222 protein-coding genes, 6 tRNA genes, 3 rRNA genes, 3 pseudogenes and 3 other annotated features (2 of these 237 only partly in view) are annotated in these 220,046 nt (G+C 66.3%); of the genes and pseudogenes, 149 read left to right on the forward strand and 85 right to left on the reverse strand.

From position 1 onward, the window contains the following. The 3 genes in view from UN84_RS03505 to UN84_RS03515 are tightly spaced (at most 18 nt apart) and all read right to left on the reverse strand, a layout consistent with a single transcriptional unit that may run on beyond the window. Nucleotides 1–446, reverse strand: the start of a protein-coding gene (locus UN84_RS03505) for an MFS transporter (RefSeq protein WP_173834953.1). 739 nt of this gene lie to the left of the window's left edge; the window shows 446 of its 1,185 coding nt (coding positions 1–446); the start codon lies at nt 444–446; its stop codon lies beyond the left edge, outside the window. Further along, entirely contained in the window at nt 443–1,771 is a 1,329-nt protein-coding gene (locus tag UN84_RS03510) for a lysine N(6)-hydroxylase/L-ornithine N(5)-oxygenase family protein (RefSeq protein ID WP_046079113.1), read from the reverse strand. Before UN84_RS03510 ends, UN84_RS03505 begins: the two co-directional genes overlap by 4 nt. Nucleotides 1,772–1,789: 18 nt before the next feature. After that, nucleotides 1,790–3,349 (reverse strand): pyridoxal phosphate-dependent decarboxylase family protein, encoded by a 1,560-nt coding sequence (locus tag UN84_RS03515; RefSeq protein ID WP_046079112.1) that lies wholly within the window; start codon nt 3,347–3,349, stop codon nt 1,790–1,792. Nucleotides 3,350–3,711: 362 nt separating this feature from the next. On the opposite strand from UN84_RS03515, the gene UN84_RS03520 reads away from it, so the two are divergent. Continuing rightward, nucleotides 3,712–3,788: transfer RNA gene (locus tag UN84_RS03520), tRNA-Ile, on the forward strand. 1,073 nt (nt 3,789–4,861) lie between these two features. Here the strand turns inward: UN84_RS03520 and UN84_RS03525 are convergent. From UN84_RS03525 to UN84_RS03580, 12 genes are all read right to left on the reverse strand, one after another. Beyond that, nucleotides 4,862–5,857, reverse strand: a complete 996-nt coding sequence (locus UN84_RS03525) for a phage integrase (protein WP_046079111.1) — start codon at nt 5,855–5,857, stop codon at nt 4,862–4,864. Then, entirely contained in the window at nt 5,854–7,146 is a 1,293-nt protein-coding gene (locus tag UN84_RS03530; RefSeq protein ID WP_046079110.1) for a hypothetical protein, read from the reverse strand. The genes UN84_RS03525 and UN84_RS03530 overlap by 4 nt, the downstream gene beginning before the upstream one ends. A 156-nt stretch (nt 7,147–7,302) precedes the next feature. Further along, on the reverse strand, nt 7,303–7,983 hold the full coding sequence (locus UN84_RS03535; RefSeq protein WP_046079109.1) for a TraX family protein: 681 nt from the start codon (nt 7,981–7,983) through the stop codon (nt 7,303–7,305). Then, nucleotides 7,980–8,816, reverse strand: a complete 837-nt coding sequence (locus UN84_RS03540) for a zonular occludens toxin domain-containing protein (RefSeq protein WP_046079108.1) — start codon at nt 8,814–8,816, stop codon at nt 7,980–7,982. The genes UN84_RS03535 and UN84_RS03540 overlap by 4 nt, the downstream gene beginning before the upstream one ends. A 1-nt stretch (nt 8,817) precedes the next feature. Further along, the gene (locus tag UN84_RS03545) at nt 8,818–9,108 is read right to left on the reverse strand and encodes a hypothetical protein (RefSeq protein WP_035593883.1); all 291 of its coding nucleotides are present in this window, start codon (nt 9,106–9,108) and stop codon (nt 8,818–8,820) included. Nucleotides 9,109–9,110: 2 nt separating this feature from the next. Beyond that, nucleotides 9,111–10,220 carry a virulence factor TspB C-terminal domain-related protein gene (locus UN84_RS03550; RefSeq protein WP_152662857.1) on the reverse strand — a complete coding sequence of 370 codons (1,110 nt, stop codon included), beginning with the start codon at nt 10,218–10,220 and terminating at the stop codon, nt 9,111–9,113. Between the two features lie 174 nt (nt 10,221–10,394). Then, nucleotides 10,395–10,616: a major capsid protein gene (locus UN84_RS03555; RefSeq protein ID WP_046079106.1), complete on the reverse strand. Its 222-nt coding sequence runs from the start codon at nt 10,614–10,616 to the stop codon at nt 10,395–10,397. A 5-nt stretch (nt 10,617–10,621) separates the two neighbouring features. Beyond that, on the reverse strand, nt 10,622–10,837 hold the full coding sequence (locus UN84_RS03560; RefSeq protein WP_035593878.1) for a hypothetical protein: 216 nt from the start codon (nt 10,835–10,837) through the stop codon (nt 10,622–10,624). Then, nucleotides 10,834–11,166: a hypothetical protein gene (locus UN84_RS03565; RefSeq protein ID WP_046079105.1), complete on the reverse strand. Its 333-nt coding sequence runs from the start codon at nt 11,164–11,166 to the stop codon at nt 10,834–10,836. Before UN84_RS03565 ends, UN84_RS03560 begins: the two co-directional genes overlap by 4 nt. Before the next feature lie 376 nt (nt 11,167–11,542). Then, nucleotides 11,543–11,770 carry a hypothetical protein gene (locus UN84_RS03570; protein WP_046079104.1) on the reverse strand — a complete coding sequence of 76 codons (228 nt, stop codon included), beginning with the start codon at nt 11,768–11,770 and terminating at the stop codon, nt 11,543–11,545. Between the two features lie 126 nt (nt 11,771–11,896). Further along, the gene (locus UN84_RS03575) at nt 11,897–12,463 is read right to left on the reverse strand and encodes a hypothetical protein (protein WP_046079103.1); all 567 of its coding nucleotides are present in this window, start codon (nt 12,461–12,463) and stop codon (nt 11,897–11,899) included. Next, nucleotides 12,460–12,666, reverse strand: coding sequence for a helix-turn-helix domain-containing protein (locus tag UN84_RS03580; protein ID WP_046079102.1), 207 nt, complete (start codon nt 12,664–12,666; stop codon nt 12,460–12,462). Before UN84_RS03580 ends, UN84_RS03575 begins: the two co-directional genes overlap by 4 nt. Before the next feature lie 111 nt (nt 12,667–12,777). On the opposite strand from UN84_RS03580, the gene UN84_RS03585 reads away from it, so the two are divergent. The 4 genes from UN84_RS03585 (at nt 12,778) to UN84_RS03600 (ending at nt 15,504) form a co-directional block, all read left to right on the forward strand. Beyond that, nucleotides 12,778–13,062, forward strand: a complete 285-nt coding sequence (locus UN84_RS03585; RefSeq protein ID WP_046079101.1) for a helix-turn-helix transcriptional regulator — start codon at nt 12,778–12,780, stop codon at nt 13,060–13,062. Between the two features lie 168 nt (nt 13,063–13,230). Further along, the gene (locus UN84_RS03590) at nt 13,231–14,214 is read left to right on the forward strand and encodes a DUF4747 family protein (protein ID WP_082090882.1); all 984 of its coding nucleotides are present in this window, start codon (nt 13,231–13,233) and stop codon (nt 14,212–14,214) included. Beyond that, complete coding sequence (locus UN84_RS03595; protein WP_161796809.1) at nt 14,201–14,746, forward strand: hypothetical protein; 546 nt, start codon at nt 14,201–14,203, stop codon at nt 14,744–14,746. The genes UN84_RS03590 and UN84_RS03595 overlap by 14 nt, the downstream gene beginning before the upstream one ends. A gap of 125 nt (nt 14,747–14,871) precedes the next feature. Then, the gene (locus tag UN84_RS03600) at nt 14,872–15,504 is read left to right on the forward strand and encodes a hypothetical protein (protein ID WP_152662855.1); all 633 of its coding nucleotides are present in this window, start codon (nt 14,872–14,874) and stop codon (nt 15,502–15,504) included. A gap of 58 nt (nt 15,505–15,562) precedes the next feature. Here the strand turns inward: UN84_RS03600 and UN84_RS03605 are convergent. From UN84_RS03605 to UN84_RS03615, 3 genes and pseudogenes are all read right to left on the reverse strand, one after another. Then, a pseudogene (locus tag UN84_RS03605) lies at nt 15,563–15,967 on the reverse strand (integrase core domain-containing protein); the annotation flags it as partial. A 1,155-nt stretch (nt 15,968–17,122) separates the two neighbouring features. Next, nucleotides 17,123–17,237: ribosomal RNA gene (rrf, locus tag UN84_RS03610) — 5S ribosomal RNA — on the reverse strand. 102 nt (nt 17,238–17,339) lie between these two features. Continuing rightward, nucleotides 17,340–17,424: a sequence feature (23S ribosomal RNA rRNA prediction is too short), on the reverse strand. A gap of 23 nt (nt 17,425–17,447) precedes the next feature. Beyond that, nucleotides 17,448–17,807 (reverse strand): annotated as a pseudogene (locus tag UN84_RS03615) (integrase core domain-containing protein); the annotation flags it as partial. An 87-nt stretch (nt 17,808–17,894) separates the two neighbouring features. On the opposite strand from UN84_RS03615, the gene UN84_RS03620 reads away from it, so the two are divergent. Beyond that, entirely contained in the window at nt 17,895–19,178 is a 1,284-nt protein-coding gene (locus UN84_RS03620) for an IS110 family transposase (RefSeq protein WP_046077959.1), read from the forward strand. 150 nt (nt 19,179–19,328) lie between these two features. Here the strand turns inward: UN84_RS03620 and UN84_RS03625 are convergent, their stop codons facing one another. Beyond that, a complete protein-coding gene (locus UN84_RS03625; protein ID WP_173834954.1) occupies nt 19,329–19,694 on the reverse strand; it encodes a DDE-type integrase/transposase/recombinase in 366 nt (121 codons plus the stop codon). A gap of 75 nt (nt 19,695–19,769) precedes the next feature. Beyond that, nucleotides 19,770–20,035, forward strand: a sequence feature (23S ribosomal RNA rRNA prediction is too short). A 102-nt stretch (nt 20,036–20,137) separates the two neighbouring features. Here UN84_RS03625 and rrf (UN84_RS03630) point away from each other — a divergent pair. The 48 genes from rrf (UN84_RS03630) to rplQ all read left to right on the forward strand — a co-directional run bounded on the left by rrf (UN84_RS03630) (nt 20,138) and on the right by rplQ (nt 54,220). After that, nucleotides 20,138–20,252, forward strand: a 5S ribosomal RNA gene (gene rrf, locus UN84_RS03630). A 586-nt stretch (nt 20,253–20,838) separates the two neighbouring features. Further along, nucleotides 20,839–21,078 (forward strand): hypothetical protein, encoded by a 240-nt coding sequence (locus UN84_RS03635; protein WP_052719244.1) that lies wholly within the window; start codon nt 20,839–20,841, stop codon nt 21,076–21,078. Between the two features lie 149 nt (nt 21,079–21,227). After that, nucleotides 21,228–22,208 (forward strand): biotin--[acetyl-CoA-carboxylase] ligase, encoded by a 981-nt coding sequence (locus UN84_RS03640; RefSeq protein WP_046077813.1) that lies wholly within the window; start codon nt 21,228–21,230, stop codon nt 22,206–22,208. Next, entirely contained in the window at nt 22,208–23,047 is an 840-nt protein-coding gene (locus tag UN84_RS03645; RefSeq protein ID WP_035596323.1) for a type III pantothenate kinase, read from the forward strand. Before UN84_RS03640 ends, UN84_RS03645 begins: the two co-directional genes overlap by 1 nt. A gap of 119 nt (nt 23,048–23,166) precedes the next feature. After that, nucleotides 23,167–23,250 (forward strand) — tRNA-Tyr (locus tag UN84_RS03650). 49 nt (nt 23,251–23,299) lie between these two features. Then, a tRNA-Gly gene (locus UN84_RS03655) sits at nt 23,300–23,373 on the forward strand. A gap of 12 nt (nt 23,374–23,385) precedes the next feature. Next, nucleotides 23,386–23,460: transfer RNA gene (locus UN84_RS03660), tRNA-Thr, on the forward strand. Nucleotides 23,461–23,608: 148 nt separating this feature from the next. Continuing rightward, nucleotides 23,609–23,684 (forward strand) — tRNA-Trp (locus UN84_RS03665). Nucleotides 23,685–23,757: 73 nt separating this feature from the next. Further along, complete coding sequence (secE, locus tag UN84_RS03670; protein WP_035596326.1) at nt 23,758–24,126, forward strand: preprotein translocase subunit SecE; 369 nt, start codon at nt 23,758–23,760, stop codon at nt 24,124–24,126. Nucleotides 24,127–24,134: 8 nt separating this feature from the next. Beyond that, a complete protein-coding gene (gene nusG / locus UN84_RS03675) occupies nt 24,135–24,668 on the forward strand; it encodes a transcription termination/antitermination protein NusG (RefSeq protein ID WP_035596328.1) in 534 nt (177 codons plus the stop codon). Between the two features lie 95 nt (nt 24,669–24,763). Further along, nucleotides 24,764–25,195 carry a 50S ribosomal protein L11 gene (gene rplK, locus UN84_RS03680; protein ID WP_046077812.1) on the forward strand — a complete coding sequence of 144 codons (432 nt, stop codon included), beginning with the start codon at nt 24,764–24,766 and terminating at the stop codon, nt 25,193–25,195. A 2-nt stretch (nt 25,196–25,197) separates the two neighbouring features. Continuing rightward, nucleotides 25,198–25,890, forward strand: coding sequence for a 50S ribosomal protein L1 (gene rplA, locus UN84_RS03685; protein ID WP_035596332.1), 693 nt, complete (start codon nt 25,198–25,200; stop codon nt 25,888–25,890). Between the two features lie 270 nt (nt 25,891–26,160). After that, nucleotides 26,161–26,664: a 50S ribosomal protein L10 gene (gene rplJ / locus UN84_RS03690; RefSeq protein WP_035596334.1), complete on the forward strand. Its 504-nt coding sequence runs from the start codon at nt 26,161–26,163 to the stop codon at nt 26,662–26,664. A gap of 89 nt (nt 26,665–26,753) precedes the next feature. Beyond that, entirely contained in the window at nt 26,754–27,125 is a 372-nt protein-coding gene (rplL, locus tag UN84_RS03695) for a 50S ribosomal protein L7/L12 (protein ID WP_016856427.1), read from the forward strand. Nucleotides 27,126–27,358: 233 nt separating this feature from the next. Then, nucleotides 27,359–31,438, forward strand: a complete 4,080-nt coding sequence (gene rpoB / locus UN84_RS03700) for a DNA-directed RNA polymerase subunit beta (protein ID WP_035596337.1) — start codon at nt 27,359–27,361, stop codon at nt 31,436–31,438. 87 nt (nt 31,439–31,525) lie between these two features. Further along, a complete protein-coding gene (gene rpoC / locus UN84_RS03705; protein ID WP_035596338.1) occupies nt 31,526–35,743 on the forward strand; it encodes a DNA-directed RNA polymerase subunit beta' in 4,218 nt (1,405 codons plus the stop codon). A gap of 183 nt (nt 35,744–35,926) precedes the next feature. After that, entirely contained in the window at nt 35,927–36,301 is a 375-nt protein-coding gene (gene rpsL / locus UN84_RS03710) for a 30S ribosomal protein S12 (protein WP_016856424.1), read from the forward strand. A gap of 131 nt (nt 36,302–36,432) precedes the next feature. After that, the gene (gene rpsG / locus UN84_RS03715) at nt 36,433–36,903 is read left to right on the forward strand and encodes a 30S ribosomal protein S7 (protein ID WP_046077811.1); all 471 of its coding nucleotides are present in this window, start codon (nt 36,433–36,435) and stop codon (nt 36,901–36,903) included. 30 nt (nt 36,904–36,933) lie between these two features. Then, the gene (gene fusA / locus UN84_RS03720) at nt 36,934–39,054 is read left to right on the forward strand and encodes an elongation factor G (protein WP_046077810.1); all 2,121 of its coding nucleotides are present in this window, start codon (nt 36,934–36,936) and stop codon (nt 39,052–39,054) included. 29 nt (nt 39,055–39,083) lie between these two features. Next, entirely contained in the window at nt 39,084–40,277 is a 1,194-nt protein-coding gene (gene tuf / locus UN84_RS03725; RefSeq protein ID WP_035596342.1) for an elongation factor Tu, read from the forward strand. A 164-nt stretch (nt 40,278–40,441) separates the two neighbouring features. Further along, nucleotides 40,442–40,753 carry a 30S ribosomal protein S10 gene (rpsJ, locus tag UN84_RS03730; RefSeq protein ID WP_010626466.1) on the forward strand — a complete coding sequence of 104 codons (312 nt, stop codon included), beginning with the start codon at nt 40,442–40,444 and terminating at the stop codon, nt 40,751–40,753. Between the two features lie 154 nt (nt 40,754–40,907). Further along, nucleotides 40,908–41,546, forward strand: coding sequence for a 50S ribosomal protein L3 (gene rplC, locus UN84_RS03735; RefSeq protein WP_035596344.1), 639 nt, complete (start codon nt 40,908–40,910; stop codon nt 41,544–41,546). A 14-nt stretch (nt 41,547–41,560) separates the two neighbouring features. Then, nucleotides 41,561–42,169: a 50S ribosomal protein L4 gene (gene rplD / locus UN84_RS03740; RefSeq protein ID WP_035596347.1), complete on the forward strand. Its 609-nt coding sequence runs from the start codon at nt 41,561–41,563 to the stop codon at nt 42,167–42,169. After that, nucleotides 42,166–42,462: a 50S ribosomal protein L23 gene (gene rplW / locus UN84_RS03745; RefSeq protein ID WP_046077809.1), complete on the forward strand. Its 297-nt coding sequence runs from the start codon at nt 42,166–42,168 to the stop codon at nt 42,460–42,462. The genes rplD and rplW overlap by 4 nt, the downstream gene beginning before the upstream one ends. 17 nt (nt 42,463–42,479) lie before the next feature. After that, complete coding sequence (gene rplB / locus UN84_RS03750; protein ID WP_035596353.1) at nt 42,480–43,310, forward strand: 50S ribosomal protein L2; 831 nt, start codon at nt 42,480–42,482, stop codon at nt 43,308–43,310. A 33-nt stretch (nt 43,311–43,343) separates the two neighbouring features. Then, nucleotides 43,344–43,619, forward strand: a complete 276-nt coding sequence (rpsS, locus tag UN84_RS03755) for a 30S ribosomal protein S19 (protein WP_026068605.1) — start codon at nt 43,344–43,346, stop codon at nt 43,617–43,619. Between the two features lie 17 nt (nt 43,620–43,636). After that, nucleotides 43,637–43,969 carry a 50S ribosomal protein L22 gene (gene rplV, locus UN84_RS03760; protein ID WP_035596356.1) on the forward strand — a complete coding sequence of 111 codons (333 nt, stop codon included), beginning with the start codon at nt 43,637–43,639 and terminating at the stop codon, nt 43,967–43,969. 11 nt (nt 43,970–43,980) lie between these two features. Next, nucleotides 43,981–44,679 (forward strand): 30S ribosomal protein S3, encoded by a 699-nt coding sequence (gene rpsC / locus UN84_RS03765; protein WP_016856414.1) that lies wholly within the window; start codon nt 43,981–43,983, stop codon nt 44,677–44,679. Between the two features lie 15 nt (nt 44,680–44,694). Continuing rightward, nucleotides 44,695–45,108, forward strand: coding sequence for a 50S ribosomal protein L16 (gene rplP / locus UN84_RS03770; RefSeq protein WP_035596358.1), 414 nt, complete (start codon nt 44,695–44,697; stop codon nt 45,106–45,108). Continuing rightward, a complete protein-coding gene (gene rpmC / locus UN84_RS03775) occupies nt 45,108–45,299 on the forward strand; it encodes a 50S ribosomal protein L29 (protein WP_035596360.1) in 192 nt (63 codons plus the stop codon). The genes rplP and rpmC overlap by 1 nt, the downstream gene beginning before the upstream one ends. 1 nt (nt 45,300) lies before the next feature. Next, on the forward strand, nt 45,301–45,561 hold the full coding sequence (gene rpsQ / locus UN84_RS03780; RefSeq protein WP_035596363.1) for a 30S ribosomal protein S17: 261 nt from the start codon (nt 45,301–45,303) through the stop codon (nt 45,559–45,561). Nucleotides 45,562–45,613: 52 nt separating this feature from the next. Then, nucleotides 45,614–45,985 carry a 50S ribosomal protein L14 gene (rplN, locus tag UN84_RS03785; RefSeq protein WP_016856410.1) on the forward strand — a complete coding sequence of 124 codons (372 nt, stop codon included), beginning with the start codon at nt 45,614–45,616 and terminating at the stop codon, nt 45,983–45,985. A 14-nt stretch (nt 45,986–45,999) separates the two neighbouring features. Then, on the forward strand, nt 46,000–46,317 hold the full coding sequence (rplX, locus tag UN84_RS03790; RefSeq protein ID WP_035596367.1) for a 50S ribosomal protein L24: 318 nt from the start codon (nt 46,000–46,002) through the stop codon (nt 46,315–46,317). 18 nt (nt 46,318–46,335) lie between these two features. Then, nucleotides 46,336–46,875, forward strand: coding sequence for a 50S ribosomal protein L5 (gene rplE / locus UN84_RS03795; RefSeq protein WP_035596369.1), 540 nt, complete (start codon nt 46,336–46,338; stop codon nt 46,873–46,875). A gap of 10 nt (nt 46,876–46,885) precedes the next feature. Further along, on the forward strand, nt 46,886–47,191 hold the full coding sequence (gene rpsN, locus UN84_RS03800) for a 30S ribosomal protein S14 (RefSeq protein ID WP_046077808.1): 306 nt from the start codon (nt 46,886–46,888) through the stop codon (nt 47,189–47,191). A gap of 32 nt (nt 47,192–47,223) precedes the next feature. Continuing rightward, entirely contained in the window at nt 47,224–47,616 is a 393-nt protein-coding gene (rpsH, locus tag UN84_RS03805; protein ID WP_035596374.1) for a 30S ribosomal protein S8, read from the forward strand. A gap of 9 nt (nt 47,617–47,625) precedes the next feature. Next, nucleotides 47,626–48,156 (forward strand): 50S ribosomal protein L6, encoded by a 531-nt coding sequence (gene rplF / locus UN84_RS03810; RefSeq protein ID WP_035596377.1) that lies wholly within the window; start codon nt 47,626–47,628, stop codon nt 48,154–48,156. Between the two features lie 9 nt (nt 48,157–48,165). Beyond that, complete coding sequence (gene rplR / locus UN84_RS03815; protein WP_016856404.1) at nt 48,166–48,516, forward strand: 50S ribosomal protein L18; 351 nt, start codon at nt 48,166–48,168, stop codon at nt 48,514–48,516. Between the two features lie 11 nt (nt 48,517–48,527). Next, nucleotides 48,528–49,028: a 30S ribosomal protein S5 gene (gene rpsE, locus UN84_RS03820; protein ID WP_035596380.1), complete on the forward strand. Its 501-nt coding sequence runs from the start codon at nt 48,528–48,530 to the stop codon at nt 49,026–49,028. Between the two features lie 5 nt (nt 49,029–49,033). Beyond that, nucleotides 49,034–49,216 (forward strand): 50S ribosomal protein L30, encoded by a 183-nt coding sequence (rpmD, locus tag UN84_RS03825; RefSeq protein WP_016419098.1) that lies wholly within the window; start codon nt 49,034–49,036, stop codon nt 49,214–49,216. A 3-nt stretch (nt 49,217–49,219) separates the two neighbouring features. Continuing rightward, a complete protein-coding gene (gene rplO, locus UN84_RS03830; protein WP_016856402.1) occupies nt 49,220–49,654 on the forward strand; it encodes a 50S ribosomal protein L15 in 435 nt (144 codons plus the stop codon). Continuing rightward, a complete protein-coding gene (secY, locus tag UN84_RS03835) occupies nt 49,655–50,986 on the forward strand; it encodes a preprotein translocase subunit SecY (RefSeq protein WP_035596383.1) in 1,332 nt (443 codons plus the stop codon). 75 nt (nt 50,987–51,061) lie between these two features. Next, a complete protein-coding gene (gene rpmJ, locus UN84_RS03840) occupies nt 51,062–51,175 on the forward strand; it encodes a 50S ribosomal protein L36 (RefSeq protein WP_008959154.1) in 114 nt (37 codons plus the stop codon). A 124-nt stretch (nt 51,176–51,299) separates the two neighbouring features. After that, entirely contained in the window at nt 51,300–51,656 is a 357-nt protein-coding gene (rpsM, locus tag UN84_RS03845; RefSeq protein WP_016856399.1) for a 30S ribosomal protein S13, read from the forward strand. 38 nt (nt 51,657–51,694) lie between these two features. After that, the gene (gene rpsK, locus UN84_RS03850) at nt 51,695–52,081 is read left to right on the forward strand and encodes a 30S ribosomal protein S11 (RefSeq protein WP_013331014.1); all 387 of its coding nucleotides are present in this window, start codon (nt 51,695–51,697) and stop codon (nt 52,079–52,081) included. A 12-nt stretch (nt 52,082–52,093) separates the two neighbouring features. Further along, entirely contained in the window at nt 52,094–52,714 is a 621-nt protein-coding gene (gene rpsD, locus UN84_RS03855; RefSeq protein ID WP_016856398.1) for a 30S ribosomal protein S4, read from the forward strand. Nucleotides 52,715–52,798: 84 nt separating this feature from the next. Continuing rightward, the gene (locus tag UN84_RS03860) at nt 52,799–53,797 is read left to right on the forward strand and encodes a DNA-directed RNA polymerase subunit alpha (RefSeq protein ID WP_035596385.1); all 999 of its coding nucleotides are present in this window, start codon (nt 52,799–52,801) and stop codon (nt 53,795–53,797) included. Between the two features lie 39 nt (nt 53,798–53,836). Then, complete coding sequence (gene rplQ / locus UN84_RS03865; protein WP_035596388.1) at nt 53,837–54,220, forward strand: 50S ribosomal protein L17; 384 nt, start codon at nt 53,837–53,839, stop codon at nt 54,218–54,220. Nucleotides 54,221–54,320: 100 nt separating this feature from the next. On the opposite strand, the gene UN84_RS03870 is transcribed toward rplQ, so the two are convergent. Then, nucleotides 54,321–55,097: a hypothetical protein gene (locus UN84_RS03870; protein ID WP_046077807.1), complete on the reverse strand. Its 777-nt coding sequence runs from the start codon at nt 55,095–55,097 to the stop codon at nt 54,321–54,323. A 105-nt stretch (nt 55,098–55,202) separates the two neighbouring features. Further along, the gene (uvrA, locus tag UN84_RS03875) at nt 55,203–58,061 is read right to left on the reverse strand and encodes an excinuclease ABC subunit UvrA (RefSeq protein WP_046077806.1); all 2,859 of its coding nucleotides are present in this window, start codon (nt 58,059–58,061) and stop codon (nt 55,203–55,205) included. Between the two features lie 161 nt (nt 58,062–58,222). On the opposite strand from uvrA, the gene UN84_RS03880 reads away from it, so the two are divergent. The 5 genes from UN84_RS03880 (at nt 58,223) to UN84_RS03900 (ending at nt 64,102) form a co-directional block, all read left to right on the forward strand. Next, nucleotides 58,223–59,596 carry an MFS transporter gene (locus tag UN84_RS03880; protein ID WP_046077805.1) on the forward strand — a complete coding sequence of 458 codons (1,374 nt, stop codon included), beginning with the start codon at nt 58,223–58,225 and terminating at the stop codon, nt 59,594–59,596. A gap of 184 nt (nt 59,597–59,780) precedes the next feature. After that, complete coding sequence (gene ssb, locus UN84_RS03885; RefSeq protein ID WP_046077804.1) at nt 59,781–60,410, forward strand: single-stranded DNA-binding protein; 630 nt, start codon at nt 59,781–59,783, stop codon at nt 60,408–60,410. A 143-nt stretch (nt 60,411–60,553) separates the two neighbouring features. Then, nucleotides 60,554–62,122 (forward strand): phospholipase D family protein, encoded by a 1,569-nt coding sequence (locus tag UN84_RS03890; RefSeq protein WP_202020709.1) that lies wholly within the window; start codon nt 60,554–60,556, stop codon nt 62,120–62,122. A 322-nt stretch (nt 62,123–62,444) separates the two neighbouring features. After that, nucleotides 62,445–63,338 (forward strand): sugar nucleotide-binding protein, encoded by an 894-nt coding sequence (locus UN84_RS03895; protein ID WP_035596401.1) that lies wholly within the window; start codon nt 62,445–62,447, stop codon nt 63,336–63,338. Then, entirely contained in the window at nt 63,335–64,102 is a 768-nt protein-coding gene (locus UN84_RS03900) for a lysophospholipid acyltransferase family protein (RefSeq protein ID WP_046077801.1), read from the forward strand. Before UN84_RS03895 ends, UN84_RS03900 begins: the two co-directional genes overlap by 4 nt. A 131-nt stretch (nt 64,103–64,233) precedes the next feature. Here UN84_RS03900 and fabB read toward each other — a convergent pair whose 3' ends face one another. Continuing rightward, nucleotides 64,234–65,448 (reverse strand): beta-ketoacyl-ACP synthase I, encoded by a 1,215-nt coding sequence (gene fabB / locus UN84_RS03905; protein WP_046077800.1) that lies wholly within the window; start codon nt 65,446–65,448, stop codon nt 64,234–64,236. Between the two features lie 13 nt (nt 65,449–65,461). Then, a complete protein-coding gene (gene fabA, locus UN84_RS03910; protein ID WP_035596409.1) occupies nt 65,462–65,977 on the reverse strand; it encodes a 3-hydroxyacyl-[acyl-carrier-protein] dehydratase FabA in 516 nt (171 codons plus the stop codon). Nucleotides 65,978–66,210: 233 nt separating this feature from the next. On the opposite strand from fabA, the gene UN84_RS03915 reads away from it, so the two are divergent. Then, nucleotides 66,211–68,076, forward strand: a complete 1,866-nt coding sequence (locus UN84_RS03915) for a putative bifunctional diguanylate cyclase/phosphodiesterase (protein ID WP_035596420.1) — start codon at nt 66,211–66,213, stop codon at nt 68,074–68,076. On the opposite strand, the gene UN84_RS03920 is transcribed toward UN84_RS03915, so the two are convergent. The 10 genes from UN84_RS03920 to UN84_RS03965 form a co-directional block, all read right to left on the reverse strand. Then, nucleotides 68,029–68,565 (reverse strand): DUF2878 domain-containing protein, encoded by a 537-nt coding sequence (locus UN84_RS03920; RefSeq protein ID WP_046077799.1) that lies wholly within the window; start codon nt 68,563–68,565, stop codon nt 68,029–68,031. The two genes, UN84_RS03915 and UN84_RS03920, sit on opposite strands and share 48 nt — an antisense overlap. After that, nucleotides 68,562–69,827: an SAM-dependent methyltransferase gene (locus UN84_RS03925; RefSeq protein WP_052719242.1), complete on the reverse strand. Its 1,266-nt coding sequence runs from the start codon at nt 69,825–69,827 to the stop codon at nt 68,562–68,564. Before UN84_RS03925 ends, UN84_RS03920 begins: the two co-directional genes overlap by 4 nt. Next, on the reverse strand, nt 69,824–70,588 hold the full coding sequence (locus tag UN84_RS03930; RefSeq protein ID WP_046077798.1) for a DUF1365 domain-containing protein: 765 nt from the start codon (nt 70,586–70,588) through the stop codon (nt 69,824–69,826). The genes UN84_RS03925 and UN84_RS03930 overlap by 4 nt, the downstream gene beginning before the upstream one ends. Beyond that, entirely contained in the window at nt 70,585–71,919 is a 1,335-nt protein-coding gene (locus UN84_RS03935; protein WP_046077797.1) for an NAD(P)/FAD-dependent oxidoreductase, read from the reverse strand. The genes UN84_RS03930 and UN84_RS03935 overlap by 4 nt, the downstream gene beginning before the upstream one ends. Next, nucleotides 71,916–72,707, reverse strand: coding sequence for an SDR family NAD(P)-dependent oxidoreductase (locus UN84_RS03940; protein WP_046077796.1), 792 nt, complete (start codon nt 72,705–72,707; stop codon nt 71,916–71,918). Before UN84_RS03940 ends, UN84_RS03935 begins: the two co-directional genes overlap by 4 nt. 72 nt (nt 72,708–72,779) lie before the next feature. Continuing rightward, a complete protein-coding gene (locus tag UN84_RS03945; RefSeq protein WP_046077795.1) occupies nt 72,780–73,220 on the reverse strand; it encodes a nuclear transport factor 2 family protein in 441 nt (146 codons plus the stop codon). Nucleotides 73,221–73,289: 69 nt separating this feature from the next. Next, on the reverse strand, nt 73,290–74,705 hold the full coding sequence (phrB, locus tag UN84_RS03950) for a deoxyribodipyrimidine photo-lyase (RefSeq protein ID WP_046077794.1): 1,416 nt from the start codon (nt 74,703–74,705) through the stop codon (nt 73,290–73,292). Between the two features lie 12 nt (nt 74,706–74,717). After that, nucleotides 74,718–75,629, reverse strand: coding sequence for a MerR family transcriptional regulator (locus tag UN84_RS03955; RefSeq protein WP_046077793.1), 912 nt, complete (start codon nt 75,627–75,629; stop codon nt 74,718–74,720). Between the two features lie 95 nt (nt 75,630–75,724). Further along, a complete protein-coding gene (locus tag UN84_RS03960) occupies nt 75,725–76,099 on the reverse strand; it encodes a sirohydrochlorin chelatase (protein WP_046077792.1) in 375 nt (124 codons plus the stop codon). Further along, nucleotides 76,096–77,151 (reverse strand): NAD(P)/FAD-dependent oxidoreductase, encoded by a 1,056-nt coding sequence (locus UN84_RS03965; RefSeq protein ID WP_046077791.1) that lies wholly within the window; start codon nt 77,149–77,151, stop codon nt 76,096–76,098. The genes UN84_RS03960 and UN84_RS03965 overlap by 4 nt, the downstream gene beginning before the upstream one ends. A 95-nt stretch (nt 77,152–77,246) precedes the next feature. On the opposite strand from UN84_RS03965, the gene UN84_RS03970 reads away from it, so the two are divergent. Continuing rightward, nucleotides 77,247–78,152 (forward strand): TIGR01777 family oxidoreductase, encoded by a 906-nt coding sequence (locus UN84_RS03970; RefSeq protein ID WP_046077790.1) that lies wholly within the window; start codon nt 77,247–77,249, stop codon nt 78,150–78,152. Nucleotides 78,153–78,412: 260 nt separating this feature from the next. On the opposite strand, the gene rapA is transcribed toward UN84_RS03970, so the two are convergent. Next, nucleotides 78,413–81,352: an RNA polymerase-associated protein RapA gene (gene rapA / locus UN84_RS03975; protein ID WP_046077789.1), complete on the reverse strand. Its 2,940-nt coding sequence runs from the start codon at nt 81,350–81,352 to the stop codon at nt 78,413–78,415. A 362-nt stretch (nt 81,353–81,714) separates the two neighbouring features. After that, on the reverse strand, nt 81,715–82,515 hold the full coding sequence (locus UN84_RS03980) for a TlpA family protein disulfide reductase (RefSeq protein ID WP_046077788.1): 801 nt from the start codon (nt 82,513–82,515) through the stop codon (nt 81,715–81,717). Nucleotides 82,516–82,628: 113 nt separating this feature from the next. Between UN84_RS03980 and UN84_RS03985 the strand changes: the two genes are divergently transcribed. Together UN84_RS03985 and UN84_RS03990 are read left to right on the forward strand one after the other, a co-directional pair. Continuing rightward, a complete protein-coding gene (locus tag UN84_RS03985; RefSeq protein WP_046077787.1) occupies nt 82,629–82,859 on the forward strand; it encodes a hypothetical protein in 231 nt (76 codons plus the stop codon). Between the two features lie 127 nt (nt 82,860–82,986). Further along, nucleotides 82,987–83,439, forward strand: coding sequence for a universal stress protein (locus UN84_RS03990; RefSeq protein ID WP_046077786.1), 453 nt, complete (start codon nt 82,987–82,989; stop codon nt 83,437–83,439). Nucleotides 83,440–83,446: 7 nt separating this feature from the next. Here UN84_RS03990 and UN84_RS03995 read toward each other — a convergent pair whose 3' ends face one another. Then, the gene (locus UN84_RS03995; protein ID WP_046077785.1) at nt 83,447–84,640 is read right to left on the reverse strand and encodes a GAK system CofD-like protein; all 1,194 of its coding nucleotides are present in this window, start codon (nt 84,638–84,640) and stop codon (nt 83,447–83,449) included. 149 nt (nt 84,641–84,789) lie between these two features. Here UN84_RS03995 and UN84_RS04000 point away from each other — a divergent pair, with 149 nt between their 5' ends. From UN84_RS04000 to UN84_RS04035, 8 genes are all read left to right on the forward strand, one after another. Then, nucleotides 84,790–85,275, forward strand: coding sequence for an NUDIX domain-containing protein (locus tag UN84_RS04000; protein ID WP_052719240.1), 486 nt, complete (start codon nt 84,790–84,792; stop codon nt 85,273–85,275). Further along, on the forward strand, nt 85,256–86,896 hold the full coding sequence (locus tag UN84_RS04005; protein WP_046077784.1) for a phosphotransferase: 1,641 nt from the start codon (nt 85,256–85,258) through the stop codon (nt 86,894–86,896). The genes UN84_RS04000 and UN84_RS04005 overlap by 20 nt, the downstream gene beginning before the upstream one ends. Next, nucleotides 86,889–87,782 carry a GAK system ATP-grasp enzyme gene (locus UN84_RS04010; protein WP_046077783.1) on the forward strand — a complete coding sequence of 298 codons (894 nt, stop codon included), beginning with the start codon at nt 86,889–86,891 and terminating at the stop codon, nt 87,780–87,782. The genes UN84_RS04005 and UN84_RS04010 overlap by 8 nt, the downstream gene beginning before the upstream one ends. Continuing rightward, nucleotides 87,779–88,879 carry an HprK-related kinase B gene (locus tag UN84_RS04015; protein WP_052719238.1) on the forward strand — a complete coding sequence of 367 codons (1,101 nt, stop codon included), beginning with the start codon at nt 87,779–87,781 and terminating at the stop codon, nt 88,877–88,879. The genes UN84_RS04010 and UN84_RS04015 overlap by 4 nt, the downstream gene beginning before the upstream one ends. A gap of 2 nt (nt 88,880–88,881) precedes the next feature. Then, complete coding sequence (locus tag UN84_RS04020; RefSeq protein WP_082090794.1) at nt 88,882–89,859, forward strand: NUDIX domain-containing protein; 978 nt, start codon at nt 88,882–88,884, stop codon at nt 89,857–89,859. Beyond that, nucleotides 89,856–90,578 (forward strand): histidine phosphatase family protein, encoded by a 723-nt coding sequence (locus tag UN84_RS04025; RefSeq protein WP_046077782.1) that lies wholly within the window; start codon nt 89,856–89,858, stop codon nt 90,576–90,578. The genes UN84_RS04020 and UN84_RS04025 overlap by 4 nt, the downstream gene beginning before the upstream one ends. A gap of 111 nt (nt 90,579–90,689) precedes the next feature. Next, nucleotides 90,690–92,111, forward strand: a complete 1,422-nt coding sequence (locus tag UN84_RS04030; protein WP_052719237.1) for a metallophosphoesterase — start codon at nt 90,690–90,692, stop codon at nt 92,109–92,111. Next, nucleotides 92,108–92,383, forward strand: a complete 276-nt coding sequence (locus UN84_RS04035) for an amphi-Trp domain-containing protein (protein ID WP_035596484.1) — start codon at nt 92,108–92,110, stop codon at nt 92,381–92,383. The genes UN84_RS04030 and UN84_RS04035 overlap by 4 nt, the downstream gene beginning before the upstream one ends. A gap of 83 nt (nt 92,384–92,466) precedes the next feature. On the opposite strand, the gene UN84_RS04040 is transcribed toward UN84_RS04035, so the two are convergent. The 4 genes from UN84_RS04040 to speB form a co-directional block, all read right to left on the reverse strand. After that, nucleotides 92,467–93,915 carry an aldehyde dehydrogenase family protein gene (locus tag UN84_RS04040; protein ID WP_046077781.1) on the reverse strand — a complete coding sequence of 483 codons (1,449 nt, stop codon included), beginning with the start codon at nt 93,913–93,915 and terminating at the stop codon, nt 92,467–92,469. A gap of 1 nt (nt 93,916) precedes the next feature. Then, nucleotides 93,917–95,551: a 5-guanidino-2-oxopentanoate decarboxylase gene (locus UN84_RS04045; protein ID WP_082090793.1), complete on the reverse strand. Its 1,635-nt coding sequence runs from the start codon at nt 95,549–95,551 to the stop codon at nt 93,917–93,919. 49 nt (nt 95,552–95,600) lie between these two features. Beyond that, the gene (locus UN84_RS04050; protein ID WP_046077779.1) at nt 95,601–96,980 is read right to left on the reverse strand and encodes a YjiH family protein; all 1,380 of its coding nucleotides are present in this window, start codon (nt 96,978–96,980) and stop codon (nt 95,601–95,603) included. A 64-nt stretch (nt 96,981–97,044) separates the two neighbouring features. After that, nucleotides 97,045–97,995 carry an agmatinase gene (gene speB / locus UN84_RS04055; RefSeq protein ID WP_046077778.1) on the reverse strand — a complete coding sequence of 317 codons (951 nt, stop codon included), beginning with the start codon at nt 97,993–97,995 and terminating at the stop codon, nt 97,045–97,047. A 177-nt stretch (nt 97,996–98,172) separates the two neighbouring features. On the opposite strand from speB, the gene UN84_RS04060 reads away from it, so the two are divergent. The 6 genes from UN84_RS04060 (at nt 98,173) to UN84_RS04085 (ending at nt 102,980) form a co-directional block, all read left to right on the forward strand. Then, nucleotides 98,173–99,594, forward strand: a complete 1,422-nt coding sequence (locus UN84_RS04060) for a sigma-54 interaction domain-containing protein (protein ID WP_046077777.1) — start codon at nt 98,173–98,175, stop codon at nt 99,592–99,594. 284 nt (nt 99,595–99,878) lie between these two features. After that, nucleotides 99,879–101,255: a site-specific integrase gene (locus UN84_RS04065; protein WP_046077776.1), complete on the forward strand. Its 1,377-nt coding sequence runs from the start codon at nt 99,879–99,881 to the stop codon at nt 101,253–101,255. Further along, nucleotides 101,248–101,925: a hypothetical protein gene (locus UN84_RS04070; protein WP_152662814.1), complete on the forward strand. Its 678-nt coding sequence runs from the start codon at nt 101,248–101,250 to the stop codon at nt 101,923–101,925. Before UN84_RS04065 ends, UN84_RS04070 begins: the two co-directional genes overlap by 8 nt. Nucleotides 101,926–101,990: 65 nt before the next feature. After that, nucleotides 101,991–102,299, forward strand: a complete 309-nt coding sequence (locus tag UN84_RS04075; protein WP_082090792.1) for a hypothetical protein — start codon at nt 101,991–101,993, stop codon at nt 102,297–102,299. After that, the gene (locus UN84_RS04080) at nt 102,296–102,577 is read left to right on the forward strand and encodes a helix-turn-helix domain-containing protein (protein WP_082090791.1); all 282 of its coding nucleotides are present in this window, start codon (nt 102,296–102,298) and stop codon (nt 102,575–102,577) included. Before UN84_RS04075 ends, UN84_RS04080 begins: the two co-directional genes overlap by 4 nt. A gap of 28 nt (nt 102,578–102,605) precedes the next feature. Further along, nucleotides 102,606–102,980, forward strand: a complete 375-nt coding sequence (locus tag UN84_RS04085) for a MarR family transcriptional regulator (protein WP_202020710.1) — start codon at nt 102,606–102,608, stop codon at nt 102,978–102,980. A gap of 261 nt (nt 102,981–103,241) precedes the next feature. On the opposite strand, the gene UN84_RS04090 is transcribed toward UN84_RS04085, so the two are convergent. The 7 genes from UN84_RS04090 to UN84_RS04120 are packed head-to-tail and all read right to left on the reverse strand — an operon-like array spanning nt 103,242 to nt 114,642. Beyond that, a complete protein-coding gene (locus UN84_RS04090) occupies nt 103,242–103,943 on the reverse strand; it encodes a M48 family metallopeptidase (protein ID WP_046077774.1) in 702 nt (233 codons plus the stop codon). After that, entirely contained in the window at nt 103,940–107,317 is a 3,378-nt protein-coding gene (locus UN84_RS04095; protein WP_046077773.1) for a type I restriction endonuclease subunit R, read from the reverse strand. The genes UN84_RS04090 and UN84_RS04095 overlap by 4 nt, the downstream gene beginning before the upstream one ends. 26 nt (nt 107,318–107,343) lie before the next feature. Continuing rightward, on the reverse strand, nt 107,344–108,438 hold the full coding sequence (gene darG, locus UN84_RS04100; RefSeq protein ID WP_046077772.1) for a type II toxin-antitoxin system antitoxin DNA ADP-ribosyl glycohydrolase DarG: 1,095 nt from the start codon (nt 108,436–108,438) through the stop codon (nt 107,344–107,346). Next, nucleotides 108,435–109,091 carry a type II toxin-antitoxin system toxin DNA ADP-ribosyl transferase DarT gene (gene darT / locus UN84_RS04105; protein ID WP_046077771.1) on the reverse strand — a complete coding sequence of 219 codons (657 nt, stop codon included), beginning with the start codon at nt 109,089–109,091 and terminating at the stop codon, nt 108,435–108,437. The genes darG and darT overlap by 4 nt, the downstream gene beginning before the upstream one ends. Before the next feature lie 3 nt (nt 109,092–109,094). Further along, nucleotides 109,095–110,906, reverse strand: a complete 1,812-nt coding sequence (locus UN84_RS04110; RefSeq protein ID WP_046077770.1) for a GmrSD restriction endonuclease domain-containing protein — start codon at nt 110,904–110,906, stop codon at nt 109,095–109,097. 57 nt (nt 110,907–110,963) lie between these two features. Then, entirely contained in the window at nt 110,964–112,211 is a 1,248-nt protein-coding gene (locus UN84_RS04115) for a restriction endonuclease subunit S (RefSeq protein ID WP_046077769.1), read from the reverse strand. Next, on the reverse strand, nt 112,204–114,642 hold the full coding sequence (locus tag UN84_RS04120; protein WP_046077768.1) for a type I restriction-modification system subunit M: 2,439 nt from the start codon (nt 114,640–114,642) through the stop codon (nt 112,204–112,206). Before UN84_RS04120 ends, UN84_RS04115 begins: the two co-directional genes overlap by 8 nt. Here UN84_RS04120 and UN84_RS04125 point away from each other — a divergent pair. After that, nucleotides 114,641–114,835: a hypothetical protein gene (locus UN84_RS04125; protein ID WP_046077767.1), complete on the forward strand. Its 195-nt coding sequence runs from the start codon at nt 114,641–114,643 to the stop codon at nt 114,833–114,835. The genes UN84_RS04120 and UN84_RS04125 overlap by 2 nt on opposite strands. Before the next feature lie 112 nt (nt 114,836–114,947). On the opposite strand, the gene UN84_RS04130 is transcribed toward UN84_RS04125, so the two are convergent. Continuing rightward, nucleotides 114,948–115,024: transfer RNA gene (locus UN84_RS04130), tRNA-Pro, on the reverse strand. 105 nt (nt 115,025–115,129) lie between these two features. Continuing rightward, complete coding sequence (gene ispB, locus UN84_RS04135) at nt 115,130–116,137, reverse strand: octaprenyl diphosphate synthase (protein ID WP_035592822.1); 1,008 nt, start codon at nt 116,135–116,137, stop codon at nt 115,130–115,132. A gap of 306 nt (nt 116,138–116,443) precedes the next feature. On the opposite strand from ispB, the gene rplU reads away from it, so the two are divergent. The 16 genes from rplU to UN84_RS04215 all read left to right on the forward strand — a co-directional run bounded on the left by rplU (nt 116,444) and on the right by UN84_RS04215 (nt 131,161). Next, nucleotides 116,444–116,755 carry a 50S ribosomal protein L21 gene (rplU, locus tag UN84_RS04140; protein ID WP_046077766.1) on the forward strand — a complete coding sequence of 104 codons (312 nt, stop codon included), beginning with the start codon at nt 116,444–116,446 and terminating at the stop codon, nt 116,753–116,755. A gap of 34 nt (nt 116,756–116,789) precedes the next feature. Then, the gene (gene rpmA, locus UN84_RS04145; RefSeq protein WP_035592825.1) at nt 116,790–117,047 is read left to right on the forward strand and encodes a 50S ribosomal protein L27; all 258 of its coding nucleotides are present in this window, start codon (nt 116,790–116,792) and stop codon (nt 117,045–117,047) included. 85 nt (nt 117,048–117,132) lie between these two features. Beyond that, nucleotides 117,133–118,323, forward strand: a complete 1,191-nt coding sequence (gene cgtA / locus UN84_RS04150) for an Obg family GTPase CgtA (protein WP_046077765.1) — start codon at nt 117,133–117,135, stop codon at nt 118,321–118,323. Nucleotides 118,324–118,426: 103 nt separating this feature from the next. Further along, nucleotides 118,427–119,566 carry a glutamate 5-kinase gene (gene proB, locus UN84_RS04155; RefSeq protein WP_046077764.1) on the forward strand — a complete coding sequence of 380 codons (1,140 nt, stop codon included), beginning with the start codon at nt 118,427–118,429 and terminating at the stop codon, nt 119,564–119,566. 365 nt (nt 119,567–119,931) lie between these two features. Next, a complete protein-coding gene (gene rpsT, locus UN84_RS04160; RefSeq protein WP_035592830.1) occupies nt 119,932–120,198 on the forward strand; it encodes a 30S ribosomal protein S20 in 267 nt (88 codons plus the stop codon). 119 nt (nt 120,199–120,317) lie between these two features. Further along, entirely contained in the window at nt 120,318–121,904 is a 1,587-nt protein-coding gene (murJ, locus tag UN84_RS04165; protein ID WP_046077763.1) for a murein biosynthesis integral membrane protein MurJ, read from the forward strand. A 79-nt stretch (nt 121,905–121,983) separates the two neighbouring features. After that, the gene (ribF, locus tag UN84_RS04170) at nt 121,984–123,006 is read left to right on the forward strand and encodes a bifunctional riboflavin kinase/FAD synthetase (RefSeq protein ID WP_046077762.1); all 1,023 of its coding nucleotides are present in this window, start codon (nt 121,984–121,986) and stop codon (nt 123,004–123,006) included. A 10-nt stretch (nt 123,007–123,016) separates the two neighbouring features. Then, complete coding sequence (ileS, locus tag UN84_RS04175; RefSeq protein WP_046077761.1) at nt 123,017–125,851, forward strand: isoleucine--tRNA ligase; 2,835 nt, start codon at nt 123,017–123,019, stop codon at nt 125,849–125,851. 10 nt (nt 125,852–125,861) lie between these two features. Further along, nucleotides 125,862–126,383, forward strand: coding sequence for a signal peptidase II (gene lspA, locus UN84_RS04180; protein WP_046077816.1), 522 nt, complete (start codon nt 125,862–125,864; stop codon nt 126,381–126,383). 31 nt (nt 126,384–126,414) lie between these two features. Beyond that, on the forward strand, nt 126,415–126,870 hold the full coding sequence (fkpB, locus tag UN84_RS04185) for an FKBP-type peptidyl-prolyl cis-trans isomerase (protein ID WP_035592834.1): 456 nt from the start codon (nt 126,415–126,417) through the stop codon (nt 126,868–126,870). 122 nt (nt 126,871–126,992) lie between these two features. Then, complete coding sequence (ispH, locus tag UN84_RS04190) at nt 126,993–127,961, forward strand: 4-hydroxy-3-methylbut-2-enyl diphosphate reductase (RefSeq protein ID WP_046077760.1); 969 nt, start codon at nt 126,993–126,995, stop codon at nt 127,959–127,961. A 167-nt stretch (nt 127,962–128,128) separates the two neighbouring features. After that, on the forward strand, nt 128,129–128,527 hold the full coding sequence (locus UN84_RS17460) for a type IV pilin protein (protein WP_046077759.1): 399 nt from the start codon (nt 128,129–128,131) through the stop codon (nt 128,525–128,527). Nucleotides 128,528–128,530: 3 nt separating this feature from the next. Beyond that, complete coding sequence (locus tag UN84_RS04200) at nt 128,531–128,968, forward strand: GspH/FimT family pseudopilin (RefSeq protein WP_052052323.1); 438 nt, start codon at nt 128,531–128,533, stop codon at nt 128,966–128,968. A 5-nt stretch (nt 128,969–128,973) separates the two neighbouring features. Beyond that, entirely contained in the window at nt 128,974–129,393 is a 420-nt protein-coding gene (pilV, locus tag UN84_RS17380) for a type IV pilus modification protein PilV (RefSeq protein WP_237022358.1), read from the forward strand. Next, the gene (locus UN84_RS04210) at nt 129,390–129,941 is read left to right on the forward strand and encodes a PilW family protein (RefSeq protein WP_082090789.1); all 552 of its coding nucleotides are present in this window, start codon (nt 129,390–129,392) and stop codon (nt 129,939–129,941) included. The genes pilV and UN84_RS04210 overlap by 4 nt, the downstream gene beginning before the upstream one ends. A 71-nt stretch (nt 129,942–130,012) precedes the next feature. Continuing rightward, complete coding sequence (locus tag UN84_RS04215) at nt 130,013–131,161, forward strand: pilus assembly PilX N-terminal domain-containing protein (protein ID WP_152662813.1); 1,149 nt, start codon at nt 130,013–130,015, stop codon at nt 131,159–131,161. A gap of 68 nt (nt 131,162–131,229) precedes the next feature. Here the strand turns inward: UN84_RS04215 and UN84_RS04220 are convergent, their stop codons facing one another. Beyond that, the gene (locus tag UN84_RS04220) at nt 131,230–131,793 is read right to left on the reverse strand and encodes a GspH/FimT family pseudopilin (RefSeq protein WP_052052324.1); all 564 of its coding nucleotides are present in this window, start codon (nt 131,791–131,793) and stop codon (nt 131,230–131,232) included. A 98-nt stretch (nt 131,794–131,891) separates the two neighbouring features. Between UN84_RS04220 and thiO the strand changes: the two genes are divergently transcribed. Then, nucleotides 131,892–132,995: a glycine oxidase ThiO gene (thiO, locus tag UN84_RS04225; RefSeq protein ID WP_046077757.1), complete on the forward strand. Its 1,104-nt coding sequence runs from the start codon at nt 131,892–131,894 to the stop codon at nt 132,993–132,995. Between the two features lie 40 nt (nt 132,996–133,035). Here thiO and UN84_RS04230 read toward each other — a convergent pair whose 3' ends face one another. Continuing rightward, the gene (locus tag UN84_RS04230) at nt 133,036–133,293 is read right to left on the reverse strand and encodes a PP0621 family protein (RefSeq protein ID WP_035592837.1); all 258 of its coding nucleotides are present in this window, start codon (nt 133,291–133,293) and stop codon (nt 133,036–133,038) included. Nucleotides 133,294–133,392: 99 nt separating this feature from the next. On the opposite strand from UN84_RS04230, the gene UN84_RS04235 reads away from it, so the two are divergent. Then, nucleotides 133,393–135,024: an NAD+ synthase gene (locus tag UN84_RS04235; RefSeq protein WP_046077756.1), complete on the forward strand. Its 1,632-nt coding sequence runs from the start codon at nt 133,393–133,395 to the stop codon at nt 135,022–135,024. Nucleotides 135,025–135,138: 114 nt separating this feature from the next. On the opposite strand, the gene UN84_RS04240 is transcribed toward UN84_RS04235, so the two are convergent. After that, nucleotides 135,139–135,948, reverse strand: coding sequence for an outer membrane protein assembly factor BamD (locus tag UN84_RS04240; RefSeq protein ID WP_035592839.1), 810 nt, complete (start codon nt 135,946–135,948; stop codon nt 135,139–135,141). 150 nt (nt 135,949–136,098) lie between these two features. Between UN84_RS04240 and rluD the strand changes: the two genes are divergently transcribed. The 3 genes from rluD to clpB all read left to right on the forward strand — a co-directional run bounded on the left by rluD (nt 136,099) and on the right by clpB (nt 140,579). Continuing rightward, nucleotides 136,099–137,058: a 23S rRNA pseudouridine(1911/1915/1917) synthase RluD gene (gene rluD / locus UN84_RS04245; RefSeq protein ID WP_046077814.1), complete on the forward strand. Its 960-nt coding sequence runs from the start codon at nt 136,099–136,101 to the stop codon at nt 137,056–137,058. Between the two features lie 10 nt (nt 137,059–137,068). Beyond that, nucleotides 137,069–137,824, forward strand: a complete 756-nt coding sequence (pgeF, locus tag UN84_RS04250) for a peptidoglycan editing factor PgeF (RefSeq protein ID WP_035592840.1) — start codon at nt 137,069–137,071, stop codon at nt 137,822–137,824. Between the two features lie 172 nt (nt 137,825–137,996). Beyond that, on the forward strand, nt 137,997–140,579 hold the full coding sequence (clpB, locus tag UN84_RS04255) for an ATP-dependent chaperone ClpB (RefSeq protein WP_046077754.1): 2,583 nt from the start codon (nt 137,997–137,999) through the stop codon (nt 140,577–140,579). Between the two features lie 90 nt (nt 140,580–140,669). Here clpB and UN84_RS04260 read toward each other — a convergent pair whose 3' ends face one another. Continuing rightward, nucleotides 140,670–142,208 carry a sugar porter family MFS transporter gene (locus UN84_RS04260; protein ID WP_336885254.1) on the reverse strand — a complete coding sequence of 513 codons (1,539 nt, stop codon included), beginning with the start codon at nt 142,206–142,208 and terminating at the stop codon, nt 140,670–140,672. A gap of 413 nt (nt 142,209–142,621) precedes the next feature. Between UN84_RS04260 and UN84_RS04265 the strand changes: the two genes are divergently transcribed. After that, a complete protein-coding gene (locus tag UN84_RS04265) occupies nt 142,622–144,346 on the forward strand; it encodes an acetolactate synthase 3 large subunit (RefSeq protein ID WP_035592843.1) in 1,725 nt (574 codons plus the stop codon). Continuing rightward, entirely contained in the window at nt 144,346–144,837 is a 492-nt protein-coding gene (gene ilvN / locus UN84_RS04270; RefSeq protein WP_035592844.1) for an acetolactate synthase small subunit, read from the forward strand. Before UN84_RS04265 ends, ilvN begins: the two co-directional genes overlap by 1 nt. A gap of 68 nt (nt 144,838–144,905) precedes the next feature. On the opposite strand, the gene ilvY is transcribed toward ilvN, so the two are convergent. Continuing rightward, entirely contained in the window at nt 144,906–145,796 is an 891-nt protein-coding gene (ilvY, locus tag UN84_RS04275; RefSeq protein ID WP_046077752.1) for an HTH-type transcriptional activator IlvY, read from the reverse strand. A 192-nt stretch (nt 145,797–145,988) separates the two neighbouring features. Here ilvY and ilvC point away from each other — a divergent pair, with 192 nt between their 5' ends. From ilvC to rlmM, 6 genes are all read left to right on the forward strand, one after another. After that, on the forward strand, nt 145,989–147,005 hold the full coding sequence (gene ilvC, locus UN84_RS04280) for a ketol-acid reductoisomerase (protein ID WP_035592846.1): 1,017 nt from the start codon (nt 145,989–145,991) through the stop codon (nt 147,003–147,005). Nucleotides 147,006–147,134: 129 nt separating this feature from the next. Beyond that, nucleotides 147,135–147,971 (forward strand): CDP-diacylglycerol--serine O-phosphatidyltransferase, encoded by an 837-nt coding sequence (gene pssA / locus UN84_RS04285; protein WP_046077751.1) that lies wholly within the window; start codon nt 147,135–147,137, stop codon nt 147,969–147,971. 680 nt (nt 147,972–148,651) lie between these two features. Further along, nucleotides 148,652–148,893 (forward strand) — a sequence feature (23S ribosomal RNA rRNA prediction is too short). 102 nt (nt 148,894–148,995) lie between these two features. Then, nucleotides 148,996–149,110, forward strand: a 5S ribosomal RNA gene (gene rrf, locus UN84_RS04290). A 360-nt stretch (nt 149,111–149,470) separates the two neighbouring features. Next, nucleotides 149,471–151,048: a BCCT family transporter gene (locus UN84_RS04295; protein ID WP_046077823.1), complete on the forward strand. Its 1,578-nt coding sequence runs from the start codon at nt 149,471–149,473 to the stop codon at nt 151,046–151,048. Nucleotides 151,049–151,187: 139 nt separating this feature from the next. After that, entirely contained in the window at nt 151,188–151,640 is a 453-nt protein-coding gene (locus tag UN84_RS04300) for a DUF2721 domain-containing protein (protein ID WP_046077824.1), read from the forward strand. A gap of 47 nt (nt 151,641–151,687) precedes the next feature. Next, nucleotides 151,688–152,755, forward strand: a complete 1,068-nt coding sequence (gene rlmM / locus UN84_RS04305) for a 23S rRNA (cytidine(2498)-2'-O)-methyltransferase RlmM (protein WP_046077825.1) — start codon at nt 151,688–151,690, stop codon at nt 152,753–152,755. A 4-nt stretch (nt 152,756–152,759) separates the two neighbouring features. Here rlmM and UN84_RS04310 read toward each other — a convergent pair whose 3' ends face one another. Beyond that, nucleotides 152,760–153,047, reverse strand: a complete 288-nt coding sequence (locus UN84_RS04310) for an antibiotic biosynthesis monooxygenase family protein (RefSeq protein WP_035593068.1) — start codon at nt 153,045–153,047, stop codon at nt 152,760–152,762. Between the two features lie 45 nt (nt 153,048–153,092). On the opposite strand from UN84_RS04310, the gene tusA reads away from it, so the two are divergent. Further along, a complete protein-coding gene (tusA, locus tag UN84_RS04315; RefSeq protein ID WP_035593066.1) occupies nt 153,093–153,344 on the forward strand; it encodes a sulfurtransferase TusA in 252 nt (83 codons plus the stop codon). Nucleotides 153,345–153,372: 28 nt separating this feature from the next. Here tusA and UN84_RS04320 read toward each other — a convergent pair whose 3' ends face one another. The 3 genes from UN84_RS04320 to UN84_RS04330 all read right to left on the reverse strand — a co-directional run bounded on the left by UN84_RS04320 (nt 153,373) and on the right by UN84_RS04330 (nt 156,659). Further along, a complete protein-coding gene (locus tag UN84_RS04320; protein WP_046077826.1) occupies nt 153,373–154,089 on the reverse strand; it encodes a hypothetical protein in 717 nt (238 codons plus the stop codon). Between the two features lie 118 nt (nt 154,090–154,207). Beyond that, nucleotides 154,208–155,239, reverse strand: a complete 1,032-nt coding sequence (locus UN84_RS04325) for a DUF3080 family protein (protein ID WP_046077827.1) — start codon at nt 155,237–155,239, stop codon at nt 154,208–154,210. After that, nucleotides 155,211–156,659 carry an MATE family efflux transporter gene (locus tag UN84_RS04330; RefSeq protein ID WP_046077828.1) on the reverse strand — a complete coding sequence of 483 codons (1,449 nt, stop codon included), beginning with the start codon at nt 156,657–156,659 and terminating at the stop codon, nt 155,211–155,213. The genes UN84_RS04325 and UN84_RS04330 overlap by 29 nt, the downstream gene beginning before the upstream one ends. Nucleotides 156,660–156,864: 205 nt before the next feature. Between UN84_RS04330 and UN84_RS04335 the strand changes: the two genes are divergently transcribed. After that, complete coding sequence (locus tag UN84_RS04335) at nt 156,865–158,289, forward strand: FAD-binding oxidoreductase (protein ID WP_082090797.1); 1,425 nt, start codon at nt 156,865–156,867, stop codon at nt 158,287–158,289. 133 nt (nt 158,290–158,422) lie between these two features. Beyond that, nucleotides 158,423–159,013, forward strand: a complete 591-nt coding sequence (locus UN84_RS04340) for an elongation factor P hydroxylase (RefSeq protein ID WP_046077829.1) — start codon at nt 158,423–158,425, stop codon at nt 159,011–159,013. Between the two features lie 16 nt (nt 159,014–159,029). On the opposite strand, the gene UN84_RS04345 is transcribed toward UN84_RS04340, so the two are convergent. Beyond that, the gene (locus tag UN84_RS04345) at nt 159,030–159,512 is read right to left on the reverse strand and encodes a hypothetical protein (RefSeq protein WP_035593054.1); all 483 of its coding nucleotides are present in this window, start codon (nt 159,510–159,512) and stop codon (nt 159,030–159,032) included. Beyond that, entirely contained in the window at nt 159,505–160,386 is an 882-nt protein-coding gene (locus UN84_RS04350; protein ID WP_046077830.1) for a TatD family hydrolase, read from the reverse strand. The genes UN84_RS04345 and UN84_RS04350 overlap by 8 nt, the downstream gene beginning before the upstream one ends. Before the next feature lie 136 nt (nt 160,387–160,522). Here UN84_RS04350 and UN84_RS04355 point away from each other — a divergent pair, with 136 nt between their 5' ends. After that, entirely contained in the window at nt 160,523–162,469 is a 1,947-nt protein-coding gene (locus tag UN84_RS04355; RefSeq protein WP_046077831.1) for an ATP-binding cassette domain-containing protein, read from the forward strand. Nucleotides 162,470–162,777: 308 nt separating this feature from the next. Here the strand turns inward: UN84_RS04355 and UN84_RS04360 are convergent, their stop codons facing one another. Continuing rightward, entirely contained in the window at nt 162,778–163,230 is a 453-nt protein-coding gene (locus UN84_RS04360; RefSeq protein WP_046077832.1) for a universal stress protein, read from the reverse strand. A gap of 106 nt (nt 163,231–163,336) precedes the next feature. On the opposite strand from UN84_RS04360, the gene UN84_RS04365 reads away from it, so the two are divergent. Continuing rightward, nucleotides 163,337–163,867 (forward strand): preprotein translocase subunit YajC, encoded by a 531-nt coding sequence (locus tag UN84_RS04365; protein ID WP_107181006.1) that lies wholly within the window; start codon nt 163,337–163,339, stop codon nt 163,865–163,867. A gap of 58 nt (nt 163,868–163,925) precedes the next feature. Here UN84_RS04365 and slyA read toward each other — a convergent pair whose 3' ends face one another. Together slyA and UN84_RS04375 are read right to left on the reverse strand one after the other, a co-directional pair. After that, nucleotides 163,926–164,366 carry a transcriptional regulator SlyA gene (gene slyA / locus UN84_RS04370; RefSeq protein WP_035595941.1) on the reverse strand — a complete coding sequence of 147 codons (441 nt, stop codon included), beginning with the start codon at nt 164,364–164,366 and terminating at the stop codon, nt 163,926–163,928. A gap of 72 nt (nt 164,367–164,438) precedes the next feature. Further along, on the reverse strand, nt 164,439–165,599 hold the full coding sequence (locus UN84_RS04375; protein WP_046077835.1) for a DUF5924 family protein: 1,161 nt from the start codon (nt 165,597–165,599) through the stop codon (nt 164,439–164,441). A gap of 146 nt (nt 165,600–165,745) precedes the next feature. On the opposite strand from UN84_RS04375, the gene fadB reads away from it, so the two are divergent. Together fadB and fadA are read left to right on the forward strand one after the other, a co-directional pair. Then, nucleotides 165,746–167,911: a fatty acid oxidation complex subunit alpha FadB gene (gene fadB, locus UN84_RS04380; RefSeq protein ID WP_046077836.1), complete on the forward strand. Its 2,166-nt coding sequence runs from the start codon at nt 165,746–165,748 to the stop codon at nt 167,909–167,911. 20 nt (nt 167,912–167,931) lie between these two features. Continuing rightward, nucleotides 167,932–169,110, forward strand: a complete 1,179-nt coding sequence (gene fadA, locus UN84_RS04385; protein ID WP_046077837.1) for an acetyl-CoA C-acyltransferase FadA — start codon at nt 167,932–167,934, stop codon at nt 169,108–169,110. Between the two features lie 71 nt (nt 169,111–169,181). Here the strand turns inward: fadA and UN84_RS04390 are convergent, their stop codons facing one another. Then, nucleotides 169,182–169,853, reverse strand: a complete 672-nt coding sequence (locus tag UN84_RS04390; protein WP_046077838.1) for a GntR family transcriptional regulator — start codon at nt 169,851–169,853, stop codon at nt 169,182–169,184. A gap of 135 nt (nt 169,854–169,988) precedes the next feature. Between UN84_RS04390 and UN84_RS04395 the strand changes: the two genes are divergently transcribed. The 4 genes from UN84_RS04395 (at nt 169,989) to madM (ending at nt 174,291) form a co-directional block, all read left to right on the forward strand. Beyond that, nucleotides 169,989–171,356: a malonyl-CoA decarboxylase gene (locus UN84_RS04395; RefSeq protein WP_046077867.1), complete on the forward strand. Its 1,368-nt coding sequence runs from the start codon at nt 169,989–169,991 to the stop codon at nt 171,354–171,356. A 37-nt stretch (nt 171,357–171,393) separates the two neighbouring features. Beyond that, nucleotides 171,394–172,944 (forward strand): malonate--CoA ligase, encoded by a 1,551-nt coding sequence (locus UN84_RS04400; protein ID WP_046077839.1) that lies wholly within the window; start codon nt 171,394–171,396, stop codon nt 172,942–172,944. A gap of 141 nt (nt 172,945–173,085) precedes the next feature. Continuing rightward, a complete protein-coding gene (gene madL, locus UN84_RS04405; RefSeq protein ID WP_046077840.1) occupies nt 173,086–173,517 on the forward strand; it encodes a malonate transporter subunit MadL in 432 nt (143 codons plus the stop codon). A gap of 12 nt (nt 173,518–173,529) precedes the next feature. Continuing rightward, the gene (gene madM / locus UN84_RS04410) at nt 173,530–174,291 is read left to right on the forward strand and encodes a malonate transporter subunit MadM (RefSeq protein ID WP_046077841.1); all 762 of its coding nucleotides are present in this window, start codon (nt 173,530–173,532) and stop codon (nt 174,289–174,291) included. A gap of 52 nt (nt 174,292–174,343) precedes the next feature. Here madM and UN84_RS04415 read toward each other — a convergent pair whose 3' ends face one another. Continuing rightward, entirely contained in the window at nt 174,344–174,943 is a 600-nt protein-coding gene (locus UN84_RS04415) for an inorganic diphosphatase (RefSeq protein ID WP_046077842.1), read from the reverse strand. A 321-nt stretch (nt 174,944–175,264) separates the two neighbouring features. On the opposite strand from UN84_RS04415, the gene UN84_RS04420 reads away from it, so the two are divergent. Continuing rightward, complete coding sequence (locus UN84_RS04420) at nt 175,265–175,450, forward strand: hypothetical protein (RefSeq protein WP_046077843.1); 186 nt, start codon at nt 175,265–175,267, stop codon at nt 175,448–175,450. Between the two features lie 12 nt (nt 175,451–175,462). Here the strand turns inward: UN84_RS04420 and UN84_RS04425 are convergent, their stop codons facing one another. Further along, complete coding sequence (locus UN84_RS04425; protein ID WP_046077844.1) at nt 175,463–175,924, reverse strand: flavodoxin family protein; 462 nt, start codon at nt 175,922–175,924, stop codon at nt 175,463–175,465. A 122-nt stretch (nt 175,925–176,046) separates the two neighbouring features. Here UN84_RS04425 and UN84_RS04430 point away from each other — a divergent pair, with 122 nt between their 5' ends. Beyond that, nucleotides 176,047–176,523, forward strand: a complete 477-nt coding sequence (locus UN84_RS04430) for a YbhB/YbcL family Raf kinase inhibitor-like protein (protein WP_046077845.1) — start codon at nt 176,047–176,049, stop codon at nt 176,521–176,523. A gap of 89 nt (nt 176,524–176,612) precedes the next feature. Here UN84_RS04430 and UN84_RS04435 read toward each other — a convergent pair whose 3' ends face one another. Further along, a complete protein-coding gene (locus tag UN84_RS04435; protein WP_046077846.1) occupies nt 176,613–177,512 on the reverse strand; it encodes a LysR family transcriptional regulator in 900 nt (299 codons plus the stop codon). Between the two features lie 103 nt (nt 177,513–177,615). On the opposite strand from UN84_RS04435, the gene UN84_RS04440 reads away from it, so the two are divergent. The 7 genes from UN84_RS04440 to UN84_RS04470 all read left to right on the forward strand — a co-directional run bounded on the left by UN84_RS04440 (nt 177,616) and on the right by UN84_RS04470 (nt 185,413). Continuing rightward, nucleotides 177,616–178,500 (forward strand): HalD/BesD family halogenase, encoded by an 885-nt coding sequence (locus UN84_RS04440; RefSeq protein WP_046077847.1) that lies wholly within the window; start codon nt 177,616–177,618, stop codon nt 178,498–178,500. Nucleotides 178,501–178,589: 89 nt separating this feature from the next. Next, complete coding sequence (locus UN84_RS04445; RefSeq protein WP_046077848.1) at nt 178,590–179,873, forward strand: M24 family metallopeptidase; 1,284 nt, start codon at nt 178,590–178,592, stop codon at nt 179,871–179,873. 121 nt (nt 179,874–179,994) lie between these two features. Continuing rightward, on the forward strand, nt 179,995–181,500 hold the full coding sequence (locus UN84_RS04450) for a CoA-acylating methylmalonate-semialdehyde dehydrogenase (protein WP_046077849.1): 1,506 nt from the start codon (nt 179,995–179,997) through the stop codon (nt 181,498–181,500). 211 nt (nt 181,501–181,711) lie between these two features. Next, nucleotides 181,712–183,295, forward strand: a complete 1,584-nt coding sequence (locus UN84_RS04455) for a thymidine phosphorylase family protein (protein ID WP_046077850.1) — start codon at nt 181,712–181,714, stop codon at nt 183,293–183,295. Between the two features lie 19 nt (nt 183,296–183,314). After that, entirely contained in the window at nt 183,315–184,232 is a 918-nt protein-coding gene (locus UN84_RS04460) for a ribose-phosphate diphosphokinase (RefSeq protein WP_046077851.1), read from the forward strand. A 240-nt stretch (nt 184,233–184,472) separates the two neighbouring features. After that, the gene (locus tag UN84_RS04465) at nt 184,473–185,099 is read left to right on the forward strand and encodes a cell division protein ZipA C-terminal FtsZ-binding domain-containing protein (protein ID WP_046077852.1); all 627 of its coding nucleotides are present in this window, start codon (nt 184,473–184,475) and stop codon (nt 185,097–185,099) included. A gap of 29 nt (nt 185,100–185,128) precedes the next feature. Next, nucleotides 185,129–185,413, forward strand: coding sequence for a YrhK family protein (locus tag UN84_RS04470; RefSeq protein ID WP_046077853.1), 285 nt, complete (start codon nt 185,129–185,131; stop codon nt 185,411–185,413). 17 nt (nt 185,414–185,430) lie between these two features. Here the strand turns inward: UN84_RS04470 and UN84_RS04475 are convergent, their stop codons facing one another. Further along, a complete protein-coding gene (locus UN84_RS04475; RefSeq protein WP_046077854.1) occupies nt 185,431–186,369 on the reverse strand; it encodes a zinc metalloprotease HtpX in 939 nt (312 codons plus the stop codon). A 282-nt stretch (nt 186,370–186,651) separates the two neighbouring features. Here UN84_RS04475 and UN84_RS04480 point away from each other — a divergent pair, with 282 nt between their 5' ends. The 4 genes from UN84_RS04480 to UN84_RS04495 all read left to right on the forward strand — a co-directional run bounded on the left by UN84_RS04480 (nt 186,652) and on the right by UN84_RS04495 (nt 188,943). After that, nucleotides 186,652–187,158 (forward strand): Hsp20/alpha crystallin family protein, encoded by a 507-nt coding sequence (locus tag UN84_RS04480; RefSeq protein WP_173834955.1) that lies wholly within the window; start codon nt 186,652–186,654, stop codon nt 187,156–187,158. Nucleotides 187,159–187,306: 148 nt separating this feature from the next. Then, a complete protein-coding gene (gene rloA3 / locus UN84_RS04485) occupies nt 187,307–187,882 on the forward strand; it encodes a retropepsin-like aspartic peptidase RloA3 (RefSeq protein WP_046077855.1) in 576 nt (191 codons plus the stop codon). A gap of 37 nt (nt 187,883–187,919) precedes the next feature. Further along, a complete protein-coding gene (locus UN84_RS04490) occupies nt 187,920–188,546 on the forward strand; it encodes an O-methyltransferase (protein ID WP_237022359.1) in 627 nt (208 codons plus the stop codon). 31 nt (nt 188,547–188,577) lie between these two features. Next, nucleotides 188,578–188,943 carry a thiol-disulfide oxidoreductase DCC family protein gene (locus UN84_RS04495; RefSeq protein ID WP_046077857.1) on the forward strand — a complete coding sequence of 122 codons (366 nt, stop codon included), beginning with the start codon at nt 188,578–188,580 and terminating at the stop codon, nt 188,941–188,943. Nucleotides 188,944–188,961: 18 nt separating this feature from the next. Here the strand turns inward: UN84_RS04495 and UN84_RS04500 are convergent, their stop codons facing one another. After that, nucleotides 188,962–189,897 carry a LysR family transcriptional regulator gene (locus UN84_RS04500; protein WP_046077858.1) on the reverse strand — a complete coding sequence of 312 codons (936 nt, stop codon included), beginning with the start codon at nt 189,895–189,897 and terminating at the stop codon, nt 188,962–188,964. Between the two features lie 132 nt (nt 189,898–190,029). Between UN84_RS04500 and UN84_RS04505 the strand changes: the two genes are divergently transcribed. After that, a complete protein-coding gene (locus tag UN84_RS04505) occupies nt 190,030–190,314 on the forward strand; it encodes a DUF2798 domain-containing protein (protein ID WP_046077859.1) in 285 nt (94 codons plus the stop codon). Between the two features lie 19 nt (nt 190,315–190,333). On the opposite strand, the gene UN84_RS04510 is transcribed toward UN84_RS04505, so the two are convergent. The 3 genes from UN84_RS04510 to UN84_RS04520 are packed head-to-tail and all read right to left on the reverse strand — an operon-like array spanning nt 190,334 to nt 195,143. Next, nucleotides 190,334–190,915, reverse strand: a complete 582-nt coding sequence (locus tag UN84_RS04510; protein ID WP_035595910.1) for an NADPH-dependent FMN reductase — start codon at nt 190,913–190,915, stop codon at nt 190,334–190,336. 55 nt (nt 190,916–190,970) lie between these two features. Then, nucleotides 190,971–193,490 carry a tetratricopeptide repeat protein gene (locus UN84_RS04515; RefSeq protein WP_082090799.1) on the reverse strand — a complete coding sequence of 840 codons (2,520 nt, stop codon included), beginning with the start codon at nt 193,488–193,490 and terminating at the stop codon, nt 190,971–190,973. A gap of 39 nt (nt 193,491–193,529) precedes the next feature. Continuing rightward, nucleotides 193,530–195,143, reverse strand: a complete 1,614-nt coding sequence (locus UN84_RS04520; RefSeq protein ID WP_082090800.1) for an arylsulfatase — start codon at nt 195,141–195,143, stop codon at nt 193,530–193,532. 297 nt (nt 195,144–195,440) lie between these two features. Between UN84_RS04520 and UN84_RS04525 the strand changes: the two genes are divergently transcribed. Both UN84_RS04525 and UN84_RS04530 read left to right on the forward strand, forming a co-directional pair. Continuing rightward, the gene (locus UN84_RS04525; RefSeq protein ID WP_046077860.1) at nt 195,441–195,878 is read left to right on the forward strand and encodes a nucleoside deaminase; all 438 of its coding nucleotides are present in this window, start codon (nt 195,441–195,443) and stop codon (nt 195,876–195,878) included. Then, nucleotides 195,875–196,207, forward strand: coding sequence for an antibiotic biosynthesis monooxygenase family protein (locus tag UN84_RS04530; protein ID WP_237022360.1), 333 nt, complete (start codon nt 195,875–195,877; stop codon nt 196,205–196,207). The genes UN84_RS04525 and UN84_RS04530 overlap by 4 nt, the downstream gene beginning before the upstream one ends. A gap of 9 nt (nt 196,208–196,216) precedes the next feature. Here UN84_RS04530 and UN84_RS04535 read toward each other — a convergent pair whose 3' ends face one another. Then, nucleotides 196,217–196,420 (reverse strand): YjfB family protein, encoded by a 204-nt coding sequence (locus UN84_RS04535; RefSeq protein WP_046077861.1) that lies wholly within the window; start codon nt 196,418–196,420, stop codon nt 196,217–196,219. Between the two features lie 131 nt (nt 196,421–196,551). Here UN84_RS04535 and UN84_RS04540 point away from each other — a divergent pair, with 131 nt between their 5' ends. Beyond that, complete coding sequence (locus UN84_RS04540; protein WP_046077862.1) at nt 196,552–196,890, forward strand: zinc ribbon domain-containing protein YjdM; 339 nt, start codon at nt 196,552–196,554, stop codon at nt 196,888–196,890. 40 nt (nt 196,891–196,930) lie between these two features. On the opposite strand, the gene UN84_RS04545 is transcribed toward UN84_RS04540, so the two are convergent. Further along, nucleotides 196,931–197,836, reverse strand: a complete 906-nt coding sequence (locus tag UN84_RS04545; RefSeq protein WP_046077863.1) for a complex I NDUFA9 subunit family protein — start codon at nt 197,834–197,836, stop codon at nt 196,931–196,933. A gap of 197 nt (nt 197,837–198,033) precedes the next feature. Here UN84_RS04545 and UN84_RS04550 point away from each other — a divergent pair, with 197 nt between their 5' ends. From UN84_RS04550 to UN84_RS04570, 5 genes and pseudogenes are all read left to right on the forward strand, one after another. Then, nucleotides 198,034–198,837, forward strand: coding sequence for a FadR/GntR family transcriptional regulator (locus UN84_RS04550; protein WP_046077872.1), 804 nt, complete (start codon nt 198,034–198,036; stop codon nt 198,835–198,837). Then, nucleotides 198,834–199,853, forward strand: coding sequence for a TRAP transporter substrate-binding protein (locus UN84_RS04555; protein WP_046077864.1), 1,020 nt, complete (start codon nt 198,834–198,836; stop codon nt 199,851–199,853). The genes UN84_RS04550 and UN84_RS04555 overlap by 4 nt, the downstream gene beginning before the upstream one ends. Nucleotides 199,854–199,935: 82 nt before the next feature. Then, nucleotides 199,936–200,532: a TRAP transporter small permease subunit gene (locus UN84_RS04560; protein ID WP_107181026.1), complete on the forward strand. Its 597-nt coding sequence runs from the start codon at nt 199,936–199,938 to the stop codon at nt 200,530–200,532. Then, nucleotides 200,532–201,660, forward strand: a pseudogene (locus UN84_RS04565) (TRAP transporter large permease). The gene UN84_RS04560 and the pseudogene UN84_RS04565 overlap by 1 nt, the downstream one beginning before the upstream one ends. Before the next feature lie 33 nt (nt 201,661–201,693). Beyond that, nucleotides 201,694–201,846, forward strand: a complete 153-nt coding sequence (locus tag UN84_RS04570; RefSeq protein ID WP_173834956.1) for a hypothetical protein — start codon at nt 201,694–201,696, stop codon at nt 201,844–201,846. Nucleotides 201,847–201,866: 20 nt separating this feature from the next. Here the strand turns inward: UN84_RS04570 and UN84_RS04575 are convergent, their stop codons facing one another. From UN84_RS04575 to UN84_RS04605, 7 genes are all read right to left on the reverse strand, one after another. Beyond that, on the reverse strand, nt 201,867–202,388 hold the full coding sequence (locus UN84_RS04575; protein ID WP_046079894.1) for a gluconokinase: 522 nt from the start codon (nt 202,386–202,388) through the stop codon (nt 201,867–201,869). Nucleotides 202,389–202,487: 99 nt separating this feature from the next. Continuing rightward, nucleotides 202,488–203,330 (reverse strand): nitrilase-related carbon-nitrogen hydrolase, encoded by an 843-nt coding sequence (locus UN84_RS04580; protein ID WP_046079893.1) that lies wholly within the window; start codon nt 203,328–203,330, stop codon nt 202,488–202,490. 47 nt (nt 203,331–203,377) lie between these two features. Next, complete coding sequence (locus tag UN84_RS04585) at nt 203,378–204,571, reverse strand: MmgE/PrpD family protein (protein ID WP_046079892.1); 1,194 nt, start codon at nt 204,569–204,571, stop codon at nt 203,378–203,380. Between the two features lie 78 nt (nt 204,572–204,649). Then, nucleotides 204,650–205,531 (reverse strand): glycine betaine ABC transporter substrate-binding protein, encoded by an 882-nt coding sequence (locus UN84_RS04590; protein ID WP_046079891.1) that lies wholly within the window; start codon nt 205,529–205,531, stop codon nt 204,650–204,652. 62 nt (nt 205,532–205,593) lie between these two features. Further along, on the reverse strand, nt 205,594–206,325 hold the full coding sequence (locus UN84_RS04595; protein ID WP_046079890.1) for an ABC transporter permease: 732 nt from the start codon (nt 206,323–206,325) through the stop codon (nt 205,594–205,596). Between the two features lie 4 nt (nt 206,326–206,329). Then, nucleotides 206,330–207,487, reverse strand: coding sequence for an ABC transporter ATP-binding protein (locus UN84_RS04600; protein WP_046079889.1), 1,158 nt, complete (start codon nt 207,485–207,487; stop codon nt 206,330–206,332). A gap of 45 nt (nt 207,488–207,532) precedes the next feature. After that, entirely contained in the window at nt 207,533–208,198 is a 666-nt protein-coding gene (locus UN84_RS04605; RefSeq protein WP_035595369.1) for an ABC transporter permease, read from the reverse strand. 393 nt (nt 208,199–208,591) lie between these two features. Here UN84_RS04605 and UN84_RS04610 point away from each other — a divergent pair, with 393 nt between their 5' ends. From UN84_RS04610 to UN84_RS04640, 7 genes are all read left to right on the forward strand, one after another. Then, a complete protein-coding gene (locus UN84_RS04610) occupies nt 208,592–209,053 on the forward strand; it encodes an SUF system Fe-S cluster assembly regulator (RefSeq protein WP_035595372.1) in 462 nt (153 codons plus the stop codon). A gap of 69 nt (nt 209,054–209,122) precedes the next feature. Beyond that, on the forward strand, nt 209,123–210,565 hold the full coding sequence (sufB, locus tag UN84_RS04615) for a Fe-S cluster assembly protein SufB (protein WP_035595374.1): 1,443 nt from the start codon (nt 209,123–209,125) through the stop codon (nt 210,563–210,565). Between the two features lie 227 nt (nt 210,566–210,792). Beyond that, complete coding sequence (gene sufC / locus UN84_RS04620; RefSeq protein ID WP_046079888.1) at nt 210,793–211,545, forward strand: Fe-S cluster assembly ATPase SufC; 753 nt, start codon at nt 210,793–210,795, stop codon at nt 211,543–211,545. After that, complete coding sequence (gene sufD, locus UN84_RS04625) at nt 211,542–212,891, forward strand: Fe-S cluster assembly protein SufD (RefSeq protein WP_046079887.1); 1,350 nt, start codon at nt 211,542–211,544, stop codon at nt 212,889–212,891. The genes sufC and sufD overlap by 4 nt, the downstream gene beginning before the upstream one ends. Before the next feature lie 3 nt (nt 212,892–212,894). Further along, nucleotides 212,895–214,136 (forward strand): cysteine desulfurase, encoded by a 1,242-nt coding sequence (locus UN84_RS04630; RefSeq protein ID WP_046079886.1) that lies wholly within the window; start codon nt 212,895–212,897, stop codon nt 214,134–214,136. Nucleotides 214,137–214,216: 80 nt separating this feature from the next. After that, nucleotides 214,217–214,792, forward strand: a complete 576-nt coding sequence (gene sufT / locus UN84_RS04635) for a putative Fe-S cluster assembly protein SufT (RefSeq protein WP_173834957.1) — start codon at nt 214,217–214,219, stop codon at nt 214,790–214,792. Between the two features lie 12 nt (nt 214,793–214,804). Then, nucleotides 214,805–215,560, forward strand: coding sequence for a SanA/YdcF family protein (locus tag UN84_RS04640; protein WP_046079885.1), 756 nt, complete (start codon nt 214,805–214,807; stop codon nt 215,558–215,560). On the opposite strand, the gene UN84_RS04645 is transcribed toward UN84_RS04640, so the two are convergent. The 4 genes from UN84_RS04645 to UN84_RS04660 form a co-directional block, all read right to left on the reverse strand. Then, nucleotides 215,481–215,927, reverse strand: a complete 447-nt coding sequence (locus UN84_RS04645; RefSeq protein ID WP_046079884.1) for a hypothetical protein — start codon at nt 215,925–215,927, stop codon at nt 215,481–215,483. The two genes, UN84_RS04640 and UN84_RS04645, sit on opposite strands and share 80 nt — an antisense overlap. Before the next feature lie 88 nt (nt 215,928–216,015). Beyond that, complete coding sequence (rimK, locus tag UN84_RS04650) at nt 216,016–216,924, reverse strand: 30S ribosomal protein S6--L-glutamate ligase (protein ID WP_035595390.1); 909 nt, start codon at nt 216,922–216,924, stop codon at nt 216,016–216,018. A 30-nt stretch (nt 216,925–216,954) separates the two neighbouring features. Next, a complete protein-coding gene (locus UN84_RS04655) occupies nt 216,955–217,392 on the reverse strand; it encodes an ATP-dependent zinc protease family protein (protein ID WP_035595393.1) in 438 nt (145 codons plus the stop codon). A 19-nt stretch (nt 217,393–217,411) separates the two neighbouring features. Continuing rightward, nucleotides 217,412–218,440 (reverse strand): DUF3549 family protein, encoded by a 1,029-nt coding sequence (locus UN84_RS04660; protein ID WP_046079883.1) that lies wholly within the window; start codon nt 218,438–218,440, stop codon nt 217,412–217,414. 323 nt (nt 218,441–218,763) lie between these two features. Here UN84_RS04660 and UN84_RS04665 point away from each other — a divergent pair, with 323 nt between their 5' ends. Both UN84_RS04665 and UN84_RS04670 read left to right on the forward strand, forming a co-directional pair. Then, nucleotides 218,764–219,522, forward strand: coding sequence for an amino acid ABC transporter substrate-binding protein (locus tag UN84_RS04665; protein WP_046079882.1), 759 nt, complete (start codon nt 218,764–218,766; stop codon nt 219,520–219,522). Nucleotides 219,523–219,537: 15 nt separating this feature from the next. Beyond that, nucleotides 219,538–220,046, forward strand: partial view of an amino acid ABC transporter permease gene (locus UN84_RS04670; RefSeq protein WP_016853886.1) — the 5' portion only. The gene runs 166 nt beyond the window's last position; the window shows 509 of its 675 coding nt (coding positions 1–509); its start codon is at nt 219,538–219,540; its stop codon lies off the right edge, out of view.

Genomic DNA, 220,046 nt, shown 5'->3' on the forward strand with positions numbered 1-220,046 from the left:
AGGCCGCCGACCATGGCGCCGAGGATGCCGCCGGCGTGCACCACCACCGAGAGGGTGCCGATCAGGGTCGCGTGGCGATCCTGGGGCTCGAAGTGCATCAGGTAGGGGTAGACCAGCAGGTAGCTGGCCTTGGCCACCAGCATCGCCAGCGACAGGCCCCAGAACCACGGCAGCGAGGTGACCACGGCGCAGGAGAGGCTGAGCCCGCCCGCCACCAGCTGGGTGACCAGCAGCAGCGGCAGGGTGCCGACCCGGCGCGCCAGGCGCGCCCAGCCGGGCAGTGCCACCAGTACCACCAGGCAGCTCATCGCCAGGTAGGCGCCGACGTGGGACGGGTCCGTCACGCCGAAGCGCGCGGCGAAGAACTGCGGGTAGAAGGGCAGCAGCATGGCATCGCTGATCACCGCCACCGCGGTCACCGCCACCAGCCAGGGCGTCGGGGTCATGCCGGCTCCGTGCGCTCGGGTTCGAAGACCGCCTCGTCGGGCGCGCCGAAGCGCTGATAGGCGATGCGTCGCTCCACCGGGTAGATCTCTTTCCCGGTCATGGCGCGGATCAGGCAGGCGTTGCGATAGGGGCCCATGCCCAGGTCCGGCGCCGCCAGGCTGTGGGTATGCAGCTCGGCATTCTGCACGAACAGCTGGTCCTTGCCGTCGTCGATGTCGTAGAAGCGGCCCACCGCGAAGCGCCCGGCCTCGTCGAAAGCGATGCGCGAGGCGATCGGTGCCAGGAAGTCCGGCATGTGGTAGCGGTAGCCGGTGGCCATGACCAGCGCCTGGGTGCGATGGCGATAGTGGCGCTGCTGCTCGGTGTGCCACAGGGTCAGGTCGTACTCGCCGCGTTCGGCATCGAAACGGCAGGTCTCGAGGCGGGCGTTGGTGAACAGTTCCGAGCGCACCTCGCCGATCAGCTCCTTGGCGTAGCGCAGGTCGTAGATGTCGTTGATCAGGTCCTCGTTGATGCCCTTGTAGAGGCCCTTCTGCTCCTGCGTCAGCACGTTGCGCGTCTCTTCCGGCAGGCCGTGGAAGTAGTCGATGTAGTCCGGCGAGGTCATCTCCAGGGTCAGCTTGGTGTATTCCAGCGGGAAGAAGCGCGGCGAGCGGGTGATCCAGTCGAGCCGGTAGCCGAAGCGGTCGATGTCGGCGAGCAGGTCGCGGTAGATCTCGGCCGCGCTCTGGCCGCTGCCGACCACGGTGATCGCCTGCTGGCGCTGCAGCTCGGCCTTGTGCGCGAGGTACTCGCCGGAGTGCACCGGGCGCGGTTCGACGTCGCGGCAGCCCTCGGGCAGCCAGGGCGTGGTGCCGGTTCCGAGCACCAGGTGGCGGGCCAGGTACTCGCGGGCCTCGCCGCTCCCGGTGTCGCGGCAGCTCACACGGTAGAGGCCGCTGGCGTCCTCGAACTCCACCCGCTCCACCTCGGTGGAGAAGCGCACGCTGTCGAGCTGTGCCACCGCCCACTGGCAGTAGCGGTTGTACTCGTTGCGCAGCAGGAAGAAGCTCTCGCGGATGTAGAAGTTGTACAGCCGGCCCTGCTGCTTCAGGTAGTTGAGCACGCTGAAGCGGCTGGTGGGGTCGGCCATGGTCACCAGGTCGGCGAGGAAGGGCGTCTGCAGGGTGGCGTCCTCCAGCAGCATGCCGGGGTGCCAGTCGAAGCCGTCGCGGCGTTCGAGGAACAGGCCGTCGAGCTCCTCGATGGGATCGGTCAGGCAGGCCAGCCCCAGGTTGAAGGGCCCGAGGCCGATGGCGATGAAGTCGTGAACGTGCTGGGTCATGGGGCAATCTCGCGAGTGTCAGGAGGCGGCGGCATGTGCCGGGGAGGTGGCGGCGCCGTCGCACCAGGCACGGCCGTGGGCGACGATGCGCTCGACGATGGCGGTGAGGTCGTCGACGCGGGTCTCCGGGTTGAGCAGGGTGAACTTCAGGTAGCGACGGCCCTGGACCCGTGTGGCGGCGATTACCGCCTCGCCGTGGCGCGACAGCGCGGTACGCACGTGGGCGTTGAGGGCGTCCAGCGACGCGTCGTCCAGGTCGATGTCCTCGGGCCGGTAGCGGAACACCAGGGTGCTGAGCGGCGGCTCGAGCAGCACCTCGATGTCCGGGCGGGCGGACAGCCGCGCGTGGGCCTCGCCGGCCAGGTCCATGACCCGCTCGAGCATCTCGCCCAGGGCGTCGGCGCCCATGATGCGCAGCGTCATCCACAGCTTGAGGGCGTCGAAGCGCTTGGTGGTCTGCAGGCTCTTGTTGACCTGGTCCGGGGTGCCGGCCAGCGCCTGGCACTCGGGGTTCAGGTAGTCGGCGTGATGGGTGACGTGGCGCAGGTCGCTGCCGCGGCGCACCAGGAAGGCGCTGCAGCTCACCGGCTGGAAAAAGGTCTTGTGGTAGTCGACGGTGACCGAGTCGGCGTGCTCGATGCCGGCCAGGCGGTGGCGCTCGCGGCGCGAGCACAGAAGGCCCCCGCCGTAGGCGGCGTCGACGTGCAGCCAGATGCCGTGCTCGCGGCACAGCACGGCGATCTCCTCGAGCGGGTCGATGCTGCCGAAGTCGGTGGTGCCGGCGGTGGCCACTACCGCGATCGGGATCAGGTCCAGGGCGATGCACTCCTCGAGGCGCGCCTTGAGCGCCTGCGGGTCCATGCGGTAGTCCGCGTCGGTGGCCACCGGCATCACCGCCTGGTAGCCGAGCCCGAGGATCGCCGCCGACTTCTGCAGGCTGAAGTGGCCTAGCTCCGAGCCGAGGATGCGCAGCCGCTGATGGTCCGCCGGCAGGCCCTGCTGCTTGTTGCCGCCGGGGCGGTCCTGGTGCGCGCCGTGATGGTCGCGGGCGATCATCAGCGCCATCAGGTTCGACTGGGTGCCGCCGCTGGTGAACACGCCGTCGGCGTCCTCGCCGAGGCCTATGCGCTCCGCCGTCCAGTCGATCAGCGACTGCTCGATGAAGGTGCCGCCGGCGCTCTGGTCCCAGGTGTCCAGCGAGGAGTTGATCGGCGCCAGGATCGCCTCGGCTAGCACGCCCGGCAGCACCACCGGGCAGTTCAGGTGGGCCACGTAGCGCGGATGATGGAAGTAGACGGCGTCGTCCAGGTAGACGTGCTCCAGCTCCTCCAGGGCCGGGCGCAGCTCGCCGAGCGGCGCGTCGAGATCGATGGCCTCGAAGCGGCCGCGCAGCTCCTCGGGGCGCGCGCCGGTGAAGGGCCGCTCGACCTCGGCGACCTTGCGCCGCACCAGGTCGATGCAGCGGGTCGCCTGCTGCCAGTAGGCCTCGGCGTGCCGGGCGTTGAACAGCTGATGGGATTCCAGCGGGGCGGGCTCGGTACCGAGCCGCGGCCCGGGCGCTTCTATCCGTGATGTCATGGGCACCTCGTTCTGTCTGCCTGGCCGGGCCCACATGGCCCGGCGCCTGATGCCTCGCGAGCACGAGACGATGCTCACTTGCGAATAAAAATCTTTATCATTATTGGCGTGTGCAGGAGGGCTGACGCAGGCGAGGCGCGGAACTGAACCGCGACGACGACATTATTTCTGACGACCGGGGGGACGCCGTCACGCTGCGCCGAGGGAGTGGTGCCGTCTGGGGGCAGCAGGAGCACCGCTTGCTGCGTGAAGAGCGCGGTCTGTCAGGGAGTTAGCGAGGGAAGGGGCAAGAGGTGTGGGGGGGAGCGGCGATGCCTCTGGCCTCGGCCAGCGGCTTTCGCTATCATACGCAGCCGCTGTAAGGGCCTGTAGCTCAATTGGTTAGAGCAGAGAACTCATAATTCTTTGGTTTCCGGTTCAAGTCCGGGCGGGCCCACCAGAAAACAGATAATTACGCACGTTTTCTGCCCTCCTTACGCAGCTTCCTGCCGCAACTGTCTACATACTGTCTACAGCTCGCTTTTCCGGCATTCCCGCCGCAATGTTCGCTTGGCTTACAGCCGATGTGGTCGATCTCTTACATCCGAATACCCACCTCCCGAGTAGCTTGAAGCCATTACGGGGAGGGGCAGATGACTACCATTACAATTGAGCCAGAACCCATCCATGGCGGATGGATCATGCTCTGTAGCTGTGGGAGCACGGAGATTCTGCTGGACCAGGGCAANTTTAGAAGTTCTCTGGCTGCCAGCAGAGGATAACTCCTATAGCTCATTTGATCATCCGGGACCCTACATATAGACGCATTTCAGTAAAGTCTCAAAGCGAATGGCCATAATGGGCGGGTTTTGTCAGGTATGCTACTGTGAATGGCTTTATTGAAATAAAAAGGCATGCGCTAGCATGTCTTGTGTCGCCTTCGACCTCCTTAGCAAGGTGTCTACATGCTGTCGACGCCGTAGACACATTATGGTCGGCATAGGCGTGTGAGCGGCTTTGCAATGCATTGATATTGCTGGCGTTGGCAAATAGTGGCACGCCTTGGGGCTAACTCATAATTCTTTGGTTTCCGGTTCAAGTCCGGGCGGGCCCACCAGAAAACAGATAATTACGCACGTTTTCTGCCCTCCTTACGCAGCTTCCTGCCGCAACTGTCTACATACTGTCTACAGCTCGCTTTTCCGGCATTCCCGCCGCAATGTTCGCTTGGCTTACAGCCGATGTGGTCGATCTCTTACATCCGAATACCCACCTCCCGAGTAGCTTGAAGCCATTACGGGGAGGGGCAGATGACTACCATTACAATTGAGCCAGAACCCATCCATGGCGGATGGATCATGCTCTGTAGCTGTGGGAGCACGGAGATTCTGCTGGACCAGGGCAAAGACTGGAACGCTTTTCAGGTCGCACAGCTTTCGGGAACGCTCTATCGGGTCACATGCCTCTCATGCGGCACTATCTCCGAGCTTTACCAGGCAAGGAATGGAGAAGGGCAAGAAGATGCCCATCAACTCACAGACCGGGTGCCGCAGGACCGTATCTGACTGCTTCGCTGAGATGATCCGGTGACAGGTGCGCATAGCGCATGGTCATCTGGATCGACTGGTGGCCCAGGATCTTTTGCAGCGTGAGCAGGTTGCCGCCGTTCATCATGAAGTGGCTGGCGAAGGTGTGCCGCAGGACGTGGGTACGCTGTCCACGGGGTAGCTCGATGTCGCTGCGATCCAAGGCGCGAGTGAAAGCCAGGTAGGCGTCCTTGGCGAAAAGCCTTCCCATTTTAGGGCCATGCTCGAGGAGCTTCTGGTAGAGATCCTGGCTGACAGGCACTGTCCTGGTTCGGCCATTTTTGGTGTTGGCGAAGGTGATGCGCTGCTGCCGGACGTACTCGGCCCGGAGGGTCTGGGCTTCGCTCCAGCGGGCGCCGGTGGTCAGACAGATGGAGGCGATCAACACCACGTGAGGGTTCCGGGACTGGCGTAGTTCGTGAAAGAGTGCGTCGATCTGTTCCGGCGTCAGGTATGACGGGGCGCGCTCGGGAATCCGCAGGGCCTTGAGCTTGGCGAAGGGGTTATCGCCTTTCCACTCGTCCATGCGGATAGCGTAGTTGAACACGGCCCGCAGGTAGCTGATGTCATGGTTGACGGTGTTCGGCGATAGCCCTTGTTCCAGGCGCTGTTGGCGGAATCTGGCGGCGTGGGAGGGTGTGATGCTGCTGGCAATGGGGTTGCCCATCTGGCCGGCGAGCTGGCGGAGCTTGTTCAGCCGGGAGTGATTGTCGCGGAGCGTAGAGCCGTGCATGTCGTACCAGTACTGGACGAGATCCAGGAGCCGGCGGCGATCCCGTTTCGGCGGCATGTAGGGCTCGCCCATGGCCGCTTTTCCCTTCACGTAGTCTTCGAAGCGCTTGGCTTCGCCCTTCGACTTGAGGATCTTCCGCACACGCTTGCCGTAGCGACCCTCGGGCCAGACGTCGACCTGCCAGCCGGTGGGGACTTTCTTGATGCTCATGCCGCCCTCCCTAGCAATCGTCTCTCGATGAGCTTCTGTTCGACCAGCTGCCGGAAGGCGCCGGCTTCGATGCCGCGTCGGCGGTAGTAGTGTTCGAGGTCCTGCCACATGCCGGAGTCCTTGAGGTATTCGATGGCCTGACGGGTGGTGTAGCCCTGGCGGGCGTAGATGGAGATCAGGTTGCCGAAGGCGAGGCAGACGTTTTTCTCGTTGCCCAGCCCGGGTTCCTTGCGGGCGCGTTTGTACATGAACGCGGGTTCGTGGGCGTAGAAGCGCGGGTCGTCCTGGAAGCACTGCCATGCGGGGTCGATCAGGTCGCGGGAGTGATCCATGCGGTAGCTCTGCAAGGCGCTGCGCCAGATCCCGGTGAGGTGCGGCACGGTGTCGGTGAAACGTTGGAAGCCGTGGGCGTCGTCCAGTACTTCGCCGGTATCGACGTTGCACGGGATGCCCCGGGCGAACTCGGCGAGCACCGATTGGTGAAAGCGCATCTCGATGCGCCAGACGTCGCGCTCGGGATCGTAGGCCGGGGCGAGGTCGTCGTCGGTGGCGTTGCGCCAGATCCCCTGCCAGAAGTGCAGCTTGTCGCGGTGGTGGGCCTCCTTGGTCTTGTTGTAGATGGCGCACTGGAGCGCCCCGGCAGTGCCGAACATGAGCGTTTCGGTACGGCCGTAGCTGGTGGCGATGTTGCCGTGATCGAAGCTGAGGGTGTCGATGCCGTCGATCTTCATGACCTTCTTCGAGCGAGTGACGAAGCGCTCCATGAAGTCTTTGGGTGGCTCCCAGCCCTGGACGTCCAGGGCGAGATGAACGGCACAGCCGGCCGATTCGACATGATCGAGTAGGCCGAACGCGATCAGATCCATGAATTTCTGCGCGTCCTCGGGGCTGCGTTCGTGCAGGTAATGGGGCGATAGCTCGATCTTGAGGTGCGTGCCGATGTTCTCGGTCTTCACGTGCCGGGCCTGGAAGAACACGATCACGCCGAGGTCGTTGTTCTGCAGGCGGTAGCGGAAGCCCGAGCCGGACGCGCCGGCCCCGATGGCCCAGGTGTGGCCCCAGATGTCGATGGTGGCCCCGCGACCTTCCTGATAGACGCTGATGATCTTGTCGAACTGGGGCAGATAGGGCAGCCCCCGGTAGAGCTGTCGAACCGTGTCGACGCCTGCGTGAAGGAGGTGGACCTGGCTGAGGTTCACCTGTCCCTTTCCGCTGATCAGCAGGGAGCCCGTGGCGTCCTGCTGCCCCATCGCCAGCGATTCCCTCGAGTAGCGTTCCCAACGTTCCATTTTGAAAACCACCTATTGGTCATTATTGGCAGGTTTCGACACGCTTCGGTGTCATTCTGCGAGACGTGTTACAGGGGTGGTCTCGCCGGGCCGCGCGTGCGGCGCGGGGATGCGGGCGCAAGCGTCCTCTCCCGCGGCGCACGCTCGGCCCGGGAATCACACCAGCCACCGAAGCAGCCATATGCCCCCCAGATGCGCCGGGTAGAACCAGCGCGTGAGCCAGCGCGGCAGGTGGATCGGCGGTACGTGAGTGCTCACGAGGGCGAGCAGCAGACACACGCCCAGGAACGCCGAGACGCCGGACAGGCTCAAGCCGTACTGGGCCAGCGGCCAGCCGATCAGCGGGACGAGCCAGGTGATCGGATGGCGGATGGCCAGCATGAAGGCGAGGATCAGCCCCAGGGCGAGCGGGCCGTATTCGACGTGGAACGTGGCGATCGCCAGCGCGGCGCCAATCATTAATGCCCATGGGTCACGGTGCCGGTAATAGGCGGCGAGGTAGGCGGCGGCCGCGAGCGTGAAGCAGATGTTGCCCAGGGGCTGGCCATGCAGGGCCATGAACGGCAGTTGGGCGAGCAAGGCGATGGTGAGTATTCGGTCGGCGTAGCGGCGCGCGTCGGCCGTGTGCAGGGCGTGCCACGCGACCATGAAGCAGAACAGCGGCAGGGCGACCCGGCCCAGGGTGACGCGCAGGATTGGAGAGACGTCGCCGGCCGGGAGCCACAGGCTGACATGGTCGATGGCCATGGTGACGATGGCGATGCCCTGGACGAGCGGCAGCCAGCCAGGGATGACGCGGGCGGCGGCAGCCGGGGCGGCGATGGCGGTGGTGTTCATAGCTTCAACACCTCCACGTCGTACGGCAGGCCCAGTTCCATGGCGTTGAGGCAGTCGGGGATGGTGGTGCGAATCGGCTTGCCGTCCTGGTCGTAGAGCTGGCAGTAGTCGTTATGTCGCAAGCCGCCATGGGCGGTGACCGTTTCCGGTGGCGCGACGGGGGCGGTCGACGCGGCGGGCGCGGCGTCCTCAATGTCCGCTTGACCGTCGACGCCCAGGAAGCCCGTCACCGAGTTGGCGGCATAGACCACGGCGCCGGCGGAGCCGAGGAACACGAAGGGGGCAATGATCAGGATGCGCGGCAGGCGGCGGGTGCCGGTGTGGATCGACGCCGAGGTGTATTCGGCGAAGACCTCCTTGGGGTGCTTCCAGACCGATACTTCACAGTCGGCGTCGCCCTTGTGGGCCATGGGGTTGGTGTGACACACGCCCTCGAAGCGGTAGACCAGGGCGCCGCCCATCTTGCCGCGCCGCATCAGGTGCTCGTGGACTTCGACCAGGGCGCGGACATCGCTGGTGACCTGGGACGGGTTCTGGCAGGTGAGGATGAAATCGATGCCGCGATGGCGGTGGGTTTCCAGCTCGGCGATCTCGGCGGGCGGCGTGCCGGTGTTGCGGTAGCGGCGCCATCGTTGTTGGCACTCGTCCAGAACGATGACCGAGCCGTCGGGGCAGTCCATCCATTCGTCGGGGATCGGGGCGGCCCGGTTCCAGCCGTTGATGTTGGAGAACACCGGGCGGTCGGGGTGCTCGTCCATGAGCTTGAGCGTCATCCAGATGGCGCGCAGCGTCTTGCCGGCGCCGGGTACGGCGGTGATCAGGTGCAGGGACATGTCACTTGCCTCCGGTGATGGCGGCGCTGGGTTTGAGGCTCCAGGCGTTCATGGTCGCGCGGAGCATCAGCGCGGCGCCGATGGACGAGAGGCCGACGTTGAAGCCGGCGAGCTGGACGAACCACAGCACCTGGCCGGACTGGCCGAGGTAGGACGAGGCCTGGGACAGCAGGCCGTTGATGAGGGCGGTGCCGATGGTGGTGAAGACGACGAGGCCGGCGACGCGGGCGATCAGCGAGCTGACCAGATAGGTGGCGAAGCCGGACAGGATGCTGACGATGATGGCGGGCATGATCAGTTCCCCCTGAGCACGATGTAGAGCGAGAGGATCATGCAGACCCCGATGACGGCCCCGCGCAGCATGCTGGCGAGGTTGCAGGCCGGCTGCCAGTCGAGGGTGATGGAGCCGCCGAAGGGCACCGGAATCTGCGTGGCACCGGGGCAGCTACCGCCGCCGAGACCGATGCTGTAGCTGGGCAGCGAGTCGATGGTCTCGACCTGCCATTCGGGATCGACGTCGGGAAACGGCGGGATCGGCTGTTCCCAGTCCTCGCGGTTCTGGTCCTCGGCGCTGTGGCCGTCGGTGCCGGCGTCGGAGTAGGGCGGGTTATCGCCCCGGGATTGGACGCGGATGTTCTCGCCACGCCGGCCCACGGCGGTGGCGATCTCGGGGGCGATGTTCTGGGACTGGGTGGGCACGACGGCGGATTCGGGCCCGGGAAGGACGCTGATAGCCTCTTGCCACTCAGGGATATCGTCTTCCGAGTTCACCAGCTCATCGAGCAGCGACGGGGCAATGTGCTCATCGAGCGCGGGATAGTCCTCGTCCTCGGCGGGCCGATGGCCGCCCTCCGGGGACACATCCGGCATGTTCGGGGAACGGCTCGGCGCATACTCGACCTTCTGATCCCGATACCCCGTACCGCCGGTGGAGGTCTTGCCCTTAACCCTCACCCAGAACTGGGAATCCGATCTGCCGATGATCTTGTAGAAGCTACAGCTCGTTAACGGCCGACAGGCGCGCTCGACGGCAGCCTGGGACGCCGCATAGGCCGAGGGATAGTACGAATAGCCCCCGGTACCGTAATGCCGAAAGGAGCCGGGATAGTCCGATGCCGGATAGTCATCCACCAACTGACTCGCGCCATCTGCCGAGTCATCCGGCACCAGAATCTCGTTGTTCTCCGACAGGATGAAGCCCGCCGCGAGGATGGCGACTTGAAGGCCCGGATGCATGACCCCGCGCCCCAACGCCGCGAGGGCACCACGGCGCAGGGTGGCGGCCGCGACGGGGACCTTCTGTGTCCAGTAAATCCGCGAATGCACATTGGCCGGCTTGGTGTTGGCGGTGACGCGAGCAAGGATGTCGTCGCCTTGGCGGCCCGCCGCCGCGATGCTGGACACGCGGGTCTGACCGGACGCCGATTGGGCTAGTGATGGAACAGGAGCCAGAAGGCCCCCAATAAGGCCAGCAATACCAACATACCGGGCGAGAGTTCGAGCATGGGTCATGGCCTCGGTCCTGAATCGAAAAGGGCCCCCGAAGGGGCCCGGGGTGGGCGGAGTGTGCGGCGCCGATCAGCGCAGCACGCGGCGGATCAGGGTGAAGACCAGGATGCCGGCCAGCACGCCGAGCACGGCGACCCCCACGGCGTTCACCGGCCCGGAAGCGCTCTGGATGGTGCTGACCAGGGAACCGGTGTCGATGCCGCCGCCTTCGGTGGCCAGGGCGGAGCCGGAGACCAGGGCGACGGGGATCAGGGCGATGCGGCGGACCTTCTTGGAGATGAAGCGGGTCATGGCAGTTACCTCATATGCGCGTGGAGAGATTGGGCGAGAGCCCGAATGGCCCAGGCGGCGGCCCAGACCAGTCCGATGGCGAGGGCGACGGTGACGGCGTCCTCGCCACTCAGCCAAGGCTGGGTACCAGCCTCGACGAGTTCGACGGCGTCGACCCACTCAAGCGGCCCGGTGCAGGCGCCGATATCGGGGTCGAACGTCGGGCAGACCTGCACCTTCATGACTTGGCGGCCTGCTTGGAATCAGCCGGGGCGGCCTGGGGATGGCCGCTGGCGGTGGGTTGGCGCACGGCGATGGCGTGCATGGTCATCTTGCCCTGGGAGGTGCGCATCTCGGCGTCGATCTCGAGGTTGCAGGGCATCTTGTCGGCCAGCGGACGGAGCTGGTCGAGGATTTCGTAGGGGGCGGAGATGGTGGCGACCTCGAAGCCCACGCGGTTCTCGTTGCCGGCGTCGGCCTCGTTCATGAGCGTGAGCTTGGCGCCCTTGACGCCGTTGTCCATGGAATAGCGCATGGCGCCGATCACGCGGGCTTGGATGGTGTTGATCATGGCTGTGTCCTTCCTGTGGTGGCGGCTTGGCTGATGCGCTGTTCGCAGTGTTCAGCGAGGGCCGCTAGCTCGGTGGTGAAGGGAGAGTCGCCGTCGATCTCCCGTTGCTGGTACTCGGCTTGGCGATACAGGAGCGCGGCCTTGCCGACGTCCCGGCCGTGGAGGCAGCGGCTGGCCCGCTCCCTCAAGGCTCGGGGCTCCGGGCAGGGGGTTCCCTGCCGCGCCACCCTGCCCCTCGGTCGATCCGCACGGCAGTCGACGCCGTGGCCGCCGTCAAGGGCGCTCGCTGCGCTCGCCCCCTTGCCCTTGACGGGGCCCCGGACGCCGACTCGGGGCGCCGTGCGACCGATGGGCGACGGGTGACGGGCAGGGGACTTCATGAGTTGGCCCCAGAGCCTTGGGAGGCGGGCCGTTCGGTGCCCTGGCGGAGCGCCGAGAGGTCGCCGCGCTCCAGGCGGGCCAAGCCGTCCTGGATGAGCAGCTCGCCCAGGCCGGAGGGGGTGACGTGGTGCGTGCCGGCCTGGACGAGGTAGCGGCCGTATTCGGCGGCGTCCAGGAACACGCGGATCGGCTGTTTCTTGCCGGTGGCAGTGGCCGTACTCATGGGGTGTTCCTCGGTCAGTGGATCAACAGGCACTAACGCCCTTCGGTTGTTGGGCCCGCGACTCGAATGAATCGGAGATTCATCCTCGCTTGGGCCGGGGAAGGGGCCTTAGGGCGGTGTGTCACACTAGGGGCGAACCCCCGGTTGTGCAGAAAGCGGCGGCGGGTCAAAAAAGGTGGCCCGCTCGGTCGCCCCGAGAGTGGGACGGGTCAGGGGGATCGGAGCGACGTTGCAGGCCAAAAGCGCAGGGACGCGACGGGAAACCGGGGTGAAGCAGGGGCGCTCAGGAGCCGCGTCAGCAGCCGGGGCGTCGGCCAGGGTGTAGGCGCCGAAGCCGAGATAGAACGCCTCATAGAAGGCTTCATAGAGGTGGACGACGACGCGCTTGGCGGCGTCGATGCTGGCGAAGCCTTGCAGGGAAACGGTGCCGCCGTGCTGCGGCAGGTGGACGGTGACGCCGGGGATCGCAAGGCCGTCAAGCTGATCGGCGGTGATGCGCTCGCCGAGCGTGACGTCCCAGCCCAGCAGGTCCGAACCGTAGATGAAGCCGACGTCACGGCCGGACAGGGTCATCAGTAACGACTCGTCTTCGGGGTCGACGGGTTCCTGGTAGTTGGGAGCGTCGAAGAAGAAGTCGACGAAGGTGCAGGTGGTGGCGGTGCGCGGCTCGTCGAAGCGGATGTCGAAGCTCATGACCAGTCCTCCTGTGTGAGGCACTGGGCCTGCAGGAGGGCCACGTTGACCATGCGGTACCGGCCGACTTTCACGGCGGGCAGGTGGCCGTTGCGAATCTGGCCGTAGACGACCCCTTGGTCGAGGCCGGAGAGCTCGGCGAAACGCTCGATGGTCATCAGAGGCACGTGGGCCGGGACCTGGGGCGCTTGAGGTTGTTCCATCGTCGTCACCTGCCTTTGGTTGGCTGTGTTAGGCTTCAGTCAGTAGTCAAAGCTTAAGGTATCCATATCTAGATACCGTATCTAAATTTGAATATATCCGGATATGAATTCATGTCAAGCGACCTTGGCAAAAAAGTTCGTGAGATCCGTGAAGCCGAGGGGCTAGGGCGGCAGGCTTTTTGTGACCTGATTGGCGTTCCAAAACAGACGCTTATAAACGTAGAGACAGGCAGAAGTAGCCCCTCGGGGAAGCTTCTGGCTGAGGTGAGCAAGTGCTTTAGCAAGTACACGCTTTGGCTGATGACTGATCAGGCCGATGAGACGTGTGGGCAGATCAGCCCGGAGATCGAGAAGGCGCGGAAGACGCTCAAGCAGACAGGGACGGATACCGACTAGCCGGAAAGGCAGCGGCAAGGTGGTACCAGGGTGGCAGGCAAAATGCGTGAGAAAAGTTAAAGTTTATCTAGATTTTGTCGATGTTCGTCGAAATCTTATAAAAAAAGAAGCTCTAAAAAATCTTAGAATCTGGTTAGGTTTTAAATTGTTACGCAAGGGAGTGCAGTGATGCAGCTTTGGTATTTCAATATTCAGCTTTTGCCTATTGGTGGTGGGGAGAAGTATGTTGGAGAAGAAGGCTATAAAGCTCTGTTTGAAGAAGTGAATAGGGTTACAGAATCTTATTGGAAGAGCCAGAAGTCACACTTGATAGCGTTTGAGTCTCGAGGTAATTATCACGCATTTAAGCCTATTGTTATTGGCGACAAGGGTGCCTCGGGTCATCTTAAGAAATTCGATTTGATTAGTGAAGTGGTCCAGACTTATACGGATCAAACGCTTTTTTCGTCTGGGGATATATCAGCCTCAAGTGAGTCCAAAGAATTCTATTTTTATTTCTCCTATGAGAACCATGTTTTAGCGTTGCAGAAGAAAGCCAAAGTTCCAACTCCAGGGGTCGTAAGGAAGGCGCTTTTTCATCTTCTCAAGGATGCAGCGGATAAAGTGCACCCAGACTATACCCTTCATGTTTCCATACTTAATAGTTATAGTCTCATTAAGGACTTGGAGGAGAAGTCGTCAGGTTACTATGGCGCGGATATACATGCATCTTTTTCAAACTCCTTTGAAGCATTTAAGGATGGAGTTAAGGAGCTTGACCAAGAGTTTAGAGATAAAGGCGTTGACAGAATAGATCACAGAGAGCGAGCTGCCAAAAAAGGTGGGTTAATGACTAGGCTCTCAAACTTTGCAATGTCACTTCTGGTGATTTCGATACCATCAGGTTATGCAACTGTTACATACCAAGATTCACAGACAGGACGTAGGGAAAAGTTTAATACAGATGAAAGGCCAGTGCAGCTTGATGTAGATATTAAGTCCGAGGATAGAAAGACTCAAGCAGAAAAAGAAGAGATAGATAGAAGGATTGATGCATCCATAGCTAAAGCTATTGCGGCTGCTACAGAGTCCAAAAGCAATAAGTCAGAAAATGAAAGGTTTGGCGATCAAGCGTTTGCTGATACCAACGGTGATGGCGATGAGCAGGCCTGATATTAACGGTGTGTGGGACAAACTATCTTCTGGCATCGCCAAGATAATTCCTCCAGTTGCATATCTGTTTATCCTGATGAATAGATACGCCTGGGGAGATAAGATTGGGCATTCTTTTAACCAAACGGCCCCTGCCAAGCTTTGGTTTATAAGGATTATTTTACCGGTAGCGGTTTCAGTGTTCTTTTACTGGGGGCTTGGTGATCAGTATAGTGAATTTGGAGTTAAGCTATCTGAAATGGTAAAAACTGCTTATCCAAGTGTGCTCGGGTTTGCCATAGGGCTATATGCTATTGTTATGGCATCAGATAAGTTTGAAACATTAAAGAAAGAAGATGGTAGAAAAGGGAGGGCACTTCTTATAGCTGTTGATATGGCTTACCCTCTCTTTGTTGTTTTCACAGTGATGATTATTAATTACGTGCTTCCAGATGATTGTTTTTTATTTTGGATGGGAGTGGCTAATATATACTCTGTGTTCTTGATTTACGATATATTGGCAGCTGTTTATATCCATTCAATAAGAGATTAATCAAGATTGTTTTTTGGTTGCTGTTGTCTTGGCAATATGGTCTTGGTTTTGATTGAAAAGAGAAGGGGGGGGAGTTGTCTTTATATAGTAGGTTTGTAAATGGTGCGCGCTCTTTTGGTCAAAGTGTGAAGAAGAATAAAGCCAATTATTCTGTTGGTGGATTATTCTTGATTTTTGTTTTTCTGCCAATATTGGCATATGTTTATAAATTTGGGATTGGTTTTTGGGATAACCATGAAGACTGGTCTTACATGGGTGACTATTTTGGGGGTGTTTTAGGTCCAATAATTACGAGTCTTTCTCTGTTTTTTTTGGCTTTTCAGATACGGTTTCAATCTCAGCAAAGAGCCGAAGAGAACTCTAGGCATATTTGTTTTGAGGGTGAGAAGAATATTGAGAAAGCGTTAGAAGTCGTGAAGCCATTATTGGATGAGGCAAGGATTTCAAGCAATCTTAAGCTTACTGCGGAAAAGATTAAAGAGCTGAAAGAACAAGAGAAAAATGATGAGGCTAGAAAAGAAGCTAATAGATTTTTTTCAGACCAAGTAAATGTTCTAAGTAATTGGGCTAGGATAGATGTCTCTCTTAGAGATATGAGAGACCATGATGAAAATAAATGCAGAATGGCTAAGTGGGGTGTTTATGCCACACTGAAGCCAAATGATGTTAAGAGGATGGAACTTATAAGGAAGGCGGTGGTACCAGGTGAGTCAGTGATTGTTCCAGAGGAAGATGGTTTGGATGTTGGGACAGATTGATGAAATGTTTTGGGTTTGTTCAGTAGCTAATGCTTTTAGTGGGTCAGAATCTTAGGTTTTATTGTTGTTTAAGTTCTAAAAATATGAAAATAAGCCTATAGATGTCGGGTCCCGTGTGATTGACTACCCGCTTGGTGAATAACTTCGGCCGCTTGGCCTGCCATTCCTTCATCGCTGCAATCGGTGATTGATGATGCAGCGCCTTCTGAGGGATGTGGTGATTGTACAGCCAAGCGTAGCGTTTGAGCGTCTGCTCCAGATCCTCGCCTGAGGTATAGCGCCGGGTCGCCAGCACGTCACTGATGCGGCCGTTGAACCGCTCCACCATACCGTTCGTCTGTGGCCTTCCCGGCTTGATCAGGCGATGTTCGATATCATGGGCCTGGCACTCCTGGTCGAAGGGGTGGCGGCCGCTGGGCTTGCGCTCACCTGCCCGCGTGAAGCGATCGGTGAACGACTTGCCGTAGTACCTTCGGAACAATCTGGTGAGCGGCAGCCATCGTGACCTAAAGATCCTNGCTCGACTTGCATGTGTTAGGCCTGCCGCCAGCGTTCAATCTGAGCCATGATCAAACTCTTCAGTTAAAAGCTTGATAGTTCCTAAGGTGGAACCAAACCTGGTTCAAGATTCAAACGTCTCTTTGACGAGTCGCTTGTCTTGATATCTAGTGACTGGTCACCGACATCCCGACAAGCGCCCACATGAATTATCTGATCGATTGTTAAAGAGCAGCTCGACTCAATAAGGAGAAGAGCATCTTGCGTTCCCGGCCGCTTGACCAGTGCCTCGCAAGGAAGACGCATTCTACGTGATCGGCACGTCGTGTCAACCGGTGATTTTCAAGCTCTCGAGAGAGCGAAGCGGGTGACCGACCATCGCGACAACAGCGTGAAGCGACATCCGATCGAGTGGCATGCATTTTACCGATTTTGCTGACCCTGTCAATCGAGCGATTTCGACAATCGCCGAAAAACCTCAAGAAAAACAAGCGCTTTTGCCACTCATCACCGCCTGCAACGTTACCCGTCGCCGGCAGCGGATGCGTACTTTACGGATTTCCCCGGTAGGGTGCAAGGACTTTTTTCTGTGTCGTGTTGAACAAGAGTGCGCGCGCGGCGTGAGGCCCATGATGGCGGGGTTTCCCGAGACTCACGTGATATCACTCTTCCTGGGATCATGCCCGATCGGGCCTAGCTCACCAGAAGTGACCGAGAGTTCGCCCAGGCTTCAGATCCAGGCTCACCAACGCCAACGAAAGCGCCCACTTGGCATCCTGATCCTGCAATGGCACATTCAATGACAAACGCCCCGCCCTCTCGCAGAGGACGGGGCGTTTTTTTGGCGATCGTGCGCGGCGTCATGCCGACTCTCGATCCAAGGCCCGGACATGAAAAAAACCGAGCCTTTTGGGCTCGGGGTTTTCTCGGTGCATAAGAAAAGCCCCGACCTCAACGAGGCCGGGGTTTTCTCGATATAAGTGCCTGACGAGGATCCGGCCGGCGACCCGGAGGGCGGCTCCCGCGACTCTCCATGGGAACTCCCTTGTCTTCTATTTTTCGCCGGCCCAATGAGAAAAGCCCCAACCTCATTTGAGGTCGGGGCTTTTCCGGTATAAGTGCCTGACGATGACCTACTCTCGCATGGGAACTCCCACACTACCATCGGCGCTGAGCGGTTTCACTGCTGAGTTCGGCATGGGATCAGGTGGTTCCCGCACGCTATGGTCGTCAGGCGAAAAAGGCAATGCGAATCATGCTGACGAGATCGTCTCTCGCGTATCCGCCGTCGTCTGTTGTCAGTCACAGACCACTTGGGTGTTATATGGTCAAGCCTCACGGGCCATTAGTATCGGTTAGCTCAACGCCTTGCAGCGCTTCCACACCCGACCTATCAACCAGCTCGTCTCGCTGGGCCCTTCAGGAGGCTCGAGGCCTCGGGGANTGTCGGGTCCCGTGTGATTGACTACCCGCTTGGTGAATAACTCCGGCCGCTTGGCCTGCCATTCCTTCATCGCTGCAATCGGTGATTGATGATGCAGCGCCTTCTGAGGGATGTGGTGATTGTACAGCCAAGCGTAGCGTTTGAGCGTCTGCTCCAGATCCTCGCCTGAGGTATAGCGCCGGGTCGCCAGCACGTCACTGATGCGGCCGTTGAACCGCTCCACCATACCGTTCGTCTGTGGCCTTCCCGGCTTGATCAGGCGATGTTCGATATCATGGGCCTGGCACTCCTGGTCGAAGGGGTGGCGGCCGCTGGGCTTGCGCTCACCTGCCCGCGTGAAGCGATCGGTGAACGACTTGCCGTAGTACCTTCGGAACAATCTGGTGAGCGGCAGCCATCGTGACCTAAAGATCCTTGTGTGACCCACATCATCACAAGGAGACCGACGATGACTGCCTCCACTCAGCTTACGCCAGACACTGTGTGTGTCGCGATCGATATTGCCAAGCGTTACCACGATGTGCTGATTCGCTGGCCCGATGGTCGTGAGAAGGTGCTCAAAATGCCCAACACACGTGCTGGGCACGACGACCTGATTCGATTCTTACAGCAGCAGAAAGCCCCTGTGCTCGCCGTTCTGGAGCCTACAGCGGACTTTCATCGGCCTCTTGCCTACCGACTGGCTCATGCAGGGATACCGGTGCATCTCGCCTCATCCTTGGCGGGCGCTCGGGTTCGAGAGGCCTTGTATACCTCGTGGGACAAGCATGATCGAAAAGATGCGCGTGTTCTGATGTATCTGCTGACCCAAGGCATGACGCACCCTTTCCACGATCCCCTTCGTGAAGGGTACTTCGACCTTCAGGAGATCTCGAATACCTATCAGCAGATCGCTCGAGCCCGAACACGCTGCCAGCATAGTCTGGTCAATCACTACTTGGCGCTCTACTTCCCGGAGATGGAACGCTACCTCAGTGCGTCCCGAGCCCACTGGTTCTGTCATTTCCTGCTGGCGTTTCCCACGCCAGCCAGTATCACCGCGTTGACCCGCGAGGCGTTTGTCGAAGCCGCCTGGGAGAGCGTGGGGCGAAAGGTAGCCAAGCAGCAGTTTCTGGAAAGCATCTACGAAGCAGCCCAGACCAGCATGGGCCTGCCGGTCGTGCCGGACTCTCCCGCGGTGCACACTTTCCAGCTTCAGGTGAAGCAGTACCTCTCACTGACAGAGCAACGTCAGGCTTTGGAGGCGATGGCAACGACATGCATGAGAGATAACAAGGACTTCGCTCGCCTTCAGACGCTTCCCGGCGTGGGGCCAATCATTGCCTTGATGATTCTGGCGGAGAGCGGTGATCTGCGGCGTTTCTCGCACCACCGCCAATACTTGAAGTTTTGTGGTTTCAACCTCGCCGCGTCACAGAGCGGTAACACGTGTAGCCGCTATCGATTGGCCAAGCGGGGTAATGCCCGACTGCGCTATGCCTACTGGCTTGCAGCCACGGTTGCTGTGAGGATGCGAGACAACAGCTTTCGCACCAAATTCGATCGCTATATAGGCAAAGACCCGACCGATGGCGATCTGAAGAGGAAAGCGCTAACGGCCGTGGCGGTGAAGATGGCCCGAGTGGCACATTCCTTGATCAAGCATGAAGTCGACTATCGCGGCTATCATGAGTACTGCATTCCTGGCGGCGGGACTTCTTTACAAAGCCGTAGGGCCGCAAGGACCTCGTAGATAATGGTTGAGCCCGCCCGCCAGGATGTTATGAGCCTCTGTTAAGCCCTGTCGAGCCGAACACCTTGTTTCGGACTCCTGTCACTATGGTGAGCCACTAATCCGGATATGGCGGGCTGCCAGGAATGATTTGCCTTGCTGATGTCTGAGCTATGCTGACATCGGCAGGGATCTTTTTGTCCATGATGCCACTTCAACCGCAGGTAGCCCGTTGTCAGTGAGTACCGTCTGGATCGTGAAGGGAGCTTTCTCCTCGACGCACTTCATGAACGCCTTGGCATCCTTGGCAGACTGGCTTCGCCTGATCTCCAGATAGACCCAGCGTGTGGCACGGTCGATGGCGACGTACAGGTAGCGCTTCTGCTCCTCATCAGGCATCTGAGGCAGGTGCTTGATGTCGATATGCACGTACCCGGGCTCGTAGTCCTTGAAGGGCTTGTGCCGGGGCTTCCCATCATCGCCAGCGTCCTGCCGAGCCAGTTCTGCCAGTGTCGGCACCTCGCGCCGCTGGAGCATGCGGTGNCCATTTAAAGTGGTACGCGAGCTGGGTTTAGAACGTCGTGAGACAGTTCGGTCCCTATCTGCCGTGGGCGTTGGAGATTTGAGAAGTGCTGCTCCTAGTACGAGAGGACCGGAGTGGACGACCCTCTGGTGTTCCGGTTGTCACGCCAGTGGCATCGCCGGGTAGCTATGGTCGGACGGGATAACCGCTGAAAGCATCTAAGCGGGAAGCCTCCTTCAAGATGAGATCTCCCCGAGGCCTCGAGCCTCCTGAAGGGCCCAGCGAGACGAGCTGGTTGATAGGTCGGGTGTGGAAGCGCTGCAAGGCGTTGAGCTAACCGATACTAATGGCCCGTGAGGCTTGACCATATAACACCCAAGTGGTCTGTGACTGACAACAGACGACGGCGGATACGCGAGAGACGATCTCGTCAGCATGATTCGCATTGCCTTTTTCGCCTGACGACCATAGCGTGCGGGAACCACCTGATCCCATGCCGAACTCAGCAGTAAAACCGCTCAGCGCCGATGGTAGTGTGGGAGTTCCCATGCGAGAGTAGGTCATCGTCAGGCACTTATCCCGAGAAAACCCCGAGCCCAAAAGGCTCGGGGTTTTTTCATGTCTGGCCGACAGGCCGCGTATAGGTAGGGGGAGTTCCCCCTGGAGAGTATCGGCACGCCGACCGGGACATCGTCAGGCACTTATCCCGAGAAAACCCCGAGCCCATAAGGCTCGGGGTTTTTTCATGTCTGGCCGACAGGCCGCGTATCGGTAGGGGGGGTTCCCATGGAGAGTATCGGAACGACGACCGGGACATCGTCAGGCACTTATATCGAGAAAACCCCGGCTCATCGAGTCGGGGTTTTTTCATGTCCGGGCCTCGGTTCGAGGGCTGGCATGAACCCTCGTAAAATAGCCAGAAAACGCCCCGTCCTTTTCGAGAGGGCGGGGCGTTCATGCATCGAGGGGTGAGTTGCTGGCAATCAGGCGGGTTCGATGTGGCCGGGGAGATGGAGGCTCCTCAAGCTGGAAAAATGTCGCGACAGGGCAACAGCGCTGCCTAGCGCTGGCGATTTCCATGCTGGTCGAGCGGCTTCGTGGCAGCTAGGCTGACGGGGCACTCAACCGGAACACGAGACGTCTCAGGAGGAGAGTTTCATGATGACCCAATCGATGCTGCGCAAGATCGCCCTGGCGAGCTTCATCGGCATGGCCGCCTTCGGCCTGGCGGCCTGCGAAGAGGAAGGTCCGGCAGAGCAGGCCGGTGAGAATATCGACGAGACCATGGAAGAGGCCGGCGAGAGCATGGATGATGCCGTGGATCAGGCGGGTGAGTCCGTCGAGGAGATGGGTGACAGCGTCGAGGAAGCTGCCGACGAGGCCGATTCGGGCTACTAAGTCGGCGTGGCGCTTCGGGCGCGATGCATGCAGCAGCAGAGGCCGGGCGAATGCCCGGCCTTTTTCGTTGTGAGTGCCATGTGGTCGGGAATTTCCGGCGCCGCGGCAGTTCCGCTAGAATGAGCGTTTTTCCCGGCAGGGGCGCGTGCATGACCATTGGTGACCTGATCCGCCTGTTGAGCGATGGCGAATTCCATTCCGGCGAACAGCTGGGCGAGCGGCTGGGCGTGTCTCGCGCCGCCGTCTGGAAGCAGCTGCGCAAGCTGGAGGCGCTGGGGATTCCCATGGAGGCGGTGAAAGGGCAGGGTTATCGACTGGCCGAACCGCTGGAGTTGCTCGACGGGGCCACTATCGTGGCCGGTTTGTCGCGAGAGGTGCGTCAGCACGTCAGTCGCCTGTTCGTCGAGGAGACGCTGCCTTCGAGCAACCTGTTTCTGCGCGAGCGCTTCGCTCAGGGCGCCGGGCATGGCGAGATCTGCCTGGTGGAGCAGCAGAGTGCCGGTCGAGGGCGTCGAGGGCGCACCTGGGTGACGCCCTGGGGGCGTACCCTGATGTTCTCGATCGGCTGGCGAGTGGAGTCGGGCGTGGCGGCCCTCGAGGGTCTCAGCCTGGCTGTCGGCGTGGTGCTGGCCCAGGTGCTGGAGCGCCATGGCGTGCGCCCGCGGCTCAAGTGGCCCAACGACGTGCTGCTGGAGATGGATTCGGGGGAGCTGGGCAAGCTGGCGGGTATCCTGGTCGAGCTGACGGGGGACGCGACGGGGCCTTGCGAGCTGGTGGTGGGCATGGGTATCAACGTCGATCTGCCGCTGTCCTTTCGCGAGGGGATCGAGCAGCCGGTGGGGGCGGTCCGTGACCAGGCCCCGGGGCTGTCACGCAATCAACTGGCCGTGGAGCTGCTCGACGGGCTGATGCCGATGCTGGCCGATTTCGAGCATCGAGGGTTCGAGGGCTGGCAGGAGGCCTGGAATGCCCGGCATGCCTTCGCCGGGCGCGAGGTGGATATCCTGCGTGGCGAGCGGCGCGAGCCCGCGGTCGCCGAGGGCGTCGATGTCGCCGGGAACCTCTGGGTGAAAGGGGAGGGCGGGCGCGAGCGTCTCGCTGGTGGCGAGATCAGCGTACGGGGGCGGTAATGATCCTGGATCTGGATATCGGCAACACCCTGTCCAAATGGCGGCTGAAGGATGCCGAGAGCAGCGAGATCCGATCGCGCGGGGCCGTGTGGACGCGCGAGGAGTGGCGGCCCGGGGCCGATATCCCGGATCTCGATGTGGTCGAGGCGGTGAGGATATCCAGCGTGGCGCGCAAGGCGGTGCTGGCCCAGACCGTGGCCCTGCTGCAGCGCCGGGTGCGCAGCGTGCATGTGGCGCGCTCGGAACCCGAGGCACTGGGGGTCAGCAATGGATACCGGGAGCCCGGCAAGCTGGGCGTGGATCGCTGGCTGGGTGTGCTGGCCGGCTATCAGCTGGCGGGCGGCTGCTGCACGGTGGATTGCGGTAGCGCCATCACGGTGGACTTCGTGCTGCCCGGCGGCCAGCACCTGGGCGGCTACATCCTGCCGGGGCTGCGCCTGATGAAGGAGAGCCTCAAGCTCGGCACGCGCAACGTGGCGATCGACCCGGACAGCGAGGCCGACGAGCTGCTGGTGCCGGGGGCGCGAACGGTCGAGGCCGTCAATCATGGTATCTACATGGCGGCGGTGAGCGCGGTGAACCGGATCTACAGCGAGGTGTGCGACCGTGAGGGGGTGTCGCTGCCGCTGCTGTTGACCGGGGGGGATGCCCGGGTGGTCTCGCGCGGGGTTCAGGTGCCCCATGCCGTCTGGCCTGACATGGTGTATGGCGGGCTGGAGGCCTGTTTCCCGCTCACGGCGGCGGAGCGGGCGGGTCGCATGTCGGGCGCGCCGACGGTGCCGCGCCGGGTGCCGCTGGAAAAGATACGCGCGGGGCTTGCGTTCTCCATGCTGCTTTGACACAATGCGTCGCGTTCTAGGGGAGCAGGCGAGCCGAGGCCGTCGTGCCATGCTTCAAGAAGATTGGTAAAACAATCACTTGACACCGAGAACAGGAGCGGTAAAATGCTCCGCCAGTTGGAGGGGTTCCCGAGTGGCCAAAGGGAGCAGACTGTAAATCTGCCGCGAAAGCTTCGAAGGTTCGAATCCTTCCCCCTCCACCAGGTTTTGGCCGCACTCGTCGAGGCGGGTGGTGGCAAAAAGAGCGGGCAGGCGGGCATAGTTCAATGGTAGAACCTCAGCCTTCCAAGCTGATGATGCGGGTTCGATCCCCGCTGCCCGCTCCAAGCTAAGGTTTTGCTCATGTAGCTCAGGGGTAGAGCACACCCTTGGTAAGGGTGAGGTCGACGGTTCAAATCCGTCCATGAGCTCCACATTGAAAAGGCGAGCGATAGCTCGCCTTTTCTCTTTCCCTGGCCGGTGTGAGTAGGTCGGATCAGGGGTTGTCAGTTCGGGCGGCATTCGCTATGATGGCGCCCGCTGTCGCTGAGGCCTCCCGCAAAGGGCGGTCGCGGAAGCAACAGGCCAGTAGCTCAATTGGCAGAGCAGCGGTCTCCAAAACCGCAGGTTGGGGGTTCGATTCCCTCCTGGCCTGCCAGCCTTCCCCAGGCTGGTGAGATTTCTTGTATCTTTCATGTTTCGATTGCCGCACCTTGAGGAGTCTCGTTTTCATGAAACATAACGCCGAGGTGCAGGAGTCGCGCCACGACGGGCTCAAGTGGGCGGTTGTCGTTACCCTGCTGGTTCTTGCCGTGGTCGGCAATACCTATTTTGCCGACCAGGCGCTGCTTTATCGCGTGCTTGGCGTCGTCGCCCTGAGTGTGGTGGCGGCGCTGGTGGCGCTGACCACCACCAAGGGGCGTGAGCTGGTCGAGCTGGCTCGCAGTGCCAAGAAGGAAATTCAGCGCGTCGTCTGGCCGAGCCGTCCCGAGACCGTGCAAACCACCGCCATCGTGCTGGTGGCCGTCCTGGTCGTGGGCCTGGCCCTGTGGCTCATCGACACGCTGCTTGGCTGGGCCATGTCCGGCGTCATTGGTTAGGAGTCTTCATGTCCAAGCGTTGGTACGTCGTTCACGCCTACTCCGGCTTCGAGAAGCATGTCATGCGCTCGCTCATCGAGCGCGTGAAGATGTACGGCATGGAGGATCGCTTCGGCGAGATCCTGGTGCCGACCGAAGAAGTCGTCGAGATGCGTGACGGCAAGCGCCGCAAGAGCGAGCGCAAGTTCTATCCCGGCTATGTGCTGGTCGAGATGGAAATGGATGACGAGACTTGGCACCTGGTCAATGAGACCCCGCGCGTCATGGGGTTCATCGGAGGCACCAAGGAGAAGCCGGCGCCGATCACCCAGCGGGAGGCCGATGCCATCCTCAGCCGGGTCAAGGATGGCACCGAGAAGCCGCGCCCCAAGACGATGTTCGAGCCGGGACAGTCCGTGCGCGTCATCGACGGTCCGTTTGCCGACTTCAACGGCGTTGTCGAGGAAGTCAACTACGACAAGAGTCGTCTTCAGGTCAGCGTGCTGATCTTTGGTCGTGCTACGCCGGTCGAGCTGGAGTTCTCCCAGGTCGAGAAGGAATAATCGCCCTCTCGCCAAGCAGGTTTTCGTGACGGCCGCCGAGAGCGGTCGTCTTCACCGGGGAGCCGCAAGGCGCTATCACCCATCTGGAGTAAATCATGGCCAAGAAAGTACAGGCTTACATCAAGCTGCAGGTTGCAGCCGGTAAGGCCAACCCGAGCCCCCCCGTGGGTCCCGCGCTGGGTCAGCACGGCGTGAACATCATGGAGTTCTGCAAGGCGTTCAACGCCGAGACCCAGAACCTCGAGCCGGGTCTGCCGACTCCCGTCGTCATCACCGTGTACTCCGACCGCAGCTTCACCTTCGTCACCAAGACGCCGCCCGCCGCCGTCCTGCTGAAGAAGGCTGCTGGTATCAAGTCCGGCTCCGGTGAGCCGAACAAGAACAAGGTCGGTACCGTGACCCGCGCGCAGCTCGAAGAGATCGCCCAGGCCAAGGAGCCGGATCTGACCGCTGCCGATCTCGACGCCGCGGTGCGTACCATTGCCGGTAGTGCCCGCAGCATGGGCCTCAACGTGGAGGGCCTCTGATCATGGCTAAGCTCAGCAAGCGCGCTCAGCAGATTCGCGAGAAAGTTGACCCGAACAAGGCGTACTCCCTCGAGGAGGCCGTGGCCCTGCTCTCCGAGCTGTCCACCGTCAAGTTCAAGGAGTCCGTGGACGTCGCCGTCAACCTGGGCGTCGATCCGCGTAAATCCGACCAGGTCGTGCGTGGCGCCACCGTCATGCCGAACGGTACCGGCAAGGACGTGCGCGTTGCCGTCTTCACCCAGGGTGCCAACGAAGAAGCCGCCAAGGAAGCCGGTGCCGATATCGTCGGCATGGACGACCTGGCCGAGCAGGTCAAGAAAGGCCAGCTCGACTTCGACGTGGTCATCGCCTCGCCGGACGCCATGCGCGTCGTCGGTCAGCTGGGTCAGATCCTCGGTCCGCGTGGCCTGATGCCGAACCCGAAGGTCGGCACCGTGACCCCGGACGTGGCTACCGCCGTCAAGAACGCCAAGGCCGGTCAGGTGCGCTTCCGTACCGACAAGAACGGCATCATCCACGCCACCCTCGGCAAGGTCGACTTCGACGCTGACGCGATCCGCGGCAACCTCGAAGCTCTGATCGCCGACCTGAAGAAGCTCAAGCCGAGCACTTCCAAGGGCGTGTATTTCAAGAAGGTCTCCCTGTCCACCACCATGGGCCCGGGTCTGACCGTCGATCACGCCGCGTTCGTCTAACGCCGCGTTCGACAATCGAGCAAGAACTTTGCGGTCCCCGTGCACGACATCGATGCGAGTCGGCGGGGCATCGTCAAAGACCGCAGGTGCCGCCTCGCTGCCGAGGCGGCTTAATTGTCCCTCGGGGCAGCCTGCGCAGATGGTGTGGCCGCCAGATCTCTGGTGAGCACCATCACCCAGGACCCCCGGCGAGTGGCCTCACGGCCCGCCGGGGGAGATGGTAACCACCGGAATCCTCTGCGGAGATTCCGGCACGAAGGAGTGATCACCGTGCCACTAGCACTCGAAGGCAAGAAGGCCATTGTTGCCGAGGTCAGTGAAGCGGCCAAGGATGCTCTCTCCGTCGTCGTTGCCGACTCTCGTGGCGTCCCGGTCAGCAAGATGACCGAACTGCGCAAGCAGGCCCGCGAGAATGGCGTGCAGATCCGTGTTGTCCGCAACACCCTGGCACGCCGCGCCCTCGAAGGCACTCAGTGGGAGTGCCTGAACGAGTCTTTCGTGGGTCCGACTCTGCTGGCCTTCTCCACCGATCATCCGGGCGCTGCCGCCCGTCTGTTCAAGGAGTTCGGCAAGTCCGAGGAAGACTTCGAAGTCAAGGCGCTGGCATACGAAGGCGAGTTCATCCCGGCGAGCGATCTCGACCGCCTGGCAAGCCTGCCGACCTATGACGAGGCCATCGCGAAGCTGATGTCCGTCATGAAGGAGGCTTCTGCCGGCAAGCTGGTTCGTACCCTCGCCGCGCTGCGTGACCAGAAGGAAGGCGAGGCCGCCTGAACGGCGAACTCGACCTCCTCTCGCGAATCGAATATTGAATCACCGAGTCGTCGGCCCGCCGAGACTCCCGCAAAGTTAGGAACGTGAAAATGGCACTGACCAAAGAAGACATCATCAACGCCGTCGCCGACATGTCCGTGATGGAAGTCGCCGAGCTGATCGAAGCGATGGAAGAGAAGTTCGGCGTGACCGCCGCTGCTGCCGTCGTCGCCGGCCCGGGTGGCGGTGAAGCCGCTGCTGCCGAAGAGCAGACCGAGTTCGACCTGGTGCTGACCGCCGCTGGCGACAAGAAGGTCAACGTCATCAAGGCCGTCCGCGAGATCACCGGTCTGGGCCTGAAGGAAGCCAAGGGTGCCGTCGACGGCGTCCCGGCGACCCTGAAGGAAGGCATGTCCAAGGAAGATGCCGAAGAAGCCAAGACCAAGCTGGAAGAAGCCGGCGCGAGCGTGGAGCTCAAGTAATCCTTGTGCCCACGGCTTCACGCGCTGCGTAAGCTTCCACGGCTGGTGGCGGGACACCCGCTGCCGGCCTTTTTCTGTTGTCGCTAGGCGGTTCGCCCTTCGGGCCTCCGCCAGCCGAATTCCGACGGCGAGCCTCCCTCCGGGGGCTTGCCGTCAGCGCCTGACGGAGCCGCGTCCGTCGGGTGGCGCCGACACGCATCGGTCACCCATGGTGAACAAGCTGGGGAATACAGATGGCTTACTCATACACTGAGAAAAAACGCATCCGCAAGGATTTCGGCAAACTGCCCCAAGTGATGGATGTGCCTTACCTGCTGGCCATCCAGCTTGATTCCTATTACGACTTTCTCCAGCAGGATCGCTCACCCGAAGAACGCCTCGACCTCGGCCTGCATGCCGCCTTCCGGTCGGTCTTTCCGATCGAGAGCTTCTCCGGCAATGCTGCGCTGGAATACGTCAGCTACCGTTTCGGCACTCCGGCCTTCGACGTCAAGGAGTGCCAGCTGCGTGGCGTCACCTATTCGGCTCCCCTGCGCGTCAAGGTCCGTCTGATCATCTACGACAAGGATTCGTCGAACAAGGCGATCAAGGACATCAAGGAGCAGGAAGTCTACATGGGGGAAATCCCCCTGATGACCGAGAACGGTACCTTCGTGGTGAACGGTACCGAGCGCGTCATCGTTTCCCAGCTGCACCGCTCCCCGGGCGTGTTCTTCGATCACGACAAGGGCAAGAGCCACTCCTCCGGCAAGCTGCTGTATTCCGCTCGGGTGATTCCCTACCGCGGTTCCTGGCTGGACTTCGAGTTCGATCCCAAGGACAACGTCTTCGTGCGCATCGACCGTCGCCGCAAGCTGCCGGCCACGGTGCTGCTGCGCGCGCTGGGCATGAGCGCCGAGGAGATCCTCGACGAGTTCTTCGACACCAGCACCTTCCACATCGAGAAGCGCGGCTTCTCCGTGGAACTGGTGCCGTCTCGCCTGCGCGGCGAGACCGCGACCTTCGACATCAAGGATGGTGACGGCAACGTCATCGTCGAGGAAGGTCGTCGCGTCACCCAGAAGCACATCCGCCAGCTGGAGAAGGCCGGCCTCGAGCGTCTCGAGGTGCCGATGGACTACCTGTTCGGCAAGGTGCTGGCCAAGGACCAGATCGATCCCAACACCGGCGAGCTGATCTGCGCCTGCAACACCGCGATCACTCCGGAAGTGCTGGAAACCCTGGGCCAGGCCGGTCTGACCCGCCTGGAGACCCTGTACACCAACGATCTGGATTGCGGTCCGTTCGTCTCCGACACCCTCAAGCTGGACACCACCGGTTCCCAGCTCGAGGCGCTGGTCGAGATCTACCGCATGATGCGGCCCGGCGAGCCGCCCACCAAGGAGGCCGCCGAGACGCTGTTCAACAACCTGTTCTTCACCGAGGACCGCTACGACCTGTCCGGCGTCGGTCGCATGAAGTTCAACCGTCGTCTGCGCCGCGAGCAGGACGAGGGCGCCGGCGTTCTCGATCAGCGCGATATCCTCGACGTGCTCGGCGAGCTGATCAACATCCGTAACGGCTTCGGCGACGTCGACGACATCGACCACCTGGGCAACCGTCGCATCCGCTGCGTCGGCGAGATGGCCGAGAACCAGTTCCGCGTCGGTCTGGTGCGCGTCGAGCGTGCGGTCAAGGAACGCCTCTCCATGGCGGAGAGCGAAGGCCTGATGCCGCAGGACCTGATCAACGCCAAGCCGGTGGCCGCGGCGGTGAAGGAGTTCTTCGGCTCCTCCCAGCTGTCGCAGTTCATGGACCAGAACAACCCGCTGTCCGAGGTGACGCACAAGCGTCGCGTCTCCGCCCTCGGCCCGGGCGGTCTGACCCGCGAGCGTGCCGGCTTCGAGGTGCGTGACGTTCACGCCACCCACTACGGCCGCCTGTGCCCGATCGAGACCCCCGAGGGTCCGAACATCGGTCTGATCAACTCGCTGGCCACCTACAGCCACACCAACAGCTACGGCTTCCTCGAGACGCCGTACCGCAAGGTCGTGGACGGTCAGGTGACCGACGACGTGGTGCACCTCTCCGCGATCGAGGAGGGCAACTTCGTCATCGCCCAGGCCTCGGCTACCGTGGACGAGGGCGGCAAGCTGGTCGACGACCTGGTGCAGGTCCGCCATCGCGGCGAGACCACCTTCATGCGCCCCGAGCAGGTCACCCTGATGGACGTCTCGCCGCGTCAGGTGGTGTCCGTGGCCGCGGCCCTGATCCCGTTCCTCGAGCACGATGACGCCAACCGCGCCCTGATGGGGGCGAACATGCAGCGTCAGGCCGTGCCGACCCTGCGCGCCGACAAGCCGCTGGTCGGTACCGGCATGGAGCGTTTCGTGGCCCGCGACTCCGGCGTCTGCGCCGTGGCCCGTCGTGGCGGCACCATCGACTCCGTCGACGCCAAGCGCATCGTGGTGCGGGTCAACGAGGACGAGATCATCGGCGGCGAAGCCGGCGTCGATATCTACAACCTGACCAAGTACCTGCGTTCCAACCAGAACACCTGCCAGAACCAGCGTCCGATCGTGCGCCCCGGCGACAGCGTGGCCAGCGGCGACATCCTGGCCGACGGCCCGTCCGTCGACATGGGTGACCTGGCCCTGGGCCAGAACATGCGCATCGCCTTCATGCCGTGGAACGGCTACAACTTCGAGGACTCCATCCTGCTCTCCGAGCGGGCCGTCCAGGAAGACCGTTTCACCACCATCCACATCCAGGAGCTGACCTGCGTCTCCCGCGACACCAAGCTGGGCGCGGAGGAGATCACCTCCGACATTCCGAACGTCGGCGAGTCCGCGCTCGGCAAGCTGGATGAGGCTGGCGTCGTCTACATCGGTGCCGAGGTCGGCGCGGGCGACATCCTGGTCGGCAAGGTCACGCCCAAGGGCGAGACCCAGCTGACCCCGGAGGAGAAGCTGCTGCGTGCGATCTTCGGTGAGAAGGCGTCCGACGTGAAGGACACCTCCCTGCGTGCCCCGACCGGCATGAAGGGCACCGTCATCGACGTGCAGGTGTTCACCCGCGACGGCGTGGAGAAGGACTCCCGTGCGCTCTCCATCGAGCAGCAACAGCTCGACGAGGTGCGCAAGGATCTCCAGGAGACCTACCGCATCGCCGAGGACGCGACCTTCGAGCGTCTGCAGCGCACCCTGGTCGGCCAGCCGGTCAACGGGGGGCCGAAGCTCAAGAAGGGCGACGTGCTCAGCGACGAGTACCTCGAAGAGCTGCCGCGTCAGCAGTGGTTCAAGCTGCGCATGCAGGACGAGAGCCTCAACGAGCTGCTGGCCCAGGCCGACGAGCAGCTGGAGACCCGTCGCAAGGAGATGGACGAGCGCTTCGAGGACAAGAAGCGCAAGCTCACCCAGGGCGACGACCTCGCGCCGGGCGTGCTGAAGATCGTCAAGGTCTACCTCGCCATCAAGCGTCGCTTGCAGCCGGGCGACAAGATGGCCGGCCGTCACGGTAACAAGGGTGTCATCTCGGCCATCATGCCGGTCGAGGACATGCCGTTCGACGACAACGGCGAGCCGATCGACGTGGTGCTGAACCCGCTGGGCGTGCCGTCGCGCATGAACGTCGGTCAGATCCTCGAGACCCACCTGGGCATGGCCGCCCGCGGCCTCGGCGTGAAGATCGAGCACATGCTGCGCGACGCCCGCGACCAGCAGGTCTCGCAGATCCGCGAGTTCCTGGGCAAGGTCTACAATACCGAGTCGAGCACCCGGGTCGAGGACATCGATTCGCTCTCCGACGATGAGGTGATCGCGCTGGCGAAGAACCTCAAGGCGGGCGTGCCCATGGCCACGCCGGTCTTCGACGGTGCTCGCGAGCATGAGATCAAGCACCTGCTGACGCTGGCCGACCTGCCGGACTCCGGCCAGACGACCCTCTACGACGGTCGTACCGGCGATGCCTTCGATCGCCCGGTCACCGTGGGTTACATGTACATGCTGAAGCTCAACCACCTGGTGGATGACAAGATGCACGCGCGTTCCACCGGTTCCTACTCCCTGGTGACCCAGCAGCCGCTGGGCGGCAAGGCGCAGTTCGGTGGTCAGCGCTTCGGGGAAATGGAGGTCTGGGCCCTGGAAGCCTATGGCGCCGCCTACACCCTTCAGGAAATGCTCACCGTCAAGTCCGACGACGTGGAAGGCCGCACCAAGATGTACAAGAGCATCGTGGATGGCGACCACACCATGCAGGCGGGCATGCCGGAATCCTTCAACGTGCTGGTGAAGGAAATCCGCTCGCTGGGCATCGATATCGAACTGGAGAGCTGAGGCGGCCGCTACGGCGCTTCGCAGTAATGACGGTCCGCGGGGGCGTGCGCGCCCCCGCCCATGACAACTCCGCAACGGAGCCGACCCATGAAAGATTTGGTGAAAGTCCTCAAATCGCAGTCTCAGTCCGACGAGTTCGACGCGATCAAGATCACGCTGGCGTCGCCGGACATGATTCGCAGCTGGTCCTTCGGCGAGGTCAAGAAGCCCGAGACCATCAACTATCGTACCTTCAAGCCGGAGCGCGACGGCCTGTTCTGCGCCAAGATCTTCGGCCCGGTGAAGGATTACGAGTGCCTGTGCGGCAAGTACAAGCGGATGAAGCATCGCGGCATCATCTGCGAGAAGTGCGGCGTGGAGGTCACCAAGGCCGCCGTGCGCCGCGAGCGCATGGGCCACATCGAGCTGGCCAGCCCGGTCGCGCACATCTGGTTCCTGAAGTCGCTGCCGTCCCGCATCGGCATGTTCCTAGACATGACCCTGCGCGACATCGAGCGGGTGCTCTACTTCGAGAGCTTCATGGTCGTCGATCCGGGCATGACCACCCTCGAGCGCGGCCAGCTGCTCAACGACGAGCAGTACTTCGAGGCCCTCGAGGAGTTCGGTGACGACTTCGACGCCCGCATGGGTGCCGAGGCCGTCCAGGCCATGCTCAAGGACATCGATCTCGAGGAAGAGATCGAGCGTCTGCGCGAGGAAATCCCGCAGACCAACTCCGAGACCAAGATCAAGAAGCTGTCCAAGCGCCTGAAGCTGCTGGAGGCCTTCCAGGGCTCCGGCAACGACCCGGCGTGGATGGTGATGGAAGTGCTGCCGGTGCTGCCGCCGGACCTGCGTCCGCTGGTGCCGCTGGACGGCGGTCGCTTCGCGACCTCCGACCTGAACGACCTCTACCGTCGCGTGATCAACCGCAACAACCGCCTCAAGCGGCTGCTGGATCTCAACGCGCCGGACATCATCGTGCGCAACGAGAAGCGCATGCTGCAGGAAGCGGTCGACGCCCTGCTCGACAACGGCCGTCGCGGCCGGGCCATCACCGGCTCGAACAAGCGTCCGCTGAAGTCGCTGGCCGACATGATCAAGGGCAAGCAGGGGCGTTTCCGTCAGAACCTGCTGGGCAAGCGCGTCGACTACTCCGGCCGCTCGGTCATCACCGTGGGTCCGACCCTGCGTCTGCACCAGTGCGGTCTGCCGAAGAAGATGGCGCTCGAGCTGTTCAAGCCGTTCATCTACTCCAAGCTGCAGGCCAGCGGCCAGGCGTCCACCATCAAGGCCGCCAAGAAGATGGTCGAGCGCGAGCTGCCGGAGGTGTGGGACATCCTCGCCGATGTCATCCGCGAGCATCCGGTGCTGCTCAACCGCGCCCCGACCCTGCACCGTCTCGGCATCCAGGCCTTCGAGCCGCTGCTGATCGAGGGCAAGGCGATCCAGCTGCACCCGCTGGTGTGTGCCGCCTACAACGCCGACTTCGACGGCGACCAGATGGCCGTCCACGTGCCGCTGACCCTGGAGGCGCAGCTCGAAGCCCGCGCGCTGATGATGGCCACCAACAACGTGCTGTCACCGGCCAACGGCGAGCCGATCATCGTGCCGTCCCAGGACGTGGTGCTGGGTCTGTATTACATGACCCGCGAGAAGATCAATGCCAAGGGTGAGGGCATGGTGTTCTCCGACCTCAACGAGGTCGAGCGCGCCTTCGGCACCCAGAGCGTCGACCTGCACGCCCGCGTCAAGGTGCGCCTCGACGAGGTGACCGTGGACGAGGAGACCGGCGAGCAGAGCCAGACCCGCAAGATCTACGACACCACCGTGGGTCGCGCGCTGCTGTTCCGCATCCTGCCCGAAGGCGTGTCCTTCGAGCTGATCGACCAGCCGATGAAGAAGAAGGCGATCTCCCAGCTGATCAACGAGGTGTATCGCTGCGCCGGCCTGAAGCCCGCGGTGATCTTCGCCGACCAGCTGATGTACACCGGCTTCCGCATGGCCACCTGGTCCGGCGCCTCCATCGGCGTCAACGACTTCGTCATCCCGGATGCCAAGGCCGAGATCGTCGAAGGCGCCGAGGAAGAGGTCAAGGAAATCGAGGACCAGTTCTCCTCCGGTCTGGTGACCGCGGGCGAGAAGTACAACAAGGTCATCGATATCTGGGCCCGTGCCAACGACCAGGTCGCCAAGGCGATGATGACCGGCATCTCCAAGGAGAGCGTCATCGACCGTGAGGGCAACGAGGTCGAGCAGGACTCCTTCAACAGCGTCTTCATCATGGCCGACTCCGGTGCCCGGGGTAGTGCCGCCCAGATCCGCCAGCTGGCGGGCATGCGTGGCCTCATGGCCAAGCCGGACGGCTCGATCATCGAGACCCCGATCGTCGCCAACTTCCGTGAAGGCCTGAACGTCCTCCAGTACTTCATCTCGACCCACGGTGCGCGTAAGGGCCTGGCGGATACGGCACTCAAGACCGCCAACTCCGGTTACCTGACCCGTCGTCTGGTCGACGTGGCACAGGACATGGTCATCACCGAGGCCGACTGCGGCACCGAGAACGGCCTGACCCTGCACCCGGTCATCGAGGGCGGCGACATCATCGTCTCGCTGGCCCAGCGCGTGCTTGGCCGCGTGGTCGCCCAGGACGTCATCGATCCCGAGAGCGAGGAAGTGCTGATTCCGCGCGGCACGCTGCTCGACGAGGCCTGGTGCGCCGAGCTCGACACCATGGGCGTCGACGAGATCGTGGTGCGCTCCGCGATCAGCTGTGACACCAGCCATGGCGTCTGCTCCTCGTGCTACGGTCGCGACCTGGCCCGTGGCCATCAGGTTAACGTCGGCGAGTCCGTGGGCGTCATCGCCGCCCAGTCGATCGGTGAGCCGGGTACCCAGCTGACCATGCGGACCTTCCACATCGGCGGTGCGGCCTCTCGTGCCTCCGCAGTGGACAGCGTCCAGGTCAAGCACGGCGGCAAGGTGCGCCTGCACAACATCAAGCACGTGGAACGCGGCGACGGCAAGCTGGTCGTGGTCTCCCGCTCCAGCGCCCTGGCCGTCGCCGACGAGCACGGTCGCGAGCGCGAGTACTACAAGCTGCCCTACGGCGCCGAGCTCTCCGTCAAGGACGGCGATGTCGTCGACGCCGGTCAGACCGTGGCCAAGTGGGATCCGCACACCCACCCGATCGTGGCCGAGGCCGAGGGCAAGGTGCAGTACGCGGACATGGACGAGGGCGTCACCATCCACCGCAGCGTGGACGAGATGACCGGCCTGTCCTCCATCGAGGTGATCGAGTCTGCGGCGCGTCCCATGGCCGGCCGCGACAAGCGCCCGATGATCCTGCTGTCCGACGAGGCCGGCAAGCCGGTGACCGTGGCCAACTCCGACACCCCGGTGCAGTACCTGCTGCCCGGCAAGGCGATCGTGACCGTCGACGACGGTTCCAAGATCGGCGTCGGCGAGGTGGTGGCCCGTATTCCGGTGGAAGCCACCGGTAACAAGGACATCACCGGTGGTCTGCCGCGCGTGGCCGACCTGTTCGAGGCGCGCAAGCCGAAAGAGCCGGCGATCCTCGCCGAGATCAGCGGTACCATCAGCTTCGGCAAGGAAACCAAGGGCAAGCGTCGTCTGGCGATCACCCCGGAATCCGGCGATCCGTTCGAGATGCTGATCCCGAAATGGCGCCAGATCGCGGTGTTCGAGGGTGAGACCGTCGAGAAGGGCGAGGTCATCTCCGACGGCCCGAGCAATCCGCACGATATCCTGCGCCTGCTCGGCATCGCCGAACTGGCCAAGTACATCGTCGCCGAGGTGCAGGACGTCTATCGCCTGCAGGGCGTGGGCATCAACGACAAGCACATCGAAGTGATCGTGCGTCAGATGCTGCGCAAGGTCGAGATCACCGATGCCGGCGATTCCGACTTCATCCCGGGCGACCAGGTCGAGCTGGTGCGGGTGCTGGAGCAGAACGCGGCGCTCGAGGCCACCGACAAGTTCCCGGCCAAGTACCAGCGCCTGCTGCTGGGTATCACCAAGGCCAGCCTGGCCACCGAGTCGTTCATCTCCGCGGCCTCCTTCCAGGAGACCACGCGGGTGCTGACCGAAGCGGCGGTCACCGGCAAGCGCGACTACCTGCGCGGCCTGAAGGAAAACGTGGTGGTGGGACGTCTGATCCCGGCCGGTACCGGCCTGACCCACCATGCGGAGCGCCGCCGCAAGCGTGAAGACGCCGAACGCGTGCTCCAGCCGTCGGCCCAGGATGTCGAGCAGGAACTGGGCGCTCAGCTCACCGCGCTCGACTCGGACGACGACGAAATCTGACGTCGATGACCGCTCGCGCGGCGCCCCTCGGGGCGTCGCGCTTGACGGTCGATGGCGTCAGCCATTAGAATGCGCAGCCTTTAACAGTGGGGCGGGTGCGCCCGCGCCATTGGGAAAGAGGAACGCAAGACAGGAAGCGAACGGCTACTCGCTTCCGCCAAGGCAACCCATTTGGAGCGATAAATGGCTACCATCAATCAGCTCGTGCGCAAGCCGCGCAAGCGTCAGGCCGCCAAGAGCGACGTGCCTGCGCTGCAGGCCTGCCCGCAGAAGCGCGGCGTCTGCACCCGCGTTTACACCACCACCCCGAAGAAGCCGAACTCGGCCCTGCGTAAGGTCTGCCGTGTGCGCCTGACCAACGGCTTCGAGGTGTCTTCCTACATCGGCGGTGAGGGCCACAACCTCCAGGAGCACTCCGTGGTCCTGATCCGTGGCGGTCGAGTGAAGGACCTTCCGGGTGTCCGTTACCACACCGTTCGCGGTGCCCTGGATACCTCCGGCGTCCAGAACCGTAAGCAGGGTCGTTCCAAGTACGGTACCAAGCGTCCGAAGGCCTAAGCCTCCGCGCAGCGTTACCGGCTACGGCCACACCAGAACATCGATATTGACACGGTCTGATAAGAGTAAGGTCGAGCGCCCATCCGGTCGTCTCGGGTTTACCTGAAGGACCCTTCGGAAGAGGGCTTATCATGCCTAGAAGAAGAGTTGCGGCCAAGCGCGAGATCCTCCCGGATCCCAAGTTCGGATCCGAGCGCCTGGCGAAGTTCATGAACCACCTGATGATCAGCGGCAAGAAGTCCGTAGCTGAGCGCATCGTCTATGGTGCGCTGGACAGGGTTGCCGATCGTTCCAACGAAGAGCCGCTGGAGATCTTCGACAAGGCGCTGGAAGCCATCCAGCCCATGGTCGAGGTGAAGTCTCGCCGCGTCGGCGGTGCGACCTATCAGGTGCCGGTCGAAGTGCGTCCGTCTCGCCGTCAGGCGCTGGCCATGCGTTGGCTGGTGGACGCCGCACGTCGTCGCGGTGAGAAGACCATGGTGCAGCGTCTGGCTGGCGAAATGCTGGATGCCGCCGAAGGCAAGGGTTCGGCCGTCAAGAAGCGTGAAGACGTGCATCGCATGGCAGAGGCCAACAAGGCCTTCTCTCACTACCGCTTCTAAACCGCACCGCCAACCAACGGGAGTTACATCGTGGCTCGCAAGACTCCGCTCAAGCGTTACCGCAATATCGGTATCGTGGCCCACGTCGACGCCGGTAAGACTACCACTACCGAGCGTGTCCTGTTCTACACCGGTCTGTCTCACAAGGTCGGCGAGGTCCATGAGGGCGCCGCCACCATGGACTGGATGCAGCAGGAGCAGGAGCGTGGCATCACGATCACCTCCGCGGCGACCACCTGCTTCTGGCAGGGCATGAACAAGCAGTTCGATGAGCACCGCATCAACATCATCGACACCCCCGGGCACGTTGACTTCACCATCGAAGTCGAACGTTCCCTGCGTGTGCTCGACGGTGCGGTCGTCGTGCTGTGCGGTTCCTCCGGTGTGCAGCCGCAGACCGAGACCGTCTGGCGCCAGGCCAACAAGTACGAAGTTCCGCGCATGGTGTTCGTCAACAAGATGGACCGTGCCGGTGCCGACTTCTTCATGGTCGTCAACCAGCTGAAAGACAAGCTGGGCGCCAACGTCGTGCCGATCCAGATCAACTGGGGCGCCGAGGACGACTTCAAGGGCGTGATCGACCTCATCCAGATGAAGGCCATCCAGTGGGATGAAGCCAACTTCGGGATGAACTACGAGCTGGTCGACATTCCTGCCGATCTGCAGGACAAGGCCGCGGAATACCGCGAGCACATGGTCGAGTCCGCCGCCGAGGCCTCCGAAGAACTGATGGAGAAGTACCTCGAGGAAGGCGACCTCTCCGAGGAGGAGATCAAGGCCGGTCTGCGTCGTCGTACGCTCGACAACGAGATTGTGCTGGTCACCTGTGGCTCCGCGTTCAAGAACAAGGGCGTGCAGGCGGTTCTGGACGGCGTGATCGAGTACATGCCGTCGCCGACCGAGGTCAAGGCCATCGAGGGTGAGCTGGACGACAAGGACGGCACCATCGCGACCCGTGAGGCGGACGACAGTGCGCCTTTCGCCGCCCTGGCGTTCAAGATCGCCACCGACCCGTTCGTCGGTACCCTGACCTTCATCCGCGTCTACTCCGGCGTGCTGAAGTCCGGTGACAGCGTCTACAACTCCGTCAAGCAGAAGAAGGAGCGCGTCGGCCGTATCGTGCAGATGCACTCCAACTCCCGCGAGGAGATCAAGGAAGTGCTGGCCGGCGACATCGCCGCCTGCATCGGCCTGAAGGACGTCACCACCGGTGACACCCTGTGCGACCTGAATGACAAGATCATTCTCGAGCGCATGGAGTTCCCGGATCCGGTGATCTCCGTGGCCGTGGAGCCGAAGTCCAAGGCCGACCAGGAGAAGATGGGCGTCGCCCTCGGCAAGCTGGCCCAGGAGGATCCGTCCTTCCAGGTCAAGACCGACGAGGAAACCGGCCAGACCATCATCTCCGGCATGGGCGAGCTGCACCTGGACATCATCGTTGACCGCATGCGTCGCGAGTTCAAGGTGGAAGCCAACATCGGCAAGCCGCAGGTCGCCTACCGCGAAACCATCCGCAACAGCGTCGAGCAGGAAGGCAAGTTCGTTCGCCAGTCCGGTGGTCGCGGCCAGTACGGTCACGTTATCCTGCGTATCGAGCCGTTGACGGCCGAGGACAAGGGCGAAGATGAAGAGATGAACTTCAAATTCGCTTCTGAAATCGTCGGCGGTGTGGTTCCGAAGGAATACGTGCCGGCCGTCGAGAAAGGGGCCTATGAGCAGCTCCAGAACGGTGTCATCGCGGGCTACCCGATGATTGACGTCAAGGTCACGCTGTTCGACGGTTCCTACCACGACGTGGACTCTAACGAGACCGCGTTCAAGGTCGCCTCTTCCATGGCGATCAAGGAAGGCGCACCCAAGGCCAAGGCCGTGCTCCTCGAGCCGGTGATGAAGGTCGAGGTCGTGACTCCCGAGGAATTCATGGGGGATGTCATGGGCGACCTGAACCGTCGCCGTGGTCTGGTCCAGGGCATGGACGACTCGCCCGCGGGCAAGGTCATCCGCGCCACCGTTCCGCTGGCTGAGATGTTCGGTTACGCAACCGACCTGCGCTCTCAGACCCAGGGCCGCGCGAGCTACACCATGGAGTTCGCGGATTACGAAGAGGCGCCGAACAGCGTCGTTGAAGCCGTCATCAACCAGAACGGTTAACCGTTAGCTAACGTAAAGAGGTCATAGCAGTGGCTAAGGAAAAATTCGAACGTTCCAAAACGCACGTCAACGTCGGTACCATCGGTCACGTCGACCACGGTAAGACCACGCTGACTGCGGCCCTGACTCGCGTGTCCGCGGAAGTCTTCGGTGGCGACGCTCGTGCGTTCGACTCCATCGACAACGCCCCGGAAGAGCGTGAGCGCGGCATCACCATCGCGACCGCTCACGTCGAGTATCAGTCCGAAGAGCGCCACTACGCGCACGTCGACTGCCCGGGTCACGCCGACTACGTCAAGAACATGATCACCGGTGCTGCCCAGATGGACGGCGCTATCCTGGTCTGCTCTGCCGCCGACGGCCCCATGCCGCAGACTCGCGAGCACATCCTGCTGTCTCGCCAGGTCGGCGTGCCGTACATCGTCGTGTTCCTGAACAAGGCCGACATGGTCGACGACGAAGAGCTGCTCGAGCTGGTCGAGATGGAAGTCCGTGAGCTCCTGAGCGAGTACGACTTCCCGGGCGACGACTGCCCGATCATCACCGGTTCCGCGCTGATGGCCCTGGAAGGCAAGGACGACAACGGCATGGGTACCACCGCCGTTGCCAACCTGATCAAGGCCCTGGACGCTTACATCCCGGAGCCGGAGCGTGCCATCGATCAGCCGTTCCTGATGCCGATCGAGGACGTGTTCTCCATCTCTGGTCGCGGTACCGTTGTGACCGGTCGTGTCGAGCGCGGCATCGTCAAGTCTGGCGAAGAAGTCGAGATCGTCGGCATCAAGGACACCACCAAGACCACCGTTACCGGTGTCGAGATGTTCCGCAAGCTGCTCGACGAAGGTCGTGCCGGCGAGAACATCGGCGCCCTGCTGCGCGGCACCAAGCGTGACGACGTCGAGCGTGGTCAGGTCCTGGCCAAGCCGGGCACCATCACCCCGCACACCAAGTTCGAGGCCGAGGTGTACGTGCTGTCCAAGGACGAGGGTGGTCGTCACACTCCGTTCTTCAAGGGCTACCGTCCGCAGTTCTACTTCCGTACCACCGACATCACCGGTACCTGTGAACTGCCGGAAGGCGTCGAGATGGTCATGCCGGGCGACAACGTCAAGATGGTCGTCAGCCTGATCGCTCCGGTCGCCATGGACGAAGGTCTGCGTTTCGCCGTTCGTGAAGGCGGTCGTACCGTCGGCGCCGGCGTCGTGGCCAAGATCGTCGAGTAAGCATCACGCTGATCGAGCGATCGAAGGGGGCTCCTTACGGAGCCCCCTTTCTGCGCACCGTCACGAGGGGTTTGACTCTCGTCGGCGGCGCGCCTATAATGCGCATCCTTTGAATGCGTGGGTTGACGGCTCGCGCCGTCAAGATCCATTGGAGTTTAGGGCAAATGCAGAACCAGAAGATTCGCATTCGGTTGAAGGCCTTCGACCACCGCCTGATCGACCAGTCCGCCGCGGAGATCGTTGATACCGCCAAGCGTACCGGCGCCCAGGTGCGGGGTCCGATTCCTCTGCCGACCAATCGCGAGCGCTACACCGTGCTGATCTCTCCGCACGTGAACAAGGACGCTCGTGACCAGTACGAGATTCGTACGCACAAGCGCGTGCTCGACATCGTCGAGCCGACCGAGAAGACCGTTGACGCCCTGATGAAGCTCGACCTCGCCGCCGGCGTGGACGTGCAGATCAAGCTCGACTGATACCACACTAGACACTCGCGGCCCAGCGCCTGTCGGAACATGGTACAGGCAGCAGCCGCCGCGCCGGGATGGCGCCACACAACGTGCTAGTGGAATGCTCTGGAAAGGGCAGCCATAGCGGGTGATAGCCCCGTACACTAAAGGAGACGTAGTAATGACTATCGGTTTGGTCGGTACGAAGGCCGGGATGACCCGTGTCTTTACCGAAGACGGCGCCTCAGTGCCCGTGACCGTGATCGAGGTTGAGCCGAACCGCGTGACTCGCGTCAAGTCCGTCGAATCCGACGGCTATGCCGCGGTGCAGGTGACAACCGGTTCCCGCAAGGCCAAGCATCTCTCCAAGGCCCAAGCCGGTCAGTTCGCAAAAGCCGGCGTCGAGGCCGGTCGTTCGCTGATGGAGTTCCGCCTGGAAGAAGGCGTCGAGGCTCCGGAAGTGGGCGGCGAACTCACCGTATCCCTCTTCGAGGCTGGTCAGAAGATCGACGTGACCGGCTCCTCCAAGGGTAAGGGTTTCCAGGGCGCCGTGAAGCGCTGGAACTTCCGTACCCAGGACAACAGCCACGGTAACTCCCTGGCCCACCGTGCACCGGGTTCCATCGGCATGTGCCAGACCCCGGGTCGCGTGTTCAAGGGCAAGAAGATGGCCGGTCAGCTCGGCAACGAGCGTTGCACCGTCCAGAGCCTGGAAGTCGTCCGTGTCGACGCCGAGCGTAACCTGCTGCTGGTCAAGGGTGCCGTGCCCGGCGCCACCGGCAGTGATGTCATCGTGCGCAGCGCCGTCAAAGCAGGCTGAAGGGGAATTTACCGATGAATCTGAATCTTGCAGGTGCTGGCGGCACCGTCGAAGTCGCCGAAGCCACCTTTGGCAAAGAGTTCAACGAAGCACTCGTGCACCAGGTCGTCACCGCCTATCTGGCCGGTGGTCGTCAGGGTACCCGTGCCCAGAAGAACCGTTCCGACGTTCGTGGCGGCGGCAAGAAGCCGTGGCGTCAGAAGGGCACCGGCCGTGCCCGCGCCGGTACCATCCGCTCGCCGATCTGGCGTGCCGGCGGCGTGACCTTCGCGGCTCGTCCGCAGGACTACACCCAGAAGGTCAACCGCAAGATGTACCGTGCGGCCATGCGCTCGATCCTCTCCGAGCTCGTGCGCCAGGAGCGTCTGGTGGCCGTCGACGCCTTCGCCGTCGAGACCCCCAAGACCAAGCAGCTGGTCGCCAAGCTGAGCGAGCTGGGCCTCGAGGATAAGGTGCTGATCGTCACCGAAGAGGTCGACGAGAATCTGTACCTCGCCGCCCGCAACATCCCGAACGTGGATGTCGTGGACGTCGCTGCCGCCGATCCGGTGAGCCTGGTTGCCTTCGACAAGGTCCTGGCCACCGTCTCCGCTCTGCGTAAATTCGAGGAGAAGCTGGCATGAACCAGGAACGTGTATTCAAGGTGCTGCTGGGTCCGCACGTGACCGAGAAGGCCGCCATGGCCGCCGAGCGCAACCAGTACGTGTTCAAGGTGGCAGGCGACGCGACCAAGCCCGAGATCAAGACCGCCGTGCAGGAGCTGTTCGGCAAGAAGGTCGATCGCGTTCAGGTCCTGAACGTCAAGGGCAAGACCAAGCGCACCGCGCATGGCACCGGTCTCCGTAAAGGCTATCGCAAGGCGTACGTCACCCTGGCCGCCGGCGAGACGCTCGAAGACTTCTCTGGCGCCGAGTAAAGGCAGGAGCACGGATCATGGCAATCGTCAAGACTAAACCTACTTCCGCCGGTCGTCGCCACGTCGTCAAGATCGTCGGCGAGGAGCTGCACAAGGGCCGCGCGTACGCGCCGCTGCTCGAAAAGCAGTCCAAGTCCGGTGGCCGTAACAACTACGGTCGCATCACCACCCGCCACGTGGGCGGTGGTCACCGTCAGCACTACCGGATCATCGACTTCAAGCGCACCAAGGATGGCGTTCCCGCCGTCGTCGAGCGCCTGGAGCACGATCCGAACCGTAGCGCCCACATCGCGCTGCTGAAGTACATGGACGGCGAACGTCGCTACATCATCGCTCCGCGCGGTGTGAAGGCCGGCGACCGTCTCGAGTCCGGCGTGAACGCAGCGATCAAGAAGGGCAACGCCCTGCCGCTGCGCAACATCCCGCTGGGTTCCACCGTGCACTGCATCGAGCTCAAGCCCGGCAAGGGCGCTCAGATCGCACGCAGTGCCGGTACCAGCGCCCAGCTGGTGGCCCGCGAAGGCAACTACGCCACCCTGCGTCTGCGCTCCGGCGAGATGCGCAAGGTGCTGGCCGAGTGCCGCGCGACCCTGGGTGAGGTGAGCAACTCCGAGCACAGCCTGCGTCAGCTTGGCAAGGCCGGTGCGAAGCGCTGGAAAGGCGTGCGTCCGACCGTTCGCGGCGTGGCCATGAACCCGGTGGATCACCCGCACGGTGGTGGTGAAGGCCGCACCAGCGGTGGTCGTCATCCGGTGTCTCCGTGGGGTATGCCCACCAAGGGCCACAAGACCCGCAAGAACAAGCGCACCGACAAGCTGATCGTCCGTCGCCGCAAGGCCCGGAAATAAGATCCCACGCCAAGACATTAAGAGGTAACGGCTGTGCCACGTTCACTGAAGAAAGGTCCTTTTATTGACCTTCATCTGCTGAAGAAGGTTGAGACTGCAGTGGAGAAGGGCGAGCGCAAACCGATCAAGACCTGGTCGCGCCGCTCCATGATCCTGCCCAACATGGTCGGGCTCACCATTGCGGTCCATAACGGTCGCCAACACGTCCCGGTGCACGTCTCCGAGGAAATGGTTGGCCACAAGCTGGGCGAATTCGCTGCCACCCGCACCTATCGCGGTCATGCGGCGGACAAGAAAGCCAAACGGTAAGCCAAGAGGATTAAGAGATGGAAGTCACAGCAAAGCTGCGTGGCGCTAGCTTATCCGCCCAGAAGGCCCGTTTGGTGGCTGACCAGGTGCGCGGTAAGCCGGTCGCCGAAGCACTCGATCTGCTGACCTTCTCCCCGAAGAAGGCCTCCAAGCTGGTCAAGAAGGTGCTGCAGTCCGCCATCGCGAACGCGGAAGAAAACAACGGCATGGATATCGACGAGCTGCGTGTCTCGACCATCTGCGTCGATGAGGGCATGACGCTCAAGCGCATCCGTCCGCGCGCCAAGGGCCGTGCGGATCGCATTCTGAAGCGCACCTGCCACATCACCGTCAAGGTAGCCGAGAAGTAGGAGTCGACCAGATGGGTCAGAAAGTCAATCCGACAGGCATTCGCCTGGGTATCGTCAAGGACCATACCTCGGTCTGGTATGCCGAGCGCGGCGCCTATGCCGATAAGCTGAACAACGACCTCGAGGTGCGTAGCTTCCTGGAAGAGCGTCTCAAGAACGCCTCCGTGAGCAAGATCACCATCGAGCGTCCGGCCAACAACGCCCGCGTCACCATTCACACTGCCCGTCCGGGCATCGTGATTGGCAAGAAGGGCGAGGACGTCGACAAGCTGCGTCGCGAAGTCACTCAGATGATGGGCGTGCCGGTTCACGTCAACATCGAGGAAGTTCGCAAGCCGGAGCTGGACGCCCAGCTCGTCGCGCAGAACATCGCCGGCCAGCTCGAGCGTCGCGTCATGTTCCGTCGCGCCATGAAGCGCTCCGTCCAGAACGCCATGCGCCTGGGCGCCGGCGGTATCAAGGTGCAGCTCTCAGGCCGTCTCGGCGGCGCCGAGATCGCCCGCACCGAATGGTATCGCGAAGGTCGCGTGCCGCTGCACACCCTGCGTGCGGACATCGACTACGCCACCTACGAGGCCAAGACCACCTACGGCATCATCGGTGTCAAGGTCTGGGTCTTCAAGGGTGAAATCCTCGGGGGCATCGAGGAGGTCCGCGCCAAGGCCAAGCAGCCGCAGAGCGCGCCCTCCAAGAAGAAAGGTTCCAAGTAAGGGGAGAGCGAGTCGATGTTACAACCCAAGCGTTTGAAATTCCGCAAGGTGCAGAAGGGCCGCAACCGTGGCCTGGCGCATCGCGGTAGCAAGGTGAGCTTCGGCGAGTACGGCCTGAAGGCCACTGGTCGCGGTCGCGTCACCGCCCGTCAGATCGAAGCCGGCCGTCGTGCCATCACCCGTCACGTCAAGCGTGGCGGCAAGATCTGGATCCGTGTCTTCCCCGACAAGCCGATTTCCAAGAAGCCGCTGGAAGTCCGGATGGGTAAGGGTAAGGGCTCTGTCGAATACTGGGTCGCGCAGATCCAGCCCGGCCGTGTCCTGTACGAGATCGAAGGCGTTTCCGAGGAGCTGGCACGCGAGGCATTCGCCCTGGCCGCCCAGAAGTTCCCGGTCTCCACCACCTTTGTGAAACGGACGGTGATGTGATGAAAGCCCAGGAAATTCGTGAAAAGTCCGCAGAGCAGCTCCAGGAGCAGCTCCTCGAACTCCTCCGCGAGCAGTTCAACCTGCGCATGCAGAAGGCCACCGGCCAGCTCAGCCAGACCCATCTGCTCAAGCAGGTTCGTCGGGATATCGCCCGCGTGAAGACTGTGCTCAACGAGAAGGCAGGTGTCTGAGATGGCCGAAGAGAAAAAAGCCCGTACGCTCACCGGCAAGGTGGTGAGCGACAAGATGGACAAGTCCATCGTTGTGATGATCGAGCGTCGTGAGCGCCACCCGATCTACGGCAAGTACGTCAAGCGCTCCACCAAGCTGCACGCCCATGACGAGGCGAACCAGGCCAAGGCCGGTGATACGGTCTCCATCGAGGAGAGTCGTCCGCTGTCCAAGAAGAAGGCCTGGACCCTGGTCGAAGTTCTCGAACAGGCCAAGGGTTGATCGGCAAACGCCAGTCGAACCAGTGCAGTCAGTTTAGGTTTGGAGAAAACCGATGATTCAGACTCAGACAATGCTGGATGTCGCCGACAACAGCGGGGCGCGCCGGGTGCAGTGCATCAAGGTGCTCGGCGGTTCACACCGCCGTTACGCCCGCGTCGGCGACGTCATCAAAGTCACGGTGAAAGAAGCCATCCCGCGTGGCAAGGTCAAGAAAGGCCAGGTCCTCAAAGCGGTGGTCGTTCGCACCCGTAGCGGCGTCCGTCGTAACGACGGTTCGCTGATCCGCTTCGATGGAAATGCGGCGGTTCTGTTGAACAACACCAACGAACAGCCGATTGGTACCCGGATCTTCGGTCCGGTGACCCGTGAGCTTCGCACAGAGAAGTTCATGAAGATCATTTCCTTGGCGCCTGAAGTGCTGTAAGGAGCGAGGCGGATATGCAAAAGATCAAACGTGACGACGAAGTCGTCGTCATCGCCGGGAAGGACAAGGGCAAGCGTGGCACCGTGAAGCGCGTCCTCAAGGACGACCGCTACATCGTGTCCGGTGTGAACATGATCAAGCGTCACACCAAGCCCAATCCCATGGCGGGTAATCAGGGCGGTATCGTCGAGCGCGAGGCTCCGATTCACGCGTCCAACGTGGCCATCTTCAACCAGGAGACCGGTAAGGCAGATCGCGTCGGCGTCCAGGTTCAGGAAGACGGTACCAAGGTACGTATCTACAAGTCGACGCAAGCGCAGATCGACGCCTAACGCGAGTCGGGTAGCAAAATGGCGAACTTGAAAGAACGTTATCAGAACGAGGTGATGGCTAAGCTGCAAGAGCAGTTCAGCTACGCCAACGTGATGCAGGTGCCCCGGATCACCAAGGTGACCCTGAACATGGGCATCGGCGAAGCGACCAGCGACAAGAAGCTGATCGACAACGCCATCGGTGACCTGGAGAAGCTCTCCGGTCAAAAGCCGCTGGTGACCAAGGCGCGCAAGTCCATCGCGGGCTTCAAGGTGCGTGAAGGCTGGCCGATCGGGATCAAGGTGACCCTGCGCTCCGAGCGCATGTGGGACTTCCTCGATCGCCTGGTGAATATCGCGATCCCCCGCGTTCGTGACTTCCGTGGTCTCAACCCGAAGTCCTTCGACGGTCGTGGCAACTATTCCATGGGGGTGCGTGAGCAGATCATCTTCCCGGAGATCGAGTATGATAAGATCGACCGGATCCGTGGTCTGGATGTCACCATCACCACCACCGCCAACACCGATGAAGAAGGTCGTGCGCTGCTGAGCGCATTGAACTTCCCGTTCAAGAAATAAGGGTGGGATCATGGCAAAGAAAAGCATGGTAGAGCGTGAGGCGAAGCGCGCCGAGCTGGTGGAGAAGTATGCCGCCAAGCGCGCCGAGCTCAAGGCGATCATCCAGGACGTGAACGCTTCTGACGAAGAGCGCTTCGAAGCGCAGCTCAAGCTGCAGCAGCTGCCGCGTGACTCCAGCCCGGTGCGCCAGCGCAACCGCTGCCGCGTCACTGGCCGTCCGCACGGCTACTACAACAAGTTCGGCCTCGGCCGCAACAAGCTGCGTGAAGCCGCCATGCGTGGCGATGTGCCCGGACTCAAGAAGTCCAGCTGGTAACGTCACGTAGAATCATCAGGAGCGCAACGTAAATGAGCATGCAAGACACTCTGGCGGATATGTTCACCCGTATCCGCAATGCGCAGATGGCCACCAAGGAGACGGTTTCCATGCCGTCCTCCAAGCTCAAGGTCGAGGTGGCCCGCGTGCTGAAGGAAGAGGGTTATGTCACGGACTACGCCGTCAGCGACGAGGCCAAGCCGTCGCTGACCGTGACCCTCAAGTACTTCGAAGGCAAGCCGGTCATCGAACATCTGCAACGGGCTTCCAAGCCGTCTCTGCGCAGCTACAAGGGCAAGGACTCCCTGCCCAAGGTTGCCGATGGCCTGGGTATCGCGATCGTCACCACCTCCAATGGTGTGATGACCGACCGCGCGGCCCGTCAGGCCGGTGTCGGTGGTGAAGTCATCTGCACCGTATTCTAGGAGTTTGGAATGTCACGCGTAGCCAAATATCCGGTTAAAGTGCCCGCCGGCGTCGAGCTCAAGCTCGACGGCGACCAGCTGTCCGTCAAGGGCAGCCAGGGCGCGCTGTCCATGACCGTTCACCCCGACGTGGCGATCGCTCATGAGGAAGGTCAGGTGACCTTCCAGCCGAGCGAGTCCGCCAAGAGCTGGGCGATGGTCGGCACCACCCGTGCCCTGGTTCAGAACCTGGTCACCGGTGTTTCCGAGGGCTTCACCAAGACCCTCGAAATTAATGGCGTCGGTTATCGTGCCCAGGCCAAGGGCCAGACGCTGAACCTGACACTGGGCTTCTCACACCCGGTCGACTACGAACTGCCTGAAGGTGTCGTGGCGGAAACGCCGAAGAACACCACTATCGTGCTGAAGAGCGCGGACAAGCAGAAGCTCGGCCAGGTTGCCGCGGAAATTCGCGCTTACCGTCCGCCCGAGCCCTATAAGGGCAAGGGTATCCGGTACGGCGACGAACAAGTCCGCCGCAAAGAAGCCAAGAAGAAGTAAGGCAGGGTTATGAACGCGAAGAAAGAATCTCGTCTCCGTCGTGCCCGCCGCGCTCGCGCCAAGATCCGCGAGCTGGGCGTGTATCGCCTGTGCGTCAACCGTACCCCGCGCCACATCTACGCGCAGATCATCTCGCCGGATGGTGGCAAGGTCCTGGCCAGCGCTTCCACGCTGGACAAGGCCCTGCGCGAGGGTGCGACCGGTAACGTCGACGCCGCCACCAAGGTCGGCGCGCTGATTGCCGAACGGGCCAAACAGGCAGGCATCACCCAGGTGGCCTTCGACCGTGCCGGTTTCAAGTACCACGGTCGTGTCAAGGCCCTGGCCGACGCCGCTCGTGAAGGCGGCCTGGAATTCTAAAGGGTTTTACGATGGCGAAGAACGAACAGCAAAGCGGCGATCTGCAGGAAAAGCTCGTGCAGGTCAACCGTGTCGCCAAGGTGGTCAAGGGTGGCCGGATCTTCGGCTTCACCGCCCTGACCGTCGTCGGCGACGGTAACGGTCGTGTTGGCTTCGGTCGTGGCAAGGCGCGTGAAGTGCCGGTCGCGATCCAGAAGGCCATGGACCAGGCGCGTCGCAACATGGTCAAGGTCAACCTGAAAGGTGGCACTCTGCAGTACGCCGTCAAGGCCCGTCACGGTGCCTCCAAGGTGTACATGCAGCCGGCTTCCGAAGGTACCGGTATCATCGCCGGCGGCGCCATGCGCTCCGTGCTCGAGCTGGCCGGCGTCCATGACGTCCTGGCCAAGTGCTACGGCTCCACCAATCCGGTGAACGTGGTGCGTGCGACCGTCAACGGTCTGACCGCCCAGCGCTCTCCGGAAGACGTGGCCGCCAAGCGCGGTCTGTCTGTCGAAGCGATCACGGGGTGAGTACCATGGCAGCTACGATCAAGGTTACCCAGACCCGCAGCACCATCGGCGTGCTGGCCAAGCACAAGGCCACCATGAAGGGCCTCGGCCTGCGTCGCATCGGTCACACGGTCGAACTGGAAGACACCCCTGCCGTTCGCGGCATGATCCACAAGGTCAACTACCTTGTGCGTGTTGAGGGAGAGTAATCCATGAAACTCAATAGCCTGAGCCCGGCACCGGGCTCCAAGCACGCCGAAAAGCGCGTCGGTCGTGGCATCGGCTCCGGTCTGGGCAAGACCGGCGGTCGTGGCCACAAGGGCCTGAAGTCGCGCAGCGGCGGCAGCGTGAAGCCCGGCTTCGAAGGCGGTCAGATGCCGCTGCAGCGTCGTCTGCCGAAGTTCGGTTTCACTTCCGCGAAGTCGCTGGTCTCCCAGGAAGTCCGCCTGGCCGAACTCGGCCGGGTCGAGGGTGACGAAGTCACTCTGGACACCCTGAAGCAGGCCAACGTGCTGAAGGATGCCACCCAGTATGCCAAGGTGATCCTTTCCGGCGAACTGAACAAGGCGGTTACCGTCCGCGGCCTCAAGGTCACCAAGGGTGCCCGTGCCGCGATCGAAGCCGCCGGCGGTAAGGTAGAGGACTAAATGGCCAAGTCAGGAAACATGCCGGCGATGGGCAGCGGTCTGAGTGAACTCTGGGCGCGTCTGCGCTTCGTGCTCCTCGCCATCGTGGTCTACCGTATCGGTGCCCACATTCCCGTTCCCGGTATCAATCCTGACCAGCTTGCTGCCTTGTTCAGGGAGCAGCAGGGCACCATCCTGGGCATGTTCAACATGTTCTCGGGCGGTGCCCTGGAACGCATGAGCATCTTCGCGCTCGGCATCATGCCGTACATCTCCGCGTCGATCATCATGCAGCTGCTGACCGCCGTCTCGCCTCAGCTGGAGCAGCTGAAGAAGGAAGGCGAGGCCGGTCGTCGCAAGATCAGCCAGTACACCCGCTACGGCACCGTACTGCTGGCTCTGGTCCAGGCCATCGGCATGTCCGTGGGCCTGGCGAGCCAGGGTATCGCCTACACGGCCGACTTCAGCTTCTATTTCACCGCCGTCGTCACCTTCGTGTGCGGGGCGGTGTTCATGATGTGGCTGGGCGAGCAGATCACCGAGAAGGGCATCGGCAACGGCATCTCGCTGCTGATCTTCGCGGGGATCGTCGCCGGTCTGCCGGGGGCCGTGGGCCAGGCCTTCGAACTGGCCCGTAATGAAGGCGCATGGAACGTGCTGCCGCTGCTGGCCTTGTCCCTTCTGGGCATCGCCACCGTGGCCTTCGTGGTGTTCATCGAGCGCGGCCAACGCCGCATCACGGTGAACTATCCGCGTCGCCAGGTCGGCAACAAGATGTACGCCGGCCAGAGCAGCTACCTGCCGCTCAAGGTCAACATGGCGGGCGTGATTCCGGCGATCTTCGCCTCGAGCATCCTGCTGTTCCCGGCTTCGCTGGGTCAGTGGGTCGGTGCCGGGGACGGCATGGAGTGGCTGCAGCGTGCATCCCAGGCTCTTGGCCCGGGTCAGCCGCTGTACATCTTGCTTTTCGCGGCAGCGGTGGTATTCTTCTGCTTCTTTTACACAGCGCTGGTCTTCAATCCCAAGGACGTCGCCGACAACCTCAAGAAGTCGGGGGCCTTCCTTCCGGGCATCCGCCCCGGCGAGCAGACCGCTCGCTACGTCGACAAGGTCATGACCCGTCTGACCCTGTTCGGTGCCCTCTACATCACTGCTGTTTCCCTGATGCCCCAGTTCCTGATCGTGGCCTGGAACGTACCGTTCTTCTTCGGCGGTACTTCGTTGCTGATCGTGGTGGTGGTCATCATGGACTTCATGGCCCAGGTGCAGTCGCATCTCATGTCGCATCAGTACGATTCGGTGATGAAGAAGTCCAACCTGAAAGGCTACGGCAGCGGCGGCATCACGCGCTGAGTGCGCCGCTGGTGAATTGGCGCGCCGCGAGCTGAATTGTTGGCTCGCGACGCGGGCCAACAATGGAGAGGAACGATGAAAGTTCGAGCTTCCGTGAAGAAAATGTGCCGTAACTGCAAGATCATTCGTCGCAATGGCGCCGTGCGCGTCATCTGCAGCGAGCCGCGGCACAAGCAGCGTCAGGGCTGATCCCTGATACTGCACTAAACCGGGTGCCGGCATGCCCCTTGCCCTTTGCAGGGTGAAGGGGTATGCTGTTGCGCCTTTTGTAGATGACTAATCGAGCAAGCCGCTCAAATTTCGGAGTAAGCTGATGGCCCGTATTGCAGGCGTCAATATCCCGGACAACAAGCATGCGGCGATCTCGCTGACCTATATCTTCGGGATTGGCCGCACTCGCGCTCAGGAAATCTGTGTCGCGGCCGGCATTGCGCCGACCACCAAGATCCAGGAGCTGTCTTCTGACGAAGTCGACACCCTGCGTTCCGAAGTCGGTAAGTACACCGTTGAAGGCGATCTTCGTCGTGATGTGACGCTGAACATCAAGCGTCTCATGGACCTGGGTTGCTATCGTGGTCTGCGTCATCGTCGTGGTCTCCCGCTGAAGGGTCAGCGGACCAAGACCAATGCGCGCACCCGCAAGGGTCCGCGTAAGCCGATTCGCAAATAACACGCACGTTCTGCGTAACGACAGGAATTGACATCAACATGGCTAACCCGCGTAGCAACCGTAAAAAGGTTAAAAAGCAGGTAGTGGATGCCGTCGCGCATATCCACGCCTCTTTTAACAACACGATCATTACGATCACAGACCGCCAGGGCAACGCCCTCTCCTGGGCGACTGCCGGTGGTTCGGGTTTTCGTGGTTCTCGCAAGAGCACCCCGTTCGCTGCTCAAGTGGCAAGCGAACGTGCAGCGACCGCTGCAGCCGAGTATGGTGTGAAAAACGTCGACGTGCTGGTCAAAGGCCCCGGTCCGGGCCGTGAATCCGCCGTGCGTGCACTGAATGCCGCCGGCTTCCGCGTGCAGAGCATCACCGACGCGACGCCCATTCCGCACAATGGCTGCCGTCCGCCGAAGAAACGCCGCGTTTAAGGAGACAGATTCATGGCTCGTTATATTGGACCGAAGTGCAAACTGTCTCGTCGTGAAGGCACCGACCTCTTCCTGAAGAGCGGTGTCACTCCCTTCGAGAAGAAGTGCAAATCCGAGCAGATCCCGGGTGTGCACGGCCAGCGTCGTCAGCGGATTTCCGACTACGGCTTGCAGCTTCGCGAGAAGCAGAAAGTACGCCGCATGTACGGCGTGCTCGAGAAGCAGTTCCGCAACTACTACAAGGAAGCGGCCCGTCTGAAGGGCGCGACCGGTGAGCTGTTGCTGCAGCTTCTCGAATCCCGACTGGACAACGTCGTCTATCGCATGGGCTACGGCGCCACTCGCTCCGAGGCCCGCCAGCTGGTGAGCCACAAGGCGATCGCCGTCAACGGCAAGACCGTCAACGTGGCGTCCTACCAGGTCAAGCCGGGTGACGTGGTCTCCGTCCGCGAGAAGGCCAAGAACCAGGCGCGTATCCAGAACGCCCTGAGCATCGCCGCCAACCGTGGCGATGTCGCCTGGGTCGAGGTCGATGCCAAGAAGATGGAAGGCACTTTCAAGGCTCTGCCTGAACGCGGTGACCTGTCTGCCGACATCAATGAGCAACTGATCGTCGAGCTGTACTCGAAGTAAGCGGCGATCGCCGCGCCGCCCTCCCCGCGGGGTGGGCGGCCTTCAGTACCGAGTATCCGTTTGGCAGCCTGAAAGGTATTCATCATGCAGCGTTCAGTGACAGAGTTTCTCCGTCCTCGCGACATCAAGGTCGAAGAGATCAACGCGCACCACGCAAAGATCGTGCTCGAACCCTTCGAGCGTGGCTTCGGCCACACTCTGGGCAACGCTCTGCGTCGTATCCTGCTCTCGTCCATGCCCGGCTGTGCCGTGGTGGAGGCCGAGATCGCCGGTGTCGATCACGAGTACAGCGCGATCGAGGGCGTCCAGGAAGATGTCATCGAAATCCTCCTGAACCTCAAGGACGTGGCGATCAAGATGCACAGCCGCGACGAGGCGGTGCTCTCGCTGAACAAGCAGGGCCCGGCCATCGTGACCGCGGGTGACATCGCTCTCGACCACGACGTCGAGATCGTCAACCCCGAGCACGTCATCGCACACGTCAACGAGGGCGCCGAGCTGAAGATGCAGCTCAAGGTGGCCCGCGGCCGCGGCTACGAGCCGGCGGACGTCCGTGGCGAAGCCGACGACGAGTCTCGTGCCATCGGCCGTCTGCAGCTGGATGCGACCTTCAGCCCCGTGCGTCGGGTTTCCTACACCGTCGAGGCCGCGCGTGTCGAACAGCGCACCGACCTCGACAAGCTGATTCTCAATCTGGAAACCGACGGCACCCTGGATCCTGAAGAGGCGATCCGTCGCAGCGCGACTATCCTGCAAGAGCAGCTGGCCGCGTTCGTCGACCTGGAAGCCGACAAGGAACAGGAAGTGGAAGAGGAAGAGGATCACATCGATCCGATCCTGCTGCGCCCCGTAGACGATCTCGAGTTGACCGTCCGCAGCGCCAACTGCCTGAAGGCCGAGAACATCTACTACATCGGGGACCTGATCCAGCGCACCGAGGTGGAGCTGCTGAAGACCCCGAATCTCGGCAAGAAGTCCCTGAACGAGATCAAGGACGTGTTGGCCGCCCGTGGTCTGTCCCTGGGTATGCGGCTGGAAAATTGGCCGCCCGCTAGCCTGAAGGACGACAAGGCCTCCGCGTGAGCGTCGACTCGAGTCCCAGTTTGGTAAGGAATCACAACCATGCGTCATCGTAAGAGTGGTCGTCATCTGAATCGCACCAGCTCGCACCGCCAGGCCATGTTCAAGAACATGAGCGTGTCGCTGGTCGAGCACGAGGTGATCAAGACAACCCTGCCCAAGGCCAAAGAGCTGCGTCGTCACATCGAGCCGCTCATCACCCTGGCCAAGCAGGACAGCGTCGCCAACCGTCGTCTGGCCTTCAGCCGCACCCGCTCGAAGGAAGCGGTCGGCAAGCTCTTCAACGAGCTGGGTCCGCGTTACGCCAATCGCCCGGGCGGTTACGTCCGTGTGCTCAAGTGCGGTTTCCGCACTGGCGACAACGCCCCCATGGCCTACGTCGAACTGGTCGACCGTCCGGTCGTCGAGGACGCCGCCGAGGAGTGATCCTCGCGCGCGACCTCCAGGTCCGACACGAAACCGGCTCCCTCAGGGAGCCGGTTTTTTTATGTCGCCCCGTGCGGGGTGGCGTGGTGTCGCCGGCGGATCAGAAGCGATAGCTGTAGGCCACCACCGGTCCCTCGTAGATGACTTCCTCGAGGAAGTCGCTGTCGTCGAGCCGCCACTTCATGTAGCGATAGCCTGCGGTCACGCTGCTGGCTCCCCAGGCGTACTCGGCGGCGGTGAAGGCCTGCAGGCTGATCTCGGTGCTGCCGGTACCGACGTCCACGATGAAGGGCGTGGACCAGCGGGGCGTGAAGCTGTAGTGCCCGCGCAGGCCGAAAGTAGCGTCGGTCAGGTTGTCCTCGGTATCGAAGCGCCGGGCCCCATCGTCGGTTTCCACGGTCAGGTCGGTATCGAAGCGCGTGTAGCGGATGCCGCCTGTGCCGTAGACGGACCAGTTGGCGTCGCGGTACCACTCATGGCCGACGAAGGCGTGAGCCATGGTCGTCCTGGTGGTGAAGTCCAGCGCCGCTTCGATGGCGTCCGGTCCGTCGGGTTCCTCGCTTTCCACCGGCACGTCGACGTCGCCGTCCTTGCCGATATCGGCGTAGAGGCCGTCGAAGCCGTAGAGCCAGGGGCCGCGGCGATGCACCAGGGTGCCCATCAGGCCGAACTCCAGGTTCTCCATCACCGTCTGGCGGCTGGTCTCGAGGCGCGTGCCGCCCTCCAGCGTCTGGTCGACGTCGGTGCCCCACAGGTAGAGCGAGGCCGTGGTCTCGTCGGCCTGGGCCTGAGGCGTCGCCAGCGCCAGGCATAGCACCGTGCCGCCCAGCATGCATGTGGTGGTCGAGGCGGGTATGCGGGAGGTGGCGAGAGGCATGGGCGGTCTCCAGAGGCGGAAGGGGACGAGGTTCGTCTCTGGAAAAGCTAGCAGATTCTGCCTCGTTCGCCGCCGATCGTTCCGACCGGCGGCGAACGGTGGGGATCAGGCGGGCGTGGTGTCTCGCGAGGTGGCCGCCGCCCGCTCCAGCAGCGGCTGGAGGAAGCGCCCGGTGTGGGAGATCTCCTGGCGTGCGACCTGTTCCGGGGTGCCCTCGGCGATGATGCGCCCGCCGCCGGAGCCGCCCTCGGGGCCGAGGTCGATCAGCCAGTCGGCGGTCTTGATCACGTCGAGGTTGTGCTCGATGACCACGATGGTGTTGCCGTGGTCACGCAGCCGGTGGAGCACCGTCAGCAGCTGGCGGATGTCCTCGAAGTGCAGGCCGGTGGTGGGCTCGTCGAGGATGTAGAGCGTCTTGCCGGTGTCACGCTTGGCCAGCTCCCGGGCCAGCTTGACGCGCTGGGCCTCGCCACCGGACAGCGTGGTGGCGCTCTGGCCCAGGCGGATGTAGGACAGGCCCACGTCCATCAGCGTCTGCAGGCGGCGGGCGATGGCCGGCACCGGGCTGAAGAACTCCAGCGCCTCCTCCACGGTCATCTCCAGCACCTCGTCGATGCTCTTGCCCTTGTACTGCACCTCGAGGGTCTCGCGGTTGTAGCGCTTGCCCTTGCACACGTCGCAGGGCACGTAGATGTCCGGCAGGAAGTGCATCTCCACCTTGATCATGCCCTCGCCCTGGCAGGCCTCGCAGCGCCCGCCCTTGACGTTGAACGAGAAGCGCCCGGGCTTGTAGCCGCGGGAGCGTGCCTCCTGGGTGCCGGCGAACAGCTCGCGGATCGGCGTGAAGATGCCGGTGTAGGTGGCCGGATTGGAGCGCGGCGTACGCCCGATCGGGCTCTGGTCGATATCGATCACCTTGTCCAGGTGCTCGAGGCCCTCGATGCGGTCGTGGGCCGCCGGGCTCAGCGCCGTGGCGCGATTCAGCTCGCGGGCGGCGATCGGCATCAGCGTCGTGTTGATCAGCGTCGACTTGCCGGAACCGGAGACCCCGGTCACGCACACGAACAGCCCCAGCGGCAGACTCAGGGTCACGTCCTGCAGGTTGTTGCCTCGGGCGCCGTGCAGGACCACCTGCTTCTCCGGGTTGCCGGGGATGCGCCAGGGCGGCACCTCGATGCGCCTCTCGCCGGACAGGTACTGGCCGGTCAGCGAGTCCGGCGTGGCCATGACCTGCTCCGGCGTGCCCTCGGCCACCACCCGGCCGCCGTGGACGCCGGCGCCGGGGCCGATGTCGAGCACGTGGTCGGCGGCGCGGATGGCGTCCTCGTCGTGCTCGACCACGATCACGGTGTTGCCCAGGTCGCGCAGGTGCTCGAGGGTATGGAGCAGGCGGTCGTTGTCGCGCTGGTGCAGGCCGATGGAGGGCTCGTCGAGGATATACATCACCCCGACCAGGCCGGCCCCGATCTGGCTGGCCAGGCGGATGCGCTGGGCCTCGCCGCCGGACAGGGTCTCGGCGCTACGCTCGAGGTTGAGGTAGTCGAGCCCGACGTTGACCAGGAACTCGAGGCGCGCGCGGATCTCGTTGAGGATCTTCTCGGCGATCTCGCCCTTGCGGCCCGGCAGCGTCAGGGCCTGGAAGTAGGACAGCCCCTCGCCGATCGGCAGGCGCACCACGTCGGGCAGGGTCCGGTCGTCGATGTAGACGTGGCGCGATTCCTTGCGCAGCCGCGAGCCGTGGCAGGTCGGGCAGGGCTGCACGGCGATGTGACGGGCCAGCTCCTCGCGCACCGAGCTGGATTCGGTCTCGCGATAGCGGCGCTGCATGTTGGGCAGCACGCCTTCGAAGGGGTGCTCGCGGGTGACCTTGCGGCCACGGTCGTTGACGTAGTGGAAGGCGATGTCGTCGCTGCCGCTGCCGTGCAGGATGACCTCGCGCTCGTGGCGGGCGAGGTCCTGCCAGGGCGTCTCCAGGGTGAAGCGGTAATGGTCCGCCACCGCCTGCAGCTGGTTGAAGTAGTAGACGCTGCGCCGGTCCCAGCCCTTGATCACGCCCTCGGCCAGCGACAGCTCGGGATGGCTGATCAGCTTGTCCGGATCGAAGTACTGCTGCACGCCCAGGCCGTCGCAGCTCGAGCAGGCGCCGGCCGGGTTGTTGAACGAGAACATGCGCGGCTCGAGCTCGGAGATCGAGTAGCCGCACACCGGGCAGGCGAAGCGCGACGAGAAGGCGATGTCGTCGCGCTCGCCTTCCATGAAGTGGATCAGCGCGGTGCCGTCGGCCAGCCCCAGGGCGGTCTCGAAGGACTCGGCCAGGCGCTGTTCCAGGCCCTCGCGGACCTTGATGCGGTCCACCACCACGCTGATGTCGTGTTTCTTGTTCTTGTCGAGCGGGGCGATGTCGTCGAGTTCGAGCACCTGGCCGTCGACCATGGCGCGCACGAAGCCCTGGGCGCGCAGTTCGGCCAGCAGCTGCAGGTGCTCGCCCTTGCGGCCGCTGACCACCGGGGCCAGCAGCATCAGCTTACTGCCTTCCGGCAGTGCCGTCACCTGGTCGACCATCTGCGAGATGGTCTGGGCCTCGAGGTCCTCGCCGTGCTCCGGGCAGCGGGGCGTGCCGGCGCGGGCGAACAGCAGGCGCAGGTAGTCGTAGATCTCGGTGATGGTGCCCACGGTGGAGCGCGGGTTGTGGGAGGTCGACTTCTGCTCGATGGAGATCGCCGGCGACAGGCCCTCGATGTGGTCGACATCGGGCTTCTCCATCATCGACAGGAACTGCCGGGCGTAGGTGGAGAGCGATTCCACGTAGCGCCGTTGGCCCTCGGCGTAGAGGGTGTCGAAGGCCAGCGACGACTTGCCGGAGCCCGACAACCCGGTGACCACGATCAGCTTGTCCCGGGGCAGCTCGACGTCGATCTGCTTGAGGTTGTGGGTACGGGCACCCCTGACCAGAATCCTGTCCATTCCTACCTCGCGGGCCGCGGCAAAAGATCGATTATACGGGCCCGGCCCGGAGCGCGGCAAAGTCGCCGGGGGGAGGCGGCGTTTCGTGTACCGAGGCGACGCGGTAGAATACGCGGTCCATCCGGGCCCCGCGCCCTCCCTCTGGAAGTACTGGAATCGCTATGTCCAAGGCCAGCTTGCTGTTAGCCGCCGAGCGGCGGGCCATCGTCGGCCTGGCCGGGCTCTATGCCACGCGCATGCTCGGCCTGTTCATGGTGCTGCCCGTCCTGGCCCTGAAGGCCGAGGAACTGATCGGCGCCACGCCGCTGCTGGTCGGCTTCGCGCTCGGCATCTATGGCCTTACCCAGGCGGTACTGCAGATCCCTTTCGGCGTGCTGTCAGACCGCATCGGCCGCAAGCCGGTGATCGCCGGCGGGCTGCTGCTGTTCCTGATCGGCAGCGTGGTGGCGGCCCAGGCCGACGACATCGCCGGGGTCATACTCGGGCGCTGTCTGCAGGGCAGCGGCGCCGTGGCCGCCGCCATCATGGCGCTGCTGGCGGACCAGACCCGCGAGCAGGTGCGCACCGCGGCCATGGCCACCATCGGCCTGTCGATCGGCGTGGCCTTCGGCGTGGCCATGGTGCTGGGGCCGCTGGTCTCGGCACACTTCGGCCTGTCCGGTGTGTTCTGGTTCACCGCCGCCCTGGCGGTGCTGGGGCTCGGCGTGCTGTGGAAGCTGGTGCCCCGGGCGCCGCAGCGCCGCGGCCATCATGACGTGGGCCTGGACCGCCGCCAGCTGAAGGGCCTCGTCGGCCGCCTCGACCTGTGGCGGCTCAACGCCTCCATCTTCGGCCTGCACCTGGTGCTGATGGCGATCTTCGTCGCCGTGCCGTTCCGGTTGATCGAGGCCGGCATCGCCGAGCCGCAGCACGGCCTGGTGTATCTCGGCGTGATGGGGCTGTCCTTCGTGGCCATGGTGCCGCTGGTCATCGTCGCCGAGAAGCGGCGCAAGATGAAGCTGATGTGCCTCGGGGCGATCGCCGCCATCGTCGCCAGCCTGCTGGGGCTGGGCCTCGAGGGGCACGGCCTGGCGCCGCTGCTGGGTTGGCTGTTCGCCTTCTTCACGGCGTTCAATCTGCTCGAGGCGACGCTGCCGTCGATGATCAGCAAGCTGGCGCCGGCCGGCGCCAAGGGCACCGCCATGGGGCTGTATTCCACCAGCCAGTTCCTCGGGGCCTTCCTTGGCGGCGTGCTGGGCGGCTTCCTGTCGCAGCACTTCGGCCTGACGGCGGTGTTCCTCGGCGTGGCCGTGATCGGCCTGGCCTGGTTCGTGTTCATGCTCGGCATGACCCCGCCGCGCCACCTGTCCAGCGAGGTGGTGGCGCTGGCCGAAGAGCAGCAGGACGATGCCCTCGATGCCCTGATGGCGCGCTTCGCCGCGGTCGCCGGGGTCGAGGACGTGCTGGTGGTGCCCGAGGAGCGCCTGGCCTATCTCAAGGTCGACCGCGAGCGGCTGGACACCGAGGCCCTGTCGCGGCTGACCGGGTCACGTTGACCGGGTCACGCTGACCCGCCGGCGGCGTCGCGGCGGGAAGTCGCGTATAGTATCGGGATCGGACTTTCACGTGCCGGGTGTGGCCCGCGCGTCAATCTACATGCATTCGAGCGTTCCGGAAGGCCGGGGCCTTCGCCCGGGGTCGTCCGGCGCCCCGTCTTCCGACAGAATCAAGGAGTCAACCATGGCCCGTGGCGTCAACAAGGTCATTCTCATCGGCAACCTCGGACAAGATCCCGAGGTGCGCTTCACCCCGTCCGGCACCGCCGTGGCCAACCTCAACCTCGCCACCACCGATACCTGGATGGATCGCCAGAGCGGCCAGCGTCAGGAACGCACCGAGTGGCACCGGGTGGTGATGTTCAACAAGACCGCCGAGATCGCCCAGCAGTACCTGCGCAAGGGCAGCAAGGTCTACGTCGAGGGCCGCCTGCAGACGCGCAAGTGGCAGGACCAGAACGGCCAGGACAAGTACTCCACCGAGATCGTCGCCAACGACATGCAGATGCTCGATTCGCGTGGCGGCGAGATGGGCGGCGGCCAGCCCCGTCAGCAGGGCGGCAACTACGGCCAGCCCCAGGGCGGTCAGCAGCAGGGCGGTGGCTTCGGCGGCCCGCAGCAGGGTGGCAACTACGGTCAGCCTCAGGGCGGTCAGCCCCAGCAGGGCGGCGGCTTCGGCGGGCAGCAGCAGGGCGGTCAGCGTCCCGCTCCTCAGCCGGCGCCCAACCAGGGCGGCGGTCAGCAGCAGGGCGGCAACTTCGGCGCCCCGGATCCGGGCAGCTTCGACGACTTCGACGACGAGATCCCGTTCTAAGGACGCGCCTCGACGCTGCTTCACGACGCCCTGCCTCGGCAGGGCGTCGTCGTTTCTGCGTTGGAGCTGCGCGTTGACGCAGGGCATTCCGCCTCCGTCGATACCCGCTATGGTGGGAAGAGGTGACGACAGGAGTCCTTCCCATGACACGATCTTTCCCGGGACGTCGAAGCCGGTCCGGTCTCTGGCTGGCCATGGCGATGCTGCTGTGGCTGGCGGGCTGCAGCCCGCTGCCGCCCCTCGAGGGGCGAAGCGAGACGCAGCAGCTGCCGGTGGCGCAGGCCCGAGACACCTCGCTGGGCGAGATGGTGTCGCCGCTGGTGGCGCAGCATGACGATACCAACGGCTTCCACGCCCTGCGCAACGCCCGTGATGCCTTCGCCGCCCGGCTGTTGCTGGCGCGCTCGGCGGAGCAGACCCTCGACGTGCAGTACTACATCTGGCACGACGACATCACCGGCTCGCTACTGCATCGGGCCCTGCTCGATGCGGCCGATCGCGGCGTACGGGTGCGCATGCTGCTGGATGACACCAACACCGCCGGGCTGGACGACACGCTGGCCGCGCTCGACGCGCATGCCAACATCGAGGTCCGGCTGTTCAACCCCTTCGTGATTCGTTCGCCGCGTTTCGTGGGCTATATCACCGACTTCTCCCGTGCCAACCGGCGCATGCACAACAAGTCCTTCACCGTGGACAACCAGGCCACCATCATCGGCGGTCGCAACATCGGCGACGAGTACTTCGGCGCGGCGACGGACGTGGCCTTCTCCGACCTGGACGTGCTCGCCATCGGTCCGGTGGTGCAGGACGTCTCGGGGGACTTCGACCGTTACTGGGCCAGCCGCTCCGCCTATCCGGTCAGTCGCCTCATCGACTCGGTGGGGCGCGAGGGCACTGCGCGGCTGGAGGACGAGCTCGATGCGCTGCTGGCGGAGCCCGAGGCCCAGGACTACCTGGCGGCCCTGGAGGAGGAGCCGCTGATCCTGCGCCTGCGGGAGCGGCGGCTCCCCCTGGTCTGGGCCGAGGCGACGATGGTCAGCGACGATCCGGCCAAGGGGCTGGGCGAGGCCGGGGCCGACGAGCTGCTGATCGGGCGCATCCGAGGCCTGCTGGGGCCGCCGGAGGACGAGGTCTACCTGGTCTCGCCCTACTTCGTGCCCGAGGACCGCGGGACCGGACTGTTCACCGGCCTGGAGGCGAGCGGCGTCGATGTCACCATCCTCACCAACGCCCTGGAGGCCACCGACGTGGGCGCAGTGCACGCCGGCTATGCCAAGCATCGGCGCGAGCTGCTGGAGGCCGGGGTACGGCTGTTCGAACTCAAACGCCAGCCCGGGGCCCCGGGGCGCAGCCAGGCGGCGGGGCCCTTCGGCAGCAAGGGCGCGAGCCTGCACGCCAAGACCTTCGCGGTGGACGAGGAGCGGCTGTTCGTCGGCTCCTTCAACTTCGACCCGCGCTCCGCGGACCTGAATACCGAGCTCGGCTTCGTCATCGAGAGCCCCGAGCTCGCTCGCGAGATGACGGCGTTCTTCCGCGACGACATCCCCGCCAATGCCTACGAGGTGCGTCTCGACGAGGGCGGCGACCTGGTGTGGCTGGAACGCACCGACGCGGGCATGATCCGTCACGACAGCGAGCCCAACGTCGGGGCGTTGCGGCGGGCCTGGGTGCGGTTCATCTCGGTGCTGCCGATCGACTGGCTGCTGTGAGGGGCGGCGCCGCGACGGCCGGTTTCCGTTTGCGGCGCAACCTGGCCGCGGTCCTCGGACGGGGCCATTCGAATCTTCCAGGGGAGCCGGCCGCATAAGGGCATGCCCGGCAACGCGACTCGGCTGTCGCCTCGGCGACGATCTTCCGCTGGCGACACGGCCGCGGCTGCCATGACGGCGGGCGGTAATGGTATAGTGGCGCGATGGCCGACGCGAGGGGCGTCCTGTTTCAGGATGCCCCTCGCGTCGTGGTTCCCAAGATTGTCGCCGTCTGGTGAGTCGTGGTCGCTGCGATCCCGACGCCCAGCCCCTAGGAGTCATCGTGAAGCTGCTGATCCTGGACGCCGGACACTGTCTGAGCCTCGCCATGGCACGCGAGGCCAATCGCCGCACCGACGTGGAGCTGGTCATTGAGCCCGGCCTGTCGCTGTCGGCGGAGCGGCTCGACGCGCTGCGCCCCGATGCGCTGCTGATCCCGCCGCTGTCGCGGCCGATCACCGATGCGCCGGCCGCCGTGACCGCCCACGCCGAAGCGGTGGAGGCCTGCCTGACGGCCTGTCGCGAGCGCGAGGTGCCGATGGTCTGGTGCGTGTCCGACCAGCTCTACGAGGACGGGCTCGAGGAGCCCATCGACGAGCATGTCGTGCCCGCCCCCCGCGACGAAGGGCTGCGGCGCCTGGTCGCCACCGGCGAGCGCATCCGCGCCGAGCTGCCGCGTCACCTGATCGTGCGCCTGGGGCCGCTGTTCGCCCTGGAAGGCACCCACGCCTGGCTGGGCGAGCTGCTCGACACCCTGGTCGGCGGCAACGAGCTGCGCGCCGAGGACGACGTCATCTTCTGCCCGACCTCCGCCGACTCGGTGGCCATGGCGCTGATCGGCATGCTCCAGCAGCAGGGCTGCGGCGCCGATGCCTGGGGCAGCTATCATCTGGCCGGCACCGAGCCGGTCAGCGCCTACACCTTCGTGTCGATGGTGCGTACCCAGCTGGCCACGCGCCTCGAGGGGCGCGGTGAGACCCTCGCCCTGGGGGGCGTCAAGGCGCTCAGCCACCACCACGATCAGCCGCTGCGCCGGGTGCTGAACTGCCGGCGAGTCCTCGATGTCTTCGGTGTCCACCAGAAGCCCTGGCGGCTCGAGGTGGGGCGCATGCTCGATGTCTGGTGCCTGGCGCGCGGCGACGATGCCCGACCCGTCGAGGAGACCCGCGAGACATGAGCGTGATCCGCAGCATCATCTTCTATATCGGTTACCTGATGGCCATGCTGGTCTGCGGCGTGCTGTTCCTGCCGCCGGCGCCGCTGCTGCCGCTGCGCTCGCGCTATCGCCTGCTCAACCTCTACAACCACTTCATCATCGCCTGGTTCCGGATCGCCTGCGGGGTTCGCTACGAGATCCGCGGCCGCGAGCGGCTGCCCGACGGCCCCTGCGTGCTGCTGTCCAATCATCAGTGCGAATGGGAGACCGTCTACCTGCAGCTGCTCAAGCCGCCGGTGTGCACGGTGCTCAAGAAGGAGCTGCTCAACATCCCGATCTTCGGCTGGGGGCTCCGGCTGCTGCATCCCATCGCCCTGGACCGCTCCAAGCCGGCCCGGGCCATGAAGCAGGTGCTGACCCAGGGCAAGACCCGGCTCGAGGAAGGGCTCTCGGTGCTGATCTTTCCCGAGGGCACCCGGGTCGAGCCGGGCCAGCGCCGCCGCTACAACAAGAGCGGAGCGGTGATCGCCTGCCGCGCCGGCAAGCCGGTGGTGCCGGTGGCGCACAATGCCGGCGAGCGCTGGCCGGGCCGCCACTGGGTCAAGCACCCGGGGCGACTGACGCTGGTGGTGGGCGAGCCGATCGAGACCGTCGGCCGCAGACCGGAAGAGGTGCTGGCCGAGACCGAGGCCTGGATCGAGGCGCAGCTGGCGGAGATCTCCGAGGTGCCTCGGCCCCGCGACGACAGCGCCGAGGCCGGCGCCCGGGAGACGGCGGCGAGCTGAGCCCGTTCGTTGCCGGCGCGATCGCCCGGCGAGGCGGCGAGTCGACAGGCATGAGGCAAAAAAGAGAGGCGCCCCGCGGGGCGCCTCTCTTCATTTCAGTCGTGCCTTCGTCGCGGGCAGGGATGGCCCCGTCAGCCGCGATACTTCTCCAGCACCAGGCAGGCGTTGGTGCCGCCGAAGCCGAAGCTGTTGGACAGCACGCGCTCGACCTTGGCCTCGCGGCGCTCGGTGACGATGTCGAAGCCGTCGGCCTGCTCGTCGAGGTCCTCGACGTTGGCGGAGGCGGCGATGAAGTCGTTCTCCATCATCAGCAGCGAGTAGATCGCTTCCTGCACGCCGGTGGCGCCCAGCGAGTGGCCGGTCAGCGACTTGGTCGAGCTCATTGCCGGCGTGGAATCGCCGAACACCTCGCGCACCGCTTTCAGCTCGGCGACGTCGCCGACCGGCGTGGAGGTGCCGTGAGTATTGATGTAGTCGATGTCGCCGTCGACGGTGGCCATGGCCTGGCGCATGCAGCGCACCGCGCCCTCGCCGGACGGGGCGACCATGTCGTGGCCGTCGGAGGTGGCGCCGTAGCCGACCAGCTCGGCGTATATCTTGGCGCCGCGGGCCTTGGCGTGTTCCAGCTCCTCGAGCACCAGCATGCCGCCGCCGCCGGCGATGACGAAGCCATCGCGGGCCTGGTCATAGGGTCGGGAGGCCTTGTCCGGCGTCTCGTTGTAGTGGGTCGAGAGCGCGCCCATGGCGTCGAACAGGCAGGACAGCGTCCAGTGTTCCTCCTCGCCGCCGCCGGCGAAGACCACGTCCTGCTTGCCCAGCTGGATCTGCTCCATGGCGCTGCCGATGCAGTGCGCCGAGGTGGCGCAGGCGGAGGAGATGGAGTAGTTCACGCCCTTGATCTTGAATGGCGTCGCCAGGCAGGCCGACACGGTGCTGCCCATGGTGCGGGTGACCCGATACGGGCCCACGCGGCGCAGGCCCTTCTGGCGCATGACGTCGGCGGCCTCGACCTGGTTGGCGCTGGAGGCGCCGCCGGAGCCGGCGATCAGGCCGGTGCGCTCGTTGGAGACCTGCTCCGGAGAGAGGCCGGAATCCTCGACCGCCTGGGCCATGCTCACATAGGCATAGGCCGCGGCGTCGCCCATGAAGCGGCGCAGCTTGCGATCGACCAGGGCGTCGAGATCGATATCGACGACGCCGGCGACCTGGCTGCGGAAGCCGAGCTCGGCGTATTCATCCTTGAAGCGAATGCCTGAGCGCCCGGTGCGCAGGGCGTCGAGAACCTGTGTTGCGTCGTTGCCCAGGCAGGACACGATGCCCAGGCCGGTGACTACCACTCGTCGCATGGGAGCCTCCTGATCAGAAATTCGCGGTGGAGGTGAACAGGCCGACCCGCAGGTCGTTGGCCTGATAGATGTCGCGGCCGTCGACGGACACGGTGCCGTCGGCGATGCCCAGAATCAGGCGCCGGGTGATGATGCGCTTGATGTTGATGCGGTAGGTCACCTTCTCGGCATCCGGCAGGATCTGGCCGCTGAACTTGACCTCGCCGCAGCCCAGGGCGCGCCCGCGGCCCGGGTGACCCAGCCAGCCCAGATAGAAGCCGACCAGCTGCCACATGGCATCGAGGCCCAGGCAGCCCGGCATCACCGGATCGCCGGGGAAGTGGCAGTCGAAGAACCACAGGTCCGGGTGGATATCCAGCTCGGCGATCAGTTCGCCCTTGCCGTGTTCGCCACCCTCTTCATGGATGTGCGCGATGCGGTCGAGCATCAGCATGTTGGGTGCCGGCAGTTGGGCGTTGCCGGGGCCGAACAGCTCGCCACGGCTGCATGCCAGCAGTGCTTCGCGATCAAAGGAATGTTGCTTGGTCACTGAATCGTTCCGAGTGTCGAGATGGTGGTATGCCGTATCGAAACGGCATGGGCCGCCCTGGCGGCCCCGCCTAGTCTACTGTTCGTGTCCCGCGAATGCACGCCGGCCAGGGGGCCGGGGGGATTTCGTCGTCGTCCAGGGTACAGTTATGTTCGCGTCGGCCGATAGGGGAAGGTTAGCGCTCTCCCGAAAGGGCAGAGTCTCATTCATGTCGACGAGTCGAGGCCGAAGCCATGTGGCCCGTACTTTCCCTCAATCGCCCGCTGCTGTGGGTCGCCCTGGCCGCGGTGTCGGCCGGCGTCTGGCTGCCCGATGCGGGGCTCCGCGTCGCCGCCGTGCTGATCGCCGCCACCGGGCTGTGGGATGCCTGGCGCCAGGTGCGGCTGGAACGCCTGCGTTCGCGGCTGGGCCAGGAAGCGCTGACCATGACCGAGGAAGGCGTGATCGTCACCGATGCCGACTATCGCATCCTGGTGGTCAATCCCGCCTTCACCCAGATCACCGGCTACGACCCGGCAGAGGTCAAGGGGCTGAACGTCGCCTCCCTGGCGGCGCCGCGGCACGATGCGGCCTTCTTCGAGCGCTACTGGCAGACGCTGCACAGCACCGGCCGCTGGGAAGGCGAGATCTGGAACCGCCGCAAGCAGGGCGACGAATATCCCGAGTGGCTCAAGGTCCGCGCCGTCAGCGACGATCGGGGACGGGTGCGCCACTACGTGTGCCTGTTCTCGGACATCTCGCTGCGCAAGGCCCGCGAGCGCGACCTGCGCCGCATCGGCTTCGAGGACCCCCTGACCGGACTGCCCAACCGGCGCCGCCTGCATGACCTGCTGACCTCGCGGCTGCGTCATCTCCAGGCCGGCGAGAGCCTGGACATGGCGATGATCGACATCGATGGCTTCAAGGAAGTCAACGATGGCCTGGGCGTCGAGATCGGCGACCGCCTGCTGGCCCGGGTCGGTGAGCGGCTGGCGCGACAGGTGGCCGGCGGCGTGGTGGGCCGGCTCGGCGGCGACGAGTTCATGGTCATCCGCACCACCACCTTCGACGACCACGAGCAGTGGGTGGCCGGCCTGCAGTCGCACCTGGGCGAGCCCTTCGAGCTGGATGGCAACACCCTGCGCCTGGGGCTGACGCTGGGCAGCTGCCGTGCGCCGGAGGACGGTCGCGACGCGAGCGTGCTCTTCCAGCGCCTGGAGTCCGCGCTCTATGCCGCCAAGCGCCACGGCCGCAATCATTGCCTGCGCTTCCGCCCCTCGCTGGACGTGCAGGAGGGGCCGAAGCTGGCGCTGGTCAACGAGCTGCGCAATGCCCTGGCCACCGGCGGCCAGCTGGAGCTGCACTATCAGCCCCAGTATCGGCTGATCGACGACGGCCTGGCCGGGCTCGAGGCGCTGCTGCGCTGGCGCCATCCCCGCGACGGCATGATCTCGCCGGGCGAGTTCATTCCCCTGGCCGAGCGCCATGGCCTGATGGCACTGCTGGGCAACTGGGTGATCGACCACGCCCTGGCACAGATTGCCCACTGGCGTCGTCAGGGGATGCCCGAGGTGCCGGTGTGGATCAACATCTCGGCCATGCAGCTGTTCCAGGGCGACCTGGAGTCCGCGCTGGCCGCCGGCCTGTCGCGTCACAAGGTACCGGCGCGGCTGCTGGGGCTGGAGCTCACCGAATCGGTACTGCTCGACGAGCGCGCCGGCGACGTGGCACCGCGGCTGGAGGCCCTGCGCGACCGCGGCCACCCGGTGGCCATCGACGACTTCGGCACCGGCTACTCGTCGCTCGGCTACCTCAAGCATCTGCCGCTGGACAAGCTCAAGCTCGACCGGGCCTTCATACGGGCCCTGCCGGACGACCGCGCCGATGCCGCCATCGTCGGTGCGGTGCTGGCCATGGCCCGGGGGCTTTCGCTGGAAGTCGTGGCCGAAGGCGTGGAGACCCGCGCCCAGCGGGACTTCCTGCGCTCGGTGGGCTGCGAGCTGGTCCAGGGCTTCCTCTACGATCGCCCGCTGACCGTTCAGGCCCTGGACGCCCGCTGGCGCACGCAGGCCTCAGCCGGCACGAGCGAGGCCGCCGGGCCGGCCGAGTCGATGGCATAGCCACAGGCACAGCATGGCCCAGCACAGCGCCTCGGCGGCCAGCAGCCAGGGAGCGAGGGTGACACCGGCGAGTTCGGCGCCGGCATAGTAGGACAGCGGCCCGCTGGTGGCGCCGCCGGCCGCCGCCAGCCAGGGATGCCGCCACAGCCAGGCCAGGGAATGGTGCAGCAGGGTGGCGAACAGCGGCCACAGCAGCCATAGCCATAGCGGTAACGGCCCTGTCCAGGCCGGTAGCGGGCCGATCAGGAAGGTCTCCGGCGGGAAGCGAAAGCCGCCGGCCATCGCCAGGCCGCCGTCGATGACGAGCCCCAGCCCCGCGAAGCCTGCCAGCCAGCGCCATTCCCCCGGCCGCGCCTGCCAGCGCAGGTGCGCCGCGATCACCCCGCCCGCCACGATGCCCCCCACGAGGCTGCCGCCCAGCACGCAGGCCAGCCAGCCCAGCTGGAAGCCGGCCAGGTTGGCCAGCGCCCGCCAAAGCCCGGGTGTCATGCCGCCCCCGTCAGCGGCGCCGGCCGCGCGCCCGGCTTGGCCAGCAGCAGCTGGCTGGTGCCGATGGTGCGCTCCAGGAAGCCGCCCTCGCAGTAGCACAGGTAGTAGCGCCACATACGGATGAAGCGCTCGTCGTAGCCCAGCCGGCGCACGGTCTCCAGGTTGGCCTCGAAGCGATGGCGCCACTCGCGCAGGGTGCGCGCATAGTGCTGGCCGATCTCCTCCAGGCCCACCAGGTTCAGCGAGGTGTGACGGGTCAGACCGTCGAGAATGATGCTCTGGGAGGGCAGGAAGCCGCCGGGGAAGATGTAGCGCTTGATGAAGTCCATCTCGCGCTTGGCGGCCTCGTAGCGCTGATCGCGAATGGTGATGGCCTGCAGCATGGCCATGCCGTCGTCGGTCAGCAGCCGGTCCAGGGTGGTCAGGTAGGTTTCCAGGTACTGGTGGCCGACCGCCTCGATCATTTCCACCGAGATCAGCCGGTCGAAGCGGCCCTCCAGCTCGCGGTAGTCGCGCTTGAGCAGGGTGACGCGGTCCTCCAGCCCTTCCTCGGCCAGCCGCCGGGCAGTGTGGGCGTACTGCTCGTCGGAGATGGTGGTGGTGGTGACCCGGCAACCGCGGGTGCGGGCGGCGTGGATGGCGAGCCCGCCCCAGCCGGTGCCGATCTCCAGCAGGTGGTGATGCGGGCGCACGTCGAGGCGCTCGAGCATCAGGTCGAGCTTGTGGGTCGAGGCCTCCTCGAGGCTGGCGCCCGTGCGGGGGAAGACGGCGCTGGAGTACATCCAGTGGCGGCGGTCGAGGAAGGTCGCGAACAGGTCATTGCCGATGTCGTAGTGGGCGGCGATGTTGCGCCGCGAGCCGCTCAGGCTGTTGCGCTGCAGCCGGTAGAGGGCGCCGAGCAGCCAGCGACCGGCGCCGGCCAGTCCGCCCTCCATCTCGCCGTTGACCCGTTCCAGGTTGGCAGCGAACAGCCGTACCAGCGCCACCGGGTCGTCGGCGTCCCAGTCGCCGTCCATGTAGGCCTCGCCGGCGCCCACGGTGCCGCCTAGCGCCATGCGTCGCCAGGCCCGCGAGTCGCGCACCACCAGGGTTACCGAGAGCGGGCCGCCGCGGCCCAGGCGGTGGCGCTGATGGCCCTCGATCAGGGTGATCTCGCCGCCTTCCAGCCGATCCAGCTGGGGCAGCAGGCGAGCCTTGAGCCAGCGCGTCAGGCGATCGCCCTGGGCCGGCAGTGGACGGGCGTTGGCGGTGCGTGTATTCACGGCGAACTCTCCTGATGGCGGGGATGGTCGTGGACGGGGACGCGCTTGAGCCACAGGCGCAGGGCCTCGAAGTGGATGCCGGCGACGGTCTTCAACGCCATCGCCGGGTGACGGGCCAGGGTGGCCAGCAGCACGCGACGGGTCGCCGGGCGGGCTTCCAGGCACAGGCTGGCGTCGAAGTGGCGCTCGTCGCCGCGCCAGGTCTCCATGTTCAGGTTCAGGCGTTCGCCGGGGCTGTCGAAGCGCCAGCGGTAGCGCATGTCCATGGGGTTGAACGGCGAGACGTGCATGGCCTTGTCGAACTCGGCGCGATGGCCGTGGCGCCGCGGCTCGACCCGGCAGGCGTAGGTGGTGCGCTCGCCCCAGGGCGTGTTGCTGACCTCGCCGAGCAGGGCCCGCAGCTCGCCGCGGGCGTCGTAGGCGTAGTACAGCGACACCGGATTGAAGCCCACGCCGAGGGTGCGCAGCTGGGTGAGCAGGCAGATGCGGCCGTCCGGGGCGTCGCCCAGCAGCCGCGTCAGCTCGGCGCGCACGGCGTCCTTGAGCGGCCGGTCGTGGGGCGCCAGGTAGTCCTCGCGGCGGAAGCGCGCCAGGGCCGGTCGCCGGGCGCTGAAGCCGGGCACGCCGTCGAACAGCTCCGGCAGCTCGTCGAGGTCGAGCCAGGCCATCCACAGCCGGTAGCGGAAGGCGTGGGCACGGGGCATGAAGCGACGATGACGCAGCCAGCCGCGATAGATGCGCGAGCGCGGGGTGGAGATCATGCCGGCACCTCCGTGGCCGCCCGGGCACCGGCCGGCGCGTCGGGATCGCAGCCCAGCGCCCGGGCCACCCGCAGCGCGCTCCACACGCCGTCCTCGTGGAAGCCGTTGCGCCAGTAGGCGCCGCAGAAGTGGGTGCGCCGGCCCGGCCCCGAGATCTCGGCGTGGCGGGCCTGGGCGTTCATGCCGGCGAGGCTGAACTGCGGATGGGCGTAGGTGTAGCGCCCGAGCACCTTGGCCGGGTCGATGCTGTCGCCGTCGTTGAGGGTCACGCAGAAGGTGTGCGGCGCCTCGAGGCGCTGCAGGATGTTCATGTCGTAGGTCACCGAGACCCGGGCATCGTCGCCGCGGCCGTCGAGCCGGTAGTTCCAGCTCGCCCAGGCGCGCTTGCGGCGCGGCAGCAGTCGGGTGTCGGTGTGCAGCACCACCTCGTTGTCGTGGTAGGGCAGGGCACCGAGGATCTCGCGCTCGGCGGGGCTGGCGTCGTCGAGCATGGCCAGCGCCTGGTCGGCGTGGCAGGCCAGCACCACCTGGTCGAAGTGTTCCTCGCCGGCGTCGCTGCGCACCCGTACCCCGTCGGTCTCGCGATGCACGCCACGCACCGGCGTGGCCAGCCGGAGGCGTTCGGTGTAGGGCGCGGTCAACGCCGGTATATAGGCCCGCGAGCCGCCGACCAGGGTGTACCACTGAGGCCGTTCGTTGACCGACAGCAGGCCGTGATGATGGAAGAAGCGCACGAAGAAGCGGGCCGGGAAGGCGCGTAGCTGGCCGATGCTGGCCGACCAGATCGCCGCGCCCATGGGCAGCAGATAGTGGCGCTGGAACCCCTCGCCGTAGCCGCCGGCTTCCAGGTAGTCGCCCAGGGTCAGGTCCGCCGGCAGCCGGTCATCGACCATCGCCTGGGTGGCCTCGCGGTTGAAGCGCAGGATGTCGCGCAGCAGCCCGTGGAAGCTCGGCCTCAGCAGGTTCGACCATTGCGCGAACAGCCGCGGCAGGCTGTGGCCGTTGTACTCGAAGTCGCGGGCGGTCTCGTGCACCGAGAAGCTCATCTCGGTGGCCTGGCTCTCCACCCCGAGGGTCGCCAGCAGGCGCCGGAAGTGGGGATAGGTCCAGTCGTTGAAGACGATGAAGCCGGTGTCGATGGCGTAGTGACGGCCCTCGAGCTCGACGTCCATGGTGGCGGTGTGGCCGCCGAGGCGGGTGTCGGCCTCGAACAGGGTGACCTCGTGGTGCCGGGACAGGTACCAGCCGGCGGCCATGCCGGCGATGCCGCTGCCGATCACCGCGATGCGCTGGCGGCCCAGGGGAGAAGCGGGAGTGGCGAGCGACGTCATGACGAAGCCTCCGTGTCGGCGCCGCGGGCCAGGCGCCGCCCGAGGCGGAAGCGCAGCCCCGGCGGCAGGATGCCCAGCAGCTTGAGCGGCAGGGTGAAGCGGCGTGGGAAGTGGATGTCCAGGCGATGGGCCTCCAGGCCCTTGAGGATCGCCTCGGCGGCCTGGTCGACGCTGACCCGCATCGGCATCGGGAAGTCGTTGCGATCGGTCAGCGGCGTCTTCACGAAGCCGGGATGAATCAGGCTGACGTCGATCTCTTCGCCAGCCAGGTCGAGGCGCAGCGATTCCAGGAAGTGGCTGAGGGCGGCCTTGGAGGCGCCGTAGGCCTCGGCGCGTGGCAGCGGCAGATAGGCCGAGGCGCTGGAGGTGGCGGCCAGCAGCGGCCGGCCTCCCTGGGGCCTGGCCTGACGCAGCAGCGGCAGCGCGGCCTCCACGCCGTGCAGGGCGCCGAAGAAGTTGGTGGCGAAGACCCGCTCGATCAGGGCGGCGTCGAAGGTGCCGGCCTCGAGGTATTCGCAGGTGCCGGCGTTGAGGATCGCCAGGTCGAGGCGGCCGAAGCGCGCGGCGATGCGATCGCCGGCGGCCAGCACGGCGTCGCGGTCGCTGACGTCCAGCGGCAGCAGCAGGGCGTTGTCGCGGTCGCCGGCCAGTTCCTGCAAGGCGTCTGGGCGGCGGGCGCTGAGCGCGACCCGATGCCCCTGGTCGAGCAGGCGCACGGCCAAGGCGCGGCCGATGCCGGACGTGGCGCCGGTCAGCCAGATGCAGCGGGTCGTATGGGATGCCGTCATGTCGTCTCCTCGCGTATGGCGACGCCTGTGTTGCAGCTACGCGGGAGGCGGCGTTGCGGTTTCAGCCGCCCTTCAGCCTCCCGCGCGACGCTTGAGCCAGCGGATCGCCGTGCCCAGCAGCGGCACCCGCTCGTAGAGCAGGGCGCCGGCGTCGAAGTAGTCCCGGTGCTCGCGGACCCGTCCCGTGTCGTCGCCGGCGAAGAGCAGCCGCGAGGCCCCTTCCACCGTGATCTCCCGGCCGCCGTCCAGGCGGCGGTGAGCCAGATGCATCGTCCAGGTCACGAAGGCGGTGTCGCCTTGTCGCTGGCGATCGTGGAAGACGAATCGACACGCCGTGACGTTCTCGTACAGGCTGGCGAAGTAGGCTTCCAGGGCCGGCAGGCCGTCGATGCGGTGCAGCGGGTCGGCGAATGCGATGTCTGGAGTATATATCTTGTACAGATTTTTTGTACAGGATTTGTCCAGCTTGTTGTAGAAGGCGCAGAAGGCCTCTAGGTCCGGGTCCGGTGACATGACGGTCTCCGTGGAGGGAGAAGAAGCGAGGGGCGAAAGTGGGTGGAGCGGCCGGGATAAGCGCCCGCTTCAGGCAGCGGGCAGGTTCTTGAAGGCGTCCAGCGCCCGGGCGCGGGCGGCCTTGTGGTCGACGATGGGCGCCGGATAGTCGACGCCGCTCAGCAGGTCGTTGCCCGGGGCGTGGCGGGCCTTGGGCGACAGCTCGGCGAGCTCGGGCAGCCACTCGGCGAGGAAGCGGCCCTCCGGATCGAAGCGCTGGGACTGGGTGGTGGGGTTGAAGATGCGGAAGTAGGGCGCGGCGTCGGTGCCGGTGGAGGCCGCCCACTGCCAGCCGCCGTTGTTGGCGCCGAACTCGCCGTCGACCAGGTGACGCAGGAAGAAGGCTTCGCCGCGGCGCCAGTCGATCAGCAGATGCTTGGACAGGAACATGGCGGTCACCATGCGCAGCCGGTTGTGCATCCAGCCGGTGGCGACGAGCTGGCGCATGGCGGCATCGACGATGGGGTAGCCGGTGCGCCCCTCGCACCAGGCCCGGAAGCCGGCCTCGTCGTCGCGCCACGGCAGTGCCTCGGTGTGACGCTGGAAGGCGCGGTGGCGGCACACCCGCGGGAAACCGGCGGCGATGTGCTGGTAGAACTCGCGCCAGATCAGCTCGCCGACCCAGGCGGTGAAGCCGGCGTCACCGTCGGCCAGGGCGCCGTCGTTCTCGGCCATCACCGCCTGCATGCACTGGCGATGGGAGATCATGCCCAGCGCCAGGTAGGGCGACAGCTCGCTGGTGCCGCGGATCGCCGGGAAGTCGCGCTGGTCGTCGTAGTGGCGGCCGCGAAAGCGCAGGAAGCGCTCCAGGCGATCCGCGGCCGGGCCCTCGCCGGCGGGCCACAGGCGGCCGTCGACCGGCGTGTCCTCGAGCTCGGGCAGCTCGGGGATGGGGTCGGCATCGACCGACAGTCTGGCCTGGGGCTCGGGCGCGTCCTGCAGCGCCAGCCGGTCGGCGGTGATCGCCTTGTGCCAGGCCTTGGCGAAGGGCGTGAAGACACCGTAGACGTCGCCCTTGCCGGTCAGCAGCTCGCCCGGGGCGAAGGCCACGGCGTCGCGATGGCCGTGGGCGGCGAGACCGGCGTCCTCGAAGGTCTCGATCACCGCCGCGTCGCGGCGCGCCTCGTCGAGCGGGTACTCGCGGTTGAAGTGAATCGCCTCGGCGCCGAGCTCCCGGGCCAGGGCGAGCAGCGTCGCGGGGGCCTCGTCGAAGGCCTCGATGTCGCGATGCAGCAGCGGAATGTTGAGCCCGGCCAGCGACTCGGAGAGCGCGGCGACGCCGCGCCGGGTGAAGTCCAGCTTGTTGGCGCCGTGGCCGTGGGCTTGCCATTGTGGCAGGCAGCGCAGGAAGACGCCGATCACCGGGCCGCGGCGGGCCGCGGCGGCCAGGGCGGTGTTGTCGTGGATGCGCAGGTCGCTACGGAACCAGACCAGGGTCGGGGACATCGGTGTCTCCGTTCAGGCGGCTTGGGTCAGGGAGTGCAGGCGTGTCATGGCGTGGCTCAGGTCGTCGCCGAGCAGTTCCACGCCCGAGGCGTCGAGGTCGGCCGCGCGAATGCGGGCCACCGGGCCGCACAGGGCCACCGGCACCTCGAGCTGCTCGGCCAGGCGCGGCAGCTGGCGGCGCACCAGGTCGGCGCGCTCTGCGCGGCCACTGGCCAGCAGCAGGGCGGTGGCGTGGAAGCGCTCCACGGCCAGCGGCAGCTCCTGTGGCGGCAGCGCGGCGTCGAGCCACTGCACGCGATAGCCGCGATCGGCGGCGGCCAGGGCGGCCAGCAGCCCCCACAGCGGGCCGTCGTCGGGCAGCGGCACGATCAGCAGCGTGGAGCCGCCGGCCCGGGCGTTGGCGTGATACAGCCGGGTGCCGATGCGGGTGCGCAGGAAGGCTTCCAGAGTGCGGCGCTGCAGGTCGGCGCCCAGGCGGTCGTCCCAGCGCTCCTCCAGCTCGCGCAGCACCGGCTGCCACAGCTCGTCGAGGCAGGTGGCGACCGGATAGAGGGCCAGGGCCTGGTTGAACAGCGCCTCCAGGCGCTCGAGGTCCAGCGCCTCGACGGCCTTGATCAGCTGCTGGCGCTGGCTCCCCCAGTCGCCGGCGGCGGGCGGCGGCGCCTCCACGATCTCGGGCTGTTCCAGCAGCTCGCGGACCTGGCTGACGGGCACGCCGCGGTTGAGCCATTGCAGGATGCGCTCGACGCGGGCGATGTCGTCCTTGGCGTAGAGTCGGTGGCCCTTGGGGGTGCGCTTAGGCTGGATCAGCCCGTAGCGGCGCTCCCAGGCGCGCAGGGTCACGGCATTGACGCCGGTCAGGCGCGAGACTTCGCGGATCGGATAGAGCGGCGCATCGGCCGGATGGTTCGCCTGATCGCTCATGCGGGCCTCTGCCTCGGTGGTGAGATCGGTGACGGAAGGGATGGGGCTTCAACCACCAATTTTGTACAAAAAGCAGTCGATGTACAACACGGCCGTCAGTCGCTCTCGCCGGCCCGCTCGGCGATCACCGCCGCCAGGGCCTCGACGAAGGCCGGATGCTCGCCCACCGGCGGCAGCAGCGTCAGCTGTACCTCGGGGTGCGCCTCGCCGAGGGCTTCGACCTGGCCGGGCACGTCCTTGCGCAGGTGGCGGCCGGCGGCGAAGAACAGCGGCAGGATCTCGGCGTGCTCGACGCCCTCGGCCGCCAGCTCGGCCACGGTGTCCTCCAGCGAGGGCGCGCAGATCTCCATGTAGGCCAGGCGCAGCGGGGTCGCAAGCCGGGCGGATAGCTGCTCGGCCAGGCGCTCGAAGGGCGCCCGCCAGTTAGGGTCGCTGGAGCCGTGGGCCATCAGGATCAGGGCATTGCTCATGTCGGGAAATCTCCGCGGTCGGGAAGGGGATGGCGATGGCATAGCGCCTCGCCCAGGTGGTGGCCGGACAGCCAGGCGTCCTCGATGCGTCCGCCGCGCCAGCCATCGCCGCACAGCGCCAGGCCGGCGTCCGTCAGGCGATGGTCATGGCCCGGCGCCACCGCGCCGGGTTCGGCATAGCGCCAGCGGTGGGCGCCCCGCGCCTGTACCGCCGGCAGGCTGGCGGCGGGGCGGAGCGTCTCGAGCGCGTCGTTCAGGGCGCCGAGCAGGTCCACGGCCACGGCATCCGGGGCGTCCTCGAGCCGGCGTTCGCTCCAGTCGAGATCGGCCAGCAGGGTGATGAGTTCGGGCGCACCGCCGCGGCCGGGCTTGGTGCGGTGGCGGACCACGCGCTTCAGCGGGCCCGCGTCGAACTGCAGCAGCGGCCAATTGGCCTCGGCGCCGGGCAGCGTGAGTGGCGCCTCGAGACGGGCCCAGGCCGCCCAGCAGGCGCGCTGGGGCACCTGTCGGCATTCGCTTGCGAGCTCCGGCGCATGGGGGGCGATCAGGCCCTCGGCCTGAGGCGTGGGCAGCGCCAGGCTCACCGTGGCGAAGGGGCCATGCGTGGTGCCGCGCTCGTCGATGAGCCGCCAGTCGTCACCTGCGCGCGCGAGCGACACGATGCGGGTGCCGGTGTGCAGGGGCAGGCCGCAAGCCAGCTGGCGCGTGACCGCGCTCATCCGCGGCGTGCCGGTGTAGCGGGGGTGGCCGTCGGCGCGCCGCGCTGCCCGGCCCGCTTCCAGCCGCCACAGGGCGTCGGGCCAGGGCGCGGCCACCCCGGCCTGCACCCAGGCGGCCACCTGTTCGCGGAAGGCCGGATGGGCGGCGCGAAAGCTCTGGGCGCCGAGCTCGATGGCGCCGTCCTCGAGCCGGCGACTGGACATCCGGCCGCCGGGGCCGCGACCCTTGTCGAACACGGTGACGTCGTGGCCGGCATCCGCCAGCGCACGGGCGCAGGCCAGGCCGGCGATACCGGCCCCGATCACGGCATGGGAAGGGGGCGTCGAGGTCATGTCGGGCTCATGCAGTCAACGGGGTTTACCGCTAGACTAACAGACGTGTACAAAACCTGTATAACACTTGCTCGACGCCATCCAAGGAGACCGGAATGCGCATACTGATCACCGGAGGCAGCGGATTCGTCGGCCAGGCCCTGTGCCGGCGACTGATCACGGACGGGCATCGGGTCCAGGTGGTGTCGCGAGACCCTGCCCAGGCGCGGCTCAAGTTGCCGGAGGGCATCGACGTGCGTCGCTCGGCGCTGGACTTCGTCGATACGCCGCCGGAGGCGCTGGTCAACCTGGCCGGCGAGCCGATCGCCGGCAAGCGCTGGAGCGAGGCGCAGAAGGAGCGGCTGCTGGATTCCCGTCTTGGCGCCACCCGCGAGCTGGTGCAGCTCTGCGAGCAGCTCAAGGCGTCGCGCGGGCACGCGCCGTCGGTGATGGTCTCGGCCTCGGCCATGGGCTACTACGGCGACCAGGGCGACACCGTCGTCACCGAGGAGACGCCGCCCCACGACGAATTCGCCCATCGCCTCTGCCAGCGCTGGGAGGAAGCCGCCGAGGGCGTGACGGCCTTCGGCACCCGGCTGGCGATCCTGCGCCTGGGGCTGGTGCTGGACGCCGGCGGCGGCATGCTGCAGCGTATGCTGACGCCCTTCAGGCTGGGGCTGGGCGGACGCCTGGGCGACGGCACCCAGTTCATGCCCTGGGTGCATCGCCAGGATCTGGTGAGCGCCATCCTGCTGCTGCTCGAGCGCGACGATCTGCAGGGAGCCTTCAACGGCAGCGCCCCGCATCCGGTCACCAATGCCGTCTTCACCCGCCTGCTGGCGCGACACCTGCATCGCCCGGCGCTGCTGCCGGTGCCGGCCAAGGTGCTGGAGATCGGCCTCGGCGAGATGTCGCGGCTGCTGCTGACCGGCGCCGACATGCGGCCGGCGCGCCTGGAGGAGGCGGGCTTCGTGTTCCGCTTCCCGACCCTGGAGGAGGCGCTGACCGATATTCTCGGCTAGAGAAACGCTGAAATCAGCGCGCCCCTCTCGTATCTCCATGTCCTGAAACGACGAGCCCCCGCCGGCAGCGTGCCGGTGGGGGCTCTTGATATCTAAAGGCCGATTGCGTCGGGATGAGCTTTCGGCGTCAAGGCGTCACGAGGGCGCTATGAACCCATCCATGGGCGCTTCTTTGGCCATCCATGGCCAAAAAACCCTCGTGCCACCTTGTCCCCTGCGCTCATGCCAGCTGCTGTGGCGACGGCTCGAAGGGCTAGGGCCTAGCGCGAGTTCTCGTCGATGGTGACGATGACCCGCACCGCGTCCAGCCGCAGCCGGGTGCCCTCGATGGCGGCGTCCAGGGCGGCGCGCTCCTCGCGCAGCGCCGTCAGCTCGTCCTCGCGTACCGCGGGGTTGCGGCGGGCCAGGGCCTCCAGGCGGGTCAGCTCGGCGTCCAGCGCCTCGCGCATGCGGGCCTGGGCGGCCTCGACGATGGTCGGCAGCTCGCGCTCGGCCTCGGCCTCGGCGCGGTCGAGCAGGTCGCGGAGCTGCTCGTGGCGGCTCTTGATCAGGTCGCGGGCGGCGGCCTTCTTGACCTTCTGCAGGTTCTTCGACAGCCCGGTGAAGGAGACCTTGGCGGTCAGGTTGGCGCCGGACTCGTCGAGCAGCACGCGCACCGCGGTCGGCGGCAGGAAGCGGTTGAGGTGCAGCCGCTTGGGGGCCGGGCAGTGGGTGCGGAACACCAGCTCGGCCATCAGCCGGCCGCCGGGGATCGACGGATGCTTGAGCAGCGCCAGCGCGGTGTTGCCCATGGTGCCGTCGAGGATGCGGCCCATCATCTCGCGGGTCAGCGGGTGCTCCCAGGACAGGCGCTGAACGTCGTCGCGCCCCAGGGCGCGCTCGCGGGAGAAGGTGGCCGAGAAGCCGTCCTCGCCCTTCACCAGCCCCGGCAGGCCGTCGAGCATCTGCGGGCCGGGCTTGAGGTGCTGGATGTCGTTGCCGATGTCCTTGGCATCCACGCCGAAGATGTCCAGTGCCTGGTCGATGTAGCGGCGCAGGGCGCGGTCCTCGTCGAGCTCGCGGATCGCCTCGATGGTCTGCTCGGCGCGCTCCGGGCGGCAGGCGTTGAGCTCGAGCAGGCGGTTGCGGCCGGCGTCGCGTTCGGTCATGCGGCGGTCGAAGAGTTCGCGGGTGTCCGCGATCACCTCGTCCAGGCTTTCCTCGTCGAGCAGGGCGTCGGCCAGGGCGTCGCCGAAGGCGTCGAACAGTTCGCCGCCCAGGCCGTGGGGCGCGCCGAAGGCGTCCATGCCCTCCTGATACCAGCGCAGCAGCTGCTCGCCGGGGCTGGCGGCGAACACCGGCACGTGCAGCTCGATGGCGTGGCGCTGGCCGATGCGGTCGAGGCGGCCGATGCGCTGCTCGAGCTGGTCCGGGTGCAGCGGCAGGTCGAACATCACCAGGTGGCGGCAGAACTGGAAGTTGCGGCCCTCGGAGCCGATCTCCGAGCACACCAGCACCTGGCAGCCGTCCTCGTCGTCGGCGAAGGCCGCGGCGGCGCGGTCGCGCTCGACCAGGGTCAGGTCCTCGTGGAACACCGGGGCCTGCACGCCGCCCAGCACGCGCAGGCCGTCGGCCAGGCCCTGGGCGGTCTCGCGGTCGTGGGCGATGACCAGGATCTTGTCGTCGCCGAGCTCGGTGATCCGCTCCAGCAGCCAGGTCACGCGCGGGTCGAACTGCCACCAGGGCTCGGCGTTGAGCGGGTCGTTGGCCAGCGCCTGGTACATGGTGTCCAGATAGACCAGCACCTCGGGGTGGTCGAGGCCGGTCTCGATCAGCAGCTCGTCGAGGTAGTCCTCGTCGCGGCCCAGGCGGCGTAGCACCCGGCGGTAGGCGGAGGGCAGCTCGAGGCGGTCGACGTGCAGGCGACGCTCGGGGAAGCCGCCGACGTGGCGGCGGCTGTTGCGGAACATCACCCGGCCGGTGCCGTGGCGGTCGAGCAGCTGCTCGCGCAGCTGGCCGCGGGCGGCGGTGCGCTGGTCGTCGTCGCTCTCGGCGTCGGCCAGGGTGGCGAGCAGCGCGGCGCTGTCGGGGTCGTCGCTGACGGCGGCCACGGTCTCGCGGTCGGCGGCCTCGCCGGGCAGGCGCTCCAGGGCGTCGATGGCGGTGGCCACCTCGGCGTAGTGGCGCTCTTCCTCCTGGAAGGCCTCCAGGCTGTGGTAGCGATCCGGGTCGAGCAGGCGCAGGCGGGCGAAGTGGCTGGCCTGGCCCATCTGCTCGGGGGTGGCAGTCAGCAGCAGCACGCCGGGCACGCTGGCGGCCAGTCGCTCCACGCAGGCGTAGCCGGGGCCGACCTCGCCCTCGTCCTCGCTCCACTCCAGGTGGTGGGCCTCGTCGGCGATCAGCAGATCCCAGTCGACGGCCTCGGCCTGGGCCTGGCGATGCGGGTTGGCGAACAGCCAGTCCTGGCTGGCCAGCACCAGCTGGCCGGCCTCGAAGGGGTTGCCGTCGCCCTGGGCCTGGCTCTGCTGCTCGTCGAGCAGGGTGACCTCGAGCGAGAAGCGGCGCAGCAGTTCCACCAGCCACTGGTGGGTGAGGCTCGCCGGCACCAGGATCAGGGCGCGCTCGGCGCGGCCGCTGAGCAGCAGGCGGTGCAGGATCAGGCCGGCCTCGATGGTCTTGCCGAGTCCGACCTCGTCGGCCAGCAGCACCCGCGGCGCCTGGCGCCGGGAGATCTCGTCGGCGATATAGAGCTGGTGCGGGATCAGGTCGATGCGCGGGCCGGCCAGGCCGAGCGCCGGGTTCTGCTCGGTGCGATGGTGGTGGTGCAGGGTGCGAAAGCGCAGGTCGAACCAGTCGTTGCGGTCGACCTGGCCGGTCAGCAGGCGGTCGCGGGCCTGGTCGAACTGCATGGAGTCGGCCAGCCGCGCCTCGGGCAGCTCGCGGATCTCGCCCTGGTCGTCCTCGCCGATGTAGACGATCAGTCCTCGGGACTCCTTGCTGTCGTCGACGGTCATCTCCCAGCCCTCGGCGCACCGGATGCGGTCGCCGCTGCCGAAGATCACCCGGGTCAGGGGGGCATGCTGGATGCTGTAGGTCCGGGTTTCCTGGCTGGCGCCGAAGAGGACGGTGATGCTGCGCGCGTCGCAGTTGAGGATGGTGCCCAGGCCGAGTTCGGCCTCGCCATCGCTGATCCAGCGCTGACCGGGAGAGAAGTCGCTCATGATGCCTCGGGGGATGCTAGGGATCTGGTCTCGTGCCGCGGGCCACACCCGACCCTCGGCGACAGGGCGCGGTATCTTACAGCAATCCCCGGCGCGGCTTAAGAGGCTTCCCGGGGTTTCCCCTAGCAATCTCGGTTCGCCTCGGATGATGTCTCAATCGTCGGCAAGCCTGCGAGCGGGGCCGGCCTTCCGGAAACGCACGAATACTTCCCTGTAGCTCCCGGCGCCCTGCGGCGCTCTCGCGTCCCGCTACGCTTGCAGGACCGGTGCTGGCCCTCCATGGCCAGCCCGTTCGGAGGAATCCTCCTCACCTATAGCGCAGGAGTTCCTCTACGGCTTGCCGACGTGGTCGGAACTGGTGCCTACTCCGCGTCCAGCCAGCCATCGAGGGTCGCTCGGGTCAGCTCGCCGACGTGGCGCTCCCGGGTGCGGCCCTCGGCGTCGAACAGCAGGGTGGTGGGCAGTCCCGGGGCATCGCTGGCCACCATCAGCGACTGGCGCGGGTCGAGCAGGGCGTGCTCGAAGGTGAGTCCCTGGGCATCGAGATAGCGCGCCACCGGCAGCAGGTCCTCGCCCTGGTTGACCACCACCACGGTGACGTCGTCCCGGGCGTCGGCCTCGGCGAGCAGCGGCAGCTCGCGGCGGCAGGGCGGGCACCAGGTCGCCCACAGGTTGACGATGACCGGCTGGCCCGAAAGCTCGGCGAGATTGACCGGCTCGCCCTCGAGGTTCTCGAGCGTCAACTCGGGCAGGGCGCGAGGCGTGATGCCGCTGCCCAGCGGCGCCCAGCTCATCAGCGCCAGCCAGGCCAGGGTGGCGCCGATCGTCAGGCCCTGGGCGCCGAGCATGGCGGCCAGGCGGTCGCGCAGCGCCCAGGCGCTCCAGGCCAGGGCGGCGAGCAGGCCGAGCCACGCCTGATAGCCCGGCAGCCACAGCTTCAGCGCGTCCAGCGGCGCCGCTTCGTAGGCCGGCAGGTTCAGGGCCACGTGGCCGAGCCGCGCGCCGACCAGCCAGGCGATGATCAGGCCGTTGAACCAGCGCGCTCGGCGGGCGCGGGGCAGGCGCAGGGCCAGGGCGGCGGCGACGAGCAGCAGCAGAGCACAGGCCAGGGCGTAGAGGCGGGGCAGGGGAAGCAGCACGGGCCCGAGGGCGATGGCATCCATGAGGGCTCTCTCGAGGCAGGGTCGGCGCGTCGGGCCGGACCGGGTACACTGGGCGAATTGACCCCACCAAGCCTACTGTCGGCGGGCGGGGCTGTCATCCAGCGGGAGCACTCATGGCACGACAGGCCTTCGACACCCTGCGGGCCCTGGCCATTGCCAGCCAGGCCCTGGGCTTCATCCTCATCATCACCCTGGAAACTATGCTCGGCGACGCGGCACGCGTGTGGCAGGGCTGGACCCTGGTCGCCATGGTGGCGGTCGCGCTGTGGATCGCCCTGGTGCGCCTCTATCGTCGCAACAAGGCGCGCAAGGCCATGGCGCGTCGCCTGGCCGACGACGACTGAGCAAGGCCCGCGGCTTGATGTCCGTCAAGCTCACGGGCGATCCCCGGCCGCCTGCGCCGCCAGCGACTAGGCTGAAAGGACCGTGGGGAGCGGAGCGTTTCCCCTGATCCGCCTGCAGGAGGCCACCATGTATCAGTCCATCCTCGTGCCCGTCGACGGCTCCGAGCACTCCGCCAAGGCGCTGGGCGTCGCGGCGCAGCTGGCGCGGGGCTCCTCCGCGTCGCTGATCCTGCTAACCGTGGCCGAGTATCCGCCCGGTAACATGGGGCTGTTCACCGGCGGCATGCCCGAGCCCTTCACCGCGGACAACTGGAACGATATCGCCGACTCGCTGAAGGCCGACGCCGACGATGCCCTGCAGAAGGTGCGCGACGCCGTCGACCTGAGCGGCCTCGAGGTCGAGTCAGTGGTGCGTCAGGGCATGCCGGCCGAGACGATCCTCCATGAGGCATCTCAGCGCGGCGTCGACGCCATCGTGATGGGCAGTCGCGGGATCAGCGACATGCACGGCATGATCTTCGGCAGCACCTCGCACAAGGTCAGCCACGTCGCCGAGTGTTCGGTCATTACCGTAGCCTGACGCCCGCCTACACCAGCGACAGCAGGGCCGTGGCCAGCAGGTCGGGATCGTAGTGCGGCGTGCCGCTCTCGCCGATCAGCCGGGTGTCGATCAGAGTGATGCCGAGCTCTTTCAGGAAGGCGTCGGACAGCTCGCCGGGGTAGTCGCCGCGCGCCCGGTCGAGCAGCACGAAGTTCACCAGTTCGTGGGCGGGGCGGGCTTCGCCGATGTCGCGGCGCAGGGTATCGAGCAGCACGCTGATCTGCTGCTCCAGTCCCATGCCGGCCTGCTCGGGGTCGGGGCTCGAGTTGGGTATGAACACCTTGGGGCAACGGTTGGCGTGGATGGCCCGGCCGACGCCTTCCGGCAGCAGGTTGGCCAGCAGGCTGGAGTAGAAGCTGCCCGGCGGATAGCAGATCAGCTCGGCGGAGGCGATCAGCCGGCGGTTCTTCTTGCGCAGACTGGCGGTGACGGGCTCGTCGCGGTCGCGACTGGCCGAGAGCTCGAGGCCGGCGATGGGCGAGGTCAGCGGCGCGACCTCCTTGCCGGTGATGCGGTGCTGGCCCAGCACCCGGCGGCCGTCTTCCAGCGTGACCGCCAGGTGGTAGTCCTTGTTGACCACGGCGCGCACCGTGCCGCGCACGTGCACCAGCTTGGAGAACAGGAAGATGATCGGATCGAGCTGCTGGTGGTTGTTCAGGTAGCCGCCCGCCAGGATCAGGTTGCCGATGCTGGCGCCGCGCAGGTCGAAGTCAGCGGGCATCGCCTCGCGGAAGAAGCCGAGCTGGTGGCAGATCAGCCGGCGCATGGGGTTGGAGATGTCGTCGGTTAGCGGGTGGCGCCCGCTCACCAGCTCGTCGAGGGTCGCGCGCAGGGCCGACGGTTCGCCGTCCTTCGGCAGCCGGTGGGTGAACAGCCGGTAGACCTCGGGATGGCCGAGGATGGAGTCGTCGGCCAGCGCCATCAGCCGGCTGCGCAGGTCGCCGATGGCGGGCATGTGGAAGGCCTCGCGCAGCTTGGCGGAGCTGCCGCCGGAGTCGAAGGGCGTCACCAGGTGGATGGAGTTGTGGGTGTAGTGCTGCAGCCGCCGTGACACGCCGTTGAGGGCCGAGCCGCCGCTGAAGAACAGCAGACGCGGGCCCAGTTCCGGGGCCTTCTGGTAGCGCTGGACCCGCAGCGGGTCGGGCACCAGGGCGGTGCGGGTGACGCGAACGTCGACCATGCCGTCGATCTTCCCTGTGGCGGACTTTCGGGCTAGCTTGCCTGCTTTCGGCCACGGTGTCGCGGGCTTGAGTGGCGCGGGGCGTTGTCACAAATATGTCATATTTTTTGTGGCATGCTAACGATGTGTGACGTACGAGCGACTCGAACATGGCCGAGCTGATTCCCGGGGTGCGCAATTCGGCCAGAGCGCTGATCCTGCGCGACGAGCGCCTGCTTCTGCTGAGGAAGCAGGGCGACGTCTATGCCCTGCCCGGCGGCGGGCAGGACACCGGCGAATCCCTGGAGACCGCCCTGCAGCGGGAGTGCCGCGAGGAGATCGATACCGAGGTGCTGTCGCCGACCCTGGTGCGGGTCTGCGACTACGTCAAGCTCAAGCGCACCGAGCCGCCGCTGCGCCGACACCAGGTCGACTTCCTGTTTCTCGCGACCGTGCCCGATGACTACACGCCGCGTAGCGGTACGAGCCCCGACAAGCGCCAGCTCGAGGTGTGCTGGGTCGGGATCGATGCCCTTCCGCGGCTGGCGTTCTCCCCCTTCTATCTGGCCGATCTGCTGCCTCGCCTGGTGGGCGCCGGCGCGCTGCCGGCCGAACCACTCTATGCGGGCGAGTTCCATGATCCAGCGGATACCTGACAGCATCCAGGACAACCTGCGCTTTCTGTGCGTCGAGGTGGACTCCCAGCTGGCCAATCTCCAGGCCTTCTTCGCCACCCCGACCGCGGCCATCGCCCGGCGCGTCTCGGAGCGCGACGGCTACGCCCGCAACCTCAAGATGCGCATCCATGCCGACTGCGTCCGGCGGCTGTCGCGCAAGAAGACGGGCCAGGCGCGGCGGCGCATCCTGCGCAGCCTGGAGCTGGTGGCGACGGACCTGGACCGCCTCACCGAGCTGGCCCGCGAGGGCGTGCGCCAGCTGGTCGACGTCGACGATCCCGCGGTGCTGTCGCCGGAGGACTTCCCGCCGATGCTGGCGCTGGTGCGCTCCGGCGTGGCCATGGTCGAGGGCGCGGTCGCCGACAGCGACACCCAGCAGGCGCTGCAGATCGGCCGCCTCCAGGACACGCTGCACAAGCGCGTCCAGCAGCGGGTGGGCGACGGCGTCACCGCGCTCAAGCAGCGCGACAACAGCACCGAGGACCTGACCCGGGCGCTGTTCGTGGCCCAGACGATCCGCCAGATGGGCGACGTGCTGCTGCATCTCAGCGAGGTGATCATCTCGGCCAACCTGGGGCAGTCGATGAACTTCGAGCGCTATCGCTCGCTGCACTCGCTGGTCGAGGAGCTGGCCGATGGCGAGGACGAGGCCTTCAGCATGGCGCCCATCGCCGAGACCCGATCGGGCAGCAGCATCTCGGGCATCTCCACGGGCGATGACGACGACTACGTGGCGATCTTCAAGGACGGCCTCAAGCGCAAGGTCAAGGAAGAGCGCCAGGGGGTCGAGAGCTGGCACGAGATCTATCCCGGCCTGGCGCCCAGGATCCTGTCCTACAAGAAGCGCGGCCAGTCGGCGGCGCTGCTGATCGAGCACCTGCCCGGCCTCACCTTCGAGCACATCCTGCTCAACGAGCCGCCCGAGCTGCTCGACGAGGCCCTCAAGCGGCTCACCCGCACGCTGAAGTCGGTGTGGCAGGAGACCCATACCGACACCCCGGTCGCCGCCGGCTACATGCAGCAGCTCGAGAAGCGCCTCGGCGAGGTCTACAAGATCCATCCCGAGTTCCGTAGCAGCGGCGCGACGGTGTGCGGCGTCGACCTGCTCGGCTTTGATGCGCTGGTCGAGCGCGCCAGAGTCCGGGAGGCCGAGCTGGGTGCGCCGTTCTCGGTGTACATCCACGGCGACTTCAACGTCGACAACATCATCTACGACCCGCTCGAGCGGCGGATCAACTTCATCGACCTGCACCGCTCCAGCTACATGGACTACGTGCAGGACGTCTCGGTGTTCATGGTCTCCAACTATCGGCTGCAGATCATGGATGCCCCGCTGCGCCGTCGCATCATGGGCCTGGCCCAGGACTTCTATCGCACGGCGCGGCGCTATGCGACGTCCCGAGGCGACACCACCTTCGAGCTGAGGCTGGCGCTGGGGCTGGCGCGCTCCTTCGCCACCTCGACCCGTTTCATCCTCGACCAGTCGCTGGCCAGCCGCATGTTCCTGCGCGCGCGCTATCTGCTCGAGCGGGTCCTGGCGGCCGATCTGGAGAAGGCCGACCGTTTTCGTATTCCCATGAAGGAGATTTTCGTTGACTGACCCCAATCCCAGGATCGGCGTGGTGGGCATTCCCGGCAAGTGGTCCACCGAGGTGCTGGCCGACGCCATCGAGGCGCGGACCGGGTTTCGTGCGGTGATCGACCTTCAGCACATCAGCCTCGACCTGACCACCGGCCGCCTCGACCACCGGGGCCTGGATCTCGGCGAGCTGGACGCCCTGGTCGTGAAGAAGATCAGCGCCGAGTACAGCCCCGACAGCCTGGATCGCCTGGAGCTGTTGCGGGCGGCGGAGGCCCGGGGCGTGCGGGTGTTCAGCGGCGCCGAGAAGATGCTGCGGCTGATCAATCGCCTCAGCTGCACCCTCACCCTGCGCCACGCCGGCATCCCGATGCCGGAGACGGTCGTCACCGAGGACGTCGACAGCGCCTGCGAGGCCGTCCAGCGCTTCGGCGAGGCGGTCTTCAAGCCGCTGTTCTCGACCAAGGCCCGGGGCATGTGCGTGATCTCCGCCGGCCAGTCGCCGGAGGCGCTGCGCGCCGAGGTCGAGGCCTTCCGCCGCGACAATCCGATGATGTACCTGCAGCGCAAGGTCGAGCTGCCCGGCCGCGATCTGGGCATGGTGTTCGCCGGCGGGCGCTACCTCGGCACCTACGCCCGCGTGCCCCAGAGCGGCGACAGCTGGAACACCACCATCCACAGCGGCGGCCGCTACGAGGCCTATGCGCCCTCGGAGGCGCTGATCGACCTGGCCACTAGGGCCCAGGCGCCCTTCGGCCTGGACTTCACCACCGTGGACGTGGCCGAGACCCCGGACGGCCCGATCGTCTTCGAGGTGTCCGCCTTCGGCGGCTTCCGCGGCGCCCTGGAGGGCGCGGGTATCGACGCCGCCGGCGCCTACCTCGACCACGTGCTGAGCGAGCTATGAGCACCGCGAACGCCACGCCGGCGGCCCTGGCCGAGACGCTGATCGGTGAGGCCGAACTGCTCGAGCGTGCGCTGGTGCTCGACATGGGGCGGGCGACGCTGGCGATTCGCTCCAACTCGGCCGCGCTGCTCGATCGCCTCGGCGACTACTTCGCCCACTGCCTGGCGCCCCAGGCGTCGGCGACGCTCGAGGTGATCGCCATCGAGCGCGAGGCGCCCGTGCTGGACACCGCCTTCGTCGACTGGGCCCGCGAGCCCGGCAAGACCGGTCGCAAGGACAGCGTCCACGACCTGCCCGGCGGCCGGCTGGTGCGCAAGGTGCGCACCGGCATGGTGTTCCTGCAGAGCGCGCCGCACTGCATCGCGGCCGGGCCCTGCCTGGCCCACGACAACCAGGTGGTGAACTTCGTCATCGCCCAATACATGAATCACCTGCAGCGGGCGGACTGGCAGGTCTGCCACGCCGCGGCGCTGGTGCGCGACGGCCGGGCGCTGGCCATCGCCGCCTTCTCCGGCGGCGGCAAGTCCACCGCCATGCTGCACGCCCTGGAGCATCCCGCGACCGTCTTCCTGACCAACGACCGGCTGTTCCTCAAGCGCGAGGGCGGCGAGGTGCGGGCCGCCGGCGTGCCCAAGCAGCCGCGCATCAATCCCGGCACCGCGCTCCACAATCCCCGCCTCGAGACGCTGATCCCGGCCGCGCGCCGGGATCAGCTGAGGGCGCTGCCGGCCGACGCGCTGTGGGAGCTGGAAGAGAAGCACGACGTGCCCGTCGCCGCGCTCTACGGTCCCGATCGCCTGACTGATGAGGCGACCCTGGGAGGCTTCGTGGTCCTCAACTGGCGCCGCGACGACGCGAGCTCGCCGCGGGTCGCCGCCGTGGATCTGACGCAGCGTCGCGACCTGCTGGCGGCGATCATGAAGTCGGCGGGGCCCTTCTATCAGCGTGCGGACGGCAGCTTCCTGGCCGACGACGAGCCCCTCGACGAGGCCGCCTACCTGGACGTGCTGGCCGGCGTGCCGGTGTTCGAGGTCAGCGGCGGCATCGACTTCAATGCCCTGGTGGCGGGGCATCTCATTCCCCTGCTGGAGGGCTAGCCATGTCTCGCGAGCTGCTGTTGCTGCGCCACGGCAAGTCCGACGGGTCGGTGCCGGTTGACGATCTCGAGCGGCCGCTGAAGAAGCGCGGCAAGCTCGGCGCCCAGCGCATGGGCGCCTGGCTGGCCGAGCAGGGGCGGGTGCCGCAGCGCATCCTGACCTCGCCCGCCGAGCGCGCCCGGGCCACCGCCGAGAAGTGCGCCAAGGCCATGGGCCTGACCGTCGCGGCCGTGACGCTGGAGCCGGCGCTCTACGAGGGCGACCCCGAGGCGCTGGCGCACGTGGTGGCGCGCTGCCCGGACGATATCTCGCGGCTGATGGTGGTCGGCCACAACCCCGGGCTGGAGGAATTCCTCGACTGGCTCTCGCCCGAACCGCTTCCCGACGCGGAAGACGGCAAGCGACTGCCCACCGCGGCGCTGGCGCGCCTCGGCCTGGACGTCGCCTGGGCGTCGCTCGCCGCCGGCGGGGCGCGGCTGCTCGAGCTACAGCGCCCGAAGGTGCTGCCCGAGGGCTTTCCCTTCCCGTTTCCCGACGGCGCCGAGCGGCGCGAGCGGCCGGCCTACTACTACACCCAGTCCGCGGTGCTGCCCTATCGCTGGCGCGATGGCGTACTTGAGGTGCTGCTGATCGGCTCGAGCAGCAATCGCCACTGGAGCCTGCCCAAGGGCATCGTCGAACCGGGGCTTTCCCCCAAGGCCTCGGCGCTCAAGGAGGCGGGCGAGGAGGCCGGCATCGGCGGCGCGATCGCCGCCGTGGCGCCGGGCCACTATCGCCAGGCCAAGTGGGGCGCGACCTGTGAGGTGGCGCTGTTCGCCATGCGCGTCGACGCCGAGCAGCCGCAGCATGACCGCGAGGAGCCGCACCGTACCCGGCGCTGGTTCGCGCCCGAGGAGGCCGCCGCGGCGGTCAAGGGCGAGGCGCTGGCGAGCGAGCTGCGCGCGCTGGCGGCGCGTCTCCAGTCGGGAGGCGCGTCATGACAAATCGCACGCCCCGCACCATCGCGGCGCTGATCCGCCATGGTGACTATCACCAGCTGGCCGATACGCCGAGCGCCCACCAGCCCTTCCCGCTGACCGAGCGTGGGGAAGTCCAGGCCGCCGAGGCCGGTCTCGCGCTGGCGCAGACCCTGGCCGCCGAAGGCTGGCGCCTGGCCGAGACCATCGATGCCTCGCGCCTGCTGCGGGCCTGGCAGACCGCCGAGGGCCTCAAAGCGGCGCTTTCCTCGGCCGGCGTGCCGTGCGAGGCGGCGCCGCGGGTCGAGAGCTTCTCCGCCCTGGCCGAGCGCGGGCTGGGCTGCGCGGCGAACCTGACCGCGGCGCAGATCGCCGAGGTGGTCGCGGCGGACCCGCGCTGCGGCGAGCTGCCGGCGGACTGGAAGTCGAACAGCCACTTCCGGCTGCCGCTGCCCGGGGCGGAGTCGCTGATGGAGGCCGGCGAGCGCGTCGCCGAGCATCTCGAGTCGCGCATGGCCGCGCTGTCGGCGCAGGCCGGTCAGGACACGCTCAAGGTCTTCGTCGGCCACGGGGCCTCCTTCCGCCACGCCGCCCATCGACTCGGCGTGCTGGCCTTCGACGACATCGCCCGGCTGAGCATGTATCACGCCGCGCCGGTCTACCTGGAGCGCGACGCCCACGGCCGCTGGCATCATGTCGGCGGACGCTGGAAGGTGAGGGGCGGCGATGGCTACCACGACTAGCCCAGGCGCACCGGGGCGTCATCGAACCGTCACCTCGAGGTCATAGGCTGGCTCGTTCCCGCTTTCTCCTTCCCTGCTTTCTTCTTCCCTTCTTTCTCCAGGAGCCCGCGCATGGCGAGTGGTCAGGCCCGTTCCGAGACATCCGGCGCGAATGTCGGCGATGAGGCCCGCGGTGTTCCCCGCGGCTTTCCCCGCTACAAGGGACCGTCTTGGCTGACCGAGGCGCTGCCCACCACCGCGGAGCCCTGGGTGCCGGGCGGGCGCAACGCCCAGGCGCGGGGCGGCAGTTCGCCGGCGGTGGTCACCCGCCTGCTGCGCCGCGCGGTGTCGCATCGCCCCTGGGCCTGGCCCGAGCGTCGGGTCTTCTTCATCTCCGACCCGCACGCCGATGCGCAGGCCTTCGTGGGCTCGCTGGTGGCCTCGGGCGGCGTGAAGCAGACCGGGCCGGGCCTCGACGAGATCCGCCTGACCAAGCGCGGCCGCAAGGGCGCCTTCGTGATCGGCGGCGACTGCCTGGACAAGGGGCCCAGCAACCTGACGCTGCTGCGCAGCCTGCGCCGGCTGATGGACAGCGGCGCCCGGGTGACGCTGCTGGCGGGCAACCATGACATGCGCCTGCTGATGGGGCTGATGGCCCTGGAGCACGAGCGCTCGCCGCGCACCGAGCACCTCTTCGTGCGCATGGGCAGCAAGGCCATCCCGCTGCTCAAGGAGGTGTACGCCGAGTACCTGGCCGGCAAGAAGAAGCCGCTGGCCGGCGTGCCGGGCAGGAAGGGCTGCCGGCGGCGGCTGTTTCCCGGCGAGGGCTGGTTCGAGGCCTTCCCGGCCATGGCCCGGGAGCAGTTGAGCGACAAGGCCATCGAGCGAGAGCTCGCTCGGCTGCGCAAGAAGGTGGCGAACTTCGAGGCCGCCTGCGAGAAGGCCGACCTGACGCTGCGCCAGGTCTACGCCGCGTCGCAGGTGCTGTGCGCGCTGTTCCTGCGCCCGGAGGGCGAGTTCGCCTGGTTCTTCGAGGCCATGCGGCTCGCCCACCGGGAGGGTTCCTTCCTGTTCGTGCACGCCGGGCTGGACGACAGCACCGCTCGCCTGATCGAGGACGAAGGCGTCGAGGCGTTGAACCGGCGCTTCTCCGAGCAGGTGCTCGAGGATCCCTTCGGGTTCTACTATGGGCCGCTGGCCAACACCCTGCGCACCAAGTATCGCAAGGTCGATTTTCCCCTGACCGAACACGGCGTCGACCGCGTCTATCGCCAGGGCATCCACGCCGTGGTGCACGGCCATATCAACCTCACCGCCGGACAGCGCCTGATGATTCGCCGCGGCATGCTGCACATCGAGGGCGACATCACCCTGGACCGCAACTCGCGTCGCAAGGAAGGGCTCGAGGGGCATGGCATGGGCGTGACCATCATCGACCCGGCGGGCCGGGTGATCGGCATCAGCAACGACTATCCGCATGCCAAGGTCTTCGAGCCGGAGCGCTATCTCGAGAAACGGTGTGCGGCCACCCAGAAGAAGGCAAGACCATCATGAAGACCGAGAAGAGCCTCTTCCGGCACGAATCGCTACAGAGCATCAAGGGCGCCCAGGAGATCCTCAAGGCGATCACCAAGGGGTTGGCCAAGGGTGTGCTGTCGTTCTCGGACGACGAAGGCGAGATCCGCCTCGCGCCCAAGGGGCTGATCAATCTCAAGATCACCGCGCGCAAGGAAGACGACTATCACCGCCTGGATATCCGCCTCTCCTGGCAGGCCAACGACGGCAAGGCGAAGAAGTCGACGCTGAAGGTCGGCCACGACGAGTAGGGATCGTCTTTCCTGAAACGCTTTGAAACGACGACGCCCTGGCCAGGCGGCCGGGGCGTCGTGTATTGCATGGCAGGGCCGATTCAGCCCGCCGGTCCGATCAGGTGCTTGACCTCCAGGTAGCCCGCCAGCCCCCAGGGGCCCAGCTCGCGGCCGATGCCGCTGATGCCGAAGCCGCCCCAGCTCGCCTCCGGCAGCACCAGCTGCTCGCTGTTGAACCAGATGCTGCCGGCCCGTAGCGCGCGGCCGACGCGGCGGGCGCGGTCGGCGTCGCCCGAGATCACGGTGGCGGCGAGGCCGAAGGCGGAGTCATTGGCCAGCGCGATCGCCTCGGCATCGCTGTCGACGCTGCGGGCGCACAGCACCGGGCCGAAAACCTCCTCCCGCCACAGTCGGCTGCCGACGGGCACATCGCGATACAGGGTCGGCGCGACGAATTCGCCTTGGGCGGGCAGCTCGCGGTGCCGGGCGTCGCGCACCGCGATAAGCCCCTCCTCGGCGGCGATGGACAGGTAGCCTTCCACGGCCTCGCGCTGCCGCGCGCTGGTCATCGGGCCCATGTCGGTATCGTCGGCCAGCGGATCGCCCAGGCGGATGGTATCGATGCGCGTGGCCAGCGCCGCATAGAGCGCGTCGGCCAGCGATGCGTGCACGATCAGCCGCGAGGTCGCCGAGCAGATCTGCCCGCTGTTGAAGTAGATGCCGGCCATCACCCAGTCGGCGGCGGCCTCGACCTCGGCGTCGTCCAGCACCAGGATCGGCGACTTGCCGCCGAGCTCCAGCGACACGCCCCGGGTGCCCTCGGCGGCGGCGCGCATGACCTTCTCGCCCACGGCGTTGCTGCCGGTGAAGGACAGCTTGTCGATGCCCGGATGGGCGCTGAGCGGCGCGCCGATGCCCTCGCCGTCGCCGTGCACCAGGTTGAGCACCCCGGCCGGGAGGCCGATCTCGAGGGCGATTTCGGCCACGGCCTGCTCGGGCAGCGGCGTGATCTCGGAGGGCTTGAACACCACCGTGCAGCCGGCGGCCAGCGCCGGGGCGATCTTCCAGGCGCTGGTGACCAGCGGGAAGTTCCAGGGCGTGATCAGCCCGACCACGCCGGCCGGGTCCTCGTAGGTGCAGGCCTCGATGCCGTCCATGCCATGCTCGACCAGGCGCCCCTGGCGGGCCTCCAGGTCGCGGGCCTGGCCGGCGTAGTAGCGATAGCAGGCGATGGCATCGTCGAGATCGATGGCGGTCTCGGCCAGGGCCTTGCCGTTGTTGGTGGAAGACAGCCGCATCAGCGCCTCGCGGCGCTCGACGAGGGCGTCGGCGAAGGCCTCGAGGTAGACCGCCCGACGCTCGCCGCCCAGCGCCTGCCAGGCGGGCAGGGCACGGCGTGCGGCGCCCACCGCGGCGTCGACGTCGGCCGGGTCGCCGGCGGTGACCTCGGCGATCGTCTCCTGGCGGTAGGGATCGGTCACCGGCAGGCGGCGCTCGCTGCGGCTCGCGATCCAGTGGTTGTCGATGAACTGCTGGGTGAGTCGTTGCATGTCAGGCTCCAGGTCCGAATTCAGGCGAGGCGGCGCGAGCCCAGGCCGCGGCGTCGATCTCGATCAAAAGCGGACCGTCGGCGGGGCGGCTGGACAGCGCCTGGGCCAGCTCGGCGGGGGCGGCGACGCGGGTGGCGGCACAGCCGAAGCCGCGGGCCACGGTGAGGAAGTCCGGGGCCTGGAGGTCGACGCCGAGGCGGGTGACGCCGGCGTCGTCCATGAAGCGGCGGATCTCCTCGTAGCCCTGGTTGTGCCACAGCAGGATCACTACCGGCAGGCGTTCCTCCACCGCGCAGGCCAGCTCCGGCAGGGTGAACATCACGCCGCCGTCGCCGACCAGGGCCACCACCGGCAGGTCGGGGCGGGCGAGGCTGGCGCCGAGCGCCGCCGGCAGGCCGTAGCCGAGGGTGCCGTAGCCGGTGGAAGCGTTGAAGAAGCGCCGCGGGGCCGGCTGGGCGACCAGGTGGTTGGCCGCGTAGGTGGTGGCGCAGGAATCGCCGACCAGGATCGCCTCGGGCAGGGCCTCGCGCAGGGTGTCGAACAGCGGCACATAGGCGGCAAAGGCCGGGTCCTCGGCGAGCCCCATCGCCTCATGGGCGGCCCGTGTACGCTCGGCGCCGCCACGGTTCAGCCGGGTTCCTTTGAAGTGCGACGCCAGGGCCGCGAGGGCCTGGCCGGCGTCGGCCACCAGGGCCAGGTCGGCGGCCTGGTTGCGGGCCAGCTGCTGGGGATCCACGTCGATGCGGATCAGTCGGCCGTCGAGCGTGAAGCCGTCGTCGAACACCACGTCGTAGTCGGTCTCGCCGAGCTCGGTGCCGATGGCCAGCACCACGTCGGCGTCCCGTGCCAGCTCGCGCACCGCCGGCAGCGAGGCGTTGGCGCCCAGGTCCAGCGGATGGTCGCGGCCGAGCAGTCCCTTGGCGTTGATGGTGGTGACGGCGGGGGCATCGAGCGCCTCGACCAGCGCGCGAGCGGCCTCGGGGGCGGCCACGCTGCCGCCGCCGAGCAGCACCAGCGGGCGTGCGGCATCTGCCAGCCAGGCGCCTGCTTCGGCGATGGCCACGGGATCCGGCGCGGCCTTGGCCAGTGCCGCTTGCTGCCAGTGCCGCGGCGTGCGGACCGGGGCATCGAACAGATCGATGGGAATCTCGAGATGCACAGGCCCCGGCCGTGCGCCTTCGAATACCGCGAAGGCCCGGGCCAGCGTTTCGGGCAGGCCCTCGGGGTCGAGCAGGGTGTGGCTGAAGCGGGCGACCCCGGCGATCAGCTGCTGCTGGCTCGGCAGTTCATGCAGCCGGCCCTGCCCGCGACCCAGGGTGTCGCGGCGATTGACGCTGGAGATCACCAGCATCGGCACCGAGTCGGCCAGCGCCTGACCCATGGCGGTGGCGATGTTGGTCATGCCGGGCCCGGTGATGATGAAGCACACCCCGGGCTTGCCGGTGGCGCGGGCGTAGCCGTCGGCCATGAAGCCGGCGCCCTGCTCGTGGCGCGGCGTGACATGGCGGATGCCGCTGCCCTCGCCGCCGGCGAGGCCGCGGTAGAGCTCAACGGTGTGCACGCCGGGGATCCCGAACACGGTGTCCACCCCGTAGGTGTCGCGCAGCAGGCGAATCAGCAGGTCGGCGCAGGTCATGGGCGTTTCTCTCTCAGGATTCAGGCTCTCGCGGTTCATGGGGATCGTCTCAGCCCACCAGCCAATGGCCCATGAACACGATGATCGGCAGGGTGATGGCGGTGCGCAGCAGGAAGATCACCACCAGCTCCCACAGCTTGAGCGGGATCTTCGATTTCAGCAGCAGGGCGCCGATCTCGGACATGTAGATCAGCTGGGTCAGCGACAGGCAGGCGATCACGAAGCGGGTCAGCTCGCTCTCGATGTCGCTGGCCAGCACCGCCGGCAGGAACATGTCGGCGAAGCCCACCAGGGTGGCGGGGGCGGCGGCCTCGGCCTCGGGGATCCGCATCCATTCCAGCACCGGCACCATGGGCGCGGAGAGCCAGGTGAACAGCGGCGTGAATTCGGCCAGCACCAGCGCCACGGTGCCGATGGCGATCACCAGCGGCAGCAGGCCGAGGAAGATGTCGGCGACGTTGAACAGCGCGATGCGTGCCAGCTTGAGCGGACCCGGGGCGGTCTCGGCACGTGCCACGGCCATGCCCAGGCTGTAGCGCAGCAGGCTCTGGTCGCCGGTGTTTTCTTCCTGAATCTGGCAGCCTACTGGCTCGTGGTAGGCGTTCGACTTGCACGACAGCGGCGGCAGGCGCGGCACGATGACGGCGGCGACCAGGCCGGCGACCACCACGGTCAGGTAGAAGGGCACGAACAGGTGGTTGATGCCGATGAAGCTGGTGACCAGCAGGGCGAAGGCGATCGAGACGATGGAGAAGTTGGTGGCGATCGCCGAGGCCTCGCGGGCGTTGTAGTAGCCCTGCTCGTACTGCTGGGTGGTGATCAGCACGCCCACGGTGCCGGATCCCATCCAGGAGGCGGTGGCATCGATGGCGCTGCGCCCGGGCAGGCCGAAGATCTTGCGGAAGGGCGTGCGCACCAGACTGCCGATGAACTCCATGAAGCCGAAGTCGACCAGGAAGGGCAGCAGGATGGCGGCGAAGAAGAAGAAGGTCAGCAGTACCGGGGCCAGGTCGTTGAGCATCACGCCCCCGGTGAAGGAGGCGGTGACCGCCTCCGGGCCGACCTGGAAGTAGGTCATCAGCGCGAACGCCGCGCCCAGCACGCGCATGATCACCCACAGAGGCGCCACGTCGAACAGCTCGTGCAGGGCGCCCTCGCGGGCCCAGGCGGGCCGAGTCAGCTTGACCGTCAGCGTCAGCGCTACGGACAGGCACAGCACGACCGTGGCGATGGTCGGCAGGGCATCGCCGAGCAGCGCCTTGAGGCCGTCGGCCATCAGGCCCATGCCGATGTTGATGGTGTCGCCGGTGGAGAAGGGCACCAGGAACAGGCCGATGCCCAGCAGCGAGGGGATCAGGAACTTCAGCAGTCCGGCGCGGCTCAGCGGTGCCGCGCGACTGGCCAGTTGGGTGTCGAAGGAGTTGGCCATGGGGTTTCCCTATTGATCTTGTAATGGGTAGAACCCGGCCCCGGGGGGGCCGGGTCGGGTCGGCTCAGTCGCGGTGTATCACGCCGGGCAGCACGCAGAGCATCTCGTAGAGCAGGGTGGCGCCCATCAGCGCGGTGTTGCCGCTGGTGTCATAGGGGGGCGAGACCTCGACCAGGTCGCCGCCGACGACGTTGAGGCCCGCCGCGCCGCGCACGATCTCCAGCCCCTGCTGGGCGGTGAGGCCGCCCATCTCGACGGTGCCGGTGCCGGGGGCGACCGAGGGGTCCAGGCCGTCGATGTCGAAGGAGATGTACACCGGGCCGTCGCCCATCTGCTCGCGCACTTCGGCCATCAGCGGCGCCAGCGACTTGTACCAGCACTGCTCGGCGGTCACGACGCGGAAACCCTGGTCGCGGCACCAGTCGAAGTCGTCGGCGGCGTAGCCGGTGCCGCGCAGGCCGATCTGCACCACGCGGTTGCTGTCCAGCAGGCCCTCTTCCTGGGCGCGGCGGAAGGGGCAGCCGTGGGCGATTTCCTCGCCGAACATGTGCTCGTTGACGTCGGCGTGGGCATCGATGTGAATCAGGCCGACCGGGCCGTGCTTCTTGGCGATGGCGCGCAGCAGCGGCCAGGTCAGGGTGTGGTCGCCGCCCATCGTCAAGGGCACGCAGTCGTGAGACAGCACCTCGTCGTAGAAGCCGGTGATGATGTCGAGGTTCTTGGGCAGGTTGAAGGTGTTGATCGCCACGTCGCCGATGTCGGCGACCTGCAGGCTGTCGAAGGGCGCGGCGCGGGTGGCCATGTTGTAGGGGCGAAGCATGCGCGACTCGTCGCGAATCTGGCGCGGCCCCAGGCGTGTGCCGGGGCGGTTGGAGGCGCCGATGTCCATGGGCACGCCGATGAAGGCGGCATCGAGCCCGGCGGCGCTGTCCTGGGTGGGCAGGCGCATCATGGTGGCGGGGCCGCCGAAGCGTGGCATCTCGTTGCCGCCGAGGGGCTGGTTAAAGTCGCTCATTGGGGCTCCATATCATTGGGGTTGTTCATCGTTACCTTAAGCATGAAACGTGCCACTTTTTAACTAGCTGATATTGTTGGAGGTTTAGAGTGCGTCGATTCATTTCTGGATCGCTGGCACCGTGGCCGTGATACATTGGTGAATCGCGCGATTCATTTATGCATCACGGGGCCTTCCATGAGCGAACTCGACAGCTGCATCCTGCAGACCATCATCGACACCGCCCACGATCACTTCTTCGTGGTGGATACCGAGGGGCGGGTCTGCGAGGTCAGCCCGGCCGCGGCGGCGGTCTATGGCATGTCTCGTGAGGAACTGTGCGCCACGACCGTGCAGCAGCTCGAGGCCGAAGGCGTACTGAAGCCCTCGATCAGCCTGGAGGTCATCCGCACCGGCAAGCCGGCCCAGCTGATGCAGGTGACCGGCACCGGACGGCGGGTGATCGCGCAGGCGCATCCGGTGTTTCAGGGCGGCCAGCTGGTGGCGGTGGTCAGCCGGTCGATGGACCTGACCGACCTGCAGATGCTCCAGGAAGAGTATGCGTTGCTGCAGCGTCGCTTCAGCGAGCATCTCATGCGTGGCGGCGGCGCCGAGGAGCCCGGTCTGGACGTCGACCTGGGCGAGCTCGAGGTGCGTAGCCGGGTGATGCGCGAGGTGGCGCTGCTGCTGCAGCGGGTGGCGCCGACCGACGCCACGGTGCTGATGCTTGGCGAGTCGGGCGTCGGCAAGACCGCCTTCGCCCGCCAGCTGCACCGCTGGAGCGCGCGCGGCGATGGGCCCTTCATCGACGTCAACTGCGGCGCCATTCCGGAGAGCCTGTTCGAGTCGGAGATGTTCGGCTATCGACATGGTGCCTTCAGCGGTGCCGCGCCGGGCGGCAAGGCGGGTCTCCTGGAGCAGGCCGAGGGCGGGACCCTGTTCCTCGATGAGATCGGCGAGCTGCCGCTGGCGATGCAGACCAAGCTGCTCAAGACCATCCAGGACGGCAGCGTGACCCGGCTGGGCGACACGCAGGCGAGGCGCATCGATTTCCGGCTGGTGGTGGCGACCAACCAGGATCTGGCCCGGCGGGTCGAGGAGGGGGCGTTCCGTCTCGATCTCTACTATCGTCTCAATGTGATCCCCGTCACCCTGCCGCCGCTGCGCGAGCGTCGCGAGGACATACCCGGCCTGGTCGAACGCCAGCTGAAGCGTCTCAACGCCCGCTATGGGCGTGACAAGATGATCGGGCGTGACGTCTGGCAGGAACTGATGGGGCGGGACTGGCCGGGCAACGTGCGGGAGCTCGAGAACTGGCTGGAGCGGGCCTGGCTGTCGGCCGGGGAAGATATCATTCGTGGCGAGCGCGCGGCCGCGGAATGGTCGGCGCCGCTGCCCGAGACGGAGCCGGGCCGGAGCATCGAGGGGAGGGCCGCCGCCACGCTGCTCGAAGGGGAATCGCTCAAGGCCATGCTGGCGCGCACCGAGCGGGCCGTCCTCGCCGAGCTATGCGGCGAGCTGTCTTCCACTTATGCAATGGCCGAGCGGCTCGGCATCAGCCAGCCCAGCGTGGTGCGCAAGCTTCGTCAGCATGGGCTGCGGATCGGGCAGTGGGGGTAATGAAACAAGCCGAGGGAAACGAAAAACGCCCACCGCTCGATTGAGCTAAGTGGGCGTTTTTACTGATGTCCTTGGTCGGAGTAGCAGGATTCGAACCTACGACCTCTGCCTCCCGAAGGCGTTGACCTTATATTTCAGCAGGAACTAACAGAAGCAATAGTCGTCATATATATCAATAAAAACAATATCTTGGATATTCCTTTCTGTTTGCCACTTGTTGCTAGTTTGTGCCCGTTCTATCCTGCATTTGCTACCTATTTGCTACCTAGAACAAGGGGTCGGGAATGGCAGGTGACAATAAGCTGAAGCTGACAACCAAGGCGCTGGAGCAGCTTTCCAGGCAGCCTCCGGTCGATAGCGTCTTCGACACCGAGCTACCTGGTTTTCATGTGAGGCCCAGCAAGCGCGGTTTGACCTTCCGGCTCTACTACCGCACCAAGACCGGTCGGCAGCGCATCCTGACGCTCGGCCGCTATGGCACCTTAACGGCTGCACAAGCCCGCAAGGACGCCACCGAGGCGCTGGCCATCGTCGCTCAAGGTGGCGACCCGCGTGCAGTGTTGGAGGAGGCTAAGGCCGAAGAGGAGCGCCAACAGCAGCAGACCCTTCGCGCCTACCTGGATGGCCCCTATGCCGTGACCCAGCGACGCAAGAAGGACGGTGCCGCCACCTTGCGGCGCATCCACCATGCGTTCGAGGGCTGGCTTGACACGCCGATGAGTGAAATCTCACGAGCCGACGTCGAGCGTTGGCAGGGTGAGCGCGAGGCCAAGGGCGAAGCCTATAGCACCAGCAAGCGCAGCCTCGGTGCACTCAAGACACTGCTGGCTCATGCCGCCGAGCGTAAGGTGATACCAGCCAACCCCCTGGCGCGTATCAGCCTGCAACGGCCAGCTATGAGCGAGGAGGAGATGGCCGGCCAGGCGTCTCTGCGGCGCTATCTGGAGACCGAGGAGGTGACGGCGCTGTTCGCTGGCCTCGATGCCTACCAGGATGGGAAGCGCGAGCAGCGCCGTCTCAGTCGCGCCCACGGCAAGGCCTATCTGCCCGATCTCGACAGCGTGGCCTTCGTCGATCACGTGAAGCCATGGATCCTGATGATGTACTACTCCGGCTTCCGTCCGGGCGATATCACCGGACTACGTTGGGAGCATGTCAATCTGACCTTCGGCACCATCCGGAAGGTTATTGAGAAGACGGCGCACCATCATCCTGACCCGATGACCTTTCCTCTTTCCTCGGCCGTAGTGAAGGTGCTTTCTACCTGGCATCAGCAGCAAGGTGAGCCAAAAACCGGGCTGGTATTCCCCTCATCTCGCAATGGCGGCCGTATGGACAAGACGTCGATGCAAAAGCCGTGGGCGAAAGTGCGAAAGCTATCCGGACTGCCTGACGATCTTCAGCTTTATAGTCTGCGTCACAACTTCGCATCTCAGCTCGTTATGGCCGGCACAGACTTGCTGGCCGTCTCAAAACTGATGGCGCACTCGGATATCCAGACCACAATAGCCCACTATGCTCATCTACGACCGGATCACACCCGCGACGCCGTGGAGGCATTCGCGGCTTCATCGCCAAAGCTAAATGGTCCTGCTGACAACCGCCAAAAGACGATGAAGGCAATCCATCGCGGAGAAAAGGAGGAGGTTGTTCATGGATGAAGAGCTGAAGGCTATCCAATCCGATCTGGATAATGTGCTGGATCGCTTAGCTAATTATATGTGCAGTGACAAGCTCCAAAATGCCTTCAATCCACCACGGCCGAGTGACCGTGATAAAGCTGCACGTGCTGCTTTCTGTTACGCAAAAAAGGATGGCTGCACAAATCTTGAATCAGCTGTTCACATATCTCGAAGGCCAGCCAGAGGACCAGAAAGCTATCCTCGAGACTCCCGATTGAGTGAGGCAAACCCCAAAGGTAGCGTGATTTCGAAGTTCATGGATGCTCTTCGAGCTATTAATGATTGGGATGGCTCGGGATGGCCGTTAGAAGATTGTTATTTGGAGTTGCTAGGAGATGTTGTCAGAAGCTGGGCCGAGAAAGAGTGTTCATACCTTGGTGAAAATGTCGGACTTGATTTGACAAAAAGAAAAGAGGTGGATCCCAAAAGTTGGCTTAGAGAAACTGTTGCGTGGGAGGCGTTTACTCTGCACCTAGACGATCCGGGAAAATATCCTGTGAGTGAGCAGCTTTTTGAACTGGTTGGCAAAGAATATGGTATGTCGTCATCAGTGGTGAAGCGGGCATACTATTCTGAGCGTCCTCGCATGATGCGCGAAGCGTTTAAAGAACAAGGATTTAAGCAGTGGTCAGACACTGAGGAAAACTGACCATTACTGCGCCACTCTGATTCGCCAGGCTGAGAAGCATCAAACCGCAACATGGAGATGCTTCTATGCCTACCAAGACGCAAGATCCCAGCGACATCCTAGCCAATGCGATGGCCAAGTATCGTGATGGCCTCGACCCGAGGCTCATAGAGCTGCCCGAAGCGGCGGTGTTCCCTCATCTGATCCCTGCCCAACCAACGACTGCCCGAAAAGCCCGTTGTACCGGCACCCTCCTCGGAAAACCGGCGCCACGCTTCATCAAGCGCGGTCGGTCAATCCGCTATCGTCTCAAGGACGTGCTTGACTGGCTCGCTGATGCCGACGATTACGGGAGCACCGCTGAAGTGGCTGTGGCAGGGAGGTTGCTGTCATGAAGATGACCGCAGGCAAGAAAAAGCCCGGGGTGGAGACCCGGGCCACTTCCAATGCTATCTATGCCGAGCCTAACACCCACGCTGGAAAAGTCCTAGCGGCGCTGCGTGAACGACCTATGAGCAACATTGAGCTAATGCGGGAGCTCAACATTGCACACCCGCCAGCAGCCGTGAGGGATCTTCGTCGTGCCGGTATTGGCATCGAGACCCAGGAACATCCTCACCCCTTTAAGCCTGATGAAAAAATCAAGCGCTATCGCCTCATCAGCGAGGGGTGATCCTATGGCGAGAAGGAGAAACAGGTCGGTGTCGAACTGGCAGGGCGGATACCTCGCCCTGCCCAAGGTGGTCACAGAGCACGAGGACTTCCGCTTGCTCACTCCCTCCGCGCACAAGGTTCTAATGGCCCTGGCTTGCAAGTACAACGGGAAGAACAACGGCGATCTGTCTGCCACTCTCACGACAATGAAGGCGTGGGGAGGTATGTCCCACACCACGCTTTCCAAGGCCCTCAAAGAGCTTCAGGAGCGCCGTCTGATAATGAAGACCAGAGATGCGGTTATTGGCCGTGAGGGGCCTCGCTGCGCCTTGTACGCGATCACTTGGCAACCGATAGACCCCTGCGACGGTAAGATGGATGTTGCCGACACTAACATGCCGCCGAGAAGGTGGACGTCATGATTTCGGTTTCTACCGTGTCCAGAAAATGGAGTTTATCGGGCCAGAAAATGGAGCAGTCACTCGAGTGCGCGGAATCCTGCCCAGCAAACGCTCCAGAAATTGGAGCGATTGGGCAGATTTTGGATGCTTCTCGGCTCCAGATAATGGACACCTTACTAAGTTACCAAGGGGTAGGGAGAGGGCAAGGCCTTACCTGGCTCGGATCGATCGCTGAACCAGAGAGTGCCACTGGCTACCCTAGGGCTTGATCTCAGCGTTTGGCTATACCCCCTCCACCTCTATGCCGTGCCGGGCGAGCCAGCCCTTGCGCTGCTCGTAATCCGGCATGGCGCGCTCCAGGCGGCGCCAGAAGGCCGGGGTGTGGTGGGGCTCGTGCAGGTGGACGAGCTCGTGGACGACCACGTACTCGGCGATATGACGGGGCAGCAGGATGGTTTTCCAGTGGAAGTAGACCCGGTTGCCCTTGCCACAGGAGCCCCATCGGTAGCCGAGGTCCTGCACCGTCACACCGGCGGGCTCTACGCCCAACCGCTGGGCGTGCTCCTTCACCTTGGCGGTGAGCCAGTCGCTGGCGCGGGCGCTGTACCAGCGGATGAAGTGCTCGCGAGCATCGGGTAGGGCATCTTCGCGTAGCTGGAAACGCCCGGCGACGAGCTTGAGCGGGACGCTCTGGGCATCCGGGAGGACTCTCTTGAGCCGGTAGCTGCGGCCCAGGTAGAGGAAACCCTCGCCGTTGACGTACTCCTTCTGCGGCAACTGTCGGCGGTGCTCGGCCTTCTGCGCCAGCTTCTGGTAGATCCACAGCCGCTTCTCGGTCACGAAGTCGCGCAGGAGCTGCTCATCTGTGCCGGTGGGCGCGGCGATCACCAGCTCGCCGTCGCGGTCCACGGTGATCTCCAGCGTCTTGCGGCGCGAGCTCTCGCGCACCTCAAAGGTGAGGTCGTCCACGGCCAACTGTGTCATGCGTTCACCAGCTTGTGGTGGTTGCTGCGCGCCAGCTCGAAGAGCCGCTCGGCGATGGCCTCGGCCTGGTCCATCGGCACCAGGTTACCCATCATCAGCTGGCTGAACAGGTGCTGCTTGAGGCGCTCCTGATCGGGAATGTGCGAAGGCTTCCAGAAGTCAGGGATGGCGATCTCCGGCTGGATCGTGGCCACGACCTCTTCGGTGGCATCGAGCAGCGTCTGGGCGGTGGCCGGGTCCATGCTCTCTGGCTCCAGGCCGGCGCTGGCGGCCAGTTCTCGCCAGAAGGGCTCGGCATGGGCGGGCATCTCGGGGATCGTCTCGCCATCGACGCTGGCGCCGTCGCGTAGCTGCTGGATCAGCGTCCTGAGCGCCTCCACCTGCTCGGCCCACTGGCCATCGAGTTGATCGAGCAGCTCCTCCAGACGCTCGCTCAGGCGGCCGTACTTTACCGGGTCCTCGTCCAGGTGCTTGCGCACGTGAGAGCGCACCGCGTGCTCCATCTCCGAGGCCTTGGCGCGGTCACCGGCCTGGCGTCCGACATGCTCATCGAACTCGGCGTCGGTGAGCTGTACTGGCGGGATGCGCGGGTCGATGCCGAGCGAGATCACGTAGTCATCGATCAGCTTTCGTACCTTGTTGCCGGTATCGCGGCCGAGCTCCGGGGTGTCCTTGTAACGGTTGCGCGCCAGGGCATGGATATAGGCGAGGCGCTTGGCGTCATTGACGAACTCCAGCCCCTCGGGGCGTGGGAGCACATCGTCCAGGCCGCGGTTGAACTCCTTGAGTTTGACCATGAACTCGGCGCGCACCCGTTCATCACCAAGGGCCTGCACCGCCTCCTCGGCGTCGTCCAGGTCGTCCACGCCCTGGGCGCGCAGCACATCGACCACGCGCAGGTGGCGGTCGCGCAGCAGCGGGATCTCGTCCTTGAGGCTCTGAAGGGCGCCCTCGATGTCCTCCTCGCTGTAGGCGGCCAGCGCCTCCTTGAGGTGGTTGGCCACGCCGAAGTAGTCCACGACGATGCCGTGAGTCTTGCCATGGCCGGTGCGGTTGACCCGGGCGATGGCCTGCAGTAGCTCCGCCTCGCGCAGTGAGCGGTCCAGGTACATCACCCCCTCGATGGGGGCATCGAAGCCGGTCAGCAGCATGCTCTTAACGATCAGAAAGGCCAGCGGGTCGTGCTTGGCGGGATCCTTGGGCGCTTCGCCGGAGAGCGGCGGCAGCGGCTTCTTGAAGCGCTTGATATGGTTCTCGACGGCGGTACGATCACTCCACCTGGCCCAGGCGGAGTCGTCGTTGTTGCCACTGCTGAACACCACGGCAAACTCCAGCTCACGCACTACCTGGCGATAGCGCCAGGCCTGGATCGCCGCCTTGATCCGCGGTGGGCGTTCCAACAGCTGTGTATCGTCCAGCGCCTTGTCTTCGGGGGAGAGCGCCATGGCTTCTTCCAGCAGCTCGTCCCTGGCCTGCTCGAGGGCCTTGAAGTAGCGCAGGGCCGCCCGGCGACTGTAGGACACCAGCTGTGCCTTGTAGCCGTTGGGGAGGATGTGGGTGACGTAGTGGCGCAGGATGTCTTGGGCCTTCTCCTGGACCAGCTGCGGCGCCTCGAAGATCTGCCCCTTGGTGGCGTACTTTTTCTTGATCGCCTCCAGCTCTTCCTTGCTGTGGTTGCGAAACAGGTCCTCGAACAGGCCATCGAGGCTGGCACCGTCCTTGATCGCCCCCTTGGCGGTGCGTCCCTCGTAGAGGATCGGCACTGTGGCGCCGTCTTGCTCCGCCTCCTTGATGGTGTAGCGGTCGATGTACTCGCCGAAGATGTCATGGGTGCGCTTCTTGTCGCCCATGATGATCGGCGTGCCGGTGAAGCCGATTCGTGCGGCGTTGGGCAGGGCGCGCATCATGTTGGCGTGCAGGTCGCCGGCCTGGGTGCGGTGGGCCTCGTCCACCAGGATCAGGATGTCCTCGCTGGTATTAAGCACCTCGAAGGGTTCGCTCAGGGTCGGTTTCTTCGGTGTGCCACTGCCACTTGAGGCACCAGGCTCGGCGGCATCGCGACGGCCGCTGTCCAACCCGCCGCTGGCGCCAGCATCATCCGGCTCCTGCTCTGCCTCGCTCTCGCTCTCGGCGTCCGGGTCGCGATACTTCTGGATGGTGCCGAACACCAGGCCGGGACCATCGCGTGCCAGCAGCTTCTTGAGTTGGGCGGTATTGCCGGCCTTCTCGACGCTCTCGCCGGTGAGCTCGGCGGTGGCGGAGAGCTGGGCCTGCAGGTCCTTGCGGTCGGTGATCACCACCACCTTGAAGCGGCGCAGCGCCGGGTCGGTGCGCAGCTTGCGCACCAGGAACACCATGGAGAGGCTCTTGCCGCTGCCCTGGGTATGCCAGACGATGCCACCGCGTTGGTCGGCCTCGCCGTCCTCTCGTCGTGTCCTGCCGTGTCTCAGCCGCTCTACCGCGCGGGTCATGCCGCGATACTGCTGATAACGGCAGACCAGCTTGATCTCCTGGCCGCCGATATTCATGAACAGGGTGTAGTGGCGCACGATGTCGAGCAGGTTGGCCCGGGTGAGCATGCCGGCGATCAGGCGCTGCTGGGCAGAGAGATCGGCCACGCCGAGGTCGATGGCCACCTCCGCCTCGCGCATCGGCGCCACCGTCTTCCAGCTGAGGTAGTGGGCGAAGCGGGCGCCGATGGTGCCCACTCGCGCCTCGTCGAAGTTGCTGGTGACCAGGAACTGGCTGGTAGCGAACAGGGCTGGGGCGCCTTCGTGTTCCTCGACCTCGTTCTCTAGGAAGCGCTGATCGTGGTAGCGACGCAGCTGGTCCACCGCCTGGCTGAGCCCCTCCGGCACGGTGCGACTCTTGCACTCCACCACCACCAGCGGGATGCCGTTGACGAACAGCACCAGGTCCGGGATCACGTGCCCCTTGGCCGAGTCGTGCCCGGGCGGGCACTTCACCTTGAATTGGTTGACCACCGTGAAGACGTTGTTGGTGGGCTCGTCCCAGTCGATATAGCGCAGCACCTGCCCACGGCCGCCGTCCCAGCCCTCGAGCCCCTCGACGGGCAGGCCATTTACCAGCAGCTCGGTGGCGAGCTTGTTGGCCTCCAGCACCTTGCTGGCCGGCAGTCGGGTGATGGCCGCGACCGCCTGGTCCAGGCGCGTCTCGTCGAGCCAGGGCTTACCGTCGCTCAGGTTGATCTGTCGCAGTCGCTCCCGCAGCAGTGGCTCCATCACCACCTGGGCGAAGCTCTCGCGGTGGGTAACGGCGGGATCGTCCACCGAGCCCGCCAGGTATTCCCAACCCTGACCTATCAGTTGGTCGATGAAGGGCTTCTCTACATCCGTGTATTCGGGGCTGGCCAAACCGTCACTCCTTGTGCCAGTGGGGACTATCTTTCGGCGGCTAGTTTCAGGGGCGGAATAGCTTCACCGGTCAGGCGCTCCAGCGCCAGCGCGATCAGGCGGTCCGAGAACAGGCGCAGCTTTCGCTTGCCGGCCACATCATCGGGCCAATGCCGAAGCCCTTCCTTGACGGCCTCGACGGACGGCTCGACGCCCTCCCGGCTAATCAGCCAGTCCAGGGTTGCCAGCACCTCCATCCCTAGCGGCGACTGGAAACCGTCGATCAGAACATCGACCTCCTCGAGCACTTCGGCATAGGCCCTGGCCTCTCGACTGCGCAGATATGCATGCAGTCGGTCACGCCGCGGCTCATCGAACCAGACCACTTCCTCAGGAGAGGCGTCGTTGATGCGTTTCTCGCTATGCAGATAGCTGCCGTCCATGCCATTGAGGAGATGGCGTAGCCGGTCGGAGTAAGGGCCATATCGGTGTGGCTGGAATTCGAGCCTGAGGGGGTTGTCGAGGCCATGGGCGACGATCCGCTGCTCCATCAGCCAGGCGAGCTTCTGTACCTCCAGCAGTGAGCACTCGAGGCCCAGCACCCAGTAGCGGCGCACCAGCTCGGCGATCAGCGCACGTGCAGGTGTCAGCTTCTCGACGCCGGAGCGCTTGGCGACGTTCTGGTATTCGGCTGTGGGCTCAAAGACCAGCACTCGGACATTATCCAGTTCGCCCAGGGTGGCCTCGATGCGCGGGCGCACCCGGTCCCAGTCGAGCCCCCCGTTGCCGCAGCCCAGAGGTGGCAGGGCGATGGAGCGAATGCCCTGTTCACGGATCACCCGCTTGAGGTCCTCAAGACCGGACTCGATCCACTCCATGCGCGTTCTGGCGCGCCAGTGCTGCTTGGTAGGGAAGTTGATGATCCAGCGCGGGCCCAGCAGAGCCTCCCTCTCGGTGACGAACATGCGCCCGGTGGCCACTTCCTGGTGCTTACAGGCGGCCGCATAGGCCGCGAAGTTCTCGGGGAAGGACTCCTTGAACATCAAGGCGATGCCCTTGCCCATTACGCCCACGGTGTTGACGGTGTTGACCAGCGCCTCAACGTCGGCCTCGATCAGGTTGCCACGGGTGTATTCAATCATCGGAAGAACCATTTGGGTCGTGTCACCACCTTCAGCGGAAGCTGGTGTGCCGCTACCTGTGCTTCTACAGCGGCTCGGACCTCATCAGTATACGTGCCAATGCCAAGCAGTGCCGAGGCCGGCAGATGGTGATGTACGAGGGCCTCGGCCTGGTAGCGCTCAGTCTTCTCTGGGTCTTCTGGATCTCGACTGAAGTCCTGCGCCTGCAACAGCTGCCAAGGGACGAACTCCGCGAGATCCTGCAGTCGGTTGCTAAAGCGGGCCAGGGGCATATAGGCGTGCCGGTCGGTGAAGACAAAGGGCAGTCCCAATTCCTGCATACGTGGCAGTGAGCAGACCAGCACGAGGATGTCCTGCTTGCTTTGGATAGGCACGCCACGCCCTGTCACGATGTTGAGCAGCATCGGAGAGGCGGGCGTGAAGTAGAAAGGAATGTAATCGCTGAGCGTGCCGCCAGGCGGCATGGGGACCTCTCGAGTCGCTCGCCGTCCTATCAGCTCGCGATTGCCTATCGTGATGAATCCCGGATCCTGCTCCTCGGCCGACCGACAGTAGAGCCCGTTTGTCAGCAGCCACGGCAGATTATCGCGATGCGTGATGCGAAAGATCAGGCCCTTGCGGGCATTCAGGCTACGGGAGAGGTCGGTGGCCATGGCTTAGTCTTCCCCCTCCTCATCGGAACCCTCCAGCGGCTTCTTGCCCATGGCCTTCTCGATGATCTCGAGCAGGCGGCTCTTGCGCTGCTGATAGAAGACATGGAAATCGTCGGCGCGCAGGGCCTCGGTCGGAATCCGGTGGCCTTCGAGGATGGCGTCCATCGCCTCGTCGTCGAGCTGGACCTGCTGGTGATCCTGCAGGCGAGCCAGGTACTCGGACGGCGCATCCCCGCCGATCATGCGGTTGGTGCGGGCAGAGATCGGCGTCTTGTTGATGATGGCGTCGTAGACGCGATAGGAGAGGCCCTGAGCCTCGCACCAGGCACGCGGGAAGATGTGGTGAATATCCAGCGCGACGCCCTGCTGGTCGAGCGCCTGGATGTCGCCCTTCCAGAAGAAGTCCCTGGCTCCCTCGCGCAGGATCAGCACGTTGATGCCCTTGTAGGCGGCGCTGTTACGGCTGCGCAGGGTCTCGAGGCGTGAGGGATCGAAGGAGGCGTCGATCACGGTGCGCGGTAGCTCGTCGTCGTCCTCGAACCACTGCATCAGCTCTTCCAGGTCCAGGGCGATACGGGTTTCCACGGCGCCGCCGTAGAGCTCGCCCAGCACGCCGCTCCAGAACCAGCGCGAGAGCTTGGCGTGGATGCGCGGCTCGCGCCAGCGATCGCCCAGGAGTGTCATCACCGCGGCCAGCGGCACCAGCTGGGTGGCATAGGGCAGCTCGCGGCGGCTGTAGAAACACTCCCCCTTCAGGAAGTAGGCCGCCTCGACGAAGCCCTTCTCCACGGCATCGGCCCAGCGCTTGTAGGCCTCCAGGGGCAGGTCGAGCACCGAGGCGCGCTTGGCGCTGACCGGGCGCACCTGCTTGCCGGTCTTGCCGTCCAGTAGGTCCTGATGCTTGCGCTCATGGGTATGCAGCAGGGTGATGGCCTGGAGCAGGTCGGTGCTCTCGACATCCGCCAGCAGCTCGTGATTCTCGAGGCGGGCCTTGCGCGAGGGCACCTTGCGGATGTCGGAACCGAACCAGTCGTCGCGCAGGTTGTAGCCCTCGGCGGCATAGCTGGCGGTGATCAGCTCGAACACCGAGAGCTGCACGCCGCCGGTATTGACCTTCTCGAACACCAGGCAGACCGCTTCCTTGGAGGTCTCCTTCTTCAGCTCGATCACCGGCAGCTGGTAGGCGGAGAAGGCGCCGAGGATCTTCTTCTGGAACTCCAGGAAATCCCCCATGGCCTCCTGGTTAAAGCGGAACAGGTCCTGCAGCCAATCCGAGGCATCGAGGATCTTGTCGCAGGGGAACAACAGCTGCTCGCACTCCAGCTGGCGGGTGGAGAGATCCAGTTCCACCTCGCGGCCGAAGTTCTTGTGGGTCTGGCGGTTCTCGTCCACGGCCACCACGGCGTCCTCCAGGCGGTCCTCGCCTTCCAGCGCCATGCGGATGTCGAAGTAGTAGTGGCGCCGGATCTTCTTGCCCTTGGCGGTGCGAGTGTTCACCGGCGTGGTCAGGCCCACCGCCTGGGTCAGGCTGGTGAGGCGCTGCTGGCCGTCGAGGATCAGGTGGTCCGGGTCCTTGGTGACGGTGTTGGGGTCGATCCCCTCCACTGGGCGGGTCTGGAAACGCACCTCGCCGCCGGTTTCCATCAGCATCACCGCACCCACGGGGAAGGAGCGGGCGATGCTGACCAGCAGGCTCTTCACGTGATCGTCGTCCCACACCCAGCCGCGTTGGAAGTCGGGGAGCTGGATCTTCCCGGTGGTGATGTCCTTGAGCAGCTCGGGCAGCGAGCGCTTGGTGCTGTCGAAGGTGGTCATGGCAGTTCCCTTTGCGATGTGATCCTGGTGTTGTGATGTTGTTGTAAGAGCCCCGGTCTATGCCGGAGTCGTGGCCTGGTCTTTTTCGAGAAGCGGAGTGACGCGGACGCGGCCGGTCAGGAGACCGTCCATAAGGCCAGTTTTCTGAGCTTTAATTTTCATCAGGTGCTTTTTCTCATCGGAAAGGCGAGTCATGTGTTGGTCTAATATATTTGCAATCGCGACTTGCTCAGATTGCTTAGGCACCGACATGGTCAATGCATCTATGGTGCCTTTGCTCAGATTTGGCTGCCCGGACCCCTGCACTGAGGCGATAAGCCGTGGTGAAGACCAGGTAAGAGCCCAGTAAACCCAGCGCCCACACTGTTCCTCATTGGGCGCGACTGATAAAACGGCTTGATTTGTTGTTGCGCGAATTGTTAGCCAAGAGACCATCCCAGCTGTTGCACCGTACATGGCGATCAAGGGCGTTCCTGCGGGAACCCACTTTGCCGAACTTTTCCGTAACCCCTGCTCCGTAATCCTTTCCTCGGTAGAGGATATTGACTCTTGATTCACTTCAGTCGATTTGATCCAAAGAATTTCGCCGCCAAAAAAACCGGGGGCATTGCGGGAAGGAGTTCCGCCAGCGTATGTGCTGGCAATCGATGCAATCTCTCTGCAAACCCACTCCCTCGGAATCAACCCCAGTGGAGACTCCTTGTAGAGCTCCGGCGCCTGCTCGGGGCTGGGGCGAAGCTGGCCGTTCTCGTCGATGCCGCGGGTCAGCAGGTCGTGGAGCATGCCCTCCTTGACCTTCTCCAGCTTGGCGATCAGCGCCTCGGTCTTCTGGATCTGGGTGTCGAGGGTGTCGAGGATGCGGGCGATAAGCCGCTGCTCATTCACCGGAGGGACTTCAAGGCGAAGCTGGGCCAGATCCCTGACTGATAAGTGCTTGACGGTCGTTTGGGGAGTTTTCTGGTGAATATCCTGAAGCTCGGGATCAAGGAGCCAGAAGAGGTACCCATCATCTAATTCGTCGGTGGACGTAAAAACCTTGCATACGCGCTGATTAAGGAGTGCTTTCCCTTTGGCCCAGCGAACGATGTTGAAATCGCCATCCATCCCTATAAGGATGTCACTATCATTAATGACAAACTCCTCGGGGTAAGGGCCGATAAAGTAGGTTCCAAGCTCGCCGGCAAGGAGGTCCCTGATCCTGATGAGGGGTACCCCTTCTTCCTGTGAGAAGCCTTCTGATGGGAAAGGGAAGCCAGAAAGGACCTCGGCGTGATCACCAAGTTGGAGTGTTTTCCACTCAGACATATCCCAGCCCCTCCAGATACTGCTGCAGTTCCCTAGCAGCGGCATCCCGCTCGGCCTCGATGTCGGCCAGCGTCACTCGATACTTGTCCCACCAGGTCTCGAAGGCGGCGATCACCTGCTGGCGCTGCTGGCGGATATAACGCTCGAGAATGCTCTTGAGATCGTTGTGCAGGATGTTGCCCACCAGCTCGGCGGCGGCGGGCTCATCGAGGGCGTCCACGGCGGCGTTCAGGCGCTGCTCGAAATTGCCGACCTTGGCCTTGTGGGCCTTGCGCACCTGAGTGCGCTGGCTCTTCCAGGCCTTGATCTGCTCCGGCGTCGGGGCGTCATCATCCTCGCCGTCGCTCCCCTCTCTATCAAGTTCAGGGGCCTCGTCACCGTCATCGCCTTCCGGCTTGGCCTCGGCGGCCTTGATGCGGGCGTCCAACTCGGCCTTGCGGGCGGCGAGTTCCTCCAGCTCGGCCACGTAGTCCTCGAGCAGGAAGTGCACCAGGCGGTGATCCAGCGGGTTGGCCTTGCTCTGCTCGTCTTCCAGCAGGCTATTGATCGAGGTGCGCCAGGCGTCCACCACACCCAGGCAGCCGCGAGCCTGGAGGGTGCGGAACTCGTTCTTGTTGTCGAACCAGAAGCCCGCGATGATGCCGCGCACTGCGAAGCGGTCGAGCATAGCCAGCGGTTCGAGGGCCGCGGTGAAGCTGCCCAGCAGCTCGTCGCGCAACTGGGTGAGGCGAGCGCCGTTGCCTGAGAGCGTGGTGATGCTGCTGCCGTGCTCGGCCCACCAGGCCTCGAAGGCGGCGATCACACGGGCTTCCTTGCCCGTCAGGCCGGCGTCGGCCTCGATGGCGGGCTTGAGGTCGCGCTTCTCGCTCAGCCGCTCGGCGAAGTCCACGTACTCGGGATCGTCTGCCCGAGGAGTGAACAGCGTCATGGGATCGAGGCCTTGGGCGTCAAACAGCGCTCGCTTGGCGTCGATCTCGGCCACCGGCACGCCGCCCTTGAGATGGGCGCGCACGTCCTGGGGCTCCGGCGGCGGGGTGTTGTCGGCGTAGCGGCGGATGTTGAGGTTGTAGTCGTTATCGCGCAGCTCCTCGAGCGGCACGGCACGCGCGAAGCCGGGCACCTCGGCGAAGGCCTCGAAGGTGCTGGCGATCTTCTCGATATGCTCCGGCAGCAGGTGGTTCTGCGCACGGCCCTCGTCGTATTCGCGGTCGGCGTTGATGAACAGTACCCGGCCCCTGCGTTCGGCGGGCTTGGCGCCCTTGGCACGCAGGATCAGGATGCTGGCCGGGATGCCGGTGCCGTAGAAGAGGTTGGGGGCCAGGCCGATCACCGCTTCCACCAGATCGTCCTCGAGCATCCCGGCGCGAATGCGCTTCTCGTCGCCGCCGCGGAACAGCACGCCGTGGGGCATGACGGTCGCCAGCATGCCGTCGGACTTGAGGCAGGCGACCATGTGCTGCAGGAACATCAGGTCGGCCTTCTTGGCGCCCTCCGGTACGCTGCCGTAGTGGAAGCGCTCCGGGAACTGCTGGCTCGGGGTGAAGCCGATGGAGAAAGGCGGGTTGGTGAGGATACGGTCGAAGCGCACCAGCTCGCCGCCCTCGACATGCTGCGGGTCGGTGAGGGTGTCGTCGTTGCGAAGGTCGGCGCTGCTCACCCCGTGCAGCAGCATGTTCATCTTGGCGATGGCCCACACCGAGCCGGAGGCCTCCTGGCCGAAGAGGTTGAGCCGGCGCGGGTCGCCGCCCTGTTCCTCCAGGTACTCCTTGCCGAGAATCAGCATACCGCCCGAGCCCATGCAGGGGTCATAGACGCTGTGCCCCTCCTGCGGGTTCATCAGTCGCACCATCATGCGGACCACCGGGCGCGGGGTGTAGAACTCGCCGCCCTTCTTGCCGGCGGAGTCGGCGAAGTCGCGGATCAGGTACTCGTAGGCGGCGCCCAGCAGGTCGGGGAACTCGAAGTCCTCGTTGCGCAGGCGGTACTCGCTGAAGTGGACGATCAGGTCGCGCAGCTTCTTGTCCGGCAGGGTGGTGGAGCCCACCTTGCGGGTGAAGTCGATGTGCTCGAGCACCCCGGCGAGGCTGGGGTTGTGCTCTTCCAGGCCGGCCAGCGCCTTGTTCAGGGCATTGCCGACACCCTGGTGGGCCTCCTTCAGCAGGTAGGGCCAGCGCGCCTGTTCCGGCACGTAGAAGGTGGCCTTGTACCAGCTCGGCATCTCGATGACCTGGGCGATGTCCACCTCGCTCTTCCCGGCCTGCCTCAGCTGCTCGTGGACTTCCTCCTGGCGCTGCTCGAAGACGTCCGAGCAGCGCTTCAGGAACAGCATGCCGAAGATGTACTCCTTGAACTCCGAGGCGTCCATGCGCCCGCGCAGGATGTCGGCCGCCTTGAAGAGGTGCCGCTCCAACTGGTTGAGGGTGAGGATCATGTACAGCGGTTCCCTGTGTTCGATGAGCCGGTCGCCTGGTGCGACCGAGGTGACTAACGCCTATCTCATCAAACTTGGGGAGGGAAGGCCACGCCAGATTGGTGAGAACCTGGTTGCCGCTCAGGGCGCGGGCGAGCTGGTGGGCAAACCGGACAAACCGGACGGGGCGGACGGCAGTTTCAGGGAGGGCTGAAGGTTGGCTCGGCGCGATGTCGCCAGCTGCTACCTATTTGCTACCTGAATTACAGGCAACGAAAAACGGCCACCGCTCGTGTGAGCTAAGTGGCCGTTTTTACTGAATTCTGTGGTCGGAGTAGCAGGATTCGAACCTACGACCTCTGCCTCCCGAAGGCAGCGCTCTACCAAGCTGAGCTATACTCCGATGTCTGCCGTGTCTCTCGGCGACGGATGGGTATTATACGTAGACGAAGACGGAATGCAAGCCCTTCTTTTACTTCTCCGTCTTCGCCGATCTCCGGCCTCGGGCTCAGTTGCGGCGCTCCACCGCCAGGCGAGCCAGTTCGGCCATGCTGTCGCGGTAGGGGGAGTCGGGCAGGGCATCCAGCTGGGCCAGGGCCTTGGCGGACATCTCCTCGGCCTTGGCGCGGGTGTATTCCAGCGCGCCGGTCTCGCCGACGATGGCCAGCACCTCGTCGAGGCGCTCGAGGCCGCCCTGGCGGATGGCCTGACGGACCACCTTGGCCTGCTCGGCGGTGCCGGCGGCCATGGCCTGGATCAGCGGCAGGGTCGGCTTGCCCTCGGCCAGGTCGTCGCCGACGTTCTTGCCCATCGCCTCGGCGTCGCCCTGGTAGTCGAGCAGGTCGTCGACCAGCTGGAAGGCCAGGCCCAGGTAGCGGCCGTACAGGCGCAGCGCGTCTTCCTGCTCGGGCGTGGCACCGGCGAGCAGGGCGCCGCTGTGGGAGGCCGCCTCGAACAGCATGGCGGTCTTGCCCTGAATGGTCTCGAAGTAGGCGGCCTCGTCCACGTCGGGGTTGCCGACGTTGGTCAGCTGCTGGACCTCGCCCTCGGCGATGGTGCAGGTGGCGGCGGAGAGCACTTCCATGATCCGCATCGAGCCCACGTCGACCATCATCTGGAACGAGCGTGAATAGAGGAAGTCGCCGACCAGCACCGAAGGCGCGTTGCCCCAGGCATCGTTGGCGGTGGCCTTGCCGCGGCGCATGTGGGATTCGTCTACCACGTCGTCGTGCAGCAGGGTCGAGGTGTGCATGAACTCGATCAGCGTGGCCAGGGTGATGTGGCGGTCGCCCTCGACGCCCAGCGAGCGGGCGGCCAGCAGCACCAGCAGCGGGCGCAGGCGCTTGCCGCCGCTGTCGATGATGTACTGCCCGATGGTCTCCACCAGCGGCACCTTGGAGGCGAGCTGTTCGAGGATGGTGCGGTTGACGGCGGCGAAGTCCTCGGCGACGACGGCATGGATGGGCGAGGCGGGGACGGCGTTCTCGAGCTGTGGCGACGAAGGGTTGGCTGACATGAAGGCGGCATCGACGAAGTGGTGGGGGCGGCGGGCGGCATCCGTGCGCGATGCCCCTGGCGCCGGCCTGGGAGTGAGGGTCATGCTATGGGGCCCCCCTTGGGGCGTCAAGGCGCGCGCCCGCGCTGGCGCCCGGGCCGCGCCGGGCGTGGCGTTCAGGGTGTCGGCCGGGTTGTCGTCCTGCGCGCGTGCGGTTATAATCCGCGACCCACTCATCTCGCTCCCTGTCAGATGGTTGCCGGAAGGGGCGCCACTCGAAGCAGGTCGATGAAGAGCCAACCCCCGATGAGTACCGGAGAGACAAGCATGTACGCAGTGATCAAGAGCGGTGGCAAGCAGTACCGCGTTCAGGAAGGCCAGACTCTCAAGCTCGAGAAGCTGGAAGTGCCGACCGGCGACACCATCGAGTTCGATGAAGTCCTGCTGGTGGGTGGTGACGACGACGTCAAGGTCGGCGCGCCAACCGTCGATGGTGCCAAGGTGTCCGCCGAGGTCGTCGCTCACGGCCGTGGCGAGAAGGTGAACATCATCAAGTTCCGTCGCCGCAAGCACAGCATGAAGCGTCAGGGCCACCGTCAGTGGTTCACCGAAGTCAAGATCACCGGGATCTCCGCGTAAGCGGTCACTCCCCTGAACGAGCGAGGTATTTGCAATGGCTCATAAGAAGGCAGCGGGCTCTACCCGTAACGGTCGCGATTCCGAATCCAAGCGCCTTGGCGTGAAGCTGTTCGGCGGCCAGTCCGTGGCTCCGGGCAACATCATCGTCCGTCAGCGCGGCACCAAGTTCCACGCCGGCGCCGGCGTTGGCATCGGCAAGGACCACACCCTGTTCGCCCTGGATGAAGGCGTGGTCAAGTTCGAGACCAAGGGTCCGAAGAATCGCAAGTTCGTGAGCGTCGTCTCCGCCTGAGACCGCCCGGACCTGTAGCGAGAAGGCCCCGCCATGGCGGGGCCTTCTTGTATCATGGCGGTATGCACCGCCGGGAGAATGACAGATGCAGTTCGTCGACGAAGCCTCGATCATCGTGGAAGCCGGCAAGGGCGGCAATGGCTGCCTGAGTTTCCGCCGCGAGAAGTACGTGCCCAAGGGTGGCCCCGATGGTGGCGACGGCGGCCATGGTGGCAGCGTCTACCTGATCGGTGACGACGCCCTCAACACCCTTATCGACTTCAAGTACCAGCGCTTCTACAAGGCCCAGAACGGCCAGCCCGGCCAGGGTCGGCAGATGAGCGGCCGCGCCGGCGAGGACCTGCATATCAAGGTCCCGGTGGGCACCACGGTGATCGACGAGGACACCCTCGAGGTGATCGCCGACGTCACCGAGGTCGGCCAGGTCGTGCTGGTGGGCCAGGGCGGCCGCCGCGGGCTCGGCAACATCCACTTCAAGTCGTCTACCAACCGGGCGCCGCGGCGGACCACGCCGGGCACCGAGGGCGAGCGGCGCAACCTGCGCCTGGAGATGAAGGTGATGGCCGACGTCGGCCTGCTGGGCTTGCCCAACGCCGGCAAGTCGACGCTGATCCGCTCGGTCTCGGCGGCCAAGCCCAAGGTCGCCAACTACCCCTTCACTACCCTGGTGCCGAACCTCGGCGTGGTGAAGCTCGGTCAGCACGAGCACTTCGTGATGGCCGACATTCCGGGGCTGATCGAGGGCGCCTCCGACGGCGCCGGCCTGGGGCTGCGCTTCCTCAAGCACCTGACCCGCTCGCGGCTGCTGTTCCACGTGGTCGACGTGGCGCCCTTCGACGAGTCCGATCCGGTGGAGGCCGCCGAGGCGATCGTCCGCGAGCTGGGCGAGTTCTCGCCGACGCTGGCCGAGCTGCCGCGCTGGCTGGTGCTCAACAAGCTCGACCTGCTGCCCGAGGACGAGCGCGAGGCGCTGGCCGACGAGATCGTCAGGCGCCTCGACTGGGACGGTCCGGTGTTCCGTGTCTCGGCGATCAGCGGCGAAGGCACCGATGCGCTGGTGCAGGCCGCCTACCGCTGGCTCAACGAGCGGCGTCGCCTCGAGAACGAGGACGAAGAGGTCGCCGAGCACGAGCGCGAGATGCGCCGCCGGATGGAAGAGGAGGCCGTGGCCCGCACCGAGGCGCGGCTGGGTCGCAAGCGTCGTCGCGATGACGAGGACGATGATGACGACTTCGATGACGACGACTACGACGTCGAGATCGAATACGCCCCCTGAGGGCGGGCGTAGTAGGCTGGAGGTGCCGCGGTCGGCGCCAGCGCGCCGGCCCCTGTGGCGGGCGCGAGCCCGATGAACGCGAGTCGTATCAAGGACGGCGAAGATGGCGAAAGGTGAAGAGGTCCCCGGACGCGAAGCCCTGCAGGGCATGCGGCGGGTGGTGGTGAAGATCGGCAGTGCCCTGCTGACCAATGACGGCCGCGCCCTCGACGAGGCCGCCATCGGCGGCTGGGTCGATCAGATCGCCGCCTTGCATCGGCGCGGCATCGAGGTGGTGCTGGTGTCCTCCGGCGCCGTGGCCGCCGGCATGGTGCGGCTGGGCTGGCAGACGCGACCGTCGGAGGTGCATGCCCTCCAGGCTGCTGCCGCCGTGGGCCAGAACGGCCTCACCGAGTGCTACGAGGGCCACTTCGGGCGCCACCAGCTGACCACCGCCCAGGTGCTGCTGACCCACGACGACCTCTCCAACCGCAAGCGCTACCTCAACGCCCGCTCGGCGCTGCGCACCCTGGTCGAGCTCGGCGTGGTGCCGGTGGTCAACGAGAACGACACCGTGGTCACCGACGAGATCCGTTTTGGCGACAACGACACCCTCGGTGCCCTGGTGGCCAACCTGATCGAGGCCGATGCGCTGGTCATCCTCACCGACCAGGAGGGGCTGTTCGATTCCGATCCGCGCCACGATCCGAACGCCAGCCTGATCGCCGAGGGTCGCGCCGACGACCCGCGACTGGCCGCGGTGGCCGGTGACGGCGGTGCCCTGGGGCGTGGCGGCATGACCACCAAGGTGCGTGCCGCCCGGCTGGCGGCGCGCTCCGGTGCGCTGACCGTGATCGCCAGCGGTCGCCAGCCCGCGGTGCTGACCCGGCTGGTCGACGGCGAGCGGCTCGGCACCCTGCTGACGCCGGATCAGGCGCCGATCGCCGCGCGCAAGCGCTGGCTGGCCGGTCAGCTCCAGGTGCGCGGCACCCTGACTCTGGATGCCGGGGCGGTGAAGGTGCTGCGCGACAGCGGCTCCAGCCTGCTGCCGGTGGGCGTCAAGGCGATCTCCGGGCGCTTCGTGCGCGGCGAGATGGTGCTGTGCGTCGACGAAGAGGGGCGACGGGTGGCCAAGGGGCTGGTCAACTACGGCATCGACGAGGCGCAGCGCCTGCTCGGCCAGCCGAGCCATCGCATCGAGGCGATTCTCGGCTACATGGAAGCGCCGGAGCTTATCCACCGCGACAATCTGGTGGTGCTCTAAGAGGCGCCGATTTTCTATTGCGCTCGATATCCTGGCCGCCGGCGGTACGCGTCATCCTCATTTACTTGTCTCGTAAACTGCGGTGACTGTGTTCCGGCGACGGCCAGTCTCTCTTCGCTCATGACGTAAATCGTCAGCCTCTTGGTCAGGCGTGGCGGGGCGTTCGGCCTTGACAGGCTGGCAAGCGGTGTCACTGCGTGATAGTATGCGCCATCCTCTCAGACACGGCCCGTAATCGACTGCGCCACGTCGCGCGGTCGGCCAGATGGCCAGGCCGACGGGGATTTTTGTTTTTCCCTGTTGGATCAAAACGTTATCAAAGCCGCCCTCGCAGGCGGTGACAACTTTCTCCAAGGAGACAGTCAGTGGCTAACAGCAAGCAAGCCCGCAAGCGCGCCCGTCAGGCAGAAGGCCGTCGTGTTCTGAAGGCGAGCCAGCGCAGCATGGTTCGCACCTACGTCAAGAACGTGATCAAGGCCATCAACGGCGGCGACCACGCCCAGGCCATGGACGCCTTCAAGGCGGCCCAGCCGGTCATCGACCGCATCGCCGACAAGGACGTGCTGTCCAAGAAGAAGGCCGCTCGCCTCAAGAGCCGTCTGAACAAGCGCATCAAGGCCCTGGCCGCGTAAGCTCGCCGGACGCCTCTGGGTGCCCGCCGCGTGCGGGCACGCCATCGAAAAACCGGCTTCGGCCGGTTTTTTTGTGCCTGACGATTTTCGCCCGGACCTCACCGGCAAGGGAGCGCCCCGTGACCGATACTCCTCCTCAGCCCGCTTCCGACTCCGTTCCTGCCCCCAAGAGCGGCGGCCTGCTGCGTTCGGGCATGGTGGTCAGCGCCATGACCATGCTCTCGCGGGTGCTGGGGCTGGCCCGCGACGTGGTGATCGCCGCGCTGTTCGGCGCGGGGCAGGGCGCGGATGCCTTCTTCGTGGCCTTCAAGGTGCCCAACTTCCTGCGCCGGCTGTTCGCCGAAGGCGCCTTCAACCAGGCCTTCGTGCCGGTGCTCTCGGAGTACGCTACCCAGCGCACCCGCGCGGAGGTGCGCGAGCTGCTCGATGCGGTGGCCGGCAGCCTGGCGGCGGTGCTGCTGCTGATCACGGCGCTGGCGATGCTGGCTGCGCCCTGGCTGGTGTGGCTGTTCGCCCCCGGCTTCGCCCGGGACCCGGAGAAGCTGGCGCTGACCGCCGACATGCTGCGGCTGACCTTTCCCTACCTGCTGCTGATCTCGCTGACCGCCTTCGCCGGCAGCGTGCTCAACACCTGGAACCGCTTCGCGGTGCCGGCCTTCACGCCGGTGCTGCTCAACCTGTCGCTGATCGGCGCGGCGCTCGTGCTGACGCCGCTGATGAGCGAGCCGTCGCTGGCGCTGGCCTGGGGCGTGCTGATCGCCGGCGCCGCCCAGCTGCTGTTCCAGGTGCCCTTCCTGGCGCGGCTGGGCCTGATGCCGAAACCCTGGCCGCGCTTCGCCCACGAGGGCGTGCGGCGCATCCTCAAGCTGATGGCGCCGGCGCTGTTCGGGGTCTCGGTGTCCCAGATCAACCTGCTGCTGGACACCGTGCTGGCCTCGCTGCTGGCCGCGGGCAGCGTGTCCTGGCTGTACTACTCGGACCGCCTGGTGGAGCTGCCGCTGGGGGTGTTCGGCATCGCCATCGGCACGGTGATCCTGCCGGCGCTGTCCAAGCGCCACGCCGAGCAGTCCGGCGAGCATTTCTCCCGGATGCTCGACTGGGCGATCCGCGCCGTGCTGCTGCTGGGCATGCCGGCGGCGCTGGCCCTGGCGGTGCTGGCCGAGCCGCTGCTGATCACGCTGTTCCACTACGGCGCCATGACCGACCACGACATCGCCATGGCGGCGATGAGCCTGCGCGCCTATGCGCTGGGCCTGGTGGCGTTCATGCTGATCAAGGTGCTGGCCCCGGGCTTCTTCGCCCGCCAGGACACCAAGACGCCGGTCAAGGTGGGCATCGTGGCGATGGTCGCCAACATGGTGTTCAACCTGATCCTGATCTGGCCGCTGGCCCACGCCGGCCTGGCGCTGGCCACGGCGCTGTCGGCCTTCCTCAATGCCGGCCTGCTGGGCTTCCTGCTGCGCCGCGAGGGCGTGCTGCGCTTCCAGCCGGGCTGGGGCCGCTACGCGGTGCAGCTGCTCGGCGGCTGCGCGGTGATGGGGCTGGGCCTGGCCTGGCTGATGCCGGACTGGCACGCCTGGCTCGACTGGTCGCTGTGGCATCGGGTCGGCTGGCTGGCCGCGCTGGTGATCCTGGGGGCGTCGGCCTACTTCGCCTGGCTGGCGGCGCTGGGCGTGCGGCCGCGGCATTTCCGGATCAACGGCTGATGGCCAAGCCGGCCCGGCTGTCAAGGGGCCCTTGGTCCGTTATAATCGATTCCCTTTCACCTCCAGCGCGATGACGCCCATGCAAGTGATTCGAGGACTGCACAATCTGCGCGACGAACACCGGGGCTGCGTGGCGACCATCGGCAACTTCGATGGCGTGCATCGCGGCCACCAGGCGATCCTCGATCAGCTGCGCGAACGGGCGCGGGCGCTGGGGCTGCCGGTCACGGTGGTGGTCTTCGAGCCCCAGCCCCGCGAGTTCTTCGCCGGCGACCAGGCGCCGACGCGCCTGACCCGCCTGCGTGACAAGGTCGAGCTGCTGGCCGAGCACGGCGCCGACCGGGTGCTGTGCCTGCCGTTCAACGAGACGCTGCGCTCTCTGACCGCCCGGGCCTTCATCGAGCGGGTGCTGGTCGAGGGCCTCGGCGTACGCCATCTGGTGGTGGGCGACGACTTCCGCTTCGGCTGCGACCGCCTCGGCGACTTCGCACTGCTCGAGGCGGCGGGCGCGGAGCGCGGCTTCGGCGTGGAGAATACCCGCAGCTTCCTGCTCGACGGCGAGCGCGTCTCCAGCACCCGGGTGCGCACCCTGCTGGCCTGCGGCAACTTCGCCCAGGCCGCGCGCCTGCTGGGGCGGCCCTACCGGCTCGGCGGCCGGGTGATGCGCGACCGCCAGCTGGGTCGTACCATCGGCGTGCCCACCGCCAACCTGCCGCAGTCGGCCCGTGCCCTGCCGCTGCAGGGCGTCTATGCGGTCATCGCCGAGCTGCCCGACGGCCGCCGCGCCGAGGGCGTGGCCAACGTCGGCTGGCGGCCCACCGTGGGCAGCCAGCGGCCGGTGCTCGAGGTGCACCTGTTCGACTTCGACGGCGATCTCTACGGCCAGACCCTGAGCGTGGTGCCCTGCGCCAGGCTGCGCGGCGAGGTGAAATTCGACGGCCTGGACGCCCTCAAGACCCAGATCGGCCTCGACCAGGCGCGCGCCCGGCGCTTCTTCGCCTCGGCGGACGATTCTCTTCCTCTGGCATCGGCGCCGTTGGCGCGCGAGGCCGTGACTTCCGATTCCTCGGCGGGCCAGCCCGCCGACCACGACGACGGCTGACCCCCAGGATATGAGCGACTACAAGCACACTCTGAACCTGCCAGAAACCGACTTCCCGATGCGCGGCATGCTGCCCAAGCGCGAGCCCGCGCGGGTGGAGCAGTGGAAGGAGATGGACCTCTACCGGCGCCTGCGCGAGGCGCGTCGCGGCCGCGAGATCTTCGTGCTCCACGATGGCCCTCCCTACGCCAACGGCAGCATCCACATCGGTCACGCCGTCAACAAGATCCTCAAGGACATCATCGTCAAGTCGAAGAACCTGGCCGGCTTCGATGCGCCCTACGTGCCGGGCTGGGACTGCCACGGCCTGCCGATCGAGCACAAGGTGGAGACCACCCACGGCAAGCACCTGGAGGCCGAGCAGGCCCGCGGGCTGTGCCGCGAGTACGCCGCCGAGCAGATCCAGGGCCAGCTGTCCGACTTCGTGCGCCTGGGCGTGATCGGCGACTGGGACAACCCCTATCGTTCCATGGACTATGCCAACGAGGCCGGCGAGATCCGCGCCCTGGCCGACATGGTCGAGGGTGGCTTCGTGTTCAAGGGCCTGAAGCCGGTCAACTGGTGCTTCGACTGCGGCTCGGCGCTGGCCGAGGCCGAAGTGGAGTACGCCGACAAGAAGTCCGACGCCATCGACGCGGCCTTCGCCTGCGCCGAGGACGACAAGCTGGCCGCGGCCTTCGGCCTCGAGTCGCTGCCGAAGCCGGCCGCCGTGGTGATCTGGACCACCACCCCCTGGACCATCCCGGCCAACCAGGCGCTGAACGTCCACCCGGAGTTCACCTATGCGCTGGTCGACACCGGCGAGCGCCTGCTGCTGCTGGCCGAGGAGCTGGTGGAATCCTGCCTCGAGCGCTTCGGCCTGGACGGCGAGATCATCGCCACCGCCACCGGCGAGCGCCTGGAGCTGATCGAGTTCGCCCACCCGATCTATGAGCGTCGCGCGCCGATCTACCTGGCCGACTACGTCACCATCGACGAGGGCAGCACCGGCATCGTGCACTCCGCCCCGGTCCACGGCGTCGACGACTTCGACTCCTGCCGCCGCTACGGCATGGACTTCAGCGACTTCATCAGCGTGGTCAAGGGCGACGGCGTCTACGTCGACGACCTGCCGTACTTCGGCGGTCAGCTGATCTGGAAGGCCAACCCGCACATCGTCGACAAGCTGCGCGAGCTCGGCGCGCTGATGGCCCACAAGACCATCAGCCACAGCTACATGCACTGCTGGCGCCACAAGACGCCGGTGATCTACCGCGCCACCGCCCAGTGGTTCGTCGGCATGGACCTGATCGGCCGCGACGGCCGTACCCTGCGCGAGAAGGCGCTGGAAGGCATCGAGGCCACCACCTTCACCCCGGCCTGGGGCAAGGCGCGCCTGCACTCGATGATCGCCAACCGCCCCGACTGGTGCATCTCGCGCCAGCGCAACTGGGGTGTGCCGATTCCGTTCTTCCTGCACAAGCAGACCGGCGAGCTGCACCCGCGCACCGTGGTGCTGATGGAGCTCGTCGCCCAGCGCGTCGAGGCCGAGGGCATCGACGCCTGGTTCCGCCTGGAGCCCGCCGAGCTGCTGGGCGACGAGGCCGGCGACTACGAGAAGGTCACCGACACCCTGGACGTGTGGTTCGACTCCGGCACCACGCACCGCCACGTGCTGCGCGGCTCTCACCCGCACGGCCACGAGTACGGCCCGCGCGCCGATCTGTACCTGGAAGGCTCCGACCAGCACCGCGGCTGGTTCCATTCCTCGCTGCTGACCGGCTGCGCCATCGACGGCCACCCGCCGTATCGCGGCCTGCTGACCCACGGCTTCACCGTGGATGCCCACGGCCGCAAGATGTCCAAGTCGATGGGCAACGTGGTCGCGCCGCAGGAGGTGATGGACAAGCTGGGCGCCGACATCCTGCGCCTGTGGGTCGCCTCCACCGACTACGGCGGCGAGATGGCGGTCTCCGACGAGATCCTCAAGCGCACCGCCGACGTCTACCGGCGCATCCGCAACACCTCGCGCTTCCTGCTGGCCAACCTCAATGGCTTCGACCCGGCCAAGGACGCCCTGGCGTTCGGTGACATGCTGGCCCTGGACCAGTGGGTCGTCGACCGTGCCGCCCAGCTGCAGGCGCGCATCGAGACCGCCTACGAGGAATACCGCTTCCTCGACGTCTACCAGCAGGTGCACGGCTTCTGCGCCCGCGAGCTCGGCGGTTTCTACCTGGACGTGATCAAGGACCGTCAGTACACCACCCAGGCCGACTCGGTGGCGCGCCGCAGCGCCCAGACCGCGCTCTATCACGTCGTTCAGGCGCTGGTGCGCTGGGTGGCGCCGATCCTCTCCTTCACCGCCGAGGAGATCTACGAGCACATCCCGGGCAAGCGCGGCAAGAGCGTGCTGCTGCAGGAGTACTACACCGGGCTCGAGACCCTGGGCGACGACGCCGAAATGGGCCGCGAGTTCTGGGAGCGGGTGCTGGAGATCAAGCAGGCCGTCAACAAATGCCTGGAAGACGCGCGCAACGCCAAGACCATCAAGGGCAGCCTGGCCGCCGAGGTCACCCTCTACGTCGACGACGCCCTGCGTGCGACCCTCGACAAGCTGGGCGACGAGCTGCGCTTCGTGATGCTGACCAGCGAGGTGCACCTGGCGCCGCTCGCTCAGGGTGAGGGCGCCGAGGCCACCGAACTCGAGGGCCTCAAGGTCGCGGTGGCCGCCAGCGGCCATGCCAAGTGCGAGCGCTGCTGGCACCATCGCGAGGACGTCGGCACCCACGAGGGCCACGACGACCTCTGCGGCCGCTGCGTGAGCAACCTGCCGGATGGCCCCGGCGAGACCCGTCACTATGCGTGAGGTGGGCACCATGCCCGAGACCGACAAGGGCGCCGAGGCGGCGCCCATGCACAAGCCGCTGCGCTGGCTGTGGCTGGCCGTGGCCTGGATCGTCCTCGATCTGGGCACCAAGGCCCTGGCTTCCGGGATGCTCGACTATGCCCGACCGCTCGAGGTGCTGCCGTTCTTCAACCTGACGCTGCTGCACAACACCGGCGCGGCCTTCAGCTTCCTGGCCGACCATCCGGGCTGGCAGCGCTGGTTGTTCGCCGCCATCGCGGTGGCGGCGAGCATCGGCCTGACGCTGTGGATGCGGCGCCTGAAGGCGGGCGAGACCCTGCTGGCGGCCTCGCTGGCGCTGGTCATCGGCGGGGCGCTGGGCAATCTCTATGATCGCCTGGTGCACGGCTATGTGGTGGATTTCCTCTCCTTCCACGCCGCCGGCTGGTACTACCCGGCCTTCAACGTCGCGGACATCGGCATCACCCTGGGCGCCATCGGGCTGATCTGGGAGTCGACCATCGGCGAGCGGCGCCGGGCGCGGCGCGCCTGACGCGACCTACACGACCGTTTCGAGAGAACCTATGAGCGATTCACAAGGCCTGCGCATCGACGAGGGCATGGAAGTCACCCTCCACTTCACCCTCAAGCTGGAGGACGGCACCCAGGTGGACTCCACCCGCGACAAGGCGCCGGCCACCTTCCAGGTGGGCGACGGCAACCTGCCGCCGGGCTTCGAGCAGCCGCTCAAGGGGATGAGCGCCGGCGAGTCCGGCAGCTTCGAGATCTCCCCGGAGCATGCCTTCGGCCAGCACAACCCGCAGAACATCCAGGTGCTCAAGCGCGAGGACTTCTCCACCGACGAGCCCGAGGAGGGCATGGTGATGTCGTTCGCCGATCCGGCCGGCGGCGAGCTGCCGGGCGTGATCAAGAGCGTCGACGACGAGCGGGTGGAAGTGGACTTCAACCATCCCCTGGCGGGGCGTACCCTGACCTTCGAGGTCGAGGTATTGGAGATCAAGCCGGCCACCACGCACTAGGAAAACACTGACTTCCTGCTGCGCTCGATATCCTGGCCGCCGGCGGTGCCGAAGCGTCGGACCGTCGTCATCCTCATGTAGCAGGCGTTAAACGATGCCAATGCATCAAGGCAAGGCAACCCATGCAAGCTAACTCTGTGCAGATCAAGCTGGCCAACCCGCGCGGCTTCTGCGCCGGCGTCGACCGGGCCATCGAGATCGTCAACGGGGCCCTGGACGTCTTCGATCCGCCCATCTACGTGCGCCACGAGGTGGTGCACAACCGCTTCGTGGTCGACAGCCTGCGCGAGCGGGGCGCGGTGTTCGTCGAGGAGCTCGACGAGGTGCCCGATGACACCATCGTGATCTTCTCCGCCCACGGCGTGTCCCGCGCCGTGCAGGAGGAGGCCGAGCGCCGCGGGCTCAAGGTCTTCGACGCCACCTGCCCGCTGGTGACCAAGGTGCACATGGAGGTGCTGCGCTACGCGCGCCGCGGCCAGGAGTGCATCCTGATCGGCCACGAGGGGCATCCCGAGGTGGAAGGCACCATGGGGCGCTACGACACCTCCCATGGCGGACACATCTACCTGGTCGAGGACGAGCAGGACGTCGCCAATCTCGAGGTAAACGATCCGAGCCAGCTGGCGTTCGTCACCCAGACCACGCTCTCCATGGACGATACCGCCAGGGTGATCGACGCCCTGCGCGCCAGGTTCCCGGAGATCCAGGGGCCGCGCAAGGACGACATCTGCTACGCGACCCAGAACCGCCAGGACGCCGTGCGCGAGCTGGCCGCCGGCTGCGACCTGCTGCTGGTCGTCGGCAGCACCAACAGCTCCAACTCCAACCGCCTGCGCGAGCTCTCCGAGCGGGTGGGCACCACGGCCTATCTGATCGACAACGCCGAGCAGGTCGATCCGGCCTGGCTCGAGGGCGTGAGCGCGGTGGGCGTGACCGCCGGGGCCAGCGCCCCCGAGGTGCTGGTCCAGGGCGTGATCGAACGGCTGCAGGCCCTCGGCGCCGACGCCCCCGAGGAGCTCGCCGGCCGCGAGGAGACCATTACCTTCTCCATGCCGCGTGAACTGCGCGAACGGGTGATTGCCAGCGATTAGTCATCTGCCACCTGGGACTGTTCTGGCTCAGCGGGTGTGTCAGGCTTTCGCAGGAGTGAAGAAACCGGGCATATGCCCGGTTTTTTTACGATGATCGGCTGTCGGGAGCCTCTCTGCTGATACATACTGAAACTCGTCGTGAGGCCAGAAGGGAGATGCGCCGGAGCATGAATCGGACACGCCGCAGGGACCGCGCCTGGCACCAGGCCGGCTTTACACTGATCGAGCTGCTGATCGTGGTGGCGATTATCGGGATCCTGGCGGCGATCGCCTATCCCAGTTACACGAGCTACGTGGAACGCGCGCGACTGTCGGACGGTCAGGCGGGCCTGATGCAGGCGGCGGGAGAGATGGAGCGTTGCTATACGCGGCATTACTCCTACAAGGCATCTTGTTTGCAGACGAGAACGTCACCGGAGGGGGTGTACCCAAGGATCAGCTTCGACGGTGACCCGGGGAGCGCGTTCAAGCTAAAGGCGACGGAGGGAACGCGAGTGCCATCCGGCTGTGGAACGATCTGGCTGGAGAGTGATGGAACGAGGGGCCCGGATGGCTGCTGGAAATAACCTATGAAGCGTGCCTCTGGATTCACCCTGATCGAGCTTCTGGTCACCATCGCAGTGGCCATGATACTGGCGACCGTCGCGATCCCGGATTTCCAGCGCATGATGGCCGCGAGCCGGGTGTCTTCGGAATACAATGAAGTACTTGTCGGCCTCAACTACGCCAGGAGTGAAGCGATAAAACGTCGTGAAGACGTGACGTTCACGGTGACGCAGGCCACTCCCTGGCGGTATGGCGTGGTGGATGGCAGCGTCCTGCGCCAACGCAGCGGTGAAGACACACGCACGGCGTTATCCGAGGGCTTTTCCGTGACCTTCGGGCCGCTAGGGAAGCCGACGGGGGGCTGCGCATCGGGGTGCACGCTATTCTTGAGCAACACTTACTCGGATGTCAGGAGCCGCGCGATCAGTATCAGCCCAATGGGACGGGTCGGGGAGGCATGATGCCAGTGGCAACGTCCGTACAGCGTGGCTTCTCCCTGCTCGAGGCGCTGATCGCCCTGCTGGTGCTTTCCATCGGCCTGCTGGGTGTGGCAGGTATGCAGCTCAAGGCCTTGCAAGGCGCTCATGCAGCCTACCAGCGTTCCATCGCCAGCCTGGCGGCGCAGGATGCACAGGAGAGACTGTGGGCCGAGATGGCCGAAGAGAAAGAGTTGTCATGCCCTTCCGAGAGTGTGGTCAATGGGCACGAAGCGGGTTGGCATGATCAGTGGTCCACTTTTCTTCCAGGGTTGAGCAACACCCCTGTCAATGGCCATGGCGAATGCGAATTCGACATCGATATTGCCTGGGCGGAGGAAAGATTCTCTTCCGAGGGGCCTCCTGCATTCGAGTATCGTGTCAGGCTTCCAGGTCGGGTGGTGCCATGAAGCATAGCCGCGGCTTTTCTCTTGTCGAACTGATGGTGGCTATGGTGATTGGCCTGGTCATCATCCTGGGGGCCGGCCAACTGTTCCTGACGGTGTTTCAGACCCAGCGCCAGGTGGAGGCGCTCGGTGAAAAGCAGGCGGCGGTGAACTTCGCCGTCGATTCGCTGTTGAGAGACATCAGGCGCGCCTGCTGGAACAAGGCGGCTGCCAGTGAAACGATGAACGGGGACAGTCTGACTCTGACCCTGCCCGATGGTGGCGATTGCGAATCGGGAAGCGTGCGCGATGTCACTTATCGTCTGGGGGACATGGCGGGTGAGGCGGGCCATGGTTACGCCCTGACGATCGATAAAAACGACGGGGCTGGTGCCCAGGAAGTGGTGAGCGGCCTGACGAATAATGGGTTCCGCGTCGCCTCTGCAGGGGATTATGGCGTGACGGTCATGCTGGAGCTTGTTCCGGCAGGGCAGGATGGGGCACCGGATACGTTACGTTTCCTTGCCGTCAATAGAACAGAGGCCGTCAGGCATGCTTCTGGTTCTGACTGAATAGAGTGAGGCAATATGAGTCACGTCATCGGAATATCAGAACGCCGCTCAACATCCGTCCAGGTGTGGAAATGAAAAGAGAAAAAGGCGCCGCTCTACTTGTCGTTCTCTCGCTGCTGACGGTGTCGCTGATGATGGGGCTTTCCAGCATGCAGTCATCGTTGATCGACGAGCGGCTGGCAGGTAATTACAAGGCGGCGGCTCAGGCGAAAATGGGGGCGGAGCAAGCCGCTTCAGCAGGTCTTAGGTCTATTGGTAGTGCTGACTGGGTGAACCTTTCTAGTCTCTCTTCCTCTGATGTTACAGATCTGAGGTGGGACGACGTGAAAGAAAAGGGTGATGGCGAATGCCAAGCGCCCTTACATTGTTACTATCGGTATGTGGTTGACGGCGAAGATAGATATATTGTCGCGATGGGCCGAATAGGTGATGGGGTGGCAGCATTAAGTGATTTGGTCCTCGTTGAGGTTACAGAAGGTGACGACGGTATTATTTCAGGTGTGGAAGCAGCGCTTTCTTGTGTTCAATATGAGGGCCGTCCGTGCTCCTTTTCTCCGGGCAATGGGAAGTCTGGTCCTTCTGTTGATGGTACGGATAGGGTGACGGATGGCAAGACGCAAGGAAGTCATCAGCCTGATGTCAATCCGCAGGGAAGCGATGTTGCGGCCATCCTTATGGCTAATGGCGGGACGGTAAGTGAGCAGCAAGGGAATGGTAATAAAAACGCAGTCGTTGGTGACGAGATCTATTCTTCATCGTCTTATGATAATTATGTTGGCCGGCTGAGTGAGACATGGGAAAAGGCAGAGGAAAGAATCGCTTTAGACATTGCCAATGCCTTGTCGGTCGCAAGGTCGAGCGGTAAGCCTGATTATGTCTACTATGCTGGGCCGGGTGAGACGGTTTCTCCGGGGAGTGATGAAGGGGTGGTTGTTCTTGAGGGTGGCGTTTTGGACCTGGATGGGAAAGACAAGTTCGTGGGTCTTGTGGTGATCTCGACCGCTATCGATGATGAAGGCAATCGAATTGCAGGAAGTATATCCTCCGGTGGCACCTCTACCATAGTGGGTGCAGTCTTGGGTGAGGGGTTCTCTTATGGTGGAGGAGGGAATCCGAGTATATTTTACAGCTCTGACGCAATAGCGGATTATGTGGGTTGGAAGGGAGATGAAGAAAGTGTTGGCGTGAGAGGTGGGTTTGTTGTTGAGAACTGGCGATAGGCAGCATTTTGGGTGAATTCACATGGGGCGATTTTTTATCGCTTTTATAACTTTTTAATTCGTCAAGCTCAGCACTGAGGCCGCCGGGAATCGACGCGAACCCGACCAACGTTATTGACGATGACCCTGGCGCCCTCTTCGTGCCGCCCGCAGAGACGAAAGGTACCGTTATACCCCGATGATCGGCCCAGTGCCGCATAGCGCACCGGACGGTTATCGTTGCGGTAGGTCAGCGACGGCAGGCGGCTCTCGTCGAAGCTGCGCAGCAGAGCATCACCGGGTTCGCCGCGCCCTTCGAAGATGGCCAGTGTGGCCAGCCAGGCTTTTCCGTCGGCGTTGTTGTCGATCCGGCATTGGGTCATGTCGACGGTGGGGCAGAGGGTCACGGTACTGCGCCGGGTAATGGCGGCGCTGCGCGTCATGGCGAGTGCTGACTTTAGCCGCATCACCTCGGCGGCCACTTCATTTCGCGCCATCATCCGCTGAAAGCCGGGCACGGCCACGGTGGCCATGATCACCAGCACCGCCAGCGCCACCAGCAGCTCGATCAGCGTGAAGCCCCTGGCGGCGGGCTTTGCCAAGTTACGCGGCTTGTCGGTAAGGTAGCGTTCTTCGGCGGCGTCGGGTGCCATGTGGTCCCCCTTGGCAAAGTCTCGGCTTTCTTGGCGGTCTCGTCTTAACTATTGGCCGGACGTCGTACTCCTACTGTCAGTCAATTCGGACACGCCTCGTGAGCGATTTCCTCGTCGTGGGCGGTGGCGTCATCGGCATGATGACGACCCTGCAACTGGCCGATGCCGGCCATTCGGTGACCCTTCTCGAGCGCGGCCGCTGCGGCCGCGAGGCCTCCTGGGCCGGTGGCGGCATCGTCTCGCCGCTCTATCCCTGGCGCCACTCGGCGCCCGTCTCCCGCCTTGCCACCTGGTCGGAGGGCTTCTATCCCGAGCTGGCCCTGCGGCTCTTCGAGGAAACCGGCGTCGATCCGGAATATCGTCAGAAGGGCCTGCTCTACCTGCGGGTCGATGACGAGGCCCAGGCCGAGCGCTGGGCGCGTGAGGTGGGCAAACCGCTGGAGCGGGTCTCGGCCGATTTCCTCTATGCCAAGGAGCCACAGGCTGCGCCGGGCTTCGATGATGCGCTGTGGATGCCGACCCTCGGCAGCATCCGCAATCCTCGCCTGGGCCAGGCGCTGCGCTGCCGGCTCGAGGCCATGCCTCGCGTCACGCTGCGAGAGGGCAGCGAGGTCACGGGCTTCCGGCAGTCGGCGGCGCGGGTCACGGGCGTCGAGACCGCGGACGGCATCGTCGAGGGCGATCACACGATCGTCTGCGGCGGCGCCTGGGCGGCGGAACTGCTCGAGCGGGTCTGGATGGCGCTGCCGGTGCGCCCGGTGAAGGGGCAGATGATCCTGTTCGAGGCGCCGCCGGGGCTGGTGAATCGCGTGGCACTGATGGACGGACGCTATGTGATTCCGCGGGCCGACGGCCGGGTGCTGGCCGGCTCGACCCTCGAGGAGACCGGTTTCGACAAGACCACGGACGCCGAGGCGAAGGCCTCGTTGCGCGCGTCGGCGATCGGCATCGTGCCGGCGCTGGCCGAGTGCGAGGTGGAGCATCACTGGGCGGGGCTGCGCCCGGGATCGCCGGACGGCGTGCCGTTCATCGGCGCGGTGCCGGGGCTGGAGGGTCTCCACGTCAATGCCGGCCACTACCGTAACGGGCTGGTGCTGGCGCCGGCCTCGACGCACCTGCTGGTCGACGCGCTGCTGGGGCGCGAGCCGATACTCGATCCGGTGCCGTACCGTCTCGAAGGCCGGGTGACATCGAGGCGGTAACGAAGAGCGCGGTGCGGTCGAAGAGAGGAGGGCGGCGCCGTCAGTCCTCGCGCCGGCGCTCCTCCAGATACTTGTCGCGGTGGTCGGTGGAGCAGAACCACTCGCCCTTCTCGCGCAGGGCGTCGTTTTCCGGCAGGTGCACCTGACACCAGGCGCAGCGGACCATCTGTCCGCCCTGATGGCTCGCCTGGTCGGCGTCTTCCCGGTCGAGTTTCCATTCGCGGTACATGCGATAGAGCTTGAGGCCGGCGAAGAACAGCACGGCGAAGATGATCAGGCGGATCAGCAAGAGGTTCATCCTTAAGCGCTCCCTGTAGCGTGTCGGCCGCCTTTGCCACTCGACCGCCCTTGCGGGACAATGCGAGTATCCAAGGATTCTCGAGAGATTTCTACGCCCATGCAAGACCTGACGCTGGTGATGGCTCAGCTGGACCCCCTGGTGGGGGACATTCCCGGCAACACCGACCGGGCCATCGAGACGGTTCGCGAGGCGCGCATCGAGCATGGTGCCGATATCGTGGTGCTGCCCGAGCTGTTCCTGACTGGCTATCCGCCGGAGGACCTGCTGCTGCGCCCTTCCATGGAAACGCGGCTGCGCGAGGCCCGGGCACGGATGGCCGAGAAGATGTCCCGTGACGTGATGGTGATCGTCGGCTATCCCGGGCGCCGCGAGGGGCAGACCTGGAACCTGGCCGGCGTGCTCTACAACGGCGAGTGGCTCGACGAATACGCCAAGCAGGCGCTGCCCAACTACCAGGTGTTCGACGAGCAGCGTTACTTCGCGGTCGGCACCCGGCCGCTGGTGATCGAGCACAAGGGCGCCAGGCTCGGCATCCTGATCTGCGAGGATGTCTGGGCCGAGGCGCCGGTGCAGCAGGCACGGGACGCCGGGGCCGAGATCCTGGTCACCCTCAACGCTTCGCCCTTCCATCAGGACAAGCCCGCCGAGCGTCTGGCGCTGCTCGAGCAGCGCGCCCGCGAGGCGTCGCTGCCGATCGTCTATGTCAACCAGATCGGTGGCCAGGACGAGCTGGTGTTCGACGGCGGCTCGGCCTGTGTCGACGCCGACGGCCAGCTGCGCGTTCAGGCGCCGCACTGGGCGGTGGGGCTGATGCCGGTACAGTTCGTGCGCGAGCAGGAGCGCTGGGTGCCCCAGGCCGGGGAGGTCGACGAGTCGGTCGAGCCCGAGGAGGACCTCTACTGCGCGCTGGTCACCGGACTGCGCGACTACGTCAACAAGAGCGGCTTCAAGGGTGTGGTGCTGGGCCTGTCCGGCGGCATCGACTCGGCGCTGTCGCTGGCCATCGCGGTGGACGCGCTGGGGCCGCAGCGGGTGCACGCGGTGATGATGCCGTACCACTATACCGCCGACATTTCCAAGCAGGACGCCGCCGAGCAGGCCGAGCTGCTGGGCGTCGACTACGAGGTGATGCCGATCGAGCCGATGGTCGAGTCCTTCATGTCGACCCTGGCTGAGAGTTTCGCCGGCACCGAGCGCGACACCACCGAGGAGAACCTGCAGTCGCGCTGCCGCGGCGTGCTGCTGATGGCAATCTCCAACAAGAAGGGCCTGATGGTGCTGACCACCGGCAACAAGAGCGAGATGGCGGTCGGCTACGCCACCCTCTACGGCGACATGGTGGGCGGCTACAACGCCATCAAGGACGTCTACAAGACCTGGGTCTACCGCCTGGCGCGGTGGCGCAACACCCAGGCGCCGGCGATTCCCGAGCGGGTCATCGAGCGTCCGCCGTCCGCCGAGCTGGCGCCGGACCAGCAGGACAGCGATTCGCTGCCGGACTATGACGTCCTGGACGCTATCCTGGTGCGCTACATCGAGGGCGACATGAGTGCCGAGGCGATCATCGACGCCGGCTTCGAGCGCGACGATGTCTATCAGGTGGTGAAACTGGTCGACCGCTGCGAGTACAAGCGTCGCCAGGCGCCGGTGGGCGTGCGCGTCACCCGTCGCGGCTTCGGCCGCGACCGCCGCTATCCCATCGTCAACGGCTGGCAGCCCGGCGAGTGAGCTGAGCCGCCCGAGGGCGGCGACCCGCATGAAGGTGACATGAAAAAGCGGCGCTGCCATTGGCAGCGCCGCTTTTCGTCGTCGGTTGATCGCCCGCGAGGAGCGTTACCCGGGTCAGGCGGTGATCGGGGCCGCGTCGACGTACTGCGGGTCGAAGGTGCGGCCGTCGAGGCGCTCGTGGTCCGGGGCGTTGTCGATCAGCACCCGCAGGGTCTCGCGGGCCCGCTCGGTCATGTCGAGGCCCAGATAGCCCTCGACCATGGTCGCCAGGGCGTCACGGGTGGCCTGCGCCTCGGGGTAGTGCTCGATGACCCAGCGGCCACGCTCGACGGCCGCCAGGTAGGCGCCCTTGCGCAGGTAGAAGTCGGCCACCTGCAGCTCGTGGCGGGCCAGCACGTTGCGCAGGTAGACGATGCGCTGCTGGGCATCCGGCGCATATTGGCTGTCGGGGAAGCGCTGGACCAGCTCGCGGAAGTCGGAATAGGCGTCGCGGGTGGCGCCCAGGTCGCGCTTGGAGATGTCGATCAGCCGCAGCCCTTCGAGGCTGAAGCGCCCGGCCTGCCAGGCGGAGAGACCGCGCAGGTAGTAGGCGTAGTCGACTTGGGGATGGTCCGGGTGCAGGCGGATGAAACGGCTGGCCGCGGCCCGCGCCTTCTCCCAGTCGTCGGTCTGGTAGTAGGCGTAGATCAGTTCCAGCTGGGCCTGCTCGGCGGTATCGCCGAACGGGAAGCGGGTGTCGATGGCTTCGAGCCGGTTGATGGCGGTGGTAAAGCGTCCGCCCTCCAGCGCCGAGCGTCCCTCGTCGTACAGCTGGCGTTCCTGCAGGTCAGGCGCCTCCTGCTCCTGAGAACTGGCACAGCCGGCCAGCAGGGCACTCGCCAGCAGCATGACGGCCAGGCGGGGTCCGGTCGTGATAACGCGCATCGTGATCCTCGTGTCAAACAACCCTGGGTGGCCGTGCTAGAATCGGCCCGAATTCGCCCACTATAAAGCACCTCGTGGCAAAACGCAGTCACCGCGCCGAGCGTGCTGCCGCGGAGCGCTCCACCGCCCAGACGGATGATCATCGAGTCCATGTCCCAGACCTTCGAAGCCCAGCACCGCGTCCCCGAGCACATGGCCGGCCTGCGCCTCGACCAGGCCGCCGCCGACCTCTTCTCCGACTTCTCCCGGGAACGCCTCAAGGCCTGGATCAAGGAGGGCGCGCTGACCCTGGACGGCCGTCCCGCCAAGCCTCGCGACAAGGTCTACGGCGGCGAGGCCGTGGCGCTGACCGCGACGGTCGAGGACGATGCCCGCTTCGAGCCCGAGGACATCCCGCTGGACGTGGTGTACGAGGACGACGAGGTGCTGGTGATCAACAAGTCGCCCGGCCTGGTGGTGCACCCGGCCGCCGGCAATCCCGATGGCACCCTGCTCAACGGCCTGCTGCATCACTGTCCCGCGCTGGCGGCGGTGCCGCGGGCCGGCATCGTGCATCGCCTGGACAAGGACACCAGCGGGCTGATGGTGGTGGCCAAGACCCTGGGCGCCCAGACCGCGCTGGTGGAGCAGCTCCAGGCGCGTACCGTGTCCCGCGAGTACGACGCCGTCTCGGTCGGGGTAATGACCTCCGGCGGCAAGGTGGACGCGGCCATCGGCCGTCACCCCAAGGACCGCAAGCGCCAGGCGGTGACCGCCTCCGGCAAGCCGGCGGTGACGCACTATCGGGTGGTCGAGCGTTTCCGCGCCCACACCCACGTGCGCTGCAAGCTGGAGACCGGCCGCACCCACCAGATCCGCGTGCACCTGGCGCACCTGCACTATCCGCTGATCGGCGACCCGGTCTACGGCGGGCGCCTCAAGCTGCCGGCCGGCGCCGGCGAGACGCTCAAGGAGGTACTGCGCGAGTTCCCCCGCCAGGCGCTGCACGCCCGCAAGCTGGCCTTCGTGCACCCGACCAGCGGCGAGACGCTGACCTTTCGCGCGGCCCTGCCGGATGACATGCTGATGCTGCTGGACTTCCTGCGCGAAGACCGCGAGACCCGCCGCTAAGGAAACCGCGATGAGCGATGCCCTCGACCTGCGCCCGACCCTGATTCGCCCCGACTGGCCGGCGCCGCCCTCGGTGGCGGCCTGCGTTACTACCCGCGAGACCGGGCCCAGTCAAGGGCGCTTCGCCGCCTTCAATCCGGCGCAGCACGTCGGCGACAACGCTGCCCACGTGGCACTGTGCCGCCGCCAGCTGCAGAAGGAAGTCGGCGACGACCGGCCGCTGCTGTGGCTCGATCAGGCCCACGGCGCCCGGGTGCAGTCGGAATACCTCGAGACCCCGCCCGAGGCCGATGCCTCGGTGGCCCTCGACCGTGGTCATGCCTGCGTGGTGCTGACCGCCGACTGCCTGCCGGTGTTCTTCTGCGACCGCGACGGCCAGCGGGTCGGCGTGGCCCACGCCGGCTGGCGCGGCCTGGCCGGCGGCGTGCTCGAGGCCACGGTGGCCGCCATGGGCGCGCCGCCCGAGTCGCTGATGGCCTGGCTGGGGCCGGCGATCTCCAACGCCCAGTTTGAGGTCGGGCGCGAGGTGCGCGAGGCCTTCGTCGCCGTGCAGCCCGATGCCGCCGAGGCCTTCGTGCCGAGCCCCTATCGGTTGGGCCACTACATGGCCGACCTGTACAAGCTGGCGCGCCTGCGCCTGGAACGGCTGGGACTGTCCCATATCAGCGGCGGCCACTTCTGCACCGCCTGCGAATCCCGTTTCTATTCCTACCGCCGTGACGACGGCGTCACCGGCCGCATGGCCAGCATGATCTGGCTGCGCTGAGTTACCCGCGGCGAGAGCGCCTCGCTCCTTGATGCATATCAACCCTCCGGCGTTTCCTCCGGCGGCCGACTTGAAAGCCGGCCATCCTGACGCCACTTAAGATGTCAAGACTCATGACATTGGGACAGGCGGCGCGTCCGAATCGCGCCGCTACCCCGACGGAGGAAACGCTATGCGAATCGACAAGTTCACCGCCAAGCTGCAGAACGCCGTGGCCGATGCCCAGTCGCTGGCCGTGGGCCACGGTCATAACCAGCTCGAGCCCGGCCACCTGCTGCTGGCGCTGCTCGATGCCAGCGATACTGGCGTCAAGGCGCTGGTGCAGAAGGCCGGCGGCGACGCCGCCAGGCTGCGCGACGGCCTGGTCGGCCATCTCGACGACCTGCCCAAGGTCGGCGATTTCGACGGTGAGGTGCAGCCGTCCCGCGACCTGATGAAGCTGTTCAACCTCACCGACCGCGAGGCCCAGAAGCGCGGCGACCAGTACATCGCCAGCGAGCTGGTGCTGCTGGCCGCGCTGGAGATGCGCCATGCGGTGAGCAAGCTGCTTGGCCAGGCGGGTGTGAGCCGCAAGGCGCTGGAGACCGCCATCGACAGCGTGCGCGGCGGCGAGAAGGTCAGTGATCCCAACGCCGAGGAGAGCCGCGAGGCGCTGGAGAAGTACACCCTGGACCTCACCGAGCGGGCGTCCAGCGGCAAGCTCGACCCGGTGATCGGCCGCGACGACGAGATCCGCCGCACCGTGCAGGTGCTGCAGCGCCGGACCAAGAACAACCCGGTGCTGATCGGCGAGCCCGGCGTCGGCAAGACCGCCATCGTCGAGGGCCTGGCCCAGCGCATCGTCGACGGCGAGGTGCCCGAGGGCCTCAAGGACAAGCGCGTGCTGTCGCTGGACATGGGCGCGCTCCTGGCCGGGGCCAAGTTCCGCGGCGAGTTCGAGGAGCGCCTCAAGGCGGTGCTCAAGGAGCTGGCCCAGGAGGAGGGCCGGATCATCCTGTTCATCGACGAGCTGCACACCATGGTCGGTGCCGGTAAGGCCGAGGGCGCCATGGACGCCGGCAACATGCTCAAGCCGGCGCTGGCGCGCGGCGAGCTGCACTGCGTGGGCGCCACCACCCTCGACGAGTACCGTCAGCACATCGAGAAGGATGCCGCCCTGGAGCGCCGCTTCCAGAAGGTGCTGGTCGACGAGCCGAGCGAGGAAGACACCGTGGCTATCCTGCGCGGCCTCAAGGAGCGCTACGAGGTGCACCACGGCGTCGATATCACCGACGGCGCCATCATCGCCGCGGCCAAGCTGTCGACCCGCTACATCACCGACCGCCAGCTGCCGGACAAGGCCATCGACCTGATCGATGAGGCCTGCTCGCGGATCCGCATGGAGCTCGACTCCAAGCCCGAGGAGATGGACCGCCTCGACCGCCGGCTGATCCAGCTCAAGATGGAGCGTGAACACCTCAAGAGGGAGACCGACGAGGCCTCCAAGAAGCGCCTCGACAGCCTCGAGGAGCAGATCGAGGAGCTCGAGCGCGAGTACGCCGATCTCGATGAGATCTGGAAGGCCGAGAAGGCCAGCATCCAGGGCGCGGCCCAGTTCAAGGACGAGCTCGACAAGGCCCGTATCGACCTCGAGCAGGCGCGCCGCCAGGGCGACCTGGGGCGGATGTCCGAGCTGCAGTACGGGGTGATTCCCGAGCTCGAGCAGAAGATCGCCGAGTCCAGTGACGCCGAGGCCGATACCGCCAAGCACCAGCTGCTGCGCTCCAACGTCACCGAGGAGGAGATCGCCGAGGTGGTGTCGCGCTGGACCGGCATTCCGGTGTCCAAGATGCTCGAGGGCGAGCGCGACAAGCTGCTGCGCATGGAGGAGGCGCTGCACGAGCGGGTCATCGGCCAGGACGAGGCGGTGACTGCGGTGGCCAACGCCGTGCGCCGCTCCCGGGCCGGGCTCGCCGACCCGAACCGCCCCAACGGCTCCTTCCTGTTCCTCGGCCCGACCGGGGTGGGCAAGACCGAGCTGTGCAAGTCGCTGGCCGGTTTCCTGTTCGACACCGAGGAAGCCATGGTGCGCATCGACATGTCCGAGTTCATGGAGAAGCACTCCGTGGCCCGGCTGATCGGCGCGCCCCCCGGCTACGTCGGCTACGAGGAGGGCGGCTACCTGACCGAGGCGGTGCGCCGCAAGCCCTACTCGGTGCTGCTGCTCGACGAGGTCGAGAAGGCCCACGCCGACGTCTTCAACATCCTGCTGCAGGTGCTCGAGGACGGTCGCCTGACCGACGGCCAGGGCCGCACGGTGGACTTCCGCAACACCGTGATCGTGATGACCTCCAACCTCGGCTCCGAGATCATCCAGGGCATGGGCGGCGACGACAGCGGCTACGCGCAGATGAAGTCCGCGGTGATGGACGTGGTCGGCACCCACTTCCGCCCCGAGCTGATCAACCGCATCGACGAGGTGGTGGTGTTCCACGCCCTGCGTCAGGAGCAGATCCAGGCCATCGCCGCCATCCAGCTCGAGCGCCTGCGCGGGCGGCTGGCCGAGCACGACCTGTCGCTCGAGGTCTCCGACGCGGCCATGGCGCAGCTGGCCGAGGTCGGCTTCGATCCGGTGTTCGGCGCGCGGCCGCTGAAGCGGGCGATCCAGAACCGCCTCGAGAATCCGCTGGCCCAGGACCTGCTGGCCGGGGCGTTCTCGCCCGGCGATGTCATTCGCGTCGAGGCCGAGGGCGACCGCCTGGTGTTCCAGAGCTGAGGCGTTACACGCCCTGAAACGAGACCGCCCGCGCCGAAAGGCGCGGGCGGTTTTCTTTTGCCGGGCCGCCTGCTCGGCGGCAGCCTCGCGTCAGGCGCGCTGGGGGGCGGCGCTCGAGGCCTCGCGCTTGCCCTGCGGCTCGCGCACCAGGCGCTTCTGCAGCTCCTCGAGGGAGACGCCCTTGGTCTCCGGCATCAGGAACATCACGAACACCAGCTGCAGGGCCATCATCACGGCGAAGAAGGCGAACACCGGGCCGCCGCTGAAGGTGCCGAGCACCCACGGCATCAGCAGCGCGATCAGCGCCGCGCACACCCAGTGCACCGAGCTGCCGAACGACTGGCCGCGGGCGCGCACGTGGTTGGGGAACACCTCGGAGATGAACACCCAGATGATCGCCCCCTGGCTCATGGCGTGGGCGGCGATGAACAGGCCCAGCAGCAGCGGCACGTCCAGCCCGCCGAGCTCGCCGCTGAAGAAGGCGCGCGAGATCAGCACCAGCGAGACCAGATAGCCGGCCGAGCCGATGTAGAGCAGGGTGCGGCGCCCCAGGCGATCGATCAGCGCCATGCCGAGCATGGTGAACACCAGGTTGACCAGGCCGATGCCGGCGGTGGAGAGCAGGGCGGTGTTGGCGCCGAGCTCGGCGGCCTCGAGCACCCGCGGGGCATAGTAGATGATGAAGTTGATGCCCGAGAGCTGGTTGAAGAAGGCGATCAGGAAGGCCAGCAGGATCGGCAGCCGGTAGCGGCCGGAGAAGAAGCCGGCGTGGGCGCGCTCCTCGCTGTCCTCGGCGGCCTGGATCTCGGCGATCTGGGCGTCGACGTCGGCGGCGGGATCGAGGCGCAGCAGCACCTCGCGGGCGCCCTGGGTGTCGCCGCGATGCAGGATCAGCCAGCGCGGGCTGCGCGGCACCCGGCTGATCAGCAGGGTGTAGAGCAGCGCCGGCACGATCTCGATGCCGAGCATCCAGCGCCAGGCGTTGGTCTCGAACAGCCCACCCACCACGTAGTTGGAGATGAAGGCCATCAGGATGCCGAACACCACGTTGAACTGGTACAGCGCGACCAGGGTGCCGCGGTGCTTGGCCGGGGCGATCTCGGAGATGTAGGTCGGGGCGGCCACCGAGGAGATGCCGACGCCGATGCCGCCCAGCAGGCGGAACAGCGAGAACCAGTAGGGATCGGTGGCCAGCGCCGAGCCGATCGCGGACACCAGGTAGAGCATGCCGATCAGCAGCAGGGTGGCGCGGCGGCCCAGGCGGTCGGTCGGCCAGTTGCCGCCGATGGCGCCGATCACGGTGCCCCACAGGGCCATGGACATGATCAGCAGGCCGTGCTGGAGGTCGCTGAGCCCCCAGAGCGCCTGGATGGGCTGGTCGGCGCCCGAGATGACCGCGGTGTCGAAGCCGAACAGGAAGCCGGCCAGGGCCACGGTGATGGACCACTGCACGATGCGTGACATGGGCGTCTCCTCGGTGAGGCGGTGTTCTGAATGTGGATGAATCGATTCATCTTGCGGGCGTCGCCTCGTCGGCGTGACGAGGAAACGGAAGGGCGCTCGAGAAAGGTGAATCGTGTCAGCTGGCGTCATTAAAGCAGCAACGCCAGACGGTCGCGAGTCGGTCATTTTAGACTTTCGTCTTAAACGATGGCGAGAGCGGGGCGCGGAAACGCCGAAATGCGCCGATCGGCGCCTGCCGGTGCGGGCGGCGGTTGACACTTTTCGGACGCTATTGGAATCTTGACCCTTCCTGATTATCGGGCGCGGACTCCAGCGGGCGACCCCCGATTTCCGTGCGAAGGGTAGGCCGCCTGGCCTCTACCCGCCGAAGGACTTCCGGGTCCGGGCTAACCGCCCGGCCTGGCCAACGCCCCGACGCGGTGATCCGCCGTGATTAGAGTGCTGGCCCTAACCGGGCCTCAATACGCCAGGGTTTGGCATCAGGTGCCGGCGAGACCGGCAGCGGCATACCGCCGCACTCGACCCCGTGCCCGACGAGGGCGCGGATCGCACTCGAGACCTCCAGGGGAGAAACATCAGTGGAACTGCTTTCCGGCGCGGACATGATCGCCCGCTTCCTGCAAGACGAGGGCGTCGAATACATCTACGGCTATCCCGGCGGCGCTGCGCTACACATCTATGACGCCCTGTTCCGCCAGGACAAGGTCAAGCACATCCTGGTGCGCCACGAACAGGCCGCGACCCACGCCGCCGACGGCTATGCCCGGGCCTCCGGCAAGCCGGGCGTGGTGCTGGTCACCTCCGGTCCCGGCGCCACCAACGCGGTGACCGGCATCGCCACCGCCTACATGGACTCGATTCCCATGGTGGTGCTGTGCGGCCAGGTGATGAGCCACCTGATCGGCGACGACGCCTTCCAGGAAACCGACATCGTCGGCGTGACCCGGCCGATCGTGAAGCACAGCTTCTCGGTCAAGCACCCGAGCGAGATTCCGGAAGTCCTCAAGAAGGCCTTCTATCTGGCGTCCACCGGGCGGCCCGGCCCGGTGGTGGTGGACATTCCCAAGGACATGACCGCCCCCACCGAGCGCTACGAGTACGTCTATCCGAAGAAGGTCAAGCTGCGCTCCTACAACCCGGTGACGCGCGGCCATACCGGCCAGATCAAGAAGGCCGTGGAGCTGATGCTCAAGGCGCGCCGGCCGGTCTTCTACACCGGCGGCGGGGTGGTGACCGGCGAGGCCAGCGAGGGGCTGACCGATCTGGTCAAGCGACTCGGCTTCCCGATCACCACCACCCTGATGGGCATCGGCGCCTTCCCGCAGAGCGATGACCAGTGCCTCGGCTGGCTGGGCATGCACGGCTCCTACGAGTCCAACATGGCCATGCACCACGCCGACCTGATCATCGCCATCGGGGCGCGCTTCGACGACCGGGTGACCAACAACACCTCCAAGTTCTGCCCCACGGCCAAGATCGTCCACGTCGACATCGATCCGAGCTCGATCTCCAAGACGGTGCGTGCCGACGTGCCGATCGTGGGACCGGCCGGCAGCGTGATCAACGAGATGATCAGCCTGCTGCAGGGCCGCGAGATCGCCAGCCCCGAGGCGCTCACCGAGTGGTGGCAGACCATCGACGGCTGGCGCGAGGAGCGCCGCGGCAAGCTCTACGAGCCGTCCGCCGAGGGCGAGGTGCTCAAGCCCCAGGAAGTCATCGAGGCGGTGTGCCGCGCGACCCGCGGCCAGGCCTACGTGACCACCGACGTGGGGCAGCACCAGATGTTCGCCGCCCAGTACTACAAGTTCGACAAGCCCAACCGCTTCGTCACCTCCGGCGGGCTCGGCACCATGGGCTTCGGCTTCCCGGCGGCCATGGGCATCAAGCAGAACTTCCCCGACGAGCAGGTGGTCTGCTTCACCGGTGAGGGCAGCTTCCAGATGATGATGCAGGAGCTCTCCACCTGTAAGCAGTTCGGTGGCGGGGTGAAGATCATCAACCTCAACAATGCCTCGCTCGGCATGGTGCGCCAGTGGCAGGACCTGAACTACAAGTCCCGCCATGCGCATTCCTACATGGAGTCGCTGCCCGATTTCCAGAAACTGATCGAGTCCTATGGCTTCACCGCCCTGAAGGTGCAGACGAAAGAGGAACTCGAGTCGGCGTTGGAGAAGACCTTCGCCGACAACGACGAGCTGGTGTTCCTCGACGTCGCCGTGGACCCCCACGAGCACGTCTATCCGATGCAGGTGCCTCTGGGCTCCATGCGTGACATGCTGCTTTCCAAGACGGAGCGGACCTGATGCGCCATATCATCTCGATTCTGATGGAAAACGAACCGGGCGCCCTGTCTCGCGTGGTGGGGCTGTTTTCCCAGCGCAACTTCAACATCGAAACTCTCAACGTGGCCCCCACCGACGACGAGACGCTGTCGCGTCTGACCGTGACCACCATCGGCGACGATCGAGTGATCGAGCAGATCACCAAGCATCTCAACAAGCTGGTGGACGTGGTCAAGCTGGTGGACCTGACCGAGGGCAGCCACATCGAGCGCGAGCTGATGCTGGTCAAGGTGAAGGCGCTGGGCGCGGCGCGGGACGAGGTGAAGCGCACCGTGGACATCTTCCGCGCGCAGATCGTCGACGTGACGCCGAGCCAGTACACCGTCCAGATCACCGGCGACGCCAGCAAGCTGGACGCCTTCCTCGAGGCGATGTCCCCGGTGGGGCTGCTCGAGGTGGCGCGCACGGGGGTGTCGGGGATCGCCCGTGGCGACAAGGTCCTGTCGCTGTAATTTCGAGCTGATCCGCCCGATCGAAGAAGCCGCCCTACGGGGCGGCTTTCTCGTGTCTGGAAGGAGCGTCAGCCGTGCTCCTCGACCTCGGCCCACAGGGCGTGGATCAGCGGGCTCTTCAGCCGGCGGTTGAGTACGCACAGTCCGACGTCGTAGTGGGGCAGCTCCGGCTTCACCGGCAGCACCCGGACTCGCTCGGCCAGCGGGCTCGCCTCCAGCACGATGCCCGGCACCACGCCGACGCCGAAGCCCAGGCTGACCATGCTGACGATGGCCTCGTGGCCCGAGACCTGGGCGTAGATGCGCGGCTTGAGGCCCAGCGCCCGGAACCAGGTGTCGCTGACCTCCCGCGACAGCCCCGATTCCGAGAGGATCATCGGCACGTCCCGCCACTGCTCGGGGCGGGACGCCTCCGGTGAGGCCGGGATCCATGACTGAGGCTCCCTCGGGGCGATGAACACCAGCGGCGAGCGGGTCAGCGACTTGAAGGCCAGGGCCTCGGGCAGTCGACGCGGCCTCAGGGTGATCGCCATGTCCTCGTTGCCGGCCAGTACTCTTGGCATCGACTGGGCGGGGTCGCCGGTGTGCAGCTTGAGCTCGATGCCCGGGTGGCGGGTGCGGAACTCGCTGAGCAGGTCGTAGAGGAAGCTGTAGCTGGCGGTCACCGAGCAGTAGATGCTGATTTCCCCCGTCAGCGCCTGGGCCTCGCTCATCATCGACTGGCGCAGCCGTTCCCATTCCTCCAGGGCGTCCCGGGCATAGTCGTGGAACTGATGGCCCTGGCGGGTCAGCGTCACGTGGCGGTTGTCGCGCTCGAAGAGGCGCACGCCGAGGCTTTCCTCCAGCTGGCGGATCGACCGCGAGAGGGTGGAGGGACTGACGTGGCAGGCCTCGCTGGCACGGCCGAAGTGCAGGGTGTCGGCCAGGGCGAGGAAGTGCTTCAGGGGGCGCATGTCCATGGGCTGAGTATTTCACATTTCGGGATATGACATTGCAAATATAGCGTTTTACGCAATGAAGTGCCTGGCGTAGAGTCGATGCATCGACCGGGCACGCAGACCCGGGGCCTGACGCCCAGCGCCGCGACAAGACGGCGCGGGTGGCCATCAACGCTGACACCTCTTTCTCATACTCGTTTTCAGGAGCCTCACATGCGCGTTTATTACGACAAGGACTGCGATCTCTCCCTCATCCAGGGCAAGCAGGTGGCCATCGTGGGTTATGGCTCCCAGGGTCACGCTCACGCCAACAACCTGAAGGAGTCCGGTGTCGACGTCGTCGTCGCGCTGCGTGAAGGTTCCTCCTCCGCCGCCAAGGCCGAGGCCGCCGGTCTCAAGGTCGCTTCCGTCGAAGAGGCCTCCAGGGCCGCCGACGTGGTGATGGTGCTGGCGCCGGACGAGAATCAGAAGGCCATCTACGAGCAGCAGATCGAGCCGAACCTGAAGCAGGGCGCGACCCTGGCCTTCGCTCACGGCTTCAACATCCACTACAACCAGATCGTGCCGCGCGCCGACCTCGACGTGATCATGATCGCGCCGAAGGCCCCGGGCCACACCGTGCGCTCCGAGTTCGTCAAGGGCGGCGGTATCCCCGACCTGATCGCCATCCATCAGGACGCCACCGGCAGCGCCAAGGAACTCGCGCTGTCCTACGCGGCGGGCGTCGGCGGCGGCCGTACCGGCATCATCGAGACCACCTTCCGCGACGAGACCGAGACCGACCTGTTCGGCGAGCAGGCGGTGCTGTGTGGCGGTGCGGTCGAGCTGGTCAAGGCTGGCTTCGAGACCCTGACCGAGGCAGGCTATGCCCCGGAAATGGCCTACTTCGAGTGCCTGCACGAGCTCAAGCTGATCGTCGACCTGATGTACGAGGGCGGCATCGCCAACATGAACTACTCCATCTCCAACAACGCGGAGTATGGCGAGTACGTCACCGGCGGTGAGGTCATCAACGACCAGTCCCGCGAAGCCATGCGCAACGCTCTCAAGCGCATCCAGACCGGCGAGTATGCCAAGATGTTCATCAACGAGGGTGAGACCAACTACCCGTCGATGACCGCGCGTCGCCGTCTGAACGCCGAGCATCCGATCGAGCAGGTCGGCGAGAAGCTGCGCGGCATGATGCCGTGGATCGCCGCCAACCAGCTGGTCGACAAGTCCAAGAACTGATCGGGCGTCATCGATAGCAGCCGAAGCGAGGGCGCGGGAAACCGCGCCCTCGTTTGCGTTCATGGGCAATGAGTCCCGCCGGGCTCTATGTGTAGAATGGAGCCAACCCCAGTCGCAACGGATGACACCATGAGTCAGGACCCCAGCAATCGCGAGCCTCAGACCCCGCCGCCACACGACGACGATGATCTGGCCAAGACCTTCCTGCGTGAGTCGGAAGTGGTCGAGGAGGCGTTGGAGGATGGCAAGAAGGTCCGCCGCAAGGGGATCTACCTGCTGCCCAACCTGTTCACCACCTCGGCGCTGTTCTCCGGCTTCTTCGCCGTGGTGGCCGCCATCAACGGCGATTTCACCTCGGCTTCCATCGCCATCTTCATCGCCATGGTGCTTGACGGCCTGGACGGGCGGGTGGCGCGCCTGACCAATACCCAGAGCGCCTTCGGCGCCGAGTTCGACTCGCTGTCCGACATGCTGTCCTTCGGCGTGGCGCCCGGGCTCGTGGCCTTCACCTGGATCCTGCAGGACGTGGGCAAGACCGGTTGGGTGGTGGCCTTCCTCTATGTGGCCTGTGCCGCCCTGCGCCTGGCACGCTTCAACGTGCAGATCGGCAGCGTCGACAAACGCTGGTTCATCGGCCTGCCGAGCCCCTCCGCCGCGGCAGTGGTCGCCGCCAGCGTCTGGACCTTCCACAGCTTCGATGCCGATGCCTTCGGCTTCAAGCTGCTGATGCTGTTCCTGGTCGGTGCCGCCGGCGTGCTGATGGTCAGTAACGTTCGCTACTACAGCTTCAAGGACGTCGACCTCAAGGGGCCGGTGCCCTTCGTGGTGCTGCTGGCGATCGTGCTCGGTTTCGTGGTCATCTCCATCGAGCCGTCGGTGATGCTGCTGCTGCTGTTCGGCGCCTATGTCGCTTCCGGCCCGGTATGTGCTCTGCTGCGCAAGATGAAGAGCGGCGCCAAGGGCTGAATCGCGTTATCCTTGCCGGCCATGACGCCCGCCTCGTGCGGGCGTTGTTGTCTCTGGGCGCCGGGCCTTAATTATCCACAGGCGGTCGAGTGGGCAGGCGGGTGTGGATGGCTTTCTGCGGGTGCCGGTGCAGGTGAATGTCACGCCTTGTTCATCCCCTCGTCACGATTCGGCAAATAGTCCTTGCGTCGCCCTCGGGAAATCCGTAAAGTACGCATCCGCTGCCGGCGACGGGCAACGTTGCAGGCGGTGATGAGTGGCAGAAGCGCTTGTTTTTCTTGAGGTTTTTCGACGGATGTCGAAATCGCTCGATTGACAGGGTCAGCGGAATCGGTAAAATGCTCGCCACTCGCTACGGTAGCCCGCTGAGGGCTCGATCGGACCTCGCTTCACTCGCTGAAGACGAGCGCTCGGTCATCCGCTTCGCTCTCTCGAGAGCTTGAAGATCCCCGGTTGACACGACGCGCCGATCACGTAGAATACGCCTTCCTTGCGAGGCATTGGCCAGGCGGCCGGTAACGCAAGGTGCTCTTCTCCTTATTGAGTCGAGCTGCTCTTTAACAATCGATCAGATAATTCATGTGGGCGCTTGTCGGGATGTCGGTGACCAGTCACTAGATATCAAGACAAGCGACTCGTCAAAGAGACGTTTGAATCTTGAACCAGGTTTGGTTCCACCTTAGGAACTATCAAGCTTTTAACTGAAGAGTTTGATCATGGCTCAGATTGAACGCTGGCGGCAGGCCTAACACATGCNGGTCGGACGGGATAACCGCTGAAAGCATCTAAGCGGGAAGCCTCCTTCAAGATGAGATCTCCCCGAGGCCTCGAGCCTCCTGAAGGGCCCAGCGAGACGAGCTGGTTGATAGGTCGGGTGTGGAAGCGCTGCAAGGCGTTGAGCTAACCGATACTAATGGCCCGTGAGGCTTGACCATATAACACCCAAGTGGTCTGTGACTGACAACAGACGACGGCGGATACGCGAGAGACGATCTCGTCAGCATGATTCGCATTGCCTTTTTCGCCTGACGACCATAGCGTGCGGGAACCACCTGATCCCATGCCGAACTCAGCAGTGAAACCGCTCAGCGCCGATGGTAGTGTGGGAGTTCCCATGCGAGAGTAGGTCATCGTCAGGCACTTATACCGAGAAAACCCCGAGCCCAAAAGGCTCGGGGTTTTTCTTGTTGTCCCGTTTGCTCCGATGAGCGCTCCCCGCCTTTCCGCCAAACGCATGTCGGCGCCGAGATATTGCCTCTTCACCGGAAAGGCCGTCGACATCCCGGTTCATCGCCATATGGCATCAACGTCTTCACGGGCGGCGATACGCTATCCACAGCCCCACCGCTCCAAGACGGGGCCAAACGTTCCACAAGCTCTTTTTCGATACATGTCCTTCGCTGAGAAGGCGTCTATCGCGCTTTCGGCATGACTGCCGACATACCCTGTTTCGATACACCACAAAGGAGAGAGCGGCCCACTTCGGCCGACAGCATTGCATGAGTGAATCTCAAGCCCACGCGACGAGTTCCACGCCTTCCGCCGTCAGGCGGCTGGGAGATCCGGTCGTGCTCGGCGTCAGCATCGGCTTCATCCTGGGCTTCATCGCCCTGTCGCTGTATGACGTCAACATGGTGGCCGACGGCATCGCCGCCGGTTTCGCCTGGACCGCCAGGACGCTGGGCAGCTATTTCCAATGGCTGCTGCTGCTGACCTTCCTGGTGGCGATGGGGCTGGTCTTTTCACCGGCGGCCAGCGCCAAGGTCGGTAACCTGGACGCGCCCGAGATGAGCACCTTCAAGTGGCTGTCGATCATCATGTGCACGCTGCTGGCCGGGGGAGGAGTGTTCTTCGCCGCGGGCGAGCCGGTCTATCACTTCGTGGTCACGCCACCGGCCTTCGACACCGAGGCCGGCACCGCCGAGGCGATCGCCGGCGCCCTGGCGCAGTCCTTCATGCACTGGGGCTTTCTGGCCTGGGCGGTGCTGGGCTCGCTGACCGCCGTGGTCCTGGCCCATGCTCACTACGTGCGCGGCCTTCCCCTGCAGCCACGCACCCTGCTGACCCCGGTGCTCGGCGAGCGCGTGATGCACGGCTGGTTCGGCGGCGTGGTGGATGGCCTGTGCGTGATCGCCGTGGTGGCGGGCACCGTGGGGCCGATCGGCTTCCTGGCGACCCAGGTGAGTTTCGGCCTGCACGAGCTGTTCGGGCTGCCGGAAGGCTATGGCACCCAGCTGGTGATCCTGATCGGCCTGGGCGCGGTCTACGTGAGTTCGGCCATGACCGGTGTCCATCGCGGCATCCAGTGGCTGAGCCGGTTCAACGTGATCCTGGCGCTGGTCATCGCGGCGGTCATCTTCCTGTTCGGCCCGACCCGGTTTCTGGTCAACGCCTTCACCCAGGGCTTCGGCGAGTATCTGAATGCGTTCTTCCCCATGGCCACCATGACCACCCAGACCGCGCCGGCCTGGTGGATGCAGTGGTGGACGGTGTTCTTCTTCGCCTGGTTCATCGGCTACGGCCCGCTGATGGCGATTTTCGTGGCGCGCATCTCCCGGGGCCGCACCATCCGGCAGATGATCCTGGCCGTGGCCGTCATGGCGCCCATCGCCACCACGATCTGGTTCACCCTGCTGGGGGGCTCGGGGATCCACTATCAGCTGACCGGAGCCATCGACCTCACCTCGGCGCTCAACGACTTTCAGTTCGACGTCGCCACCCTGACCGTGGCCCAGGCCTTGCCGGGCGGATCGCTGATGGCGCTGGCGATCCTGGTGCTGACGACCATCTTCGTCGCCACTACCGGCGATTCCATGAGCTACGCGATCTCGGTGGTCGGCGCCGGGCATGATGCGCCGAACGTCTTCGTGCGGGCCTTCTGGGGCATCGCCATGGCGCTGATGGCGGCGATTCTGCTGTACATGGGAGCCGGTCAGATCAGCGCGCTGCAGCAATTCATCGTCATCACCGCGATTCCGGTCTCGCTGGTGCTGCTGCCCTCGCTGTGGACGGGCCCCCAGGCGGCCATGGCCATGGCGAGGGAGCAGGGCATCGTCGCCGACCCGCGGCGTACCTGACGCTCGACGACACGCCTGCCGCCAGACGCATCGGCCCCCGCGCATCATCGCTCGGGGGCCGATTCGCTTTCAGGGGTCGGCCATGCGCCCTGGATGCCGTATAATGCGACTAAAGTCTAATAATGATGGAGTTCGTTTCTTGACGCTGACCACACCGGCCCTGCTGTTTCCGGCCATTTCCCTGCTGCTGCTGGCCTATACCAATCGCTTCCTGACCCTGGCACAGCTGATTCGCAAGCTCGCCGAGGAGGATCGGGATACCCACCATGAGGTGGCCGCCCGTCAGATCCTGATGCTGCGCAAGCGCATCACCCTGACCAAACGCATGCAGATGGCAGGGGTGTCGAGTTTCCTGCTGTGCACACTGTCGATGTTCGCGCTGTTCCTGTCGCTCACCCTGCTGGGCATGGTGCTGTTCGGCATCAGCCTGATCACGCTCTCGGTCTCGTTGTGCTTCTCCCTGTGGGAGGTGAAGATCTCGACCAACGCCTTGAACGTTCAGCTCCAGGACCTGGAAGTCCTCAATCGTCATCGCGCCTCCGGCGCGGCCGGCGAGCGTGACGACAGCGACGATACGCCGCGCGACTTGTGAGTCCAGCAGGGGCCCGGCTAGACTGTCGGGCCTTCACAGGAGGCCCCATGATCCCCCAGCAGCTGCTGTTCTATTGCCGCCCCGGCTTCGAGTCCGACCTGGCCGCCGAGATCGCCATCAAGGCGGCCGCCCTCGGCTGGCAGGGCTACCCCCTGGCCCAGCCCCAGTCCGGCCATGTCCGCTTCGTGCTGACCGACGAACGTCCCGCCAACGCCCTGCATCGCGATCTGCCACTGGCGTCGCTGGTCTTCGCCCGGCAGAGCCTGGTCGCCCTGGCGCCGCTGGAGGGGCTGTCCCGGGAAGATCGCCTCTCGCCGATCGTCGAGCAGGTGGTGGCCAGCGGCTGGAACTTCGAGTCGCTGTGGCAGGAAACGCCGGACACCAACGACGCCAAGGCGCTGGCCGGGCTGATCAAGGCGCTTCAGCGTCCGCTGGAATCGATCCTCAAGAAGCGTGGCGCCTTGCGCCGCAAGGCGGGCGGTCGACGCTTGCATCTGCTGTGGACCGACGGCGACCGGGTCCAGCTGGGCATGAGCTTCCCCGGTAACCGCAGCGAGCAGCCGGGTGGCATCCGCCGCCTGCGCTTTCCCCACGATGCGCCCAGCCGCTCGACCCTCAAGCTCGAGGAGGCCTGGCACGAATTCGTGCCGCGGGACCAGTGGGAGACGCGCCTGGCCGAGGGCATGCAGGCGGCGGATCTCGGCGCGGCACCGGGCGGCTGGACCTGGCAGCTGGTGCAGCGCGGCATGCAGGTCTATGCCATCGACAACGGCCCCATGGACCGCGGTCTGATGGCGACCGGACTGGTCGAGCACCTGCGCGAGGACGGTTTCGTCTGGGCCCCGCCGATGCGTCTGGACTGGCTGGTCTGTGACATCGTCGACAAACCGGCGAGGGTGATCGACATGTTCGAGCGCTGGCTGGTGAAGCGCTGGTGTCGCGAGGCGGTGTTCAACCTGAAGCTGCCGATGAAGCGGCGCTGGGAGGCGGTGTCGGAGGGACTGGCCCGTCTCGATCGCTCACTGGCGGAGGCAGGGGTGCACGCCGAGATCGCGTGCCGACACCTCTATCACGATCGCGAAGAGGTGACGGTCCACGTCCGGCTGCTCAACTGAGGCGTCAGTAGCTGAGGGTATAGAGGCGAATGCGTTCCTCCTCGGTGAGCAGCGGGTAGAGGTCCTGCATGACCCGGGCGCGCTGTTCGCTGTCGCGCCACTCCTGCCAGGCGCGCAGGTCGCGCCACTTGGTGATCACCATACGCCTGTCCTCATGCCCCATCTCGACCAGGCTTTCGCCGCCGCCGAAGCCCGGGGCCCCGAGCACCTGACGCATGGCTTCGCGGGCGACCTGCTCGTATTCTTCCTCCAGCCCGGGCATGATACGGCGCTCGATAATGATCTTGATCATCCCGCTATTCTCCCTTTCATTCCGTATTACGAGGCGAGGTCATCGATGGTTGATTCCCCGGACTCCCTGCCAACCTGCCAGGCCGAACTGGACACCACCGGGCTCTACTGCCCCGAGCCCATCATGCTGATGCACAACAAGGTGCGGGACATGGCGTCGGGCGAGGTGCTCAAGGTGGTGGCCAGCGATCCGGCAACCACCCGGGACGTACCCAAGTTCTGCAGCTTCCTGGGCCACGAGCTGCTGGCCCAGGAAGAGCGCGACGGCCACTACCTCTACTACATCCGCCTGGGCTGATCGTTCGGATCGGGCCCCGACGCTGCCCTCACGTCTCGTCGCCGCGCTCCGGCGTGTCGGGCATCACCATCAGCGCCAGGGCTTCCAGCGTCTCCGGATCCTCGCGCCGGATGCGATTGGCGATCTGACGTTGGAAGAAGTAGACCACCTGATGGCGGCTGTGGCCGGGATACAGACAGGCATCGCCCGGCAGGATCGGGGTCGTCTCGACGTAGCGTTCGTCGGCCAGCAGGGCCTCCACGGCGCCGTCGCTGTAGAGTCGCCAGCCGAACACCTGCTTGAGCTGCCAGGGCGTGTCGCCCTCGTCCATGCACAGGGCATGGGTGCCCTGGGTCTCGGGCAGCTGCTGGATCAGCGTCGGTGATTCGGTTTCTTCATAGTCGAAGTAGGCGGCGGCCTGCTCGAGCTCCAGCACCTTGTGCTCCGGCGGCAGCTCGAACAGCTCTTCGGTTTCCGGATCCCGGTAGCCGATGAAGTGGCCATGTTCCGGGTCGTCGAGCGCCTGGCAGGGCGTCAGGCGCTCCATCCAGGGCACGAGGCCGACGACGTCTCCGTCGTCACGCAGTCCCCAGGCGAGCAGGGGCATGCCGTAGTAGGCCTCGGGTTCGTCGGGCAGTTGATACACCATCTCCAGGCCATCGAGCTCGGGCGCGAGACGAATCAGGCGTTTGCGAGCCTGCTGGCGTTGGCGCATGGTCTCCAGGTCGATGACCCGGGCGGGGCGAGATGACAGCGGGATACCCATGAAGTCCCTCCAGCGGCGGCTTGATCACGGCATTGGCCCTCGGGCCGGTCGGCAGCGCACGACGTCACTGTCATCCCATCAATAGCACAGACCGATGACCGAGGTTAAGCCCCGGTGGTCAGCGGCAGCGTCGTGCCAGCTCGGCGCGCAGCGCCTGGTGATGCCGGCGAGCCGCCTGGAGGGCGGGCCAGGGCGCTCCGGGCGTTTCCCGCGATAGCCAGCGCTCCCGGTAGCGTTCGATGGCCGGGCGTGGCGCCACCTTCTGGGCCTCCAGCAGGCGTTGAATGGCCGTGAGCCAGTGTCGGGAGGCCTGCGTCAGGCTATCGAGCCAGCTCGTCAGGGAAGGAGGCATCGATGCCTCGAAGGCACCGGCCGCCGGGGCAGGGCAGTGGTCGTCGGCCAGTGCCGTCTCCAGCAGGTCGGAGCCTTCCGTCAGGCGTCGTTCCGCGAGCATCAGGGCGCGCAGCAGCTCGGCGGTCAACGGCCGGTCACGCAGCGTTTTGAGATGCCCTTCCAGGGTGGCGGAATCCGGCACCCAGTCGCGATCGAACTGGTGCAGGGTGGTCTCGCGCAGGTAGGCAAGTGCCGGCAGCTGGGCATCGACCTCGTCCAGAGACTCCGGCGGCAGCGGCGAGCTGGCCCGGGAGAAACTGTCGATCCACTCCTCCGAGGCGAACAGGGCGTTCCAGCTGGCCCGGGGCAGCTGCCCGGTCTTGAGCCGGGTGAGCCGCTCCAGCCGGGCCCGGTGGTCGTCGCCGAGCGTTTGTGGCACCTCGGTGTTCCAGCAGCCGCTCAGGCGGCGCCACAGAGCCAGCTCGTAGAGCCAGCGCTGGCTGGGCGCGGCCACCTTGCCCAGCTGGTTGTTGCGTTCGGCGACCAGGTTAGCGATATGGCAGCCGCGCAGGGCGAAGACGTCGAGCATCCCCTCGCGGGTCTCGGGGATCTCGAACAATCGCGCCTCGGGGCCGGGGAAGTCGCCGATATTGTCGGGCGCGGTGCGCTCCGGCGCGGGCAGATCGAGCGACTCGGCCAGCCCCCGCTGGTAGTCGGCGAGCCGCGTCTCGGCGGGCCCTTCGCCGCAGCCGGCGAGGGCCACAAGGCCGATCAGCAGCGCGCCGAGGCTAGGCCGGTCGGGGCGTGGAATCCTCATCGATGACTGCCTTGCTCCGTCGTCTCAGGCGTTCGCCCAGCAGCAGGGCGGCGACCGTCAGCCCGGCCACCAGCCCGATCCAGTAACCATAGACCCCGAGCGGCTCCACCAGGCCGAACAGGCCATGGTCGCCGAGCCAGTGGCCGCCGCCGAGGCCGACCAGCCAGAAGGCGATCAGGGTGATCACCATGATGATCCTGGTGTCCTTGTAGCCACGCAGCGCGCCGGCCAGGTTGGCCTGCAGCGAGTCCGAGATCTGGTAGATCATGGCCAGGCCCACCAGCGACAGGGTCAGCCGCGCGACGGCCGGGTCGTGGGTGTAGAGGCCGATCACCGGCTCGGCGGTGAACCACAGCAGCAGACAGTTGAACAGCGCCACCGCGAGGGCGATCAGCATGCCATTCCATGCCACCAGGCGCGCGGCCTCGGGACGTCCCTGGCCCAGCACGTTGCCGACCCGCACCGTCAATGCCATGCCCAGCGACAGCGGCAGCATGAACAGCAGGCCGGTGTAGTTCAGGGCCACCTGGTGCGCCGCCACCACAACCTCGCCGAGGCTGGCGATGAACAGCGCGATCAGCGTGAACAGCGTCACCTCCATGAAGATCGCCAGGCCGATCGGCACGCCCACGTAGAGCAGCTCCAGGATCGACCGCCACCGCGGTGGCGTCGGCGAGTGCCACAGCTCGACGTCGCCATAGGCTCGGCTGCGCCGGGTGTAGGCGACCATGGCCAGGCACATCACCCACATCGACAGCGCGGTGGCGATGCCGCAGCCCACCGCCCCCAGTGCCGGCAGGGCCGTGATCGGTGCCGGCAGCCAGCCGCCCAGCAGGGCTTCGAGCCCCGGGCCACCGTAGATCAGCAGGTAGTTGCTGGGCACGTTGACGGCGAGCCCCAGCAGGCTGATCCACAGCGCCGGGCGGGTATGGTTCATGCCGTCGGAGAAGGCGCGTAACGCCATGAACAGCCCCACCGCCGGCAGCCCCAGGGCCACGGCGCCCAGATAGCCCGCGGCGCGCTCGGCCACCGCCTCGGGCACCTCCATCAGGTGAAATACCGGCATCACCGCCGTCCACAGGAGTACCGCCGCGATCACGCCCATCACCAGGCCGATCCACAGCGCCTGGTGCACCTGCGGGCGAATGCCGTCCCGGCGTTCGGCGCCGAGCAGCTGCGCTACCACCGGGGTCAGGCCCATGAGGGTGCCGGTCATCAGCAGCATCAGCGGCATCCACAGGCTGGAACCCACCGAGACGGCGGCCAGGTCGGTGGCGCTGAGCCGCCCGGTCATCATCACGTCCACCGTGCTCATGGCGGCCTGGGCGAGCTGGGCGCCGCAGATCGGCAGCGCCAGGCGAATCAGCGGGCGGGTTTCCGTGCGTGTGGTGGCGAGCAGCCGAGGAATGAACTGGGCCAAGAATCATGCTCCATGGAAAGGTCGGCCCCCGTGCTCCATGCAATCGGGGAGAGCGCGCTAGTCTAGCAGCCCCCTCGGCGCCTCGCCGCCGTGGCGTGCCGGGCGCGTCATGCCGCGGCGGTGAATCGGCGCTATACCTAGAGAAGGAGGCCGCGACGGCGGCCGTCGTGATCCAGCGCAGGCGCGAGTCGCCGGGAGGTGCGAGATGAACGATCACGATATCGATGCCACGGGGCGGGGCGAACCGGAGCGGGCCGAGGCGGCCGTCCGGGCGCTGGTTTCACGCCTCCACGGGCGCCTGACACGCCCGGATCATCCCGAGTATGACGCGGCGCGTAGGGTCTATAATGCGCAGCACGACCGTCACCCGGCGCTGATCGTCCAGGCGGCGGACACCGCCGACGTGACGGCCACCCTCGAGGCCGCCCGGAGCACGGGGCTGGCGCTGGCGGTGCGCGGCGGCGGGCACAGCGTGGCGGGCTACGGCACCTGCGACGAAGGCCTGGTGCTCGACCTCGGCGGCCTGAACGATTGCCGGGTCGATCCCGAGGCGCGCACCCTGCGCGCCGGCGGTGGTGCGACCTGGGCCGATCTCAACCGGGCCGCGGCGGCCTTCGGCTTGGCGACGCCGGGCGGCATCGTGTCCACCACCGGCATCGCCGGGCTGACGCTGGGTGGCGGGCTCGGCTATCTGAACCGGCGCTTCGGCCTCGCCTGCGACAACCTGATCGCCGCCGATGTCGTCACCGCGGACGGCGCATGCCTGACTTGCCGCGAGGACGCCCATGCCGAGCTGTTCTGGGCGCTGCGCGGCGGCGGCGGCAACTTCGGCGTGGTGACGGCCTTCGAGTATCGCCTGCACGAGGTCCCGGACATCCTCGGTGGCCCGACCTTCTATCCGCTCGACGGTGAGGTGATCCGCCGCTACCGGGAGCGGATCTGTGAGGCACCCGAGGCCCTGGGCGCGCTGCTGGCCATCACGCCGGGGCCGCCGCTGCCGTTTCTGCCCGAGGCCTGGCACGGTCGGCCGATGGCGGCGGTGCTGAGCTGCTGGAGCGGGCCGGAACAGGACGATGCCCGGATCGGCGAGTGGCTGGCCGACCTCGGCGAGATTCAGGGGCAGGCGCTGCGGCGCATGCCGTACCCGACCATCAACACCCTGTTCGACGAGCTGCTGCCGCCGGGGCTGCATCATTACTGGAAGGGCTGCTTCTCCGGGCCGCCCACGGACGAGGCGATCGCGGTGCACCTGGACTTCGGGGCCCGGCTGCCCAGCGCGGAAACGGCGACCCTGCTGTTCCCCCTCGACGGGGCCAGCGGCCGGGTCGAGGCCGGGGCCACCGCCTTCGCCTATCGCGATGCCGGCTTCGCCACGGCACTGGGCCCGAGCTGGTCCGACCCCGCAGACAGCGAGCGCAACATCGCCTGGGGGCGGGACTACTATCGTGCCCTGCGGCCCTACACCGACGGCGGCGGCTACGTGAACTTCATGGCCGACGACGACGGCCATCGGGTCGCCGACAACTATCGCCAGCACTACGACCGTCTGGCCCGCCTCAAGGCCCGCGTCGACCCCGGCAACCTGTTTCGGTTGAACCACAACATCCCGCCGGTCGACCGGGTCGCATGAGGGGAAATGGCGGCCGCGAGAGATGGGTGAAGGCGAAGCGCACGGAGCATGGCAGGCACCTGACCTGGCGGTTTTCGCCGCCGGGCCGGCCTCGCTATACTGTGCCGCCCATTCACGACCCGCCGGAGCCCGCGTGAGCCACCGCCTCGAGGATGTCATCGCCCTGTTCGACGGCCTCTTCCTGCCCGCCTGCAACACCCGCCTGGTGCGCGGCGGCGACGAGCCGCTGTACCTGCCCGCCGATGCCGAGACGCCCTGGCATCGGGTGATCTTCGCCCGCGGCTTCTACGCCAGCGCGCTGCACGAGATCAGCCACTGGTGCATCGCCGGCGCGCGGCGCCGCAAGCTCGAGGACTACGGCTACTGGTACCTGCCCGACGGCCGCGACGCCGACCAGCAGCGCGACTTCGAGGCGGTGGAGGTAGCGCCCCAGGCGCTGGAGAGTCTGTTCGCCGCCGCCTGCGGCCATCGCTTCCAGGTCAGCGTGGACAACCTGGGCGAGGTGGAGGTCGACCGGGAAGGCTTCGCCGAGCGGGTCGCGGCGCGGGCGGCGCGCTACGAGCGGGAAGGCCTGCCGGCCCGGGCCGAGGCCTTCCGCACCGCGCTGGCGGTCTTCTACGGCCAGGGCCGAGAGAGAGGCGAGGGCGCGCCGCTCGAGGCGGCGCTGGTGGCGGGCCGGGCGTGTCTCGAACGCCGTGAGGCGCCCGCCGCCGAGCCCGCCTGACGGTCTCGTCGCTGTCTCAGAGCTCGGCGTTGCCGAGCCGCTGATGCAGCGTCAGCATCACCTGGATCTCCTCCTCGGGGCGCAGCGGTTCGAGCCCCAGCTCGCCGAACAGCTCGCCGCGGGCGCGGGACCAGTCGCCGGGCGCCAGCTCGGCATAGAGGCTCTCGGCCGGGGCCAGCTCGACGAACGGGTCCAGCCCGTAGGTCTCGAACAGCCGCGACAGCGCCGCCTCGTCGTCGCCGACGCCGGCGGTGTAGAGGGTGGCGTTGAAGTGGTCGGTCTCCAGCTCGCGGATCACGTCCAGCGGGCTCACGCCCATGCTGGAGAGCTCCTCCAGGCTGTAGGCGCCCAGCGAGACCAGCTCGTCGTCCAGCCACTCGTCGTCGGGCTGGATCAGGGTGTGCTTGACGCGGCCATCGGGCAGGGTCCAGGCGATGGACAGCGGCAGGTCGCCGTCGTCGCCGGTCTCGATGGCGATGAACGCAGGCAGATCATCCATTCTGTTGCCCCTCCTCGCGGGCAGGCTCGTCGAGGCCGAAGAAGGCCCGGGCGGTGGCGGTGGTGATGCGGGCCAGGTCGGCTTCCGTGTCGCCGCGCCAGTGGGCGATCTCGCGCACGATCCAGGGCAGCAGCGCCGGCTCGTGGCGTCTGCCCTTGAGTTTGGCAGGTAAATTGCGCGGCAGCAGGTAGGGGCAGTCGGTTTCCACCATCAGCCGCTCGGCGGGAATCGCCCCCACCAGCTCGCGCAGGTGATGGCCGCGGCGCTCGTCGCACAGCCAGCCGGTCAGGCCGATGTGCAGGTCGAGGTCCAGGTAGCCGTAAAGGGTGTCGCGGTCGGCGGTGAAGCAGTGCACCACCGCCTTCGAGATGTCGTCGCGCCAGGCGTGCAGCATCTCGCGCATGCGCGGCCCGGCGTCGCGCTCGTGGAGGAACAGCGGCAGGCCGCTCTCGGCGGCCAGCGTAAGCTGCGCCTCGAAGGCGTGCTGCTGCTCGGCCGGCGTCGAGAAGTTGCGGTTGAAGTCCAGGCCGCATTCGCCCACCGACACGACCTCCGGCTGGCGGTGGAGCTCGCGCATCGCGGCCTCGAGCTCGGCGTTCCAGCGGCTGGCGTCATGGGGATGCACGCCGGCGGTGGCATACAGCCCCGGGTAGCGGCGCGCCAGGGTCACGGCCTGCTCGGCGTGCTCGCGGTCGGTGCCGGTGAGGATCAGCGTGTCGACGCCGGCGGCGCGAGCGCGCTGGATCGTCGCCTCGAGGTCGCGGGCGAAGCTCTCGTGGGTCAGGTTGGCGCCGATGTCCACCAGCGGGGCCGGCGAACGGAATCTCAGCGCCTCGGGCAGCACGTCGTCGAAGGGGGGCGTGGCGTCGGCCAAGGCGAAGCTCTCCTCTGGGCGGTTCGTCTAGCGCGCGGGAAACGGGCGCGCATTGTACCCGCGGAGGGTGGGGTGGGGCCACGTCGGGGCAGGCATGCGTTACACTGGCGGCTTGATCGAACGATGAGGTGAATGCGTGACCCTGCTACGTCTGGAACAGCTGCAACTGGCCTACGGCACCCATGTGCTTCTCGACGGCGCCGATCTGGTGCTGGAGAAGGGCGAGCGTCTGGCGCTGGTGGGCCGCAACGGAACCGGCAAGTCGACCCTGCTCAAGCTGGTGTCGGGCGAGAGCCTGCCCGACGGCGGCACCATCTGGCGCGCGCCCGGCCTCAAGATCGGCGTGCTCGCCCAGGACCTGCCCGCCGCCTCCGGCGAGACCATCTTCGACGTGGTCGCCCAGGGCCTGCCCGAGGCCGGCGAGCTGCTGTCCGAGTATCACCATCTGGTGCAGCAGGCCGAGCCCGACATGACGCGGATGGCCCAGCTACAGACCCGCCTCGAGGCCATCGACGGCTGGTCCTTCCACCAGCGCATCGACGTGGTGCTGACGCGCCTGGGGCTGCCGGCGGATGCCGCCATGGCGGACCTCTCCGGCGGCTGGCGGCGGCGCGTGGCGCTGGCGCGGGCGCTGGTGGTCGAGCCCGACCTGCTGCTGCTCGACGAGCCCACCAACCACCTGGACCTGGACACCATCGCCTGGCTGGAGGAACAGCTGTCCGCCTTCAACGGCGCGGTGCTGTTCATCACCCACGACCGCGCCTTCCTGTCGCGGCTGGCCACCAACATCCTCGAGCTCGACCGCGGCCGCCTGGGGCGCTATCCCGGCGACTACGCCAAATACCAGGAGCAGAAGACCCACGAACTCGAGGTCGAGGCCCGCGAGAACGCCGAGTTCGACAAGAAGCTGGCCCAGGAAGAGGCGTGGATCCGCCAGGGCATCAAGGCTCGTCGGACCCGCAACGAGGGCCGCGTGCGCGCCCTGCAGCAGATGCGTCGCGACCGCGGCGAGCGTCGCGAGCGCCAGGGCCGCGCCAGCCTCTCGGTGGACACCGGCGAGCGCAGTGGCAAGCGGGTGGTGGAGCTGTCTCACGTCACCCAGTACTACGACGGCGAGGCGGTCATTCGCGACCTCAACCTCGAGATTCAGCGCGGCGACCGCATCGGCCTGATCGGCCGCAACGGCGCCGGCAAGACGACCCTGCTCAAGATCCTGCTCGGCGAGCTCGAGCCCAGCGAGGGGCAGGTGCGGATGGGCACCAAGCTGCAGGTGGCCTACTTCGACCAGCTGCGCGCCGGCCTCGAGCCGGAGAAGACGGTCTACGACAACGTCGCCCAGGGCAGCGACCGGCTCACCGTGGGCGGCCGCGATCGCCATGTGATGAGCTACCTGCAGGACTTCCTGTTCACCCCGGAGCGCGTGCGCCAGCCGGTCAAGGCGCTGTCCGGCGGCGAGTCCAACCGCCTGCTGCTGGCCAAGCTGTTCACCCAGCCGGCCAACGTGCTGGTGCTCGACGAGCCGACCAACGACCTGGACGTGGAGACTCTGGAGCTGCTCGAGGAGCTGCTGCTCGACTTCGACGGCACTCTGCTGCTGGTGTCCCACGACCGCGCCTTCATGGACAACGTGGTGACCAGCGTGCTGGCCTTCGAGGGCCAGGGCTGCGTGCGCGAGTACGTGGGCGGCTACCACGACTGGGTGCGCCAGGGTGGCAAGCTGCCACCGGCGCCCTGGGAGGGGGCGGCCCGTCAGGCGGCGGAGCCGGTCGCCGAGCAGGCCCCGGCGGCGAGCGAACCGGCCGCATCGGCCAGCGAGAGCGAGGCGACGGCCAAGGCCGCGCCGAAGCGCGTCAAGCTGTCCTACAAGCTGCAGCGCGAGCTGGACGGCCTGCCGGCGGAGATCGAGCGCCTGGAGGCGGCGGTGGCCGACTTCGAGGAGCAGGTCGGCGATCCGGCCTTCTACCAGCAGGACAGCGAGACGGTCACCGCGACGCTGCAGGCGCTGAACGACCGGCAGGAAGCGCTCGAAACCGCGATGGAGCGGTGGATGGAGTTGGAGGCGATGGCGGCCGGCGAAGCCTGAGGGATTCGCTATTGCGCTCGATGATCCACAGGGATGTGGGAAGTGCATAGGTTTGTCGGGAACAAACCTGGCGATCTTGACCGCCGGCGGTACCGGGGCGCCGGTCCGATCGGAATCCTCATGTGGCAGGCTGCCTTCCGGTTGGCTCGGAACCTTCGCTCGATTCTGCGCTCCGGCAGCGGTCAACCTATCTTCGCTCATGACGCGAATCTTGGACACTGCCCAGCGAACACAGTGGAGTGTCTGCTAAAGCAGAAAGGCGCCCCTGGGGCGCCTTTCGTATGCATCGTGCGATGTACCGGAGAGGCTTACTCCTCGGATTCGCCGTCCTTGCCGACCCGCACCGCCAGCACGTCGCACTGGGCGCCATGCAGGACGCCGGTGGAGGTGGAGCCCAGCAGCAGCGCGAAGCCGTGGCGACCGTGGGAGCCGACCACGATCAGGTCGACGTTCTGCTCCTCGGCGAAGCGGTGGATCTCGGTGTCGGGCATGCCCACCACCACGTGCTGGTTCTCCTTGGCCACGTGGGCATCGGCGATCTCGGACAGGCGCTGCTTGGCGTGCTCATCGAGCTGATCCTGAATGCTGGTGAGATCCATGGGAATGTCGCCGCCGTAGGCGAAGCCGAGAGGCTCGAGGGTATGCATGATGGAGAGCCTGGCCTCGTTGCGGTCGGCGATCTGCATCGCCCGCTCCAGCACCTTGTGGGAATCCTTGGTCAGGTCGACGGCGACCAGGACGTGACGATACTCGTTGCTCATGGCATTGCCTCCGGCGGATGGTCCAGGGTAGGTGGCTGCCTCCCACTCTAGGACGCACGGTGAGACAAGACAACGACTTGCATCAAGAGAGGAGCGGAAAACGCTTATGGTCTGGTTGATCATTGCCGCCGTCGTCGGGCTGGTGTTCGCGCCGGCGATGTGGCTTCGCCCGAGCCCCCGGGAGCAGCGCGCCACGACGCTGCGCGAGGCGGCCAGACAGGCCGGGATCCAGGTGCGTCTCGACCCGTCGCCGCTTCACCAGGACGACCGGCGGCGTCCCGCCTATCGCTGGGTCTATCCGCCCCGTCGGCGAGGCCCCGACTTCCTGCTGCTGCGCGACGCCGAGGCCAGCGATGCCCTGAAGCCCTTCATCGAGGGCTGGCGCTGGCGCAAGGAACCGCTGCATGCGTTGCCGGCCGCCGTGCGGGGCCGTTTCGAGGCGCTGCTGGCACGCCTTCCCGCGGACGCGGTAGCGGTGGAGTCGAGCGCCGAGGCGCTGATCCTGTGGTGGGATGAATCGCTGGGGACGGAGGCCTTCGCGGCCATGGCCGCCGACATGGACGAGCTGCGCGATGGCCTCGCGGGGCGGCCGGACCGCCCCGAACGGCAGCCCGATCTTGGGCCACCGCGCGGCTAGCGCGGTGCCTGGGCATCGTCCGTCCAGGGCGGAGGCGGGGCCTGGACGAGGAGCGGCGTCAGCCTTCTTCCCGGGCCTGGATGGCCAGCCCGTTGGCCTCGATGCGGCCCAGCAGGTCGCCCAGCTGTTCGACCTCCTCGTCGGACAGGCCCGCCAGCATCTCTTCCCGGATCTCGCTGACCACGTTGTCGATGCGCTCGAGCAGCGGCATCGCCTCGTCGGTGAGCATGATGCGCTTGGTGCGCCGGTCCTTGTCGCAGGGGCAGCGTTTGACCAGCCCCTGCTCGGCGAGCTGGTCGAGGGTGCGGACCAGCGACGGCGCCTCGACCCCGATGGTCCGCGCCAGGTCGCATTGGGGCTGGTCATCGCCCATCTGCCACAGATGGTAGAGCGTGACCCAGCGTGTCTGGGTCAGCCCCTCGGGGGCCAGACGACGATCGATGACCGCGCGCCACAGGCGCGGCAGTCGAGCAAGGGTGAAACCGATGTTCTGTTGCATGAGTGTCTGCACAAACGATGAATCTGATGGGATTGTCCGGAGCTCCGGAGTGTAATGCAAGCCGTTAGCACTCTACGGTGCTTCCGCCGGCCGGGCGATGAGGCGCCGCAGGTCGAGCCCCGGCAGCCCGACCGGCAGGCGGATACGACCATCGGCTAAGGTCGCCTGTTCCGGCGTGTCGCTGACCCGGAAACGCAGCACGCCGATCCGCTGGCCGCTGGCGGTCATCACGTCCACTCGCCAGCGGCCCGATGCTTCCTTCGGGAAGTGACGCTTGTGCGTCCAGGCCCGGTAGCCTGCCTCGCGGCCGCCCTGAATCTGCAGCGGGATGCGATCGATCAGCCGGCCGTCATGACGCCATTCGTGCACGACCTTCTCCTCCAGGCCCCGCGGGGCGTGAATCGCCGTGTAGGCGTAGAGCCCGTGAGCGGCCAGCGCCTGCGGGGTGAGCCGCAGGCCGCCCTCTGGCGTGCGGGTCTGTTCGTCGAAGCCGGGCGACAGCGCATGGCCCGAGAGCCACAGGCTGGCCGGCGGCACCCAGGCGCGTCCCAGCCAGCCGAGGCCGGCCAGCAGCGGCAGCAGCACCAGCATGGCCAGCCAGCGGGCGGTGTTCATCGGCCGCAGCAGCTGCATCAGGCTCGGCAGGCTGAAGACCATCATGGCGATCAGCGCGATGATCAGGCTCTCGCCGGTGGTCAGGTGCAGCACCGTCGGCAGCGTCACCAGCACCACCAGGAACACGCACTGGGCGTGGAAGGCGAAGTAGAGCCAGCGGTGGCGGGCGGCCAGGCGGTAGTAGAGCGGGTCGAGGATCGACAGCAGCGCGAGCCCCACCATCAGCGCCGTGAACAGCGCCTGGCCGCTGGTCCAGACGGTCGTCGCCAGCAGGAACGGCAGGGTGAAGAACAGTGTCTCCTGGTGGACCATCTGGGCGATGAAGGTGGTGATGCCGCGCGGCAGGGCGGGATAGCCCCGGTGGGTCAGCCAGCGGGCGATCAGACTCTCCGTGAGCAGCAGCACCCAGGCCACCAGCATGCCGAGCGCCAGGGCGGCCCCCAGCCACTGCTGGCGCTCCACCAGGAAGAAGCTCGCCGCGCCGGCCGCGAAAGCCACCGGCGGCCACAGCCAGTGCCAGCGGCGGGCGCGTTCCGCCACGCGGGTGAAGCGGTGGTGCCAGCCCTCGAGGCGGGAGGCACGGGAATCGGGGGGCGGTGGCAGGCGGTCGGCAGTCATGGGCGCATCCTAGCAGGGTGCCGCCGGTGGCGGGAGTCGCCGGGAAGCGACGCCGATCGCCTCGAACAGGGCTTGACGCTCCTCGTGGACTGGCCCAAGCTGATGGAATCAAACGGCCGTATGAATTTCTGCACGGAGATTCGTGGATGATCTACCAAGGCAATGCCATCACCGTGGCGCGCGACGATGACGCCGTCGCCACCCTGACCCTCGACCACCGCGACGAGTCGGTCAACACCCTGTCGTCGACGGTGGTCGGCGAGCTCGCCGAGGCGGTGGAGGCGCTCCGCGCCGAATCCGGCCTCGAAGGGCTGATCGTGACCAGCGCCAAGGAGGCCTTCGTCGTTGGCGCCGACATCACCGAGTTCCATGGCATGTTCGAGCGCGGGGAAGACGAGATCCGTACCATGCTCGAGCGGGTGCACAGCATCTTCAATGCCATCGAGGATCTGCCGTTTCCCACCGTCACCGCCCTCAACGGCCTGGCGCTGGGTGGCGGCTGCGAGCTGGCCTTGACCACCGACTTTCGGGTGATGAGCGATTCGGCCCAGCTCGGCCTGCCGGAAACCAAGCTGGGCATCCTGCCGGGCTGGGGTGGCTGCGTGCGACTGCCGCGACTGATCGGTGCCGACAACGCCATCGAGTGGATCGCCGGCGGGACCCAGAACAAGGCCGACGAGGCGCTTCGTATGGGTGCCGTGGATGCCGTGGTGCCCGGCGAGTCGCTGCAGGAGGCGGCCCGCGATCTGCTCGATCGCGCCCGCCGCGGCGAGCTCGACCACGAGGCCCGGCGCACCGAGAAGCGTTCGCCCCTCGGGCTCGACGCCATCGAGCAGATGATGGTCTTCGAGACCGCCAAGGGCTACGTGGCCGGCAAGGCCGGGCCGCACTACCCGGCGCCGATCGAGGCGATCAAGGTGATCCAGAAGGGCGCCGGCGAGACCCGCGAGCGCGCCCAGGCGATCGAGGCCGCGTCCTTCGCCAAACTGGCGAAGACCGACGTCTGCTACAACCTGGTGGGGCTGTTCCTCAACGACCAGGCGGTCAAGAAGGCCGGCGGTCGCTATGCCAAGCAGGCGCGCCCCGTCGAGCGGGCCGCGGTGCTGGGCGCCGGCATCATGGGCGGCGGCATCGCCTACCAGAGCGCCTCCAAGGGCACGCCGATCCTGATGAAGGACATCAAGGCCGAGGCCATCGACCTCGGCCTCAAGGAGGCCCGCAAGCTGTTCGCCAAGCAGGTCGAGCGAAAGAAACTTACCACCGAGCAGATGGCCGAGCGGCTGACTCACATTCGCCCGACGCTGTCCTACGGCGACTTCGGCGAGGTCGACCTGGTGGTCGAGGCCGTGGTGGAGAACCCCAAGGTCAAGGGCGCGGTGCTGGCCGAGGCCGAGGCGGCGCTGGGTGACGATGCCATCCTCGCCTCCAATACCTCGACCATCTCCATCACCCGGCTGGCCGAGCACCTGAAGCGCCCCGAGCAGTTCTGCGGCATGCACTTCTTCAACCCGGTGCACCGCATGCCGCTGGTGGAGGTGATCCGCGGCGAGAAGACCGGTGACGCCGCCGTGGCGGCCACCGTCGCCTACGCCCGCCAGATGGGCAAGACGCCGATCGTGGTCAACGATTGCCCGGGGTTTCTGGTCAACCGCATCCTGTTCCCCTACTTCGGCGGCTTCAGCGCCCTGGTGGCCCAGGGCGCCGACTTCCGCCGGGTCGACAAGGTGATGGAGCGCTTCGGCTGGCCGATGGGGCCGGCCTACCTGCTCGATGTGGTGGGCATGGATACCGCGCTGCACGCCGGCGAGGTGATGGCCGAAGGCTTCCCCGAGCGCATGGGCGAGATGAGTGGCGGCGTGATCCCGCTGATGGTCGAGCACGAGCGCCTCGGCCAGAAGAATGGCAAGGGCTTCTACGCCTACGAGGAAGACAGGAAGGGCAAGCCCCAGAAGGTCGAGGACGACGAGGCGCTGGCGCTGGTGCGGCAGGTGGCCGAGGGCGAGCGGGAGTTCTCCGACGAGGCGATCATCGCGCGGATGATGGTGCCGCTGTGCCTGGAGGCGGTGCGCTGCCTCGAGGACGGCATCGTCGGCAGTGCCGCCGAGGCCGACATGGCGCTGATCTACGGCATCGGCTTCCCGCCGTTCCGCGGCGGGGCGCTGCGCTACATCGATGCCATGGGGGCGGAGGCCTTCGTCGCCCAGGCGGACGAGCTCGCCGCCGAGCTGGGGCCGCTCTACGCGCCCACCGACGGGCTGCGCGAGATGGCGCGCAGCGGCCAGCGCTTTCACCGCGACGCCGACCCGGCCTGATTCACAGGGAGACAGTATCGATGAGTTTGCATCCGAGAGACATCGTGGTGGTCGACGGCGTGCGCACCGCCATGGCCCGGGCCAGGAACGGCGCCTTCCGCCACGTGCGCGCCGAGAACCTGTCCGCCGCCGTCATGCAGGCGCTGTTCGACCGCCACCCGGGGCTCGACCCGAAAGAGGTCGACGACGTCATCTGGGGCTGCGTGAACCAGACCCTGGAGCAGGCCATGAACATCGCCCGTAACGCGGCGATCATGACCGGCATCCCGCGCAGCGTGCCCGCCCAGACCGTCAACCGGCTGTGCGGCTCCTCGATGAGCGCGCTGCACATCGCCGCGGCCAACATCCGCGCCGGCATGGGCGACGTCTACGTGATCGGCGGTGTCGAGCACATGGAGCACGTGCCCATGACCCATGGCATCGACGTCAATCCGGCGGCCAGCAAGCACGCTGCCAAGGCGGCGATGATGATGGGCCTGACCGCCGAGCTGTTGGGCAAGATGCATGGCATTTCGCGCGAGGATCAGGACGCCTTCGGCGTGCGCTCCCACCGGCTGGCCAGGGAGGCCCGGGAAGGTGGCGGCTTCGACCGCGAGATCGTCGGCGTCGAGGGCCACGACGCGCGCGGCTACCGGGTGCGGGTCGACCGTGACGAGGTGATCCGCGACGACGCCAGCCTCGATGCGATGGCCGAGCTCAAGCCGGCCTTCGACCCGAAGAACGGCACCGTCACCGCCGGCACCTCCTCGGCGCTGTCGGTGGGTGCCAGCGGCATGGCGGTGATGAGCGCCGAGCGCGCCGAGGCGTTGGGCCTCGAGCCCATCGCCCGAGTGCTCTCCACCGGGGTGGCGGGCTGCGACGCCTCGATCATGGGCTACGGTCCGGTGCCGGCCTCGAAGAAGGCGCTGAAGGCGGCGGGGCTTACCATGGACGATATCCAGACCGTGGAACTCAACGAGGCCTTCGCCGCTCAGTCGCTGCCGGTGCTCAAGGACCTGGGCCTGCGCGACCGCATGGACGAGGCGGTCAACCTGCACGGCGGCGCCATCGCCCTGGGCCATCCGCTGGGCTGTTCCGGGGCGCGCATCTGCACCACTCTGCTCAACGTGATGCGCGAGCGCGATACCCGTCTCGGCCTCGCTACCATGTGCATCGGCATGGGGCAGGGCGTGGCCACGGTGTTCGAGCGCCTCCGCTGACGACGGCAGCGCTTCCGCGAAGTGGCTCTCCATGACGACGGCACCCTGCGGGGTGCCGTCGTCGTTTTTGCTCAGTCGTTGCCGGTCTGCTGGAGCTGCTGCACCGAGGCGACCAGGTCATTGAAGCGCTCGCCCTGGACCTGGACGTGGGACTCGATCTCGGCCTCGGCGCGCCGCTCGTCGCCGGCGGCGATGGCGTCCAGCACCGCCTCGTGCTCCGCCAGCGAGCGCTCCGGACGGTGGCGCAGGTGCAGCTGCATGCGCCGGTAGGGCTGCAGTACCGCGTGCAGTCGCGTGGCCTCCTGGGCCAGGAAGGTGTTGTGGCTGGCCTCGTAGATGCGCTGGTGGAAGACGCTGTTCTCGTAGTAGTAGCCGTTGGCATCGCCGGCCTCGGCCATGCGCCGGCAGGCCTCGTGGGCCTCGCGCAGCGCCTCCAGTTCCTCGGCGCCGATGCGTCGCGCCGCCAGCCGCGCGCACATGCCTTCCAGTTCGGCCATCACCTCGAACCGCTCCACCAGCTCGGCCACGCTGAGCTGGGTCACGAAGGTGCCGCGCTTCGGCACCACCTTCACCATGCCCGACATCGCCAGCTGCTGGATCGCCTCGCGGACCGGCGTGCGCGAGCAGTCGTACTCCCGCTCCAGCGCCTCCGGATCGAGGCGCGCTCCGGGCGGGTAGCGTCCCTTGATGATGGCGTCTTCCAGCAGGTCGCGCAGTCGCTGCGCCTGGGAAACCTTGCTCATTTGCTGTCCTCCCGCTTGACACAACTATATCTTGGACCTACCTGTTATATATAACAACTCGGCGTCATGTATTCCATGTGCCGAATCAACGCCACCGCAAGCACGGCTCTGGTCTCTGGAGGACGCGGCATGAAGATGAACATGGATTTCCTGGAAGGCCTGCTGTCGAGCGTGGCCCGTCGGGCCCGCCAGCGCCCGGGCGGCGAACGCTCCCCGCGGCGTGGACGTGAGGCGGCGCCATGCGGCGTCGGTGAGCTCACCTCGGCCTGCGACGCCCTGCTGGCCGGAGGCGGCGGCGAAGCCTCGCAGATCCTGGTCGCCCAGCGGGTGCTCAGCGGCTATGCCGCCCTGGATGCGGAGGCGCGCCGTGACTTCCTGGCCCGGCTCGCCGAGCGCCACGGCGCGCGCCCCGAGGCGATCCATGCCGCCTACTCGGCCTATCGCGAGGGCGAGGACGAGGCCGGTCTGAGGGCGCTGATCGAGGCCTGCGAGCCGCCGCGCCAGGAGCTGCTGCGCCGCCTCAACCTGTGCCCCGGCGGCACCTTCGAGCTGGTCAAGATGCGCGCCGACCTGCTGGGGCATCTCGGCGAGGCGCCGGCGCTGGCCGGTCTCGACGAGGACTTTGCGCACCTGTTCGCGTCCTGGTTCAACCGCGGCTTCTTGGTGCTCAGGAGCATCGACTGGAACACCCCGGCGGCGGTGCTCGAGAAGCTGATCCGCTACGAGGCGGTGCACGAGATTCAGGACTGGAACGATCTGCGTCGGCGCCTCGACCCCGAGGACCGGCGCTGCTACGCCTTCTTCCATCCGGCCATCGGCGACGAGCCGCTGATCTTCGTCGAGGTGGCGCTGTGTCGCGGCATTCCCGGCAATATCCAGACGCTGCTGGCCGGCGGCGACGAGGTGGCGCCCCAGGACGCCGACACCGCGGTGTTCTACAGCATCAGCAACTGCCAGGCCGGCCTGAAGGGCATTTCCTTCGGCAACTTCCTGATCAAGCAGGTGGTGCAGGAGCTCCAGCGCGAGCTGCCCGAGCTCGCCAACTTCGTGACCCTGTCGCCGGTGCCGGGCTTCGCCAAATGGCTGGCGGAGCGGCGCGAGGCCGGCGAGTGCCGGCTGTCGTCCGAGGCCGCCGATGCCCTCGACGCCACCGCCTGGCGCGACGACCCGGCGGCCAGGGAGGCGCTCGAGCCCGAGCTCACGGCGCTGGCCGCCCACTATCTCACCGAGGCCAAGCAGCGCCACGGCCTGCCCCGCGATCCGGTGGCGCGCTTCCACCTGGGCAACGGGGCGAGCCTGCACCGCCTGAACTGGCCCGCCGACATCTCCGCCAAGGGCTGCCGTCAGGCCCATGGCCTGATGGTCAACTACCGCTACGAGCCGGACCGCATCGAGCAGAACCACGAGGCCTACAGCCGCGAGGGCAGCGTGGTCTGCGCCGGCGACATCCAGCGCCAGGCCAGGCGTGCCCAGCCGCTGCTGGCCGCGCCGGCCGATGCCTGATTCCCCCGATTTCCCCACGATCACGAGGACGACTGCCATGCACAATCACAATCTGTTCCTGCAGTTCGAGGCCCACTTTCGCCAGACGCCGGACAAGACGCTGATCGATACCCCCGAGGGGCGGCGCTACTCGTATGCCGAGATGCTCGAGACCTCGCAGCGCCTGGCCGGGGTGCTGCAGTCCCTCGACGTGCAGCCCGGCGACCGGGTGGCGGTGCAGGTCGACAAGAGCCCCGAGGCGATCATGCTCTACCTGGCCTGCCTGCAGGCCGGTGCGGTCTACCTGCCGCTCAACACCGGCTATACCGGCGCCGAGATCGAGTTCTTCCTGGGCGACGCCGCGCCGCAGCTCTACGTGTGCCCGGCGTCGCGGGCGTCGGACGCCAACCGCTTCTACCAGGAGGGGTTGGTGGTTCACGTGGAGAGCCTGGGCACGGCCGGCGACGGCAGCCTGATGGAGCGTGCCGCCGACGCGGAGCCGATGACCGAGATCGCCTGCCTCGAGGCCGATGACCTGGCGGCGATCCTCTACACCTCCGGCACCACCGGGCGTTCCAAGGGGGCGATGCTCAGCCACGCCAACCTGGCCTCCAACAGCCGGGCGCTGGCCGAGGCCTGGCGTTTCACCGCCGACGACCACCTGCTGCATGCGCTGCCGATCTTCCATACCCACGGGCTGTTCGTGGCCTGCAACATCGTGCTCACGGTGGGCGCCTCGATGACCTTCCTGCCCAGGCTCGACGTCGAGCAGCTGCTCGACCTGATGCCCCGGGCCACGGTGCTGATGGGCGTGCCGACCTTCTACACCCGGCTGCTGCAGTCGCCGCGGCTGGATCGCGAGGTCGTGGCCAACATGCGGCTGTTCGTCTCCGGCTCGGCGCCGCTGCTGGCTGAGACTCATGATCAATTCCGAGAGCGCACCGGCCATGTCATCCTCGAACGCTATGGCATGACCGAGACCAACATGAACACCTCCAATCCCTACGACGGCGAGCGGCGCCCCGGCACGGTCGGCTTCCCGCTGCCGGGCAGCGAGGTGCGCATCACCGACCGCGACAGCGGCGCCGAGCTGCCCCGCGGCGAGACCGGGCTGGTGGAGGTACGCGGCGACAACGTCTTCCGGGGCTACTGGCAGATGCCGGAGAAGACCCGCAGCGAGTTCCGCGACGACGGCTTCTTCATCACCGGCGACCTGGGGCGAATCGACGACGACGGCTACCTGCACATCGTCGGCCGCGACAAGGATCTGGTGATCTCCGGCGGCTACAACGTCTATCCGAAGGAGGTCGAGCAGCTGATCGACGAGCTGCCGGGCGTCGCCGAGTCCGCGGTGTTCGGCGTCCGGCATCCGGACCTCGGCGAGGGCGTCACCGCGGTGATCGTGGCCCGCGAGGGCGAGGCCGCCCCCGACGAGGCGGCCGTTCAGGCGGCGCTCGCCGACCGGCTGGCGCGCTACAAGCAGCCCAAGCGGGTATTCACCATCGAGGCGCTGCCGCGCAACGTGATGGGCAAGGTGCAGAAGAACCAGCTGCGCGACGCCTATGCCGATCTCTACGCCGTGAAGGAGGCGGCTGCCACGGCAGGGTGAAAGAGTAACGGCAGGATGAAGGAGCACCATGCCCGGCCTCATGGCCGGGCCCCAGGCGGCGCGGAGACGCGGCCGGGAGCACGCTGACGCTCGGGATGTCCCGAGGCTCGAATAACGACAATCACAAGAAGGACCTGACCTATGGTGATCTACGGAGTGGCCCTGCTGGCGGGCTGCATGATGCTGGGCCTGGCAACGGGCGATGTGCTGGGCCACCTGCTCGGCATCGAGGCCAATCTCGGCGGGGTGGGCATCGCGATGCTGCTGCTGATCTTCGCCACGGGCTATCTCAAGACCCGCGGCAAGCTGCCGGAGGCGACGGTCAGCGGCATCAAGTTCTGGAATGCGATGTATATCCCCATCGTGGTGGCCATGGCGGCCAGCCAGAACGTCGCCGCGGCCCTGAGCGGCGGGGCGGTGGCGCTGCTGGCCGGCGCGCTGGCGGTGGTGCTGGGACTGGCCATGGTGCCGGTGTTCGCCGGCAAGCCGTCGCGGGAGAGGGCCGAGCGCGGCGCCTCCTCCTCCAGCGCCTCGCACGCCCGGGCCCAGCCGGCTCGTGCGGTCCATCGCTAAGGAGGGCGTCCCATGCTGCAGTCACTCTATGATCTCGTCGACAAGTATCACCTGGTGGCGGCCTTTGCCGTCATCGGGCTCACCATGTATTTCGCCTACTGGATCAGCGAGCGCTTCACCCGCGGCAAGCTGCACGGGTCGGCGATCGCCATCATGCTTGGCCTGGCGCTGGCCTACGCGGGGGGCAAGATCACCGGTGGCGCCGACGGGCTCGCCGACATCACGCTGTTCTCCGGCCTGGGGCTGATGGGCGGCGGTATGCTGCGTGACCTGGCGATCATCGCCACCGCCTATGGCGTGCGCTTCGACGAGGTGCGCGAGGCCGGGGTACGCGGTGTGATGGCGCTGTTCGCCGGGGTGGTGGTGTCCTTCGTGGCCGGCGGGCTGGTGGCGGTCGGCTTCGGCTATACCGATCCGGTGGCGATCACCACCATCGGGGCGGGGGCCGTGACCTACATCGTCGGGCCCGTCACCGGGGCGACGCTGGGTGCGAGCTCCGAGGTGATCGCGCTGTCGATCGCCGCCGGGCTGGTCAAGTCGATCCTGACCATGATCGCCACGCCCATGGCCGCGCGCTGGATCGGGCTCGACAACCCGCGCTCGGCGATGATCTTCGGCGGCATGATCGGCACTACCAGCGGCGTCGCCGCCGGGCTCGCCGCCACCGACGCACGGCTGGTGCCCTACGGCGCCATGACCGCGACCTTCTACACCGGCCTCGGCATCCTGCTGGCGCCCACGGTGCTGTTCCTGGTCGTGCGCGGGCTGGTGTAGGCCAGGCGGCGCCTCTTGGGGCGCCGCCGTCGAAGGGCTCGGCGATGATCGATCAGTCGGCCACTTGGGCCTGGTAGGCGTCGAAGGCCCGGGTCAGGATATCCCGGGCCTCACTGGCGTCACCGAAGCCGTTCAGTTCGATGTCGCCGCCCTCCGGCAGGTTCTTGTAGACGCGGAAGAAGGCGTTGAGCCGCTCGACCTGCATGGCCGGGAGATCGTCCATGCCATCGATGTCGGCGTAGCTCGGGTCCACGTCGTCGGTGGGCACCGCGATGATCTTGTCGTCTGCCTCGCCGTCATCGACCATGCGCAGCACGCCGATGGCGCGGACCTTGATGACCGCGCCGGGATAGATGCCGTCGCGGGTCAGCACCAGTGCATCCAGCGGGTCTCCGTCGCCGCCGGCCGAGCTGGTGATGGAACCATAGTTGGCCGGGTAGCGGACCGGCATGGAAACGTAGCGGTCGACGATCAGCTGGCCATGTTCGGCATCGATCTCGTACTTGGTGAAGCTGCCGGCCGGGATCTCGTTGACCACGTGGAAGCTGACCGGGGCATCCTCGGTTTGGGGATAGTCGAAGACGTTCTGGGCCTGGACGGAAGACGCGGCCAGCAGGCCGGCGGCGACCAGGAGGGGAGCGATGGGCTTCATGGGATCTCGCGTTGCAATGGGAAAGAGATCCTCGAGCCTGACGGCTGACGATGACAGCCCCATGACGGCCCCGCATACGCTCTAGTCCCCGTTCCGGTCCGCGTTCTCCAGGACCGTTTTCCAAGGCCCGCGCTCAGGCAGCCGCTACCGCCTCTCGGGATCGTATGCTGATGGACATCGGCCAGGGATGGCCATTGTTGAAAGCATCGGTCGGTCACCCGTTCCGGGCCGCCGAGAGAGACGCGGCGCCTCATCGCGTTGTCTCTCGATATCCCTAGGCGGCCGAGCGCTTTTGGTTGCCGAACCGTCGGGCAAGAGACCATGCTCGATCCGCTCCATCTGCCGGTGACGGCCGTGCTGATCGGGATCGTGCTGTTCGGTCTGCAGCGCAGCGGCTCCCTGGCCGGAGCGTCGAGAGGGCGTCGCTTCGTGAACCAGTTCGCGGCCTTGTTCGTCGTGCTGCTGGTGCTGAATCTGCTCTGGCCCTGCGGCAGCGGTACGGGATGAAGCGCCGAGATGTCACAGCACGCCCGCCTCGAGCCCTGCCGCCATCGCCATGCCGAGCTCCTCCACCTGGACCTCGAAGGCGTCCTGCCACTCACCGCGCAGCGTCAGTGGGGCCTGCGCCCACTTCCAGCCGAGCCCGGTGACGATGCCTTCCACGGCGCGCCGGGTGCCGGTGCCGTCGTGGCCGGCCCGGATGTAGAGCGCGCAGGGCAGGCCGCGGGTGTCGTCCAGCACGGCGTAGTAGCTGCGGTCGAAGAAGTCCTTCAGGGCGCCGCTCATGGTGCCGAGGTTCTCGGGCGTGCCGAGCAGGATGGCGTCGCAGGTGCGCACGTCGTCCGGGCCGGCCTCGAGGGGTGGCCTGACGACCACGTTGATCGCCTCGATATCGGGATGGCGGGCGCCACGCTCGGCGGCTTCGCGCAGGCGGCGGGTGTTGGGGGAGGGCGCATGGGCCACGATCAACAGTCGCTTCATTAGAGCTTCCGGGTTGAAGAGTGCCTGGCCCGCCATCATACAGGGGACAGCGGCGTTGACAGGCGCCAACGCCTTGCCGACGCTGAATTCGGTATTCACGACCCCATCAGGGAGGACGTCCCATGGCCTTTGCCCTTTCGAAGATGCAGGTGACCAGCTCCGCCTTCGAGAACTTTCAAGCGATGCCCGGCCGGCATGCGGCAGACGGTGACGATCTTTCGCCGCCCCTGGCCTGGGAGAACCCGCCGGAGGGCACCAAGGGCTATGCGGTGATCTGCCACGATCCGGATGCGCCGCTGGTGCAGCACGGCCAGCAGGGATTCGTGCACTGGCTGCTCTACAACCTGCCGGGCTCCGCCACCTCATTGGAGGAGGCCACCACCGTTGGCACTCGCGGGCACAACGACTTCCAGCGTAACGGCTATGGTGGCCCCATGCCGCCGGAAGGCCACGGCACGCATCTGTACTACTTCTGGGTGCTGGCGCTGGACAAGCCCACGGCGCTGCCGGAAGGGCTCTCCATGACCGAGCTGCTCAAGCAGCTCGAGCCGCACCTGCTGGGCATGAACCGGCTGATCGGCACCTACCAGCGGGGCTGAAGCGAGCCGGCTGATCGGCAGTCCTGTCCGCCCAGCGCGGCTGAACCGAGCCCTCTGAGCGACCCTGCGAGCCCCGCCCCCGGCGGGGCTCAGTCGTTGGCGGCCTCGCCGGTCGCCTCGCCCGACAAGGGGGCGGCGATGTCGCCGTTTTCGGTGACGATGCGCTCGAGCTCCTCGCAGAAGGCGTCCAGCGCCTCGCGGGTGTGCCCGGGGCGGCGATGCAGCTCGATCTCGACCTGTCCCAGCGCCGGCAGGCCCTCCGCCTCGCCGACGATCCGGCAGCCCGCCGGCACGCTGCGCGGCGTCTTCACCGTCATCGCCAGGCCCGCCTGGACCGGCAGGTTGATGCCGGTGGGCGAGGTGCTGGCGTAGCGGATCTCCCAGCGCCGCTCGTCGCGGCCCAGCGCCGACAGCGCATGGGCGCGGAAGGTGCAGCCCTCCGGGTTGAGCGCCAGCGGCAGCACGTCCCAGTCCTCCAGCCGGCAGTCCTCGGCGACCACCCACACCATTGGCTCCCAGCCCAGCAGCTGCCCAGACTGCGTCGGCACGTGGCGGATCGACAGCACCGCGTCCAGCAGGCCCTCCTGAAACTGGCCGACCAGCGCCGCGCTCATGTCGCAGGTGATGTTGAGGCGCGTGTCCGGAAAGCGCCGGGCGTAACGCTCCAGCAGCTCGGGCAGGTAGGCGCTGGCCTGCTCCTCCGAGGTGGCGAAGCGGATCAGCTCCCCGCGCTGGCGCTCGCCCAGGGCCTCACGCGCCTCGTCCTCGAGGGTCAGCATGTGCCGGGCATAGGGCAGCAGCCGCTCGCCGTGGCGGGTCAGCAGCACGCTGCGGCTGGTGCGCTCGAACAGCGACTGCCCCATCTGATCCTCGAGGCGCTTGATCTGCAGGCTCACCGCCGACTGGGTGCGATGCAGCACCTTGCCGGCGGCGCTGAACCCCTGGCACTCGGCCACGGTGACGAAGGCGCGGAGCAGTACCGTATCCATAGATTAATGAGCCTTTGAAATTGGTTGTATCTCAATGATTCATTTTTATTATGGGGATGTCGTCACTAGGCTGTCCAGCATGCACACGACAGCGGAGACAACCATGCCTGTGGAACCCTCGGTCGATACCCCCGCCAACGCCCTCGACGGCCTCATCGATCTGCAACGCTATCCCCTCGACGATCTCGACGGCGACACCGGACGTGCGCTGATCGATCGCTGCCGCCGCCAGCTGGAGGATGACGGCTGCGTGGTGCTCAAGAACTTCGTGCCCGACGAGGCGCTCGAGCGCCTAGAGCGCGAGACAGAGCGCCTGTCGCCCGAGGCGCACTACAACCAGACCGAGACCAATCCCTACAACAGCGACGCCGATCCCTCGAAGCCGGCCAGCCACCCGATGAACCGCTTCGGCGACCGCACCAACGGCTTCGTCGCCGGCGACCGCATCGACGGCGACACCATCATCCGCCAGGTCTACCAGAACGCCGATTTCCAGCGTTTCATCGCCACTGTGGTCGGGATGGAGAAGATCCACCAGTACGCCGATCCGCTGGCCGATCTGGTGGTCAACGTGCTGCGCGAGGGCTGCCAGCATCCGTGGCACTACGACACCAACGAGTTCATCGTCACCATGATGACCCGCCAGTCCCACGGCGGCGGTCGATTCGAGTATGCCCCGGGCATCCGCAGCCCCGAGGGCGAGAACTTCGACGAGGTCGAGGAGGTCATCGACGGCGACCGCTCGCGGCTCAAGTCGCTGGATCTCCAGCCCGGCGATCTGCAGATCTTCTTCGGCCGCTACTCTCTGCACCGGGTCACCCCGGTCGAGGGCGACAAGGAGCGCCACACGGTGATCTTCGCCTACGCCAAGGAGCCGGGCTTCATCGGCCGCCCCGAGCGCGCCCGCCGCATCTTCGGCCGCATGGCGCCGGTCCACGAGCGGCTGCTCGAAGAGGGCATGCAGCGCAGCGACGCCCTGGTCGACTGATCGCGCCTGCCGATCGTCATGCCCCTGGCGCCGGTCCGGCCGGCGCCATCCAGACCGACACTCAATAACGACTCTCCGAGAGACCTGACATGAGCATCGTGGATTTCGAGAAGCTGACCGACAACGAACCGGACCAGATCCCGGTGATTCCCTCGGCCCCCATGGCCAACGGCGACAGCATCCCCACCGCCTTCGACCCGAAGCAGCTGCGCGCCGGCCGCCTCGAGCGCCTGCGGGCGATGATGGCCGAGCAGGGCTATGCCGCCATGGTGCTGTTCGACCCGTACAACCAGCGCTATGCCACCGGCTCGCGCAACATGTTCGGCTACTTCCTGCGCAACTCCACCCGCTACGTCTACGTGCCGCTTGAAGGCCCGGTGATCCTGTTCGAGTATCCGGGCAGCGCCCACGTCTCCACTTGGCTGGAGACCATCGACGAGTCGCGCACCTCCAAGGTGGTGTGGTCGGCGGTCAACCAGCGCGACAACCTGTCCTCCGATCCCTTCGGCGTCGAGATCGCCGAGCTGATCGAGGAGCACGGCCGCGGCAACAAGAAGATCGGCCTGGATCGCTGCGCCCTGAACCTGGCGCGCTCGCTGGAGGCCCAGGGGCTGGAGGTCTTCGACTGCATGCAGGACACCCTGCACTGCCGGCGCATCAAGACCCCCGAGGAGATCGCCTGCCTGGCCCAGTCCATGGCCGGCAGCGAGGCCGCGGTGGCCGAGGTCGAGGCCGCCATCAAGCCCGGCGTCACCGAGAACGAGCTGTTCGCCATCATGTACGGCGACGTCATTCGCCAGGGCGGCGAGTTCATCGAGACCCGGCTGCTGTCCTCCGGGCCGCGCACCAACCCCTGGTTCAACGAGGCCAGCGACCGGGTGATCCGCCCCGGCGAGCTGGTGGCGCTGGACACCGATACCATCGGCTGCCACGGCTACTACTCCGACTTCTCGCGTACCTTCCATGTGGGGCCCGGCAAGCCGAGCGCCTACCAGAAGAGCCTCTACCGCATGGCCTACGACCAGGTGCACCACAACATGGGCATCCTCAAGCCGGGCATGAGCTACCGCGAGATCGCCGAGCAGGCGTGGAAGATTCCCGAGCGCTTCCTCGACCGCCGCTATCCCTCGATCATCCACGGCGTGGGCATGCACGGCGAGACGCCGCTGGTCGCCCACCATATGGACTTCGACCGCTTCTCCAAGGACGGCATCCTGGAGCCCGGCATGGTCGTCTCGGTGGAGAGCTACATCGGCGAGGTCGGCGCCGCCGACGGCGTCAAGCTGGAGGAGGAGGTGCTGGTCACCGACACCGGCATCGAGAAGCTGTCGCGCTATCCGTTCGACGAGGCCCTGCTCGACCGGGAAGTCTAAGCGCGACGACATTGCCTCCCTGACGGGCCGGCCGCGGAACCCGACCGTTTCTATTCGCCGAATCAAGCAAGGCGCGCGCTCGATCCGAGCGCGCGCCGAGTGACTGAACAAGAGAGACCCCATGACAGACGTGACCCAGACACAGGTGAACCACTGGATCGCCGGCGAGCGCCCGGCCGGCAACCGTACGCTCGACGTCTTCAACCCCGCCACCGGCGAGGCCGTGCGCCGCGTGACGCTGGGCGATACCGCCACCGTGGCGCGCGCCATCGAGGCCGCTCGCGAGGCCCAGCCGGCCTGGCGCGATCTGCCGCCGGCCAAGCGCGCCCAGGTGATGTACCGCTTCAAGACGCTGCTCGAGCGCGACGCCGACGAGATCTGCCGGCTGGTCGCCGAAGAGCACGGCAAGGTGCTCGAGGACGCCATGGGCGAGCTCAAGCGCGGCATCGAGAACGTCGAGTACGCCTGCGGCGTGCCGGAGCTGCTCAAGGGCGAGTACTCCCACAACGCCGGGCCGGGCATCGATACCTGGTCCAACCACCAGCCGCTGGGCATCGTGGCCGGCATCACGCCGTTCAACTTCCCGGCCATGGTGCCGCTGTGGATGTATCCGATGGCCATCGCCTGCGGCAACGCCTTCATCCTCAAGCCCTCGGAGCAGGTGCCCTCGACCGCGATCAAGATGGCCGAGCTGCTCGACGAGGCCGGCCTGCCGCGCGGTCTCTTCAGCGTGGTCCACGGCGACCGCGAGACCGTGGAGGCGCTGATCGACGCGCCGGACGTGAAGGCGCTGTCGTTCGTGGGCTCCACGCCGGTGGCCAGGAGCATCTATCGCCGCGGCGCCGAGAACGGCAAGCGCGTGCAGGCCTTGGGCGGGGCCAAGAACCACGCCATCGTGCTGCCCGACGCCGACCTGGACAACGCCGCCAGCACCCTGATCGGGGCGGCCTTCGGCAGCGCCGGCGAGCGCTGCATGGCGATCTCGGTGGCGGTCTGCGTGGGCGACGAGACCGCCGATGCCCTGGTCGGCAAGCTCGCCGATCAGGCCCGAACCCTGAAGATCGGCCCCGGCACCGAGAAGGGGCTGGACATGGGCGCGCTGGTCAACGCCGGCCACCGCGACAGGGTCGCCGGCTATATCGAGCGTGGCGAGCAGGCCGGCGCCGAGCTGGTGGTCGACGGCCGTGAGCATCCGCTGGTCGAGGGATCAAAGGGCTACTTCCTGGGCGCGACCCTGTTCGACCGGGTGACGCCGGCGATGGATATCTACCGCGACGAGATCTTCGGCCCGGTGCTGTGCGTGGTGCGCGTCGAGACCTTCGAGGAGGCCATCGCGCTGATCAACGCCCACCAGTACGGCAACGGCACCTGCGTGTTCACCCGTGACGGCGAGGCCGGGCGCCGTTTCGCCGACGCCATCGAGGTCGGCATGGTCGGCATCAACGTGCCGCTGCCGGTGCCGGTGGCCTTCCACAGCTTCGGCGGCTGGAAGGAATCGCTGTTCGGTGACCTGCACGCCTACGGCCCCGACGCGGTGCGCTTCTACACTCGCCGCAAGGCCGTGTCCCAGCGCTGGCCGCAGCGTTCCCAGCAGGAGAGCGCCCAGTTCAACTTCCCGTCAAACTGACCGTGTCGAACTGACCGTGTCGAACTGACCGTCTCTCACCGAGCGTGACGAACGGTCCGTCCCGCTCCGATCGCGCCCGCCCCGTTGCCACAACGGGGCGGGCGCGCCGCGTTCTGCCGGCGGCTTGCCCGGCGTCATGGGAGTAGGGTTCGAGGCGCTGCTAGGCTGTCGTCATGAGACCGACACCGCCGCACCACGCCGGGAGTCGCCGATGACGCGCGGCTCAGATATCGACCCCGCCGCCCGCGAGGAGGCGCTGACGCCGCTGACGCTCAAGCGCGTCGGCATCGACACCTATCGCGAGAACGTGGCCTACATGCACCGCGAGTGCGACCGCTACCGGGCTGAGGGCTTCCAGGCACTGGCCAAGGTGGAGGTGCGCGCCGATGGCCGGCGCATCCTGGCCACGCTCAACGTGGTCGACGACGCGGCCATCGTCGGCTGTGGCGAGCTCGGCCTCTCTGAAGATGCCTTCGCTTCGCTGGACGCGGCGGAGGGCTGCCCGGTCAGCATCCGCCAGGCCGAGCCGCCGGCCTCGATTCCCGCCATGCATCGCAAGCTCGCCGGCGAGCGCCTGACCCGCGACGACTTCCGCGGCATCATCCGCGACATCGCCGAACGGCGCTATTCCAAGATCGAGCTCACCGCCTTCGTGGTGGCCTGCGACCTGGGCGAGCTCGACCGCGAGGAAGTGTTCTACCTGAGCGATGCCATGAGCCGGGTAGGGCGGCGGCTGGACTGGCACGAGCAGCCGGTGGTCGACAAGCACTGCATCGGCGGCGTGCCCGGCAATCGCACCTCGATGCTGCTGGTGCCGATCGTCGCCGCCCACGGCCTGCTGTGCCCCAAGACCTCGTCCCGGGCGATCACCTCGCCCTCCGGCACCGCCGATACCATGGAGGTGCTGGCGCGGGTCGACATGCCCTTCGACGAGCTGGGTGAGCTGGTGCGTACTCACCGCGGATGCCTGGCCTGGGGCGGCACCAGCGAGCTGTCGCCCGCCGATGACGTGCTGATCTCGGTGGAGCGGCCGCTGTCGGTGGATTCGCCGGGCCAGATGGTGGCCTCGATCCTGTCCAAGAAGATCGCTGCCGGCTCGACCCATCTGCTGCTCGACCTGCCCATCGGGCCCCACGCCAAGGTGCGCTCCATGCCCGAGGCCCATCGGCTGCGCAAGCTGTTCGAGTTCGTGGCCCGGCGTCTGGGCCTGACGCTGGACGTGGTGATCACCGACGGCAGCCAGCCGGTGGGGCGCGGCATCGGTCCCGCCCTGGAGGCTCGAGACGTGATGCGAGTACTCACCAACCATCCGGAGGCGCCCATGGATCTGCGCCAGAAGGCACTGCGCCTGGCTGGGCGGATGCTGGAGTTCGACCCCGACGTGCGCGGCGGCGACGGCTTTGGCCTGGCCCGCGACATCCTCGACGACGGCCGCGCGCTCGACAAGATGCGGGCCATCATACAGGCCCAGGGCGCGCATGCCTTCGATCCCGAGCATCCGCCGCTGGCGCCGCATACCCTGGAAGTGACCGCTCACTGTGACGGCGCGGTGACCGCCCTGGACAACCTGCAGCTGGCGCGCATCGCCCGGCTCGCCGGAGCGCCGCGGGCGATCGGTGCCGGCGTCGATCTGGCGGTGCGTATCGGCGACACGGTGAGCGCCGGCCAGCCGCTGTATCGCGTCTACGCCGCCTCACCCAACGAGCTGACCTTCGCCCGCCAGGCCTGCGAACGCGATCGCGGCGTCGCCATCGGCTCACACGAGGGCATCGTGCGGCTCAATGTGGAAGGGTAACGGGAGGGATGGCGAGCCCATGAGCATCATGCTGCTCTACGTCAACGACGAGGCCGGCCCGGCCCGGCGGCTGGCCGAGGCTGCCGGACTCGAGGCCCGGGCCGTGGCGGAGCACCGCTTTCCCGATCAGGAGCTGCGCCTGACGCTGCCCTTCGCCGGCACCGCCGCTTCCCCCGAGCCGATGTCGGAGACCCTGGTGATCTACCGCAGCCTCGACCGGCCCAACGACAAGCTGGTCGAGCTGCTGCTGATCGCCCGCCATGCCCGTCGTCAGGGCGTACGGCATCTGGTGCTGGTGGCGCCCTATCTGGCCTACATGCGCCAGGACATCGCCTTTCATCCCGGCGAGATCGTCAGCCAGGCGCTGGTCGGCGCCTTCCTGGCCGAGCTGTTCGACGCCGTGATCACCGTCGACCCGCATCTGCATCGTATCGACCGCCTCGACCAGGCGATCCCGCTCGAGCATGCCGTCGCACTGTCAGGCGCCGTCCGCCTCGGCGAGCTGATCGCCGCGCAGCGCGACGAGGCGCTGCTGATCGGCCCCGATGCCGAGTCGCGCCAGTGGGTGCAGCAGGCCGCCAGCGCCACGGGCTTCGCCTTCGGCGTCTGTCACAAGACCCGCCGCGGCGACCGCGAGGTGGTGATCGCGCTGCCCGATATCGCGCTGCGCGGCCGTCGAACGGTGCTGATGGACGACGTGGCCAGCACCGGCCACACCGTGGCCCGGGCCGCCGAGGCGCTGCTGGCCGCCGGCGCGGCGTCGGTGGACCTGGCGGTGACCCATGCGCTGTTCGCCGACGATGCCCTGGCGGTGATCGAGGCCGCCGGCGTGGGGGAGGTGTGGAGCACCGACTGCATCGTCCATGTCAGCAACGCCATTCCCATGGCGCCGCTGCTGGCGCCGGCGCTGGCGAACGTGCTGGGTTCTCTGTACTAGCTGGCGGCGCCCTTGATGAGCTGGCGGCGCCCCGACGAGAGGGCGGGACTCGATCAGCGTGCGGCGCAGGTGTCGGGGTGACGCCAACTTTTCCTGGCAAAGCAGTACGTTACGAAGCCTTGCTGACAAAGCCGAAAAATGCCGTGATTTCCGGGGGATGCTTCCGGCATGGAAGCATTGTGCCGAGGCCGTGGGCATGTTTCTTTCAGGGAAATGACGGTTCGATGGGGATAGAGGGCGATGGACATGATGAGCGGTGCCATGCTGATGGCCGTGGTGGCACTGGCCATGGGCGTCTCGGCCCTGGGGGTCTTCTGGTATCTGCGCCGAGACCGCGCCGAGACATCCGGCGAGCCGACGCCCGCGCCGGCGGCCAAGCCCGAGTCGCCGCCTGAACCCGCTTCGGCGTCCAGTGGCCCGACGCTCCCCGAGCCCGAGCAGGTGGCCGAGCGCTTTCGCGTCGCCAAGGGCGCTGAGGTGCGCCAGTGCCTGTTCGTGGTGCTCGACTGGCCGGGGCTCGATACCAATCGGCGTCTCCGGCGCAAGCTGGAGGAGGTCGGGGCGGCCTACGATCCGAAGCAGCGGGTCTACAACGTCCATCCGCCGCGCACCGGCTATCGCATGGTGATCGCCAACAGCACGCCGCCCGGCGCGCTGCCGCCGCTTCACGAGGACGGTGAGCATCCGGTGGTCGACGGCATCTCCATCCTGGTGCATTTTCGCAACAAGCGGCGGGTCGCCCACAGTCCCGATGCGCTGATCGACTTCACCCGCTCGGTGGCCGCGCTGGGCGGCAGGATCCTCGATGCCGAGCGTCAGGAAGTCGGCGACGAGGAGTTCGAACAGCTGCGACGCGCCGCTCCCTGAGACCTTCCCCATCGTCCAAGGAGATGCGCATGGCGCTATTCGATCGCGACCGGCGCGAGGAAAACCCGCGCACCCGCCGGCTCTACGCCCTCTGGGAGCTGATCTACACCTTCGTCGACTTCGGCGCCGCGGCTGCCTTCCTGGTCGGCTCGGTGCTGTTCCTCTACGAGAGCCAGCAGACGCTGGCGACCTGGTTCTTCATCGTCGGCTCGGCGCTGTTCGCCTTCAAGCCCACCATCCGCACCGTGCGCGACGTCAAGCTGGCGTCCATGGGTGACGTGGAAGACCTGGAGCGGGAAGGTCGCCGGGACTGAGCCGCCGGCGGCTTTCCTCAGCGCCAGCGGTGCCCGCCGCGACGTCGGGTCGGGATCGGGCGCCGAAGCGGCATGACCTCGTCGGTATCGCCGAACGGGGCATGTGGCGCGTCGTCGATCTCGGCCAGCCGGTGGATGCGTGCCGCGGTGGACGGATGAGTGCGCAGCCAGGCGATCTCCAGCGGCGGGCGACGCCCGAACAGGCTTGCCAGCCAGCCGCTGCGCTGACGCTCCAGTACCACCAGCGCCGAGGCGAGACCCGCCGGATCGCCGGTGAGCGCCACGGCCTCCATGTCGGCGGTGTATTCGCGATTGCGCGACAGCGCCAGTGATAGCAGCACGCTGAGCGTCGGCGCCACGGCGATCGTCAGCAGGGTGAGCCAGGGCAGGGAGCCCTCGCCGGACAGCATCATCGGCAGGCTGATCAGGATCGCCAGCTGCACGGCCGTGGTCAGCCACAGCGTCATGCGGGTCATGGCCGTGGCGATCGACATCACCCGGGTGTCGCCGCGCCGCAGATGGCTCACTTCATGGGCCAGCACCCCGCCCAGCTCCCGCCGCGTCAACGAGCGCAGCAGGCCGTCGGTGACCGCGATGCCGCCGTCGTGGGGGCCGCCCACGGCGAAGGCGTTGATCTCCGCCGAGGGCGCATAGTAGAGCTGCGGCGCGATCGTCAGGCCGGCGCCGGCGTAGAGATGCCGGAGCAGCGCATGCACCTCCGGCGCCCGGGACGGCGGCAGCCGCTCGGCGCCGGCCCGGGCCAGGATCATCCGGGCCGGCATCCAGCTCATCATCACGGCCGTCACGATCACCGCCGAGAGGCTCATCAGCACGCCGCCCGGTCCCGCCAGCAGGTAGCCGGGCAGGGACAGCGTCAGCGTCAGGCCGCCCAGGATCAGCACCGTCTGCAGTCCGTTGAACAGGCGATGCCGGCCGAGTTCGTGTTCCAGCACCATGCCGCGTCTCCCGTCGTTGGCCCTTTCCCCTAAGGCTAGCCGCCACGCCCGCGGTTGCGGGACAGGAACCGACACAAACGTTGATCGGCGTCATCGTGGTGAGTGATCGCTCGCCTACGCTTGATGATGCGACCGGCAAGCGCGGTCGTCTCCCTGCCGGCGAGGACGGCGGGCGATGGATCGAGCGCATGGAGGGATCGAGGGCAGCTGAGGGATCGAGGATGGCTGCCAAGGCCTCGCCGCGCATTCTTCTGCGTATCGACGGTATCGAGGTGCCACATCATGGCCGACAAGACATTTCAACAAGCCGCTTCCTCCCGCCCGGCCACCGGGGCCGATGAGCCGGAAGCCCGGGTCCCCGAGTCGCGTCCCGCCAGCCCGTTCCGCGAGCTGGATCGCCTGTTCGATGGCCTGCTGGCGCGGGACTGGATGCATCCGCTGCGCTGGGATCGTCTGGAGCCGCGGATGCCGCGGGTCGATATCCTCGACAAGGACGCCGAGGTGGTGGTGCGCGCCGAGGTTCCCGGGTTCGCTCGCGAGGATCTCGACGTCTCGGTGACCGACCGCACGGTCACCATCAAGGGCGAGAGCCGCAAGGAGAGCGGCACGAAGGAGGAGGGTGAGTACTATCGCTGCGAGATCTACCGCGGCAGCGTGCTGCGCACCGTGGAACTGCCCTGCGACATCGACGCCGACAAGGCCGGGGCGAGCTTCCGCGACGGGGTGCTGGAGCTGACCCTGCCCAAGGTCAAGGAGGCGCATCGCCGCCGGCTCGACATCTCATCATGACGGCGGCGCCCGCCGGTGCCTCTCGGGCCGGCGGGCGCGATGCCATGGCCCGACGGAACCCTGGACGCCGAGGACGTGTCAGATGACACTCGATTCTGCCCGGCCTGCGCCGGCACCGTCCTCAACCGTATGATTCGAAGGAGAGAACATGCACAAGTCCCTGTCGCGAGCCCTGATGCCCCTGCTGGGGGCCGGCCTGCTGTCCGGCACCGCCCTGGCCAGTGATGCCGAGGCGCCGGAAGTCTACGGCTGGGTGGAGAAGACCCTGATCGACCCGAGCTGGGGCGTGGAAGTGAAGGCCAAGCTCGACAGCGGCGCCCTGACGTCCTCCATGCAGGCGGAGGACATCGAGGAGTTCGAGCGCGACGGTGAGGACTGGGTGCGCTTTGAGGTCGAGGTCGAGGACGAGGAGAGCGGCGAGATCGTCAGCCACGAATTCGAGCGTCAGCTCTATCGCGACCTTACCGTGGTCGGTGCCGGCGGCCGGGATCACCGCCCGGTGGTGCTGATGACGATCTGCATGGGCGACGAACGCTTCGAGGAGCAGTTCAGCCTCGAGGACCGCAGCGACATGAACTATCCGGTGCTGCTGGGACGCCGCACCATCCAGAGCCTCGGCCATCTCGACGTCACCGAGACCTTCCTGCAGTCGCCGAGCTGCGATGACGACTCGACGCTGCATCGTCATGCCGACAAGGAGTACGAGGACAAGATCGGCGTCTGAGGGCCGCCAGCCGCGAGCACGACGATCACGAGACGACATGCCAGAGGATATGGCCATGGAACACGCCACGCCCTTCGGGGCTCTGCTGGCCGAGCTGGAGAGTCTCGGCGAGCACCACGACCGGAGCATCACGACGCCGGACGAGCGACTGCGCAACATCACCCGCGATACCGGCGAGTTCCTCGCCATGCTGGTCCGGGCGACCGGGGCGCGGCGTATCCTCGAGATCGGTACCTCCAACGGCTACTCCACCCTGTGGCTGGCCGAGGCGGCCCGGGCGCTCGGCGGCCGGGTCACCACGGTGGAGTGGGCCGCCGGACGCTGGAGCATGGCCGGCGAACACTTCGCCCGGGCCGGGCTGGCGGACGTGATCGAATCGCTGCATGCCGAGGCCGGCCGGGTGCTCGACCGCGAGGCCCCGGCCTCGCGGGACCTGGTGTTCCTCGATGCCGACCGCGAGCGCTACGTCGACTGGTGGCCCGTGGTGCGCGAGACCCTGGCGCCGGGCGGGCTGCTGGTGGTGGACAACGCCACCTCCCACGCCGACGAGCTGGCGCCGTTCATCGATCTGGTGGAGGCGGACGATGACTTCACCACCAGCCTGGTGCCGGTGGGCAAGGGCGAGTTCCTGGCGACCCGGACCCCGGCGTCCGCGACCGCCTGACCCACCGCGCGCGTCTCACGATGAGGTTGCCATGCCAGAGGAACCGACGCTAAGGGTCTACTACGATGCGGTCTGCCCGAAATGTCGCCGCGATCGGCGCCGCTACGAGCGAATGGCCGGCGAGGCGTCGGCAGTGGAATGGGTCGACGTCACCGCCAACCAGGCGCGCCTGCGCGAACGCGGCATCGATCCGAATGATGCCCTGCATTCCCTTCACGTCGAGGACGAGCACGGCCGGCTGTGTGACGGTCTCGACGCCTACCTCCTGCTGATGCGCCGGGTGCCGCGGCTGCGCCCGCTGGCGTGGCTGATCGGCCTGCCGCTGATCAATCCGGCGCTCGCCGTGGCCTATCGCCACGGGGTGCGCCGCCGCCTGCGCCGTCAGGGGCGGCGGTGAGCCGCCGCCGGGCGCCCGTCAGCGCGGTCGCCAGGCCGCCGGCAGATGCTCGACCAGATAGTCCATGAAGGCGTAGACCTTGGGCGTCAGCGCCAGCCGGTCGTCGACGCACAGATAGATATCCATCGGCTCCGACACCGCGCGGGTGTCGCTGCCGTCCCCTTCCTCCACGTCCACGAACAGCGGCACCAGGCGCCCCGCCGCGATGTGCGGGGCGGCGATGAAGTCCGCCAGCCGTGTGATGCCGCCGCCGGCCAGTGCCATGCTCGCCAGCACGTCGATATCGTCGCTGATCAGGGCGGCCCGGAAGTCCGCCTCGAAGCGTATCCCGTCACGAATGAAGCCCCAGCTCAGGAAGCGGCCGTCGGTGGGAAAGCGAAACACCAGGCAATCGTGGTCGCGCAGCGCCTCTGGGCTCTGCGGATGTCCGGCGCGGGCCAGGTACTCCGGCGAGGCGCAGAACAGGAAGGGGATGGAGGCGATGCGCCGCGCCACCAGTCCCTCCTCGAGCTGTGGCGTGAAGCGAATGCTGACGTCCACGTCCTCGTGGATGTGGTCCACGCGGCGGTCGGTGGTGAGCAGCTCCGGGGCCAGATGTGGATAGCGGGCGTTGAAGCCTGGCATCAGCGGTGCCAGCACGTGGCGGCCGAAGGCGGCGGTGGAGGTGATCCGCAGCCGCCCGCGCGGCTCGGCCTGCAGCGTGGAGACGGCACCGTGGGCGCGCTCCAGATCGCGGGCCACGTGTCGCACGTGCTGGTAGTAGAGCTCCCCGCTGTCGGTCAGCGACATGCGGCGGGTGGTGCGGGCCAGCAGCCGAGTGCCCACCGTGGCCTCGAGCCGCGCGATGGCCTGGCTGGCCGCGGCCGGGCTGATGCCGAGGCGCCGGGCACCACCGGCAATGCTGCCGGCCTCGACGGCCTTCACGAAGCTCTCGATGGCGCGCAGGGTATCCATTGGGTATATCTCGTAATGCAGGTATTGATTCGTCAATAAAGCTTTATAGTGAACCAAGGCCGGGGCGTCTACTGATGCCCCCTGTCCTTCCCTAGGCTGAAGGCGTTCGATTCACCGACAGAGGACAGCACCATGCCTTCACGCCCTACGCAGGACGCCGCCGGCGCGACACGCCGCCGTGGCGTGCCGACCCGCTTCGCGCCCGTGGTCTTCGCCTTCTACATGTCCGCGCTGATGACGCTGCTGATGAGCCTGGTGATCACCGCGGTGAACGGCGGCGTCGACGCCGGCTATCCCGCGGCGGTGGCTCAGGCCTACGTGCGGGCCGTGCCGGTGGCCTTCATCGGCGTGCTGAGCGTGCGGCCGCTGGTGGTGCGGCTGGTGGCCTGGACCCTGGCTGATGACGGCGCCCGCTGAGGGCGCCGCATCGCCGAGATCAGCCGTGCAGGCGCTCCAGATCCTCGACCAGCCGGCGGCAGATGCCGTCGAGGCTCTTGCGCTGGCCTTCCTGGACCAGCCGTCCCTCTTCGTCGAAGGCATCGCCGGCACCGGCCACGGCGAGCTGGTCCGGCAGTACCGTGACGCCGATGTTGCCGAGCAGCTGGCGGATCAATGCCAGGCCGCGCAGTCCGCCGAGCCCGCCCGGTGAGGCGGCCACCACGGCCGCCAGCCGACCCTGGAACAGCGCCAGGCCGCTGTCGCCCTGATGGGGGCGGGTCAGCCAGTCGATGGTGTTCTTGAGCAGCGGCGTGATGAAGCCGTTGTATTCCGGCGAGGCGATCAGCAGGCCCTGGTGCTCGGCGAGCTGCTCGCGCAGGGCCAGCGCCGACTCGGGCAGGCCGCTGGTCTCTTCCAGGTCACCGTCGTAGAGCGGCATCGGGTAGTCGGCCAGGTCGATGAGGGTCGGCCGGCCGCCGTGGGCCTCGATGCGTTCGGCGGCCAGCTTAGCCAGGCGCTTGTTGAACGAGCCCCGGCGGGCGCTGCCGGCGAAGACCAGGATGCGGGGGGACTGACTCATGGAAGACTCCTTCTGTGGGCATGTCTCAAGATAGGCGGCGTCGCCGGCCGCCTTGTCACCGGGTGCGCAGCTGACGTTCGAGCTGCTGCAGGCGCGGGTCGTTCGGGCGCTGGCGACGCAGCCGCTCCAGGGCCGACAGCGCCTGGGGAATCCGCCCCGCCGCGGCATTCAGATAGACCGCGGCGTAGAGCAGGTCCGGCGAGTCCGGCGCCAGTCGCAGGCCCTGTTCCAGCGCCGCCAGGGCCTGGGGCTTGTGGCCCAGCCGGTCGAGGATCAGGGCGCGGTTGTAGTGGGTTCGCACGTGCCCGGGGCGCCACTCGACGGCCTTCGACAGCCACTCCAGGGCCTCGTCGAACTGCTGCGTCTCCGCCAGCGACAGGGCTAGCAGGTAGGCCAGGTGGCCGCGGTCGGTGCGGGGCATGTCGTCGAGGGCCAGCCCGTCCTCCAGCAGCCGGCGTGATGCCGCCGTGTCGCCGCCGCGCGAGTGGAGCGTGACCAGGTTGACCCGAGCCGGCAGGAAGTAGGGATCCATCGCCAGGGCCGCGCGGTACTGGTCGATGGCGTCGTCGCGCTCTCCGCTGCGCTCGAGCAGCACCGCCAGGCTCAGGCGGTTGCCCGGCAGGTCCGCATTGGCGCGCAGGCGGCGTTCGGTGTCCTCGCGGGCGGCGCGGTAGGCCTGGCGGCTCTCCTCGGGCAGCTCCATCGGCGAGATGCCGGCCAGGGCGCGCACGGCTTCGTCGCGGACCGCCCGCAGCGGGTCGTCGAGCAGCGGCAGCAGGCGCTCCATCCTGAGCGCGTCCGGGGCGCTGGCGAAGGCCGGCGCGGCGGCCGCGCGCACCCGGCCGCTGTCGTCGTCCAGCGCGGCCTCGAGGGTGGGCAGGGCCGGCGGCCCCATGTCCGCCAGGGCGTCGATGGCCGTGGCGCGCACGATGTCCGGCGTGTCGTCGTCCGCCGCCAGCCGCTGCAGGGGGCGGAGGGCGTCGTCGCGACCCTGGCGCGCGGCGGCGAAGACCTCGCCGTAGTGAGTGCCGCCTTGCTCGGTGCGGGCGAGGTCGCCGAACCAGTCCCTGATGCTGCCGGCCGCACGGTCGGGAGACATGCCGTCGTGGCAGCGGGTGCAGGCATCCGGACTGTCAGTGGCCTCGTTCAGGTCCGGGCGGGGCACGCGGAAGGCGTGATCGCGGCGCGGGTCCACCACCATGTAGGTGGTCTCCGGCATGTGGCAGTTCACGCACTGGGCGCCTTCGCTGCCGGGCCTGTGATGGTGGTGTTCGACGCTGTCGTAGTCGCCGGGTTCGAGCTCCGGGAAGCGGGGCGATTGAGCGGTGTTGTGGCACTGGGTGCAGAGTCCGTTGCCTTCGACCCGCACGCGGTTGGTGTGCGGGTCGTGGCAGTCGGTGCAGGTCACGCCTGCCTGGTACATCCTGCTCTGGGCGAAGGAGCCGTAGACGTAGACCTCGCCCTGGATCTGGCCGTCGGCATGATAGAGCCCCTCCGTCAGCAGGCTGGGCAGCGCGCTGTCGAGCAGCGGCTCGCCGTGGGCCGGGCCTGCCCCCAGAGTGGTGCGCCGGCTGTGGCAGCGGGCGCACTGGCCGACCATCTCCTGGCCGGACATGTCGTCGAGGTCCACGCCGAGGCCGATGTCCTCGGCGCTGTTCGACGTGCCCGGCGTGTCGCTGGAGGCGGCGCTCAATTCGGCGCTCGGGGCGGCCGCCGATGCGTCGTCCTGTGCCCAGGGCACGTCCTGGGCCCAGTCGAGGTGCGCCTGGCTCGGGCCGTGGCAGCTCTGGCAGCCGACGCTCTGCTCGTGCCAGGTGGTGTCGAAGACGTCCTCCACCGGGTCATAGCCCTTCTGCAGGTTGGTGGAGTGGCAGTCGGCGCACATGGCGTTCCAGTTCTGGTAGCGGCCCTGCCAGTGCAGGGGATCGTCCGGGGTGAAGGTCTGGCCGGGATAGAGCGAAAACCAGCGCTGGCCCCCTTCCGCCGCCGAACGAGAGTCCCAGGCGATGGTCAGGCTCTGCAGTCGGCCACCGGGCATCGCGATCAGGTATTGCTGGAGGGGCTGGTAGCCGAAGGTATAGGCGATCTCGTGGGTGGCCTCGGGCTCGCCGGGGCCTTCGAGGGTGACCAGGAAACGCTCGCCCTGCCGGTGGAACAGAGCCTGGCTCTCGCCTTCCTGGCCACTGTCGGTGAAGCGAGCATCCGCGAAGTCGCCGAGCACGTTGTCCGGCGTGGCGGGGCGCATGGCCCAGCCGTGGTCGGAATCCTTCCAGGCGTCATGTTCGGCCTGATGACAGCCGGCGCAGCTGCCTTCCGGCGCGTAGCCGTCGCCCTCGCTGGCCAGTCGCGGCGAGGCGGCCTGGGCGGCGCCTGCTATCAACAGGGTCAGCAGGCCGGTCAGCAGAAGGGCCGCCGCGGCGCTCGGGCGCAGGCAGCGATGGACGAAGACGGCGGTACGGGATGAGGCCTGGGTATTCAATGCGATGACATTCCCTGTGTCGTGGCGCCCCGGTGGCCAGCCACGGTGATCATCCTGTCGTGTCGGCAGCGTGACGTCCAGACGCGACACCGCCATGGCCACCCTCGGGTGGCCATGGCGGACGGCGAGGCCGGGTTACTGGATGGCCTTGTTCATGAACTCATCGACCACGTTGGACATGTCGAAGGAAGCGCCACCCTGTACCGGCGGATACTCGGCCAGCGAGGCCAGGTGCTCCTGCATCAGCACCGACATCGGCTGGATGAGCCACGAGACCTTCTGCATCAGGTGGCCGTAGCTGTCCGGCGAGTCGTAGCTTTCGTAAGGGTCCATGCGCAGGTTGAACACCAGCGGTACGGTCCGCGGCACCAGGTTGTCGTAGTAGTTCTCCTTGGTAGAGAAGTGGAACTTCCAGGGACCCATGCGTACCGCGGTGAGCTTGCTCTCGTAGTAGTGGAAGATATGGTCGCGATCGGACCGGTCCCGTTCGCCCATCCAGTAGGGCAGGTTATTGACGCCGTCGATGTATTGCTCCTTCTCGCTCATCATGCGCTCGGCGGGATCCTCGACGCCGGCCGCTACTGCCAGGCTGGTGAACATGTCCTGGTGGCCCTGGATGCCGTTCAGGACGCTGCCGGCGGGAATATGGTCGGGCCAGCGAATCATTGACGGAACTCGGACGCCGCCCTCGAAGGTGGTCATCTTCTCGCCGCGGAAGGGCGTGGTGCCGCCGTGCGGCCAGGAGCTGTGCTCGGGGCCGTTGTCGGTGGAGTACCAGACGATGGTGTTCCCGGCCAGTCCCTGCTCGTCCAGCCAGTCCAGCACCGTGCCGATGTCGTGATCGTGCTGCAGCATCCCCGAGCCGTGAATATCGGCCTCGGACGTGTGTTCCTCCGCGGCGTAGCGCCACTCGTCGTCGAGGTGCGTGTACAGATGCATGCGGCTGGTGTTCAGCCATACGAAGAAGGGATCGCCGGCGCTGCTGGCCTCCTCCATGAAGTCCAGGGCCAGGGGTATCACCTCGTCGGAGTCGAAATTCTCCATGCGCTCGCGGGTCAGCGGGCCGGTGTCCTCGATGGTCTGGGCGCCGATCACGCCGAAGCGCGGCATCTCCGTGTCGTCGAATTCCTCCGTGGCGAAGGTGTGGAGCACCCCACGGGTGCCGAACCGTTCCTCGTAGGCCTCCAGCGACCCGGAGAAGGCCTCGCCGAAGCGCTGGTAGTCACGCTGTTCGGATTCTTCCTGAGTGTTGAGATGATAGAGATTGCCGAAGAATTCATCGAAGCCGTGCATCGTTGGCAGATGCTCGTTGCGGTCGCCCAGGTGATTCTTGCCGAACTGGCCGGTGCGATAGCCTTCCGCCTTCAGCATCTCGGCGAGGCTCGGCGATTCGGTCTGAAGGCCCAGGGGCGAGCCGGGCTGGCCGACCGTGGTCATGCCCGAGCGGATCGGATATTGCCCAGTGAGGAAGGCGGCGCGCCCCGCGGTGCAGGACGGCTGGGCATAGTGGTCCGTGAACATTGCGCCTTCGTCGGCGATCCGGTCGATGTTCGGGGTCGAGTAGCCCATCACCGAGTGCTCGTAGGCCGAGAGGTTGCTCCAGCCGATGTCGTCGCCCCAGATCACCAGGATATTCGGAGGGCCCTCGCTGCCCTGCGTGTCCTGGGAGGCGTTTTCCTGCGCCCAGGCCGTACCGGTCATGGAGATCGCGAGCCCCGCTGCCACTATCCCTGACGTCGTGTGCTTCATGCATCACCCCCTTGTGGAATTATCCCGTGTGACTCGGGCATCCCCCGGGAATGCGTCGGCCACATGGCTAAAGTTAGTCGAAAGCGGGAGACTGGCAAGGCGGTTGATACGGAGCATTTTTCTCAGGAATTCTTTTTAAAACAAAAGGTTGTCGTTTTCTTCGGAGCGGTCTGATGCCGGTGGGGGGAGGCCGGCGTGGATGCCTCGTGCGGGGGGCGGGGCTGGTCGGGCCCTGGCGGGAAGGCATAGGCTGTGAGCGGACATATTCGACCGCAGCACGATACGGGAGCATCAGCCATGGAGCATTTCATGAGGGCGGCACTGGAGGCCGCGCGGACCAGCCGTGACGAGGGCGGCATTCCGATCGGATCGGTGCTGGTGCATCGCGGGGTGATCCTCGGCACCGGCCACAATCAACGCGTGCAGCTCGGCAGCACCGTGCTGCACGGCGAGATGGACGCCCTGGAGAACGCCGGGCGCCAGGCGGCAGAGATCTATCGCGAGTCGACCCTCTATACCACGCTGTCGCCCTGCGCGATGTGCACCGGGGCGATCCTGCTCTACGGCATCCCGCGGGTGGTGATCGGCGAGAACCGCACCTTCCTCGGCGAGGAGGCGCTGCTGCGGGAGCGGGGCGTCGAGGTCGAGGTGCTGCAGGATCCGGACTGCATCGCCCTGATGGAGGCCTTCATCGCCGAGAAGCCCGCGCTCTGGCATGAGGACATCGGCGAATGAGTGTCATGGAGGCCGGCATGCTGGCCGAGACGCCCCAGCCACCTTACTACGCCGTGATCTTCACCTCGCTGCGCCACGAGCATGACGAGGGCTATGCCGCCATGGCCGAGCGCATGCTGGCGCTGGCCGCCGGACAGCCGGGATTTCTGGGCGTGGAGTCGGCCCGGGAGGGCGTGGGCATCACCGTGTCCTACTGGTCGGACCCGGAGGCGATTCGAGGCTGGAAGGCGCAGGTGGAACATCGCGAGGCGCAGCGGCTGGGGCGGGAGGTCTGGTACTCGCGCTACCGGGTACGCGTGGCGCGGGTGGAGCGCGAGTACGGCCTCTAGGACGTAGATTCAGGCGTAGGTGTTGATCTGGGTGCCGAGGCTGCCGTCCCGGGCCAGCTGGGGCTGGGCGGCGGCGGATTCCAGCAGTGAGGTGACCTGCTGCTGCTGGGTGTCCAGGGCTTCCTTGAACACCTGCATCTGGGCCTGCTGGGCGGTCTGGTAGTGCGCCAGCATCTGCGACTGGGCGACGACGTTGTTGACGGATGAGTCCATCGCTATCTCCTGCATGAGAGAATGTCGGTCTCACCCTAGCAGGATCCTGACCGGGTGCAACGGCGACATGGAGTTCGAGTGGCCAACGGTGTAGGCTTGCGCGCTCTCCGAATTTCCCTGAGGTCTTTTTCATGAGCGATATGCCCCAGTGCCCCCAGTGCGCCTCCGAGTTCACCTATCACGACGGCCTGCAGTACGTGTGCCCCGAGTGCGCCCATGAGTGGACCGATGCGGCCCCGGACGCGGAAGACGACGCCCCGGTGATCCGCGATGCCAACGGCAACGCGCTGGTCGACGGCGACACCGTCACCGTGATCAAGGACCTCAAGGTCAAGGGTTCGTCCTCGGTGGTGAAGGTGGGCACCAAGGTGAAGGGCATTCGCCTGGTCGACGGGGATCACGACATCGACTGCAAGATCGACGGCATCGGCCCGATGAAGCTGAAGTCGGCGTTCGTCAAGAAGGCTTGAGCCTCGCCCGCCGCCGTGCGGCGGGCTCGTCGAGCGGGGCTCAGCGGGCAGGCGACGCCAGGCTGTCCGGCAGGCCCTCGCGTAGCGAGCGCGGCCGGAGTCCCAGGTCGTCGAAGGTGCCGACACCGTCGGCGACCACGTTGTTGCGCTGCATGAGGATGATCTGATCGCGGGTCAGCGGCGGGCTCGGCAGCCGCGAGAGCCCGCCGGCCAGGGCCCGCCACAGCCAGAAGGGCACCGGCACCAGCGGACGTTCACGGCCGAGTCGGGCCATCACCAGCTCGACGATCTCCCGATAGCGCAGCACGTCGCCACCGCCGAGCTCGAACAGCCGCCGGGCCGGCGCCTCGGGGCCGGTCAGGCGGGCGAGGGCGCGCGCCACGTCGATGACGTGCACCGGCTGCAGGCGGGTCTCGCCGCGCCCGAACAGCGGGACTGCCGGGAGCCGGACGAGCCGCGCCAGTCCGCCGAGAAAGGCGTCATTCGGCCCGAACAGCACGCTCGGTCGCACGATGATCGCCCTGGGCATGGCCGCCAGCACCGCGCGCTCTCCCTGCGCCCGGGCGCGCACGTAGGCCGAGGGCGAGGTCGACTCGGCGCCGATGCCCGAGAGCTGCACCAGCCGGTCGATGCCGACCTCCCTCGCCAGCCGCGCCAGCCGGCCGGCTCCTTCCACATGAATCGCCTCGAAGCCGAGCTCGCGGGTCTCCACGTAGAGGCTGACCGCGTTGACCACCGTCGCCGCGCCTTCCAGCGCCGCGGCCACTTCTTCCTCATGGCGGATATCGGCCGTGACCAGCTCCAGCGGATCGCCGCTCTCGGCCCAGCTCGGCCAGGCCGGGTGACGGGCCACCAGACGCACCGGCCGCCCGGCCTCCACCAGTTCGCGCACCAGGGCGTCGCCGAGAAAGCCGCTGCCGCCGAAGACGACGATCGGTCGCGTCATATCGTTCCTTGCCGCTGCTCAGGGTCCATGGAGGCATTGTGCCTGACGTCTGCGGGGTCGCAAGCGTCGGGCGCGATGCGCTCGGGTATAGAAAGAAGACCAAAGTCTAAAGGCGTCGAGTCCGATTTTATCCGAGCCTATGTCCGACATAACGAGAATGGAGTCCGACAGGGCTCCGGAACAGTGGAATGCCGAACATGTCCCACGCCGCCGACTCCACGCGCCGCGCCGCGCGCCCCGACATCGCCGATGTGCTCGCCGAGGACATCTTCAGCGGCCATTACGGCCCGGGCGACTTCGTGCCCAAGGAGCTGGACCTCTGCGAGCGCTTCGGCGTCAGTCGCAGCACCGTGCGCAGCGCCCTGCAGACGCTGGTCACGGCGGGCCTGCTCACGCGCATCTCCGGCCAGGGCACGCGGGTGCGGGCGCTGACCGAGTGGCATCTCCTCGATCCCCGGGTGAGCGGCTGGATGGCGCGCTTCGCCCAGCCCAACCCGCGCATCCAGCGTGAGATCTTCGCCTTCCGGGTCGCCGTGGAACCGTTCGTCGCGCGCCTGGCCGCGGAGCACGCCACTGCCGCCGATCTGCTGGCCATCGAGTCCGCCTACGAGGGCATGATCCACGCGCTGGAACATGACGATCTGCACTGGCAGGGCATCTCCCACGACGACTACGACGTGGCCTTTCACGAGGCCATCTTCGCGGCGTCGCACAACCTGGTCTGGGCCCAGATCAGCCATGTGCTGAAGCCGGCCATCGCGCTGCTGGTAGAGCGCTCCAACCATAGTGCCGACGAGCTCCATGACAGCATGGAACGCCATCGCCGGATGATGGAGGCGATTCGCCTGCGTCAGCCGGAACAGGCCGCTGCGGCGGCCCTCAAGGTGCTGGAACGCACCGGCCGGGATCTGGGCCTCGAGGCCATGCTGCCGGCCCTTCCCACCCTCGATGTTTCGACATCTGACGTTTCTAAAACAAGCAGCGATAAGGAAGCCTCATGATCACACGCATGCCTCTCAAGACCCTGACCGTCGCCGTGCTCGGTGCCATGGCCTTCAACGCCCAGGCCGCCGACTACGAGTGGACCTTCCAGACGTCCGAGACCTCCGGCGAGCCGCAGTTCGAGATGAAGAAGGCCTGGGCCGACAACGTCGAGCAGATGTCCGATGGCCGCATCAGCATCGAGATCCTGCCGGTGAACGCGGTCGTCCAGGCCAACCAGACCCTGCAGGCGGTGCAGTCCGGTATCCTCCAGGGCCACCTGACCGACCCGAGCTACTTCACCGGCCAGAACCCGGCCTTCGGCATGATCGGCAACCTGGTCGGCGCCTGGAGCGATCCCTACGACTTCCTCGACTACATGAACAACGCCGGTGGCGAAGAGCTCTACAACGAGCTCGTCGAGCCCTACGGCCTGCACCTGATCGGCGCCGCCGCCACCGGCCTCGAGTCGCTGCCGTCCACCAAGCCGATTCGCTCCATCGAGGACATGCAGGGGCTCAAGCTGCGTGCCCCCGAGGGCATGGTCTACAACATCTTCGAGGCCGCCGGCGCGACGCCGGTCAACCTGCCGGGCTCCGAGGTCTACACCGGCCTGGAGAAGGGCGTGATCGACGCGGCCGACTACACGGTGTTCGCCACCAACCAGGCCCAGGGCCTGCACGAGTTCGCGCCGTATCCGCTGTATCCGGGCTTCCACTCCCTGCCGATGGTCTCGGTCTCGCTGAACAAGGACATCTGGGATGGCCTGCCGGCGGACCTCCAGGCGATCCTCGAGACCTCCGTGGATGATCTGGCCTACGAGATGGTCGCCGAGCTCAAGACCCGCGACCTCGAGGCCGTGCGCGAGGCGCGCCAGAACCCGGACATCGAGATCATCGATCTGCCGGCCGAGGAGCGCGTCAAGTTCCGCAACATCGCCAAGGAAGAGTGGGCCAGCTGGGCCGAGAAGAACGAGATCACCCAGGAGTTCTACGACTCCGTGGTCGGCTACCTGGAAAACCACAACCTGATGTGATCCACCCGCCGGCACCGAATGGTGCCGGCCATCCTGACGGCGGGCCACTCCGGGTGGCCCGCTCCTGTATCGAGGAAGTTCCATGACACAAGCGTCTCGTCGTCCGGAGGGCGACCCGGCCGCCGCCGAGGCGAGCCCGCCCGATCCGGCTCGCAACGCCTTCGACCGCGCCATCATGGGGGGCGGCCGAGTAGCCGCCTGGCTGGTGCTGATCGCCATGGCGATCAGCGTCTATGAGGTCATCATGCGCTACGGCTTCGGCTCCCCCACCTCCTGGGTCCACGAGAGCGTGGTGATGCTGGTGGCGGTGAGCTTCGCCCTGGGCGGGCCGGCGACGCTGGCCTGCAACCGCCACATTCGTGTGCGGGTGATCTACGACAGCGCCGGGCCGCGCCTCAGGCTGTGGCTCGATCGCTTCAACGACCTGGTGACCTTCGGCTTCTGCCTGGCCATGAGCTACGCCGCCTTCGTGATGTTCTGGGGTGCCTCCCACAACCCGCTGGGCGAATGGCAGCTGGAGCGTTCCGGCACCTCCTGGAACCCGCCGTTCCCGGCGCTGGTGAAGGGCGTGATCCTGCTGGCGCTGGCCATCATGTGCATCCAGGCCCTGCTGCACGTGGTGCAGTCGCTGCGCGGCAAGCCCGCCCCCACCCCGGATGACACGGAGGGCGCTGCCTGATGGATATCGCAACCGGAACCATGCTGATGGTGGGGCTGATCTTCGCCCTGCTGGTCACCGGCCTGCCGCTGGCCTTCATCACCGGCCTGGTGGCACTGGCCTTCACCTTCGGCTGGTTCGGGCCCAACGCCCTGCCGCTGGTCACCAGCCGGGTCTACGGCTTCGTCACCGAATACTCCCTGGTGGCGGTGCCGATGTTCGTGCTGATGGCCTCGCTACTGGACCGATCGGGGATCGCCAAGGACCTGTTCAACGCCATGCGCGTGTTCGCCGGTCGCCTGCCCGGCGGCGTGGCGGTGCAGACCGTCGTGGTGGCCTTTTTCCTGGCCGCGCTGTCAGGGATCATCGGCGGCGAGATCGTGCTGCTGGGCATCCTGGCGCTGCCGCAGATGCTGCGCCTGGGCTACGACAAGCACCTCTCCATCGGCGTGGTCTGCGCCGGCGGTGCGCTCGGCACCATGATGCCGCCGTCCATCGTGCTGATCATCTACGGCCTGATCGCCTCCCAGTCGATCGCCGACCTGTTCACCGCGGCCATCACCCCGGCGGTGATCCTGATGGCCAGCTACATCGGCTACGTGCTGGTGCGCTGCCTGAAGAATCCCGCGATGGGGCCGCCGATGACCGACGCCGACCGCGAGGAAGGCTTCGCCAACCGCTGGCAGGCGCTGCGCGCCATCATCGTGCCGGCGCTGATCGCCGGCCTGGTGCTGGGCTCGATCTANCGTCTACAACCTGATGGGCGGCAACCGCTTCATCTCGGGCATGATCATGGGCCTCGACGTGGCGCCGATCGTGATCATCCTGGTGATGATGGCGATCCTGCTGGTGCTGGGCATGTTCCTCGACTGGATCGGCGTGGCCATGCTGACGCTGCCGATCTTCGTGCCCATCGTCGAGCAGCTGGGCTACAGCCCGATCTGGTTCGGTATCCTGTTCGCGGTGAACATGCAGGTGTCGTTCCTGTCGCCGCCGTTCGGTCCGGCCGCCTTCTACCTCAAGGGCGTGGCGCCGCCCGAGGTCAGCCTGAAGGACATCTTCGTCGCGGTGCTGCCCTTCATCGCCCTACAGCTGTGCGTGCTGTTCGCGCTGCTGTTCTGGCCGAACCTCGCCATGTGGCTGGTGTAAAGGCGCTGTCCATGGCGGGGCAAAGACGCCTCGATGCCCCGCCATGAACTGCTGATATCAGCGCTCTGGAAGCGCGCCATATCGCATAGCGATATGGCGCGTTTTTTATTGATGCGCTTTCATGGAGGTTTTCCGGTTTTTCGGCAAAAAGAAAACGGCGCCGCGGCGCCGTTTTCTTATGGTTGACTGTCTTTGGAGAGACTGGATCAGTCTGAGGCTTCACGGGATATCGTCGCGAGAAAGTTCTCGACGATTGCCTGGGGAGGTCGACGGATGTCGGCCAGGACGGCCTCGTCCTCGCCGGGCGCTTCCAGGGTGGCGAGCTGACTGTCGAGCATGTGGGCGCCGGCGAAGAAGTGATCGTCGCGGGAACCGAGGCGCTCCAGCAGCACCTCGCGGCTGCCGGCCAGATAGAGGATCGCCAGGTCGGGAGCGGCTTCGCGAAGCTGGTCACGGTAGCGGCGCTTGAGCGCCGAGCAGCCGATGACCAGATCGCGGCCCTGGTCGCGATACTGGCGATACAGGTCGGCGAGGGTCGCCAGCCAGGCGGCGCGATCGTCGTCGTTGAGGGGCTCGCCGCGGCTCATCTTGGCGATGTTGTCTGGACCGTGATGGTCGTCCCCGTCGATGAAGGTAGCCCCGAGAGAGGCGGCCAGCTGGCGCCCGATATGGGACTTTCCCGATCCGGAAACGCCCATGACGAGAAGGCTCTTGGCGGTCGTCTTCATGCGCGAGTCTGCTTTTCATGGCGTCGAAAGAATGTCGGGAATTCTAGCATTTTTTGACGGGATGGGGAGTGAAAAGGGCGCTCTTTGGTCAGGGATTGTTCAGCGGTGGCCGGCCATCAGCTCGCGAATGAGTGGCGTATCGGCATCGCGATGGGTCGGCAGCTCGAAGCGGGCCTGGGCGATGGCGGTACGCGACAGGGTCGCGGTGATCAGCCCTTCGCCGTCCTCGGCCTCGGCCAGGGCCTCGCCGCGCGGGCCGAGAATGCGCGAGCCGCCCCAGAAGTGGCTGCCGTTTTCCGGCCCGAAGCGGTTGGCCATGATCACCGGGGTGCCATAGGTCATGGCGTAGAAGCGCACGTTGAGCACCCAGTTCTGCTCGTTGGAGAAGTCCTCGCTGACGATGCCCGAGGCCGAGTTGATCGGCGCACACAGCACCGTGGGGCGGGGCAGCAGGGCGGCATGTACCAGGGCGGGATTCCACAGGTCGGCGCAGATCAGCTGGGTCGCGGACCAGCCGGGGAGGATCTCGGCCTGGGTGAGCTCGCTGCCGTGGGTGAACCACTTGCCTTCCTCTAGCCCGCCGTAGGTGGGCAGGTTGAGCTTGCGGTGCACGGCGACGATCGCGCCGTGCTGGAGGATCGCCAGGGCATTGTAGTACTCGCCGGGGCTGGCTTCCTCGACGAAGCCGACCACCGTCTGCATCTCGCCGCAGGCCCGGGCCAGCCGGGCCAGGCGAGGGTCCTCGACCGGCATGGCGACGCGCATGACCTCGCCGCCGAGCCCGTAGCCGGTCAGCGAGAGTTCGGGGAAGACCAGCAGCGCCACGCCGCGCTGGCCGGCCTCGTGAATGATCTCGAGATGGCGCTCGAGGTTGGTGTCGACCTCGCCCAGCGCGGCGTTGATCTGGGCGGCGGCCACAGGGAGTTCGTCCTGATAGTGCATGTCACGGTCTCGTCGTTGCAGCAGGAAGGCGGGCGATGCCCGGAACGTCATTCTGCCCCGGGCGGGCCGAGCAGGGCGAGCAGGTCGCCGGCCGGGCGGTCCTCCAGGGTCTGGATGACGCGTTCGAGGCGCTCGGCGCGCTCGCCGAGCACCGGGCCGGCGAGGGCATGATACTTGGCGGCCAGCTCGTCGTCGGACAGCGGGTTGTGCGGGTTGCCGTGGGCCTCGCAGGGCTCGCTCTCGATGATCCGGCCGTCGCTCAGATGCAGCCGCGCCGAGGCCCAGCGCTCGGCCGGGAAGCGCGCATTGAAGGCGTCGCTCTCGCGGATCTCGACCCGCTCGGCGAGGGCGCGGGGCAGCGGTGCGCCGAGCTCGGTGACGGCCTCGGCGTCGAGGGTGCCGCGGGCCAGCGCGCAGGCCACCGACCAGGGCAGGCTGTACTGGGCCTGCTCGGTGCTGTCCGGGTGCACCACATGCAGCCGCTTGCCTTCGTGAAAGGTGGTGATCTCGATGCGCGCGATCGTCGCCGGATCACCGATTCGCTCGCGCAGCGACAGCACCGCCTCCACCGCCGGCTGGGCCCAGCGGCACACCGGATAGGCCTTGAAGTACTGCTCGTGAAGGTACCAGCGCTGACCCCGATCGGCCCAGAGCTGTTCGACCTCGGGGGCGGCAACGGTCAGCGCCGGGGCGCCGGTGAAACCGTCGCGGGCCAGCAGCGCGGCGGAGACGCCGGTCATGGCGCCCCAGCCCGAGCCGTCCTTGAGCATGGTGGGGTGATCGATGCAGCGCATCATCTGGCTGCGCGGCCCGTAGAACTCGGCGATGCCCAGAGCGTGGTGCAGGCGCTCGGCGTCGAGCCCCATCAGGCGGCCGGCCACGGCCGCCACGCCCAGCGCGTTCCAGGCGCCCGAGGTGTGGTAGTCGGGGCTCGTGGCATGCAGCGCGATGCCGGCGCGGGTGGCGATCTCGTAGCCCATGGCCAGCAGGCCGAGGAAATCGCGGCCGGAGAGGCGGTCGGCCTCGGGCAGGGCGAGCAGCCCCGGCAGCAGGGCGACCCCGGCATGCCCCTTGGTCAGCACCTGGCCGTCGTGGGCGTCCAGGGCATCGATCAGCCAGGCCCCGTGCAGGGCCACGCCGACGAGATCCAGCAGGCAGCGCTTGGCCTGGGTCAGCAGGGCGTCGTCGGGGAGCGGGTCGGCGTCGAGCATCCAGTCGAGCAGGGTAGTGGGCCGGGGCATGAGGACCTCTCGCTTCGAGGAAACGACGGAGGCCGCCCTGGGGCGGCCTCCGGTGCGATCGCATGACGGGCGATGCCGTTACAGCAGTTCGTTGTCGTCGAGGAAGCTCTGTGCCACGTCCTCGATGGTCTCGCGCTCGACGTCGACCCGGGCGTTGAGGGTGGCCATGGTCTCGTCGTCGAGCAGCGCGGACAGCGCATTCATCTGCTCGGCGAGGTCCGGGTTGGCCTCGAGGGTTTCCTCGCGCACCACCGGCGTCAGGGCGTAGGCCGGGAAGAAGGCCTGGTCGTCCTCGAGGACCTGGAAATCGAAGGCCGGGATGCGGCCGTCGGTGGCGAACACCAGGCCCACGTCGACCTGACCGTCGCGCAGCGCCTGGTAGACCAGGCCGGAGTCCATGCGCTTGACCTCACCGCGGCCGACGCGGAAGTCGTAGGCCTGCTGGAGCGGGCGCCAGCCGTCCTCGCGAGCGTAGAACTCGGCGTTCATGGCGAAGGTCAGGTCCTCGCCGTCGTTGACCGCCTGGGCCAGCTCGGACAGCGACTCGATGCCGGTCTCCTCGACGCTCTCCTGGCGCATGGCCAGGGCGTAGGTGTTGTTGGCCGCCGAGGGTGCCAGCCACACCAGGCCCTTCTCGCCGTCGAGCTCCTTGACCCGTTCATAGGTCTCCTCGGGCGACAGCGACTCGGTGACGTCGTTGTAGTTGATCAGCGAGGTGCCGGTGTATTCCCAGTAGAGGTCGATCTGGCCGTTCTCCTGGGCCTGGCGCAGCACGGCGGAGCCCATGCCGGCACGGGTCTCGACGTCGTAGCCGAGCCCGCTCAGGTACTGGGACGTCATGCTGGCGAGTATCTGCTGCTCGGTGAAGTTCTTGCCACCGACCACGATCTCTTCGGCCTGGGCGGTAGTCATGGCGCCGGCCAGTGCCAGGCCGGAAAGCGTCATCATCAAGCGTTTCATGGTGATCTCCTTGTGGTTGCCGCGTAGCCGCTCATCGGCGGCCGGATCGAAAGGACTCTTGCTCAGCTGCGGGAGGGGTTGACCCCTCGGGGTACCACCAGGAAGGCGGTGGTCGCCACGATGGCATCGACCACGATCGCCAGCAGGGCGGTAGGGATGGCGCCGGACAGCATCATCACCGGGTCGTAGAGGTCGATGCCGGTGAAGATCAGCTCGCCCAGCCCGCCGGCGCCGATCAGGAAGGCCAGCGGCACGGTGCCCACGTTGATGGTCAGCGCCGTGCGGATGCCGGCGAAGATCACGTAGAGGGCGTTGGGCATCTCGACGCGAAGCAGGCGCTGGGCCGGCGACATGCCGATGCCCGAGGCGGCCTCCTTCAGCGCCGGGTTGACGCCCTTGAGGCCGGCGTAGGTGTTGCGGGTGATCGGCAGCAGCGTGGCCACGAACAGCCCGAACACCGCCGGTACGGTGCCGATGCCGAGGAAACTCATCGACAGCGCCAGCACCGCCAGCGTCGGGATGGTGGTGCCGACGTTGAGCACCTGCATGGCCGATTCGGCGACGCGCGCCATGCTGGGTCGCGACAGCACCACGCCCAGCGGAATGGCCACCAGGATGGCCAGGCCCCCGGAAATGAGGGTCAGCCACAGGTGCTGCACGGCCAGAAACTGCACGTCGGGCAGATAGAAGATGAAGTCGTCGATGACCCCGCTGGACTGGCTCCACACGCCGAGAAAGAAGATGGCGATGAGCAGCGCAATGCGCAGGGCCCCCTTCAGGCTCCGGATCGGCATCGGCTTACTCCTTGGTGGCCGGTTCGGCGGTCGCGGCGGGTTCCGTGGGGCGGAACCGCGAGCCCAGGTGGTGGGTCATGGCGCGCTGGGTGATCTGGCCGCACACGCGGCCGGCCTCGTCCACGCAGGGCAGCCAGGTGATGTCGTTGGAGAACATCAGCGAGGCGACCTTGCGCAGGTCGTCGTCCAGCGACACCGTGGCCGGCACGTTCTGGAAATGGTCGCGGCAGTAGCCCTTGGTGGTGCGCGCCTGGGAGCGGCTGATCAGCCCCACCGGCTGGCGGCGATCGTTCACCACCAGGATGGCGTTCTGATAGCCGAAGTCGTCGATCCGGGCCAGGGCGGTCTCCAGGGTGTCGCTGGGCGACACGGTGCCGATCTCGTCGGACACCACGTCGCGCACCTTCACCAGGTTGAGACGCTTGAGCGCCCGGTCCTCGCCGAGGAAGGACTCCACGAACTCGTCCTTGGGATTGGCCAGCAGCTCGTCCGGGGTGGAGTACTGCTCCAGGCGGCCGGCGCGGAAGATGGCGACGCGGTCGCCCATCTTGATCGCCTCGTCGATGTCGTGGCTGACGAACATGATGGTCTTGTTGAGTTCCTGCTGCATCTTGAGGAACTCGTCCTGGATCACCGCGCGGTTGATCGGGTCGATGGCGCCGAAGGGCTCGTCCATCAGCATCACCGGGGGATCGGCCGCCAGCGCCCGGGCCACGCCGATGCGCTGCTGCTGGCCGCCGGACAGCTCGTTGGGATAGCGCTTGAGGAAGGCGTCCGGGTCCAGCGCGATCATGTCCATCAGCTCCCGGGCGCGTTCCCGGTACTTGGCCTTGTCCCAGCCCAGCAGCTTGGGCACCACCGTGATGTTGTCCTCGATGGTCATGTTGGGGAACAGGCCGATCTGCTGGATCACGTAGCCGATGTTGCGACGCAGCTCCTGGGTGTCCAGGCCGGTGGTGTCCTCGCCGTTGATGAACACCTTGCCCGATGTGGGGCGCACGATGCGGTTGATCATCTTCAGGGTGGTGGTCTTGCCGCAGCCGGAGGGGCCGAGCAGGATGCAGATCTCGCCGGCCGGCACCTCCATGTTGATGTGGTCGGCGGCGGTGACCGCGCCCTTGGGGGTGTCGAAGACCTTGGTCAGGTTGTCGAGTCGAATCATGCAGGGGAATCCTTGTGTGATGAGCCGGAGTCGCGCGGGACGGGATCAGGCCGTCTCGGCGGCGCGCTCCATCCCGAGGGGCGTCAGGCGTTTCTGCAGCGCCAGCAGGCCGTAGTCGACGATGATGGCCAGCAGGCTGACCGCCACCGCGCCGACGATCAGCTGGCGCGGGTCGGACTGCGAGATGCCGCGGCTGATGAAGGTGCCGAGCCCGCCGGCGCCGATGTAGGCGGCGATCGCCATCACGCCGATGTTGAGCACCACGGCGGTCCTGACGCCGGCCATGATCACCGGCACCGCCAGCGGGATCTCGACCATGCGCAGGCGCTGGTTCTGGCTCATGCCGATGCCGCGGGCCGCCTCGCGCAGCGCCGGATCCACGTTGTGGATGGCGGTGTAGGTGTTGCGGATGATCGGCAGCTGCGAGTAGAGCAGCACGGCGATGACCGCCGGCAGATAGCCGATGCCCTGGCCGATCAGCGACAGCACCGGGATCATGATCCCGAACAGCGCGATGGACGGCACCGTGACGATGATGGACGCCGCATACAGCACCGCCTTGGCCAGGCGTTCGTTCTTGGTGATGGCGATGCCGATGGGCACCCCGGTGAGGGTGGCGATGCCGACGGCGACCCCGACCAGCGCGATGTGCTCGAGGGTTCTCGAGAGCAGCAGGTCGAGGTTGTCGATGGCGTATTGAATGAGTTCCAAGTCCCTATCTCCTGGTCGTTCCCATGCCGATACAGCATAGCGCTCGAGGCGCGTTGACGGCGTGGGTGGCGCCTCCGGCGGTGGCAGGGCCGCGATGGAAGGCCGTGAAGCGGTGACTCAGCTTAGCAAAGCTCCATATCTATTTGTTTTTCCATGGATGACGATGCGCAATGGGATAAATTGCGGGGGCTGATGCATGCGCTGGGCCGCGGGTTCGGGGCATAGTGCCTACCAATGAGAACGATTGTTGTTTTTGATGTGAACGGTGTCGAACGTGTCGCCAACGGCGTGTTCGGCGGCGCAATACGGCACGGCGAGGGTTCACATCGTCGACATACAGGACTAAAATGGTCCGCAATCGATCACCAGGGGGTGTTCCCGGGGAGGCCTGTCTTGCTGAAGCTGTCCAGACTGACCGACTACGCGGCGGTGGTGATGGCGCAGATCGCCCGTCACCCCGAGCAGCCACACGCGGCGGCGGAGCTCGCCGAGGCGGTGCAGGTGCCGCACCCGACGGTCAGCAAGACCCTGAAGATGCTGGTGCGCGCCGGGCTGCTGGAGTCCCGCCGTGGCGCCCAGGGCGGCTATTCTCTGGCGCGTCCCGCGTCGCAGATCACCGCCGGCGACATCATCGCGGCGATCGAGGGGCCGGTGGCGATGACCGAATGCAGCCAGGCCGAGGGCGACTGCGAACTGGTGGACACCTGCGGGGTGTCCGACAACTGGCAGCGGGTGTCGCTGGCGATGCAGACACTGCTCCACAGCGTGACCCTGGCCCACCTGGCCGACACCACCCCGATCAAGCTGCCGGTGCAGCTGCCCATACAAGGCGTGAGTCTGGCCGCCGAGGCCTGATCACCCGCGGATTCACCACCCGAGGCGAGCCCGGCTCGCCGACCCAACCAGCCCGGGAGGGGAGACATCATGGCAAGTCAGGAAATGGAACAGCTTGTCCGTCGCGAATACAAAGAAGGTTTCGTGACCGACATCGAGAGCGATACGGTACCGCCGGGTCTGGACGAGAACACCATCGCCTTCATCTCCAAGAAGAAGGGCGAGCCGGAATGGATGCTGGAGTGGCGCCTCCAGGCCTACCACCAGTGGCTGAAGATGACGCCGCCCTCCTGGGCGCATCTGAACTACCCGCCGATCGACTACCAGGCGATCTCCTACTACAGCGCCCCCAAGCGCGACGAGGACAAGCCCCAGAGCCTCGACGAGGTCGACCCCAAGCTGCTCGAGACCTACGAGAAGCTGGGCATTCCGCTGCACGAGCGGGCGGCGCTGGCCGGCGTGGCGGTGGACGCGGTCTTCGACTCCGTCTCCGTGACCACCACCTTCAAGGAGAAGCTGCACGAGGCGGGCGTGATCTTCTGCTCGATCTCCGAGGCGATCCGCGACTACCCGGAGCTGGTCAAGCAGTACCTCGGCAGCGTGGTGCCCCAGGGCGACAACTACTTCACGGCGCTGAACTCCGCGGTGTTCACCGACGGTTCCTTCGTGTTCGTGCCGGAAGGCGTGACCTGCCCCATGGAGCTGTCCACCTACTTCCGCATCAACGCCGCCAACACCGGCCAGTTCGAGCGCACCCTGATCGTCTGCGAGAGCCGTGCCCAGGTCTCCTACCTGGAAGGCTGCACCGCACCCCAGCGCGACGAGAACCAGCTGCACGCGGCGGTGGTCGAGCTGGTGGCGCTGGAAGACGCCTCCATCAAGTACTCCACGGTGCAGAACTGGTATCCGGGTGACGAGGACGGCAAGGGCGGCATCTACAACTTCGTCACCAAGCGCGGCGACTGCCGCGGCGACCGTTCCCACATCAGCTGGACCCAGGTCGAGACCGGCTCCGCCATCACCTGGAAGTACCCCTCCTGCGTGCTGCGCGGCAAGGACAGCGTCGGCGAGTTCTACTCGGTGGCGGTGACCAACGGCCGCCAGCAGGCCGATACCGGCACCAAGATGATTCACATCGGCGAGGGCTCGCGCTCGACCATCGTCTCCAAGGGCATCTCCGCCGGTCGCTCCGAGCAGTCCTATCGCGGGCTGGTCAAGGTGGGGCCGCGGGCCAAGGGCGCGCGCAACTATACCCAGTGCGACTCGCTGCTGATCGGCGACACCTGCGGGGCCCATACCTTCCCCTATCAGGAGATCGGCAACAGCACGGCCACCGTGGAGCACGAGGCGACCACCTCCAAGATCGGCGAGGACCAGCTGTTCTACTGCCAGAGCCGCGGCATCTCCGAGGAAGACGCGGTGAACATGATCGTCAACGGCTTCTGCAAGGACGTCTTCCAGGAGCTGCCGATGGAGTTCGCCGTCGAAGCCGAGGCGCTGCTCAACGTCACCCTCGAAGGGGCGGTCGGATAAGGCCGCTGTCCGCGGGCCTGGCGAGATGAGCGCCGGGGACAAGGCGGAGCGAGGGTTTTTGCCATGGATGGCAAAAGTAGCGCCCAGGGATGGGTTAACAGCGCCTCGCGGAGGCTTGTCGCCGGGACAGCTCATCGCTTAGGCCGGCTGCCAGGCGCTAGATACGCCGGACACGAATCAACTTATGCGAGCCGCCGCGGCGGCCCAAAGATCGAAAGGTAGTCAAGATGCTCGAAGTCAAGGATCTGCACGTCACGGTCGAGGGTTCCGAGATCCTCAAGGGCCTCAACCTGACCATCGGCGCCGGTGAAGTCCACGCCATCATGGGCCCCAACGGCGCCGGCAAGTCCACGCTGTCCGCGGTGATCGCCGGCAAGGACGGCTACGAGGTCACCGCCGGCTCGATCACCTACGAGGGCCAGGACGTCCTCGAGATGGAGATCGAGGAACGCGCCCGCGTCGGTCTGCTGCTGGGCTTCCAGTACCCGGTCGAGATCCCCGGGGTGAAGAACATCTACCTGCTCAAGGCCGCGCTCAACGCCAAGCGCGAGGCCGAGGGCCTGGGCGAGATTCCGGCGCCCGAGTTCATGAAGCTGATCAAGGAGAAGATCGCCTTCATGAAGATGGACGCCAGCTTCCTGCAGCGCGCCGTCAACGAGGGCTTCTCCGGCGGCGAGAAGAAGCGCAACGAGATCCTGCAGATGCTGGTGCTGCAGCCGAAGCTCGCCATGCTCGACGAGATCGACTCCGGCCTCGACATCGACGCCCTGAAGGTCGTCGCCGAGGGTGTCAACTCGCTGCGCGCCGAGGATCGCAGCATCCTGCTGGTGACCCACTATCAGCGCCTGCTCGACTACATCGTGCCGGATCGGGTGCACGTGCTGGTCGACGGCCGCATCGTCAAGAGCGGTGATGCCGAGCTGGCGCGCGAACTCGAGGACCGCGGCTACGACTGGCTGCTGGAGGGCTCCGCGGCATGAATGACGACGTGCAACGCTTCCTCGATCGCCTGAGCGAGCGCAGCGCCCAGCGCGGCGACGAGCCGACCTGGATCGCCGCCCGGCGCCAGGCCGGCGCCGCCCGCTTCGAGGCGATGGGCTTCCCGCATCGTCGCGTCGAGGCGTGGAAGTACACCGACGTGCGCGACATCGCCCGCACTGACTTCGCGCTGACCGACGACGCCGAGTTCTCGCCGGCCGCGGCGGCGGCGCTGACTCTGCCGCTGGACGCGCATCGCCTGACCTTCGTCGACGGCGTCTTCGCCTCGGCGCTGTCGGACCTCGGCAACCTGCCGGCCGGCGTGCAGGTGCTGCCGCTGTCCCAGGCCCTGGAAGAGAACCACGAGGCCGTGGGCGGCCCGCTCGGCCGGCTCACCGGCGTCGACTTCTCGGCCTTCGCCGCGCTCAACACCGCCTTCTTCGAGGAGGGCGCCCTGGTCCGCCTGGCGCCGCGCACCGTGGTCGACAAGCCCATCGTGCTGCAGTTCCTGTCCCGGGCCGGCGAGCAGCCGGTGATGAGCCATCCGCGCATCCTGGTCGAGGCCGGCGGTCGCAGCGAGGCGACCCTGATCGAGCACCATGCCGGTGAAGAGGGCGCGGCCAACTTCACCAACCTGGTGGAGGAGATCATCCTCGACCGCGGCGCCATCCTGACCCACTACAAGCTGCAGGAAGCGCCGCTCAAGGACCGTCACATCGCCAGCATCCAGGTGGAGCAGGGGCGCGACAGCCGCTATACCTCGTTCAACCTGAACCTGGGCGGTGGCCTGGTGCGCAACGACTTCATCAACGACCTCAACGGCGAGGGCGCCGAGGCGACGCTGCACGGCCTGTTCTACGGCCAGGGTCGCCAGCACGTGGACAACCACACCGAGGTCAACCACAACGCGCCGCACACCCGTTCCAGCGAGAACTACAAGGGCATCCTCGATGATCGCGCCCATGGCGTGTTCAACGGCCGGGTGGTGGTCAAGCGCGACAGCCAGAAGATCGAGTCCGAGCAGAGCAACGCCAACCTGCTGCTCTCCGACCGCGCCGAGGTCGACACCAAGCCCGAGCTCGAGATCTATGCCGACGACGTCAAGTGCGCCCACGGTGCCACCACCGGCCAGCTCGACGAGGAAGCGGTCTACGCCCTGCGCGCCCGCGGCATCGACGAGCAGACCGCACGCGGCCTGCTGACGCTGGCCTTCGCCGGTGAGGTGATGGAGCTGGTCGACCTCGACGCCGTGGCCGAGCGGGTCGAGCTCACGGTGGCCGGCAAGCTGCCGGAACGCTTCAACCTGGCCGGGCTGGTGGAAGCCGCCGCGGCGCTCAACGAGGACTGATCCATGGTCGACTTCAGCGATCTGCTGCTCGACGTGGCGCGGGTCCGTCGCGACTTCCCGATCCTCGATCGGGAGGTCCACGGCAAGCCGCTGGTCTATCTCGACAACGCGGCCACCAGCCAGACGCCGCGTCAGGTGATCGAGGTCTTCGACGAGTACTACGGGCGCTACAACGCCAACATCCACCGTGGCCTGCACACCCTGGCCGACGAAGCCACCGCGGCCTACGAGGGCACCCGGGACACCGTGCGTGCCTTCCTCGGCGCCGCCGAGAGCCGCGAGATCGTCTTCACCCGCGGCACCACCGAGGCGATCAACCTGGTGGCGGGGAGCTGGGGCCGCGCCAACCTGGGCGAAGGCGACGAGGTGCTGATCTCGCGCCTGGAGCACCACTCCAACATCGTGCCCTGGCAGATGCTGGCCGCCGAGAAGGGCTTTACCCTCAAGGTGATTCCGGTCGACGAGCGCGGCGTGCTCGACCAGGCCGCCTACCGCGATCTGATCTCCGAGCGCACTCGGCTGGTGGCGGTCAATCACGTCTCCAACGCGCTGGGCACCGTCAATCCGGTGGCCGACATGGCCAGGGTGGCCCACGAGCATGGCGCGCTGATTCTGGTCGACGGCGCTCAGGGCGCGCCGCACCAGAAGGTCGACGTGCAGGCGCTCGGCGTCGACTTCTATGCCTTCTCCGGCCACAAGGTCTATGGCCCCACCGGCGCCGGCGTGCTCTACGGCCGCGCCGAACTGCTCGAGGCCATGCCGCCCTGGCAGGGTGGCGGCGAGATGATCGCCACCGTGTCCTTCGAGGCGCCCACCACCTTCGCCGGCATTCCTCACAAGTTCGAGGCCGGCACCCCGGCCATCGCCGAGGTGATCGCCCTGGGCCGCGCGATTCAGTGGGTCGAGGAGATCGGCCTGCCGCTGATCGGCGCCTGGGAGTCGCGGTTGCTCGAGCACGCCACGCGCAGCGTGTCGCGCATCGACGGCCTGCGCATCCTCGGCACCGCGCCCGAGAAGGCCGGCGTGCTGTCGTTCGTGGTCGAGGGCGCCCATTCCCAGGACATCGGCCTTTTGATCGACCAGCTCGGCGTGGCGATCCGCACCGGACACCACTGTGCCCAGCCGCTGCTGTCCTCGTTCGGTGTCGATGCCACCTGCCGCGCCTCCTTCGCCGCCTACAACACCCCCGAGGAGGTCGACGTCTTCGTCGACGGCCTAGAGCGGGTCGTGGGCATGCTGCGCTGAGCGCCGCTCCCGGGTCACGACCGCGGCGGGCCTCCTGAAGGCTCGCCGCGGTCGCTGTGAATGAAGCTCCAAGGAGTCCTATGAGCGAGATCGACGATCCCCTGGCGAGCCTGCACAAGGGCCAGGTCCTGCCCCTGCAGCGCGACGTCGAGGTCATCTCCATTCCCTTCGGCAAGACCATCACGCTGCCCGAGGACAGCGAGGTCAGCGTGATGCAGGCCAAGGGCAACTCGGTCAGCGTGGGCCACGAGGGGCGGCTCTACCTGATCGAGGGCAGCAACCTCGACGCCCTGGGACTCGAGGCCGTGCCGCGCCCGACCCTGCCCGAGGACGCCTCCGAGGAAGCGATCGAGCAGTTCGTCTGGGATCAGCTGCGGACCTGCTTCGACCCCGAGATCCCGGTCGACATCGTCGAACTCGGGCTGGTCTACGGCTGTCGTATCGAGCGTCTGATCACCGGCGAGCGTATCGTCACCATCCGCATGACCCTGACCGCGCCGGGCTGCGGCATGGGTGACGTCATCGCCGCCGATGCGCGCCACAAGATCCTCGGCGCCCCGCAGATCAGCCAGGTGCACACCGAGATCGTCTTCGACCCGCCCTGGAGTCGTGAGATGATGAGTGACGAGGCCAAGCTCGAGCTCGGCATGTTTTAACCGGTAAGGCGGATGCCCATCTCATTGTGGAAAGGTGTCAGGGGACTGCTGATGTCGCTGGGGGGGCTCGCACTCCTGGCGATTCTGCTTTTCGTGGGCGCCAACCTGTGGGTGCTGGCCGAGACCCGCGGGCGCATCGACCACGGACTTCAGCAGTGCGGCCCCGAGCGGGTGGGCATCGTCTTCGGCACCTCCCACTGGACGCGCAGCGGCCAGCGCAATCCGCATTTCGAGGGGCGCATGCAGGCGGCGGCGCGGCTGTACCGCGGTGAGCGGGTGCAGCACCTGCTGCTGTCCGGGGACAACAGCACCCGTTACTACAACGAGCCGGTGACCATGTGGCGTGACCTGCGCGGTCGCGCCGTGCCCGACGCGGCCATGACGCTGGACTACGCCGGCTTCAGCACCTTCGATACCCTGTCCCGGGCGCGCGGCGTCTTCGGCGTGACGCGAGCGCTGCTGGTCACCCAGTCGTGGCACCTGCCGCGGGCCCTGTTCATCGCCGAGGCGCTGGGCATCGAGGCGCGCGGCTGCGCGGCGCCGGAGCGACCGTCGGAGGGCGTGCTGTGGCTGAAGGCGCGGGAGTGGGCCGCACGAGTGGCGACCCTGGGCGATCTCTACGTATGGGGGCGTGAGCCCCATTTCCTGGGGCCCGAGGAGCCGCTGCAGATCGTGCCGCGAGCGGCGCTCAGCGCCGCTGATGCTTCTTCTGCTGCCGATACAGCTCGCGAATCAGCGAGCGACAGTGCTTCCAGCACTCCTCGATGACCGACTCGATGGCGTCAGGAAGCGGGTGGGTGTACAGGGTCGACAGCGCCTGCATCAGCACCCGCTCCTGTTCCAGCAGCTCGTTGATCAGCACCTGGCTGTCGTCGCCGACGAAGCTCTTCAGGCGGCTCCACAGCCACATGTAATCGTCGCGCTCGACGTCGGCATCGCGGGGGAGGAGGGCGAGGTGCCGGCGGGCCAGTTCCTGCAACTCGCGCATCAACGCTTTCCGGGTATCGAAATAGGGCTGCAGGACGTCGCGCAGGCTGGGCCGCAGGCGCTCATGGTTGTCCTGGAAATAGTCGATGCTGTCGGCCAGCGCCTCGAGGACGCTGTCCATCGCCACCTGGCGATTATCGAGAAACATGGGCGGTCACCTCCTCCGGTGACGCAGATTGTGGGGGTGTCGTCGGCCTTTTGCCACCCCCAGCGGTCAAATATTTCGGCGTCTTGGCTTAGCCTTTCGGCTTGGGCGGCGCCTTGCGTCTCGGGGTCGAGCTCTTCTCCAGGTGCTCGATGATCAACCCGGCGATGTCCTTGCCCGTGGCGGTCTCGATGCCCTGCAGGCCGGGCGACGAATTGACTTCCATGATCACCGGGCCGTGGTTCGAGCGCAGCAGGTCGACCCCGGCCACGCGCAGGCCCATGGCCTTGGCGGCGCGAATCGCCGTGGAGCGCTCCTCCGGGGTGATGCGGATCACGCTGGCGCTGCCGCCGCGATGCAGGTTGGAGCGGAACTCGCCCTCGGCGGCCTGGCGCTTCATCGCCGCCACCACCTTGTCGCCGATCACCAGGCAACGGATGTCGGCCCCCTTGGCCTCCTTGATGTACTCCTGGACCATGATGTTGGCCTTCATGCCCATGAAGGCCTGGATCACCGACTCCGCGGCCTGGTTGGTCTCGGCCAGCACCACGCCGATGCCTTGGGTGCCTTCCAGCAGCTTGATGACCAGCGGTGCGCCGCGGACCATGGTGATCAGGTCGGGAATGTCGTCCGGGGAGTGGGCGAAGCCGGTCACCGGCAGGCCGATGCCCTTGCGCGAGAGCAGCTGCAACGAGCGCAGCTTGTCCCGCGAGCGGGTGATCGAGACGCTGTCGTTGAGCACCGGGATATTCATCATCTCGAACTGGCGCAGCACGGCGCAGCCGTAGAAGGTGATCGAGGCCCCGATACGCGGGATCACGGCATCGAAGGGTTCGAGCTGTTCGCCCTTGTAGTGGATCGAGGGCTGGTGGGAGGCGATGCTCATGTAGCAGCGCAGGGTGTCCACCACCCGGGTGGTATGGCCTCGCTGCTCGGCGGCCTCGATCAGCCGGCGAGTGGAATAGAGCCTGCGGTTGCGGGACAGCAGCGCGATATGCATAGGGCCTCCGATGCCAGGAGATGGCGGGGATCAGGGTTCGCCGTGCAGGAAGCCGGCGCCCGGGGCCACCAGCAGCCGCCGCAGGGCGCGACGCCCGAGCAGCATGGGATGGCGCATCTGGCGACGGTCGGCGAGGGTCAGCTCGACGGGGAACTCCAGTTCGCCGAGCTGCATCGGCGTGCGGATCACGTAACGCCACTCGGCCTGGCCGTTGGAGCTGGTGACCTGGCGCCGGTCGTACAGGTGCAGGCAGTGCACGTGGGCCGGGCTCGTCGGCCCGCCGCCACGGGTGGTGAAGCTGACCCACAGGTGGCCGTCTTCCTCGAAGGATTCGATGTCCTCGGCGTGCAGCGACGAGGTGCGCGCGCCGGTGTCGGCCTTGGCGCACAGCGTCAGGCCGAGTTCCGGCAGGGTCACCATCTCGCGGCGGCCGATGACCGCCTTGGCCTGATAGGGCAGCTCCTTCATGGCATCCTTCCTCATGATGTCATCCGCGGGACAGATCGCCCAGGCGTCGTCCGATGGCGGAGTCCGCGTCGGCCTCACGCAGCGTCATCAGCACCGGCAGCCGCAGGCGCGGAATCAGCGCCAGGTCGCGTGCCACGGCGGCGAAGTCCGCGCGCGGCGTGTCCGCCAGCCGGGTCAGGAAGCGCGGCAGTCGCTCGCCGTCTTCCAGGTGACGCCAGCCGCGTCCGGCGATGGCCGCCAGCAGGTCCGGGCCACAGGCCTCGGGATCGTCGAGCAGGGCATCGAGCCAGGCGCCGGCGACCTCGCGTTCGGCGCCGGACACGGCGCGCACGCAGGCGCAGAAGGTCTCGATGTCGCCGGACTCGGCGGCCGTTTCGCCCCGGACGCGCAGCGCCTCGGCCAGCGGCCGGGGAGCGTCCACATGCTCCAGACAGTAGCACAGCGAGGCCAGCACTTCGCCAGGCAGGGTCGGCAGACGCGCCGCCAGGCGCTGGGCCTGGGCGTCGTCCATGCGCACGGCGACGTCGGCCAGGCCCTGCAGGCCCAGGGCTCGCCAGTCCAGCGCCTGCTGGCCTTCCAGGTAGGCCTCGGCGGGTTCCATGTGCTGGCTGGCCGGCCGGTCCATGTCGCGGCTTGCCCGGGCGTGCAGCACGGCCTGGAAGGGCAGGGGGGGCGTGAAGGCCAGCGGATTGTCCTTCATCAGGTTGTCGATCGCCTCGCCGTCCTCGCGGCCGAGGCCCTGGACGTTGCGACCCAGGGTCTCCAGCAGGCGCTGCAGGAAGGCGTCGCGAGGCGCCGGGTCGAGCCGGCCCTGTTCGTCCAGCGGCAGTGCCAGGAACCAGATCAGCGGGTCTTCCATCTCGCCGAGACGAAATACCATCGCCAGCCGGGCCTTGCCCTGCCAGGGTTGCGGCCAGGGCCGCTCGTCCCGCTCCAGCGCCGTCAGCGTCTCCAGCCCGCAGGGTTCGACGCCGCGCCCCATGTGATAGAGCCAGGTCTCGGCCCCGGTGCGCGCGAAGAAATCGTGAAAGCTGTCGATCGGCTGCATGCGGTTTCCCTCTGTGACGAGCGTGCACTCTACCGTGGTGCCCCGACGCTGTCAGCCCGTGGCGGCGGGCGATGATGAGCAGGCTGATCAAATCCTGAACGATCATGCTTCGCGCCCACCGTATCGGCCTCGGCGACGGCTTTCCAGTGGTTATCCACAGGAACATTCAGCGCTGCTGTGAATGAATGATCCGCTTGGCCGCTATGGCGCCCATAATGGGCCACTATTGGTCCATGACCGAGATTTCCACTATGGTCTGTGCGAAAATGAAATATTAAACAGTCGTTTTTATTCCAAAAACAGAATCCAAACGGAGGAACATCATGCTTCGTCGCTTCACTCTGACGTTTCTCGCCGCCGGCGCCATCGCCTTCTCCGGCGGCGCCTTCGCCCAGGACACGACGCTCCGGGTCGGCATGTCGGGCGGTTATTTCCCCTTCACCTTCGTCGAGCAGGACACCCTCAAGGGCTTCGAGGTCGATGTCATGAATGCGGTGGGCGAGGCGATGGGCGCCGAGGTGACGTTCGTGACCGCCAATTTCTCCGGCCTGTTCGGCATGCTGGAGTCCGGTCGCATCGATACTATCGCCAACCAGATCACCATCACCGAGGAGCGCGAGGCGAAGTATGTCTTCACCGCGCCCTACGTCTATGACGGCGCCCAGGTGGTGGTCAAGGAGGGCAATGACGCGATCGACGGCGTCGAGGACCTGCGTGGCAAGCGCGTGGCGGTGAACCTCGGCTCCAACTACGAGCAGCTGCTGCGCGAGCTGCCCTACGCCGACGACATCGATATCCGCACCTACGAGAGCAACATCGAGCAGGACACCGCACTGGGCCGCGTCGACGCCTTCGTCATGGACCGCGTCAGTGCCAGCCAGGTGATCAAGGAGAAACCGCTGCCGCTGCAGCTGGCCGGCCAGCCGTTCTCCGAGATCCACAACGCCCTGCCGTTCCGCGACACCGAGCAGGGACGTGCCCTGCGCGACGAGGTCGACGCGGCGCTCGAGGCCCTGCGCGAGGACGGCACCCTGGCCGATATCTCCGAGCGCTGGTTCGGCAACGACATCACGCGGCCCTGAGGCGCAGCACCCGACATGAGCGTGCTCGATTTCGACTACATGCTGGGGCTCGCGCCCATTCTGCTCGGCTATCTGCCGCTGACCCTGGCGATGGCCGCGGCGGGGATGGTGCTGGCCCTGGCTCTGGCCTGCGGACTGGCGGTGATACGGGTGTTGAAGCTTCCGGGGCTGAACGGCATCACCCTGCTGTTCATCTCCTTCTTCCGCGGTACCCCGCTGCTGGTGCAGCTGTTCCTGTTCTACTATGGCCTGCCCCAGGTGCTGGCTTTCCTGACCCAGATCGATGGCATCACCGCCACCATCATGGGGCTGACGCTGCACTTCTCGGCCTACATGGCGGAATCGATCCGCGCCGCCATCGTCGGCGTGGACCGCAGCCAGACCGAGGCGGCGCTGTCCATCGGCATGACCAACGGCCAGCTGATGCGGCGGATCGTGCTGCCCCAGGCCACCCGGGTGGCCGTGCCGACGCTGATGAACTATTTCATCGACATGATCAAGGCCACCTCCCTGGCATTCACTCT

The sequence above is a fragment of the Halomonas sp. HG01 genome, from assembly GCF_000968715.2.
GTDB classification, from domain to species: domain Bacteria; phylum Pseudomonadota; class Gammaproteobacteria; order Pseudomonadales; family Halomonadaceae; genus Halomonas; species Halomonas halophila.

Excerpts from the sequence above, each read along its gene's own strand:
- UN84_RS03985 (WP_046077787.1), top strand. The coding sequence starts at position 82,629 with ATGGCACGACAGGCCTTCGACACCCTGCGGGCCCTGGCCATTGCCAGC.
- UN84_RS04360 (WP_046077832.1), bottom strand. The coding sequence starts at position 163,230 with ATGAGCAACGAGTATCGTCACGTCCTGGTCGCCGTCGACCTGACCAAG.
- UN84_RS04440 (WP_046077847.1), top strand. The coding sequence starts at position 177,616 with ATGCCTGTGGAACCCTCGGTCGATACCCCCGCCAACGCCCTCGACGGC.
- UN84_RS03580 (WP_046079102.1), bottom strand. The coding sequence starts at position 12,666 with ATGGAACAACCTCAAGCGCCCCAGGTCCCGGCCCACGTGCCTCTGATG.
- UN84_RS04120 (WP_046077768.1), bottom strand. The coding sequence starts at position 114,642 with ATGATCCTCACCCTCAACCAGTTGGAGCGGCACCTCTTCAAGGCGGCC.
- UN84_RS03545 (WP_035593883.1), bottom strand. The coding sequence starts at position 9,108 with ATGCCCGCCATCATCGTCAGCATCCTGTCCGGCTTCGCCACCTATCTG.
- UN84_RS04505 (WP_046077859.1), top strand. The coding sequence starts at position 190,030 with ATGCCTTCACGCCCTACGCAGGACGCCGCCGGCGCGACACGCCGCCGT.
- UN84_RS03595 (WP_161796809.1), top strand. The coding sequence starts at position 14,201 with ATGAGCAGGCCTGATATTAACGGTGTGTGGGACAAACTATCTTCTGGC.
- secY (WP_035596383.1), top strand. The coding sequence starts at position 49,655 with ATGGCCAAGTCAGGAAACATGCCGGCGATGGGCAGCGGTCTGAGTGAA.
- rpsJ (WP_010626466.1), top strand. The coding sequence starts at position 40,442 with ATGCAGAACCAGAAGATTCGCATTCGGTTGAAGGCCTTCGACCACCGC.
- UN84_RS03530 (WP_046079110.1), bottom strand. The coding sequence starts at position 7,146 with ATGGAACGTTGGGAACGCTACTCGAGGGAATCGCTGGCGATGGGGCAG.
- fadA (WP_046077837.1), top strand. The coding sequence starts at position 167,932 with ATGAGTTTGCATCCGAGAGACATCGTGGTGGTCGACGGCGTGCGCACC.
- UN84_RS03980 (WP_046077788.1), bottom strand. The coding sequence starts at position 82,515 with ATGGATGCCATCGCCCTCGGGCCCGTGCTGCTTCCCCTGCCCCGCCTC.
- ilvY (WP_046077752.1), bottom strand. The coding sequence starts at position 145,796 with ATGGACATGCGCCCCCTGAAGCACTTCCTCGCCCTGGCCGACACCCTG.
- ispH (WP_046077760.1), top strand. The coding sequence starts at position 126,993 with ATGCAAGCTAACTCTGTGCAGATCAAGCTGGCCAACCCGCGCGGCTTC.
- fkpB (WP_035592834.1), top strand. The coding sequence starts at position 126,415 with ATGAGCGATTCACAAGGCCTGCGCATCGACGAGGGCATGGAAGTCACC.
- UN84_RS04260 (WP_336885254.1), bottom strand. The coding sequence starts at position 142,208 with ATGACCGACTCGCGACCGTCTGGCGTTGCTGCTTTAATGACGCCAGCT.
- UN84_RS04080 (WP_082090791.1), top strand. The coding sequence starts at position 102,296 with ATGAAGATGACCGCAGGCAAGAAAAAGCCCGGGGTGGAGACCCGGGCC.
- UN84_RS03565 (WP_046079105.1), bottom strand. The coding sequence starts at position 11,166 with ATGATCAACACCATCCAAGCCCGCGTGATCGGCGCCATGCGCTATTCC.
- UN84_RS04030 (WP_052719237.1), top strand. The coding sequence starts at position 90,690 with ATGGCGAGTGGTCAGGCCCGTTCCGAGACATCCGGCGCGAATGTCGGC.
- UN84_RS03590 (WP_082090882.1), top strand. The coding sequence starts at position 13,231 with ATGCAGCTTTGGTATTTCAATATTCAGCTTTTGCCTATTGGTGGTGGG.
- rpsH (WP_035596374.1), top strand. The coding sequence starts at position 47,224 with ATGAGCATGCAAGACACTCTGGCGGATATGTTCACCCGTATCCGCAAT.
- rplE (WP_035596369.1), top strand. The coding sequence starts at position 46,336 with ATGGCGAACTTGAAAGAACGTTATCAGAACGAGGTGATGGCTAAGCTG.
- UN84_RS03920 (WP_046077799.1), bottom strand. The coding sequence starts at position 68,565 with ATGACACCCGGGCTTTGGCGGGCGCTGGCCAACCTGGCCGGCTTCCAG.
- speB (WP_046077778.1), bottom strand. The coding sequence starts at position 97,995 with ATGAGCGACTTTAACCAGCCCCTCGGCGGCAACGAGATGCCACGCTTC.
- UN84_RS04470 (WP_046077853.1), top strand. The coding sequence starts at position 185,129 with ATGGCGCTATTCGATCGCGACCGGCGCGAGGAAAACCCGCGCACCCGC.
- rimK (WP_035595390.1), bottom strand. The coding sequence starts at position 216,924 with ATGCATATCGCGCTGCTGTCCCGCAACCGCAGGCTCTATTCCACTCGC.
- UN84_RS04040 (WP_046077781.1), bottom strand. The coding sequence starts at position 93,915 with ATGCAACGACTCACCCAGCAGTTCATCGACAACCACTGGATCGCGAGC.
- darG (WP_046077772.1), bottom strand. The coding sequence starts at position 108,438 with ATGATTGAATACACCCGTGGCAACCTGATCGAGGCCGACGTTGAGGCG.
- lspA (WP_046077816.1), top strand. The coding sequence starts at position 125,862 with ATGCCCGAGACCGACAAGGGCGCCGAGGCGGCGCCCATGCACAAGCCG.
- UN84_RS04655 (WP_035595393.1), bottom strand. The coding sequence starts at position 217,392 with ATGAAGGAGCTGCCCTATCAGGCCAAGGCGGTCATCGGCCGCCGCGAG.
- UN84_RS04450 (WP_046077849.1), top strand. The coding sequence starts at position 179,995 with ATGACAGACGTGACCCAGACACAGGTGAACCACTGGATCGCCGGCGAG.
- UN84_RS04390 (WP_046077838.1), bottom strand. The coding sequence starts at position 169,853 with ATGAGCAAGGTTTCCCAGGCGCAGCGACTGCGCGACCTGCTGGAAGAC.
- UN84_RS03620 (WP_046077959.1), top strand. The coding sequence starts at position 17,895 with ATGACTGCCTCCACTCAGCTTACGCCAGACACTGTGTGTGTCGCGATC.
- UN84_RS04460 (WP_046077851.1), top strand. The coding sequence starts at position 183,315 with ATGAGCATCATGCTGCTCTACGTCAACGACGAGGCCGGCCCGGCCCGG.
- UN84_RS04490 (WP_237022359.1), top strand. The coding sequence starts at position 187,920 with ATGCCAGAGGATATGGCCATGGAACACGCCACGCCCTTCGGGGCTCTG.
- UN84_RS04000 (WP_052719240.1), top strand. The coding sequence starts at position 84,790 with ATGGCCGAGCTGATTCCCGGGGTGCGCAATTCGGCCAGAGCGCTGATC.
- UN84_RS04425 (WP_046077844.1), bottom strand. The coding sequence starts at position 175,924 with ATGAAGCGACTGTTGATCGTGGCCCATGCGCCCTCCCCCAACACCCGC.
- rluD (WP_046077814.1), top strand. The coding sequence starts at position 136,099 with ATGTCCCAGACCTTCGAAGCCCAGCACCGCGTCCCCGAGCACATGGCC.
- UN84_RS03870 (WP_046077807.1), bottom strand. The coding sequence starts at position 55,097 with ATGCCTCTCGCCACCTCCCGCATACCCGCCTCGACCACCACATGCATG.
- rpsC (WP_016856414.1), top strand. The coding sequence starts at position 43,981 with ATGGGTCAGAAAGTCAATCCGACAGGCATTCGCCTGGGTATCGTCAAG.
- UN84_RS04320 (WP_046077826.1), bottom strand. The coding sequence starts at position 154,089 with ATGGGTATCCCGCTGTCATCTCGCCCCGCCCGGGTCATCGACCTGGAG.
- rpoC (WP_035596338.1), top strand. The coding sequence starts at position 31,526 with ATGAAAGATTTGGTGAAAGTCCTCAAATCGCAGTCTCAGTCCGACGAG.
- ssb (WP_046077804.1), top strand. The coding sequence starts at position 59,781 with ATGGCCCGTGGCGTCAACAAGGTCATTCTCATCGGCAACCTCGGACAA.
- UN84_RS04365 (WP_107181006.1), top strand. The coding sequence starts at position 163,337 with ATGGTCTGGTTGATCATTGCCGCCGTCGTCGGGCTGGTGTTCGCGCCG.
- rpmD (WP_016419098.1), top strand. The coding sequence starts at position 49,034 with ATGGCAGCTACGATCAAGGTTACCCAGACCCGCAGCACCATCGGCGTG.
- rplV (WP_035596356.1), top strand. The coding sequence starts at position 43,637 with ATGGAAGTCACAGCAAAGCTGCGTGGCGCTAGCTTATCCGCCCAGAAG.
- rplO (WP_016856402.1), top strand. The coding sequence starts at position 49,220 with ATGAAACTCAATAGCCTGAGCCCGGCACCGGGCTCCAAGCACGCCGAA.
- UN84_RS04115 (WP_046077769.1), bottom strand. The coding sequence starts at position 112,211 with ATGTCTGAGTGGAAAACACTCCAACTTGGTGATCACGCCGAGGTCCTT.
- UN84_RS04535 (WP_046077861.1), bottom strand. The coding sequence starts at position 196,420 with ATGGACTCATCCGTCAACAACGTCGTCGCCCAGTCGCAGATGCTGGCG.
- UN84_RS03585 (WP_046079101.1), top strand. The coding sequence starts at position 12,778 with ATGTCAAGCGACCTTGGCAAAAAAGTTCGTGAGATCCGTGAAGCCGAG.
- UN84_RS04525 (WP_046077860.1), top strand. The coding sequence starts at position 195,441 with ATGGAGCATTTCATGAGGGCGGCACTGGAGGCCGCGCGGACCAGCCGT.
- UN84_RS04230 (WP_035592837.1), bottom strand. The coding sequence starts at position 133,293 with ATGAACCTCTTGCTGATCCGCCTGATCATCTTCGCCGTGCTGTTCTTC.
- rpsL (WP_016856424.1), top strand. The coding sequence starts at position 35,927 with ATGGCTACCATCAATCAGCTCGTGCGCAAGCCGCGCAAGCGTCAGGCC.
- UN84_RS04555 (WP_046077864.1), top strand. The coding sequence starts at position 198,834 with ATGATCACACGCATGCCTCTCAAGACCCTGACCGTCGCCGTGCTCGGT.
- rplA (WP_035596332.1), top strand. The coding sequence starts at position 25,198 with ATGGCTAAGCTCAGCAAGCGCGCTCAGCAGATTCGCGAGAAAGTTGAC.
- UN84_RS04045 (WP_082090793.1), bottom strand. The coding sequence starts at position 95,551 with ATGACCTGCGCCGACCTGCTGATTCGCCTGCTGCGCGACACCTACGGG.
- rplD (WP_035596347.1), top strand. The coding sequence starts at position 41,561 with ATGAATCTGAATCTTGCAGGTGCTGGCGGCACCGTCGAAGTCGCCGAA.
- UN84_RS04375 (WP_046077835.1), bottom strand. The coding sequence starts at position 165,599 with ATGACTGCCGACCGCCTGCCACCGCCCCCCGATTCCCGTGCCTCCCGC.
- fabB (WP_046077800.1), bottom strand. The coding sequence starts at position 65,448 with ATGCGACGAGTGGTAGTCACCGGCCTGGGCATCGTGTCCTGCCTGGGC.
- proB (WP_046077764.1), top strand. The coding sequence starts at position 118,427 with ATGGCGAAAGGTGAAGAGGTCCCCGGACGCGAAGCCCTGCAGGGCATG.
- rpoB (WP_035596337.1), top strand. The coding sequence starts at position 27,359 with ATGGCTTACTCATACACTGAGAAAAAACGCATCCGCAAGGATTTCGGC.
- UN84_RS04415 (WP_046077842.1), bottom strand. The coding sequence starts at position 174,943 with ATGAAGCCCATCGCTCCCCTCCTGGTCGCCGCCGGCCTGCTGGCCGCG.
- pssA (WP_046077751.1), top strand. The coding sequence starts at position 147,135 with ATGAGTCAGGACCCCAGCAATCGCGAGCCTCAGACCCCGCCGCCACAC.
- rapA (WP_046077789.1), bottom strand. The coding sequence starts at position 81,352 with ATGAGCGACTTCTCTCCCGGTCAGCGCTGGATCAGCGATGGCGAGGCC.
- UN84_RS04590 (WP_046079891.1), bottom strand. The coding sequence starts at position 205,531 with ATGAAACGCTTGATGATGACGCTTTCCGGCCTGGCACTGGCCGGCGCC.
- rpsE (WP_035596380.1), top strand. The coding sequence starts at position 48,528 with ATGGCGAAGAACGAACAGCAAAGCGGCGATCTGCAGGAAAAGCTCGTG.
- tusA (WP_035593066.1), top strand. The coding sequence starts at position 153,093 with ATGGTTGATTCCCCGGACTCCCTGCCAACCTGCCAGGCCGAACTGGAC.
- UN84_RS04240 (WP_035592839.1), bottom strand. The coding sequence starts at position 135,948 with ATGCGCGTTATCACGACCGGACCCCGCCTGGCCGTCATGCTGCTGGCG.
- rpsK (WP_013331014.1), top strand. The coding sequence starts at position 51,695 with ATGGCTAACCCGCGTAGCAACCGTAAAAAGGTTAAAAAGCAGGTAGTG.
- UN84_RS04630 (WP_046079886.1), top strand. The coding sequence starts at position 212,895 with ATGGTCGACTTCAGCGATCTGCTGCTCGACGTGGCGCGGGTCCGTCGC.
- UN84_RS03990 (WP_046077786.1), top strand. The coding sequence starts at position 82,987 with ATGTATCAGTCCATCCTCGTGCCCGTCGACGGCTCCGAGCACTCCGCC.
- UN84_RS04480 (WP_173834955.1), top strand. The coding sequence starts at position 186,652 with ATGGCCGACAAGACATTTCAACAAGCCGCTTCCTCCCGCCCGGCCACC.
- UN84_RS04420 (WP_046077843.1), top strand. The coding sequence starts at position 175,265 with ATGCTCGATCCGCTCCATCTGCCGGTGACGGCCGTGCTGATCGGGATC.
- UN84_RS04665 (WP_046079882.1), top strand. The coding sequence starts at position 218,764 with ATGCTTCGTCGCTTCACTCTGACGTTTCTCGCCGCCGGCGCCATCGCC.
- sufT (WP_173834957.1), top strand. The coding sequence starts at position 214,217 with ATGAGCGAGATCGACGATCCCCTGGCGAGCCTGCACAAGGGCCAGGTC.
- UN84_RS03640 (WP_046077813.1), top strand. The coding sequence starts at position 21,228 with ATGACCATTGGTGACCTGATCCGCCTGTTGAGCGATGGCGAATTCCAT.
- rpmA (WP_035592825.1), top strand. The coding sequence starts at position 116,790 with ATGGCTCATAAGAAGGCAGCGGGCTCTACCCGTAACGGTCGCGATTCC.
- rpsQ (WP_035596363.1), top strand. The coding sequence starts at position 45,301 with ATGGCCGAAGAGAAAAAAGCCCGTACGCTCACCGGCAAGGTGGTGAGC.
- UN84_RS04090 (WP_046077774.1), bottom strand. The coding sequence starts at position 103,943 with ATGACACAGTTGGCCGTGGACGACCTCACCTTTGAGGTGCGCGAGAGC.
- UN84_RS03915 (WP_035596420.1), top strand. The coding sequence starts at position 66,211 with ATGTGGCCCGTACTTTCCCTCAATCGCCCGCTGCTGTGGGTCGCCCTG.
- UN84_RS04435 (WP_046077846.1), bottom strand. The coding sequence starts at position 177,512 with ATGGATACGGTACTGCTCCGCGCCTTCGTCACCGTGGCCGAGTGCCAG.
- UN84_RS03525 (WP_046079111.1), bottom strand. The coding sequence starts at position 5,857 with ATGAGCATCAAGAAAGTCCCCACCGGCTGGCAGGTCGACGTCTGGCCC.
- UN84_RS04660 (WP_046079883.1), bottom strand. The coding sequence starts at position 218,440 with ATGCAGCCGATCGACAGCTTTCACGATTTCTTCGCGCGCACCGGGGCC.
- UN84_RS04310 (WP_035593068.1), bottom strand. The coding sequence starts at position 153,047 with ATGATCAAGATCATTATCGAGCGCCGTATCATGCCCGGGCTGGAGGAA.
- rpmJ (WP_008959154.1), top strand. The coding sequence starts at position 51,062 with ATGAAAGTTCGAGCTTCCGTGAAGAAAATGTGCCGTAACTGCAAGATC.
- rplU (WP_046077766.1), top strand. The coding sequence starts at position 116,444 with ATGTACGCAGTGATCAAGAGCGGTGGCAAGCAGTACCGCGTTCAGGAA.
- UN84_RS04545 (WP_046077863.1), bottom strand. The coding sequence starts at position 197,836 with ATGACGCGACCGATCGTCGTCTTCGGCGGCAGCGGCTTTCTCGGCGAC.
- UN84_RS04600 (WP_046079889.1), bottom strand. The coding sequence starts at position 207,487 with ATGATTCGACTCGACAACCTGACCAAGGTCTTCGACACCCCCAAGGGC.
- sufD (WP_046079887.1), top strand. The coding sequence starts at position 211,542 with ATGAATGACGACGTGCAACGCTTCCTCGATCGCCTGAGCGAGCGCAGC.
- fadB (WP_046077836.1), top strand. The coding sequence starts at position 165,746 with ATGATCTACCAAGGCAATGCCATCACCGTGGCGCGCGACGATGACGCC.
- rplQ (WP_035596388.1), top strand. The coding sequence starts at position 53,837 with ATGCGTCATCGTAAGAGTGGTCGTCATCTGAATCGCACCAGCTCGCAC.
- slyA (WP_035595941.1), bottom strand. The coding sequence starts at position 164,366 with ATGCAACAGAACATCGGTTTCACCCTTGCTCGACTGCCGCGCCTGTGG.
- UN84_RS03575 (WP_046079103.1), bottom strand. The coding sequence starts at position 12,463 with ATGAGCTTCGACATCCGCTTCGACGAGCCGCGCACCGCCACCACCTGC.
- UN84_RS04455 (WP_046077850.1), top strand. The coding sequence starts at position 181,712 with ATGACGCGCGGCTCAGATATCGACCCCGCCGCCCGCGAGGAGGCGCTG.
- UN84_RS04465 (WP_046077852.1), top strand. The coding sequence starts at position 184,473 with ATGGACATGATGAGCGGTGCCATGCTGATGGCCGTGGTGGCACTGGCC.
- ileS (WP_046077761.1), top strand. The coding sequence starts at position 123,017 with ATGAGCGACTACAAGCACACTCTGAACCTGCCAGAAACCGACTTCCCG.
- rplX (WP_035596367.1), top strand. The coding sequence starts at position 46,000 with ATGCAAAAGATCAAACGTGACGACGAAGTCGTCGTCATCGCCGGGAAG.
- UN84_RS03890 (WP_202020709.1), top strand. The coding sequence starts at position 60,554 with ATGACACGATCTTTCCCGGGACGTCGAAGCCGGTCCGGTCTCTGGCTG.
- UN84_RS03645 (WP_035596323.1), top strand. The coding sequence starts at position 22,208 with ATGATCCTGGATCTGGATATCGGCAACACCCTGTCCAAATGGCGGCTG.
- UN84_RS03965 (WP_046077791.1), bottom strand. The coding sequence starts at position 77,151 with ATGACCTCGACGCCCCCTTCCCATGCCGTGATCGGGGCCGGTATCGCC.
- UN84_RS04550 (WP_046077872.1), top strand. The coding sequence starts at position 198,034 with ATGTCCCACGCCGCCGACTCCACGCGCCGCGCCGCGCGCCCCGACATC.
- rplN (WP_016856410.1), top strand. The coding sequence starts at position 45,614 with ATGATTCAGACTCAGACAATGCTGGATGTCGCCGACAACAGCGGGGCG.
- UN84_RS03535 (WP_046079109.1), bottom strand. The coding sequence starts at position 7,983 with ATGAACACCACCGCCATCGCCGCCCCGGCTGCCGCCGCCCGCGTCATC.
- rplR (WP_016856404.1), top strand. The coding sequence starts at position 48,166 with ATGAACGCGAAGAAAGAATCTCGTCTCCGTCGTGCCCGCCGCGCTCGC.
- UN84_RS04570 (WP_173834956.1), top strand. The coding sequence starts at position 201,694 with ATGCCCCGCCATGAACTGCTGATATCAGCGCTCTGGAAGCGCGCCATA.
- UN84_RS04510 (WP_035595910.1), bottom strand. The coding sequence starts at position 190,915 with ATGAGTCAGTCCCCCCGCATCCTGGTCTTCGCCGGCAGCGCCCGCCGG.
- pgeF (WP_035592840.1), top strand. The coding sequence starts at position 137,069 with ATGAGCGATGCCCTCGACCTGCGCCCGACCCTGATTCGCCCCGACTGG.
- rloA3 (WP_046077855.1), top strand. The coding sequence starts at position 187,307 with ATGCACAAGTCCCTGTCGCGAGCCCTGATGCCCCTGCTGGGGGCCGGC.
- UN84_RS03930 (WP_046077798.1), bottom strand. The coding sequence starts at position 70,588 with ATGATCTCCACCCCGCGCTCGCGCATCTATCGCGGCTGGCTGCGTCAT.
- UN84_RS04220 (WP_052052324.1), bottom strand. The coding sequence starts at position 131,793 with ATGGCACCCGACGCCGCCGAAGAACGCTACCTTACCGACAAGCCGCGT.
- UN84_RS03515 (WP_046079112.1), bottom strand. The coding sequence starts at position 3,349 with ATGACATCACGGATAGAAGCGCCCGGGCCGCGGCTCGGTACCGAGCCC.
- secE (WP_035596326.1), top strand. The coding sequence starts at position 23,758 with ATGAAACATAACGCCGAGGTGCAGGAGTCGCGCCACGACGGGCTCAAG.
- UN84_RS04395 (WP_046077867.1), top strand. The coding sequence starts at position 169,989 with ATGAACATGGATTTCCTGGAAGGCCTGCTGTCGAGCGTGGCCCGTCGG.
- UN84_RS04560 (WP_107181026.1), top strand. The coding sequence starts at position 199,936 with ATGACACAAGCGTCTCGTCGTCCGGAGGGCGACCCGGCCGCCGCCGAG.
- cgtA (WP_046077765.1), top strand. The coding sequence starts at position 117,133 with ATGCAGTTCGTCGACGAAGCCTCGATCATCGTGGAAGCCGGCAAGGGC.
- UN84_RS03540 (WP_046079108.1), bottom strand. The coding sequence starts at position 8,816 with ATGTCCCTGCACCTGATCACCGCCGTACCCGGCGCCGGCAAGACGCTG.
- UN84_RS04445 (WP_046077848.1), top strand. The coding sequence starts at position 178,590 with ATGAGCATCGTGGATTTCGAGAAGCTGACCGACAACGAACCGGACCAG.
- ribF (WP_046077762.1), top strand. The coding sequence starts at position 121,984 with ATGCAAGTGATTCGAGGACTGCACAATCTGCGCGACGAACACCGGGGC.
- UN84_RS04050 (WP_046077779.1), bottom strand. The coding sequence starts at position 96,980 with ATGGCCAACTCCTTCGACACCCAACTGGCCAGTCGCGCGGCACCGCTG.
- UN84_RS04210 (WP_082090789.1), top strand. The coding sequence starts at position 129,390 with ATGAAGCATAGCCGCGGCTTTTCTCTTGTCGAACTGATGGTGGCTATG.
- UN84_RS04500 (WP_046077858.1), bottom strand. The coding sequence starts at position 189,897 with ATGGATACCCTGCGCGCCATCGAGAGCTTCGTGAAGGCCGTCGAGGCC.
- UN84_RS04070 (WP_152662814.1), top strand. The coding sequence starts at position 101,248 with ATGGATGAAGAGCTGAAGGCTATCCAATCCGATCTGGATAATGTGCTG.
- UN84_RS03560 (WP_035593878.1), bottom strand. The coding sequence starts at position 10,837 with ATGAAGGTGCAGGTCTGCCCGACGTTCGACCCCGATATCGGCGCCTGC.
- UN84_RS04325 (WP_046077827.1), bottom strand. The coding sequence starts at position 155,239 with ATGAGGATTCCACGCCCCGACCGGCCTAGCCTCGGCGCGCTGCTGATC.
- rplP (WP_035596358.1), top strand. The coding sequence starts at position 44,695 with ATGTTACAACCCAAGCGTTTGAAATTCCGCAAGGTGCAGAAGGGCCGC.
- UN84_RS04475 (WP_046077854.1), bottom strand. The coding sequence starts at position 186,369 with ATGGTGCTGGAACACGAACTCGGCCGGCATCGCCTGTTCAACGGACTG.
- ispB (WP_035592822.1), bottom strand. The coding sequence starts at position 116,137 with ATGTCAGCCAACCCTTCGTCGCCACAGCTCGAGAACGCCGTCCCCGCC.
- UN84_RS04035 (WP_035596484.1), top strand. The coding sequence starts at position 92,108 with ATGAAGACCGAGAAGAGCCTCTTCCGGCACGAATCGCTACAGAGCATC.
- UN84_RS04075 (WP_082090792.1), top strand. The coding sequence starts at position 101,991 with ATGCCTACCAAGACGCAAGATCCCAGCGACATCCTAGCCAATGCGATG.
- rplK (WP_046077812.1), top strand. The coding sequence starts at position 24,764 with ATGGCCAAGAAAGTACAGGCTTACATCAAGCTGCAGGTTGCAGCCGGT.
- madM (WP_046077841.1), top strand. The coding sequence starts at position 173,530 with ATGCTGCAGTCACTCTATGATCTCGTCGACAAGTATCACCTGGTGGCG.
- UN84_RS04400 (WP_046077839.1), top strand. The coding sequence starts at position 171,394 with ATGCACAATCACAATCTGTTCCTGCAGTTCGAGGCCCACTTTCGCCAG.
- UN84_RS03935 (WP_046077797.1), bottom strand. The coding sequence starts at position 71,919 with ATGACGTCGCTCGCCACTCCCGCTTCTCCCCTGGGCCGCCAGCGCATC.
- UN84_RS04520 (WP_082090800.1), bottom strand. The coding sequence starts at position 195,143 with ATGAAGCACACGACGTCAGGGATAGTGGCAGCGGGGCTCGCGATCTCC.
- UN84_RS04065 (WP_046077776.1), top strand. The coding sequence starts at position 99,879 with ATGGCAGGTGACAATAAGCTGAAGCTGACAACCAAGGCGCTGGAGCAG.
- UN84_RS17460 (WP_046077759.1), top strand. The coding sequence starts at position 128,129 with ATGAATCGGACACGCCGCAGGGACCGCGCCTGGCACCAGGCCGGCTTT.
- sufC (WP_046079888.1), top strand. The coding sequence starts at position 210,793 with ATGCTCGAAGTCAAGGATCTGCACGTCACGGTCGAGGGTTCCGAGATC.
- UN84_RS04060 (WP_046077777.1), top strand. The coding sequence starts at position 98,173 with ATGAGCGAACTCGACAGCTGCATCCTGCAGACCATCATCGACACCGCC.
- UN84_RS04235 (WP_046077756.1), top strand. The coding sequence starts at position 133,393 with ATGCAAGACCTGACGCTGGTGATGGCTCAGCTGGACCCCCTGGTGGGG.
- UN84_RS04020 (WP_082090794.1), top strand. The coding sequence starts at position 88,882 with ATGTCTCGCGAGCTGCTGTTGCTGCGCCACGGCAAGTCCGACGGGTCG.
- rpsN (WP_046077808.1), top strand. The coding sequence starts at position 46,886 with ATGGCAAAGAAAAGCATGGTAGAGCGTGAGGCGAAGCGCGCCGAGCTG.
- UN84_RS04530 (WP_237022360.1), top strand. The coding sequence starts at position 195,875 with ATGAGTGTCATGGAGGCCGGCATGCTGGCCGAGACGCCCCAGCCACCT.
- UN84_RS03510 (WP_046079113.1), bottom strand. The coding sequence starts at position 1,771 with ATGACCCAGCACGTTCACGACTTCATCGCCATCGGCCTCGGGCCCTTC.
- UN84_RS04575 (WP_046079894.1), bottom strand. The coding sequence starts at position 202,388 with ATGAAGACGACCGCCAAGAGCCTTCTCGTCATGGGCGTTTCCGGATCG.
- UN84_RS03945 (WP_046077795.1), bottom strand. The coding sequence starts at position 73,220 with ATGTCACCGGACCCGGACCTAGAGGCCTTCTGCGCCTTCTACAACAAG.
- madL (WP_046077840.1), top strand. The coding sequence starts at position 173,086 with ATGGTGATCTACGGAGTGGCCCTGCTGGCGGGCTGCATGATGCTGGGC.
- UN84_RS04345 (WP_035593054.1), bottom strand. The coding sequence starts at position 159,512 with ATGGATGATCTGCCTGCGTTCATCGCCATCGAGACCGGCGACGACGGC.
- rpsD (WP_016856398.1), top strand. The coding sequence starts at position 52,094 with ATGGCTCGTTATATTGGACCGAAGTGCAAACTGTCTCGTCGTGAAGGC.
- rpsG (WP_046077811.1), top strand. The coding sequence starts at position 36,433 with ATGCCTAGAAGAAGAGTTGCGGCCAAGCGCGAGATCCTCCCGGATCCC.
- uvrA (WP_046077806.1), bottom strand. The coding sequence starts at position 58,061 with ATGGACAGGATTCTGGTCAGGGGTGCCCGTACCCACAACCTCAAGCAG.
- darT (WP_046077771.1), bottom strand. The coding sequence starts at position 109,091 with ATGGCCACCGACCTCTCCCGTAGCCTGAATGCCCGCAAGGGCCTGATC.
- UN84_RS04125 (WP_046077767.1), top strand. The coding sequence starts at position 114,641 with ATGTACAGCGGTTCCCTGTGTTCGATGAGCCGGTCGCCTGGTGCGACC.
- UN84_RS03940 (WP_046077796.1), bottom strand. The coding sequence starts at position 72,707 with ATGACGGCATCCCATACGACCCGCTGCATCTGGCTGACCGGCGCCACG.
- ilvC (WP_035592846.1), top strand. The coding sequence starts at position 145,989 with ATGCGCGTTTATTACGACAAGGACTGCGATCTCTCCCTCATCCAGGGC.
- rplC (WP_035596344.1), top strand. The coding sequence starts at position 40,908 with ATGACTATCGGTTTGGTCGGTACGAAGGCCGGGATGACCCGTGTCTTT.
- rplB (WP_035596353.1), top strand. The coding sequence starts at position 42,480 with ATGGCAATCGTCAAGACTAAACCTACTTCCGCCGGTCGTCGCCACGTC.
- UN84_RS04495 (WP_046077857.1), top strand. The coding sequence starts at position 188,578 with ATGCCAGAGGAACCGACGCTAAGGGTCTACTACGATGCGGTCTGCCCG.
- rpmC (WP_035596360.1), top strand. The coding sequence starts at position 45,108 with ATGAAAGCCCAGGAAATTCGTGAAAAGTCCGCAGAGCAGCTCCAGGAG.
- UN84_RS04640 (WP_046079885.1), top strand. The coding sequence starts at position 214,805 with ATGCCCATCTCATTGTGGAAAGGTGTCAGGGGACTGCTGATGTCGCTG.
- UN84_RS04335 (WP_082090797.1), top strand. The coding sequence starts at position 156,865 with ATGAACGATCACGATATCGATGCCACGGGGCGGGGCGAACCGGAGCGG.
- clpB (WP_046077754.1), top strand. The coding sequence starts at position 137,997 with ATGCGAATCGACAAGTTCACCGCCAAGCTGCAGAACGCCGTGGCCGAT.
- ilvN (WP_035592844.1), top strand. The coding sequence starts at position 144,346 with ATGCGCCATATCATCTCGATTCTGATGGAAAACGAACCGGGCGCCCTG.
- UN84_RS04585 (WP_046079892.1), bottom strand. The coding sequence starts at position 204,571 with ATGCCCCGGCCCACTACCCTGCTCGACTGGATGCTCGACGCCGACCCG.
- UN84_RS04025 (WP_046077782.1), top strand. The coding sequence starts at position 89,856 with ATGACAAATCGCACGCCCCGCACCATCGCGGCGCTGATCCGCCATGGT.
- nusG (WP_035596328.1), top strand. The coding sequence starts at position 24,135 with ATGTCCAAGCGTTGGTACGTCGTTCACGCCTACTCCGGCTTCGAGAAG.
- UN84_RS04595 (WP_046079890.1), bottom strand. The coding sequence starts at position 206,325 with ATGCCGATCCGGAGCCTGAAGGGGGCCCTGCGCATTGCGCTGCTCATC.
- UN84_RS03860 (WP_035596385.1), top strand. The coding sequence starts at position 52,799 with ATGCAGCGTTCAGTGACAGAGTTTCTCCGTCCTCGCGACATCAAGGTC.
- UN84_RS04295 (WP_046077823.1), top strand. The coding sequence starts at position 149,471 with ATGAGTGAATCTCAAGCCCACGCGACGAGTTCCACGCCTTCCGCCGTC.
- UN84_RS03995 (WP_046077785.1), bottom strand. The coding sequence starts at position 84,640 with ATGGTCGACGTTCGCGTCACCCGCACCGCCCTGGTGCCCGACCCGCTG.
- UN84_RS04215 (WP_152662813.1), top strand. The coding sequence starts at position 130,013 with ATGAAAAGAGAAAAAGGCGCCGCTCTACTTGTCGTTCTCTCGCTGCTG.
- rlmM (WP_046077825.1), top strand. The coding sequence starts at position 151,688 with ATGATCCCCCAGCAGCTGCTGTTCTATTGCCGCCCCGGCTTCGAGTCC.
- UN84_RS03570 (WP_046079104.1), bottom strand. The coding sequence starts at position 11,770 with ATGAGTACGGCCACTGCCACCGGCAAGAAACAGCCGATCCGCGTGTTC.
- UN84_RS03880 (WP_046077805.1), top strand. The coding sequence starts at position 58,223 with ATGTCCAAGGCCAGCTTGCTGTTAGCCGCCGAGCGGCGGGCCATCGTC.
- sufB (WP_035595374.1), top strand. The coding sequence starts at position 209,123 with ATGGCAAGTCAGGAAATGGAACAGCTTGTCCGTCGCGAATACAAAGAA.
- UN84_RS03900 (WP_046077801.1), top strand. The coding sequence starts at position 63,335 with ATGAGCGTGATCCGCAGCATCATCTTCTATATCGGTTACCTGATGGCC.
- UN84_RS03970 (WP_046077790.1), top strand. The coding sequence starts at position 77,247 with ATGCGCATACTGATCACCGGAGGCAGCGGATTCGTCGGCCAGGCCCTG.
- UN84_RS04110 (WP_046077770.1), bottom strand. The coding sequence starts at position 110,906 with ATGACCACCTTCGACAGCACCAAGCGCTCGCTGCCCGAGCTGCTCAAG.
- UN84_RS04430 (WP_046077845.1), top strand. The coding sequence starts at position 176,047 with ATGGCCTTTGCCCTTTCGAAGATGCAGGTGACCAGCTCCGCCTTCGAG.
- UN84_RS04645 (WP_046079884.1), bottom strand. The coding sequence starts at position 215,927 with ATGTTTCTCGATAATCGCCAGGTGGCGATGGACAGCGTCCTCGAGGCG.
- UN84_RS04200 (WP_052052323.1), top strand. The coding sequence starts at position 128,531 with ATGAAGCGTGCCTCTGGATTCACCCTGATCGAGCTTCTGGTCACCATC.
- UN84_RS04580 (WP_046079893.1), bottom strand. The coding sequence starts at position 203,330 with ATGCACTATCAGGACGAACTCCCTGTGGCCGCCGCCCAGATCAACGCC.
- rplW (WP_046077809.1), top strand. The coding sequence starts at position 42,166 with ATGAACCAGGAACGTGTATTCAAGGTGCTGCTGGGTCCGCACGTGACC.
- rplL (WP_016856427.1), top strand. The coding sequence starts at position 26,754 with ATGGCACTGACCAAAGAAGACATCATCAACGCCGTCGCCGACATGTCC.
- UN84_RS03635 (WP_052719244.1), top strand. The coding sequence starts at position 20,839 with ATGATGACCCAATCGATGCTGCGCAAGATCGCCCTGGCGAGCTTCATC.
- UN84_RS04015 (WP_052719238.1), top strand. The coding sequence starts at position 87,779 with ATGAGCACCGCGAACGCCACGCCGGCGGCCCTGGCCGAGACGCTGATC.
- UN84_RS04005 (WP_046077784.1), top strand. The coding sequence starts at position 85,256 with ATGATCCAGCGGATACCTGACAGCATCCAGGACAACCTGCGCTTTCTG.
- UN84_RS03555 (WP_046079106.1), bottom strand. The coding sequence starts at position 10,616 with ATGACCCGCTTCATCTCCAAGAAGGTCCGCCGCATCGCCCTGATCCCC.
- rpsM (WP_016856399.1), top strand. The coding sequence starts at position 51,300 with ATGGCCCGTATTGCAGGCGTCAATATCCCGGACAACAAGCATGCGGCG.
- UN84_RS03955 (WP_046077793.1), bottom strand. The coding sequence starts at position 75,629 with ATGAGCGATCAGGCGAACCATCCGGCCGATGCGCCGCTCTATCCGATC.
- rplF (WP_035596377.1), top strand. The coding sequence starts at position 47,626 with ATGTCACGCGTAGCCAAATATCCGGTTAAAGTGCCCGCCGGCGTCGAG.
- phrB (WP_046077794.1), bottom strand. The coding sequence starts at position 74,705 with ATGTCCCCGACCCTGGTCTGGTTCCGTAGCGACCTGCGCATCCACGAC.
- UN84_RS04515 (WP_082090799.1), bottom strand. The coding sequence starts at position 193,490 with ATGGCGGTGTCGCGTCTGGACGTCACGCTGCCGACACGACAGGATGAT.
- UN84_RS04540 (WP_046077862.1), top strand. The coding sequence starts at position 196,552 with ATGAGCGATATGCCCCAGTGCCCCCAGTGCGCCTCCGAGTTCACCTAT.
- UN84_RS03960 (WP_046077792.1), bottom strand. The coding sequence starts at position 76,099 with ATGAGCAATGCCCTGATCCTGATGGCCCACGGCTCCAGCGACCCTAAC.
- UN84_RS03625 (WP_173834954.1), bottom strand. The coding sequence starts at position 19,694 with ATGCTCCAGCGGCGCGAGGTGCCGACACTGGCAGAACTGGCTCGGCAG.